Annotated in this window: 204 protein-coding genes and 2 pseudogenes (2 of these 206 only partly in view); 119 read left to right on the top strand and 87 right to left on the bottom strand. The window is 38.2% G+C overall.

Features of this window, described 5'->3' with window-relative positions; translation table 11 throughout:
- The 10 genes from BBI00_RS17720 to BBI00_RS17675 all read left to right on the top strand — a co-directional run.
- On the top strand, positions 1-1,500 hold the 3' portion of the coding sequence (locus tag BBI00_RS17720) for a T9SS type B sorting domain-containing protein (RefSeq protein ID WP_065400186.1). Its footprint begins 762 nt before the window's first position; the window shows 1,500 of its 2,262 coding nt (coding positions 763-2,262); its start codon lies beyond the left edge, outside the window; it ends in the stop codon at positions 1,498-1,500.
- A gap of 217 nt (positions 1,501-1,717) precedes the next feature.
- A complete protein-coding gene (locus BBI00_RS17715) occupies positions 1,718-3,976 on the top strand; it encodes a T9SS type B sorting domain-containing protein (protein ID WP_065400185.1) in 2,259 nt (752 codons plus the stop codon).
- A 123-nt stretch (positions 3,977-4,099) separates the two neighbouring features.
- Positions 4,100-4,726, top strand: a complete 627-nt coding sequence (locus tag BBI00_RS17710; RefSeq protein ID WP_065400184.1) for an NAD(P)H-dependent oxidoreductase — start codon at positions 4,100-4,102, stop codon at positions 4,724-4,726.
- Between the two features lie 30 nt (positions 4,727-4,756).
- On the top strand, positions 4,757-6,328 hold the full coding sequence (gene nadB / locus BBI00_RS17705) for an L-aspartate oxidase (protein WP_065400183.1): 1,572 nt from the start codon (positions 4,757-4,759) through the stop codon (positions 6,326-6,328).
- Between the two features lie 24 nt (positions 6,329-6,352).
- Positions 6,353-6,979 (top strand): hypothetical protein, encoded by a 627-nt coding sequence (locus BBI00_RS17700; protein WP_123844016.1) that lies wholly within the window; start codon positions 6,353-6,355, stop codon positions 6,977-6,979.
- A gap of 10 nt (positions 6,980-6,989) precedes the next feature.
- Complete coding sequence (gene nadC, locus BBI00_RS17695; RefSeq protein WP_065400423.1) at positions 6,990-7,850, top strand: carboxylating nicotinate-nucleotide diphosphorylase; 861 nt, start codon at positions 6,990-6,992, stop codon at positions 7,848-7,850.
- A gap of 208 nt (positions 7,851-8,058) precedes the next feature.
- On the top strand, positions 8,059-10,620 hold the full coding sequence (locus tag BBI00_RS17690) for a TonB-dependent receptor (RefSeq protein ID WP_065400181.1): 2,562 nt from the start codon (positions 8,059-8,061) through the stop codon (positions 10,618-10,620).
- A gap of 84 nt (positions 10,621-10,704) precedes the next feature.
- On the top strand, positions 10,705-11,136 hold the full coding sequence (locus BBI00_RS17685) for a hypothetical protein (RefSeq protein WP_065400180.1): 432 nt from the start codon (positions 10,705-10,707) through the stop codon (positions 11,134-11,136).
- 71 nt (positions 11,137-11,207) lie between these two features.
- Positions 11,208-12,200, top strand: a complete 993-nt coding sequence (locus BBI00_RS17680; RefSeq protein WP_065400179.1) for an aspartate-semialdehyde dehydrogenase — start codon at positions 11,208-11,210, stop codon at positions 12,198-12,200.
- A gap of 57 nt (positions 12,201-12,257) precedes the next feature.
- Positions 12,258-13,256 carry a cation diffusion facilitator family transporter gene (locus BBI00_RS17675; RefSeq protein ID WP_065400178.1) on the top strand — a complete coding sequence of 333 codons (999 nt, stop codon included), beginning with the start codon at positions 12,258-12,260 and terminating at the stop codon, positions 13,254-13,256.
- A 148-nt stretch (positions 13,257-13,404) separates the two neighbouring features.
- Here BBI00_RS17675 and BBI00_RS17670 read toward each other — a convergent pair whose 3' ends face one another.
- The 4 genes from BBI00_RS17670 to xrtF form a co-directional block, all read right to left on the bottom strand.
- The gene (locus tag BBI00_RS17670; protein ID WP_083988565.1) at positions 13,405-14,217 is read right to left on the bottom strand and encodes a GLPGLI family protein; all 813 of its coding nucleotides are present in this window, start codon (positions 14,215-14,217) and stop codon (positions 13,405-13,407) included.
- 61 nt (positions 14,218-14,278) lie between these two features.
- Positions 14,279-14,485: a bacteriocin-like protein gene (locus BBI00_RS23135; RefSeq protein ID WP_123902315.1), complete on the bottom strand. Its 207-nt coding sequence runs from the start codon at positions 14,483-14,485 to the stop codon at positions 14,279-14,281.
- 187 nt (positions 14,486-14,672) lie between these two features.
- On the bottom strand, positions 14,673-15,104 hold the full coding sequence (locus tag BBI00_RS17665; RefSeq protein WP_065400176.1) for an exosortase F system-associated membrane protein: 432 nt from the start codon (positions 15,102-15,104) through the stop codon (positions 14,673-14,675).
- A complete protein-coding gene (gene xrtF, locus BBI00_RS17660; protein ID WP_065400175.1) occupies positions 15,091-15,621 on the bottom strand; it encodes an exosortase family protein XrtF in 531 nt (176 codons plus the stop codon). Before xrtF ends, BBI00_RS17665 begins: the two co-directional genes overlap by 14 nt.
- A 209-nt stretch (positions 15,622-15,830) precedes the next feature.
- Here xrtF and BBI00_RS17655 point away from each other — a divergent pair, with 209 nt between their 5' ends.
- From BBI00_RS17655 to BBI00_RS17635, 5 genes are all read left to right on the top strand, one after another.
- Positions 15,831-16,850, top strand: a complete 1,020-nt coding sequence (locus BBI00_RS17655) for an aminoglycoside phosphotransferase family protein (RefSeq protein WP_065400174.1) — start codon at positions 15,831-15,833, stop codon at positions 16,848-16,850.
- Positions 16,851-16,941: 91 nt separating this feature from the next.
- Positions 16,942-17,358, top strand: coding sequence for a RapZ C-terminal domain-containing protein (locus BBI00_RS17650; protein ID WP_065400173.1), 417 nt, complete (start codon positions 16,942-16,944; stop codon positions 17,356-17,358).
- A gap of 61 nt (positions 17,359-17,419) precedes the next feature.
- Positions 17,420-18,133, top strand: a complete 714-nt coding sequence (locus tag BBI00_RS17645; RefSeq protein WP_065400172.1) for a nucleotidyltransferase family protein — start codon at positions 17,420-17,422, stop codon at positions 18,131-18,133.
- A gap of 7 nt (positions 18,134-18,140) precedes the next feature.
- Positions 18,141-18,893 (top strand): LOG family protein, encoded by a 753-nt coding sequence (locus BBI00_RS17640; protein ID WP_065400171.1) that lies wholly within the window; start codon positions 18,141-18,143, stop codon positions 18,891-18,893.
- Positions 18,894-18,999: 106 nt separating this feature from the next.
- Positions 19,000-19,422, top strand: a complete 423-nt coding sequence (locus tag BBI00_RS17635) for a DUF6702 family protein (protein ID WP_317040182.1) — start codon at positions 19,000-19,002, stop codon at positions 19,420-19,422.
- Positions 19,423-19,827: 405 nt separating this feature from the next.
- Here the strand turns inward: BBI00_RS17635 and BBI00_RS17630 are convergent, their stop codons facing one another.
- Positions 19,828-21,240 carry a DUF5689 domain-containing protein gene (locus BBI00_RS17630; RefSeq protein WP_065400169.1) on the bottom strand — a complete coding sequence of 471 codons (1,413 nt, stop codon included), beginning with the start codon at positions 21,238-21,240 and terminating at the stop codon, positions 19,828-19,830.
- A 25-nt stretch (positions 21,241-21,265) separates the two neighbouring features.
- Positions 21,266-24,145: a carboxypeptidase-like regulatory domain-containing protein gene (locus BBI00_RS17625; protein WP_065400168.1), complete on the bottom strand. Its 2,880-nt coding sequence runs from the start codon at positions 24,143-24,145 to the stop codon at positions 21,266-21,268.
- Between the two features lie 255 nt (positions 24,146-24,400).
- Here BBI00_RS17625 and BBI00_RS17620 point away from each other — a divergent pair, with 255 nt between their 5' ends.
- Positions 24,401-25,591, top strand: a complete 1,191-nt coding sequence (locus tag BBI00_RS17620; protein WP_065400167.1) for an endonuclease/exonuclease/phosphatase family protein — start codon at positions 24,401-24,403, stop codon at positions 25,589-25,591.
- A 52-nt stretch (positions 25,592-25,643) separates the two neighbouring features.
- The gene (locus BBI00_RS17615; RefSeq protein WP_065400166.1) at positions 25,644-26,063 is read left to right on the top strand and encodes a DUF6146 family protein; all 420 of its coding nucleotides are present in this window, start codon (positions 25,644-25,646) and stop codon (positions 26,061-26,063) included.
- Positions 26,064-26,129: 66 nt separating this feature from the next.
- Here BBI00_RS17615 and BBI00_RS17610 read toward each other — a convergent pair whose 3' ends face one another.
- A complete protein-coding gene (locus BBI00_RS17610) occupies positions 26,130-26,726 on the bottom strand; it encodes a superoxide dismutase (RefSeq protein ID WP_065400165.1) in 597 nt (198 codons plus the stop codon).
- Positions 26,727-26,943: 217 nt separating this feature from the next.
- A complete protein-coding gene (gene rho / locus BBI00_RS17605) occupies positions 26,944-28,761 on the bottom strand; it encodes a transcription termination factor Rho (protein WP_065400164.1) in 1,818 nt (605 codons plus the stop codon).
- Between the two features lie 144 nt (positions 28,762-28,905).
- On the opposite strand from rho, the gene BBI00_RS17600 reads away from it, so the two are divergent.
- The 4 genes from BBI00_RS17600 to BBI00_RS17585 all read left to right on the top strand — a co-directional run bounded on the left by BBI00_RS17600 (position 28,906) and on the right by BBI00_RS17585 (position 32,981).
- Complete coding sequence (locus tag BBI00_RS17600) at positions 28,906-29,295, top strand: DUF4293 domain-containing protein (protein WP_065400163.1); 390 nt, start codon at positions 28,906-28,908, stop codon at positions 29,293-29,295.
- Between the two features lie 202 nt (positions 29,296-29,497).
- Entirely contained in the window at positions 29,498-30,418 is a 921-nt protein-coding gene (locus tag BBI00_RS17595) for a M28 family metallopeptidase (RefSeq protein WP_065400162.1), read from the top strand.
- 357 nt (positions 30,419-30,775) lie between these two features.
- Positions 30,776-32,614: an ABC transporter ATP-binding protein gene (locus BBI00_RS17590; protein WP_065400161.1), complete on the top strand. Its 1,839-nt coding sequence runs from the start codon at positions 30,776-30,778 to the stop codon at positions 32,612-32,614.
- Between the two features lie 19 nt (positions 32,615-32,633).
- On the top strand, positions 32,634-32,981 hold the full coding sequence (locus BBI00_RS17585; protein WP_065400160.1) for a DUF1801 domain-containing protein: 348 nt from the start codon (positions 32,634-32,636) through the stop codon (positions 32,979-32,981).
- Positions 32,982-33,029: 48 nt separating this feature from the next.
- On the opposite strand, the gene BBI00_RS17580 is transcribed toward BBI00_RS17585, so the two are convergent.
- The 7 genes from BBI00_RS17580 to rsfS form a co-directional block, all read right to left on the bottom strand.
- Positions 33,030-34,832 (bottom strand): hypothetical protein, encoded by a 1,803-nt coding sequence (locus BBI00_RS17580; RefSeq protein ID WP_065400159.1) that lies wholly within the window; start codon positions 34,830-34,832, stop codon positions 33,030-33,032.
- A gap of 241 nt (positions 34,833-35,073) precedes the next feature.
- Positions 35,074-35,577 (bottom strand): helix-turn-helix transcriptional regulator, encoded by a 504-nt coding sequence (locus BBI00_RS23595; protein WP_228394792.1) that lies wholly within the window; start codon positions 35,575-35,577, stop codon positions 35,074-35,076.
- An 877-nt stretch (positions 35,578-36,454) separates the two neighbouring features.
- Positions 36,455-37,111, bottom strand: a complete 657-nt coding sequence (locus BBI00_RS17570) for a phosphatidylserine decarboxylase family protein (protein WP_065400158.1) — start codon at positions 37,109-37,111, stop codon at positions 36,455-36,457.
- 4 nt (positions 37,112-37,115) lie between these two features.
- Positions 37,116-37,988: a phosphatidate cytidylyltransferase gene (locus BBI00_RS17565; protein ID WP_065400157.1), complete on the bottom strand. Its 873-nt coding sequence runs from the start codon at positions 37,986-37,988 to the stop codon at positions 37,116-37,118.
- Between the two features lie 25 nt (positions 37,989-38,013).
- Entirely contained in the window at positions 38,014-38,595 is a 582-nt protein-coding gene (locus BBI00_RS17560) for an LUD domain-containing protein (RefSeq protein ID WP_065400156.1), read from the bottom strand.
- Between the two features lie 136 nt (positions 38,596-38,731).
- Entirely contained in the window at positions 38,732-40,753 is a 2,022-nt protein-coding gene (gene ftsH, locus BBI00_RS17555; protein WP_065400155.1) for an ATP-dependent zinc metalloprotease FtsH, read from the bottom strand.
- A gap of 21 nt (positions 40,754-40,774) precedes the next feature.
- Positions 40,775-41,140, bottom strand: a complete 366-nt coding sequence (rsfS, locus tag BBI00_RS17550; RefSeq protein WP_065400154.1) for a ribosome silencing factor — start codon at positions 41,138-41,140, stop codon at positions 40,775-40,777.
- 87 nt (positions 41,141-41,227) lie between these two features.
- On the opposite strand from rsfS, the gene BBI00_RS17545 reads away from it, so the two are divergent.
- On the top strand, positions 41,228-41,944 hold the full coding sequence (locus BBI00_RS17545; RefSeq protein WP_065400153.1) for a biotin--[acetyl-CoA-carboxylase] ligase: 717 nt from the start codon (positions 41,228-41,230) through the stop codon (positions 41,942-41,944).
- On the opposite strand, the gene BBI00_RS17540 is transcribed toward BBI00_RS17545, so the two are convergent.
- The 4 genes from BBI00_RS17540 to BBI00_RS17525 all read right to left on the bottom strand — a co-directional run bounded on the left by BBI00_RS17540 (position 41,938) and on the right by BBI00_RS17525 (position 45,340).
- The gene (locus BBI00_RS17540) at positions 41,938-43,050 is read right to left on the bottom strand and encodes an LptF/LptG family permease (protein WP_065400152.1); all 1,113 of its coding nucleotides are present in this window, start codon (positions 43,048-43,050) and stop codon (positions 41,938-41,940) included. The two genes, BBI00_RS17545 and BBI00_RS17540, sit on opposite strands and share 7 nt — an antisense overlap.
- 7 nt (positions 43,051-43,057) lie before the next feature.
- On the bottom strand, positions 43,058-44,188 hold the full coding sequence (gene tgt / locus BBI00_RS17535; protein ID WP_065400151.1) for a tRNA guanosine(34) transglycosylase Tgt: 1,131 nt from the start codon (positions 44,186-44,188) through the stop codon (positions 43,058-43,060).
- Positions 44,189-44,252: 64 nt separating this feature from the next.
- Positions 44,253-44,621: a DUF4296 domain-containing protein gene (locus tag BBI00_RS17530; protein ID WP_228394791.1), complete on the bottom strand. Its 369-nt coding sequence runs from the start codon at positions 44,619-44,621 to the stop codon at positions 44,253-44,255.
- A gap of 2 nt (positions 44,622-44,623) precedes the next feature.
- The gene (locus BBI00_RS17525; protein WP_065400149.1) at positions 44,624-45,340 is read right to left on the bottom strand and encodes a polyprenol monophosphomannose synthase; all 717 of its coding nucleotides are present in this window, start codon (positions 45,338-45,340) and stop codon (positions 44,624-44,626) included.
- 235 nt (positions 45,341-45,575) lie between these two features.
- Between BBI00_RS17525 and BBI00_RS17520 the strand changes: the two genes are divergently transcribed.
- The 9 genes from BBI00_RS17520 to BBI00_RS17480 all read left to right on the top strand — a co-directional run bounded on the left by BBI00_RS17520 (position 45,576) and on the right by BBI00_RS17480 (position 56,573).
- Positions 45,576-46,244 carry a DUF4271 domain-containing protein gene (locus BBI00_RS17520; protein ID WP_083988562.1) on the top strand — a complete coding sequence of 223 codons (669 nt, stop codon included), beginning with the start codon at positions 45,576-45,578 and terminating at the stop codon, positions 46,242-46,244.
- Positions 46,245-46,256: 12 nt separating this feature from the next.
- Entirely contained in the window at positions 46,257-46,997 is a 741-nt protein-coding gene (locus tag BBI00_RS17515) for a uroporphyrinogen-III synthase (protein ID WP_065400148.1), read from the top strand.
- A 169-nt stretch (positions 46,998-47,166) separates the two neighbouring features.
- Positions 47,167-49,104: a T9SS type A sorting domain-containing protein gene (locus BBI00_RS17510; protein ID WP_065400147.1), complete on the top strand. Its 1,938-nt coding sequence runs from the start codon at positions 47,167-47,169 to the stop codon at positions 49,102-49,104.
- A gap of 247 nt (positions 49,105-49,351) precedes the next feature.
- Complete coding sequence (locus BBI00_RS17505) at positions 49,352-50,893, top strand: T9SS type A sorting domain-containing protein (RefSeq protein WP_065400146.1); 1,542 nt, start codon at positions 49,352-49,354, stop codon at positions 50,891-50,893.
- Positions 50,894-51,020: 127 nt separating this feature from the next.
- Positions 51,021-53,063, top strand: coding sequence for a S9 family peptidase (locus BBI00_RS17500; protein WP_065400145.1), 2,043 nt, complete (start codon positions 51,021-51,023; stop codon positions 53,061-53,063).
- Between the two features lie 67 nt (positions 53,064-53,130).
- Positions 53,131-53,469 carry a hypothetical protein gene (locus BBI00_RS17495; RefSeq protein WP_065400144.1) on the top strand — a complete coding sequence of 113 codons (339 nt, stop codon included), beginning with the start codon at positions 53,131-53,133 and terminating at the stop codon, positions 53,467-53,469.
- A gap of 549 nt (positions 53,470-54,018) precedes the next feature.
- Complete coding sequence (locus BBI00_RS17490) at positions 54,019-54,903, top strand: hypothetical protein (protein ID WP_065400143.1); 885 nt, start codon at positions 54,019-54,021, stop codon at positions 54,901-54,903.
- Between the two features lies 1 nt (position 54,904).
- A complete protein-coding gene (locus tag BBI00_RS17485; protein ID WP_065400142.1) occupies positions 54,905-55,744 on the top strand; it encodes a hypothetical protein in 840 nt (279 codons plus the stop codon).
- 1 nt (position 55,745) lies between these two features.
- On the top strand, positions 55,746-56,573 hold the full coding sequence (locus BBI00_RS17480; protein WP_065400141.1) for a hypothetical protein: 828 nt from the start codon (positions 55,746-55,748) through the stop codon (positions 56,571-56,573).
- Between the two features lie 78 nt (positions 56,574-56,651).
- Here the strand turns inward: BBI00_RS17480 and BBI00_RS17475 are convergent, their stop codons facing one another.
- Positions 56,652-57,152 carry an SRPBCC family protein gene (locus BBI00_RS17475; RefSeq protein WP_065400140.1) on the bottom strand — a complete coding sequence of 167 codons (501 nt, stop codon included), beginning with the start codon at positions 57,150-57,152 and terminating at the stop codon, positions 56,652-56,654.
- A 200-nt stretch (positions 57,153-57,352) separates the two neighbouring features.
- Here BBI00_RS17475 and BBI00_RS17470 point away from each other — a divergent pair, with 200 nt between their 5' ends.
- The 5 genes from BBI00_RS17470 to BBI00_RS17450 all read left to right on the top strand — a co-directional run bounded on the left by BBI00_RS17470 (position 57,353) and on the right by BBI00_RS17450 (position 63,547).
- On the top strand, positions 57,353-58,897 hold the full coding sequence (locus BBI00_RS17470) for a sensor histidine kinase (protein WP_065400139.1): 1,545 nt from the start codon (positions 57,353-57,355) through the stop codon (positions 58,895-58,897).
- Between the two features lie 80 nt (positions 58,898-58,977).
- Positions 58,978-59,664, top strand: coding sequence for a response regulator transcription factor (locus BBI00_RS17465; protein WP_002982671.1), 687 nt, complete (start codon positions 58,978-58,980; stop codon positions 59,662-59,664).
- A gap of 78 nt (positions 59,665-59,742) precedes the next feature.
- Positions 59,743-60,390: a polyadenylate binding domain-containing protein gene (locus BBI00_RS17460; RefSeq protein ID WP_228394790.1), complete on the top strand. Its 648-nt coding sequence runs from the start codon at positions 59,743-59,745 to the stop codon at positions 60,388-60,390.
- 19 nt (positions 60,391-60,409) lie between these two features.
- Entirely contained in the window at positions 60,410-60,772 is a 363-nt protein-coding gene (locus BBI00_RS17455) for a hypothetical protein (RefSeq protein WP_065400137.1), read from the top strand.
- Between the two features lie 69 nt (positions 60,773-60,841).
- On the top strand, positions 60,842-63,547 hold the full coding sequence (locus BBI00_RS17450) for a TonB-dependent receptor domain-containing protein (protein ID WP_065400136.1): 2,706 nt from the start codon (positions 60,842-60,844) through the stop codon (positions 63,545-63,547).
- A 78-nt stretch (positions 63,548-63,625) separates the two neighbouring features.
- On the opposite strand, the gene BBI00_RS17445 is transcribed toward BBI00_RS17450, so the two are convergent.
- The 12 genes from BBI00_RS17445 to BBI00_RS17390 form a co-directional block, all read right to left on the bottom strand.
- On the bottom strand, positions 63,626-64,123 hold the full coding sequence (locus tag BBI00_RS17445) for a cupin domain-containing protein (protein ID WP_065400135.1): 498 nt from the start codon (positions 64,121-64,123) through the stop codon (positions 63,626-63,628).
- Between the two features lie 37 nt (positions 64,124-64,160).
- Positions 64,161-66,431, bottom strand: coding sequence for a GH92 family glycosyl hydrolase (locus BBI00_RS17440; protein ID WP_065400134.1), 2,271 nt, complete (start codon positions 66,429-66,431; stop codon positions 64,161-64,163).
- 20 nt (positions 66,432-66,451) lie between these two features.
- Complete coding sequence (locus tag BBI00_RS17435) at positions 66,452-67,312, bottom strand: ROK family protein (RefSeq protein WP_065400133.1); 861 nt, start codon at positions 67,310-67,312, stop codon at positions 66,452-66,454.
- A 131-nt stretch (positions 67,313-67,443) separates the two neighbouring features.
- Positions 67,444-69,849 (bottom strand): endo-beta-N-acetylglucosaminidase H, encoded by a 2,406-nt coding sequence (locus BBI00_RS17430; RefSeq protein WP_065400132.1) that lies wholly within the window; start codon positions 69,847-69,849, stop codon positions 67,444-67,446.
- 57 nt (positions 69,850-69,906) lie between these two features.
- Complete coding sequence (locus BBI00_RS17425; protein ID WP_065400131.1) at positions 69,907-72,060, bottom strand: endo-beta-N-acetylglucosaminidase H; 2,154 nt, start codon at positions 72,058-72,060, stop codon at positions 69,907-69,909.
- Positions 72,061-72,170: 110 nt separating this feature from the next.
- The gene (locus BBI00_RS17420) at positions 72,171-73,598 is read right to left on the bottom strand and encodes a glycoside hydrolase family 125 protein (RefSeq protein WP_065400130.1); all 1,428 of its coding nucleotides are present in this window, start codon (positions 73,596-73,598) and stop codon (positions 72,171-72,173) included.
- A gap of 32 nt (positions 73,599-73,630) precedes the next feature.
- On the bottom strand, positions 73,631-75,862 hold the full coding sequence (locus BBI00_RS17415) for a GH92 family glycosyl hydrolase (protein WP_065400129.1): 2,232 nt from the start codon (positions 75,860-75,862) through the stop codon (positions 73,631-73,633).
- A 123-nt stretch (positions 75,863-75,985) separates the two neighbouring features.
- On the bottom strand, positions 75,986-76,957 hold the full coding sequence (locus BBI00_RS17410) for a glycoside hydrolase family 130 protein (protein ID WP_065400128.1): 972 nt from the start codon (positions 76,955-76,957) through the stop codon (positions 75,986-75,988).
- Positions 76,958-77,032: 75 nt separating this feature from the next.
- Positions 77,033-78,328, bottom strand: coding sequence for an MFS transporter (locus tag BBI00_RS17405; RefSeq protein ID WP_065400127.1), 1,296 nt, complete (start codon positions 78,326-78,328; stop codon positions 77,033-77,035).
- Positions 78,329-78,491: 163 nt separating this feature from the next.
- Positions 78,492-80,117: a SusD/RagB family nutrient-binding outer membrane lipoprotein gene (locus BBI00_RS17400; RefSeq protein WP_065400126.1), complete on the bottom strand. Its 1,626-nt coding sequence runs from the start codon at positions 80,115-80,117 to the stop codon at positions 78,492-78,494.
- 18 nt (positions 80,118-80,135) lie between these two features.
- Positions 80,136-83,102: a SusC/RagA family TonB-linked outer membrane protein gene (locus BBI00_RS17395; RefSeq protein ID WP_083988561.1), complete on the bottom strand. Its 2,967-nt coding sequence runs from the start codon at positions 83,100-83,102 to the stop codon at positions 80,136-80,138.
- A gap of 342 nt (positions 83,103-83,444) precedes the next feature.
- Positions 83,445-84,323, bottom strand: a complete 879-nt coding sequence (locus tag BBI00_RS17390) for an AraC family transcriptional regulator (protein WP_065400125.1) — start codon at positions 84,321-84,323, stop codon at positions 83,445-83,447.
- A gap of 178 nt (positions 84,324-84,501) precedes the next feature.
- Between BBI00_RS17390 and BBI00_RS17385 the strand changes: the two genes are divergently transcribed.
- The 5 genes from BBI00_RS17385 to fabF all read left to right on the top strand — a co-directional run bounded on the left by BBI00_RS17385 (position 84,502) and on the right by fabF (position 89,322).
- Positions 84,502-85,368: a helix-turn-helix domain-containing protein gene (locus BBI00_RS17385; protein WP_065400124.1), complete on the top strand. Its 867-nt coding sequence runs from the start codon at positions 84,502-84,504 to the stop codon at positions 85,366-85,368.
- An 89-nt stretch (positions 85,369-85,457) separates the two neighbouring features.
- A complete protein-coding gene (locus tag BBI00_RS17380; protein WP_065400123.1) occupies positions 85,458-85,877 on the top strand; it encodes an OsmC family protein in 420 nt (139 codons plus the stop codon).
- A gap of 115 nt (positions 85,878-85,992) precedes the next feature.
- Positions 85,993-86,598, top strand: a complete 606-nt coding sequence (locus BBI00_RS17375; protein ID WP_065400122.1) for a TetR/AcrR family transcriptional regulator — start codon at positions 85,993-85,995, stop codon at positions 86,596-86,598.
- Positions 86,599-86,608: 10 nt separating this feature from the next.
- Positions 86,609-87,877 carry an acetyl-CoA C-acetyltransferase gene (locus BBI00_RS17370; protein WP_065400121.1) on the top strand — a complete coding sequence of 423 codons (1,269 nt, stop codon included), beginning with the start codon at positions 86,609-86,611 and terminating at the stop codon, positions 87,875-87,877.
- Positions 87,878-88,080: 203 nt separating this feature from the next.
- On the top strand, positions 88,081-89,322 hold the full coding sequence (gene fabF / locus BBI00_RS17365; protein WP_065400120.1) for a beta-ketoacyl-ACP synthase II: 1,242 nt from the start codon (positions 88,081-88,083) through the stop codon (positions 89,320-89,322).
- 312 nt (positions 89,323-89,634) lie between these two features.
- Here the strand turns inward: fabF and BBI00_RS17360 are convergent, their stop codons facing one another.
- Entirely contained in the window at positions 89,635-90,405 is a 771-nt protein-coding gene (locus BBI00_RS17360; protein WP_065400119.1) for a murein L,D-transpeptidase catalytic domain family protein, read from the bottom strand.
- Between the two features lie 179 nt (positions 90,406-90,584).
- Between BBI00_RS17360 and BBI00_RS17355 the strand changes: the two genes are divergently transcribed.
- A complete protein-coding gene (locus BBI00_RS17355) occupies positions 90,585-92,111 on the top strand; it encodes a hypothetical protein (protein ID WP_065400118.1) in 1,527 nt (508 codons plus the stop codon).
- A gap of 35 nt (positions 92,112-92,146) precedes the next feature.
- On the opposite strand, the gene msrB is transcribed toward BBI00_RS17355, so the two are convergent.
- A complete protein-coding gene (gene msrB, locus BBI00_RS17350; RefSeq protein WP_065400117.1) occupies positions 92,147-92,674 on the bottom strand; it encodes a peptide-methionine (R)-S-oxide reductase MsrB in 528 nt (175 codons plus the stop codon).
- Between the two features lie 225 nt (positions 92,675-92,899).
- On the opposite strand from msrB, the gene BBI00_RS17345 reads away from it, so the two are divergent.
- Both BBI00_RS17345 and BBI00_RS17340 read left to right on the top strand, forming a co-directional pair.
- The gene (locus BBI00_RS17345; protein WP_065400419.1) at positions 92,900-94,144 is read left to right on the top strand and encodes a DUF445 domain-containing protein; all 1,245 of its coding nucleotides are present in this window, start codon (positions 92,900-92,902) and stop codon (positions 94,142-94,144) included.
- Positions 94,145-94,171: 27 nt separating this feature from the next.
- Positions 94,172-95,065 carry a hypothetical protein gene (locus tag BBI00_RS17340; protein ID WP_065400116.1) on the top strand — a complete coding sequence of 298 codons (894 nt, stop codon included), beginning with the start codon at positions 94,172-94,174 and terminating at the stop codon, positions 95,063-95,065.
- Between the two features lie 31 nt (positions 95,066-95,096).
- Here the strand turns inward: BBI00_RS17340 and BBI00_RS17335 are convergent, their stop codons facing one another.
- The 3 genes from BBI00_RS17335 to BBI00_RS17325 form a co-directional block, all read right to left on the bottom strand.
- On the bottom strand, positions 95,097-96,134 hold the full coding sequence (locus tag BBI00_RS17335) for a quinone-dependent dihydroorotate dehydrogenase (RefSeq protein ID WP_065400115.1): 1,038 nt from the start codon (positions 96,132-96,134) through the stop codon (positions 95,097-95,099).
- A 371-nt stretch (positions 96,135-96,505) separates the two neighbouring features.
- Positions 96,506-97,201, bottom strand: coding sequence for a pseudouridine synthase (locus BBI00_RS17330; RefSeq protein WP_065400114.1), 696 nt, complete (start codon positions 97,199-97,201; stop codon positions 96,506-96,508).
- A 24-nt stretch (positions 97,202-97,225) separates the two neighbouring features.
- Complete coding sequence (locus BBI00_RS17325; protein WP_065400113.1) at positions 97,226-98,281, bottom strand: alpha/beta hydrolase; 1,056 nt, start codon at positions 98,279-98,281, stop codon at positions 97,226-97,228.
- Positions 98,282-98,566: 285 nt separating this feature from the next.
- On the opposite strand from BBI00_RS17325, the gene BBI00_RS17320 reads away from it, so the two are divergent.
- The 5 genes from BBI00_RS17320 (at position 98,567) to BBI00_RS17300 (ending at position 104,579) form a co-directional block, all read left to right on the top strand.
- Positions 98,567-100,108: a glycine--tRNA ligase gene (locus BBI00_RS17320; protein ID WP_065400112.1), complete on the top strand. Its 1,542-nt coding sequence runs from the start codon at positions 98,567-98,569 to the stop codon at positions 100,106-100,108.
- 114 nt (positions 100,109-100,222) lie between these two features.
- Positions 100,223-101,044, top strand: a complete 822-nt coding sequence (locus BBI00_RS17315; protein WP_065400111.1) for a hypothetical protein — start codon at positions 100,223-100,225, stop codon at positions 101,042-101,044.
- A gap of 211 nt (positions 101,045-101,255) precedes the next feature.
- Positions 101,256-102,389 (top strand): serine hydrolase domain-containing protein, encoded by a 1,134-nt coding sequence (locus BBI00_RS17310; protein ID WP_083988560.1) that lies wholly within the window; start codon positions 101,256-101,258, stop codon positions 102,387-102,389.
- Between the two features lie 4 nt (positions 102,390-102,393).
- Positions 102,394-103,002 carry a YdeI/OmpD-associated family protein gene (locus BBI00_RS17305; RefSeq protein ID WP_065400110.1) on the top strand — a complete coding sequence of 203 codons (609 nt, stop codon included), beginning with the start codon at positions 102,394-102,396 and terminating at the stop codon, positions 103,000-103,002.
- Between the two features lie 17 nt (positions 103,003-103,019).
- Positions 103,020-104,579 carry a tetratricopeptide repeat protein gene (locus BBI00_RS17300; RefSeq protein WP_065400109.1) on the top strand — a complete coding sequence of 520 codons (1,560 nt, stop codon included), beginning with the start codon at positions 103,020-103,022 and terminating at the stop codon, positions 104,577-104,579.
- Here BBI00_RS17300 and BBI00_RS17295 read toward each other — a convergent pair whose 3' ends face one another.
- The 4 genes from BBI00_RS17295 to BBI00_RS17280 form a co-directional block, all read right to left on the bottom strand.
- Entirely contained in the window at positions 104,580-105,494 is a 915-nt protein-coding gene (locus tag BBI00_RS17295) for a hypothetical protein (protein ID WP_065400108.1), read from the bottom strand.
- 8 nt (positions 105,495-105,502) lie between these two features.
- Complete coding sequence (locus BBI00_RS17290) at positions 105,503-106,315, bottom strand: hypothetical protein (RefSeq protein WP_065400107.1); 813 nt, start codon at positions 106,313-106,315, stop codon at positions 105,503-105,505.
- Between the two features lie 11 nt (positions 106,316-106,326).
- Entirely contained in the window at positions 106,327-107,187 is an 861-nt protein-coding gene (locus tag BBI00_RS17285; RefSeq protein WP_065400106.1) for a complement C1q domain-containing protein, read from the bottom strand.
- Positions 107,188-107,419: 232 nt separating this feature from the next.
- Complete coding sequence (locus BBI00_RS17280; protein WP_065400105.1) at positions 107,420-108,691, bottom strand: Y-family DNA polymerase; 1,272 nt, start codon at positions 108,689-108,691, stop codon at positions 107,420-107,422.
- Positions 108,692-109,043: 352 nt separating this feature from the next.
- Here BBI00_RS17280 and BBI00_RS17275 point away from each other — a divergent pair, with 352 nt between their 5' ends.
- The 9 genes from BBI00_RS17275 to BBI00_RS17235 all read left to right on the top strand — a co-directional run bounded on the left by BBI00_RS17275 (position 109,044) and on the right by BBI00_RS17235 (position 116,436).
- Complete coding sequence (locus BBI00_RS17275; RefSeq protein WP_065400104.1) at positions 109,044-109,544, top strand: M15 family metallopeptidase; 501 nt, start codon at positions 109,044-109,046, stop codon at positions 109,542-109,544.
- 268 nt (positions 109,545-109,812) lie between these two features.
- Positions 109,813-110,850 (top strand): patatin-like phospholipase family protein, encoded by a 1,038-nt coding sequence (locus BBI00_RS17270; protein WP_065400103.1) that lies wholly within the window; start codon positions 109,813-109,815, stop codon positions 110,848-110,850.
- A 157-nt stretch (positions 110,851-111,007) separates the two neighbouring features.
- Complete coding sequence (locus BBI00_RS17265) at positions 111,008-111,238, top strand: hypothetical protein (RefSeq protein ID WP_065400102.1); 231 nt, start codon at positions 111,008-111,010, stop codon at positions 111,236-111,238.
- A 254-nt stretch (positions 111,239-111,492) separates the two neighbouring features.
- The gene (locus BBI00_RS17260) at positions 111,493-112,851 is read left to right on the top strand and encodes a leucine-rich repeat domain-containing protein (protein WP_065400101.1); all 1,359 of its coding nucleotides are present in this window, start codon (positions 111,493-111,495) and stop codon (positions 112,849-112,851) included.
- A 159-nt stretch (positions 112,852-113,010) separates the two neighbouring features.
- A complete protein-coding gene (locus BBI00_RS17255) occupies positions 113,011-113,613 on the top strand; it encodes a hypothetical protein (RefSeq protein ID WP_065400100.1) in 603 nt (200 codons plus the stop codon).
- 22 nt (positions 113,614-113,635) lie between these two features.
- On the top strand, positions 113,636-114,124 hold the full coding sequence (locus tag BBI00_RS17250) for an SMI1/KNR4 family protein (protein WP_065400099.1): 489 nt from the start codon (positions 113,636-113,638) through the stop codon (positions 114,122-114,124).
- A gap of 248 nt (positions 114,125-114,372) precedes the next feature.
- On the top strand, positions 114,373-115,293 hold the full coding sequence (locus tag BBI00_RS17245) for a helix-turn-helix transcriptional regulator (RefSeq protein ID WP_065400098.1): 921 nt from the start codon (positions 114,373-114,375) through the stop codon (positions 115,291-115,293).
- A 55-nt stretch (positions 115,294-115,348) separates the two neighbouring features.
- A complete protein-coding gene (locus BBI00_RS17240) occupies positions 115,349-115,966 on the top strand; it encodes a hypothetical protein (protein ID WP_228394789.1) in 618 nt (205 codons plus the stop codon).
- Positions 115,967-116,004: 38 nt separating this feature from the next.
- Positions 116,005-116,436, top strand: a complete 432-nt coding sequence (locus BBI00_RS17235; RefSeq protein ID WP_065400097.1) for a nucleoside deaminase — start codon at positions 116,005-116,007, stop codon at positions 116,434-116,436.
- Between the two features lie 2 nt (positions 116,437-116,438).
- On the opposite strand, the gene BBI00_RS17230 is transcribed toward BBI00_RS17235, so the two are convergent.
- On the bottom strand, positions 116,439-117,587 hold the full coding sequence (locus tag BBI00_RS17230; protein WP_065400096.1) for a hypothetical protein: 1,149 nt from the start codon (positions 117,585-117,587) through the stop codon (positions 116,439-116,441).
- Complete coding sequence (locus tag BBI00_RS17225) at positions 117,577-118,152, bottom strand: LPXTG cell wall anchor domain-containing protein (RefSeq protein WP_065400095.1); 576 nt, start codon at positions 118,150-118,152, stop codon at positions 117,577-117,579. Before BBI00_RS17225 ends, BBI00_RS17230 begins: the two co-directional genes overlap by 11 nt.
- Positions 118,153-118,256: 104 nt before the next feature.
- Here BBI00_RS17225 and BBI00_RS23130 point away from each other — a divergent pair, with 104 nt between their 5' ends.
- On the top strand, positions 118,257-118,448 hold the full coding sequence (locus BBI00_RS23130) for a hypothetical protein (protein WP_123843964.1): 192 nt from the start codon (positions 118,257-118,259) through the stop codon (positions 118,446-118,448).
- A gap of 33 nt (positions 118,449-118,481) precedes the next feature.
- Here the strand turns inward: BBI00_RS23130 and BBI00_RS17220 are convergent, their stop codons facing one another.
- From BBI00_RS17220 to BBI00_RS17200, 5 genes are all read right to left on the bottom strand, one after another.
- Positions 118,482-119,015, bottom strand: a complete 534-nt coding sequence (locus BBI00_RS17220; RefSeq protein WP_065400094.1) for a GNAT family N-acetyltransferase — start codon at positions 119,013-119,015, stop codon at positions 118,482-118,484.
- A 12-nt stretch (positions 119,016-119,027) separates the two neighbouring features.
- Positions 119,028-119,786: a type III pantothenate kinase gene (locus BBI00_RS17215; protein WP_065400093.1), complete on the bottom strand. Its 759-nt coding sequence runs from the start codon at positions 119,784-119,786 to the stop codon at positions 119,028-119,030.
- A gap of 323 nt (positions 119,787-120,109) precedes the next feature.
- Positions 120,110-121,948 (bottom strand): M1 family metallopeptidase, encoded by a 1,839-nt coding sequence (locus tag BBI00_RS17210; protein WP_065400092.1) that lies wholly within the window; start codon positions 121,946-121,948, stop codon positions 120,110-120,112.
- A gap of 174 nt (positions 121,949-122,122) precedes the next feature.
- The gene (locus BBI00_RS17205; protein ID WP_065400091.1) at positions 122,123-122,593 is read right to left on the bottom strand and encodes a DinB family protein; all 471 of its coding nucleotides are present in this window, start codon (positions 122,591-122,593) and stop codon (positions 122,123-122,125) included.
- Between the two features lie 116 nt (positions 122,594-122,709).
- On the bottom strand, positions 122,710-124,401 hold the full coding sequence (locus tag BBI00_RS17200) for a DUF6909 family protein (RefSeq protein WP_065400090.1): 1,692 nt from the start codon (positions 124,399-124,401) through the stop codon (positions 122,710-122,712).
- A 226-nt stretch (positions 124,402-124,627) separates the two neighbouring features.
- Here BBI00_RS17200 and BBI00_RS17195 point away from each other — a divergent pair, with 226 nt between their 5' ends.
- The 3 genes from BBI00_RS17195 (at position 124,628) to BBI00_RS17185 (ending at position 128,660) form a co-directional block, all read left to right on the top strand.
- Positions 124,628-125,092 (top strand): hypothetical protein, encoded by a 465-nt coding sequence (locus BBI00_RS17195; RefSeq protein WP_065400089.1) that lies wholly within the window; start codon positions 124,628-124,630, stop codon positions 125,090-125,092.
- A 151-nt stretch (positions 125,093-125,243) separates the two neighbouring features.
- Entirely contained in the window at positions 125,244-127,439 is a 2,196-nt protein-coding gene (locus tag BBI00_RS17190) for a glutamine synthetase III family protein (RefSeq protein ID WP_065400088.1), read from the top strand.
- Between the two features lie 510 nt (positions 127,440-127,949).
- Positions 127,950-128,660 (top strand): C40 family peptidase, encoded by a 711-nt coding sequence (locus BBI00_RS17185; RefSeq protein WP_065400087.1) that lies wholly within the window; start codon positions 127,950-127,952, stop codon positions 128,658-128,660.
- Between the two features lie 186 nt (positions 128,661-128,846).
- Here BBI00_RS17185 and BBI00_RS17180 read toward each other — a convergent pair whose 3' ends face one another.
- The 6 genes from BBI00_RS17180 to BBI00_RS17155 form a co-directional block, all read right to left on the bottom strand.
- A complete protein-coding gene (locus BBI00_RS17180; RefSeq protein WP_065400086.1) occupies positions 128,847-129,428 on the bottom strand; it encodes a pentapeptide repeat-containing protein in 582 nt (193 codons plus the stop codon).
- Between the two features lie 93 nt (positions 129,429-129,521).
- Complete coding sequence (rodA, locus tag BBI00_RS17175) at positions 129,522-130,751, bottom strand: rod shape-determining protein RodA (RefSeq protein WP_065400085.1); 1,230 nt, start codon at positions 130,749-130,751, stop codon at positions 129,522-129,524.
- Positions 130,748-132,790 carry a peptidoglycan D,D-transpeptidase FtsI family protein gene (locus tag BBI00_RS17170; RefSeq protein WP_065400084.1) on the bottom strand — a complete coding sequence of 681 codons (2,043 nt, stop codon included), beginning with the start codon at positions 132,788-132,790 and terminating at the stop codon, positions 130,748-130,750. The genes rodA and BBI00_RS17170 overlap by 4 nt, the downstream gene beginning before the upstream one ends.
- Complete coding sequence (locus tag BBI00_RS17165) at positions 132,787-133,293, bottom strand: rod shape-determining protein MreD (RefSeq protein ID WP_065400083.1); 507 nt, start codon at positions 133,291-133,293, stop codon at positions 132,787-132,789. Before BBI00_RS17165 ends, BBI00_RS17170 begins: the two co-directional genes overlap by 4 nt.
- The gene (gene mreC, locus BBI00_RS17160; RefSeq protein WP_065400082.1) at positions 133,286-134,140 is read right to left on the bottom strand and encodes a rod shape-determining protein MreC; all 855 of its coding nucleotides are present in this window, start codon (positions 134,138-134,140) and stop codon (positions 133,286-133,288) included. The genes BBI00_RS17165 and mreC overlap by 8 nt, the downstream gene beginning before the upstream one ends.
- A gap of 28 nt (positions 134,141-134,168) precedes the next feature.
- Complete coding sequence (locus BBI00_RS17155) at positions 134,169-135,194, bottom strand: rod shape-determining protein (RefSeq protein WP_002982450.1); 1,026 nt, start codon at positions 135,192-135,194, stop codon at positions 134,169-134,171.
- Between the two features lie 409 nt (positions 135,195-135,603).
- Between BBI00_RS17155 and hemA the strand changes: the two genes are divergently transcribed.
- The 5 genes from hemA to BBI00_RS17130 all read left to right on the top strand — a co-directional run bounded on the left by hemA (position 135,604) and on the right by BBI00_RS17130 (position 139,857).
- The gene (hemA, locus tag BBI00_RS17150; RefSeq protein ID WP_065400081.1) at positions 135,604-136,878 is read left to right on the top strand and encodes a glutamyl-tRNA reductase; all 1,275 of its coding nucleotides are present in this window, start codon (positions 135,604-135,606) and stop codon (positions 136,876-136,878) included.
- A complete protein-coding gene (hemC, locus tag BBI00_RS17145; protein ID WP_065400080.1) occupies positions 136,865-137,773 on the top strand; it encodes a hydroxymethylbilane synthase in 909 nt (302 codons plus the stop codon). The genes hemA and hemC overlap by 14 nt, the downstream gene beginning before the upstream one ends.
- Before the next feature lie 67 nt (positions 137,774-137,840).
- Complete coding sequence (locus tag BBI00_RS17140) at positions 137,841-138,524, top strand: uroporphyrinogen-III synthase (RefSeq protein ID WP_065400079.1); 684 nt, start codon at positions 137,841-137,843, stop codon at positions 138,522-138,524.
- A gap of 44 nt (positions 138,525-138,568) precedes the next feature.
- Complete coding sequence (gene hemE / locus BBI00_RS17135) at positions 138,569-139,600, top strand: uroporphyrinogen decarboxylase (RefSeq protein WP_065400078.1); 1,032 nt, start codon at positions 138,569-138,571, stop codon at positions 139,598-139,600.
- Positions 139,601-139,734: 134 nt separating this feature from the next.
- A complete protein-coding gene (locus tag BBI00_RS17130) occupies positions 139,735-139,857 on the top strand; it encodes a GNAT family acetyltransferase (RefSeq protein ID WP_065400077.1) in 123 nt (40 codons plus the stop codon).
- A 57-nt stretch (positions 139,858-139,914) separates the two neighbouring features.
- Here the strand turns inward: BBI00_RS17130 and BBI00_RS17125 are convergent, their stop codons facing one another.
- The 5 genes from BBI00_RS17125 to BBI00_RS17105 form a co-directional block, all read right to left on the bottom strand.
- A complete protein-coding gene (locus BBI00_RS17125) occupies positions 139,915-141,135 on the bottom strand; it encodes an aminotransferase class V-fold PLP-dependent enzyme (protein ID WP_065400076.1) in 1,221 nt (406 codons plus the stop codon).
- Between the two features lie 216 nt (positions 141,136-141,351).
- Complete coding sequence (locus BBI00_RS17120; protein ID WP_062698284.1) at positions 141,352-142,005, bottom strand: 50S ribosomal protein L25/general stress protein Ctc; 654 nt, start codon at positions 142,003-142,005, stop codon at positions 141,352-141,354.
- Positions 142,006-142,061: 56 nt separating this feature from the next.
- Positions 142,062-143,000 carry a ribose-phosphate pyrophosphokinase gene (locus BBI00_RS17115; protein ID WP_047098691.1) on the bottom strand — a complete coding sequence of 313 codons (939 nt, stop codon included), beginning with the start codon at positions 142,998-143,000 and terminating at the stop codon, positions 142,062-142,064.
- Positions 143,001-143,085: 85 nt separating this feature from the next.
- Entirely contained in the window at positions 143,086-144,642 is a 1,557-nt protein-coding gene (locus tag BBI00_RS17110) for an SGNH/GDSL hydrolase family protein (protein WP_065400075.1), read from the bottom strand.
- A gap of 10 nt (positions 144,643-144,652) precedes the next feature.
- A complete protein-coding gene (locus BBI00_RS17105; protein WP_065400074.1) occupies positions 144,653-145,888 on the bottom strand; it encodes an OmpP1/FadL family transporter in 1,236 nt (411 codons plus the stop codon).
- A 492-nt stretch (positions 145,889-146,380) separates the two neighbouring features.
- On the opposite strand from BBI00_RS17105, the gene BBI00_RS17100 reads away from it, so the two are divergent.
- From BBI00_RS17100 to BBI00_RS17075, 6 genes are all read left to right on the top strand, one after another.
- On the top strand, positions 146,381-147,775 hold the full coding sequence (locus BBI00_RS17100; protein WP_065400073.1) for a PSP1 domain-containing protein: 1,395 nt from the start codon (positions 146,381-146,383) through the stop codon (positions 147,773-147,775).
- The gene (locus BBI00_RS17095; RefSeq protein WP_065400072.1) at positions 147,768-148,265 is read left to right on the top strand and encodes a gliding motility lipoprotein GldH; all 498 of its coding nucleotides are present in this window, start codon (positions 147,768-147,770) and stop codon (positions 148,263-148,265) included. The genes BBI00_RS17100 and BBI00_RS17095 overlap by 8 nt, the downstream gene beginning before the upstream one ends.
- Complete coding sequence (locus BBI00_RS17090; RefSeq protein WP_065400071.1) at positions 148,234-150,609, top strand: transglycosylase domain-containing protein; 2,376 nt, start codon at positions 148,234-148,236, stop codon at positions 150,607-150,609. Before BBI00_RS17095 ends, BBI00_RS17090 begins: the two co-directional genes overlap by 32 nt.
- A gap of 75 nt (positions 150,610-150,684) precedes the next feature.
- Positions 150,685-152,226: a protein adenylyltransferase SelO gene (locus BBI00_RS17085; RefSeq protein ID WP_065400070.1), complete on the top strand. Its 1,542-nt coding sequence runs from the start codon at positions 150,685-150,687 to the stop codon at positions 152,224-152,226.
- Positions 152,227-152,304: 78 nt separating this feature from the next.
- Complete coding sequence (locus BBI00_RS17080; RefSeq protein WP_065400069.1) at positions 152,305-153,261, top strand: T9SS-dependent choice-of-anchor J family protein; 957 nt, start codon at positions 152,305-152,307, stop codon at positions 153,259-153,261.
- Positions 153,262-153,336: 75 nt separating this feature from the next.
- Positions 153,337-154,614, top strand: a complete 1,278-nt coding sequence (locus tag BBI00_RS17075; RefSeq protein WP_228394788.1) for a DUF6080 domain-containing protein — start codon at positions 153,337-153,339, stop codon at positions 154,612-154,614.
- Positions 154,615-154,668: 54 nt separating this feature from the next.
- On the opposite strand, the gene BBI00_RS17070 is transcribed toward BBI00_RS17075, so the two are convergent.
- Positions 154,669-155,226: an SPOR domain-containing protein gene (locus tag BBI00_RS17070; RefSeq protein WP_065400068.1), complete on the bottom strand. Its 558-nt coding sequence runs from the start codon at positions 155,224-155,226 to the stop codon at positions 154,669-154,671.
- A 184-nt stretch (positions 155,227-155,410) separates the two neighbouring features.
- On the opposite strand from BBI00_RS17070, the gene BBI00_RS17065 reads away from it, so the two are divergent.
- From BBI00_RS17065 to ypfJ, 13 genes are all read left to right on the top strand, one after another.
- A complete protein-coding gene (locus BBI00_RS17065) occupies positions 155,411-156,769 on the top strand; it encodes a c-type cytochrome (protein ID WP_065400067.1) in 1,359 nt (452 codons plus the stop codon).
- 23 nt (positions 156,770-156,792) lie between these two features.
- Positions 156,793-159,855, top strand: a complete 3,063-nt coding sequence (locus BBI00_RS17060; RefSeq protein ID WP_065400066.1) for a TAT-variant-translocated molybdopterin oxidoreductase — start codon at positions 156,793-156,795, stop codon at positions 159,853-159,855.
- A gap of 25 nt (positions 159,856-159,880) precedes the next feature.
- Entirely contained in the window at positions 159,881-161,278 is a 1,398-nt protein-coding gene (gene nrfD / locus BBI00_RS17055) for an NrfD/PsrC family molybdoenzyme membrane anchor subunit (protein WP_050021927.1), read from the top strand.
- Positions 161,265-161,786, top strand: a complete 522-nt coding sequence (locus tag BBI00_RS17050) for a DUF3341 domain-containing protein (RefSeq protein WP_047098680.1) — start codon at positions 161,265-161,267, stop codon at positions 161,784-161,786. The genes nrfD and BBI00_RS17050 overlap by 14 nt, the downstream gene beginning before the upstream one ends.
- A gap of 1 nt (position 161,787) precedes the next feature.
- Positions 161,788-162,474 (top strand): c-type cytochrome, encoded by a 687-nt coding sequence (locus BBI00_RS17045; RefSeq protein ID WP_065400065.1) that lies wholly within the window; start codon positions 161,788-161,790, stop codon positions 162,472-162,474.
- 8 nt (positions 162,475-162,482) lie between these two features.
- Entirely contained in the window at positions 162,483-163,814 is a 1,332-nt protein-coding gene (locus BBI00_RS17040; RefSeq protein WP_065400064.1) for a quinol:cytochrome C oxidoreductase, read from the top strand.
- A gap of 346 nt (positions 163,815-164,160) precedes the next feature.
- Complete coding sequence (locus BBI00_RS17035; RefSeq protein ID WP_065400063.1) at positions 164,161-165,177, top strand: hypothetical protein; 1,017 nt, start codon at positions 164,161-164,163, stop codon at positions 165,175-165,177.
- Positions 165,178-165,227: 50 nt separating this feature from the next.
- Positions 165,228-166,433 (top strand): NTF2-like N-terminal transpeptidase, encoded by a 1,206-nt coding sequence (locus BBI00_RS17030; RefSeq protein ID WP_065400062.1) that lies wholly within the window; start codon positions 165,228-165,230, stop codon positions 166,431-166,433.
- Positions 166,434-166,970, top strand: a complete 537-nt coding sequence (locus tag BBI00_RS17025; RefSeq protein ID WP_065400061.1) for an adenine phosphoribosyltransferase — start codon at positions 166,434-166,436, stop codon at positions 166,968-166,970.
- A 158-nt stretch (positions 166,971-167,128) separates the two neighbouring features.
- A complete protein-coding gene (locus BBI00_RS17020) occupies positions 167,129-167,836 on the top strand; it encodes a YfgM family protein (RefSeq protein WP_065400060.1) in 708 nt (235 codons plus the stop codon).
- Between the two features lie 3 nt (positions 167,837-167,839).
- Positions 167,840-168,358: a 6,7-dimethyl-8-ribityllumazine synthase gene (ribH, locus tag BBI00_RS17015; protein WP_065400059.1), complete on the top strand. Its 519-nt coding sequence runs from the start codon at positions 167,840-167,842 to the stop codon at positions 168,356-168,358.
- 209 nt (positions 168,359-168,567) lie between these two features.
- Positions 168,568-170,646, top strand: a complete 2,079-nt coding sequence (locus BBI00_RS17010; protein ID WP_065400058.1) for an LTA synthase family protein — start codon at positions 168,568-168,570, stop codon at positions 170,644-170,646.
- 74 nt (positions 170,647-170,720) lie between these two features.
- The gene (ypfJ, locus tag BBI00_RS17005) at positions 170,721-171,584 is read left to right on the top strand and encodes a KPN_02809 family neutral zinc metallopeptidase (protein ID WP_065400057.1); all 864 of its coding nucleotides are present in this window, start codon (positions 170,721-170,723) and stop codon (positions 171,582-171,584) included.
- A gap of 108 nt (positions 171,585-171,692) precedes the next feature.
- On the opposite strand, the gene BBI00_RS17000 is transcribed toward ypfJ, so the two are convergent.
- Positions 171,693-172,544: a GLPGLI family protein gene (locus tag BBI00_RS17000; protein WP_065400056.1), complete on the bottom strand. Its 852-nt coding sequence runs from the start codon at positions 172,542-172,544 to the stop codon at positions 171,693-171,695.
- A 145-nt stretch (positions 172,545-172,689) separates the two neighbouring features.
- Here BBI00_RS17000 and BBI00_RS16995 point away from each other — a divergent pair, with 145 nt between their 5' ends.
- From BBI00_RS16995 to sufD, 5 genes are all read left to right on the top strand, one after another.
- On the top strand, positions 172,690-173,019 hold the full coding sequence (locus BBI00_RS16995; protein WP_065400055.1) for a HesB/IscA family protein: 330 nt from the start codon (positions 172,690-172,692) through the stop codon (positions 173,017-173,019).
- Between the two features lie 83 nt (positions 173,020-173,102).
- Positions 173,103-174,551 carry a Fe-S cluster assembly protein SufB gene (gene sufB / locus BBI00_RS16990; protein WP_065400054.1) on the top strand — a complete coding sequence of 483 codons (1,449 nt, stop codon included), beginning with the start codon at positions 173,103-173,105 and terminating at the stop codon, positions 174,549-174,551.
- A gap of 22 nt (positions 174,552-174,573) precedes the next feature.
- Positions 174,574-174,984: a hydroxyisourate hydrolase gene (gene uraH / locus BBI00_RS16985; RefSeq protein ID WP_065400415.1), complete on the top strand. Its 411-nt coding sequence runs from the start codon at positions 174,574-174,576 to the stop codon at positions 174,982-174,984.
- A gap of 30 nt (positions 174,985-175,014) precedes the next feature.
- The gene (gene sufC / locus BBI00_RS16980; RefSeq protein WP_065400053.1) at positions 175,015-175,758 is read left to right on the top strand and encodes a Fe-S cluster assembly ATPase SufC; all 744 of its coding nucleotides are present in this window, start codon (positions 175,015-175,017) and stop codon (positions 175,756-175,758) included.
- Positions 175,759-175,919: 161 nt separating this feature from the next.
- Positions 175,920-177,227, top strand: a complete 1,308-nt coding sequence (gene sufD / locus BBI00_RS16975) for a Fe-S cluster assembly protein SufD (protein WP_065400414.1) — start codon at positions 175,920-175,922, stop codon at positions 177,225-177,227.
- A 70-nt stretch (positions 177,228-177,297) separates the two neighbouring features.
- Here sufD and BBI00_RS16970 read toward each other — a convergent pair whose 3' ends face one another.
- Both BBI00_RS16970 and BBI00_RS16965 read right to left on the bottom strand, forming a co-directional pair.
- The gene (locus BBI00_RS16970) at positions 177,298-178,221 is read right to left on the bottom strand and encodes a DUF3078 domain-containing protein (protein WP_065400052.1); all 924 of its coding nucleotides are present in this window, start codon (positions 178,219-178,221) and stop codon (positions 177,298-177,300) included.
- Positions 178,222-178,449: 228 nt separating this feature from the next.
- Positions 178,450-179,376: a DUF3078 domain-containing protein gene (locus BBI00_RS16965; RefSeq protein WP_065400051.1), complete on the bottom strand. Its 927-nt coding sequence runs from the start codon at positions 179,374-179,376 to the stop codon at positions 178,450-178,452.
- 249 nt (positions 179,377-179,625) lie between these two features.
- On the opposite strand from BBI00_RS16965, the gene BBI00_RS16960 reads away from it, so the two are divergent.
- The 4 genes from BBI00_RS16960 to BBI00_RS16945 all read left to right on the top strand — a co-directional run bounded on the left by BBI00_RS16960 (position 179,626) and on the right by BBI00_RS16945 (position 183,590).
- A complete protein-coding gene (locus BBI00_RS16960) occupies positions 179,626-180,393 on the top strand; it encodes a rhomboid family intramembrane serine protease (RefSeq protein WP_065400050.1) in 768 nt (255 codons plus the stop codon).
- Positions 180,394-180,426: 33 nt separating this feature from the next.
- Positions 180,427-181,536 carry a DNA-processing protein DprA gene (dprA, locus tag BBI00_RS16955; protein ID WP_065400049.1) on the top strand — a complete coding sequence of 370 codons (1,110 nt, stop codon included), beginning with the start codon at positions 180,427-180,429 and terminating at the stop codon, positions 181,534-181,536.
- A 190-nt stretch (positions 181,537-181,726) separates the two neighbouring features.
- Positions 181,727-183,085, top strand: coding sequence for an NADP-specific glutamate dehydrogenase (gene gdhA / locus BBI00_RS16950; RefSeq protein WP_065400048.1), 1,359 nt, complete (start codon positions 181,727-181,729; stop codon positions 183,083-183,085).
- A 133-nt stretch (positions 183,086-183,218) separates the two neighbouring features.
- The gene (locus BBI00_RS16945) at positions 183,219-183,590 is read left to right on the top strand and encodes an iron chaperone (protein WP_065400047.1); all 372 of its coding nucleotides are present in this window, start codon (positions 183,219-183,221) and stop codon (positions 183,588-183,590) included.
- Positions 183,591-183,723: 133 nt separating this feature from the next.
- Here the strand turns inward: BBI00_RS16945 and BBI00_RS16940 are convergent, their stop codons facing one another.
- The 3 genes from BBI00_RS16940 to BBI00_RS16930 form a co-directional block, all read right to left on the bottom strand.
- Positions 183,724-184,023 (bottom strand): hypothetical protein, encoded by a 300-nt coding sequence (locus tag BBI00_RS16940; protein ID WP_065400046.1) that lies wholly within the window; start codon positions 184,021-184,023, stop codon positions 183,724-183,726.
- Between the two features lie 151 nt (positions 184,024-184,174).
- Positions 184,175-184,663, bottom strand: a complete 489-nt coding sequence (locus BBI00_RS16935) for a YkgJ family cysteine cluster protein (protein ID WP_065400045.1) — start codon at positions 184,661-184,663, stop codon at positions 184,175-184,177.
- Positions 184,664-185,635, bottom strand: a complete 972-nt coding sequence (locus BBI00_RS16930; protein ID WP_065400044.1) for an ion channel — start codon at positions 185,633-185,635, stop codon at positions 184,664-184,666.
- 155 nt (positions 185,636-185,790) lie between these two features.
- Between BBI00_RS16930 and BBI00_RS16925 the strand changes: the two genes are divergently transcribed.
- Complete coding sequence (locus tag BBI00_RS16925) at positions 185,791-186,171, top strand: group III truncated hemoglobin (protein ID WP_065400043.1); 381 nt, start codon at positions 185,791-185,793, stop codon at positions 186,169-186,171.
- A gap of 30 nt (positions 186,172-186,201) precedes the next feature.
- Here BBI00_RS16925 and BBI00_RS16920 read toward each other — a convergent pair whose 3' ends face one another.
- The 9 genes from BBI00_RS16920 to hflX all read right to left on the bottom strand — a co-directional run bounded on the left by BBI00_RS16920 (position 186,202) and on the right by hflX (position 195,693).
- Positions 186,202-187,272: a calcium:proton antiporter gene (locus BBI00_RS16920; RefSeq protein ID WP_065400042.1), complete on the bottom strand. Its 1,071-nt coding sequence runs from the start codon at positions 187,270-187,272 to the stop codon at positions 186,202-186,204.
- A gap of 66 nt (positions 187,273-187,338) precedes the next feature.
- Entirely contained in the window at positions 187,339-187,677 is a 339-nt protein-coding gene (locus tag BBI00_RS16915) for a DUF6122 family protein (RefSeq protein ID WP_065400041.1), read from the bottom strand.
- Between the two features lie 34 nt (positions 187,678-187,711).
- Positions 187,712-188,950 carry a hypothetical protein gene (locus BBI00_RS16910; protein WP_065400040.1) on the bottom strand — a complete coding sequence of 413 codons (1,239 nt, stop codon included), beginning with the start codon at positions 188,948-188,950 and terminating at the stop codon, positions 187,712-187,714.
- Complete coding sequence (locus tag BBI00_RS16905) at positions 188,951-190,963, bottom strand: hypothetical protein (protein ID WP_065400039.1); 2,013 nt, start codon at positions 190,961-190,963, stop codon at positions 188,951-188,953.
- A gap of 17 nt (positions 190,964-190,980) precedes the next feature.
- Positions 190,981-191,649 (bottom strand): hypothetical protein, encoded by a 669-nt coding sequence (locus BBI00_RS16900; RefSeq protein WP_065400038.1) that lies wholly within the window; start codon positions 191,647-191,649, stop codon positions 190,981-190,983.
- Positions 191,650-191,772: 123 nt separating this feature from the next.
- On the bottom strand, positions 191,773-192,492 hold the full coding sequence (locus BBI00_RS16895) for a DNA alkylation repair protein (protein ID WP_065400037.1): 720 nt from the start codon (positions 192,490-192,492) through the stop codon (positions 191,773-191,775).
- 41 nt (positions 192,493-192,533) lie between these two features.
- Positions 192,534-193,820, bottom strand: coding sequence for a cation:proton antiporter (locus BBI00_RS16890; RefSeq protein ID WP_065400036.1), 1,287 nt, complete (start codon positions 193,818-193,820; stop codon positions 192,534-192,536).
- Between the two features lie 26 nt (positions 193,821-193,846).
- Positions 193,847-194,473 (bottom strand): DUF4919 domain-containing protein, encoded by a 627-nt coding sequence (locus BBI00_RS16885; RefSeq protein WP_065400035.1) that lies wholly within the window; start codon positions 194,471-194,473, stop codon positions 193,847-193,849.
- Entirely contained in the window at positions 194,473-195,693 is a 1,221-nt protein-coding gene (hflX, locus tag BBI00_RS16880; RefSeq protein ID WP_065400034.1) for a GTPase HflX, read from the bottom strand. The genes BBI00_RS16885 and hflX overlap by 1 nt, the downstream gene beginning before the upstream one ends.
- Before the next feature lie 195 nt (positions 195,694-195,888).
- On the opposite strand from hflX, the gene BBI00_RS16875 reads away from it, so the two are divergent.
- The 4 genes from BBI00_RS16875 to BBI00_RS16860 all read left to right on the top strand — a co-directional run bounded on the left by BBI00_RS16875 (position 195,889) and on the right by BBI00_RS16860 (position 200,199).
- A complete protein-coding gene (locus tag BBI00_RS16875) occupies positions 195,889-196,596 on the top strand; it encodes a LytR/AlgR family response regulator transcription factor (RefSeq protein WP_065400033.1) in 708 nt (235 codons plus the stop codon).
- A 148-nt stretch (positions 196,597-196,744) separates the two neighbouring features.
- Positions 196,745-197,221, top strand: coding sequence for a T9SS type A sorting domain-containing protein (locus BBI00_RS16870; RefSeq protein ID WP_065400032.1), 477 nt, complete (start codon positions 196,745-196,747; stop codon positions 197,219-197,221).
- A 5-nt stretch (positions 197,222-197,226) separates the two neighbouring features.
- Complete coding sequence (locus tag BBI00_RS16865) at positions 197,227-199,776, top strand: beta strand repeat-containing protein (protein WP_065400031.1); 2,550 nt, start codon at positions 197,227-197,229, stop codon at positions 199,774-199,776.
- Between the two features lie 6 nt (positions 199,777-199,782).
- Positions 199,783-200,199, top strand: coding sequence for a hypothetical protein (locus BBI00_RS16860; RefSeq protein ID WP_065400030.1), 417 nt, complete (start codon positions 199,783-199,785; stop codon positions 200,197-200,199).
- 261 nt (positions 200,200-200,460) lie between these two features.
- Here BBI00_RS16860 and BBI00_RS16855 read toward each other — a convergent pair whose 3' ends face one another.
- The gene (locus tag BBI00_RS16855; protein WP_065400413.1) at positions 200,461-200,895 is read right to left on the bottom strand and encodes an META domain-containing protein; all 435 of its coding nucleotides are present in this window, start codon (positions 200,893-200,895) and stop codon (positions 200,461-200,463) included.
- A gap of 86 nt (positions 200,896-200,981) precedes the next feature.
- Here BBI00_RS16855 and BBI00_RS16850 point away from each other — a divergent pair, with 86 nt between their 5' ends.
- Both BBI00_RS16850 and BBI00_RS16845 read left to right on the top strand, forming a co-directional pair.
- A complete protein-coding gene (locus tag BBI00_RS16850; RefSeq protein WP_065400029.1) occupies positions 200,982-203,189 on the top strand; it encodes a S46 family peptidase in 2,208 nt (735 codons plus the stop codon).
- A 77-nt stretch (positions 203,190-203,266) separates the two neighbouring features.
- Entirely contained in the window at positions 203,267-203,743 is a 477-nt protein-coding gene (locus BBI00_RS16845) for a YdeI/OmpD-associated family protein (RefSeq protein WP_065400028.1), read from the top strand.
- Between the two features lie 60 nt (positions 203,744-203,803).
- Here BBI00_RS16845 and BBI00_RS16840 read toward each other — a convergent pair whose 3' ends face one another.
- A complete protein-coding gene (locus BBI00_RS16840; RefSeq protein ID WP_123902314.1) occupies positions 203,804-205,852 on the bottom strand; it encodes a hypothetical protein in 2,049 nt (682 codons plus the stop codon).
- A 206-nt stretch (positions 205,853-206,058) separates the two neighbouring features.
- Here BBI00_RS16840 and BBI00_RS16835 point away from each other — a divergent pair, with 206 nt between their 5' ends.
- Entirely contained in the window at positions 206,059-207,282 is a 1,224-nt protein-coding gene (locus BBI00_RS16835; RefSeq protein WP_065400026.1) for a spondin domain-containing protein, read from the top strand.
- Between the two features lie 92 nt (positions 207,283-207,374).
- Here BBI00_RS16835 and BBI00_RS16830 read toward each other — a convergent pair whose 3' ends face one another.
- Positions 207,375-210,485: a non-ribosomal peptide synthetase family protein gene (locus tag BBI00_RS16830; protein WP_228394787.1), complete on the bottom strand. Its 3,111-nt coding sequence runs from the start codon at positions 210,483-210,485 to the stop codon at positions 207,375-207,377.
- 724 nt (positions 210,486-211,209) lie between these two features.
- Here BBI00_RS16830 and BBI00_RS16820 point away from each other — a divergent pair.
- Positions 211,210-212,184 carry a hypothetical protein gene (locus BBI00_RS16820; RefSeq protein ID WP_065400024.1) on the top strand — a complete coding sequence of 325 codons (975 nt, stop codon included), beginning with the start codon at positions 211,210-211,212 and terminating at the stop codon, positions 212,182-212,184.
- A 7-nt stretch (positions 212,185-212,191) separates the two neighbouring features.
- Here the strand turns inward: BBI00_RS16820 and BBI00_RS16815 are convergent.
- A pseudogene (locus BBI00_RS16815) lies at positions 212,192-212,881 on the bottom strand (ATP-binding protein); the annotation flags it as partial.
- A 101-nt stretch (positions 212,882-212,982) separates the two neighbouring features.
- On the opposite strand from BBI00_RS16815, the gene BBI00_RS16810 reads away from it, so the two are divergent.
- The 6 genes from BBI00_RS16810 (at position 212,983) to BBI00_RS16785 (ending at position 219,979) form a co-directional block, all read left to right on the top strand.
- A complete protein-coding gene (locus tag BBI00_RS16810) occupies positions 212,983-213,687 on the top strand; it encodes a heteromeric transposase endonuclease subunit TnsA (RefSeq protein ID WP_065400023.1) in 705 nt (234 codons plus the stop codon).
- A complete protein-coding gene (locus tag BBI00_RS16805) occupies positions 213,684-215,600 on the top strand; it encodes a helix-turn-helix domain-containing protein (protein ID WP_065400022.1) in 1,917 nt (638 codons plus the stop codon). Before BBI00_RS16810 ends, BBI00_RS16805 begins: the two co-directional genes overlap by 4 nt.
- Positions 215,578-216,477, top strand: coding sequence for a TniB family NTP-binding protein (locus BBI00_RS16800; RefSeq protein ID WP_083988558.1), 900 nt, complete (start codon positions 215,578-215,580; stop codon positions 216,475-216,477). The genes BBI00_RS16805 and BBI00_RS16800 overlap by 23 nt, the downstream gene beginning before the upstream one ends.
- Positions 216,477-217,445, top strand: a complete 969-nt coding sequence (locus BBI00_RS16795; protein WP_065400021.1) for a TniQ family protein — start codon at positions 216,477-216,479, stop codon at positions 217,443-217,445. The genes BBI00_RS16800 and BBI00_RS16795 overlap by 1 nt, the downstream gene beginning before the upstream one ends.
- A 383-nt stretch (positions 217,446-217,828) precedes the next feature.
- Positions 217,829-218,308 carry a hypothetical protein gene (locus BBI00_RS16790; protein ID WP_065400020.1) on the top strand — a complete coding sequence of 160 codons (480 nt, stop codon included), beginning with the start codon at positions 217,829-217,831 and terminating at the stop codon, positions 218,306-218,308.
- Between the two features lie 24 nt (positions 218,309-218,332).
- Positions 218,333-219,979 (top strand): hypothetical protein, encoded by a 1,647-nt coding sequence (locus tag BBI00_RS16785; RefSeq protein WP_065400019.1) that lies wholly within the window; start codon positions 218,333-218,335, stop codon positions 219,977-219,979.
- Positions 219,980-220,102: 123 nt separating this feature from the next.
- On the opposite strand, the gene BBI00_RS16780 is transcribed toward BBI00_RS16785, so the two are convergent.
- On the bottom strand, positions 220,103-220,354 hold the full coding sequence (locus BBI00_RS16780) for a helix-turn-helix domain-containing protein (protein WP_065400018.1): 252 nt from the start codon (positions 220,352-220,354) through the stop codon (positions 220,103-220,105).
- 168 nt (positions 220,355-220,522) lie between these two features.
- Between BBI00_RS16780 and BBI00_RS23510 the strand changes: the two genes are divergently transcribed.
- Positions 220,523-220,882, top strand: coding sequence for a superinfection immunity protein (locus BBI00_RS23510; RefSeq protein WP_065400017.1), 360 nt, complete (start codon positions 220,523-220,525; stop codon positions 220,880-220,882).
- Between the two features lie 431 nt (positions 220,883-221,313).
- On the opposite strand, the gene BBI00_RS16770 is transcribed toward BBI00_RS23510, so the two are convergent.
- The 4 genes from BBI00_RS16770 to BBI00_RS16755 all read right to left on the bottom strand — a co-directional run bounded on the left by BBI00_RS16770 (position 221,314) and on the right by BBI00_RS16755 (position 224,007).
- Positions 221,314-222,087, bottom strand: coding sequence for a GGDEF domain-containing protein (locus tag BBI00_RS16770; RefSeq protein ID WP_065400016.1), 774 nt, complete (start codon positions 222,085-222,087; stop codon positions 221,314-221,316).
- A gap of 167 nt (positions 222,088-222,254) precedes the next feature.
- A complete protein-coding gene (locus BBI00_RS16765; RefSeq protein WP_065400015.1) occupies positions 222,255-223,019 on the bottom strand; it encodes an ImmA/IrrE family metallo-endopeptidase in 765 nt (254 codons plus the stop codon).
- Between the two features lies 1 nt (position 223,020).
- A complete protein-coding gene (locus BBI00_RS16760; RefSeq protein WP_065400014.1) occupies positions 223,021-223,413 on the bottom strand; it encodes a hypothetical protein in 393 nt (130 codons plus the stop codon).
- Between the two features lie 6 nt (positions 223,414-223,419).
- Positions 223,420-224,007 (bottom strand): hypothetical protein, encoded by a 588-nt coding sequence (locus BBI00_RS16755; RefSeq protein WP_065400013.1) that lies wholly within the window; start codon positions 224,005-224,007, stop codon positions 223,420-223,422.
- Between the two features lie 99 nt (positions 224,008-224,106).
- Between BBI00_RS16755 and BBI00_RS16750 the strand changes: the two genes are divergently transcribed.
- From BBI00_RS16750 to BBI00_RS16735, 4 genes are read left to right on the top strand one after another with little or no spacing between them, the layout of a single operon-like run.
- On the top strand, positions 224,107-224,382 hold the full coding sequence (locus BBI00_RS16750; protein ID WP_065400012.1) for a hypothetical protein: 276 nt from the start codon (positions 224,107-224,109) through the stop codon (positions 224,380-224,382).
- Positions 224,383-224,392: 10 nt separating this feature from the next.
- A complete protein-coding gene (locus BBI00_RS16745) occupies positions 224,393-225,400 on the top strand; it encodes a CBASS cGAMP-activated phospholipase (protein WP_065400011.1) in 1,008 nt (335 codons plus the stop codon).
- Positions 225,401-225,406: 6 nt separating this feature from the next.
- Complete coding sequence (locus BBI00_RS16740) at positions 225,407-226,351, top strand: cyclic GMP-AMP synthase DncV-like nucleotidyltransferase (protein ID WP_065400010.1); 945 nt, start codon at positions 225,407-225,409, stop codon at positions 226,349-226,351.
- Complete coding sequence (locus tag BBI00_RS16735) at positions 226,339-226,989, top strand: SEC-C metal-binding domain-containing protein (protein ID WP_065400009.1); 651 nt, start codon at positions 226,339-226,341, stop codon at positions 226,987-226,989. Before BBI00_RS16740 ends, BBI00_RS16735 begins: the two co-directional genes overlap by 13 nt.
- Positions 226,990-227,048: 59 nt before the next feature.
- Here the strand turns inward: BBI00_RS16735 and BBI00_RS23410 are convergent, their stop codons facing one another.
- Positions 227,049-227,225, bottom strand: a complete 177-nt coding sequence (locus BBI00_RS23410) for a hypothetical protein (protein WP_165602553.1) — start codon at positions 227,223-227,225, stop codon at positions 227,049-227,051.
- Positions 227,226-227,444: 219 nt separating this feature from the next.
- Here BBI00_RS23410 and BBI00_RS16730 point away from each other — a divergent pair, with 219 nt between their 5' ends.
- The 4 genes from BBI00_RS16730 to BBI00_RS16715 are packed head-to-tail and all read left to right on the top strand — an operon-like array spanning position 227,445 to position 229,543.
- Positions 227,445-227,672: a hypothetical protein gene (locus BBI00_RS16730; RefSeq protein WP_065400008.1), complete on the top strand. Its 228-nt coding sequence runs from the start codon at positions 227,445-227,447 to the stop codon at positions 227,670-227,672.
- Between the two features lie 11 nt (positions 227,673-227,683).
- On the top strand, positions 227,684-228,061 hold the full coding sequence (locus BBI00_RS16725; RefSeq protein ID WP_065400007.1) for a hypothetical protein: 378 nt from the start codon (positions 227,684-227,686) through the stop codon (positions 228,059-228,061).
- 11 nt (positions 228,062-228,072) lie between these two features.
- A complete protein-coding gene (locus BBI00_RS16720) occupies positions 228,073-228,438 on the top strand; it encodes a hypothetical protein (RefSeq protein ID WP_065400006.1) in 366 nt (121 codons plus the stop codon).
- Positions 228,439-228,454: 16 nt separating this feature from the next.
- Positions 228,455-229,543, top strand: a complete 1,089-nt coding sequence (locus BBI00_RS16715) for a beta family protein (RefSeq protein ID WP_065400005.1) — start codon at positions 228,455-228,457, stop codon at positions 229,541-229,543.
- 8 nt (positions 229,544-229,551) lie between these two features.
- Here BBI00_RS16715 and BBI00_RS16710 read toward each other — a convergent pair whose 3' ends face one another.
- Together BBI00_RS16710 and BBI00_RS16705 are read right to left on the bottom strand one after the other, a co-directional pair.
- The gene (locus BBI00_RS16710) at positions 229,552-230,301 is read right to left on the bottom strand and encodes a sce7726 family protein (RefSeq protein WP_065400004.1); all 750 of its coding nucleotides are present in this window, start codon (positions 230,299-230,301) and stop codon (positions 229,552-229,554) included.
- Between the two features lie 177 nt (positions 230,302-230,478).
- Positions 230,479-230,686, bottom strand: a pseudogene (locus BBI00_RS16705) (YifB family Mg chelatase-like AAA ATPase) (its annotated part continues 650 nt past the right edge of the window); the annotation flags it as partial.

Below are 230,686 nucleotides of genomic sequence, written 5' to 3'. Positions count from 1 at the left end.
ACGGATAAAGTTCCTATTTTACAGAATTCGGTGACGCAGTCTTTCTGTCCTAACCCAACAACAGGACTCGGAAGTGTGAATCTGACGACCTTCAACTCCCAGTTCGTCAGCAATCCTGCCAATTATACTTTTTCTTATATGCAGGGCGGCACTCCTATCGCCAATCCGGTAAATTTCCAGTTCAGCGCCAATACCACCGTCACAGTCATTATTAAAGATAATGCAGGAATATTATGTGATAATCCGGACGGAAAAATTCAATTGGTCCTTGCGCCTTTCAAAGCTGAAGACAAGACTATTACAATGTGTAATAACAACAAGGCAGGAACCGCTATCTTTAATCTTAACTCAGCTAATGTAACCAACGTTCAGGGAGTTACTAAAAAGTACTACAAAACACTGAGTGATCTGAATGCAGGTACCAACGAGATTATGACTCCTGATAATTATCTGTCGGCTCCGGGTGTAGTTTATGTAAAAGTGACAACTCCCCTGGGATGTACAGGTACGGCAAAAATCACCCTGGCTTTTTACCCTGACACTCCTGTCAAAGAAGCTACACTCAAGTCATGTTTCATTGAGAATAATATTTCCAGTGCTATCTTTAACCTGACAACCGCAGATGTAACTTCTTTAACCAGCGGCGTCACCAAAAAATACTATACTTCAATAGCCAATGCACTGAGCGGAACCAATGAGATCATCAACTTCCTTCAGTATATTTCTACAAGCACAGCCGTATACGCAAAAGTAACGGATGCCAACGGATGTTTTAACATTGCCAAAATCAATCTGGCCGTTCTCCCTCCAACCCCATCTGCCATTCTGAAAGACAAGACAATCTGCATTGGTGATAAAACAGACCTGGATGCAGGTCCCGGTTTCGATGGCTATGAATGGAGTACCGGCGAAACAACCTCATCCATTAAAAATATTGGAGTAGGCCTTTACTGGGTGAAACTTAAAACAGGAAACTGTATTACAACCCAGATGGTAAAAGTAAATCCGTCTCCTAATCCTGTCATCTCAAGCATTGACATTGACAACAATACCATTACCGTAAATGTTTCAGGAGGAACGCCACCTTATCAGTATTCTTTAGACGGGATAAAATGGCAGCCTTCCAATGTATTTACAGGTCTGGCAAGAGGAGAAGTAAGGGTTTTTGTAAAAGATTTCTATAACTGCCCCCCTGTTGAAGTTCAGATTACGGTTCCTAATCTGATCAATGCCATTACTCCTAATGGAGACAACATCAATGATTTTATTGATTATTCTGCACTGGCTTATAAGAAAAATCTGATATTCACAGTATATGACAGATATGGCAATAAGCTTTATGAAGCGAATAAAATGAGAAATTTCACCTGGGACGGAACAGCATCAGGTAAAAAAGTACTGACAGGCACATACTGGTACACCATCTCATGGAATGAAAACAATAAAAACAATACTGAGACCAAATACTCCGGCTGGGTATTGGTAAAAAACAGAGAATAAACACTTTACATCAAAACTACCTCTTCATACGGGGTAGTTTTGATGTTAAAATATGAAACCTTTGAGCTGAATAAAAATGAAACACTGATTTTGCTTCAGTAGCATCCAACTGTATTTTTCATCTGAAAAACAACAATATCCCCGCAATAATCAAATAGTTAAATGAAAATAAATTGAATATCAAGTAAAAATTAATTAATACCACAATCCAACCATTATGAAAAAAGATATACTTATTTTTTTACTGGCTGTTTTACTCTGCCTTCCGGGAAAACTTCTTTCCCAAACTTATCAACTTGCCGGAAATCCGGTTAATACAACAGGATGGGACCTGGTCTCCGATGCTGTAGTAAGTACAGACTTCATCAGACTAACTACCGACCAGACAAGCAGATACGGAGCTATAAAACTGGCCACCCCTATCACCCTAAGCTATTGTGACAAATGGAAAGTGGAATTCGATTTCAGAATTGACGGAAACGGAACGACACAATTCGGAAGAGGTGACGGTTTCACTTTCTGGTACCTGGCCAATCCACCCACAGGATTTGTATCCGGAGGAGGACTGGGAATTCCAGCCAATGCCTCAGGTCTTATGGTAGGTTTTGACATTTTCAACAACACTACTGAAGGGCAGATGAGCAAGGTACACATTCTGTACGGAACCAATAATACTGCCGGTAACAATATTGAATTCAACAACACACCGGGAAGTACCTTTCATTCTCCTGACCTGAATCCTACCAAACCATTTGTATCAGATATCTACCGGCATGTAGAAGTGAACGGGGAAACAGACCTTACCAATCCTTCCAACTGGATCATTAAGGTAAGAATAGACGGTATACTTATCGTTGACCAGTCTTTTGCCCCTTCAGGCGGTGCTGTAGGAATGTCACAGGGATATTTCGGTTTTTCTGCCGCAACCGGAGGCGCAAGTGCGAGACACTCTATAAAAAATGCAAAAGTATTTGTAGACAAGGTTCCGATTTTGAATGCAACCGTCACTCCGTTTGTATGTACAAATCCGGCGACAGGAAACGGCTTAGTGGATCTTACGTCTTTCAATGCTCAATTTGTCAACAATCCTGGAAATTATACTTTCACCTATTATGTATTGGGAAGCTCTACTCCTATTGCCAATCCGGCAAGTTTTCAATATTCAGGAAATACGACCATCAAAGTGGTCATCAAAGATCCTACGGCAACACTTTGTGACAATGGCGACGGAATCATACAGCTTAACCCTACTCCTTTTGCAGCCACCAACGCTACACTCACAGGATGTAACAATAACAATGCAGGGACAGCAACATTTGACCTCAACTCCGCTGCCGTCACCACACTCACAGGGGTAACGAAAGAGTTCTATCCTACCCTTTACGACCTGAATAACGGTACCAATCAGATTACCAATCCTTACGCTTATGCATCTGCAGCAGCCACCATTTACGTAAAGGTTACTACTGCCCAGGGATGCGTAAGTACTGCAAAAATTACACTGAACATTCATCCGACAGTTGCTGTAAATAATACAGAAATAAAATCCTGTTTCATCGAAACCAATCCGTCTACAGCCTCTTTTAATCTTACAGGTGCTGTAGTTTCGCAAAACGGAATGACTAAAGAATATTATCCTTCTTTAACCGATGCCATCAATGGAACCAATAAAATTGCAAATCCCGCAGCGTATATTGCACCTAACGGAGTAGCTTACGTAAAAGTCTTTAATACGAACGGATGTTACTCGGTTGCAAAAGTGACTTTAACGGTAATTGCTCCGGTGCTGTCCAGAATACTGATCGACAAAACCATCTGTATGGAAAGCAAAACCACCCTGGATGCCGGCGCTGGTTTCAAAAGCTACGAATGGAGTACGGGAGCAACGACCCAAAGCATCAAGGATGTGGGAGTAGGTACTTATTGGGTAAAACTCAAAACCGGAGAGTGTACCGCCCTGCAGACCGTAACTGTATATGCTTCTGAAAATCCGGTGATCAGCAATATTGACATCTCCGGAAGCACAGTAACAGTATATGTAAACGGCGGAACTCCTCCTTATCAATATTCACTGGATAATATCAACTGGCAGGAATCCAATGTATTCACCCATGTAGCAAGAGGGGAAGCGAAGGTCTTCGTAAAAGACAGCTACAACTGTACTCCTATCCAGGTTGATATCACTGTCCCTAACCTGATCAACGTTATTACTCCGAACGATGACGGAATCAATGATTTTGTTGATTATTCTGCCCTTGCGGGTAAACAGAACCTCGAAATCGGAATCTTTGACAGATATGGCTACAAGATATTCCAGGCGGATAAGAGCAATAGCTACAAATGGAACGGAACCACCAGTACCAGCAAAAAAGTTCCTACAGGCAACTACTGGTATTCTATTTCATGGAAAGAAAACAATAAAAACAGCACTCCGATAACATTCTCAGGCTGGATCGTTGTAAAAAACAGAGATTAATTACACATTCCATCCTCATCAAAAGAATCACTCCGCCAGCCGGGGTGATTTTTTTATATTCAGCCCTGGGAGATATTTCATTTTAAAGAGTCTTTATTCATATTCAATTCTTAAATTTGTGCTATGAATTATTTGGAAGCTTTAAGCAGAAGATATTCTGTGAAAAAATTTAATAATCAAATCATTCCTCAGGAAACTCTTCACAACATTCTTGAGTCAGGAAAACTGTCTGCCAGTTCTCTGGGACTTCAGCCCTACAAAATGATCGTTGTAGAGAGTGAGGAAATGAAGCAGAAACTGATTCCGGCTTTTTATAACCCTTCCCAGATATCTACCTGCTCCCATCTTATTGTTATCATTTCAAAAAAAAGTATTGAAGACAACTATATCCGTGGGTATTTTAATCATATTTCTGAAGTACGGGAAACTCCTATTGAAAAACTTGATCCTTTCAGAAACAGCATCAATCAGCACATTAATCAGAAAACACAGGATGAAATTTTCAACTGGGCAGAAAAACAGTCTTATATCGTATTGGCCAATCTCATGTATGCTGCTGCGATCGAAAATATAGACTCATGCCCTATGGAAGGCTTCCGGCAGGATGTAATAGAAGAAATTCTGAACATCAACCCCGATACAGAAAAAGTAACCGTTACCCTCGCTTTAGGCTACCGTTCTGAGGAAGATCCTTTCCAACACATGAAAAAAGTAAGAAAACCAAACGAAAAATTGTTTAAATTTATTTAATATTTAAACGATTGTACCTAAAGTAAGCATATGATAAAAGCGGATGTACTAGTAATCGGGTCCGGCATTTCCGGACTTTCCTACGCCATTAAAGTGTCTGAACAGCTCCCTGATGCCAAAATCATCATCGTTACAAAATCTGATGAAGACGAAAGCAATACCAAATATGCACAGGGCGGACTCGCTGTAGTCACCGACTTCCAGAACGACAATTTCGAAAAACATATTGAAGACACTATGCGTGCCGGAGATGGTGAAAACAAACGTGATGTGGTGGAAATGGTAGTGAAAGAAGCGCCTGCAAGATTTAACGAAATCGTAGAATGGGGTGCCCAGTTCGATATGAAAAACGGTAAATTCGCTTTGGGAAGAGAAGGAGGCCATACTGAAAACAGAATCGTTCATCATAAAGATATTACAGGTTTTGAAATTGAAAGAGCCTTACTGGAAACAGCCAACAGCAGCCCGAATATTGAGATCCTTGACCATCATTATGTAATTGATATCATTACCCAGCACCACGTTCCGGGTAAAGAACTCAACGAAGGCGATATCCATTGCTACGGGGCTTATATTCTGGATGAAAAATCCAGAACCATCAAAAAGATCACGTCCAAGATCACGTTGGTTGCCACAGGCGGTGCCGGACATGTTTATAAAAACACGACCAATCCTACCATTGCCACAGGAGACGGAATTGCTTTCGTGGCCCGTGCCAAAGGAAAGGTATCCAATATGCAGTACTATCAGTTCCATCCCACTGCATTATACAATAAGATTGACGGAATGCTGTTCCTGATTTCTGAGGCAGTACGGGGAGACGGTGCCAAACTGAGAACCAAAAGAGGTGAAAAATTCATGCAGAAATATGATGAGCGTGAAGAACTGGCCTCCAGAGATATTGTTGCCAGAGCGATTGACAATGAAATGAAAATCACTGGAGACGAATATGTAGGCCTGGACTGCCGTGATATGAATCAGGAAAAGTTCCTGGAACACTTTCCGAATATTTATAAAAAATGCAGAGATGAAGGAATTGATCCTTTCACTCAGTTAATTCCGGTGGTACCTGCCTGCCATTACCTGATGGGTGGTATTGAAGTGGACAGGGACGGACAGTCTTCGATCAGAAATCTTTTTGCAGTAGGGGAATGTACAAATTCCGGACTGCACGGCGCGAACAGACTGGCTTCAAATTCACTGCTGGAAGGTCTGGTTTTCGGCCACAATGCTGCCATGAAAACGGTGGAACTCCTGAATGAAAACAGCTTCAACTTTGATGATCTGAAAGCCGTTCCTGAATGGAATGAAGAAGGCATGAAAATCATGGATGAAATGGTGATCATCAGCTACCTCAGAAAACAGCTTCAGGAAATGATGAGTGATCTTGTAGGAATTGTAAGGAGCAACAGACGTCTGAATATGGCATTGCAGAAACACCAGGAAATTGCAGCTGCAGTAGATGAGATCTACCACTACTCGATTCTTTCTCCACAGCTGTCAGAATTAAGAAACCTTACGACTGTTGCCCACCTCATCATTACCCAGTCTATGGAAATGACGGAAAACAAAGGGGCATTTTATAATAAAGATTTAGCATAAAAAAGAAACTCAAAGCAGAAAGCAATGGAAATATTCGGTTTGAGAATTCTGACGATTGTGACGCTTATTCAAGGTTTACGGATATTCATGTTTTTGCTTTCAGGAGGGGTTTTTCTTTTTTCAATGTTCTCTCTTAAAGATCATTTCATCTTTTCCATAGCAGGAATGTTTTTCTTATTGATGGCAAAAGAGATATATGATTATGTAAAGAAAACAATTGTTTCGAGAGCCAAACATCCGCTGCCACTTAATTTATTATGCAATATAATTGAACTGGGAAAACCCTTTTATTTCGGAAAAGATAAATTTGATCTGGATGAAATTATTAATGACAATCAACTTCCCTTAACGCTTAATTATATTCACAATTCGCAATATCCTGTTTTACAGTTTGATAAAGATAAACTCTTCTTTCATAACCGGGAATACAACTGGAAAGATCTCAACTGGAAATATTTTATTGATGGGGTAACCGAATATGGAAGAAATCACGGAAAATACATCATAGAATTTGAAGGCACTGATCCTGATCATAACCGCATAAAGAATAAAATAGAATTCGAAAAAATAAAAGCTCAGGAAAATGAAGTAATTTTGTTATTCATCATTCATGATTTATTATTCGGAAAAAGATCATCGTACTATTATTAAAATTAAAAATATGAAAAGACCGGCTTACGTTACAGATAAAGTTCTAAAACAGTTCATCAAAAATGCTTTGGAAGAAGACATTCAGGATGGTGATCACTCTACCCTTTCCACGATTCCAGCAGACTTGCTGCAAAGCGCTAAGCTTCTGGTGAAACAGGACTGTATCCTGGCAGGTGTGGAGCTGGCTGAAATTATTTTCAAAACTTTTGACAAAGATCTTAAGGTTGAAGTTTTCATCAAAGACGGAACCCCTTGTAAAGTGGGAGATATTGCCCTTATTGTAACCGGAAGTGCCAGATCTATCCTGTCTACAGAAAGATTTGTTCTCAACTGTATGCAGAGAATGAGTGGAATTGCTACCCTTACCCATGACTGGGATTCCAGACTGGTAGGCACAAAGACCAAGCTTTTGGATACCAGAAAGACCACACCGAACTTCAGGGTTTGTGAAAAATGGGCGGTGGCCATAGGAGGCGGTACCAATCACCGATACGGCCTTTACGATATGATCATGCTGAAAGATAACCATATTGATTATAACGGAAGCATTACCAATGCTGTAAAAATGGCAAAGGACTATGTTAAAAAGACCAAGAAAAAGTTAAAAATAGAAGTTGAGACAAGAAATCTTGAGGAAGTTCAGGAAGCGATCAAAGCCAAAGTAGACAGAATCATGCTTGATAATATGGATGTAAAAACGATGAAGCAGGCTGTAGAGATGATCAACGGCTCATGTGAGTCTGAAGCTTCAGGAGGAATTACCCGTGACATGCTGAAAGAAATTGCTTCCACAGGCGTTACCTTTATCTCTGTAGGAGCCCTCACGCACTCGGCTGAGAATATTGATTTGAGTCTCAAAGCAGTGAAATAGCGTTATATTTTTAATAAAAACACCCCCACTTTGTTAAAAATTCAATAACATGACTTTTTTCATATAAAAATTCAATTTTTGCCCATTCTACTGACAATCAAAAGATTAACATTATTAAGACTGATTAAAAATTAACATTGAGTTAATAATAGTTAAAATATATTTTGCGAATTTTGCAGAAAATTAAATCTAATTATTACTAACGATTATGAAATTAATCAACAAAACGATGCTGACTGCAGTAATTACTTTATCTACAGCTAGTATCTATTATGCTCAACAAACTCAGGACACGGTTAAAACCAAGTCTAAAGACATTGAAGAGGTAATCCTAAGAGGTGTAACGGATATCGCTAAAGATAGAAAGACACCGGTAGCAGTCTCTACAATCAAAGCAGCTCAAATTCTTGAAAGACAAGGAAACCAGGAGCTTGTTGAACTATTGAACACAACTCCTTCTGTTTATGCAACAAAAGGTGGAGGTGGTTTTGGAGACTCCCAGCTTACCATGCGTGGTTTCGAATCCAGAAACATTGCAGTAATGGTAAACGGTATGCCTGTTAATGACATGGAAGGAGGTACTGTATACATGTCTAACTGGACAGGTTTATCTGATGTAACAAGTACTATGCAGGTACAAAGAGGACTTGGTTCTTCTAAGCTGGCTATTGCTTCCGTAGGAGGTACAATGAACTTCCTTACAAGAGCTGCTGATATGAAGCAAGGTGGAGCTGTGAGATTAGGTATCGGTAATAACGATTTCTTAAAAACATCTTTTGCTTACAACACCGGAAGATCTGACAACGGTTGGGCTGCATCATTCTTGATGGCAAGACAGGCAGGAGCTACTTATGTACAGAACACAGACTACGAATCATATACTTATTTCTTCGCATTAGGATATCAGCCAAGCAAGAAGCATAACTTACAGTTTATGATGACTTCTTCTCCGCAATGGCACGATCAGAGATCTTATGCTCCAACAATCGGTAACTATATCAAATACAATCCTGATCACGATGGCTCTCCGTACAGACCATACAATAGTGATTTCGGATACTATACTTCAGCAGATGGAAGAAGAACGAACATAGCTAATGCTATGAACTACTATTCCAAGCCTGTAATGATGTTGAACTGGGACTGGACAATCAGTGACAAATCTACTTTAAGTACAGTTGCCTACATGTCTAACGGACGTGGTGGTGGTGCCAGAAACCTTGGTAAAGTTAACAACAAGGGAATGGCCGACTTCTATGATGCAGAAGGACATTATAATTATAATGCAATTTTTGCAGCAAACGGTGCTGTAACTCCTACAGTAGGTATTGCAGGAAACACATTAGTACGTACTTCAAGTGTGAACTCACACAACTGGTACGGAATCTTGATGAACTTCCAGCACAAAATCAATGACAACTGGAATTTCTCCGTAGGTACTGATGACAGATACTACTATGGATACCACTATCAGGTACTTTCTGATTTATATGGAGCTTCAGGTTACACAGATGGGTCCAACAAAAACCTTCCAACAAATAATATTGTTCGTAACACTTATGATTATCAAAAGCTGAACTGGAATCCTTTCGGTGGCTCCAATGCACCAATGGAAGACAGAGTTTCATTCAGTAATGATGGTGAAGTACTTTGGTACAGTGGTTTCGGACAGGTAGAATATTCTACTGAGAAATTAACTGCGTATGTACAGGGATCCGTATCCAACCAGGCATATCAGAGAATTGATGACTTTGTAAAACCAGGATCAACTCAGCAAGGTCAGACTGTTGAAAGAAAAACAGGATTTAAAAACCTATTTGGATTCAATATTAAAGGGGGTGCTAACTATAACATCAACAATAACCATAACGTATTTGCCAATGTTGGGTACTATAGCAAGCAGCCTTTGATGAACTCCGTATATCCAAGTAACCAGCAGGTTGTAAACCCTAACTTAACCAATGAGAAAATCTTCTCTGTAGAATTAGGGTATGGATTCAAAACATCTAACTTCAACGCAAAAGTTAACTTATACAGAACTGAGTGGAAAGACAGATGGTACAGAAGAGGAAGTGTAATTTTCGATAACAACGTCAGAGGTTACTCAGAAATCAGTGGAATTACCCAACTTCACCAGGGGGTAGAAGCTGAAGCAACATACAGATTAAACAAATTCTTAGAATTACAAGGGATGTTCTCTTGGGGAGATTACCAATACAAAGGAAATGCATCAGGATCTAACTTCCAGGATGACAACACTCCAATTGCAACGAACGGATCTAATACATCAACTCTTTATTTAGATAAAGTAAAAGTAGGAGGTACCAACAACAGTATTCCGCAGATGACATCATCATTAGGATTTACAGTAACTCCTGTTACAGATTTAAGAGTGTATGGTAACTGGCAATATGTTGGAAAAATCTATTCTGCAATGAATATGACTGACTTTATGACGCCAGGTAATGAAGCTTTAAAATTACCGGATTTCAACCTGTTCAACATTGGTGCGTCTTATAAAATTAAACTTAAGAACCCAAATCAGTATTTCACACTTGGAGTTAACGTAAACAACCTGTTTGATACTACTTACATCCAGGATGGTGTAACGAACATCAAGGCAACTGATAAAATCAAAGACACTAAAGATCCGGATAACGGTAAAACTTACCTGGAAGCAGGAAGAACTTACAAAGGTATCGCTGACGGAAACAGAGTATTCTTCGGATTCGGAAGAACTTGGTCTACAACCTTATCATTCAACTTCTAATTATCACAATATTAGATTTTCTCAATATCAATCCCGGCTTTGAGCCGGGATTTTTGTTATCTTTGTGTACAAAAAAAATAGATTATGGATTTTTACAAGATTTTGCTTAATGCCCACAAAGGATTCGGGTATCTTGAACTTCTTTTGGTAGCGCTGTTTATCATTGCACTTTTAGCTACCATGTTCGGCTTCAGCGGAAAAGTGAACAAGTTTTTAAAGAAGACCACATTATTCACAATGATCTTCTTTCACGTTCAGTTTTTAATAGGAATCATCATGTTGATCACTAATTTTACCAAAGGATTAAACATGGGAGAAGTAATGAAAAATGCGGCATTGAGATTCCAATATGTTGAACATCCATTCTCTATGCTTATTGCAGCAGTACTGATGACCATTGTCAATAAAAAAGTAAAATCCAATGACACAATCTCTTTAGGGGTAGTGATCATGGGGCTGATCGCAGTAGGTTTATTTGCATTCGCATTCCCTTGGACGAGAGTCTTCGGGGCATAAAACCAGAAAGAAATTATACATTATGCGTTATAATTTATAAATAGTTTAATCTTAAAATTTTAATTTAATCAATGAAAGTAGCTGTAGTAGGTTCAACAGGAATGGTTGGACAAGTTATGCTGAAAGTTTTGGAGGAGAGAAACTTCCCTGTAACAGAATTAATTCCGGTAGCATCCGAAAAATCTGTAGGTAAGAAGGTGAAGTATAAACAGAAGGAATTTACGATTGTAAGCATGAAGGACGCTATAGCTGCCAAACCGGATATTGCTATTTTCTCTGCCGGAGGTTCTACTTCTCTTGAATTTGCCCCTTTATTTGCAGAAGCAGGAGTAACAGTGATCGATAATTCTTCTGCATGGAGAATGGATCCTGACAAAAAATTAGTAGTTCCTGAGATCAATGCCGATGTATTGACCAAAGAAGACAAGATCATCGCAAATCCGAACTGTTCTACCATTCAGTTGGTAATGGTCTTAGGGCCTTTGAACAAAAAATATGATTTAAAAAGAGTTATTGTTTCTACTTACCAGTCTGTAACAGGAACAGGTAAGGCAGCTGTAGATCAGTTGAATTCTGAGATCAGCGGCGATGATTCCACTGCAAAGGTATATCCTTATCAGATCTTCAAAAATGCATTGCCACACTGCGATGTATTTGCTGATGACGATTACACCAAAGAAGAGATCAAACTGATGAAAGAACCTAAGAAAATTTTAGGGGACGATACCTTCAATCTGACGGCAACCGCTGTAAGAGTTCCGGTACAGGGAGGTCACTCTGAAAGTGTAAACATCGAATTTGAAAATGAATTCGAACTGGATGAAGTAAGAAAAATCTTATCTGAAACTCCGGGAGTAATCGTAATGGATGATGTGAAAAACAACCACTACCCTATGCCGCTGTATTCCGAAGGAAAAGATGAAGTATTTGTAGGAAGAATCAGACGGGACCTGTCGCAGCCGAAAACGCTCAACCTCTGGATCGTAGCAGACAACCTGAGGAAAGGAGCAGCAACCAACGCTGTACAAATTGCAGAATACCTTGTAGCAAACAACTTAGTATAAACTAACAAAATAAAAAGAGTCTCAAAATTGAGATTCTTTTTTTTATCAAACTGACATATGAACACCCGGAAAAATACCCATCAAGATAAAATAGGATTTCAAAAGCTCATCGCTGCCTTTGGAGTCATTCTATTCATCGGAAAGATTATTGCCTGGAGACTCACCAATTCCGATGCTGTATTTTCTGATGCCATGGAGAGTATCGTGAATGTCATCAGTGCATTCATGGGCCTTTATTCACTTCATCTGGCAGCAAAACCAAAAGATGAAGACCATCCTTACGGCCACGGAAAAGTAGAATTCGTTACTTCGGGAATTGAAGGAGCACTTATCGCTATTGCCGGTATTATGATTATCTACGAGGGGATCCACAGCCTTATCGTTGGGAAAACCCTAAGCAAAATAGACCTGGGGATATGGATCATTACCGCTACAGCAATCATCAACTATTTATTGGGCTATATTTCCATAAAAAAAGGAGAAAAAGAAAACTCTCTGGTGCTTATTTCCTCCGGAAAACACCTACAGTCTGATACCATTACCACCCTTGGTGTGGTAGGCAGTTTAGTGGTCGTTTATTTTACTAAAATCTATTGGCTGGATTCGGTGGTTGCTCTCGTTTTCGGGCTTTATATTATTTTTGTAGGGTATAAGATCGTCCGTAAATCATTAAGCGGTATTATGGATGAGCAGGACCCGGAAATACTCAACCAGGTCATCAGAATCCTGGAAGAAAACAGACATACGGAATGGATTGATGTGCATAATATGAAGATCCAGCAGTTTGGAGCCAACCTTCATATTGATGCCCATATTACTCTTCCCTGGTATTATGATCTTCGGGATGCTCATGGTGAAATGGAAAAGGTAATCCTTCTCCTCGCCAACAACATCAAGAGAAATATCGAATTCAATTTCCATATGGACGACTGTAAACCTATCTCATGCCCGGTATGTCAGATTAAAGACTGCCCGGTCCGGGAAAAGGATTTCGTCAAGCGTGTAGAATGGACGCCGGAAAATGTGACGAGTGTGGATAAGCATACTATAGAATAGAATAAAATATTACACTGTGAAAATAACAATGGTTATTACTGATGAAAAATTCTCATTCAAAAATAAAAGAGAGTCTTATAAACGTAACAAAATAATTTCTCTATTTTTCCAACCTCAAAGTCCTGTAAATTTTGCAGGACTTTTATATTCATTTGAAATGTAAGGCCTTATTAATTTCTATAAGATTATTTCCGTTATTTCTCATATTCACCTGAAATTTTTTTAATATTGTTTTAGGGCTCAAAGTAGAAACATTTCCTTTATCATCACCCACTACATATTTAACCCCACTACTTTTCACTTCATAGAAAGGATCATCATAATAGCTTTGCATTATCTTTTGAAAGTCCGGCCAATTTATTTTTTTCCCGGACGGTGAAACAAAAAAATCATTGCCTTTTACTTGCTTTAACTGTACTAAACTGAAATCATAGTCTAAACGGGAATCAGATATTTTAACAATCAAACCAGGTAAACCATTAAAAATATAAGGTCCATCCTGAAGGTTTATGGAATCCGTAAACCAGGCTGTCCAACGTCTGCCTCCGTAATCTAGCTCAGCTTTTTGACAATACAAATCGCCAATTTTTTGCTTTTCATTTATAACTTTCCATTCTAATCTATCTTCAACAGGTATAAAAAATCTGGTTCTCATCGTCGGAGTAATAATTACTTTCTGTATTTCTTTTGTTTCCAAATCTTTTTTAGCAAATAAATCTGTGAAGAAAAGCATTCCTCTACCTAAACCTAAGCCAGTCTTTTGTACTAATGAATCGGACTTCTTTTGTAATTCTGATCTGAAAATAGATTTCTTTCCATTGATATCCAAATAAAACTGACTGGTTATCAAACTATCTTTATTTTGATTTTGTCTGAATTTTAATTCATATATACAGGTCACACTCTGACAATGCAACCCATTCATGATAAAAATAAATAAGCAGATAATATATTTTTTCATATCCAATTTCGATAGCTATTCAATTATAATATAACTAATGCAGAACTTCAGTTATATTTTGCTACAGACATTTCAGACAAGCAGAGGTAACTGTTCCATCCGCCGCTGTTGTACTCCATACTCCACAGGTAAGCCCATATTGTTCGCAAAAACCATTTCCCGGCGTACAGGCATCCGAACAACCAAACCCTCCGCCATAATTAGGGCGAAGTCTGCTCCCTATGATCCTTTTAAGATTTTTTCTGTCAAGCTTTTTTAAATTTTTCATTACTCATGATTTTATCAATTAAACATATCACGAATATATGAATTAAAATCTGAATATATTAAAAAAACATAGTTTAATCAACTGATTTTCAATAATTTAATTAAATTCAAATATATCATTAATGATTAAAGAAAATCTAATGAAAATCAATATTTAAAATCACTTTATGAATAAAGAAAATTCAGTATTATTTTTGAGATATCTGCCTTCTGTAATAAAACATAGGAACAATCAGCAGGATGATCAGAGGCTGAATTACAAATCGCCTCATATAAAAGGAAAAAAGATATCCTATGCTGAAATGATCATTTATACAGTAAAGATAGATAGGGAAAGCGATGGCAAACACAATGATCATCATGACTGCCCCCTGAATCGTCCACTCCTTACTTTTAAACAGTCCATATATAATCATGCAGGAAAACAAGAGGTTTAAAGCAAATCTGAACAGATGTCCTCCGATCAGTCTGCCCCATTCAAATGCTGGAACATCAATATTCTGATTCGCTTCATGGAAGTAATTAAGAAAAGGATCGTAAAAAAGAGTGTCTTCAAAGATCCTGACACTTACCAGACCACAGAGTCCTGCGATAACAAGAAGGATATTAAGAATTTTCATGTTTTAAAGCAAAAAATTTAATCCAGATCATCCAAAGCAGCACAACACATCCATAGATTACGGCGGGAAAAATATAATCATGGAAAGATTTACCATACTCTTTATAATCCGCCATCACAATATTGAGCCCTGCAATTCTCAGAAGGTTCATAACATACAGCAGGACCAATCCGGCCAAAACAAAAAGAAACGTTTTGCTTCCTTTATAGAACGCAAAAACAAATGAAACAAACAGGATCATCACAGAAACAGCATTACATCCTTCCACCATTCTCGTTACGTACTGTTTTTTCACATAGAACCATACCTGCCCGTTCTCTACATCATTATACAACTGTGTAGGATAGCCCATAAAATTTTGCAGATAGCTTACCTGATTTGCGATCAGGCCGGAAAAAGGATCCAGTCCGGAATCTTTTCCACTGTTCAGGTAAAACTGATACCCAAAAAGCAACACCAGGTAAATGATGATAAAACGAAGCAAAATTCCTAAAACCGGCTTAAAATCCTTAAACATATTACAAATATAAAAATTAGCCCGCAAACTCAATTGATTTTGAGCAACGAAAGCCTATATTTAAATCACAAAAAAGGGAAAGCAATGATTACGGATTCATAAACCAGCCTGTTTGGTATTTATAAAAAGTTCATTCTTTCTCACCTTTTTAAACTCTATGTACGTCCTGTTTCCAACTCATGTGAAATTAGTATATTTGTTTCCATATTATGACTTCTGAAAACGCAAAACGATTTTTCGAAAACCATTTAGGGAAGGAATCGACCGAATTCATCACACTAGCTCAAAGCGGCTCTGCGAGAGTCAATTTTCTGGCCTCTGCCGGTTCTGATAAATACATCGTCACTTATAATGAAAACATTCCGGAGAATGAAAGTTTCCTTTATTATTCCGGGGTATTTTCTGATCTTAATCTGAACACGCCCCGTATCCTGGCTGTTTCTGAAGACAGAAAGATGTATGTACAGGAATTTTTGGGAAAACATACCCTTTCCGAAGTAATTACCAGAGAAAATGTATCGGATCTTGTACGGTCTCTCGTACAGCAAACTCTGGAAAAGCTCTTCCGTCTGCAGATGGAAACCCTGGGGAAAATAGATTTTTCCAAAACATTTGAATATGAAGCTTATGATGAACTTCCTGTTATTCATGATCTTTATTATTTTAAAAACTTCATTGCAGATGTTCTGGAACTTGAATATAACAAATCTGCTCTTCTGAAAGAATTCAGACAGATTGCCAGCCTTATTGAAAGCCTGCAACCTACAGGAATTATGATCCGTGATTTTCAGGCCAGAAACATTATGGTCAACGAAAAAAATGAAGTTTCGTTTATCGATTATCAGTCCGCAATGAAAGGACCTTTGATGTATGATGTGATTTCTTTTCTTTTCCAGGCCAAAGCCAATTTCCCTGAAGATTTTAAAAACAGAATGTTGGATTTTTACATTCAATTATTTGAAAACCAGGAAACCAGAACTAAACTAAAAGAATCGGTTAAACCAATTCAGATGATGAGATTCCTGCAGGTCTTAGGTGCATACGGCTTCAGGGGACTGATCCAGAGAAAACAGCACTTCGTGGCAAGTCTTGAAAAAGGAATTCAGAATATCACAGATTTTGCAGCTTCATGGGAAGACATGAAAAATTATCCTGAACTGACCAAAGTAATCGGGCAACTGACTTCAAAGAAGACAACATTAAAAATTGAGGAAATATTAAATAATTAACTTTTGTCTCTGCTTGAACAGGCAATAATAAAATCTTAACTTACCTTAAAAACTTAAAATACCTTAATGGTTAAAAAATAAAAAAGAAGAAATGCTACACATCGACATACACAGTTTTTCGTACAAAAAAGGAGGAATACCAAAAGATCACTCAGGAAACGGAGGCGGATTCGCATTTGACTGCAGGGGAATTTTAAATCCGGGAAGAATTGAGGAATATAAAAGCCAGACCGGAAATGATATTGGTGTACAGGAATTCCTGGAAACCAAAACCGAAATGCCTAAATTCCTGGAACTGGTAAAATCTCTGATATCGATCAATATTGATGATTATTTAGCCAGAGGATTTGAAAATCTGCAGATTAATTTCGGATGTACAGGCGGGCAACACAGATCTGTATATTCTGCAATAAAAATTGCTGAATTCATCAAAGAAAAATATCCTGAAGGAACGGAAGTTACCATCCATCATGATGAACAACCACAACTGAACATCAGTAATCAGTAATGAGCAATAAGTAATTTCACACACGTATCACTCATTACCTATCACTTATTACCCATAATATATGAAGGCTCTAATTTTCGCTGCCGGAAAAGGCACCAGGCTTAAACCTTTTACAGACCATCATCCGAAAGCACTGGCAAAGGTAAATGATGTTCCTCTTCTTGAAAGAAATATTCATTATCTGAAAAGCTTCGGAATCACAGATTTTGTGATCAATATTCATCATTTTGGCAGTCAGATTGTTGATTTTCTAAATAAAAATGATAATTTCGGATGCAGGATTGAAATCTCCGATGAAACAGAAGAACTCCTGGAAACAGGCGGAGGCTTGATTTTTGCAAGAAAGTTTCTTGATCACGGTGAAGATTTCCTGATTATGAATGCTGATATTTTAACCAATATAAATATCAATGCATTAGTAGAATATCATAAAAAGATAAAAGATTTTGCTACTTTAGCAGTTTCAGACAGAGAAAGTTCAAGAAAACTCCTTTTCAATGATGATATGGTTTTGAGGGGCTGGCTGAATGTACAGACGGGAGAACAACGGCTTGCTGAGTTCAACAAAGGCTTTAAAGCTCTTGCATTCAGTGGTGTTCATTGTATCAATCCTGTGATCTTCGAAAAAATAAAACGGACAGGCAAATTTTCTATTATGGAAGAATATCTTGACCTGATGCAGACCGAGCATATCCACGGTTTTGTACATCAGGATATTCTTATAGATGTAGGGAGACCGGAATCTGTAATAGAAGCCGAAAAATATTTTAAATAATTTTGCAATGGAAATTGATGGTACCAGGGATGAAAGTTTAGTAAATCCGGAATTTGATATTAACGAAACAAAACTGCACAATAGTTTCAGACAAAAAACCTGGGACGAGACAATCACCAAAGACAGCTGGATGGTCTTCAAGATCATGGCTGAATTTGTGGATGGCTATGAAAAACTGGCTAAAATCGGACCCTGTGTTTCTATATTCGGATCAGCCCGCCTGAAGCCGGAAAACAAATATTATGAAATGGCAGTAGAAATTGCTGAAAAGATTACCAAATTAGGTTTCGGAATTATTACCGGAGGTGGTCCCGGAATTATGGAAGCCGGAAACAAAGGCGCTTTCAATGCAAAAGGTAAATCTATTGGCCTTAATATCGACCTTCCTTTTGAGCAGCATTTCAATCCTTATATCAATAAATCCTATTCCATGAATTTCGATTACTTTTTCGTGAGAAAAGTAATGTTTGTAAAATATTCCCAGGGATTCGTAGTAATGCCGGGAGGCTTTGGAACGCTGGATGAGCTTACTGAAGCGATGACGCTTATTCAGACCAATAAAATCGGTAAGTTTCCGATTGTACTGGTAGGAAGTGAATTCTGGAGCGGTTTACTGGAATGGTTCAAAGCAACCCTGCTGAAAGAAGGCATGATTGCTGAAGATGATCTTGATCTTTATCGTGTGGTAGATACTGCTGATGAGGCAGTAGCACATATTAAAGCCTTTTACGATAAGTATTCTGTGAATGTTAATTTTTAATTGGCATATTATTTGTGACTTATAACTAGCAAGTATGATTGTAAATCTATTAATTAAGATGAAAAAACTTTTATATATATCAGGAATTTTAACATTTTTTGTGTTAATGAGTTTTATGTATGTAGACTTTTTCTCTTCAATGACCAAAGTGGACTATATTGATGGAAGCAAGACATTGAAGTTTACCACAAAAATGAATACAAGCCATATCTCTGATGCCATAAAAATCAATCCGAACACAGCCGGATTTGAAGCAGAAGTGAAAAAATATGTGAACAATAATTTTGATGTATTTGTCAATGGTGCTCCCAAAACAATTACCTTCACGGGAAGTCAGGTCAGCGGAGAAACTGTATGGGTATATTTCGAGACCGGAGGGGTTTCGGATATCAATACCTTAAAGATTAAAAATACGATCCTTTTAAGCGCTTTTCCTAAGCAGATCAATCTGGTAAGCGTTGCTTACAAAGGCAGCCAGAAAATGATGAACTTCCAAAGAGGAAAAGAAGTGAACGAAGTATCTTTTTAAACAAAACAATTGAAATAATACAACCACTGCAGATGCGGTGGTTTTTGTTTTTCTAAACACTTCCAAAGCCGGAGTTCCACAAAAGAATCCAGGATGCAGCTCACTGATATCAAAATCATCCAAAAAGAGTATATCATATAGGCATGACTGACCTCAAAAACAGTATATAAGCCTAACTCTCTGATTGAAATACAGTTTTGATCACATTTCCCCAATCCCAGAAATTTTGCACCTGTATGGATTCATCCGTATAAGTAGAATGCAGGACGAAAAATATCCCATCTTAACTGCAAATTCTCTCTTAAAAACGGTTATTAAAAAATAAAATCAGGCAGCTTTTACAAGCTGCCTGATCTATATTTAAAGTATATCAGAAATACTATTTTATCTCAACTCAGATAAGAATTACTCAATTTTGATGTTATCAACCTGAATATCGTAATTTCCTCCTGTACCTGTTTTGATGGCAAACATATCTTTACCGGCGGTTACGTTAACGTCTGTAAGACCTGTAAGCGTAAGCTCAACCAGTCTCCATTGTCCGCTTGTATTGATAGATCCTGTATAGGAGTTAGCACTTTCTACACCTAAAGTAGCACCTGTAGAGAATGTACCTAAGTTAAATACATAGAAACCTCCACCTGCTTTATATACGTTGAAAGAAAGGGATTTCCCTGTTGCAGTACCTTTGATACGCATTGTGATTCTCTTCGGTGTAGCAGGAATTCCAGCAGCAGCAAGTGATGTAAATACATAATCATTACCTGCAGGGATTCCTTTAAGCTGAAGGGAATTTGAATTGTTATATCCTAAACCAATCCCTTGAGTTGCATAAGGCTTAAGTCCGAAACTGTTTACACTGGATAAAAAAGCTGCCCAATCTTCAAAATCAGATCCTGCAAACAGATTTACAGCGTTCGCAGCCGGAGCCTCAGGTTCACCTGGGTTAAATCTTGGATTAGGGAAGTTCATATCATAAAGATCTCTGATATAAGCCTGTTCTGTAAACGTTGGAGCTGTTGGGTTACTTGGGCTCGTATAACGGCTTAAAAGAAGAACGATATCACCACTGTTGGCATATTTAGGAGAGATAGGAGATTTGGCAAAAGTAGCAAAGTTACTGAAACGAAGGTCTAATCTTGCTGCTTTTTTATCTACGATATAACGGTCTCCTGTACCTGAATCATCAGCAAAGTTTTTCGTTAACTCTGGATCTTCAAACTGAACGTTTTTAATTTTTACAAGCTGGTTGATGTGAGCTCCGTTTTTAAGAGCATCAGCAATAGAGTTGAATTCAAGTGGCTTGATTGTAGCTACCACAGGTCTTTGCCCATCACAAACTCTGGCAATATAATTGGAAACTTTATTAGGATTGATTCTTCCTACAGAATAGTTCGGATCATAAGAACCTACTTTGATATTACCGTTAGAAGCCTGAACGATAAGTCCTTTCAGGTTAATTCTCACTAAAGATCCTGTTGGGAAATCAAGATACTGGTTTCCTCCGTCAATATCAATTTCAATACCTTGTGTAGGATTTTCAGGCTTATCCTGAAGGAACATCATTTTGTAAATGTTTCCGGACTCATCGCTTGAAGTAACATAAGCATCTACGATGAAATCATCTTTAATGATATCAGCCTCCGTTGGCTTAGGCTTAGCGATTGTTGCCAACTCAGATAACTGGTGATTGGAAGCTGCAAACTTGTTGGTACATTTGATCTCCGGAACGTCGTAATCATCGGTCTTTACACAAGACGAGAACGTCAGCATTGAAAGGGCACTGAATATAGCCGCTTTAAAATATATATTTTTCATTGTTGTCAATTTTTAAATTTATTTTTTAGAATCTGAACTGTAGGTTAACAAAATAAGATCTTCCCTGGTTATACCAGTATTTAGGAGCAAATACCATATTTCCGCTATCATAATCATTAGCATAGTCGGTATAGTTAACGTTTCTTGTCTGCTCGAATCCTCCTGTGATATAATTTCTGTTGTTAAGGATATTATTCACCGATGCAGATATCAATACATAATACTTACCGATCATCCATGATTTTCCGGCATTTACGTTAAAGAAGAACGCAGACGGCAATTTTGTAGGAGTAAGCACTCTTGCCAGTTCTTCCTCTGTTACATTGTCATAAGGAACTCCCGGTGTATTCGGATTTGTATAAAATCTTGCAGTTCTGGTTACCGGAGACGGATCCAGGAATGAGTGCCCGAAGTAGTTCCATGTTGCACCTAACCACCAGTATTTAGGGCTGCTGTAACGAAGACCTAAAGTATACGCCTCCTGTGGAGTTCCGCCCTGTCTGTAGTTTTTAAGGGTAGCCTCCCCCATGTTGGTATAAGATCTCGATACAATATTTCCGTTACCGTCAAGCTCTCTGAATGTTCCCACCGCATCGGAAGCAAAATAAACCGTAGGGTTATTTGTATACGTATACTGACCTACGCTTAATAATCCGCTGGCCGTCAATGTAGGTGTAATTTTCACCTGAGCACCAAGCTCAACACCCATATTTCTCTTGTTGGCACCTGCCAATACCTGGGTAATGAAAGCACCATCCTGAACAGGAGCCTGATCACCATTCTCGTTCAGAGTGGATAATTTAACGCCCTGTGCAAAATATCTTTGTACGCTTGTTTCGTTTTGAGTATTGACAAGGTATCCTGTCAGTCTCACTTTAACGATTGGAGTAGAGATTACATAGCTTAAATCATTGGCATCAATCACTACGTTTTTAATCCCAGGAGTGGTTACCCCACTTACTCTTGTGTTAAAATAAATATCATTTAAGAAAGGAGACTGTGAAAAATAAGCACCGTTATAAACAAAGAAGTTTCTACCGTTGATCTTATACGTCACCTGTCCTTTGATTCCCACATTCCAGAAGTTTTTATCTTCTCCTTTTCCGTAGGAAGAAGGATACAGGTAATGCTGGAATTTACCTTCTCTGCTGTTGTTGGTATATCCGAAGAATCCGGAAACAAAAACATCAAATTTACCGGTAGCAAATTTAAATGCCGGGTTTACTTTCACTTCCTGTCTTCTGAAAATGTAGTTGTACCCGATTCTGTCACCTTCTCTCTTGGCAACATCAGCTTTACTTTCCTGAGTGTTAAACTGTCCCCAAACGCTATCACCGGTTAAATTACTTGCAAACGGATCCATGTTCAATGCAAAATCAGCACCCAGAAGATCGTTTACTTCTCTGTATTGTTCAGATCTGTAATTTTGGTAAGATAAGTTTAAAATAAAACGGGAAGTGTCGCTGAAGTTATAGGTATAGTGTGTGGAAGCGTTCCAGATTTTGTCATCTTTTACGTCATCTACAAGATAGTAAGCCGCTCTTCTTCCTCCGAAATCCGGTCTGTAAAGATTATCACTTCTGTTGGCTCTGTAAAGATTATCCCAGTTGATCTGTGTATAGTTTTCATCATTATTGGTCCATTTGTCTCTCCAGAAACCAATATTTTCTGCCTGTGACGGAGCAGGATTATCAAAATTCAGCCAATAGCTTGGTAAATTACGATAATAGGTAGGTGATGGGTTGTTGGCTCTGTACCAATCAAGTCTTGAGCTGTATTCTTTACCGAACTGGTAAGAAACAGTAGTCCACAATTGAGCGTTTTTGTTGATTTTCCAGAAATCCTGCAACTGAATCATGGGTTGGAAACCTCTTTTCACCCTTTCATTTCTTTTTTCTCCGTTCTGCCATCCCCAATAAGAGTTATAGTGAACTCCTCTGAAATCGTATACTTCCTGAGTATTCGGGCTGGAAGAACTTCTTGCATATTTAGAACCAATGGCATTCAAAGTCATGGTATGTCTGTCGCTGAATTTCTTCTCAATTCCAAGATACCCACTGTATGCATCATATGCAGTACCGTCCTGTATTCCTTCCTGAGCCCATCTTCTGGCGATCATCCCTGTAAATGCCCATCCGTTTTTATTCATTCCGGACGAGAATCTGTAAGATAGCCTGTTGTTATAGTTTCTGTTCGTCAGAGAGTATGTCAGCTGACTTCCTTTTCTATATTCGCTGGCTTTTGTATTTTTATAAAATACTCCTGTAGCTCCCCCGAAAGCATATTCGGAAGGGGCATGATTAGCGGCAATTTCCGGATAACGGGTAATTTCGTTCAACCCTCCCCATGTGCTGAAATCTACATCTCCATTATCTGCGCCGGCCATAGAAACCCCATTGATCATATTCTCACCGGTTCTGCTGTCAATTCCTCTCGGACGGAACCAGTATGGCCCCAGATCAAAACTGGCAATTCTGTTGAAAACATCCTGTGAAGATTGAAGTAACCCTACTGTAGCGGTCTGCTGTGCACCTCCTCCATCGTTTTCTCCGGAATCTTCAATGATCGCTAAACCCTGATCTGCACCGTTCAATGCAGAATAAAGAGTAATTACTCCAAGATCTTTCTTTTTCTCATTATTCGTTACATCAAATTCTAAAATTTTAGTTTCAAAGTTTGATTTTGTAACCATAATCTGATAATGTCCCGGCATCAAATCAGCAAACTGGAAGTACCCGATTTTGTCCGCCTTTACATCATTTCCTGCTCCTTTTAAATCCACATTGGCCTGTTCTACAGGTTTTCCGTCCGCATCCTTAAGATACGCAAACACTGTAGTCTGCGCAAAGTAATAGGACGCAGGCAGCAAAGTGAATAAAGAGATTAATGATAGTTTTTTAATCATGAGTATATTATATTTTTTTAAATACTTTTCTTGTTAATTCTCAACAGTTTAAAAGTTGGGGGCACAAATTTAATCAAATTTTGCAATTCACCACTTTTTTAACATTATTTTTTCTTAACATTGCAAACTTTTAAGAATCATTATATAAAAAATGGTCAGATTACTGCATATAAATTTACAAATATTTAAAACGCAGTGAATTAAAATAAAAGTAAATTTGCAGATTAAATAATATTAATAATAACTCTAAAGAGGATGAAGAGATTTTCGAGTCTGTTTGCCATCATTATTTCGATTATGGCATTCTCACAACAACAAGGAAAACTGAGAAAAGTTGCCACCGTAGGTTTTTTGAATGTAGAAAACCTTTGGGATACTATTCGCTCAGCAGATTATATCGATGGAACCAAAGATATCAGAAATCCTGCTTTTCACAGAAGTATTCCGTTTGATTCCATCAAGTTTCTGGAGGCTGAAAAATATGACGGGCCATGGAGTGACGGTGCATTGATCGGTAAAAAGGTAGTAAGAGAACAAAGCGGTTCCGAAGAATTCACCCCGAAAAGTGCAAAAAATTACGGATCCAAGATCTATAAGGCTAAACTTGCCAATGAAGCCAAAGTAATCTCTGAGCTTGGTTCCCAGTATACCAAAACAGCTCCTGCAGTGGTAGGATTAATTGAGGTGGAAAACAGACAGGTTATTCAGGATCTTATCAATGAACCTGCGTTAAAAAAATATGATTACGGAATCATTCATTACAACTCTTATGACTACAGAGGAATTGATGTAGCGCTGATCTATCAGAAAAGAAGATTCACCCCTACCAATTCATTAAAAAAAGAACTGAAAATCTACGGTGACAACGGAAGAAGAGAATATACAAGAGATATCTTGGTGGTAACAGGATTTCTGGATAATGAGAAAGTAGCATTTTTCATGAATCACTGGCCTTCAAGAAGAGGTGGTGAGGCAGCTTCTTTACCTAAAAGAAATGCAGCTGCTGCATTATTGAAACAACAAATGGACAGTGTAAGAGCTGCCGATCCTTCAACAAAACTGTTTGCCATGGGTGACTTTAATGACGACCCTATCAGCCCAAGTTTGAAAAACCACCTGAAAGCTCAGTCTAGCCCTAAAGATTTAAGTGAAGAAACCCCTTATCTTAACCTGATGTACCCTTTATACAAAAAAGGAGTCGCTTCATTGGCTTATCAGGATGCCCCGAACTTATTTGACCAGATCATTGTTTCTAAAAATTTAGTTTCTGATCAGGTTACCAAAGAATATTCTATTTATAAAACAGAAATTTATGCTCCGGCGTATCTGGTAAATAAAGAAGGTAATTATAAAGGATATCCTTTCAGATCCTGGAACGGAGATCAGTTTACAGGCGGCTACAGTGATCACTTCCCCGCATTTGTAGTTCTCCAGAAAGAACCTTAAAACAATTCAGGCACTCATTTTGAGTGCTTTTTTTATATCAATACATGAAATCATGAAAAATTTTGTTTTAGTACTATTGCTGGTATGCATTCCTTTCAGCTGCTTTTCTCAGGATACAGCAAGGAAAGACAAAGAGAAGCAGGAAATGAAGCCTTCCAAGAATGAGGACGGAGAATGGGAGCTTACTGTGATTGACACTCAATTTGATTATTTTCTAAATGCTGTTGCCAGACCCATCAGCCAGTATTCCGAATCTTACCTGAAAACTAAAAATACATTCCTGGTCAACGAATGGAACAGCTATTACAGTTCAGGGAAATACAGGAATATTATAGAATCAGGAGTTGATTATGATCCTAAAGAAAATTACGGGATCAAGTTTGAATACAAATTGTACCAGGTTTTCGTCTATGTAAACTGGAAGTACAAATTAAGAATGGCCGGGTTATCCGGAAGTGATGCTTTACGGTAAATAATATCATAAAAAATAGACTGCCCTTTTGAGACAGTCTATTTTCATTTTTATAATAGCTGAAAATTATTTGTTGAATAATTCCTCTACTTTATCCCAGTTTACCACATCAAAGAATGCAGAAACATAGTCAGGTCTTCTGTTTTGGTAGTTTAAGTAATAAGCGTGCTCCCAAACATCCAATCCTAAAACCGGAGTTCCTTTAACGTCTGCTACAGGCATTAATGGGTTATCCTGGTTTGGAGTAGAAGAAACAGATACAGAACCGTCAGCATTTTTTACCAGCCAAGCCCATCCTGAACCGAATCTTGTTTTAGCAGCATCAGAAAAATCAGTTTTGAATTTTTCAAGACCTCCATAGTTTTCAATAGCAGCCTTTACGTTTCCTACAGGCTCTTTGCTTCCTCCAGGAGTTAAGATTTCCCAGAATAAAGAGTGGTTGAAATGTCCTCCTCCGTTATTTCTTACAGCCGGCTTATCAGTTCCTGTCTGGCAGATCTCCTCAATGGTTTTCCCTTCCAGGTCAGTTCCTTCAATAGCTTTATTTAAATTGTCAATGTATGCCTGGTGGTGCTTTGTATAATGGATTTCCATAGTTCTTGCATCGATAGTAGGCTCTAATGCATCGTATGCATATCCTAATTTTGGTAATTCAAATGACATAATCTTTATTTTTAATGTTATACTTCAAAATTAGCCAATATTTAAGGTATTATCAAAGATTGGGGATTACTTTAATAAATCTTTAACATTGACATATTGATTTAGAATGAATTAAATTTTTTAAAATATTTATTTACGTTCTTCAATCTGGTCCTTAAAAATAAAAAGCACGGATCATACTATTACGATACGTGCTTTCTATTTAACAATATTAAATTTATTTATTCATAGACATCAGGAATTCTTCGTTATTGAGAGTTCCTTTGATGTTTTTATCTACAAACTCCATCGCTTCTACAGGATTCATTTCAGAAAGATACTTTCTGAGGATCCACATTCTCTGCGAGGTCACTTCATCCAGAAGAAGGTCATCTCTACGGGTGCTTGATGATACAAGATCAATTGCAGGATAGATTCTTCTGTTGGCAATTTTTCTGTCCAGCTGAAGCTCCATGTTACCTGTACCTTTGAATTCTTCAAAGATTACTTCATCCATTTTGGAACCTGTATCGATAAGGGCTGTTGCAATGATGGTAAGAGATCCTCCTCCTTCAATTTTTCTTGCTGCCCCAAAGAATCTTTTCGGTTTGTGAAGTGCATTGGCATCTACCCCACCGGAAAGTACTTTACCGGATGCAGGCGTTACAGTATTGTATGCTCTTGCCAGCCTTGTAATAGAATCCAGTAAGATAACTACATCATGTCCGCACTCAACCATTCTCTGTGCTTTGGCAAGGACCAGATTGGCTACTTTCACATGCTTTTCAGCGGCTTCGTCAAATGTGGAGGCAATTACTTCTGCATTTACGCTTCGCTCCATATCAGTAACCTCTTCCGGACGTTCATCGATCAGAAGAACCATCATATATACTTCAGGGTGATTGGATGCGATAGAATTTGCAATGTCCTTAAGCAACATGGTCTTACCTGTTTTAGGCTGTGCTACAATCATTGCTCTCTGTCCTTTACCAATAGGTGCAAAAAGATCTACAATTCTTGTGGAAACTGTAGAACCGCTTCCTGCAAGGTTGAATTTTTCCTGCGGGAAAAGTGGTGTAAGGTACTCAAATGCAACACGGTCTTTAATAAACGCCAAGTCACGTCCGTTAACTTCCGTAGGTTTCAATAATGAGAAATATTTTTCACCTTCTTTCGGTAATCTTACAATTCCTTTAACGGTATCTCCGGTTTTCAGTCCGAAATTTCTGATCTGTGCTGTAGAAACATACACATCATCAGGAGAAGAGATATAGCTGAAATCTGAAGAACGCAGGAATCCGTAATTATCCGGTAAGATTTCCAGTACCCCTTCAATACTTACCAATCCATCGAAATTGAATTCTTTTTTATGGTCGTTCTGCTCCTCTGCCTTTTCAGAATGTCTGTTCTGATTTTGGTTTTGGTGCTGATGTTGGTTCTGGTTCTGGTTTTTATGCTGGTTTCCACTGTTCTGTGGATGGTTGTGTCCTTTTTGGGGTCTGTTAGCCTGTTGTTGAGGAGGTGTGTTAGGCTTTTCTTCTGCCTGTGCAGGCTCTTGGGATTCTGTGTTTTTTGGAGTTTCTGTTTTTTCTGTAGATACTTCTGCATTTCCTGCATTGGTAGAAACTCTTTTTCTTTTCTTTTTAGTCTGAGCTGCCTGAGCTTCTTCTGCCGGTGCAGCGGTTTCAGCTTTGGGCTCTTCAGGTTTTATTTCTTCAGAAACCGGTGTCTTCTCTTCTACTTTTTCCTCTACTTTCGGTTCTGTTGCTGTTTTAGCAGTTGTTTTTGGCTTGGCTGCCGGGGCTTTTTTCGGGGCAGCTTTTTTTGCCGGGGCTTTAGCGGGTTTTTCTGCTGGAGCCTCTTCAGTATTTACACTGGCGGTTTCTGTGGCGTTGAAATAATCTTTTGCAACTTTAGGGTTGGAAGCCTGAAAGTCAAGAATAGCAAAGATCTTGTCATTTTCATTGCTGTTTCTTGCAACTTTAACGCCTAAATCCTTTAAGATTTTAGTCAGTTCCGTTACGGATTTTGACCTTAACGTTTCTATGTTAAACATATTTAATGTAAAAATGTAATTAATTGTGAGTAAGAAAAGTAAGTCCGGTGACTTTTGTTTTCAAGTACATTGTATAATGCAAATCTACACTTATTTTTGAATTGTGCAAAATTTATATTATTTTTGCCAAGAATTTAATATTCAATGCTACAGAGAATACAAACTATATGGACATTATTGGCAGTTCTGGCTGCTGTTTTCCTATTTATAACGGGGCAGGATGTTGTCATTTCAGACAGTATTCCTGTGTTGAATATCGGCTGCATAGTGCTTGTGATAATAGGAGCATTAAGTATATTCAGTTTTAAAAACAGAAAAAGACAAATTTTGCTGAATACCATCAGCATCATTATAAACGCTTTGTTGATTGGTGTATTGGCGTACTGGTTACTAAACTTATCCGGAGGAATTCAGTTTCCTGAGAAGGGTATTGAGCCGGTTTTCCCATTGATTGCGGTGATCTGTCTGCTTATTGCAAACGTATACATCCGTAAAGATGAGAGGCTCGTAAAATCTGTAGACAGACTTCGATAGCCTTACAACGATTTTTTGAGTGAGAACAGCTTCTTTACAGGAGCTGTTTTTTATTGTTCTTATTCTTTATAGTATTATAGGCTATAATACCGAAATGCTTTCTAAAATCCTTCAGCACAGGCCCATTTAAATTAATTTATGTAACTTCCTGCAACTTTTCAGTAAAAGTAACGACAGATTCTATAACTTTTAATAAAAGACAATGAAAAAGCTAACTTATCTTACTTTATCCCTTTTCTCAATAGCTACCTTTGCACAGGAAGTTTCGAAAGAAAGAATAAAAACAGTTATTTCCACGCTGGCTTCAGATGAAATGAAAGGACGTGAAATCTGGACTCCCGAAAATGAAAATGCAGCCCATTATATTGCTAACCTTTTCAAAGAAAACAAACTTGAATACTGTACAGGAAATTCTTACCTGATCCCTTTTGAATATAAAGGCCAAAAGGCTTATAATGTATGTGGTGTAAAAAAAGGAAAAACGGATAAATACCTCGGCTTTTCCGGCCATTTCGATCATATAGGAACCAGTGACAAAACCGGTGACAATATATATAACGGAGCTGATGATGATGCCAGCGGGATTACAACGCTTGTAGGAATTGCCGATTATTTCAAAAATAAAAAACCTGAATTTTCAATGGTTTTCATGGCCTTCAACGGGGAAGAAAAGGGAATGCTGGGCTCAAGAGCCCTATCGGAAGATAAAAATCTGGATAAGATCTACAATAATATGACAGCTCTTTTCAATTTTGAAATGGTGGCTACAGAATCCCAGTGGGGTAAAAATGCATTATATATGACCGGAGACGGGTTCTCTGATCTGGATGAGCTTTTTAATCAATATGCTGTCAACGGATTAAAAATAAACCAGGATCCTTATGCAAAACAACAGCTCTTCTATCGCTCAGATAATGTAAGCTTTGTGAAAAAGAAAATCATTGCCCATTCATTTTCAACGGTTGATATGACGAAAGCCACCCATTACCATCACGAGAATGATGACATCAATGTGGTTGACTTTGACAATATGACCCAGATCATCAATAATTTCGGTAAAACGCTGGAAAAACTGAATCCTAAAAATTTTGCTCCGAAATACAATGATCAGGTAAAATTCTAAATCCTGCAGATCAAGCCTATAACAACTGAGCTATTTTAATTGTCATTAATTCACGAACATTTTTACTTGTGAATCAGTGGCTAAAAAACTATAAAAACCGTCTGAAAGGGCGGTTTTACTCTATTTTTATTTTACATTATTCATCCCCCTTTCCGCTTCTTTTTTCACAATACTGTTCGTTGGATTATCCTGTACATTTTTCAATCAAAAAATGCTTTATTTAAATAATATCAGTTTAAATGTCAGGCATTTGTAACAAATCCCCATATTTTGGAACATATCCATTAAAGTAAAAGAGGATTAAGAACGTCTTATCTTTTAATTTTACGTAATTTTGCTATCCAATTTTTTCATTGAATGAACGAGTATAAAAAAATTCTGAGGTTCGCGAGACCCCACCAAAAATATATCTACGGAAGTTTATTTTTCAACATCCTGTATTCTGTATTTCAGATTGCTTCTTTAGGAACTATCCTACCCGTTTTGGGAATGCTTTTTGGCACTATAAAATCAGAAAAACATACTGCTGCACCAGTTTATTCAGGTGATATCATAGACTTTTTTTCCTATGCGAAAGAATATTCCAATTACTATATACAATCTTTGGTCAGCGAGTACGGTTCTCTCAAGGTTCTTGCCTGGCTGTGTATCATTACAGCCTTTATGTTCCTTTTAAGAAATGTTTTCAGATATTTGGGCGCATTACTTCTGATCAATTACCGTGTAGGAGTTACCAAAGATCTGCGTGGTGCAATGTACAGAAAAATACTGTCGTTACCCGTTTCATTTTTTACCGAAAGCAGAAAGGGAGATATGATGTCCCGTATGTCTAATGACGTGGGGGAAGTGGAAGGAAATATCCTGGGAAGTTTGGTTGAATTAATCAACGCTCCTTTTATGTTGATCAGTACCCTGATCTCTTTATTTATTGTAAGCCCGGAAATGACGCTTTTCTCTTTACTGGTACTGCCTGTAATGGGAACGATGATCGCATTGATTGGAAAAAGTCTTAAAAAGGATTCTCATGAAGCACAGCATGAACTGGGAACCATCTTCTCTATCGTAGACGAAACACTGAAATCTTCAAAGGTTATCAAGATATTTAATGCTGAAAAGATTATGGACAACCGTTTTATGCAGTCTATGAACAGATGGATCTCAAGCTCGATGAGTCTGGGAAGAAAAAAAGAACTGGCATCGCCGATGAGTGAATTTCTAGGTTCTATCACCTTTCTGATCATTGCATGGTATGGTGGGAAACAGATTATTGTAGATCAAAGTTTATCGCCTGCAGGTTTCCTGGTTTTTTTAGGAATGTTCTTCCAGATCTTACCTCCTGCAAAAACTTTATCTTCATCTATTTCTAACGTACAAAAAGGGGAAGCTTCTCTGAAAAGAGTATTGGAAATTCTTGAAGCAGACGTTAAAATCGAAGAAATTGCAGAACCTGTTTCTATTTCCACTCTTCAGAATACTATTGAATTCAATAACATTGGATTCTACTATGATAAAGCCAATCTTATCCTTAAGAACTTTAATCTTACCATTCCAAAAGGAAAAACCGTTGCACTGGTAGGACAAAGCGGAAGTGGTAAAACAACTATTGCCAATCTTTTAGCGAGATTTTATGATGTTTCTGAAGGACAAATCCTGATTGACGGCACAGATATCAAACATTTAAAGCTGCAGGACTACCGCCAGCTTCTCGGAATGGTAACCCAGGAATCCGTATTGTTTAATGATTCTGTTTATAACAATATTCTGATGGGTAAACCTGATGCCACCAGAGAAGAAGTGATTGCAGCCGCTAAAATTGCCAATGCAGACACGTTCATCACCGGTCTTTCTGAAGGCTATGACACCAATATCGGAGATGACGGAAATAAACTTTCCGGAGGTCAGAAGCAAAGAGTTTCCATTGCAAGAGCTGTATTGAAAAATCCACCGATCATGATCCTTGATGAAGCGACGTCAGCATTGGATACGGAATCCGAAAGATTCGTTCAGGATGCCCTTGAAAAGATGATGGAAAACAGAACTTCCCTTGTGATTGCCCACAGGCTTTCAACCATCCAGAAGGCAGACTGGATTGTAGTAATGGAAAAAGGAACCATTGTAGAACAGGGAACCCACCATGATCTTATTGCCAGAAAAGGAATGTACAACAAGCTTGTTGAATTACAGAACTTTGACTAAAATCATTTAATTACATTCAATGAATCCTATACAAGAGTATTTCTACAGAATCGAAGAGCCTGAAAGAAGTACTCTTCTTTTTTTGCGGGAGAAAATCCTTGCTTCCGATACGGAAAACATTACAGAAACATTGAGCTTCGGGCTTCCTTTTATCAAATACAGAAAGAAAATGCTGTGCTATTTCTATTACAGCAAAAAGTATCAAAAGCATTACCTGAGCTTTTATCATGGCGATAGGCTTGACTACCCTGAGCTGATCCAGGATGGCAGAAAGAAGTTTAAAATCCTTTTAATTGATGCAGAAAGTGATTTACCTTTAGAGTTTATTCTGAACCTGCTTGAGGAGGTGAAAAAGTATATAAAATAAAAAACTCCGGTACGATACCGTACCGGAGCTGTCTTTAAAAGCTTTTCATCATTGGGTGTTTATTCCGTTGGATTCTGCCTGTTGAACTGCCCAGGCAACCATATTGGCAAACAGTATAGAGTTCTGCACCTGCATTGATCCTAAAGCATATCCGTTCCCAGCAACCCCGTAAGAAGATTTTTCAACCGGGAAATATCCTCCTGAACTTGGAGCAACAAAAGGCGTAATGGTATTACTTGTAATTTGACTTCCGTCGGCATTACTGTTACTTAAAAAACCTCCGTCACCAAACCAGACAAGATTTACATTGCTGCTTCTCAATCCTGAAACTCCGTTTCTTGAACCAGAAACGTTGATGGCCTGTGAATAACTGTAAGGAATAAAACCGCTTGTAAGCCCGGAAATATTTACAGTGACAGAAGCATCTTCGCCCCACAATTTTCCTCTCACATCTCCGAAGGGTCCGTTCAGTATAGGATCATCTGTACTGACAAGTGAATAAACAGATCCGGCACCCGATCCATGGGATGCAGAAATGGTAGGGTCAGCATATATTGCCTGGAACATTCTCTGAATACTTAAAGGCTCTTCCATAAGGGCAATTACAACTCCTTTTTTATTCAGATAAGAAGCGATATGTGACGCTGAAGCAGCATCAGGTGCATAGCTGAAGCCTATTATTACGATATCAGGTTTATTGTTAAGGGCAGCCTGAAGAGCTGATGCTGAAGGGCTATTCCCCAAGGATATATGGTTAAAGCCTTCATATTTTACAATACTCGAAGCTGTGGTTCCGAAATTTGAAGGGGAATCCATCAGTCTTCTTGAAGGCCCTGTGTAAGCACTATAGCCGTAAGCTGTCTCCGCTCCGATGTGAAGAACGGTTTTCTTAGGGATGGCAACCACAACATTCACAGAACATGTGGTAGATACACCTCCCTGGCTGTCAGAAGTAACCGTAATTGTTTTTACTGATGTAGACGATGGAGTTCCCGTTCCGTATAAAGTTACATTTTGATTTCCTGTGGAAGTAAAGGTTCCGGATCCGTTGAAAGAAATTCCGTCAACCGTATTGGTTGTAATCGTATAACTTCCCAATGCTGAAACATTTACCGGTAAAGTAATGGTATTGGAAGCCGTAAGCGGTACACCCACTTTATATACACCGTTTGCTTTTGCGCTTCCACAGCTCATTGTATAGGAACCTGCCGGGCTGAGAACAGAAATGGTAACTGGGGGTGTACATGTAACGTCTGCACCATTTATATTCATTTCTACAGTATCTGACTGGATGTTCTGTGGAATTCCCTGTCCCGGAACCTGAATGGTCTGCACTCCTGCATTGAGAAAAACTCCTGTTCCATAGAAATTGTATCCGTTGGAGGTAGTTCCGGAAATGGTATAATTTCCCGGCTTCGTTACATTAACGGAAACACTCAGATAATTGGAACTGCCAAGCTCTTTTCCTTTTACGTAGCTTCCCTGTGCTTTAGTCGCAGAACAGTCTATTGTAAAAACAGCTTTTCCCAGCTGCCCGCAGACACTTTTCCATTCATCATCTATGGCACTCCAATAATTTAAACAATTTTCCGTTGTATTATAAATGGTAAGACCGTTATCTGTTGCTTTATTAATTACTATTGCGTCCCTTTGAGCTTCAGTAAGCCTTGGAATGAGTATTCCTTTATTGTTATTTCCGGAAACAACATCTAAAACGGAATTCGGGTTTGGGGTTGTAGTATTAATTCCTACAGCGCCGTTGTTGGCTTGCGAGTAAAACACTCCAAAAGTTAATAGCAAAGCCAGTAACAAAAGCCTTATTCCGGCCGTTGATAATTTTGTTTTCATCATGTTAAATTTATTTAGTGAATTAAAAAATTTTTCGAAACAAAATTAATTTGCGTAGCCACTTAGAACAGAAAAAACCAATACGCAATACTACTCATTACGTGGTAAAACTCACATATTGCAACGTATACAGCCAAAAGTGAGCGGATTTGAATTTTCATACAGTCAGTAAGAGCAGGACTCAAAGTCTAAGGCCGTGTATCTTCCCGTTCTTTAATTTTCAGAAGGCTTTGATTATGAAACTCTAGATTTTGATAATAAAACTATTGATATTTACTTCAGAGGGTATGCTGAGTTTCTTTCTTATTCTGTACTTTTTACTTTCTACGGCACGCACACTGTTATTGGTACACTGCGCTATTTTTTTAGTATCGAAATCAAGTTTCATCAAGGCACAATAGTGCAGTTCAGAATGAATAAGCTTGGGACTGATCTCCAGAATATCCGGAAAAAAATGGGGGAAAAACATTTGAAACTTTTCAAAGAATAAAGGAGAGTTATTTTCTGCCAGCCATACAATCTCCTGAATATCATCTTCTGTAATATAATTACTGAGCATCTGATGTTTCATCAGTTCTGCATTGGTCTTCACTAAATCTCTGATTTTGGAGTCTTTTCTTTTGGTATCTACCATTAATCCTCTGATCAGCATGTCCTTTTGGGTAATAAAAATGACATCCATAAGGAAAGATGAAATGGCAAACAGGATGTTCCACAGCCTTATCGTATTAAGATCAGTTTCTTTCAAATAAGTGCTTCTGGGTAAGAAGTCAAAATCAAAATATATACAGCCGATAAAATTGATACTGATGATAAACACAATAAAAAAAATGAAAAAAGAATCTTTTTTATAATTGAAAAAAAATGGAACGGCAAACAGCAGGCAAAAATAAAAATATTCTACACCGGCATTTTTATAAGTATATGTATTAAAAAAACTAACTATAAACGTCAACAGAACAAAAATACAGGTATCGAAAGTCTTCGGTATCTTTTCCATGTGGTTTGTTTTCTTATTAACGGCAATTAAGATCAACCAGAAAAAAGTGATGATCATAAGAAATATTGAAACAAACATATCTCCGAAAAAGACGATGATGAAAACAGAATAAAATAGAAATATGAAAAATAATAATGCCAAATACCGGTTGATAAGATTGACGCCATTGCGTTCAACATCAACACTCATCCTTTCTGTTTCATTACCGGTCATGAAGTCCGTATGACTTTTAAATTTTATTAAATTTTTAATGAATTGCAACAACAAATAATATTAAAAAGGTTATTATAATTTTAACAGTTAACTAACCCTGCCTATATCATATTTTGGATATAATGTATCGGAGTATCGATGATCGCAGACAGCTCTTTTACCAGGCAGACACCTTAAAATTAAGGCATATATCAATGAAACAAAATGCCAGATATCTGTCATTTAATACGCGAAATCCTATCGGTTACCTGCAATGGAAATATCACAAGCAAAAAATTATAAGTCTGTATCAGAGTCATAGATTGACTGTCCGGACTGATCAGACCCAATGTATTCCCGGATGTTGTTTTTCATCAAATAAAAAAGAGAGCCATTCCTATGACTCTCTCTTATTTCTGTAGTAAAATAACGTTTAATTTTCTTTAAGCCTGGCGATAACATCCAGACCACCTTTGGTAATATCACCGATCTTACAGACGATTTCAGTATCCAGCGGCAGAAAAACATCCATTCTCGATCCGAATTTGATAAATCCAAACTCATGTCCGGCTTTAGCCTGATCACCTTCATTACAGTAGAAAACAATCCTTCTTGCCACATATCCTGCAATCTGTCTGAAGACAACTTTATGGTTGGTGAAAGTTTCCACCGCTACCGTTGTTCTTTCATTTTCTGTAGAGGACTTCTCATGCCACGCTACAAGGTATTTACCCGGATGGTATTTTTTATAGATCACTTTCCCTGAAACCGGATATCTGCAGATATGCACATTCAGCGGTGACATAAAGATGGAAACCTGGATCGCTTTTCCTTTCAGGAACTCTCCTTCTTCCACTTCTTTGATCATTACCACCTTTCCGTCAACCGGAGCGATCACATTTTCTTTGTGGTCAAGAATAGTACGGTCCGGCACTCTGAAGAACCAGAATATAAGACAGTAAACCACCAATAATGGTGCAATGATCACCAGTGACCATATTTTAAGGAAATAGATCGCCAAGGCTCCCAATACAATGAAAAGTATCGTAGCCAGGGTAATGGTTCCTTTTGATTCTCTATGTAATTTCATGAGACTAAATAAATTTTTCTAAAATAAAGTACAAATATACGACAGGAACACAGATAATAAAACTATCCAGCCTGTCTAAAACACCTCCGTGTCCCGGAATAATGTTTCCGCTGTCTTTCACCCCGAAATTTCTTTTCAGCTGGCTCTCTACAAGATCACCCAACGGAGCAAAAGCTGCAACAAGGAATCCTACAAACATCCAGTTCCCTCTCAACTCAGGCTGGTAATGCTCTATAAAGTAGGATAAAACCAACGTAAGAACAACTCCGCCAATATATCCCTCCCATGTTTTTTTAGGGGAAATTTTAGGAGCCATCTTATGCTTCCCAAAGAATTTACCTACCAGATAGGCAAAAGTATCACTGCTCCATATCAGGATAAACAGGAAAAGAACCTCCAGAGAGAAAGTATCGTTATAGCTTGAAAATTTAGGCAGACCTAAAGCAAAGCTGAATGGTAATGCTACATAAATAACCGTAAAGATCAGCTTTCCGCTATCAAAATACAGTTCGTTCGGATATTTGAACAAAGTCACCACGGCAATTCCGATGAGGGCCAATGCAAGAATCTCACTCAGCCTGAAATCAAAAAAGAAATCGTGATTAAAATACCTTTTGGAAAAGATATAAAATATAAAAATGACAAGCGGATAGACCACCCATTTCTCATATCCTTTTCCAAACTTCATGATCTTTACACACTCCCAGGTCCCTACAACCAGTAACAGGCTCATTAATGCATGATAAAGATACTGCTGTTTGATAAGGCCCGGTGCAATACTATTGATCAGTTGTGCGCCCAATGGCGTTGAACAAAGAATGATGATAGCCACATAAACTATCCCTGAAATGGTTCTTTGAATGAGATTTTTGTCCAAAATTTAAAATTTAGAAGTGGGTGCTTTAATCTTCAAGCAGCAATAAAAACAGTTTTGTATTGGCGTTGGAAGAACTGTCCATTTTAGACTGGCTTCCACTGATGGAAGTAAGGTTCTTGATATTTCCGTTCCTTTTTATTTTCCCCATGGCATCATTCAGGTTGTTTACAATCTGTGACACATTGGCAATGATGATAATTCGATCCGGCAGCCTTGAAGAATGATAATGGAGAATATTGTTGTGTGAAAGCATGATCCTGCCATCATAGGCAATCAGATATTCACAGGTGATGAATGCTGCATCATTAGACGGCTGCAATTCTGAGGTATAAGGGGCCTTCACAACATTTAAAAAGTTCTGAAGTTCTTTATCCCAGCAGAAAAGATTGCCGATCCCTTCTATTTTGATAATTTGATTTAAAGTTTGTAGAGCTTCCGCTTCATCTGCACAATAATTAAAAAATCCTCCTGAATGCGTAAATAATTGCGCAAACTTATAGTCAAGATCCGCATTTTTCAGCGAATCCCCAAGCTTCTCCAGGCTCTGTTTTTCCTCTTCCTCAGGCTGGTTGGTAAGTTTGCTTACAATCCTCTTGAATAAATTCAACTTAATCTATTTTTAGTCAACTTTATACAAAAATAGAAAATAAATTACAATCGTGTCTAAAATATCTCCTTAAATATGAAAAAACCTGACAGTTTTGAAGCTGTCAGGTTATATTTATTCTCTTTTCAGAAGAATTTTAAAGCTGTGTAGGGCTTTCAGGCGCCTGTATTTCGCTCTCTTCTTCTTTCTCTTTGATCTGAGGAGTTTCCAATACTTCCGGCTGATCTTTTTCAGGGATTGTATTGGTAACCGGTTTCTCTGTCAATTCAGGATCCCAGGCTCTTTTTCCGAAAATCTCTTCCAGGTCTTCGCGGAAGATCACTTCTTTTTCTAAAAGCTTACCCGCTAAAGCATCCAGTTTATCCTTATTTTCTGCAAGAATTCTTACTGCTCTTTCATACTGGTTTTCGATGATCGACTTGATCTCTGCATCAATTTTCGTAGCGGTTTCTTCAGAATAAGGTTTTCCGAAAGAATATTCAGACTGCCCTGAGCTGTCATAGTAAGAAATATTCCCGATATTCGGGCTCAATCCGTAGATCGTCACCATTGCCTGTGCTCTCTTCGTTACCGTTTCCAGGTCAGAAAGTGCTCCTGTGGAAATATTGTTGAAGATCACCTGCTCGGCAGCTCTACCTCCCAATGTGGCACACATTTCATCCAGCATCTGCTCAGTAGTTGTAAGCTGTCTTTCTTCAGGAAGATACCATGCTGCTCCCAGTGAACGTCCTCTTGGAACGATTGTTACCTTTAAAAGCGGAGAGGCATGCTCTACCAGCCAGGAGATTGTTGCGTGACCTGCTTCGTGGTAAGCCACTCTTCTTTTTTCAGAAGGTTTGATCGCTTTATTTTTCTTTTCAAGACCACCGATGATTCTGTCTACAGCATCAAGGAAATCCTGTTTGGTTACTGAAGTATGGTTATTTCTTGCTGCGATAAGTGCCGCCTCGTTACACACATTGGCAATATCAGCTCCACTGAAACCAGGGGTTTGCTTAGCAAGGAATTCTCTGTCTACATTATCATCAAGCTTGATCTTTTTCAAATGAACATCAAAGATCTGTCTTCTTTCATGAAGCTCCGGAAGGTCTACATAGATCGAGCGGTCAAAACGTCCTGCTCTCATCAGAGCTTTATCAAGGATATCTGCTCTGTTGGTTGCTGCCATTACGATAACGTTCGTATCGGTACCGAAACCATCCATTTCTGTAAGAAGCTGGTTCAATGTATTTTCTCTTTCGTCGTTTCCGCCTGAGAAATTATTTTTCCCTCTGGCACGTCCGATGGCATCAATCTCATCGATAAAGATGATCGCAGGAGATTTAGCTTTTGCCTGGGCAAAAAGGTCTCTTACTCTTGAAGCTCCTACCCCAACGAACATTTCTACGAAATCAGAACCTGAAAGTGAGAAGAAAGGTACTTTAGCTTCTCCCGCAACCGCTTTTGCCAATAAGGTTTTACCGGTTCCCGGAGGCCCTACCAATAATACTCCTTTAGGAATTTTACCTCCCAGTTTGGTATATTTTTCAGAGTTTTTAAGGAAATCAACAACTTCCTGAACTTCTTCTTTAGCCCCTTCCAATCCTGCAACATCTTTGAATGTTACCTGAATTCTTTCTTTTTCATCAAAAAGCTTGGCCTTGGATTTCCCGATAGAGAAGATCTGTCCGCCAGGACCTCCGCCTCCGCCCATCTTTCTGAAAAGAAGGAAGTAGAATAATCCTAAAATAGCAATCCAGATCAATGCAGATATCAGAATATCAGTGAAAGGGCTTTTACCCGTTCCGTAATCTTTAGCGGTTTTAATCGCCGGATTGGCAGCTTTTACCTGGTCAAATTTCTGAAGGAAGAGCTGAAGGTCTCCGTATTTAACAGTAAAGTCTGCTTTAGGGGCCATATCCAGGGCTGAAAGAGGGTTATTATCTTTTGCTGTTTTGCTCACCATTGCGGCTTTTGCTTCTTTGGTAAGGAAAACATCAGCTTTTTCTATGTCTTTGTATATAATTATATTCTGGACTTTCCCCGCCTGCATTTCTCTAAAGAAACCATCTTCATCAATAGATTTTGCAGTATCACCTCCTAAAAAATTGGAGCCAAAAAATAGCAAAAGAGCTATGATTACAATAGGAAAGAACCAGTTGAATCCTTTATTATTCATTTATACTTTTTAAAATTTTTATTATTCATTTTCAATTCTGGTAATGACTGCGTCACCCCAAAGTTCTTCTATATCGTAATACTCACGTACATCTTTCTGAAATATATGAACTACTACTGAAACATAGTCTACCAAAACCCACATTGCGTTTTCTGTTCCTTCAACGTGCCAAGGTCTGTCTTTCAGGTCATTTCTTACTTTCTTCTCTACACTTCCTGCCAATGCTGCCACCTGTGTATTTGAGTTTCCGCTACATATTACGAACGTTTCCGCTACTGAGTTTTCAATGTTTGAAAGATCGAAGATCATAATGTCTTCTCCTTTTACATCCTGAAGTGCTTCAACGATTTTATCTATTAATGCTTGTTTTTCTGCTGTTTTATTCATTAAAAAAATACTATAATCTGCAAATTTATTGTTTTTTCTTTACTTTAACCTTACTTTTACCCCCTTAATGTCTTAAAGTTTTCTTAAATGAGCCAACTCTTCTATCTAAAAGAATGTTCTTCTACTAATGACGAAATATCCAAGTTTTTACTTTACGAAAATTCAGATTTTATAGGATTGCATACTTTTAATCAAACTAAGGGCCGCGGTCAGTATGGAAATGTATGGACTCAGACTGCCGGAAAAAATCTGGCTTACACGCTGGCAGTGAACACCCACAACATCCTGTGCTCCGACTTTATATTCAATTATTATACCGCAATTCTTATAAGGGATTTCCTTGCCAATTTGGCTGATTCAGAGGTAAAGATCAAATGGCCGAATGATATTATTCTTAAAGGTAAAAAAATCGTTGGAATTTTAATAGAAAAGAAAAAAATTAATCAAAATAATTATTTCATCATCGGAGCCGGAATCAATATCCTCCAGGAAAAATTTGATGCTATAACCAATGCAGGCTCGCTTCTTACGCAGACAGGACAGCAATTTGATATTGAAGACCTTAGTTTCGCACTGCATGAATTCTTATCAGAACAACTGAAAAACATTCCTTCTGACCGGGAAATTCTGGACAGGTTCAACGAACATCTTTTCAGAAAAGATCAGATCTCAGTTTTTGAAATTGGGAAAGAGCGACAAAATGGCATCATCCGACATGCAGATCCGACAGGTGAACTGTGGATCGAACTTGAAAAGGACGGCATGCGTAATTTTTATCACAAAGAAGTAAAACTGCTTTACTGATTGGCTCTTTTGATATAAAGATAAAGGGTCAACGGCAGGAATACCAGGTTAGGCAGCCACATTGCCAGTGCAGGAGACAGACTTTTATTCTCTGACACTACTTTTAAAGCTTCAAATGAAAAGACGAAAATAAACGCCATTGAGATTCCTATCGCCAGGTTGATTCCCAAGCCTCCTCTTTTCTTCTGGGATGACAGGGAAAGCGCCAGGAAAGTAAGAATGATAATGGAAACAGGCATTGAAGTTCTCTGATGAAGTTCGTTCAGATAAGAATTCAGGTTACTGTTCCCCCTTGCTTTTTCTCTTTCTATGAATTTTAAGAGTTCCGGTGTTGTTTTATTCTGTCCTAAAAGCTCGTTAGGGAAAAGTTCTTCCGGCGAATGGCCATAGTTTTTTCTCAGTTCGATTCCGTTATTAAGCTTCTCGGAATTGTCTTTATTGATCGTTTTTTCGAAGTAATTATTTAAAACAAACTGTTTTTTTTCTTTATCCCAATATACATCACTCGCTTTCAGCTCGTAAACCATCTTACGGTCTTTATCAAACTTCTGATACACAAAGCTGGACCCTCTTTTTTCTCTTTTATTCCAGGAGTCTACGAAGATGTATTCCGTTTTGCTCAGCTGTGAAGATGCCGGAGCAGTTCCTAAGATCTTTTCTTTATTGGCAGCATTATAGGTATAAGCTTCGAGTTCATTTTTCTTGATATTGGCCCATGGAAGCACCATATGATACACCATAAGTGAGATCAGTGCGATCAGGATCGAGGTATACAGATAAGGTTTGGAAAACCTGTGAAAGCTTGCTCCACTGCTGATAATGGCTACGATTTCGGTATTGTTTGCCATACGTGATGTAAAGTAGATCACCGAAATAAACACGAGTATGGAGAGGAATGTCACAACAAGATTAATGATCCAGAAAGGATAAAAGTGAATCAGGAAGTACACCAGATCCAGCTTAGGATCAATTGCCTTTGCATTTTCTATCCTTGGAATCTTTTGCTGAACATCAATAACAAGCACCACTATAGACAAGAGTACCAGCATGAAACTGAAAGTTCCAAGGTACTTTTTAATGATATATCTGTCTACAATTTTAAGCATAATTCTTTTACAGCCTTTGTCTTAGAACCGGTACTACAGAGTTTTTCCATTCATAGAAATCACCTGCAAGGATGTGTTCCCTGGCAACTTTTACCAGATCAAGGTAGAATGCCAGATTATGAATTGAAGCAATCTGCTTTGCCAGATATTCTTTTGATACGAACAGGTGACGAAGATACGCTTTTGAATATTCACGGTCTACAAAGCTGGTTCCGAATTCATCCAAAGGCGAGAAGTCACGCTTCCATTTTTCATTTTTAAGGTTCATCACCCCCTGCCATGTGAAAAGCATTGCGTTTCTGGCATTTCTTGTTGGCATTACACAGTCCATCATATCAATTCCCAGCCCGATAGATTCAAGGATATTCCATGGGGTACCTACTCCCATCAGGTATCTTGGTTTTTCTTTCGGAAGGATATCAGTCACTTCGTCAGTGATTCTGTACATTTCTTCTTCAGGCTCTCCAACGGAAAGTCCTCCGATGGCATTTCCTTCAGCGCCTGCTTCAGAAATAACTTCAGCAGAGATTTTTCTTAAATCTGAATAGGTAGATCCCTGAACGATCGGGAAAAGCCTTTGCTTATGGCCATATAATTCAGGATTATCATTCGTCCAGTCAATACATCTTTTCAGCCAACGGTGGGTAAGCTCCATGGATGATTTAGCCTGGTTATAGTCACAAGGATAAGGTGTACATTCATCAAAAGCCATAAAGATATCAGCTCCGATCTGTCTCTGGATCTCCATTGATCTTTCCGGAGAAAACATATGGTAGCTTCCGTCAATATGGGATTTGAACCGGGCTCCTTCTTCCGTCATTTTTCTGTTGCTTGCCAGGGAAAACACCTGAAAACCTCCTGAATCGGTAAGGATAGGAAGATCCCAGTTCATGAATTTGTGTAATCCGCCTGCATCCTGCATGGTTTCCATACCCGGACGAAGGTAAAGGTGATAGGTATTGCCCAGGATAATCTGGGCTTTAATGTCTTCTTTTAATTCTCTCTGATGCACAGTTTTCACACTTGCAACAGTTCCCACAGGCATAAAAATGGGAGTCTGAATTTTCCCGTGATCTGTGGTAATTTCCCCTGCTCTTGCTTTTCCTTCAGAGGTTTTTTCTATATTAAAAAATTTCATCTGTATACTTTATTTATTCACTGTATTACCAGTGATCTATCCGGAACGGAATTCAGCCTGCCGACTATCTCACCATAGTTGGTGAAGCTCCGTTCTGCTTGATTTTATCTTTTACGTACTTATCTGCTTTGGGATCTTTTTTCAGCAATATTTCCTGTGCATCATCGGCAATCCCATCCATCTCTTCTTTGATCACATAATATTTGAAGCTTTCTGTGAAGTCTTCAGGTTTTACATTGTGAGACTTGAGAACAAATCTTGTGCCCGCTTCCAGATTTTTATCCTGATACATAAAAACAGCCTGGTCATTGATCGCAAGATCGGCAATAATCTCAGCCATCAGATCTTTAGCAACCAGGTTTTTGGGCTTATCAATATAATCGCTGCATGAAAACAGTGCCAGTACAACGAAAATGAAGATCAGTTTTTTCATAATCATAATCTGTTGATGATGGATTTCCATTTTAAATTTAAAACCCCAAACACCGCTTCATGAATAATACCTCCATTCATTTTGCTTTCCCCTAAAATCCTGTTGGTAAATATGATAGGTACTTCTACCACTCTGAAGCCTTTTTTATAAGCCCTGAATTTCATTTCTATCTGAAATCCGTAGCCTTTCAGTTTTACATTATCCAGACCGATCTCTTCCAGCACTTTCCTTGAAAAGCAGACAAATCCTGCTGTAGTATCGTGAATAGGAAGCCCCAAAACGAACCTTACGTATTTGGAAGCAAAATAAGACAGCAATACTCTACCCATCGGCCAGTTGACCACATTTACTCCTTTTGAGTACCTTGAACCGATCGCCATATCAGCATTCAGACAGGCTTCAAAAAGTTTGGGTAAATCATCCGGGTTATGGGAAAAATCGGCATCCATTTCAAAAATGTAATCGTATTTGTTTTCGATCGCCCATTTGAAACCATGAATGTAGGCTTTTCCTAAACCATCCTTGGTATGTCTTACTGACAGATGCAGATAATGCGGATATTTCTTCTGCAGTTCCTTTACAAGCCCTGCGGTACCATCCGGAGAAGAATCGTCTACTACCAGAATGTGAAAGTCATCTTCCAATGCAAAAACCGCGGAAATAATATTTTCAATATTTTCCTTTTCGTTATAAGTCGGGATGATGACGAGTTTTTTCATTTCAGTTTGCAAAGATAGTTTATTTAACCTTTTTATTTTATACAAAATAATCTATAATTTTGCAAAAATATTTTTCAGGGATTAAGTGAATGATGCAGAAACTTTTATCAAAGAATCCGAATCATCTGTAAAATCCGGAGAAAGGATATTAAACTATGTTTTCACAGGCCGTTCCATAAAAAATCTATGCCGATCTGTGGTTTTTGAAGCTAAATAAGAAATAAAAAATAAAATTTTGCCGTCATTACCAAACTACATCAATCATGTAAGAATACCTGAGAACAATGACTGGGTAATCTTTATACTCGTAGGCTGTATATTTTTATATGTTTTTATGATGAACATTATAGAAAGGGATGCCAGCCTTAAAGATTTTCTGCTTCAGAAATATTTTGATGCGAGCAATAACCTCCCGAGCTGGATCATCACTTCCTGTGTGACAACGCTTACTTTATCTGTACTGATCTCGCAATACATTCCCGTAGTTCCTAAATATATTGCCGATCTGCAGCTTTTCGGATATCAGCTGAATAAATTCGGGTATACTTTGCTGGCGGTGCTGCTTTTTTATTTAACAAGATCTACTTTAGGGTTTTTATTTTACCAAAGTATAGGGGATGGAAAAAAGTGGTCTATTTTTTATTTCACCTCCACCAAATTTTATTTTATCCTGTCTTTTTTACTGATAATTCTGTGTGTAACCCATTATTACTTCCCTATAGACAGAAATAAAATGTTTTTATATTATTTCTGCTTCTTTGCTTTTGTGTTCATTTTCAAAGTATTTTTCTATTTATTTCACAAGAACAAGATTCTTCCGGAGAAATGGTATTATAAATTTTTGTATATTTGCACCCTCCAAATCGCACCATTATTATTGCTTTGGAAGTTGTTATTTTTTTAATAAATGTCAATGATGAGAATAAAGTCTATATTGGTTTCTCAACCAGCGCCTAGTGAGTCTTCTCCATATCTGGATATAGCGAAGAAGGAAAAAATAAAGATTGATTTCCGTCCATTTATCCACGTCGAAGGGGTTGACAATAAAGAGCTCAGAACACAGAAGATAGATCTGACGCAGTATACCGGTATTATTTTTACCAGTAAGAATGCGATTGACCATTACTTCAGACTTGCAGAGGAGCTGCGTTTTTCAGTTCCGGATACCATGAGATATATCTGCCAGTCGGAAGCAATTGCCAACTACCTTCAAAAGCATATTGTTTACAGAAAAAGAAAAATCAGCTTTGGGGAGAAAAACTTCTCAGACCTGCTTCCTCTTTTCAAAAAATTCCCAACTGAAAAATATCTGCTGCCATCATCAGATGTTCTAAGCCCGGATATTGTAAAAACTTTAGATGCAGCGAATGTAGAATGGACGAGAGCAATCATGTACCGTACGGTATGCAGTGATCTTACTGATATCAATATTAAAGATTATGATATGCTGATTTTCTTCAGCCCGCAGGGAATCAAATCTCTGCAGCAGAACTTCCCGGACTTCAAGCAGGACGAAACAAAGATTGGCGTTTTCGGAAACACCACTCTGGCGGCTGCCGAAGAAGCAGGATTAAAAGTAGATTTAATGGCCCCTACGAAGGAAACTCCTTCTATGACAATGGCTCTTGAAAAATATATTAAGGCTCTGCATAAATAGCCTTTAATTTCAATATTACAATACAACCACCTTTTCAAATTGAAAAGGTGGTTTTTTATATCAGAACGGCTCAAATCATTATTTTAAAAACTAAAAACCAAACAGTTGGAAAATTATAATTTTATCCCATAGAAGAGATTTTTTATTTATATTTAAAAAATTTTTAACCATGAAAAAACTATTATCCTGTTTATTTTTTCTGACAGTCGCATTGATCTATGCACAAAATGACGACTGTTCCGGAGCCGTGTCTCTATCTGTGGGAACAGATTTTGCATCGGGAGTCATCACCGCAAACAATAACGGGGCAACTACCGGAGGCCCTACTCCTTCCTGTGACCAGAATGCTACAGACAATGTATGGTTTACGGCTGTAGTACCACAAAGCGGTAATCTTACAATCAGACTGAAAGAGGTTTCCGGATCTGCATTTGATGATCCTATCATTAGCGTATACAGCGGCACCTGTAATTCCTTAAATGAAATCAAATGTAATGATTATGGTTTTACACCAACAGTTTTGACCGGACTGACTCCGGGTGAAACACTTTACCTGAGTGTCTGGAAATATGACTCATTCACCGGTTCCGGAGAGTTTCAGATTTCAGCTTATGACCCTATTCCGCCAACCAATGATGAATGCTCAGGAGCAATTTCTTTAACGGTAGGAACTGATTTCAATTCCGGAGCTATTACCACTAATAATGACAGCGCTACAACGGGCAGCTCTACCCCTTCCTGCGATCCTGACGCTATAGATAACGTATGGTTCAAAGCAGTGATCCCGCAAAGCGGAAATTTAACCATTAAACTGAAAGAAGTTTCAGGATCTTCATTTTACAGCCCTGTGGTGAGTGTTTACAGCGGTACCTGTACTTCTTTAAATGAAATCACCTGCAATGATTACGGCTTTTCACCAACCGTGTTAACGGGTCAGACTCCTGGTGAAACCGTTTACATCAGTGTATGGAAGTATGATTCGTATGCCGATAGCGGAGAATTCCAGATTGCAGCATATGATCCTATTCCGCCGGCCCATGATGAATGTTCGGGAGCAATTGCCTTAACGGTAGGAACTGATTTTAATTCGGGAGCCATTATAACCAGCAATGATGAAGCTACCAGCGATAATTCCACCCCTTCCTGCGATCCTGATGCCATAGACAATGTATGGTTCAAAGCAGTGGTACCACAAAGCGGAAATTTAACTATTAAACTGAAAGAAGTTTCAGGATCTTTATTTTACGACGCTGCAGTTGCCGTTTACAGTGGTACCTGTGCTTCTTTAAATGAAATCATCTGCAATGATTACGGCTTTTCATCAACAGCATTAACCGGACTGACCCCAGGTGAAACGGTTTACATCAGTGTATGGAAGTATGATTCGTATGCAAATTCAGGAGATTTCCAGATTTCAGCGTATGATCCTATTCCACCAGCAAATAATGAATGTTCAGGAGCGACTCCTTTAACAGTTGGAGGAGATTTCAATTCCGGGGCCATTATATCCGGCAATGACGAAGCAACTACTGATAACTCTTCTCCTTCATGTAACTCGACTGCGATCAACAATGTATGGTTTACTGTAACAGTACCACCAAGCGGAAATCTTAAAATTGAAACCAAAAATGTTTCCGGATCAGAATTTAATGACAGCGTTATTACTGTATACAGCGGAGCATGCGGTTCATTAACTGAACTTGCGTGTGACGAAGACAGTGGCCAGGGGTATTTCTCATTACTCTCTTTAACCGGGCAGACTCCAGGTGCAACGCTTTATGTAAGTGTATGGAAGTACAGCAGCTTTACAGACAGTGGTACATTCCGCATATCAGCATATGATGAGAATTTACTTTCTACCCATGAAGTCACCGACAGTAAAAAGAAAATCATGGTATCACCAAACCCTTTCAGCGACGTACTTACTATCTCCGATATTTCTGATGTACAATCTGTTTCGGTTACTGACGCTGCCGGAAGAATGGTCAAAACGATTGAAAAACCGTCTTCTTCACTTGATTTAAGAGACTTAAAAGAAGGACTTTATTTTGTTACCTTAAAAATGAAAGACGGAAGTGTGAAAACTATTAAATCCATAAAAAAATAGTTCTGCGATCCTGCTGAATAAAAAAGGCTGCCCATGGGCAGCCTTTTTTGCATTATTTTTTAAGTAAAAGGCACTGTAAACACAACAAAAATATTTAATAATATAATCTTTTCAGCGTAATTATTATTGCAAAGCATACATTACAAAAAGGATCATTAATCACTAATAATCAATTAATTAAATTATTCCCGTTTTCTTAAACAGTATAGTTAATTCTCTATATTTAGAAGTATTAAAAAACTTTATTATGAAGAAAATATTACTTTGTTTATTTCTTTTAACAGCTGCATTAATCAACGCACAAAACGATGACTGTACGGGAGCAATCGCCCTGACCGTGGGAACTGATTTCGCTTCAGGAGCTGCCACATTTGATAATACCGGAGCCACTACTGATGGGCCTGCTCCTTCCTGCCAATCCAATACTTCAGACAATCTTTGGTTTACAGCAATAGTTCCGGCCAGTGGTAAGCTGACAATAGAAACCCGTGAGGTCTCAGGATCTTTATTTGGTGACAGTGTAGTGACTGTTTTCAGCGGTTCTTGCGGTTCTTTAGCTGAGATTGAATGTGATGATGATAATGGTAATGGTGGTTTTTCATCTATTTTTTTAACAGGTCAAACCCCTGGTGCAATATTGTACATAAGTGTTGGAAAATATTATCTATCAGACAATGGAGAATTTCAGCTTTCCGCTTATGATCCTATCCCACCAGCCCATGATGTGTGCTCAGGGGCAATTGCCTTAACGGTAGGAACTGATTTTAATTCAGGAGCCATTACCACCAATAACTACAGTGCTACAACTGACGGCTCTACACCTTCGTGCGATCCTGATGCCATAGACAATGTATGGTTCACAGCAGTGGTACCACAAAGTGGAAATTTAACCATTAAACTGAAAGAAGCTTCCGGACCTACATTTTTCGGTCGTGTAGTGAATGTTTATAGAGGTTCCTGTAATTCTTTAACTGAAATCACCTGCAATAATTTGGGTTTTCCACCAACAGTATTAACCGGACTGATTCCAGGTGAAACGGTTTACATCAGTGTATGGAAATATGATTCCTACTCCAGTTCAGGAGAATTCCAGATTGCAGCGTATGATCCTATCCTACCGGCAAATGATGAGTGCTCAGGAGCAACACCTTTAACGGTTGGAGGAGATTTCAATTCCGGAGCCATTATATCCGGTAATGACGAAGCCACTACTGATGGCTCTTCACCCTCATGTCTTTCAACAGCGATCAACAATGTATGGTTTACTGTAACAGTACCACCAAGTGGAAATCTTAAAATTGAAACCCAAAGTGATCCCGGATCTAATTTTAATTATAGTACACTCAGTGTTTATAGCGGAACCTGTGGCTCATTAACAGAAATTGCCTGTGACAATAATAGCGGACAAGGCTTTTTTTCCTTACTTTCTTTAACAGGGCAGACTCCGGGCGAAATTCTTTATGCAAGTGTCTGGCAGATCGGCAACTTTACGGACAGTGGTACATTCCAAATTTCAGCATATGATGAGAATTTACTTTCTACCCATGAAGTCACCGACAGTAAAAAGAAAATCATGGTATCACCAAACCCTTTCAGCGACGTACTTACTATCTCCGATATTTCTGATGTACAATCTGTTTCGGTTACTGACGCTGCCGGAAGAATGGTCAAAACGATTGAAAAACCCTCTTCTTCACTTGATTTAAGAGACTTAAAAGAAGGGCTTTATTTTGTTACCCTAAAAATGAAAGACGGAAGTGTGAAAACCATTAAATCCATAAAAAAATAACCCGTCATCCAATATTAGTAAAAAGGCTATCAAAAGTTTGATAGCCTTTCTTTATATTTGAACAAGAATTAACATTGAATGTAACGTCTCTGTAAAAGTACATAAGACGTAAAAAATTGAAATAGAGATGAAAGCTCCACAGGCAAAAAAAATAGAAAAAATATTAGAAACTCACGGCGACCGAAGAATTGACAATTACTTCTGGCTCAATGAAAGGGAAAATCCCGAAGTCATCCAATATCTTGAGGAAGAAAATGCTTACGAAGAATTCATCATGAAAGATACAGAAGCTCTCCAGGAAGAACTTTTTGAAGAAATGAAGGCCCGTTATAAAAAAGATGACGAATCTCTGCCTTATATTTTTAACGAATACTGGTACATCGTAAGATATGAAGAAGGAAAAGAATATCCCATCTTCTGCAGAAAGCATAAAAGTCTTGACAATCCTGAAGAGATCATTCTCGATGTAAATATTTTAGCTGAAGGGGAAAGCTTCTTTGAAGTAGGAAGTGTTGCGGTAAGTCCTAACAACGAACTTACATCTTTTTCTTCCGATAATGTAGGACGAAGAATTTACACTTTAAATTTTAAAAATCTAAAGACCGGGAAAATTCTGCCGGACACTATTCCGAATACTACAGGAAAAGCTGTTTGGGCGAACGATAACCAGCATATTTTCTACATCAGAAAAGATAAAAGCCTGCGTGCATTCCAGGTATACAGGCACCAATTAGGCACTGATTCTTCTGAGGATGTGCTGATCTTCCATGAGGAGGATGAAACTTTTGATGTCAATGTTTTTAAAACGAAATCCTTACAGTACATTTTCATTGCCAGTTCAAGCACGATTTCCGATGAGCACCGTTTTATTCCTTCTGACAATGTTTTTGCAGACTGGACAATAATACAGCCAAGAATAGATGATCTTGAATATTCTGTGGAACATTACGAAGATGAATTTTATATCATTACCAATGCTGATGATGCCATCAATTTCAAAATTGTAAAAACAAAGATTGACAACTGTGGTATGGAAAACTGGATCGACGTCATTCCTCACCGTGCAGAAGTTCTTCTGGAAGGTTTTGAGATTTTCAAAGACTATCTGGTCCTTGAAGAAAGAGAAAGAGGTTTACTTCAGATCAAAATTATTGATGAGAAAACACAGGAATCCCATTACCTGCCTTTTTCTGATCCTACCTATACCGCTTATATAGGAATCAATCTTGAATTTGACACTGAAGTTCTGCGCTACGGCTATACTTCGCTGACGCAGCCAAGTTCTACGTACGAATACAATATGAAGGAAAAAACAACAGTCCTTCTGAAGCAGCAGGAAGTTTTAGGCGGAAAGTTCTTCCCAGAAAATTATATTTCTGAAAGGGTATGGGCCGATTCCAGAGATGGAGAAACAAAGATCCCTATTTCACTGGTCTATCATAAAGATACCAAAAAGTCAGCCGATACGCCGCTGCTTCTCTATGGATATGGAAGCTACGGCCATACGGTAGATGCCAGCTTTTCGAATGTAAGGTTATCTATTCTTGACAGAGGCTTCATCTATGCCATTGCACACATCCGCGGTGGAGAGTACCTGGGAAGGGAATGGTATGAAGACGGAAAAATGCTGTTTAAGAAAAATACGTTCTTCGATTTTATCGATGCCGGGAAATATTTAATCCAGGAAAATTATACTTCATCCCAACATATGTATGCAATGGGTGGAAGCGCCGGCGGCCTTCTGGTAGGTGCTGTTGTGAACTATGAACCAAAGCTTTTCCACGGAATTGTAGCACAGGTTCCTTTCGTAGATGTAGTTACCACCATGCTTGACGACACAATTCCTTTAACGACCGGGGAATACGACGAGTGGGGAAATCCGAATGATGAAGAATATTACCATTATATGAAAGAGTATTCTCCTTATGATAATGTAGAAGCTAAAGACTATCCGCACATGCTGATCACTACAGGATTCCATGATTCCCAGGTACAGTATTGGGAGCCTGCCAAATGGACCGCAAAACTGAGAGCATTGAAAACGGATGACAATATTTTAATTTTTAAAACAGATATGAGCTCCGGACATGGAGGAGCCAGCGGAAGATTTGAATCTCTTAAAGAAGATGCACTGGAATATGCGTTTCTTTTAAAGATAGACAAGAATTGATGAAGAAATGAGGTGACGGGTTAAAAAAACGTTCACAAAATAATTATAAATATCACTTATCAACCTTATGAACGAGTCCGAATATTGGAAAAAAATAGAACAGTTCTTTGAAGACAATTTCCAGACTGAAAAGAACCCGCCTATTGAAACGCTTTTGTTTTTAATAGGATTACAGGAGCTGGGAAGCGGCCAGCAGAAATATACGAAAGATGACAAAGTGAACCTGATTCATATTGCAGTTTGCAGACTGCTGGAGCCATTTGGATATTACAAATTTACCCATTATGAAGACGGATGGCCACAGTTTGAAAAATTGGAGGAACTTCCGGAACTACGGCCTAATGAACAGACCTTGCTTATGAAAAAGGCAATTATTCAGTATTTTCAGGAAGAAGAACTGATTTAATCTTAAAAATATATCCGTTTGAAAATTTGGCAATGAAACACTTGAAAAATTATCAAAAATCAGGATAAAAAAGAACATTCCTTTGATACAACAGAGATAAGCCCATGCTTATCTCTTTTTTTTTAAACATACATCAGTTATTGATTAAAATTTTAATTTAAAAATAAAACTATAATTAAAATTTTAAACCAATTCATTCCCAAAGCATTATCAATTTATTCAATACAACGCATACAATATTTTTCATTTTGGTTGGCGGATACCACATTAGATTTGTATTTTAGTCACACACAGACCGCATTCTTTTGACCTGTTACCAAGGTCAATTTTCCCTCAGAATATTTTGGTCATTTTCTTCCGGTTTATCGGATAGCGATATACTCCGGACAAAACGACACAACAAGTGATAACCCGTTCATTAGACGAACCGGGAAGGATAAGAATTTACATAAAACGTAACACAAAAAACTAAAAACTGAAAAAACGATGTATTTCGAAAAAGAATATTCTTCTGGATCAACAGATTAAAATTTAAATAGAAATCAGACCATGAAAAAAATCAACACTTCATTGATGTTGCTCATTGTTAATTTGACTTTTTCACAAGTAGGTATTTCGAAAAACCAGACAGTCGAAATCCACAGCAAAGCCATTTTACAGATCGATGGGAAACATGAAGGAAAAAGCTACGGTATGATGCTTCCCGAAGTATCTTCACCGGAACATCTTCCATTGTACAATTCATTCTCAGACCCTGAAATGGCAGGATTGATAATGTTCGAAAAGTCACACGCCACTTTCTACTCCTATGACGGATCACAGTGGAATAATGAGCCTGCAGCAGCAGATTTTAAAATGAAACAAAGCAGGTTTTTATCTAATGCAGGTGAAGAATCAAGTGTAACCTGCGTTCTTCTTGGCTGTGGACGGCATACAGGAATTGGCTTCAGTGCACCTGTCGACGGCATACAGTCTTACAACAATCTCAATATCTCAAGACAAACAGCTGTAATTCCCGGAGGCGGTCTTTATGGAGATCAGAATTATGACAATGCCAGATTCGTGATCAATGAACCGGGTGTTTATGAGATCTACATGAACATCCCGTCAAAAACCGGCGGAGCCGTCTCACTGACCAGCGGACCGCAGTACCAGCTGAGAGCTTATCTGAAACAGGCCAACGGAAGCTACAATGAGGTAAAGCTCACCACATTCTTTCCTGATTATTATGGTATCCTGGGAATTGGCGGTGATACCAATACTGCAGCATTTACGAGCACCAGGATCCGTCTGAACCCGGGAGATTATATCGTTCCGAGAATACACTCCCCTATTGCAACAGTATCCGTAGTTGTTTCCTTAACGGCCGCTTCTGATGCCAATATTGCCCAATACTATCCAAGAGAAATTATGTTCACCAAAGTAAGTGATTAAGATGATAAAAAAAACAATCCTGCTCAGCCTTTTCATTTCAACAACAGCCGGAAGTCTGGGATATGCACAGGTAAAAATCGGCAACAACCCTGAAACAGTACATCCAAGAGCTGTTTTGCACGTAGAACACAGCACAAAGGGAATCATGCTTCCTGTAGTAGAAAATCATACAGAACTTCCCAATTACAATGCTGCTCATCCTGACCTTTACGATAACAAACCGGAGGACAACGGACTTGTTTTTTACAGCAAAGAACTGAAGGATGTTGTGAAATATGATGGTTACCGGTGGATTTCCGCTACTGAAAGGAGTATTAAGAATTATAAAAACCTGAGTATCCTGGGATCCAGCGCTGCAGACCAGTCTGTAGCCAATGTATTGGGGATTACAGGACGCCCAACCCTTTTGTTTAATATTTTAAATGATATCGACCGGAATAATGTAAATAATTTAGGCGTCACAGTGAATGCCAACGGAGAGATTACGATTCCGGCAGACGGATTCTACAGAATCAATCCCTCTGTAAAAACAAGCAGCGCAGGAGGACTTTCTGTAGGAAATGCCGCCACCATCGTCTCGCTACAGGCTCTATACGCCAATGCTGCCGGAGACGGATGGCAAAAAATCCACGAAAACAGTTTTCTATTATCCGGATTGCTTGTAACGGCCGGAAGCGCCAATTCTGTAAACAGTTTTTCTACCACCAAATACCTTCATGCGGGTGATCAGATCCGTTTACGGGGAGGAATTCAAGCCGATACCGGATTAAATGTAGGAACCGGAGTCAATTTTAAAATGAATGATAAGGATACCTTTTTATATATAGAAAAACTGAACTGACATGAGAAAGAAAACATACATTACAATGCTTTTGCTTACAGCTACAACGGCCTTCTCACAGGTTATTGTGGGAGGCAGCATCAATCCAAGCCCCAACTCTATGTTCAGCGTTGTCAACAAAGAAGATAATGCTGCCGGATCTAAAGGAATGATGATCCCAACCGTAAACAACGAGACCGAGCTCCCCCTATACAATGCATCCCACCCGGACCATTTTGAAGACGATCCCAGCATGCAGGGAATGATTTTATATAGAAAAGACATCAAGAGAGTGGTGGTTTACGACGGAGAAAAATGGAAGCCAACTTTTTATGAAAGCGGAGGAAAAACTACCCGTGTGAGCATGAATCCTTTAACTCCCGAAGCGGAATTCCCAAGTGTGACCTGCGTACTGATCGGCTGTGGAGAGAATGACGTTCCTTTCGGAGCCTATGACAGTATACAGGATGGAGACCAACTTGGCATCCTTGATCCTCAGGGAGCCGTAAATACCAATTTCAATAATTTTACTTTTAAAGAATCAGGGTTCTACAAGGTCCTGATCAGCCTGAAAGTGAAAACGTCAGGAATACACGTAAGCCCACCTACGATTTCGTTCCGGGCATTAAAAAATGGTAATGTACTGGCAAGAAATGACGTCCCTTTAAATGAAGCGATCTTAATTACGGCCGGAGCCAACCGGGTTGGCACCATGGAATTCCTTTCTATGTTTGACAAAGGAGATAAGCTAAAAATTCAGATTTCGGGAGGAGTTTCTATCCTGACCGTGGCTGATGCTTATAAGATTGTACCTACAGACGGAACTTTTATCAGTATAGAAAAGTTATAACCAACTAAAAACAGGATCTTCAGCAGAAGATCCTGTTTTCTTTATGCATCACAGACATCATCACTTTCATTTTAGTTTTTACCCTTTAAGGCCGGCCAGGATTTCCTCAAGCTGGTTCAGCCCCATAGAGAAACCTCCTTCAAATCCCATATCCATCATTTTTTTCATAACTTCCTGAGAAGGATAATGAATATTAACGGTTACTTTTGTTCCTTCTTCCACTCCGGTAAAGCCGAACAGCCAATTAGACTGTGGCGCCCCTTCATCCACATTTCCGTTTTCATCACAGAATGCACTCATCCAGTCGAAACTTCTGTGTTCAAGAATCTCGCCGTATCTGGAGCGGGAGTAACCTGCTTTTTCCCCATTAGGCCCTATCATCGTATACAGCCATATTCCGCCTTCTCTGAAGTCCTGCTTCAGGGTTTCACATCTCCAGGGTTTAGGCCCCCACCACTGGTCCAGTAATTCAGACTGGGTAAAATACTTCCATACTGTTGAAACATCAGCATCATAAATTTTCATGACGTATGCGCTGTTCGAGTCAAAATCTTTGTTGAAAATGATATTAGATTCCATAAAAAATTATTTTTAATAAAGGTAATCCTTTATTTGCTGACAGGACTTTTCATATGACAAGTAAGTGATAATTCATAAATAATTGTTAAAAAACACTCTTTTAAGAAAAAAAAAACAATTTTTTGGCTCGTTTTTTGTTGAGGTAGTCTTAAAACAATTAATTTTAACATTCATTTTTCCAAAACATATATAATTAAATAATGAATAACAAATTCATCCCAATAATTTCGGTGTTTATGACGATCTCACTGATTGTCTTTGTGACGCTCCAATTTTATTGGTTGAAAGGCTATTACGGGGTACTTGAACAGGATTTTTCCAACAAAGTTTATGCGGTTTTGGAAAGCACTTCAAAAAGTATTGAAGAAATTGAAGCTGATAAATATCTGAATCAGGATTACAAAGACTTCAGAAAAAATATTCTTGCCAACAACAAACAGCCCTCTCTGACCACCATCCAGCAGGTAGAAGATTCAGGAACCCAGAGACAGATTATTTATTCTAAAAATATTATTGAAAAAACCCAGCTCCCGATTTCTAAAAAGGGAGATTCTATAAAGCTTACCACGCTATACACCGATGAAGCAGCCTACAAGGTAAAAAGAGATACCACCAACCGTGAACTTCTTACCTCAGATATCAATCAGGATATCGAAACAGGAGATTACTCGATGAAAGAGTTTGTAAAAGTATACGGAAACAATCTTCCTATCACCAAAAGAGTAGATCCTAAAACACTGGACTCCGTTATTGCCAAAGAACTGAAAATAAGAGGAATAACCGCCAAATTCGGATATGGGGTCATTGATAAAAACAGCAAGCTTACCAGTATTGCCAATAAAGCCTACAAAGAAAAAAAAGACAGCAACACCTACAGCTACCCTCTCTTTACCGATAAAAAAAATACCCTGTACAGCCTTGCCCTGGTTTTCCCTAAGAAGGAATATTCTCTGGCAATGAACAACTGGCCGATGCTTTTAGGCACATTCCTGTCCCTACTGACTATTCTGGGGATTTACATTATTTCCATCAATTATATGATGCGACAGAAGAAGCTGGCAGAAGTGAAGACAGATTTCATCAACAACATGTCTCACGAATTCAAAACACCTCTGGCTACCATTTCAGTGGCAACGGATTCTTTAGCGAATGATAAAATTGCCACCAATCCGGATAAGGTAAAATATTATTCTGAGCTGATCAAGCAGGAAAACCTAAGAATGAAAAAACAGGTGGAAAACGTTCTTAATATGTCTAAACTTGAAAGGAATGAGGTAGAACTGTTCTTAAAAGAAACCAATGTAAGGGAGCTGATCAAAAAAACAACAGAGTCATTCAACCTGATCGTAGGACAGCGAAACGGGACGCTTACACAGAAATTCAATGCCACTCATTATAATTTTAAAATAGACGAATTCCATATCTCGAATATGCTGGTCAACTTACTGGACAATGCCAACAAATATTCTCCTGAAGCGCCGGAAATTCATGTGGAAACAAGAAATGAAGGGCACTGGTATGTGATTGAGATTTCTGATAAAGGAATGGGAATGGAAACCCAGAATAAAACCAAAATTTTCGAGAAGTTCTTCAGAGAAGAAACCGGAAATATCCACAACGTAAAAGGACAGGGATTGGGTCTTTCTTACGTAAAAAAGATTGTAGAACTGCACAAAGGACAGATTATTGTAGACTCCCATAAAGGAAAAGGAAGCACATTTACAATCAAGCTGCCGATGAGCTAAAAAAAGAGAAACCAAATAACAAATATAGAAGATAGAGTGAAGGAGTTCATTCTTAATGTTAATTATTAATTAGAAAAGTTATGAGCAACAGAATATTATTAGTAGAGGACGATCAGAGTTTCGGGGCGGTGCTTAAAGATTATTTGACGATCAATAATTTTGAAGTAACTCTAGCCACAGACGGGGAGCAGGGATTGAAAGAATTTACAGAAAATGAATTCGATATCTGCATATTTGACGTAATGATGCCGAAAAAAGACGGATTTTCATTAGCTGAAGACGTAAAGAAAATCGATAAAAATACACCGATCATTTTCCTTACGGCAAGAAACATGAGAGAAGATATTTTGAAGGGATACCAACTGGGTGCTGATGATTATATCACAAAACCTTTTGATACCGAACTTCTTTTATACAAAATCAAAGCGATTCTTCAGAGAAGTTCTACGCTGGAAAATGAGGAACAGGAACAGTTCAAGATCAGCAATATTTTCTTTGATTCTATGCTGAGACAGCTGAAAGTAGGTGACAAAGAATACAAACTGTCTCCTAAGGAAAATGAATTATTGAAGCTTCTCTGCATCCACAGAAATGATTTCATGCCGAGAGATCTTGCCTTGAGAAAAATCTGGAAAAAAGAAAATTACTTTACAGCAAGAAGTATGGACGTTTATATTGCAAAGCTTCGTAAATTGCTTAAAGATGACGAAGGATTGGAAATTATCAACGTTCACGGAGAAGGATTCAGACTTTTGGTGAAAAATTAATCCAAAAATCGAATTATAAATATAAAATTAGCAAAACAATTAAAAATGTTTTGCTAATTTTGTTTTATACCCATGAACATGAAGAACACATTTATAGGTTTAATCACCATATCCATTGTAACCCTATCCTGCAAGAAGGATGAAAAAGCCACGTATCTTAAAGAAGAAGCGGGAGCTGCACAACCTAATGTAGCTTTAACCAGTGCTACTTCCAAAACTACGCTGATGGACCAGGCAGGCATACAGTCTACTTCCAGTCCGGCTCCTATGGCCACAGCCCCAGGTATGAATCCTGCTCACGGACAGCCCGGGCACCGATGTGATATTCCGGTAGGACAGCCTTTAAACAGTCAGCCGGCTGCAGCTACTCCTGCAACGCAAACCATAAGTACGGGTACCAACAATACGATTCAAATTGACCCAAACTCCGTATCTCCGGGGAAAATCGCCATTGATAATAGTGGAAAACAGATCAAAACCGCTCCCGGAATGAACCCTCCGCACGGGCAGCCGGGACACCGTTGTGATATTCCGGTAGGACAGCCTTTAAGCAGCAAACCTGCTCCGGCACCACAACCTGTTCAGAATAGCGTACAGGCAACTCCTGTCCCTGCGCCAGCTCCTGTAACACAAAGCCTGGCTATGGGTGAAAAGCCTAAAGTAAACCCGGCACACGGAGAGCCCTGGCACAGTTGTTCAGTAAAAGTTGGTGATCCTTTGCCATAAATTTCTTATTTTTGCAGATATGAAGCTGTTTCATCTACTTGTCATCGTATTCTGTCTGGGAGTTTTTCTGATTCCCAAGGACAATTTCTATGCGCAGGGAATGCAGGAAACATGCTGTACTAAAGCAGAATCAGAGAAAAGTGACTGCTGCAAAAATCATTCTTCAAAAAAAGATGGCAAAGAGGAATCAAAATCATCCTGCAATGATGACTGCTGTTCATCATGTATTGCCTGCTACACTTTTATTGAAACCCCTTTTTCAAAAAACCTTCGTCTGGAACTTTCTTATTACAAAGCGAATAAGAATCCTCAGTTTCAATATTCAGACCCTTATCTTTCCGATCGTTTAAAAGAGATCTGGCAACCGCCTAAAATAGGTTAATTAAAACACTATGAGTTTATTACAGCACGTAATGAACCCTTTTTTATTTAATCTAAACATTTAAACGAAATGAAATTATATATTTCCAGGTTGATACTTGGTGCATTATTCTTATTTACACAATTTATAGCGGCTCAAAATCTTTCAAAAAATCAGTTCAGAGTAAAAGGGAACTGTGAAATGTGCAAAACCAGAATTGAAAGTGCTGCTAAAAAAGCAGGCGCTAAAACAGCCGTATATTCAATTGATTTACAAACATTAACTATAGAAACCGACAAAGCTTCTTCAGATGATATTCTGAAAAAAGTAGCGGAAGCAGGCCATGACAATGAGAAATTCAAGGCTCCTGACACCACCTATGAAGGACTTCCGGGATGTTGTCACTACGACAGAGACCTACAGCCTTCACAGGCAGAAACTCATCATGAGCATCATATGGAAGCCAAAGTTCTCCATAAAAAAGAAAACGAATTCTACGTAAGAGGAAACTGTGCTTCCTGTAAGGCCAGAATTGAAAAAGCAGCAAAAGATGCCGGAGCTGACACTGCAGAATGGAAGGCAGAAAAACAGACCGTTACTTTAAATTTTGATGCTTCAAAAACGTCGTCAGATCAAATTCTGAAGGCCATTGCTGATGCAGGGCATGATAACGAAAAATACAAAGCCGCTGATACAGTTTACAACAGTCTTCCGGGATGTTGCTTGTATGACAGGGATTTTACTTTCGGAGAACCTAATCCAAAGGTACATTATGAAGAAGAGACAAAGCAGGATGATCATAAAGAACATCAGAACTCCGCTTCTGATGAAGCTCACAGCAAGCATGAAAAAAACATTGAAGGCGTAGTGGTGACAGGTTCTAAGGCTGCAACAGCTTTAAGTAAAAAAGAAGCGGGACTTGTTTTTAATATTGATAAAAAAGAACTTCTGAAAGCCGCATGCTGTAACCTCTCTGAAAGCTTTGAAACCAACGCGACGGTTGACGTTTCCTTCAGCAATGCCGTGACCGGAACAAAACAACTGAAAATGCTTGGTCTGGATCAGAAATATACAAGTTTAACGAAAGAACAGCTTCCAGAAATCAGAGGGCTTGCTTCCGCATACGGATTGAATTTCATTCCCGGAAGATGGATTGAAAGCATCCAGCTGACGAAGGGAGGAAGTACAGTAACAAACGGTTATGAAAGCATTACCGGACAGATCAACACGGAGCTTCTGAAAAACGCAAAGACTCCGGAAACTTCACTGAACCTTTTCTCGGATTTCAATGGAAGGGCAGAAATCAATATTACGAATGTTTCTCCTATCAACGATAAATGGACCCAGACTTTCCTTCTGCATGGAAACGGAACGTTCGGAAATACGGATATGAATCACGATACTTTTCTTGACAGACCGAAAGGGACTCAGATCAATGCCGCCTATCTCCTTAACTATAATGATCTGGAAAAATCAGGTTTCGGATCTCACTTCGGGATTAATTTTATCCGGGATGAAAGAACGGCAGGACAGGTTGGCTTTGATAAAAAACTGGCTCAGGATGAGCAATATGACTATGGTGTAGGAATTGATATTTCAAGATTCCAGGTATGGAACAAGACAGGATATGTTTTTAAAGGAAAGCCTTATCAGAGCATTGGCTGGATGAACCAGTATGTATATCACCAGCAGGACAGCTTTTTCGGATTGAGAAATTATGCGGGACAGCAGCATACCTATTATTCCAATTTAATTTTTGAAAGCATCATCGGGAATACCAATCATAAATATAAAGCAGGAGCAAGCTTTTTATATGACGGTTACAAAGAAACATATCTGACCAATGACTTCAGAAGAAACGAAATTGTTCCCGGAATTTTTGCCGAATATACATTAACGGGCTTAAAATATACATTGGTAGCAGGTACAAGAGTGGATTTTCATAACCTGGCCGGAACTCAGTTTACCCCAAGGGTTAATTTTAAATATGATTTCACACCGCAGACGATTTTAAGACTTTCTGCCGGAAGAGGATTCAGAACCGCGAATGTATTTGCTGAAAGCCAGCAGTATTTTGCCTCAAACAGAGCGATAACGATCCTTCCCAATAACGGAAATATTTATGGATTGAAGCCTGAAATCGCATGGAATTACGGAGCCAGTTTACAGCAGGAATTCAAATTATTCGGAAGAAAATCAAGCATTATTGCCGACTTCTTCAGAACAGATTTCCAGGATCAGGTGTTGGTAGATTTAGACCGTTCTCCTCAGCAGCTGACATTCTATAACCTTGACGGAAAATCATTTGCCAACTCTTTCCAGACGCAGTGGGACTTTATGCCATTCAAAAACTTTGAAGTAAGAATGGCTTATAAATATTACGATGTACAGGCTGATTACATCGGAGGAAGAAGAGAGGTGCCTTTTATGGCTAAACACAGAGGTTTTGTGAACCTGGCCTATTCTACCAATAAGAATAATAACGGAGGATTCTGGAGCTTTGATACGACTTTAAACTGGGTAGGAAAACAGAGGCTTCCTGATACTTCAGACAATCCTGCAGAGTTTCAGTTACCGGCGTACTCCAATTCATATGCTGTATTGAATGCACAGGTTTCAAGAAACTTCAACAAAAAGATCAGGGCTTATGTAGGTGGGGAAAATCTTACTTCCTATTATCAGAAAAACGCAATCGTTGATTTCAGAAACCCTTTTGGAAATTATTTTGATGGCGGAATGGTATACGCTCCGATTATGAAAGCGAACTTCTATGTGGGACTGGATGTGACGTTTTAACAGTCAGTAATAACGAAGGAAATCAAGCTTCCTGACCGAATAAAAAAATCGGCTTCAATATTGAAGCCGATTTTTTATTTATCTTCCAAAATCATCCTGCACTCTTACAATATCATCCTCGTCTGAAGGATTGGATGCATCCGTATGCTGCCAGATTTCTGCAACGATACCCCAGCCGGTCAGACCGATTAATCTGTGTCTTTCGCCCTGCTGAAGTTTTATCTGATCTTTCGGATTGTATTCTGCCAATTCTCCTTCATCGTCCGTATTGCTTCTTTTGATTCCTACCGTTCCTTCCACTACCTGCCAGATCTCTGCCCTTCTGTGGTGATACTGCCAGCTTAGTCTTGCTTCGGGAGCAACAATAAGAATCTTAGGGCTCAGCTTTCCTCCTATTCTCAGGTTTTCCACATCAATTCCGTCAAAATACTGGTTGGCAAAATCCTGTGCCTGGGTTTCGTCAATCACAAAAAAACCTCCCCAAGGTCTTGTTTCATCTTTTGCTGCGATCGTAAACCCCTGGGTCTGCAGCATCTTCTCTACTCTATCGAATATTTCTTTTTTTTCTGTACTCATTACAGTTTATATTTCTGAATTAAAATTTATTTTCTGATTATTCTTTTGACATTGAATACGGAAAATCTTTTTCCTGTGAACCTCTTTCCTTATTCGGTCTGCTGTCCATTTTAAAATCTAAAACCGCTCCTTTCATAAGCTCCTGATGGCTCAGCCAGTTTTTGGAGTAAGGCTGCCGGTTTACATTTAACGATTTTACATACACGTTGTCTGCACTGTTTTCCGGTGCTTTTATTTCAATTTTTTTACCGTTTTCAAGATGAATGGTTGCTTCTTTAAACAAGGGTGCTCCCAAAACATACTGATCGGTTGCCGGTGTTACCGGATAAAACCCTAACGCTGAGAAAATGTACCAGGCTGAAGTCTGTCCGTTATCCTCGTCTCCGCAATAGCCATCCGGGGTTGCATGATACAGCTTATCCATGACCTGTCTTGCCCAATACTGCGTCTTATAGGGAGCTCCGGCGTAGTTATACAGGTATATCATATGCTGGATCGGCTGATTTCCGTGAGCATACTGCCCCATATTCATGATCTGCATTTCCCTGATCTCATGGATCACGCCTCCGTAATAACTGTCATCAAAAACCGGCGGAAGAGAAAATACCTCATCCAGTTTTGCTTCAAATTTCTTCTTTCCTCCCATCAGTTCTGCAAGACCGTTTATATCCTGGAAAACCGACCATGTATAATGCCAGCTGTTTCCCTCAGTAAAAGCATCTCCCCATTTGAAAGGGTTGAAAGGCTTCTGGAAATTCCCATCTTTATTTTTACCACGCATCAGACCTGTTTCTTTATCAAACAGATTTTTGTAATTATACGCTCTTTTTTTGTAAATATCAATTTCTGAAGCAGGTTTTCCCAATGCTTTCCCCAGCTGATAAATGGAAAAGTCATCATAAGCATATTCTAATGTTCTTGCCGCATTTTCATTGATTTTCACATCGTAAGGGACGTAACCTAACTTGTTGTAATATTCTACTCCTGCACGGCCTACCGCTTCAATAGGGCCTTCATTATTGGCTCCGTGCTTTACGGCCTGCCAAAGGGTTTCCACATCATATCCCCTAAGTCCTTTGATGTAAGCGTCTGCTACTACGGAGGCAGAGTTGTTTCCGATCATAATATCAGAATAGCCCGGGCTGCTCCATTCCGGTAAGAAACCACCTTCTTTGTAAGCATTGGCCAGCCCTTCCTGCATTTCAACATTGATCGACGGATAAACAAGATTCAGGAACGGGTACAATGCACGGAAAGTATCCCAGAAACCTGTCCCGGCAAACATTCTCCCTTCTTCAATTTTACCATTGTAAGGGCTCCAGTGCTTTATCTTGTTCTGAGCATCGATCTCGTATAATTTCTGCGGGAAAAATAAAGTTCTGTACAGAGAGGAATAAAAAGTCCGCATCTGCTGGTCTGTTCCTCCTTTTACTTCCAGTTTTCCCAATGTTTTGTTCCAGATATTTTTAGCCTCTGTTTTTACCTGATCAAAGTTTCTGTTTCCGATCTCTCTTTTAAGGTTCAGTTCTGCCTGTTCAAAGCTGATGAATGAAGAGGCTACTTTTGCATAAACGGCTTCTTTATTTTTAAGCTTAAAACCCACTACTGCTCCGGCATGATCGCTCGTGATTTCCAACTGGTCATTCACAAGTTTATCATCCTTCCAGGTTTTTGTGAGTTCAAAATCTTTATCAAACTGAATTACAAAATAGTTTTTAAAGTTTTCATATTTCCCGGTAGAATATCTGGTAGTGTATCCGAGGATTTTCCTTTCTTTAGGAAGAATTTTAACGTAAGACCCTTTGTTCAGGGCATCAATCACTACATAGGCGCTATCGGTCTTCGGAAAATCGAATTTAAAGAAAGAGGCTCTTTCCGTAGGAGTCAGTTCTGTGGTTACATTAATGTCTGCCAGATAAACGCTGTAGAAATAAGGGGTAGAAACCTCGGCTTTATGGCTGAACCAGCTTGCCCTGTCTTCTTCCTTAAATTTTACTTTCCCTACGCCCGGCATGATGGCAAATGCGCCGTAATCGTTCATCCAGGGAGAAGGCTGATGCGTTTGTTTGAATCCTTTTATCTTGTCTGCATCATAGGTATATGCCCATCCGTCACCCATTTTTCCCGTCTGAGGGGTCCAGATATTCATTCCCCATGGAAGCCCGACTGCCGGATAGGTATTCCCGTTTGACAGTGAAGGTTTGGACTGGGTTCCCATTAAAGGATTCACATAATCTACCGGTGACAAGCTCTGGCCAAAAGCCCAGGCCTGTACTACAAGAAAAAAAGTAGAAAATAGAGACTTCATTGTATCGTTTCGTTTATTAATTATTTAAGCTTTTTTAATGCATAGCTGGCGGCTCCCAAAATGGCGGCATCTTCAAAGATGGCAGAGATTTTAACCGGCAAGTTAATATTATTCTTTGTTAAATTCTGAATAAATCTTGCTTCAAAATGAGGATAGGCTTTCGCAATATTTCCTCCTATAACTAAAACTTCCGGTTTATAATGATCCACATATTTCACAATAAATTCAGCAAATGAATCTGCGTATTCATCAAATATCTGCGTCTGTATTTCAGCAGGTTTGTCCAACAGATCTTTGGTTCCGGAAATCTGCTCACCTGTCAGCTCCTGATAGCGATTTACAAACCAGCGTGTTGCCAGGTAGTCTTCACAAATGGAGTCTTTAAACGGGGAATCCCACAGGTCTTCATCCGTTGCCAGCTCACCGTCATAAAAAGTAGTTCCCAAACCTGTTCCCAGCGTCACCCCGAAAATCTTTTTAAAGCCCTGGACACAGCCTCCGAACACTTCTCCTTCCATAAATGCTGCAGCATCGTTTACAAAATGAATCCGGTCCGTAGAAACCGATAATCTTTTCGCCAGTTCTTCTTTGATATTTACCTGGTAGATGTCGAGAAATTTTCCGTGGAGCATCAGAGATATTCCGTTTTCGTAATCGAAAGGCCCGGGCATTGCAATTCCTATCAGAAGGTCTTCCTGAGCGAGATCGTGAGATGTTTTACTGATTGCTGAAATCCACGCCGAGAAAATCGTTTCCTTATCATCAAATGAATTGACATGTTCCCGTACATAGGTTGAAGAAATGATTTCCCGTTTTTCAGGATCTACCTGAGCCATTGTAATATGCGAACCTCCAATATCTATTCCTACTATATTTTGCATAAGTTTTTTATTTAAATTTAAATTCAAACCGTTTTATGACCGGAAAAACAGACAAACCGATGAAATCATCCGCCTGCCTGTTTTCGGTGTGAGACTTTATCTTTTCAGATTAAAATCCTGATGTTACAGATTTATTTCACAATAATTTTTCCGGATGATATGATCTTGTTACCTGCAGCAGTAATTTTGTAAAGATAAGTACCACCGGTTAAATCCTGTGTATTCACTACGTTATTATTTTTATTAATATTCTGTTTTTTGGACAATTTCCCTGAAGCATCGTACAATGAAATTTCATCTGCTGAGCGATCATCAACTCTGAAATACATGTCGTTTCCTCTCTTAACAGGATTAGGATAAACCTGATTTTCCTTTATCAGTTCCGTATCTTTTACCGATAAAGAAGCCGGACAAGGTACCTCTGTCTTCCAGTTGGTATCAGACATATTGATCAGTGTTGCAGCATGGGTATTAGGGGTAGCATCCAGGGCTCCGATACCGCTTCCTTCATCCATTTTCCAGTTAGCTTCAAGGTTAGCAGCATTAGGTGCTACATTACATTTATTATCCAGGATTTCCTGTGCGGTCAATGCTCTTTTCCATACTCTGAACTCATCCAGGGAGCCATTAAGGGTACGGGAATTATCGTAGTTTCTGGCTAAATAAAGAATTCCATTGGCTGTAAAATTTCCGGTAACCGGAGTACTGGCATCAAGGCTTCCGTTCACATAAAGCTTCATTGCAGTTCCGTCGTACGTTGCTGCTACATGATACCATGTATTCGGGTTGAATGCCGTATTGGTATTAAGCTTCACCTGGGAAGATCCGAAGCTCAGAGTAAACTGCAGTTTATTGTTCGCCAGGTTTCCATCTCCGAATCTGAGAATCGCAGAATTACTATCTCCTACTTCAATACCGATAACCGATGAAATATAAGGGAATCCTGATTTGAATGCATTCACTTTCACCCATCCTTCAAATGTAAGGGCATTTCCACTGAGGTTAAACTGTCCTGCATTCAGGTATTGTGTACTTCCGTTGAAAGACAAAGATCTTGGGCCGGGACTGGTAACAGGTGCGAAACCGCTGTTAAATGCTCCTTCTCCTGAATAGGTACTTGTGGTTCCTCCTGCACATACTGCCTGCACTTTCCATACATAGTTTGTATTAGGTGTCAGGTTTTGTAATGAATAGGAATTGGTGGTAATATTCGGAATTTCAGACCATGTTGTGGCAGTGGCTGTTTTATACTGTAATGTATATGAAGTTGCATTGCCTGCATCCCATGACAGCTGTGCTGTATTACCAAGGAAACTTCCGGAAGTCAATCCTGATGGCGTAGTGCAGCCACTTCCGGAGTTAAACCTTGGTGCAAAAATATAAGTACTTGTTAATGTCGGGGAACAGTTGGACTGTATTCTCCAGTCATAGTCTGTGTTCATGGTAAGATTATTTACCACAACATTACTTCCTGAATAATTACTTGCTACATTCGTCCAGGTCGTTGAACCGGCGGGTTTGTAATCGATATTGTAAGTCTGGGATGCGTTGGAAGCCCAGTTCAGCTTAGCAGAAGTTCCCATCACATTGGAAACTTCAAGGCCAAGCGGCGGATCACAGGTCTGCCCCTGAGACCATGAATATAACTGCCCGCTTAGAAGTGTGTTTTCGTTATAAAGAATATTCGATCCTGTGCTGAGATAATTCGCCACATTTGTTCCTCCAAGATCATACCACATGAATACGCCATATCCGTCATTTTTAGTACTTGTCGCCAGGCTTGACAGTGTAGAGGCGGAAGTTGAGCCAGAATTACTGTTCTGTATCCAGGTGGCTGCAGCAGAAAGCTTTGTTTTGGTAAGCGGCGGAACACTTGGAGCATTGTATGTTCCGTACATCGCATTCCAGCTGTAATCAATATAATTTCCGGCCTGATCTCCATTATAACTTTGTCTTGTTGTTGCCGGCCCATAATAATAGAAGGTAACCAGTTTATCAGGCATTGCCGCTTTAAGTTCCTGCAGGAGCATAACAAAAGAGCTGTTATTAGGCTGTCCGGTTCCGTTATTTCCGTAGCCTGCATACTCATCATCCAGATCCACGCCATCCAGTCCGTAAGTATAAACGGTATGGGCAACCTGTAATGCAAAATCTTTAGCCGCTTCACGATTAGGGAAATTGGAAATCCCGGCTCCCTGATGATTTCCCAATATGTCTAATAATACCTTGATCCCTTTCTGCTGCAAAGGCTTTACATAGGTATTGACATCATTAAGTACCTTGGTAACATTATTATTATTTGAAATATAAGCTCTGCTTTTGGAGACATCATAATTGATATTTGCAGCAAAGATAATTGCAACGTCAAAAAGCTGTCTGTTGGTATTCTGCAGAGTATAAGACCCTGCATTCAGCATATTGTTGTTATTTACTTCCACATAGCAGACCCCTAAAGGATTAAGCTGCTGGGCTTTGAACAAAGGGGTTCCCTGAAGCATCAGAGCGATGAAGGGAATAAAAAAGGATTTTTTTTTCATATCTATTTATTTTATCAAATGGGAAAATCACCGGGCCTGGACCCGGTGATGGATGGATTATTTTACAATTAATTTCTCTGTGTGTTTCAGGCTTCCGTCCTGAGATTCAAACTGAACGATATAGTTTCCGGATGAAAGTGCGGACAGGTTATACTGATAATTTCCGGCTTTCATGATCTGGCTGTCTACCATTCTTCCGTTAAAGTCATAAACCGTTAGTTTTCCTCTGCTGTATCCGTCCGGAACAGAAACCGTCAGTGACGAAGACTTACTGGCGGGGTTCGGGTACATTTTTATCTGATTCTTACCACTGCCTTCCGTCGGGCTGATTGCTTTCTGAGTTGTATTGTTACCTGCAAGCCTAGAAGTACCTGTTGTACATGGTACATCGGTACCCCAATTGGAAGCATCAACTCCGGTTAAAGTTAATGTCACTCCGTTCCCTGAAGTGTCCTGAACAGATGAACCGCTTCCTTCGTTAAACTTCCAGTAAGCCGCAAGCGAAGTTGCCGGAACTGATACATTACACATATTCTGGCTGATCTCTGTCTGGCTTAATGCACGTTTCCAGACTCTTACCTCATCTACTTTACCATTGAAGTTTCTGGATGTATTGTAAAGGTAGCCGACATTGAATGCTCCGTTTGAATTTACACTTCCTGTCTGTGATCTGCTGGCATCCAGCACTCCGTTGATATAAATCTTCATAGCGGCTCCGTCATAGGTTGCGGCCACATGATACCAGGTATTGGCATTCAATGCGGTAGTGGAAGTCAGTTTCTGCTGTACATTATTGATACTTAGTACAAACTGAACTTTATTGTTCGCTATATTCGCATCTCCCAATCGTAAAAATGCCGAATTGCTGTCACTTACCTCTGTTCCCATAATTGACGAAATATATGGGGAAGCCGATTTAAAAGATGAAGGTTTGATCCAGCCTTCAAAAGACAGTGCGGAGCCACCCAGATTCATATTTCCGGCTGCTCCGGATTCTGTGCTTCCATCCAGCGATAATGCAGAAGAACCTGTAGGAGCAGTTCCTGAAGCACTTGTAAATCTTGGGGCAAACATATAGGTACTTTTCACACTGCAGTTCGTTCTGATTCTCCAGTCGTAATCAGTATTGGCTGTTAATCCTGTTATGGTAACCGATGTAGCATTCAAGGCTGTTGCAGCATTGGTCCAAGTTACGGAAGAAGCCGGTTTATAATCAACATCATAGGTACTGGTTCCTACCGCTGACCAGTTCAGTTTAGCACTTGTTCCCGTAAGATTGCTGGTAAATAATCCGATAGGGGCATCACAGTTGGTTCCCTGCGTCCATGACTGTAAAGTACCGCTTAAAACGGTCGGCTCTCCGTACAACGTCTGGGTTCCTGCTGAAAGCTGTGCTGTTTCGTTGGTTCCGTGAAGATCATACCACATGAAAACTCCATATCCTCCATTTTTGGTTTGAGTGGCTAAACTTGTTGTGGTAGAATTGGATGTATTACCCATCCAGACTGCTGCGGGAGAGATCTGTGCTTTGGTAAGCGGAGGTACATTCGGAGCAGAGAAAGTTCCGTACATCGCATTCCAGCTATAGTTTACATTATCTCCAACTCTTGCCCCGTTCCAGGAAAGTCTTGAAGCAGCGGGGCCATAATAATAAAATGAAATAATCTTATTCGGCAATAATGCTCTGAGCTCCTGAACCAGCATTACAAAAGAGCTGTCATTAGGCTGGCCTGTTCCGTTATTTCCGTATTCTGAATATTCATCATCAAAATCAATTCCATCCAGACCGTAGGTATTCACCGTATTGGCAAGCTGCTGTGCAAAATCTCTTGCGGCTTCACGGGTAGGAAAATTACAGATCCCTGCTCCCTGGTGATTTCCCAGAATGGTCAACACTACTTTCATTCCCTTTTGCTGAAGGGGCTTTATGTAGGTATCGGCATTCGTAAGCACCTTGGTCACATTGTTATTAGAATACAGATAAGCCCTGCCACGGCTGGTATCATAATTGATATTCGCAGCAAAAATATTGACAACATTAAACAGGTAGCTGTTCGATGTCTGCAGTTTGTACGCTCCTGCATTCAGGAGATTGTTATTATTCACTTCCACATAGCATATTCCTGTAGGATTCAGCTGCTGTGCGTTCATCAGAGAACCTGACTGAAACATCATGGCGATCAGTGCGGTAAAGATGGATTTTTTTTTCATTGTATAATTTTTTTAAGGTGTTTTTTGGGGTTTCAATTTTATACAGCATTCCCCTGACACCTTCTTTTCGAGGAAGGAATCTCAGATAAATCACCATATAAAAGAGAGGGCTATGTCAGTAGCTCCGGGTTTTCGTTAAAGGTTTTCCATAACAATTCGCCAAACAGGGTATTGGCCCATGCAAACCATTCCCTGGTGAACTTTTTGTCGTTGTCTTTATGGAAGGACTCATGCATAAAGCCTGTCCCGCCGTGCGTTTTCTGTAAGGTATCAATACACCATCTGATCTCACTCTTATCATTTGTAGTGAGCGCTTTCATAATGATACTCATTGGCCAGATCATATCCAGCCCGATATGTGGCCCTCCTATTCCCTCTGCCAACTTACCTTTGAAAAAGAAAGGATTGTTTTCTGACCATACAAATTTTCTTGTATTCAAATAAACAGGATCATCAGCTTTTACCGCATCCAGATAAGGTAATCCCAATAAACTCGGGCAGTTTGCATCATCCATCAGGTTATAGCTTCCAAAGCCATTCACTTCAAAAGCATATATTTTCCCAAATTCAGGATGATTATAAATTCCGTATTTTTTAATGGCGGCATCCACTTCATCCGCAAGACTGGTAAGCTGTTGAGCCAGTGCTTTTTCATTTTTGATCTGGGAAACCATTTCTGCTGCCTGGCGTAAACTTACCACGGCAAACAGATTCGATGGGATCAGGAATCCATAGATGGTTGCATCATCACTCGGACGGAACATAGAGCTGATCAGTCCTACAGGCTTTGTAGGATAACCGTAGCCTCCCATAGGAACACCATCTGTAGCCCATGCTGTTGTACGCTCGAATTTGTAAGGTCCGAGGTCTTTCTTTCTCTGCTGCTCTGTGAAAGTCTGTAAGGTCAGCTTAATTCCTTTCAGCCAATTGGCATCGAAGGGCTTTGTATCTCCTGTTGTCTTCCAGAAATGATAAGCCAGACGGATAGGATAACATAAGGAATCAATTTCCCATTTTCTTTCATGGGTCCCGGGCTTCATATCGGTGTGATCATATTCTTTCCACTTGCTGATCTTCTGATCATCGTTGTAGAAAGCATTTGCATAAGGATCTTTGAGAATAAATGCTGTCTGTTTATGGATAACTCCTGAAATCAGTCTGTGGAGTTTTTCATCTTTCTTTGAGAACTGCAGATAAGGAAAAACCTGTGCAGAACTGTCACGAAGCCACATGGCATCAATATCTCCTGTAATAACATAAGTATCAGGTGTTCCGTTGGCTTCGCTATAGAAAACGGTAGTATCCAATGTATTCGGGAAGCAGTTTTCAAAAAGCCAGGACAGTTCTTTATTCTTCACTTTCTTCTTAAAAGCTGCGATGGCACTTTCCACGGATTCACTGGTAAAATGTCTTTTCTCTTTTGGAACACGGACAACAGGAAAATCCCCGCTGAACAGGTTCTTAGCAAAAACATTCTGGGTAAACAGCAGTCCGGCTCCTGCCAGTGCACTTGTTTTAATAAAATTTCTCCTTTCCATTGATACTATTGTTTCGTTTATTTTTATCAGTCTTATTTTACAGGTTTACTTCCCATTACAAATCTCAGTTCCCCACCATTCATGATGTCACTGTGGTTCAGCTCCCAGCTTTTGTACTCTTTCCCGTTCAGGAACATTTTCTGCACATAGATATTTTTATCTGAAATTTTATCGGCAATCACCGTGAAGGTCTTTCCGTTTTCCAGCTGTAAAGAAGCTTTTGGGAATTGTGGTGCTCCGATGGCATATACAGGTTTCCCCGGCGTTACCGGATAGAATCCTAATGAAGAGAAAATATACCATGCCGACATTTGCCCGCAGTCTTCATTGTTGACAATTCCGTCAGGCTTTGCAGCGTACATATTGTCTCTGATATATTTTACCATTTTCTGGGTTTTGTGAGGACTTCCCGCATAGTTGTACAGGTATGGAACGTGATGTCCCGGCTCATCTCCAAATCCCAGAGAACCGATGAATCCTGAAATATCAACATGCTGCTCTCCCTGCATATTCAATGCTTCTGAGAATGTTTTATCCAGTTTTTCTTCAAATCTTGTTTTTCCTCCGTATAGATTCATCATTTCATCAATCTGATGCGGAACAAAGAAATCATAGGCCCAGATATTTCCTGAAACCCAGTGTGGCTGAAGCTTTTTCCAGTCATTAAGAGGGAAATCTGCTAAGAATTTTCCGTCTTTCTGTCTTGGCCAGAAGTGATTATTTTCTTTGTTGAAGGTATTCAGGAAGCTCATGGATCGTTTCTTATAGACTTCCGCTTCGTCTTTCTTTCCTAATTTCTCAGCCAGCTGCTGAATGCACCAATCATCGTAGGCATATTCTAAAGTTGCAGAAACAGAAGCCCCGTTTTCTGATGGGGTATATCCTAATTTAATATAATCATTAAGACCTCCGCCTCCGTCACTGCTGCTCATTTTATCCGTCAGAGAAGCATCTTTCATGGCTGCAAAAGCTTTTTCAGGGTCAATTCCCGGAACGCCTTTGGAAATAGCATCCCAGATGACCGATGCACTGTGGTATCCCAGCATACAGAAGTTATCGTATCCGCAAAGTTCCCAGATCGGCATATGATCCTTACGGTCTGTATACCTGCTGATCAGGGAATTGGCAAATTCCTTCGTATGTTTCTGGTCCATAATAGTCAATAATGGATGTGTTGCCCTGAATCCGTCCCAGTAAGAATACGTACTGTAGTTGGTGAACCATTTGGTATTCATGTTTTCCTGAGCAGCCACATAATCTCCATTCACGTCCATGTATAAATTTGGTGCAATGAAGGTATGGTAAACTCCTGTGTAGAAAATTTTTCTCTGGCTCTCTGTACCTCCTGTCACCTGAAATCTCCCGATAAGGTCCCGCCATGTTTTTTGAGCGGTTTCCCTTGCTTTGGCAAAATCTACATTTTTAGCTTCTGTATCAAAGTTTTCCTGCGCATTTTCCGTGCTTACAGGAGATAAAGATACTTTTACCTCAACACTCTCATTAGCTTCCGTTGCAAATCTTACAAAGGCTTTTGCGTCTTTGGCCAATGCAATTTTTTCATTGTTTTTAATTTTTCCTTCGGCATACACCCCATAGGATTTAAATGGTTTGGAAAACTCCATGACGAAATAGGCAAACCGTTTTCCGCCCCAGCCGTTGCTGTAGCAGTAGCCTTTTATTTTATTGTTTCCTTCTATGCTTACCAGGGTGTGGTAGATATTTCCGAAGATCTTATTCGTAGGATCAATAATGATATTGGCTTCGTCAGTTTTCGGGAACGTATATTTATGGAAACCTACACGAGGGGAAGCGGTAAGCTCAGCCTTAACTCCATAGCTGTCAAGCATTACCGAATAATATCCCGGTGATGCCGTTTCTTTATCATGACTGAATGTTGAACGATACCCTGTTTCCGGCTTATCTTCCTGGCCAGGAACCATTTTTACCTGGCCTACCGTTGGCATTACCAGAATATCTCCAAGATCTGCCCAACCTGTTCCGCTAAGGTGATTGTGGCTGAATCCCATGATCGTCTTGCTGCTGTAATGGTAACCGGAACACCAGTCCCAGTCACCGCTTTTCGTGTTCTGATCCGGGCTTAGCTGAATCATTCCAAACGGTGTGGTGGCTCCGGGAAAGGTATGACCATGGCCACCTGTTCCTATGAAAGGATCTACCCAGGAAAGAACATCGTTCTTGTTTTGCTGGGCATTAGACAGAGAAACCAGGGTTGTAAAAAAACAGATAAGCAATTCTTTTTTCATGATAAAAGGTATCAGGATTTTTTAATTTAAAAGTTGGTTTAAAAATAGGAAAACCATTACAAAGATCCCAACAATAAAGGGAATTAGGCTGATGGTCATATTTTCAAAAAACTTTATCATTATTTAGATTGAATTTTTTTTCATAAAATCAATAATTTCTGAGATATATCCGAAAGCAATCGCCACTACAGTATCGGCAGCGCCATAGTATACGGTTACTTTATCTCCTTCCGTAAGTGCTGCACAAGGGAAAACCACATTCGGAACATCTCCTGTAAGCTCATACAACTCAGCCGGGGCCAGCAGATAAGGTTTCGTTCTGTATAATACTTTTGTAGGATCTTCAAGGTCCAGCAATGCAGCTCCCATAGAATATCTGAATCCTCTGCAGGTATTGATCACTCCGTGATAGAAAAGCAGCCATCCTTCTTCGGTTTTAATAGGAACAGGCCCGCCACCGATCTTGGTACATTGCCATGCACTGTCTTCAAAAGGGGTTACTTTCATTACGCAACGGTGCTCGCCCCAATATTTCATATCCGGACTATAGCTGATATAGATGTCACCGAAAGGCGTATGTCCGTTGTCACTCGGACGGCTCAACATGGCATATTTACCATTGATTTTTTCAGGGAAAAGAACTCCGTTTCTGTTGAAGGGAAGGAATGCATTTTCGCACTGGAAAAATTCTTTAAAGTCAAAAGTATATCCGATTCCGATGGTAGGTCCGTTATATCCGTTGCACCACGTGATCCAGTAACGGTCTTCGATGAAGGTAACGCGGGGATCGTATTTATAATCAGATTCGATCATATCGGTATTTCCTGCTTTCATTTCAATAGGATCGTGATTGATTTCCCAATTGATCCCGTCTTTGCTGAAACCGGCAAAAATATTCATCTGCACGGCTTTATTATCACAGCGGAATACTCCTGCGAACCCATCTTCAAAAGGGATTACCGCACTGTTGAATATACTGTTGGATGTAGGTATCGCATATCTGTTAATGATCGGGTTTTCGGAAAACCTCCACATAATATCATTGCAACCTTCCGGGCGATCCTGCCATGGGATCATTACTGATTGAGCTGTCATAAAGTAGTTTTTACTTTTTATTTTTATTTAATTGTTTGATTGAGTACTTAAACCTAACAGTTTTTTAAAACCTGTTTAATTATATTCTTCTTTATTTTCTGAATAAGGGAAAGGAACGAATAGGGTTACAAGGAATGCCGGAATTGTGGCAATCAATACCCAGACAAAGAATATTTTATATCCTACCCAGTCACTGATCATTCCGCTGAACATCCCGGGGATCATCACTCCGAGGTTCATAATTCCTGTCGCAAATGCATAGTGGGCTGTTTTATGTTTTCCGGGAGCAATCTGCTGCATCATATACAGCATCAATCCTACAAAACCAAATCCATATCCAAAATATTCCACTACCACAGCAATGCCTACGGGTAAAAGATCAACCGGCTGATAATGGGCCAGTAATGCATAGACCACAAAAGGAATATTGAAGGCACAACACAACCATATCAGTGATTTTTTTAACCCTCTGGCTGAGATAAAATATCCTGCCAGCACAGATCCCAGAATAAATGCTGCTGATCCGTAGGTTCCATAGATAAGCCCGATATCGGATGTTGACAAACCCAATCCTCCCGAAGTTCTTGGTGCTTTAAAAAATAATGGTGCTATTTTTATAGCAAAGCCTTCTGCAAAACGGTATAATATAATGAACAGGACTGACCAGAGAATGCTCTTTTTCGTAAAGAAAGAAGTGATAACCTCCAACAGTTCTTTACGGACGTTTCCAGCTGTTTTTTCCTGTTTCGGAACCTCATCTTTATCTTCTTTCGGAAGGATGAGATAATGATAGACTGCCAGAGCAAAAAACAATACAGCATAGATTACCATAATGATCATCCAAGCATTGGTAACTCCTTTTGTTTTTTCTAATACGCCTGCAAAATAAACCAGTGCACCGCTACTTATGATCTTCGCCAGATTGTAAAAAGCTCCCTGCCAGCCAATATATCTCGCCTGTTCTTTATTGGAAAGAAGCCCGATATACGTTCCGTCTGCCACCACATCATGGGTGGCTCCGCAAAATGCCACTACAGCAAAAAGCGCAATACTGTATTTGAAAAAGTCATGCAAAGGCAGACTTAATGCAATTAAAGCAAACAGAATCCCAATGGCAAACTGGGTAAAAACAACAAAGAACTTTTTCGTTTTATAGATCTCCAGGAAAGGGCTCCAAAGGGGCTTTAAAGTCCAGGAGAACATGATAAAGGCTGTCCAGAAAGTAATCTGCGAATCCGAAACGCCCATATCTTTATACATGATTCCGGAAACTGCATTAATGGTTACAAAGGGAACACCCATTGCAAAATATAATGTAGATATCCAAAGAATTGGCTGGATCCGACGTACTCCGGAGTTGTTGTTTCCCATATTTAAAAATAAGATTCTAAAGAAAAAGAGAACATCTCAAAATTTCATTCCGGCTAAAACGAAACTATAAATTTATAAGAGAGCCTACGTTACCCTCCTGCCTGAATGAATCAGATATAATCTGACTTTTGAGATGCCTCTGTATTGTTAAATGATTTGAGCGTTATTTTTTATCCCACCATAATCTGGTTCCTCCGGTATCAGGACCGTTAAGCGTCTGTACCGCCTGCTGGTAATTATACAAAGAGGTTTTGGTATCAATAGTAAATGGAATTCTTCTGATCATTGCTTCTGTGCTGATTGCTCCGCCACTGTCATTCTTTCTTATTTTAAACAGAACCGGATATCCTGTTCTTCTCTGTTCAGCCCAGGCTTCCGGACCATTCGGATAAAGAGAAAGCCATTTCTGAGTAATGATTCTTTCTAATTTTCTCTCATTGGTGTCGCTGTTATTCCATGCAATGGTGATGGTACTTAGCTGAGGATCTCCAAGAGGAATGTTATTTGCTGCATTTTTAGGGTCAACATAAGGTGCTTCTGTAGAAGTAGTATCAGCCAGATAAGCACCCACATTAGCACTTTTCCCCCATTCGCCGAAAGACTGCTGAACTCCGGTAGTGTAGTTGGTTTGAATGTCACCTGCTCCTGCATATCCTCTTAAGGCGGCCTCTGCTTTCAGGAACCAGGTTTCTGCAGCAGTGAACAGTTTCATTTTACCATCAGTTCCGGAGAAGTAATCACCGGTTGCTGACTTTGCCTGCGGTTGTGAAAAAGCCCCATAGGTTGATTTACCGTTTAACAGATCAATTCCCTGACGTACTCCTATATATTTTCCCTGTACGTCTGCATCATTGGCAGGAATAGCATAAGCGGGAAGTCTCGGGTCATGATATCCGTTCATATACGCCATCAAAGGAGCTCCAATCAAACAGTCACCCCATGAGTAAATGATAAAGCTCAATTCAGACTGTCCTACGCTGAGCAAGGCATTGTCTGCATTATCGGTAATCAGCCCTGCGGATGACGCTAATGCTTCTTCTGCGTATTGTTTTGATTTTGCAGGATCGGCATAACTCATTCTCATAGCCAGCCTCAGTTTCAGAGAATTGGCCAGCTTTGCCCATTGAGCCATATTTCCCCCGTATACTAAATCTGCTTTTTTCAAAGCTGTTTTATCTTCTACACTCTGTGTTGCAGAAGTAGCAACCACTTTCTGTAAGTCGGCAATAGCAGTACTAAGATCAGCGATAAAATAATTATAAGCATCCTGTTGAGAGTCAAAATCAGTAGTCCCGTTAGGATTGGGTTTTTCATATTTGCTGTAGACCACAGGTCCGTGACTGTCTGAAACTCTTGCTGCCGTAATGACTTTCAGTACCTTTTTAACAGCCAGTGTTCCTGTAAAATCTACTCCTTTATAGATATTCGCAGCGGCATTGTCAATGATGATTGAATAATTAAAAATATCCTGTTGTCTGGCAATGATTCTATTGTTCCATCCGTCCATCATAGAATAGGTAAGGTTATTTACCCCGCCGTTAAATGGTGTGGCTGTACTAAACATACCGCTGTACATATCAGCGCTAAGATTAGGATATAGCTGATAGTCTGACTGCAGTCCTCTCTGAATGGATTTCATTGGGTCAACAACGGCAATAAAATCTGCATAAAAATTTTCAGGTCCTCCCGCTTTCTGCTGATTATATTCTTCGAAGTCATTGGTACATCCTGAAGCAGAAAACAGCACTGCAACACCGAACACAAATGTTTTAATATGATTGATTTTCATTTTTAGTAATTGTAAAAGTTAGAAGTTCGCTTTTAATGATAATCCGATAGATCGGGTAACCGGAAGTCCAAATGAATCTACCCCAACTCCACCAGGTGTATTTCCTGATACCTGCTCGGGATCAAACGGTGCTTTTTTGTAGAAGAAGAATAAATTGGTTCCCACTAAACTTACCGTTGCATTCTTCATATATTTTGAATTGATATCAAATGTATATGAAATAGAAGCTTGGCGTAAACGTACTGTTGTAGCACTATACAGATAAGCTTCATCAATTCCTTTTCCGTATCCTTCTGTAGTTCCTACCGTTTTATAATAATCTTTTGCATTCGTCAGACCGGTGTAAGCCTGTCCGGCATTGGGAGTTCCCGGGGCATATACTGCGTTCGGAACAGATACTCCTCCGGCATCTCTTGCATCGGCAGTAGCCTGGCTTACCCCATACAAATCATTGGCTTTTTCTGTAAGAGAAAGAACTTTCCCTCCAAATTTACCATCAATAAGGAAAGAAATTCCCAGCTTACCAATATTAAAGGAGTTATTGAATCCCATGATAAACTTAGGGTTCGGATTTCCCAGATAAGTAGGGGTGCTTTCTGCCAATGGAACTCCTTTATCATTTACCAGAATACGTCCCTGGTCATCTCTCTTAAATTTAATTCCATAAAGATCTCCGAAAGAGCCTCCCAGCTTCAGCTTGGTATATTCTCCCCCTCCGGCCAGTGAGAAAAATGTTTCTTCCGGAACAGGCAGACTTGAAGGAAATAATTCAACAATTTTATTTTTGTTGGCTGAGGCATTCACGGTAGTGGTCCAGCCGAATTTTTCTGAATTGAAAACTTTATAAGATAATGAAGATTCAAAACCTGTATTACGGATTTTTCCTGCATTAATATAGTACCACCCCGGCTTCAATCCTCCAAAATAGGAATCTATCTTTGTCTCCAGCAACTGGTTACTTGTATTGGAATTGTAGTAAGTAATATCAAAACTTAATCTATTATCCAACATCCTCAGCTCGGTACCCGCCTCAAACGTTTTATTGAATTCAGGTTTTGGAAATAATTCTTTATACTTAGGATCTGTAATAAAAGAACTTCTTGGAAATACAAGTGTTCCTGCATCTACTCCATAGGTATATCCCTTATTGTATTCAATCATTGCATTGGAGATATTGGTAGGCAACCCCAATCCGACCGTTGCATAAGATCCTCTTACTTTCCAGAAGTTAATGACTTCCGGAAGTTTGAAGACAGAAGACAATACAGCATTAGCCCCCACAGATTCGTAATCAAATCCAGTTCTTCCGGTTAAAGCCAAACTGGAATCCCAGTCGTTTCTGAAGGTCATATCTACGTAAAACATATTTTTGTACCCTATGGAAGCACTCGCAAAAACAGACTGTACCTGTTTTTTCATGTTGGTATAGATATTATGATATCCATCCCCTGGTGCCCTTTTCAACCCCCATGTAAGGTTGTTTAAAGTGAAAAGGTTAGGGATTACCAAATAAGCATTATCTATCTGTGTTATTTTGTTTCTTGTCGTGTTAGTACTTGCCCCTACTGTAAAATCCAAGGAGATGGTCTCATTTATTTTAGGGCTACCGATAAGCAACACATCACCATAGGTAGAAGAGTTCTCATAGGTATTTTTTAGAATCCGTCCATTAATACCTTCATTCACAGCCAATAAACTCGGTGCTGAAAAAGCAGCAATATCACGCTGGCTATCTGAAATATTCCAGCTATAATTTCCTCTTACTCTTGCAGATAACCACGGATTGATCTGATAGGAAAGCGCAACGGCTCCATATGCATTTTTATTGGCTACTGTAACAGGATTTCTGTTTAGAATCCAGTAAGGGTTCTGGGTTACCGGGTTTCCTTTGAAACTTCCATCCGGGTTAACTTCCCACCAGTTTTGAGCAGGCAAAAATCTTTCTTTGTTTAAATAGGAATAATTATCAGGTCCATATTGATCAAAATCAACCCCTCTTGGCAACCAATACAAACTTGTTAAAGGAGAAAAAGAAGCTCCCGGTGTCTGTCTGTTCTTGCTTTCCTGTAATGAACCGATAAAATTGGCATCCAACGTCAGCTTATCATCCAGAAACTTACTTGAATTTCTGAAAGATATATTATACTGATCAAAATAGCTTATAGGAACCACTCCTTTATTGGTGGTATTTCCAATAGAAAAGTAATTCGTTGATCTTTCGTTTCCGGACTGGAATGAAAGGCTGTTGACCCAGGTTGTTCCTGTCTGCAGAAAATCTTTAAGATAATCCTTAGATGCTCCTTTTGCACCCCAGCTTTCCGTTGACTGGCCCGGCTGCTGGCCCGCAACAGCTGGATCATAGGACAAATAACTTTGCTGAAGCTTGGGAAGACTGTACGCTCTTTCCACTGTAAGGCTGCTGCTGTAAGTGATTGCACTTTTCCCCGCACGTCCTTTTCTCGTAGTAATCAGAATAGCACCGTTTCCTCCGGCAGATCCATACAATGCTGAAGCAGAAGCTCCTTTCAGGAAGTTGATGCTTTCAATATCATCAGGGTTGATGGAGCTCAATACATCTCCGGGATCAGGCATATTGGAATACTGCCCGATATCTGCTGATTTTCCTGTTCCATTGATAATAGGAATTCCATCAATTACATACAGCGGTTGTGTAGTGTTTACAGACTTATCTCCTCTCATAATCACCCTTACGGAGCTTCCTACCCCATTGGTTCTGTTTACCTGCACATTGGAAACTTTTCCATTGATCGAATTTAATAGATTGGGAGTTTTCACTTCTGTAAGCTCATCGCCGCCAATCTGCTGGCTGGAATACGTCAGGGAGCGTGCCTGCCTTTTGATCCCCAAAGAGGTGACTACGACCTCCTGAATGTTGGTTGTCTTCGTAGTGTCAGCCGATTTTTTTTCCTGTGCGGTGGCAGAAAGTGAAAAAACGAACAGAACGGGTATAACTGCTTTTCTCATAAGGTTTAGATTCGTTAGATTTAATTGAGAATCAATCACATTACTTCATATTTTCAATACACAGAGATTATTGTTTTTTCAGCAATATTTTGCTGTTTATGTATTAAATTATTTAAAGTTTTGTTAAGATTTAATTCACATTGACAAATCTAAATTTTGTTGCCAGTCTGATATAATACTATTTTATCATAAAACGATATTATTTTTTCAGCGGCTAAAAATAAAAGTAAATAACACACTACATATCAATAAAATACACCATCAACCCAACAATCAATAAAAGTGGATTTATTTTAGAATAATGATCAATAAAAAAGTTTGGAGAATAAATTCCGGGCTCTGTTATTCTATCTTTTTCACCCCCTTAAACTGTTCTCTGAATTCAGTAGGTGTTGTTTTTTTGATCGACTTAAAGACCTTATTAAAATTCGCAATATTGTTAAAACCTGCTTCAAAGGCAATTTCAAAAACAGTAAGATTTTTTTCCATCAGCCAGCGGGCTGCATAGCTGATCCTGATCTCATTCAGATAATTGATAAATGTTTTTCCGGTTCTTTTTTTAATAAACCGGTTGAAGGTCACATTGCTCATATTGACCAGCGAAGCCACCTTATCCAGGGTGATTTTGTTTTCAAAATTCTTATGGACAAAATCATGAATCCGTTTCATTTTATCATTATCAGCAAAGGTTTCAAGCTCTATGCTGTAGGATGACAGAAGAGTTTTGTCTTCTGCCGTGGCCAGTTCATTCAAAATCTTCATAATTTCGATAAAAGATTCAAAACTGTTCATTTTAGATAAATTGAGAAATGAATCTTTCAGTTTTTCAGCCGTTTCCGTAGAGAAAAGAATTCCCCGGATGGAATCTTTCATGAGATTATTGATGGGTTTCAGGATATTTTTTTCCATCAGAGACTGGTTAAAGAAATCCTGGTTAAACTGAACTGTAATCTCGTGGGTCTTCCTGTTTTTGCATCGGTAGTTGGCCCAGCAGTGAGGTAAGTTCGGTCCTACCAGTACCAGTTCTATATTCCCTATCTCACCGGTATGATCCCCGATCATTCTGCGGTACCCTTTGCCTTTGTAGATAAAATTTATTTCAATTTCAGGATGATAATGGTAAGGAAAGTCAAATGAGGCTTTGATTCTGTCAAATACCAGAAAACTGTCTTCAGGAGATAGTGGAGTTATTTCTCTGAGAATATTTTCTAATTCGCTCATGCAGGCAGTTTTGAAAAAAGGGTTAATAATTGAGTTGGCAGTACAAATATTTGTAAAATTGATAAAATAATATCAATGTAAAAACATATTTTAGTTTTTTTATTCTGATTTCATATGCAAACCAGAACAAATACAGATTCCTGAGGTCTTTTTTGTATCTTTAAGCTAAAGTTAAAATATGCCGCAATCCCTTATTTTTGAAGATCAGTATAAAAGACTTGGGCTGAAGTTTTTTTCAGAAGAGAATCTGGAGGATTTCAACAGCAATCAGTTTAAAACAGATATTAAAGTATTTTTTATTCCTTCAGGATATGATCTTACGGTAGATTTCAATCATTATCACGTCAAAAAACCTTCCCTGTTTTTCCTTACCGGCCAGCATCTGCATATAAAAAACGGAAAAGAAGAATCTATACTTCTTCATTATAACCGTGATTTTTACTGTATCCAGATTCATGATAAAGAGGTGGCCTGTGACGGATTACTCTTTCACAATGTATTTGAAATTCCATTTGTAGAACTTGATGATTCCGAAGTATTACTGATGAAAAACCTATTTCAGAACATTCAGGATGAGCTTGAGTGGAATGATTCTTCTGCGGAAGAAATGATCAGAACATATGTAAAGCAGATCATCATCCGGGCAACCAGAAAATGGAAAAAAGAGAACCTGGATAACGATATAATAAAAATTCCCGGCAGTGAGCTTGATATATTCAGAGATTTCAGCCGGCATCTGGAAATTCATTTCAGGGAAAAACACAATGTAGCAGATTATGCAGCCCTGCTTCATCTGGCTCCGAAAACGTTAACGCATAAATTTAAAAACCTTAATCTGGATTCCCCGAACCAATTCATCATCAACAGAATTTTACTGGAAGCCAAAAGACTGCTGTTCTACACTGATAAACCTGTAAAGGAAATTGCCTATGATCTGGGCTATGAAGATCCTGCTTATTTTAACCGGCTTTTCACAGGAAAAACCGGAAGCACTCCTGCAAACTTTAAGAAAAATTACTCGTCGGGAAAAAAGTACAATATTTAAGTCTTTTTATCTATTGAATCTGCTTCCTGACTGATCTATCTTTGTAACATCAAAATCAAACAATATTAAAAACAAAAAAAACAAACATTATGAGACGTAACGCAACAGCCGTTTGGAACGGTACCATTAAAGAAGGTAAAGGACATCTAACTACTCAGAGTACAACTTTAAACCAGACTCAATATTCTTTCAACAGCCGTTTTGCGGATGGTGTGGGAACCAATCCTGAAGAGCTGCTGGCAGCTGCACACGCAGGATGTTTCACCATGAAACTGGATGCAGAACTTTCACAGGCAGGATACAATCCCGAAGAGCTGAAAACAACTTCTGTTATCACTCTTGATCCCAACATTGGAAAAATCACGAAATCTGAACTGACCTTAACCGCTAAAGTGCCGGGAATTTCAAATGAAGAATTCCAGAAATATGCTAAAATAGCAGAGGAAGGATGCCCTGTAAGTGCTGCTTTCAACTTTGAAATCACTTTAAATGCTACTTTAGAGCAGTAGGATAAAGGTAAAAGATCATTAAATCTGAGTTTAAAATCTTACTCAGATTTAATTTTCCAATAAAATATACCGAGTGGTATATTTTTGTATATTTGCATTATTATAAACACGTTCAATGTCAAAAGCAGAAAAAACAAAACAGCACATCATTGAGAAAACAGCTACTCTATTTAATACAAAGGGGTATATTTCTACATCGCTTTCAGACATCACACAAGCAACCGGACTTACCAAAGGGAGCATTTACGGAAATTTTGAAAACAAAGATGAAGTCGCCATAGAAGTTTATAAATACAATGCAGGATTACTGAGCAAAACCCTCAGCCGTTCTTTCGGGGATGAGTTTTCCAGTTCTCCGGATAAACTTCATGCTTTTGTTGATTTTTACAGAAAAAACTGGCCGGTTGTTTTTTCAAACGGAGGCTGCCCTCTCATGAACGCAGCAACAGAAGCAGATGATTCTTTTCCTGCCCTTAAAAAACAGGTTAAAAATTCTTTTCAGCTATGGATAGACAAAGTTTCATCAGTGATCCGGCAGGGACAGAAAAATAAAGAGATCAGTGAAAAAATTGACGCCGCCCAATATGCCTCAACATTTATTATGCTGATTGAAGGCGGAATACTGCTTTCAAAAACCATGGGTGATCAAAGTTTTCTGAACCATGCTTTAGACAGGATCTCTTATATGATTGATCATGAATTAAACATCCATCCATCATAAATTACACGATATGGAAACAAAAAGAGTGGCTATTGTAGGATATAACAGAATCCCCTTTGCCAGAATGAATACTGCTTACACAGACCAGGGAAACCAGGCGCTTCTGCTGTCAGCACTCAACGGACTTATTGACCGTTACCATCTGACAGGAAAGCGGCTTGGAGAAGTTGCCGGAGGCGCAGTGATTAAACATATCTCCGAAAGCAACCTCATCAGGGAAACCGTCATGAATACTTCACTTGATCCGGCTACTCCGGCATGTGACCTGCAGCAGGCTTGTGATACAGGTATTGAAGCAGCCATTTATATCGGAAATAAGATTGCGCTTGGACAGATCGAAAGCGGTATCGCCTGCGGTGTTGAAGCGATGAGCAATATTCCTTTTGAATCTTCTCCCAGACTCAGAAAAGCCTTGTTAAAAGCCAATAAAGAAAAATCTGCTTTTGGAAAACTGAAGCAGTTATTCAGTCCGAAATTAAAAGACTGGATGCCTATCCCTTACAAAGGGCAGGAACCGAAAACAGGATTGGTAATGGGTGAACATACTGAAATCACTGCAAAATATTACAATATCCCAAGAGAAGAACAGGATGCACTGGCATTCAGGAGCCATCAGAATATGGCCAAAGCTTATGATGAAGGTTTTTTTAATGATATGATTACTCCTGCTTTCGGTCTTGATAAAGACAATAACCTGCGAAGAGATACCAGTTTAGAAAAATTATCCCAGCTGAAACCTGCTTTTGATAAGCAGAACGGAACTTTAACTGCAGGAAACTCCACTCCTTTTACCGATGGAGCTTCAGCAGTTCTGCTGGCGAGTGAAGAATGGGCAAAAGCCAATGATCTTCCTATACTGGCTTATATCACGTTTTCGGAACTGGCAGGGATAGAATATGTAGAAAACAAACAAAACTTACTTCTCGCCCCGGTTTTTGCAGCAGAAAGAATGCTGAAGAAAGCAGGGATGAATCTGGAAGATTTTGATTATTATGAAATTCATGAAGCTTTTGCAGCTCAGGTCCTGGCTACCATTAAAATCTGGGAAAATGATGATCTTGCGAAAAAATTCGGACTGGAGAAAGCATTAGGAAGTATTGACAGAGATAAGCTGAATGTGAAAGGTGGAAGTCTGGCTGCTGCCCATCCCTTTGCGGCAACCGGCGGAAGAATTATCGCGACCCTTGCAAAACTCCTGCATGAAAAAGGGCACGGAAAAGGTTTTATATCCATTTGTGCTGCCCGCGGACAAGGGATAACCATGATTTTAGAAAAGTAATATTTACCCTAAAAATGGCTTGAAAAGATAAAATCTTTTTATTATGCATTAAATAATATGCTTTATTATTCGTCTGCAGCGAAAGAAAATTGATAATATTGCAGACGAAAATTCAGATGCTTAAAGAAATGAGCAAAATGAAACATGGGTAAACCGGGTTTATCTCATGAAAGTCTAATCGATTTAAAATTAGTAACTACAATATGAAAAGAGTTGTCATTACAGGATTAGGTGCTGTGACACCTTTGGGAAATAATGTTGAAGATTTTTGGCAAAACAGCATTAAGGGCACCAGTGGTGCAGGATTAATCACCCATTTCGACACAGAAAAATTTAAGGTACACTTCGCTTGTGAGGTCAAAAATTTTGATCCCAAAGTATATCTGAATCATAATGAGATTAAAAGAAGTGATCTGTTTACACAATATGCCATGTACGCATCCGCAGAAGCGATTCAGGATTCCGGACTGGAACTGGAGAATATGGATCCGTTTGATACCGGAGTGATCTGGGGAACAGGACAAGGCGGAATGTGGACTTTTGAAAAGGAGGTGATGGATTTCGCCCAGGGTGATGGTACCCCACGTTTTAATCCGTTCTTTGTTCCCAAGTTCATCGCCAATATGGCTTCCGGAATGATTTCTATGAAATATGGGCTTCAGGGAATCAACTATACTACTGTCTCAGCCTGTGCAACCGGAAATACAGCATTGATGGATGCCTTCAACTATATCCGTCTCGGAAAGGCGAAAGTAATCATCAGTGGTGGTTCTGAAGCGGCTATCACTCCGGCTTCCATAGGAGGTTTCTCTATTATGAAGGCCATGTCTACCAGAAATGATGACTTTGCCACTGCCAGTCGTCCTTATGATGCCGAAAGAGACGGTTTTGTAATGGGTGAAGGTGCAGGGGCTTTGGTTCTTGAAGAATATGAACATGCTGTGGCAAGGGGAGCAAAAATCTATGCAGAATTAGCTGGTGCTGCCATGACTGCAGATGCTTATCACATGACCGCCCCTCATCCTGAAGGTGCAGGAGCCATCAAAGCAATGCAACTGGCAGTGAAGGAAGCGGGAGCCAATATGGAAGATATCGATTATATCAACCCGCATGCTACTTCTACTCCACTTGGAGATCTTATAGAGCTGAAAGCCATCAATAATGCATTTAAGGGAAGTAAAAATCTTGACATCAGTGCCACAAAATCTATGACCGGGCATTTATTGGGTGCAGCAGGAGCCGTTGAAGCGATCCTTTCTATCAAGGCCATTCAAAACAGCATTATTCCTCCTACGATCAACCTTCACAGTATTGATGAAAGTATTCCTAAAGATATCAATATTGTTTTCGGGGAAGCAAAAGAGAAGGAAATCAATTTTGCATTGAGTAATGCCTTTGGATTCGGAGGTCATAATGCGACTTTGGTTTTCAAGAAATTCAGATAGTTTTTCAGATTAAAATAATTGTAAATCCCTGTATGACTGCTATACAGGGATTTTTTTATTTACTCTGTGGATAAAAAATAAGTGCTGTGCAAGTCATAATTTTCTGATTCTAAAGATCTTTAAAAATTAATTATAATACGACTTGTTTTGTCGCTGTCCGTCAATACTTTTGTTTCAGTAAAATTTCCTGCAGGATTTACAAAATAATTATTTAAACAGAAAAAATGATCTATACCTTAAATTTAAAGACCACAGAATATTGTTCAGATTTAGCCATACATAAAAAAAGCAGCCAAAACTGACTGCCTTATCTTATACTTGCGCTTTCAACCACTCCGAAGAGGAAAGGTAATTCTGATCAGGATAGTAAATAAACAGCAGATTTCTTCCCTTTATGGTATTGATGATCGGCTGTGTCAGCTCTCTCGGTACTGCGGGGCATCCCCAGCTTCGTCCAATCCTTTTGTGCATAGCAGCAAATTCATCACTTACATAATTGGCTCCGTGCATTACAATCGCTCTTCTGTAAGCTGCATCATTGAATCCCTTGTCCATGCCCAACAGTTTTAAAGAATATCCGTTGTCCCCCTGATACGTTGCATCCGTGATATAAAATCCTAAGCTGCTCTGTAACGAACTTTCCCTGTTAGAAAAATTCGTTGCAAATTCTTCGCCGGTATTTTTACCATGGGCAACCAATGAGTTGAACAGGACTTTTTTGTCTTCAAGGTCAATAACCCAAAGTCTTTTGGTATTGGAAGACATAGAAAAATCGCAGATAGTCAATAAATGCGAATCCTGGGTAAGCAATCCTGCTTTCTTTAAGTTTTCGTAACCTGTCAATGCTTTTGAGAATACTTCATAGTTCAGTTCATGACCCGGGTCAAATGCAATTGATTGGTATAATGCTTCTGATGAAGAAACAGCAGTTGTATTCTTCTCAGATTTCGTGTCGTCAGCTACAGTTACTCTTTCAGTCTTTGCCGTCTTGAAATTTTCATTCTTTACCGCCACTCTTGGAGAAATGTAGAATGAGGTCGTAACCATGTAAACAAGGCCTATTACGCTATAAAATCCTTTCATTCAATAATATATAAATCCAAATTAGTGGGGCAAAATTATAAAAACATCATTACGCACCAGGTAAAAACGAAAAAAGTTTAACGCTATTTAAGAAACTTTAACTTCCTGATTCTGTGAATAATTTAATATCAATACTTAAAAAACTTCAATATTTAAGAATAACAAAAAATAAAATTAATATGTCAATACAACTTGTAAACCCCGCTACCAATGAAACGTTAAACTATTATCCAACTACTACGTTTCTTCATAATGGTTCTTCAATTCCTTCGACCATTAACACTGACGATGGAGTTATCTACCTTGAACATTCCGGAAATACCTATGTCCTTGAAGACTATATGGGAGGGCATCCTATTAATGTAAGAAGATTTGGTCTTAATAATGGTACTGATGACAGAGGCTATACTTCAGCTGCTATCATTAAGGGAATAAAGCTTGCAAAAAAATACAATTACAGGTCTCTATATATTCCCAATGGTGATTATGATATCGCCGAAACCGTTAATATAGATGTTGCTCCCAATACAACAATAAAAATTGAGGGTAACTTAAATGTAAAAGACTCCTTTACCGGAAATGCTATTGTTATAGGAACTCATGGCCCTGCTATTACTCAACCTACAAAGGATTCATTGGCAGGATTAAATATCCAGGGTCTTAATTGTTCAAAAAAAAATTATAATGACTCAGACTCAACAGGGATAGTAATTATGAATGTGATCGCTTCGACCATTGAAATTAAGAGGGTGACCGGCTTTAAAATAGGGACATTATTATATTCTGATAATGGCCGAGGTGGTGGGATTTCATATAACACCTTCTTTCTCAACTATTTTCACGACAATGAAATCAATCTGAAATTCGAGAAAAATGATGTCCAAGGCTATATCAATGAAAATACTTTCTATGGTGGAACATTCAACCATAGTACCAGTTTCCCGAAGGTTAAAACATTCCATATACTTATGGATGATAAACAAATCAATCTCCATCCTTATAATAATAACAGATTCCTTTATCCGTCTTTCGAAGACAATGATCCTGACAATGCTGTAGCAGCACAGATAACCGGAGAAAGCAATACTATTGTGGCACCACGAATGGAAAACCCAAACAACCCGCTCTACACGATCAAATTTGATGAACACTCTAAAAGATGTCAGGTCATTTCAAAAGGTTTTGGACTTTATAAAGGTTCGATAGAAGACCTTGGAGATGAAAATTCTTATGAAACGAACAGTGGAAACTTATTAACTACAAATTCCGCAAATCCTGTATTGACCTTACGAAACCAGGCCTCTTCCGCATTTACACTTTATAGTGGGCTAGATGTTTCTAATAATGAAGTATTCTTTGTAACCGGAGAAGGAAAAGGATTCTATGGCAGTTCTCTATATGCAGAAAAAGGATTCAGATGGGCAACCTCTGACGGAAGTAAAGAAGACAGAGGTCTTTTTTATGGCAATGGAAGTCCAACCGTAGCAGCTAATCCGGGAAGTATTTATATCAATAATGATGGGGGCAATAAAATGCTATGGGTGAAAACAGACAGTGGAAGCTCAGCAGGCTGGAAGTCCATAGGAACACAGGCTGATGCACTTACAGCTCCTGAACCTTCATCATCGGCAACGGCACAAGATGTATGGCTAAGATTAAAAGATCTGGAAGATAAACTTAAAGCAGCAGGATTATTATCCTCTTAAAAACTTAAAAACCACCTGTCATAGGTGGTTTTATTTTATTTCTGAGTATCTGCAACAAATTCCAGACTGATAGAATTCATACAATACCTCAGTCCTGTAGGCTTGGGACCGTCATCAAAGACATGTCCTAAATGAGAATCACATCTTTTGCAAAGTACCTCAACCCTTTCCATTCCATAAGTTGTATCTCTTTTATAATAAACACCTTCCTTATCTGCCTCAAAGAAACTCGGCCAGCCACAGCTGCTTGCAAATTTGGAAGTAGAGCGGAACAGATGATTTCCGCAAACGGCACAATAATAATCCCCTACCTCATCAAATTCATTGTATTTTCCGGTAAAAGCTCTTTCTGTTGCAGCTTCTCTGGCAATGGCGTACAGATCCGGAGCAAGGATTTTTTTCCATTCTTCATTGGAAATATTGAGTTGGGCAGTGTCTGTTCTGGAATAGTATGGATTGTTTTTTGCTTCTGTATTTTCCATAGGGGAGATTTTAATAGGTTGATATTTCTGCGTGCATGAGTGCACAAGGGTTAATATGATGACTGAAAATAAAAATTTCATCGTAAATTTTAATTATTTATTTCTTCACTACAAAAGCCTTATAAAAAACTTAAGTGTAAGAAGTAATATATTAACCATATTAAAGTCCATTTTAGTTATATGAACTTATAAAACTACATAGTGTAAACTGGCTTAAGTGGTCTGATATGTTTACAATAAAACTTTTGTGACTTTTGTGGTTTAATAGTAAATAGTTCCATGACCAAATTTAGTAAATTTGAGAATATGAATGACGAAGCAAAAAGAAAACAGCTCAGAAAATATAAAGCGTTTGCTACAGGATTATTTGTCCTGATGGCCGTTATTTTCATCGTTACGACCATTTTACAGAAATCAAACAGTTCCCATTGGATCGGCTATGTACGGGCCTTTTCTGAAGCTGCCATGGTAGGAGCTTTGGCTGACTGGTTTGCCGTAACAGCACTTTTCCGTCATCCTCTGGGGCTTCCGATTCCCCATACCAATCTGATTGAAAACAGCAAACAGAGACTGGGAGATAATCTGGGGAGCTTTGTGGTCAGCAATTTTCTTTCGCCTCAGAATATACGTCCTTATATTCAAAAGCTCAAGATTTCCAATTTCGTTGGCGAATGGCTGGTGAAAGAGAAAAGCCAGGATATCCTGATCAGAAACTTATCCGATATTGTGCTGGACATACTGAATAAGTTGGATGATTCTACCGTCAGCCGGTTTATCAGCAATAAGGTTTCCGAAATGACCGGTGATATCAAACTTAATAGGGTGGTAGGTAACGGAATCGGATATATTCTGGAAAAGAATGACCATCAAAGGATCATCACCAATCTTTCTAAGCAGATCAAAGAATATATTACCGAAAATGATGAAATGATCCAGGAGCGGGTAAAGAAAGGAAGCTATTCTTTTATTCCATCATTTGTAGATCATAAAATTGCAGATAAAATTGCAGCCGGACTTTCTGAATTCTTTAAAGAAATAGAGGAAGATCCGCAGCATGAGGTCAGAGCACTGATCACTCAGAAGATCCATGAATTCTCTATTGATCTGAAGGAAGATCCGAAATGGGATGAAGAATTTAAAACCATTAAAAACGGACTTCTGAAAAATGAAAAACTGGATGAATATTCCAATGACATCTGGATTTCTATCAAAAAGACCCTGATGAAAGAACTCCAGGAAGATCATTCTGCCCTGAAAAACTACCTTTCTAAAAACCTGAATGAATTTGCACAGAATTTAAAGACAGACGAAAATCTTCAGAATAAAATTGATCATTGGGTGCGTTTCACCGCTTATAAATACATCCTTAAAAATACCCATCAGTTTGGAAACCTCATCAGTAATACCGTCGGGAACTGGCAGGGCAAGGAACTGAGTGAAAAACTTGAGCTGGAAGTAGGAAAAGACCTTCAGTTTATCCGGGTCAACGGAACACTGGTAGGAGGACTTGTAGGACTGATCATCTACACAATAGCCCATTTTTTCATTTAAAAAACTAAAAACCACGATAACCCAACCATGAAAAAAATTTTTGCTGCATTCCTCTTCTTTTCCCTCACATTTGCCCTCTGTCAGAAAGTTGAATTAAAAACTGTAACGGATTCTTCGCAAATTTTCAAAGGAGAAATTGCAGGAGTTCCTGTTACCTTACAGCTTCACTATGATGGCATCCCGGACTGCAACTTATACCAGCATTTTGTCAACGGGTGGTATTATTACGATAAGTATCAGAAGAAAATCCCCCTGACCGGGGTTTATGATTATGGCAAACTCTCCTTATATCATTTCGGTTCCAGACACCAGCAGATTTCCAGACAGTTTAAAGAAAAGATCAATTCACCAAAGGACGTTGAAAACGTAGCAGAGATTGTCAAAAATTTAAATCCGAAAGAAACTATTTTATTCGGGCAGGATAGGGTTAAAGAAAATCCGGTTACAGGAAGTTTTTATGTTGGCAATAAAGGCAAATCCCAACCTGCCCAACTTTTTACAGGGAATGATATGATCTACCGTTACAATAATTATCTGGTTTTACCCAATAACAAAAGAATCAACACCTTTGATGTTATTAATATCTATGGTGGAAATGAGCTGATCTCTTACGTTTCCGGAGAAAAAGGCAACCGTGTTCTATTATATTTTAACCATTCTTCCAACCTTAATGCATGTGGCAGATGCGGAGCGGGTGAAGGAGAAAAAGGATACCGGGTTCTTTATTTTACCAAGGACTGGAATTATAAACGTTACGAGGAATTCCTTACCGAAAGCTGTCTGGAAGGAATATTTGAAACTCAGAAGATAAAGACTAAAGATCCGGATATCCTTCAGTTTAAAGTGCCAAAATCCTATTCTTCACCTGCTTATATTTTGACTGTAGACACAAAAAAATCTTCTGTAGTAAAATCAAAATAAAAGAGAGCCCGTACTGAACTCTCTTTTTGTTTTATCTTGGTAATCTGCCTGCTCTTTTCAGAATTTCTTTATTGATATCGTTGATGAGTTCCGGGCCTTCATAAATAAACCCTGTGTACAGCTGAATCAGGCTTGCTCCGGCATCCAGTTTTTCCATGGCATCTTTGGCCGAATGAATTCCTCCTACCCCGATGATCGGGAAAGCCCTGTTACTTTTATCAGAAAGATATTTGATCATTTTTGTACTTCTCTCACGGATAGGTTTTCCGCTCAATCCACCATTTCCGATCTGCTCTAAAGCTTCCGGAGATGTTTTCAGGCCTTCCCTGTTGACTGATGTATTGGAAACTACAATACCATCAATCTTTGTTTCTGCGATCAGCTCAATGATTTCGTCTAACTGATTGTTATTAAGATCCGGTGCGATTTTCAGGAGTATCGGTTTCCGTACAGCTTTTGACTGGTTTATCTTTTTTACTTCCGTAATCAGCTCTCTCAGATATTCCACATCTTCCAATTTGGCGTGGCTTCCTACATTCGGGCAGCTTACATTCAGTACAAAATAGTCTACATGAGGATGAAGCCCTTCAAAACAGTCCAGATAATCCTGGGTGTAGTTTTCAGGTTTTGTATCTGTATTTTTTCCGATGTTTCCACCGATGATAATTTTTCCTTTGTTGGATTTTAATTTTTCAATAGCTGCTTCAAGGCCGTCATTATTGAATCCCATTCTGTTGATGATTCCTCCGTCTTCTATAAGACGGAACAGCCTTTTCTTAGGATTTCCTGCCTGGGCTCTTGGAGTTACAGTTCCAATTTCAACGAATCCGAAACCTAAGTCTGCCAGTTCATTGAACAATACGGCATTTTTATCGAAACCGGCAGCCAGTCCCACAGGATTTTTAAATTTCAATCCGAAAACTTCTCTTTCCAGACGTTTGTCTTCAACAGGTTTCGGGAAAAATAATTTAGTGAGAAATCCAAAATTCTTAAGCATTGAAAAAGTAAAGTGATGTACTTCTTCAGGATCGAATTTAAAAAGAACCGGACGAATGAGCGATTTGTACATTGAAAAAAAGTTTTACAAAATTACTCATTTTAAAATTAATGCTCGATTGATGTATGATATTTTATCGAAATGTTTGATATATAAGATCTATAAGCCGGAAAAAATCTGTGTACGCTGCAGATGAGCAAAATATTTTAACGCTACGATCGCAAAGAAATATAACACAACCTAAAAACAATTTTGTTCGCAAGGGCGTTTCACTAAACGAAGTACACACTATCAGCCTTTGCTGAACGAAGTGCCTTTGCGATCGGAAATAAAAGTTATTGATCAGTAAACTTTGCGAGCATTGCGTTAAAATAATAGAGAAATATCTCCATTATCCGCTACATGGAATGAGATTCTTAGAAATCCCATCCTTAAGGTTCTAATTAAGAGTATGCACTCAGATCGAATTTCAGAATATCCCCTACTCTTTTGAACTCTTCATCTATAGTGGCATTTACCGTAATCCTTTCATTAGAAACAGGATGATTAAAAATCAATTGATGGGCATGGAGCGTCATTTTGTTGATGTCAAATGTCTGAAGCCACAACTTATTCTGTTTATTGCAACCGTGCTTCCTGCAGCCTAAAATAGGATGCAGAATATGTTTAAAATGTTTTCTCAACTGATGAAATCTTCCCGTTTCAGGAATGGCTTCCACCAAAGAATATCTCGAAGTCTGATGTTTTAAAAAGGGTAAATCTATTTCCGAAGTCTGCAAACGACGATAATACGTAACAGCATTTTGCTTGACTTCATTTTCATTAACCAGGTCGTAATCGATGGTTTCTTCTTCTTTAGCCCAACCACGAAGAATTGCCAGATATTTCTTCTCCACTTCACGTGATGCAAACTGCTCGCTCATGACTCTAAGAGTATCTTTATCTAAAGTAAACAGCAGGACTCCCGAAGTTTTCCTGTCTAACCGGTGTACAGGAAACACTTTCTGTCCAATCTGTTTCTTCAGCTCCTGAATAGCATAAGTATCGGCTTCTCCGGCATAAAAAGATTTATGAACCAGTAGCCCGCTGGGCTTGTTGATGGCAATAATATGCTCGTCACGATAAAGAATTTCTAACATGGGACAAAAGTAGAGGTTTTTTGATTATTCTTCAAACTTCAGATGTTCATTAAAAAACGGCAGCACCTGATTTTCAATTCTTCCGTTTTCCCTGCTGACTTCACTGCCGTGTGTGCCGATATATTCTTCTGCTTCATGTTTTATTTTCAGCATTTCAAGATTTTTACTTAGGCTCATACAACTTATGGGAAGATGTTTCAGTTCATCGTTTCTTCCCCAGTCAAATTTTATGGCCTTCAGTTTTTTGATATTTTCATAATGAGAAAAGATCAATTCAGATGTAGAGTTTTTCTTTAATTCCTGAAGAACAGAAGCATCAACTTTCAATTCATCGCCATCAAAGGAATATGGGAAATCGGCATAAAAAGGCGGCTTATTTTCATTTCCGTTATAAGCTCTTGCAATAGCAAAAATAATACTGACTCTTGCATTCTCTTTTTTTGAAAGGTCTGCAATATCTTTAATATTCCTGCTGTTTTTATACAGATCAATTTCATTGAGAGCAAAAAACCGGGCATCAGTAACTGCCGGCGAAAGTGCATAAACGGAAGAGAATATTTCAGGATGCAGAAAGGCATTCCGCAGCGCTCCGTTCCCTCCCATGGAATGTCCCGTAATTCCACGACTGTCTTTATCCGCAATGGTTCTGAAATTTTTATCAATAAAATTCACCAGCTCTGTTGAAGTAAAATCCGACCAGTTTCCCGAAGATTTTGAATTGGCATAAAAGCTTCCTTTAAAAACGGTACTTTCATCCGGCATCACCATCATCACAGGTTTTATTTTCCCGGAACTGATAGCGCGGTCAATAATATGGTTCATTTTATCCCTGCTGATCAATAAACTGTCACTCCAGAAAAAACCATGTAAAAAATAAATAACCGGATATCTTTTTGAAGATTTTTCATAACCGGGCGGAAGATATACGGTAACTCTCCGCTTAGGATTTTCACCAATTTTATTATGTAACATTTTAGCTGTAATGTAGGTGGTAACCACTTTCCCTTCAGGAATCTTTTGCCCCCATACAATCGGAGCCAGCACAACAAAAATTAAAATAAGAAAGCCTGATTTTTTCATTGCAGAGTTTTAAGTCAGTCAAATGTCGGCAAATTGCCTTACAATAAATACTATTGAAGGAATTTTTATTCCTGTTTCTATCCAGCCCTGATTGCAACGGCATCCTTTTTTGTTGCGGCTGGAGCGAAGCGGAAGCCGTAACAAAAAAGGATGCCGTTGCAATCAGGTTCCCGGCTCCCAATATTCAAAAAGTAAATATTTGTACTTTTATTTACTGCTTTTTCGGTTGAATTTCATGATTTTGGATCCAAATTGCTATTTTTGCACTTCAGACGTAAAAAAATTATGGCAAAGCAAGAAGATGTTTTCAAGAAAGTAATTTCTCACGCTAAAGAATACGGGTTTATTTTCCCTTCCAGTGAGATCTATGATGGTTTATCCGCTGTTTATGATTATGGACAGAACGGGGCCGAACTCAAAAATAATATCAAACAATACTGGTGGAAAGCGATGGTACAGCTTAACGAAAATATTGTGGGTATTGATTCGGCAATTCTGATGCACCCTACCACATGGAAGGCATCAGGCCACGTAGACGCTTTCAACGATCCGCTGATTGACAATAAAGATTCCAAAAAACGTTTCAGAGCAGATGTTTTGGTGGAAGATTACTGCGCTAAAATTGAAGATAAAGAGAAGAAAGAAATAGAAAAGGCTGCGAAGAGATTCGGAGATGCTTTCGATAAAGACCAGTTTGTGGCAACGAACCCAAAAGTTCTGGAATACAAGGCAAAAAGAGAAGCTATTCTTTCAAGGCTGGCAAAATCATTAGAAAATGAAGATCTTGCTGATGTAAAGGCTTTGATCGAGGAGCTTGAAATTGCAGATCCTGATACCGGTTCTAAAAACTGGACGGAAGTAAGACAGTTCAACCTGATGTTCGGAACCAAACTGGGAGCTTCTGCTGACAGCGCCATGGACCTTTACCTCAGACCGGAAACAGCTCAGGGGATCTTTGTCAACTACCTGAACGTACAGAAAACTTCACGTCATAAGCTTCCTTTCGGGATCGCACAGATCGGAAAGGCCTTCAGAAATGAAATTGTTGCAAGACAGTTTATCTTCAGAATGCGTGAATTCGAACAGATGGAAATGCAATTCTTTGTGGCCCCGGGAACAGAACTTGAATTCTACGAACAATGGAAACAAAAGCGTCTGAACTGGCACCTGGCCCTTGGATTAGGTGATGAAAATTACAGATTCCATGATCACGAAAAACTGGCCCATTATGCCAATGCTGCGGCTGATATCGAGTTTAATTTCCCATTCGGGTTTAAAGAACTGGAAGGGATCCACTCAAGAACAGACTTCGACCTGAAAGCTCATGAAAAGTTCTCCGGAAGAAAACTACAGTTCTTCGATCCTGAAAGAAATGAAAACTACGTTCCTTATGTAGTGGAAACTTCTGTAGGTCTTGACAGGTTATTCCTTTCTATTTTCTCACACTGCCTGAGAGATGAAGTATTGGAAGACGGTTCCGAAAGAACAGTTTTATCTTTACCTCCGGCACTGGCACCGATTAAAGCAGCTATCCTTCCACTGATGAAGAAAGATGGTCTGGCAGAATATGCAGAAACAATCTTCAACGATCTGAAATATGATTTCAACTTATTCTACGAAGAAAAAGATGCCATCGGAAAACGTTACAGAAGACAGGATGCCATTGGTACTCCATATTGTATTACAGTAGACCACGATTCATTGACGGATCACACGGTAACCATCAGAGACAGAGACACAATGCAGCAGGAAAGAGTTCCTGTTTCAGAACTGAGAAGAATCATTGATGAGAAGACCAACTTCAGAAATCTACTTTCTAAGATATAATACAAAACGCCCTGATCTTTTTCAGGGCGTTTTTATTTTTTATCGATTATAATATAAATATAGTATAGAAATTATTATTTTTAGCAAAATTTAAAAACTAAAATAATAATAACCATGAAAAAAATATTTATTGCCTCACTGGCGATGGCAACGATCGTGAGTTGTGTATCCAATGATAACCCCGCCGACCACAGAGACAATACCAAAAAAAACAACGGTTCTATCCGACTTCTCAAAAAAGCTACCCAAATTGTACAAGGCGATCCGCCGTATGTGGTGGACTTCAAATATAACGGAGACAAAATAACAGAGTCTTATAGCGCAATGGATGATAATAAAATCATTTTCACCTATAATGGAGATTATATTGCTAAAACGGAAGAATATCTGGGCGGTGTACTGATCATTACAAGAGAGTTCTCCTATTCTAATGGAAAACTTATTGCAGAAAAGGTAACCAATAAAGAGAAAGGAACCCTTGTTTATACTCAAAACTACCAGTACGTGAGTGATACTCATATTAAGTTTAATGAATATAGAGATGCAACGTATAATCAAGCAACAGGAACCTATTCCAATCTTTTATTTGCCCAAGTAGATGCTTATCTAACCAATACCGGCAATATTGCTTCAGCCAATTATACGTATGCAGGAACAACCTATAATATTACGAATTCTTATGATAATTCCAACCATCCGATGAAAGGGGCAAAAGGTTATGTACAGATCAATATGCTTAATACAAGTGATGGTCAGATCTCCTATAATAATTTATTGATCCAGACAGAAAAATATTCCGGGGCAACCAATGGAATCAATAAACTTACAGCAGTTCATACGACAGGCAGTGATAACTATCCTACCAAAACTGTTCAAACTTATGATATTTCATCTTATGGTACGAGTACCAATACAGCACTTTATGAGTATTATTAGCCATAACCCTATTTTATAAATTAAGCCTTGAATTTTGATTCAAGGCTTTTTATATTTTAATGATCTGATTGAAAAATGGGTAAAAAACCTCTGCTGAAACTGCTTTTCTGATCTATTTTTCACTAATAAATAAAAAATAGTGTATTTACTTCTTTATGTTAATTTTTATAATCAAATTATTCTAAATTTGTCAGATACCGATTCATGAACAATGAGAATACTAAAGTATATGATAGGCGGAGCTGTAGCTGGTGCGGCAGCGGCTTATTTTCTGGGATACGATTACTTATTTAGCGGGATCTCCAAAACTTACCTTAAAGGAAAGTCGAGCGCTTATATAGATGACGGATATCTTTTCCCCAGTAATCCTATAGCTACCGAAGCTCCCAGATTGTGGGAAGAAGATCCTGACTACAACAAAAAAGAGTTACCGAAACATTTAGTTGATGATATAAAACACTCCCGTACAGCAGCTCTGGTGGTGATCAGAAACGGGAAAATCCTTCATGAACAGTATTGGGACGGCTATAACCAGCTTTCTCAGACCAATTCATTTTCGATGGCAAAGGCTGTAACGGTAATGCTGTTAGGAAAAGCTTTGGAAGAAGGAATGATCTCTTCAATAGATGAAAAACTTTCAGATTTTTATGCTGAATTTAAAGAGAAGACTTTCGGAAATCATGTTACGCTTAAAAACTTAGCCCAAATGGAATCCGGACTGGATTGGGATGAAAATTATAACAATCCGTTTCTGCCCAATGCTAAAGCCTATTATGGAAAAAGTCTTGTAAAAGCTGTATTCTCAAGGAAATTTAAAGAAGAGCCGGGAACAAGATTTGAGTACCAAAGCGGCGCCACCCAGCTTCTTGGTTTCGCCATAAGAAAAGCTTTAAATCAACCTTTGGCAAGCTATTTATCAGAAAAATTCTGGGTTCCGCTCGGAATGGAGCAGAATGCCAAATGGAGTACAGATGATCATGGAATGGAAAAAACCTACTGCTGCATTCACTCCAATGCCCGGGACTTCGCCAAACTGGGACAGCTGTTTCTGGATAACGGAAAAGTTGGAGATCAGCAAATTTTAAATTCTGATTTTATTGAACAGATGAGAACGCCCACGGAAAAATCTGAGAATATTTACGGAATGGGCCTTTGGATCAACAATGACAATCCGGTCAAACATTACTATTTCTTAGGGCTGCAGGGACAATATATCATTATGGTTCCTGAATTTAATATGGTCATTGTAAAAACCGGCAGTTATTCCAATAATCCTAAAAATGACAGGGGAAGGCCGGATCAGGTACAATTCCTGGTCAATGAAATCACCCAATTATTTCAATAGAACTATGGAAAAATATAATATAAAGGTTGATGAATACATTGAGAAATCTCCGGATTTTGCAAAACCAATCCTTAACTATCTCCGGGAAACCATCCATGAGGTCTGTCCTGATGCGGAGGAAGCCATCAAATGGAAGTTTCCCACGTTCATGTATAAAGGGAAAATACTCTGCTCAATAACCTCTTTCAAACACTATTGCAGTCTTGGATTCTGGCTGCATCAGGAGATGAAAACCATAAGGGAACTCGAAACAACAGCCGAAAAGAGCTCGATGTTCAGCCTGGGAAAAATCACCGGAATGGAAGATCTTCCTTCAAAACCTCAGCTGAAAAAAGCCATTAAAGAAGCAATGGAGCTTACGGATATGGGCGTTACGAAGAAAGCTGCTCCTTCCAAAATGGAAACAGAAATTCCGGATTATTTCCAGACAGCTTTAGAGGCTAATAAAAAGGCCTTAGAAATCTTCGGAAAAGCATCGCCATCCTTCAGAAAAGAATATATCAGCTGGCTCACAGAAGCAAAAACAGAAGCCACCCGGAATAAAAGGCTGGACCAGGCGATGGAATGGATTTCGGAGGGTAAAGGCAGGAACTGGAAGTACCAAAAAAAATAAAAACACAAACAAACACAATGAAGAAAAAAATAGTCCTCTTTTTCTTCCTTATTATTTCGATTTTCGGAGTTGCTCAGACATTTGATTTTGAGGGACAGTATAAGTACGCCCGTACTCTTTCATCCAAAAATCCGGATAGTTCGGAAATTGTTCTGAATAAGATCATAGATTCAGCACAGAAAAGAAGCCGCCCGGAGTTTCTTGCCAAAGCTTATTATTTAAAATCATTCAACAGCTATCTGAGATCTGACGCTGAAAAAAGCCTTGACTTTGCAGATAAGACTCTTAAAGTATCGACCCAACACAATTACAGTATCGGAAAAGCGTTGGCATACAGAATGCAGGGAACACAATATGCAAAACTTGGGTTGCTGAAAGAATCTTCCTCAAGTCTTCTCAATGCTCTTTCTGAAGTAAAGAATAATAATACGGAGGAAGGACATGAGCTGAAAGGAATGATCTTTAACTCCTTTCTGATTCTCCTTAACAAGAATCAGTACAAAGAGAAAGAATTCTATTCCAAAAGTGCCATCCGTGAATTTCAGAGGCTTAAAAATGTAACCAGAAGAAATGAGCTGCTGATTTCTGCCTATACCAATATGGGGTATAATTTATCCGAAGTAAAAAAATTTCAGGAAGCAAAATATTACTTCACAAAAGCTCTTTCTTTAGCCGGAAAAAACAATTATTACCTGCAGGCAAGTATATTGAATGATATCGGATTTTCATTTTCAAAACAGAATAAGCCTGACAGTGCTGTTTTGTATTTCCGGAAATCGCTGGCCATTGTAGATCAATATGGCTTCAATGAAAAAAAGATTGAGGTGACCAAAAATCTTGAGGAAGCTTATGCCCAGCTGGATGATCAGCCTAATGCAGAGAAATATAAACTTGTCAATCTTCAGTTAAAAGATAGTATTGCTTATAACAAAGCAATGGCTGTGAACAAAACATTATCAAAAAAAGAAGAAAATTTTGATCAGCTGCTTACTGCAAGCCACAAAATGTCTAACTGGCTTATTACAGCCTGTCTTGTTCTGGTTTTTGTTTTAGGGATTGTTATTCTTATTGTCATCCGTCTCCGTAAAAAGCACAGAGAAGTTGTCTCCAGAATTTACAGGGAAGGGATTTCTCCCGTTATTTATGAGGAAGATCCACTGGAGGATTCTGATGATCTCCAGGTAAAAAATACCCCCACTCCGGCAGAAATAAAAATTTCGCCTGAAGTAGAGGAAAATATTCTAAACGGGTTAAAAGTATTTGAAGAAAACCTTGAGTTTAACAGCAAAAACATTTCACGTTATAATCTTGCGAACACACTGAATATCAACCCAAAGTATCTGTCAGCAGTTATTAAGAAACATCTGAAGTTTAATTTTAACCAATACATTAACCACTTAAGGATCAATTATATTGTGAATCAGCTGAAAAACGAACCGCAATACAGGAAGTATAAAATCAATCATCTTGCTGAAATTACGGGATATTCTTCCCACAGTGCTTTTTCTCTCGAGTTCAAAAAAATCACAGGGCTGCATCCATCTGCTTTCATCAAAACTCTTGATGAAATCTCCTGATTATTGTTCTGCAATCGTAAGATTATTGTAGCCTCCCGTATTATTTAATGAGAAATTGGCCAGATTTGAATTATTTAAATTGAACCATATATAAGGCATTAACCTCTGACCAGCTGTCATATAGAAGGAAGCTGTACAATTACTTCCCGCATCAATATTCCCTACACTGTTCGAGGACATTGTGTTTACACATTTTACCGTATTGACAATATTGGCAGGGACCAGGCCCGCTGTATTATCATAAAGCTGCCAGATAGCCTCTATCTGAATGGGATTTAAAGGATCAGTGGTATAATTGATTGCGAGTGGGGCCAGATCGGTAGTGAATGAAGCAACATAAATTCCGTTTCTGGGTGCTGTAAAAATTCCTGTAGCAGCATTGAAACTTGTTCCGGAATTACTTTCAAAGATTTTATTCCAGTCTACAAGATAATTACTTGCCCGGTTCTGTAAGCCTCCCGTTATGGTTGCGGTAGCAGGAGTTACCAGTTTTATATTATTATTCGTTTTGGCTGCAATAACTATTATTTTGTTATTAGCAGGTTGCGCTGTCAGTAAAGGGAGCCATTCATTTCCGTTGGAATACTCCATTCCGCTGTTATAACGTACCGCTCCCTCGTCGGCTGCAGGGGCTGTAAGGGCAGAAGTTCCAAAACCGACAGCTCCGTTTCCAGAATTCCTGGCATCCACTTTTACAGCTGGGCTCAGAGTGCCTGCTCCTATTCTTCCTGTGCTGCTTATGAGCACATCATTACTCTGCTGAGCCGGCGTAAAAGTTGATCCTGACACCGGATTATCTCTTTGGCCGTCAATGTGTAAAATACCTTGTGGGTTTTGGGTATTGATTCCAACCTGTGAAAATACACTGTGGAAACTTAAAGTCATTAAAATCAGTAAACAGTTCTTTTTCATCATCTATCTTTTTATAATCCGAAAATACTTAAAGAAGTAAGCGTAGAATCGCTGTCCAGTGTTTTAGAACTTCCCAGCTTTTGATTCAGGCTTACGGTGATATTATCTCCCTGGTTCAGGTTAAAAATCCCGGAGCAGTTTCCTGCAACACGGTTTCCAATAGTATTGGTTCCGGGATAGCTTCCTACACATTTAAAAACTTTATTCGTTGCCGAAGACGTTGAATTGGTCTGAATCAAAGTTTCATACCTTGAGTCATCAGCAATACTCCCGGAGGCCAACGAAAAGGTAAAGGAGACAATATAAACCCCGGTTTTTGAAGCAGTAAAGGTTCCTGTCCCTGCATTAAAGCTGCTATTTACATCCGTTTTTTTAGTCCAGCCGGTCATAGCAGTCTGTACCCCGTTGCTAAAACTTTGTGCGGAAGAGTTTTCTGCATCCACAAAATCATTAGGGGCTTTATGGGCCAATGTTATCCATGCCGTTCCATTAGAATAGCTCAGATCCTGAGTTCCTGAGTTATACCTCATCGCTCCAGCTTTTGCAGCAGAAGCAGCCTGTGAAGTCCCTCCGATCCCGATGGCATTTAAGCGCTCTTCTGATCTCAGGTCCAGTCTTGTTTTCGGAGATTTTGTTCCTGCTCCTACATTTCCTGCAGGGGTAATAATGACATCATCATCATAACTGGAAGATATTGAAACATTTGTGTTTTTTTGTCCGTCCACATGCACCGTTCCTTCAGGAGCTGTCATATTGATTCCTACCTGAGCTTTAATGCCTATACCGCAACAGATAATTAAAGCCAGTCTTAATTTTTTTCTCATATCAAAGTGTGTTATTGTTCCAGAATAGAAAGGTTTACAAAACCATAATCGTTGCTTGCAGAAGTTAAGTCTGTTCTCAGGCTCAGACTGCCATTGTAAACAGACTGGTAAATATAAGGCTGGAGTGTATCTCCTTTATTCAGCTGCACACCGGCTACACAGGAGCCCGCAACCTGTGCCTGTTTTGAATTGTTGGAAAAGGATTTCACACATTTTTTAACAGTATTGCTCCCATTCACAACATATTGGGCTTCTGAAAAATAGCCTGATACTATTGGAATCCGTACAAAGTCATAGGTAAAAGAAACAAGATATACTCCGGTTCTTGGAGCAGTAAAAATACCTGTTACGGGGGTAAAATTTCCCGTAGGATCCGAAATTTCCGTCCATCCGGCAATACCAGTGGAAACCTGATAGGGAACTTTAATGGCGAAGTTTGCAGCCTGAATATTGGCCACTACTACAGCTTTGGTAGGAGAAGAAATAAGATCCTGCCACACCACACCATCTGAATACTGCATTTTTCCTCCATTCAGAGGATTATATCTTACAGCACCTCCGCCGGCTGCAGAGGCAGTCTGGCTGGTTTCTCCTATTCCTATTGAGTTGTCTGTATTGGATATGGACCTGACATCAATCTTTACAGCTGGAGTTAAAGTTCCAATTCCTATATCTCCGGCAGGTGTGATGGCAACATCATTGGCAATCTGAGCCGAAGACGGTGCTCCGGATGCAGGATTATCTTTGGCTCCATCCACATGGAAAATGGTTTGAGGATTTGAAGTATTTATACCTACCTGTGCGTTTGAATAATTTATAATAAAGCACAGGAAAATCAGTATTCCCTTCATCAAAATACTTAGATTCTTCATGTAATTTGTGGTTTTTTAAATGTGTAAAATTCTTGTCCAAAGATAAGTGCAAAAGATTATCATACACAATAGCCCCACATGCCACATAACAAACAAACCTCTAATAAACAATCAGTTATACATTTGTTTTACATTATCAAAATACGGAATTTTAATACTAAAATAAAATATTCATTCTTTTTTAGCTGGGATTTTTTAAAAATGGAATTCTTTTCTGAGCATTTTATGAGTCTCAATGAAACCTGAAGTTCGCTTCCGGCAAAGTATTCTTTTTCAGGAATGCTTCATATTCCGGAGACAGCTTGGCACGGCCAAAGGTATTTTCTCCGCTCATACTTCCAAGGCGGACTTTATCTTTGCCGTATTTCCGGTTCATCGCATCCATTGCTTTCATCACAGGGAGATGCTGGTTTTGTATGTCTTCTTCGAAAAGGCTGATCTGTCTCTGATCCTCCGGAACAAAGTCATTCACCATCACTCCTGCCCTTTTATAATGAAACCCTTCCTTATAAATCGCTTCAAAAAGCTCATTCACCACTCTTCCTATTAATATGGATGAATTGGTAGGATTAGGCAGGACCTGTGTTATGGCGTTTCTGTATTCAGGAAGATCTTTTCTGAAGCGGTTGGTCTGCACAAAAACAGTGATCATTTTACAACAGGTATTTTGTTTTCGCAATCTTTCCGAACAATACATTCCGAAGGTTTCTACCCGCTCCCGGACTTCCTCTTTCTTAGTCAGCATCTGCATAAAGCTTCTGGTTACCGCAATAGATTTTTTAGGTGAAGGAGTATCCAGTTCAAGCTGACGGATTCCTTTCAGCTCGTTGATCATCCTTACTCCGTGAATGCCCATGATTTTACGTATCCACATTTCGGGTTTCTGCAGAAGATCCCAGGCTTTGTATACCCCACTGTCATGCATCTTCACAGCCAATCTTCTCCCGATTCCCCATACATCTCCTATAGGAAGCCATTTCAATGCCTTCTCAATTTTTTCAGCAGTATCCAGAATATAAACTCCATTGAATTTGTCCGGAAATTCTTTTACAATCCTGTTGGCTACCTTACATAAGGTCTTGGTGGGAGCGATGCCTATACTTACGGGAATATTTTCTTTCACCCTGATCTCTTCCTTGATTCTGACGCAATATTCATAAATATCAATATACTTAAAGCCCGTGAGATCCAGAAAAAGCTCATCAATGCTGTATACTTCATGGTCAAGAACGTAGGATCTGGCAATATTGATGACCTGCTGACTTTTATAATTATAAAGCTCAAATTTTGCAGAAAAACTTTTTACATCATGCTTTTGAAAGAGCTCTTTATATTTAAAAGCAGGAGCAGCCATAGGAATTCCCAGGTCTTTTGCTTCTTTGCTCCGGGATACAACACATCCATCGTTGTTGGAGAGCACCACAACGGGCTTGCCTTCAAGGGAAGAATCTAAAGTTCTTTCACAGGAAACAAAAAAATTATTGCAGTCTACCAGCGCATACATAGCAATTACACAATGAATATTTATACAAAATTATTGTTTTTAGAGAATAAAATAATGTTTTTGAAAAGAATTAACATCACAATTAACATATTGAAAAACAAATAACTAATTTTTTTAAACACGACACGTTTTGTCGCATTAAGGTTTTAATTTGCACTCCAAAAATCTATTTATCAAATGATCCTTAAGCACTCCTCCTGCTCCGGATTATTTCCATTTGATATTTAAATTAAAATTCAAATTTTTCATGCTTTTTTGTACAGATATTGTATAATACACTTTATAATTTAATTAAAACACGTCACGTTTCGTCGTTTTCCCGTCATACTTTTGTTTTATAACAGTTTAAATTATGGATAAAGTAACATCAGAACGAATTCAGAAACTTCACCCGCTGGTAAGGGATGAAGTGAAACAGATCATTAAAGAATGTGATAATGCACTTACCGGAAGAGCAAAGGTAAGAATCACCCAGGGGCTCAGATCTTTTGAGGAACAGGAAAAACTCTACGCTATCGGAAGGCTGACCGCCGGTAAAAAAGTGACTAATGCCAAAGCGGGGCAAAGTATTCACAATTATGGTCTTGCGGTAGATATCTGCCTGATGATCGACGGAAAAACAGCAAGCTGGGATACAGCAAAAGATTGGGACAATGACCAGGTTGCCGACTGGTATGAATGTGTAAAGATCTTCGCCAGACATGGCTGGGACTGGGGTGGAAACTGGAAAACATTCAAGGATCTTCCTCATTTTGAAAAGAAGAGCATTCCATCCCAAAAAAAACTCATTAAAACCAGTTGGAGAACACTTATAAAAATGCCGAGAGACAAGGATGGCTATGTTGTGCTGTAGCGCTAAAATCGTATTGACAGCCAAGTCATTAAACCCGCAGCAATGGTCTGAATCCTTCCCTGATTTTTTTAATTTTTTCATGAAATTTTCTTTAAAATATAAATAATACGTCAAGTTCTGTCGCTTCTCCGTCCTATCTTTGGTTTATAAGAAAAGTACCAGAACAACTATAAAAATATGCTGAAACCAATAGCCATTTCCCTGGAAATCTATTGGTTTTACTTATCTAAAGTTGTCAGGTATTCTTAAAAAAAAGTAAAAATATCACATGAAAAAAACAACCATTCTTTCTTTGGACGGGGGTGGAATAAGAGGGATTATTACCTGCATTATTCTACGCTACATAGAAGAACAGCTTCAGTATCATGACAAGCCGACTGCCAAACTCGGAGATTATTTTGATCTGGTGGCAGGCAGCAGCACAGGAGGTCTGATTGCATCTATTATTCTATGCCCTGATGAAGCCCGAAAAGCAAAGTATTCTATCCAGAAAGGGCTGGAACTCTATGCTGAAAAGGGCGGCGATATTTTCCAGGTTTCCTTCTGGGAAAAACTGGTGAATCCGTTTGGATTATTGAATGAAAGAATTTCCCAGGAGGCTCTTCGAAAAAATTTAAATGACTTTTTTGGGAATTTAGAACTAAAAGAACTGATAAAACCATGTTTAATAACCAGTTATGATATAGAAAACCGGAGAGCAAAACTTTTCAATTCCTGGGAAGCCCATCTCAGCACTGATAATTTTTATGTAAAAGACGTCTGCAGGGCAACGTCTGCGGCCCCTACCTATTTCAGCCCGGTACAGATCAAATCGATGTACGGACAGATCTTCAGCCTGATTGACGGCGGAATGTTTGCCAATAACCCAGCCCTCTGCGCTTATGCAGAAGCCCGGAAGATCCCTTTTGCAGAGGTTCTGAAAAACCATCAGAAAGCCAATCATCCCGGAGTAAATGATATGATCATTGTTTCTATAGGAACAGGTGTTGAAGCCAGACCCTATGCTTTCAGAAAACTGGAAAAAGCAGGAAAAATAGGCTGGGTAAATCCTATTATTGATATCCTGATGTCTGCCAATGCAGAAACTGTAGATTATCAGCTTTGCCAGATGTTCCAGACGCTGGGGTTAAGAAATCAGAAAAACTATTACCGCCTGAATCCATCATTGAAAAATGCATCTCCTGCAATGGATAACGTAAGACGCTCTAATATTGAAAACCTGATCCAGGCCGGGCTGAGCTATATTGATGATAACAGAGAAACATTGAACCAGATTGTTCAGAAGCTCATCAAAAACAAGATATAAGCTTTTTACCTTATAAAAGCTTTACATAAGCTTAAAAGCTTATATTGAAAAAAAAATAAAAATATTTTTTTAACACGTCAAGTTCTGTCGTTTCACGCTCCTACTTTTGGAATATCAAAAAGACACAGAATACTAATCAATAAAACTTTTAAACCTATTGAATTCAACATTCTCCTGTGCTGAACAGCCTGAAATATGTTCAAAACAGAATCAACAAAGCAGAGAACTGTCTGATCACAATACAGATACGATCTCCGGTGAAGAACTCTATACTATAGAATGGAGCGACATTGAAAATGCTGAGATGGACTATGAAAACTATCTCAATGACATTGAAAACTTCTTCAGAGAAGATTTTGAGGATGACATTCTTGAAAAAGATGTATGATAACATAAAACTATAAACACAAAAAGTTCTGATGCTGTCCAATATTACTTTTGCAACCCAATTATAATATACATACAGTAATCTCATTTAACATTTCTCAATTCCTTTGAATTCACCATTCACAAAATGTTGGACAGCCGGAACTGTGTTTAAAAAAACAAACGGGAATCACTAAAAACTAATAACCATTTTAAACCAAGAGTAAAGAAGCTGCCTTATAAAAGCTTTTTATTCATTAACCCAATTACACATTTATGAAAACAAAAGAAGAACTAAAGCTCCTTTTCGAAAGGGGAGACAAACCAAAACAGGAGGATTTCTGGGAATGGCAGGATTCATACTGGCATAAAAATGAAAAAATAGACATGGCTAAAATTGCCGGTTTGGAAAACGGGTTACCCAATCCCAATTATATTTATGCAGAAACAGATGAAGAAGGCACAGCATCCTTACAATCATACTTAAGTAAAAAGATGATTCTAAAACCGGGTACTGTAACTATTCCGGATAGCTTTGCTACGGGTATGTCTATATCAGAATTATCGATTCCTGATGGTGTCACAGACATTGGAACAGCAGCTTTTCAGAATAACTTATTAGAGTCTGTAGAGCTTCCGAACAGCATTACCAGCATCGGGCAAATTGCTTTTCTGAGTAATAAGCTGAGATCCGTAAACATCCCTGAAAAAATGACTGAGATTAAGGCATCTGTTTTTCAGAATAATCAACTGGCCTCAGTGGAGATTCCTCAGAATATTACCCGTATTGGGACGGCAGCTTTTGCATTCAATAAGCTGACTTCGGTAAAACTCCCGGAGCATATTACGGAGATTGAAAAAAGTACTTTTCAGGGGAACCTGTTAACAGACATAGATATTCCCGCCAGTGTAACCGGTATTGGAGAATACGCATTTCAAAACAATCAGTTACGATCAATCCATATTCCTGACAATGTAAAAACTATCGGAACAAGTGCATTCCAGAATAACCGGTTGGAATCTGTAAGTATTCCGGATCATGTTTCAGCTATTGAAGCATCTGTTTTTGAAAATAATCTTCTGACTTCTGTAAATATTCCTGAAAAGGTAACGAGAATCGGAGATAGTGCATTCCGGAATAATAAATTAATGTCTGTAAATATTTCCTACAGCATGACCAATATTGAACGTCTTGTTTTTGCAGACAATCAGCTGGAGTCTGTAAGCATTCCGGAAAAGGTTACCAATATTGATTATGCCGCTTTTCAGAATAACCGGTTAATATCGGTAGAACTTCCCAGGGATCTTGTCAGTATTCAGGCTTATGCATTTCAAAACAACAGATTAACATCGGTAAGCATTCCGGATTATATTACCATTATTAATGATTCTGTTTTTGCAGATAATCTCCTGACTTCTGTAGAAATTCCTAAAAAAGTAACAGCCATCAGTGATAATGCTTTCAGAAACAACCAGCTGACATCAGTAAGCATTCCTGAGAGTGTTAATTTCATCAATCAATATGCCTTTACCGGTAATCAACTCTCTACTGTCACTTTAAGTGATTCAACAGGATATATGAGTTCCTCTTTTGATTCCCATGTAGAAGTTATTGGAGGATATCTGTTAGGCTAAATAAAATAAAACAGCTCCTCATAGCCAAAGGACCTGGTGAATAGAAAAGGAAAGAATATTTTGATTAATCATCGATAAGCCACAGAAATTCTATGGCTTATATTATATTTGTTTTATATAAACGTGGCCATGACAATAGTTTTTCTAAACTCACTAAAGATGTTGATATTAAAAGAATATCCTCTTCTGAAATTGAATAATTTCCCTTTATTTATTATTATTTTCACTCTTTATTCCTGCCAGAAAGAGAACGTTACGGAAACACTTAAACCACTGACAATTAACAGGATTTTTTCAGAAGAAACCTATGATGATCATACAAAGGTATATACCAATGACAGCTTATTCTGTCTTTACCCTGATGGCCGTGATTTTAAAGTCTGGAAAAACGGTATTCTTATGAAAGATCATAAATCCATTCTTCCTTTAATCAAGGGAAATGATTCAGCGAAGATATTCAGGACTTATAAATTTCAATCCGAATTGATGAAACTGGATTTTAATAATTATTCCGATAAAACGGTTAACCGGGATACAAAAGATTATCAGATCAGAAAAAAAGGGAAAGATTATTTTTTGTACAAAAAAGGATATCGTGAACTCAGGTTACCTGTTCGTCATTTTGAATCTATGGACTGGATCACCTTCAATAGTATGGATATTAACAATGATCAGATTCCTGAACTCTTTATATTCAACGAAGCTTATAATGACCGGGAAGATCTGGAATATGGAAAAATGACCGTATACGAAATAAAATAAATAACCTGGCTTTATAGACCCTATGGATATTGTATACTTAAAAACATATGAACACTACAAAAAAGAAGGCAAAGGAAAAAGAAGATCTGCCTTTGGCCCTCCTGTCGGTCTAAGTGAAGCAGAGATCATACCACTGGAACAGGCTATGAATAATGGCATTTCATTTCCTAAGGCTTACAGAGAGTTTCTCAGTATCGGCGGTGTATTCAGTAGTATTTCACTCATTGATTCAGGAAACAATGCAGGAAAACTTGTTGTAAAATACAAACAGGCATTACAGAAGAGAAACGTGGATATTAGCAGACCAATAGCCATCATGGATACTTTTGAAGGTCAGTGCGGAACTTTCATTTATCTTGACAGCGGAGACAATCCCCAGCCCTGGCTTTTTTCTATTCATGAAGATTATGACAGTGATGCAGGGGAAGTAATATGGGCTTCACCTTTTAAAACATTACAGGATATGATTGAGCAACTTGTTTATCTCTCTGAAAACAATCTTAGCATTTAAGTATCGCTCTATAATAAATTAATGTGAATCAATTTATTTGAACGAATGTAAATAACCGGGATAAAAAAGACCGTCCTGTGCCATCCTTTTAATTTGATGTCTTCACCGAAACGTTTTATGATCACAAAAAATATAATACGACACGTTTTGTCGCATTAAGGGCATATATTTGTGTTACAAAACTTTACTATGAAAAGCAGGGGTTCAGACTATGGAACGCCGCAAATTAATAACATAAATATATTCAAATGAAGAAAGATTTTTATCTTACCCGGTATGCCTTAATCATCAAAAGATTAGAAAGTTCTCCCGCTACCTATTCTCAGCTGGAGCACTACCTTCTGAATTCTTTTGAATTCCAGGATGCGGAGATCAAAAGCTACTCTATCCGTACCCTTCAGAGGGATATCCGTGAGATTTCAGATCTTTTCAACCTTTCTATTCACAATAAGAAAAAAGGAGACAACAGGTATTATATAGACAGCCGTCCGATCATGGAAGTGGATGAATACAACCAGAAATTACTGGAATCTTTCCAGGTAAGTAACGCCCTGAATCTTCACCCTGATTTTTCGGACTTTATCTTTTTTGAGAGCAGAAAGCCAACCGGAGTAGAGCATTTTTATGATCTTTTCTTTGCCATCCGTAATAAAAGGGTCGTGACTTTCGAGCATTACAATTATAAAAACAAGCTGATGACTTCCAGAAAGGTACATCCTTTGGCACTGAAAGAATCCAAAGACCGCTGGTACCTCATCGCCATAGATACCAAAGATAAAATTTTAAAATCGTTTGGTCTTGACAGGATCAATTATCTGGACGTAGCAAAGAATCAGTTCAGGGAAAAATATAAATACAACTTCAGGGAGCATTTTAAAAATGCATTCGGAGTGATGAACCTGACCGAGCAGAAGCCGGAAAAAATTATTCTGAAATGCAGCCGCCATCAGGGAGAATACATCAGAAGTTTTCCTTTACACCAGTCACAGAAAGAGACTAAGGAAACTCCTGAGGAGATCTATTTTGAGTTCTTCCTCCACCCTACCTACGACTTTATGCAGGAAATTCTTTCGTATGGAAAGGAAGTTACCGTTCTTGAACCGAAATGCTTAGTTGATGACATCCGAAACCATCTTCAGGAATCTCTGAACCGTTATCTTGAGAGCTAAGCAATAAATACTTAATCTCATATTTTTTGGTTATATTTACATAAATATACCCTTATTGAGAACTTTATTTATTTGTCTCAGCTGTTTTATTTCCTCCTTTTTCCTGTCACAGCAGAAAGAAGAATTCAGGCTTGTGAAAAACTATTATAATCAGCACAGAAGCATGCTGAACAAGGAGTTTAAGAAAAAGTTTGATGCAGAATCCAATACCTTTAAAAAAGCTGCTATAAAAGGAGATTTTCTTTTTTTCATGAAAAAGATGGACAGTATTGAAAACACCGCACTTATTGGCGCTTTGCTGAGGGTAAGGAATCTTGAAGATCTCCAGAAAATCAAACTTGCCCAGGAACCTTTTGCTGAAAAGTCTTTCCAGGTAGAAAAGGTTGCGGATTACCCCGGCGGGCTTAATTCTTTAAGACAGGAAGTGGCTGATCTTTTATACGTAGACGGCGTGTATTCTGAAGAGAAAACAGTAAAGACAGATGTAGCCTTTATTGTGGAAAAAGACGGGAGCATCAGCAATGTTCATGCCCAGGGAGACAATTTCACCTTCAACAGGCAGGCGGAAATTGCCCTCTACTCTCTTGCTGAAAAATTTTCTCCGGCAACCTTCAAAGGTGATCCCACCATATACCGCTTTAAGCTCCCATTAACGTTAACAATGACGAAATAAAAATTTTTATTTTTTCTTCTTTTTATTAATTTCAATTCATGTTTACTGACGAATATTATATGAAAATGGCCCTGCAGGAAGCAGAAGCCGCCCTGGAAAAGGATGAGGTTCCCATCGGATGTATTGTGGTTTCCAACAATCGTATTATTGCAAGAGCGCATAACCTTACAGAAACGTTAAATGATGTGACGGCCCATGCAGAAATGCAGGCTATCACCTCTGCCGCCAACTTCCTTGGAGGTAAATACCTGAGAGACTGCACCCTGTATGTTACGATAGAACCTTGCGTCATGTGTTCCGGAGCATTGTCATGGGCTCAGATTTCAAAAGTGGTGATTGGGGCAAGAGATGAACAGAGAGGATTTATCAACAAACACCTTTCCCTGCATCCGAAAACAGAAATTGTAACCGGAATTATGGAAAATGAGTGTTCTTCTATCGTCAGGGATTTCTTTAAAAGTAAAAGATAACTTTAGTTGGCACTTTCTATATTGGCATGAAAAAGCCGTCTCAAGGCATTCATTTTTTTCCAGTTTAATGCCCTGGCCTGTATTGTATTTTCTCCAGTTTTCAGCATCAGCAGACTGTCTTTTTTAGAATAGAACACTTCAGCACTGATCTTTTCCCCGTTATAATCTTCCAGCAGTAAATGACCAGGTGAAACAGCTGTATAATGGTAGTCCCGCATCTTTTCATTCCGGTCCATAAAGATCAGATAACTCTCCCTATGAAAAAAGATATACCGTATTTCTGAATTTTCGTTTTCATTTCTGAAAGCTCCATGAAGAAAAGGCCTCGCTGTCATGTCATCATTATAATTCCCTGAACTTATATACGGAAAGGTGATCATAACCAGTGAAAGCCCCAGAAAAGCTGTTTTGAACCAGACCATAAATGGCTTATACAGGTCATCTGCCGCTATTCCTGCTCTCTGTGTCTCTTTTTTCAAAACGAAAAACCGGTACAAAGGTTTCCAGTCATCTTTTAAAGCAAAAACAGCCATGACAAGCAGTATGAGAGAAAACAGCTTCACGGAAATATCAAAACCGAGATTAATTCCCAAAATATTCAGGAAAATCCCCAGGGAAATCAAAAGCCCTAGCACCCGGGTTCTGTGAAAAAAGATCAATACAGCGGTACAAAGTTCCAGTGTTCCGGTAAAAACCGAATAAAAATGTGAGGTCCCCATCGTACTCCAAAACAGGATGTCTCTATCCAGATTTCCAAAGCGGGAATAAAGAATATTAGGTTCGGGCAGATAAAACTGAGCTTTGACTATTTTATCCAGGCCATATTTTACCAATACCACAATAAGATATAAAGAAACAGCTTCTTTGGAAAAAGAGAGAACGACCCTGTGATATTTTTTACTGATCAGAAAAGAAAAAATCAGGGAAGCTACAGCCAGCAACCCGGTTAAGATAAACATAGAAATACTGTCTGAGGAAAGGTCAATTCTTACTTTATCATTTCTTAATACAGAATCCGTAAGTATCCCTATAAAATCCTCAAACAAAAATAAGGATATGTACTTCTGAAAATCCCCCAGAAAGTCAAGCGGAAAGAACAGAATAAAAAGAAGGAAAAAGATTGCAATGCAGCACAGAATCCTATTGCCCATGGTCTTTTTTATTCTTTTTCCATGTGTAAAAGCCTGAGACTCCTGAAATCAGCAAAATGCCCAATAATAATCCACCAGGTGTTTTTTGTTTTTTCTCCTTCTCCTTTTTTTCTTTTACCGGTTTGATCTCTTTGTAGGTCTTACTTTGTTTATCATACTCAATAAACACAACACTGTCCATATCATTCACAAAATGATACTGTTTTTTCAGAACCTGCTTTACACTATCAATATTCTTTTTAGAAAAAAGGGAATGATTTCTTACGGTTTCTCTTCCGGGAACCCACTCTCTTGTGGCATTTTTAAGAATTATTTTATCCGCAGCACTCGTTACCAGAATACTTTCTTCATCATTCAGAATGATGACAGAATCCAGTTTGGCATCTTTTACAAACTTTTGAGGAATCGCTCCAAGATTCGAAAGATTTGTTGTAAAGAGATCTTCGGAAACCGCATTTGCAAAATGGGAAGAAGCACCACTGTGACTTTTAAAAGCGATTAATTTGGTCTGAGAATAAAAAGATATACTCAGAAGCAATACAAAGAGTAAACAGGTTTTTTTCATGGATCTATTTTGTTCTTTGATCTTTTAGCCTGTTAAAAGTTAAAAACATATACACAATCAATTGAATAATTAATTATATTTGATGAAACTAAAATTAAAATACCATGAGAAAATTATCAAGAAAAGAAACTGCAAAGATTAATGGAGGCTTAATGCCTGGTCAATGTTTATATACCGATCCTAATACAGGTAAAAAAGTAATAGGATGCAGATTACAGCCTGTTCCGGATTGTTGTGGAGGCTGGGTATATCCAATTCCTGGAAATGACTGTGTATCATGCAGCATTGAACCATAAAAGAAAAAACAGCCTTTTAGGCTGTTTTTTCTTTTATTCTTTATTTCTAAAAATAGAATACATGACAAGATCAAAATATTCTTCATCTTTTTTGGCATGCTGCTTCAAGACTGCCTCCCTCTCCATTCCTATTTTCTCCATGATTTTACCGGAAGCAGGATTATGAAAGAAATGAGTAGCATAAATCTTATTGAGACCTAATTCTTTAAAACCGAAATCTACAATAGCTCTCGCCGCTTCAGTAACATATCCTTTGTTCCAGTACGGAATTCCAATCCAATACCCCAGTTCTGCCTTATCATCATCCCTGTCATGAAGTCCGATAGCTCCTATCAGCTCCTCTTCCTTGTTTCGAATCCCGAATGTATAGCCACTCTTATTTTCAAAGGCTTCCTTAGACATTTTCAGCCAGAATATGGCGTCATTTTCAGTGTAAGGATAAGGAATATTAGAAGTAAGGTCAGAATAAATCCTATGCTGAAGGTACTCAGTAATGAAAGGTATATCCTTCTCTTCCAGTTGGGAAAGGATCAGTCTTTCGGTTTCTATAATCGGGAATTTTTCCATTGCGATGAAGATTTACAGGTCTTTTCCTAGAAAATAAAGTCCTTTCAGGGTATGAAGCCTGTCCATCACATGAATTTTATCTGTCAGAGGCTTGTATACATGGGAGACCCCACCGGTAGCCACTACGAAACAATCATCATTTACCTCATCATTGATGCGGTTGATAAAGCCTTCTACCATTCCTAAAAAGCCGTATACCATACCACTCTGCATACAGGTTACGGTATCAAGCCCCAAAACCGATTTTGGTCTTTTCAGTTCGATGTCAGGAAGCTGGGCGGTCTGGCTGATCAGGGAATTTAAAGAGGTAACGATCCCCGGAGCAATGATCACTCCTAATGTTTCTCCTGTTTCCGCTACACAGCTCGCTGTAAGAGCTGTTCCGAAATCAATGACGATTTTCTTTCTGTTCGGATATAAATTGTGGGCAGCAACAAGGTTGGCATAGATATCCGTTCCCATCTGCTTAGATTTTGCCTGAACTCCGGAAGGTGTAGTACGGTCAACAATCACAGGAGTAATCCCATGGATTTTTTTGATTCCGGAGCTCATCACTTTGGTAAGCTGAGGTACTACAGATCCTATAATTACTTTATCAATTTCTTTTGGCTCTATCTTATAGGTCTGATAAAGCATCAGCATCTGTACATACAGTTCATCAGCAGTTCTGTAGGGTTTTGTATTGATTACCCATGAAATATCACAGTTATCTCCATTAAAAAGACCAAATCTGATATTGCTGTTCCCTACGTTGATTACAATTGAATTCATTGACATATTTTTCAAAAGATATCCCTCATCATCCTGCAAAAGAAAGAGAAGAAATTCTATGTTAATTTTTCAGCCCTAAAATTAATCATTTTGGGAAAAACAATCCCTCATTATAGACTAAAATACGATGTCGGGTCATTTCTTTTTTCTTCATTGAACAGTTGGATATATTTAGACCATTAACTTTTGACCTTTTCTGAAAAAGCTGATTCCGGAAATCTTCTTATAAAAGAACCATTCCGGTATTGGATTGGTCAGCAGTTTGGGGTAAATAAAAATCCCACAGACTTATCTGCGGGATTATTTTATAATTGTGGTATTAATTACTTCACCTCTACAAAATTATCCTCCATATTCACATCAGCAATTCTCTGGCTGAAGTCAATACCTAGTACGGACAATTGAGATTTCGTATAAGGAACAGTAATGGTATATTCTTTCTGAGTCCATGGCCAGTAAGGCATTGTTTTAAACTCCCCATACGCATCTTTTTCTTTCCAGTGGTGGGTCATATTCAATGGAATCTGGTAGGTTACAATTTTTTTATCTGTAGTCATTACGCTGAAGTCTATTGGCATCGGAACCTGTCCGTTATTAACCAGGGTAATGGTTGTAGATTTTGCGTCATATTTTACATCCTTTATTCCGTAGTCGATTGTTTTCGTAGTATTGATCCAATAATGATGGAACCATTTCAGATCCATCCCGGAAACTTTCTGTGCAATGTGAAGGAAATCCCTGTCTGAAGGGTGCTTCATACTCCATTGGTCATAATATTGCTTCAGGGTTTCTGCCAGGTTTTGCTCTCCCATGATGTACCCCAGCTGTACAAGATACAATTCACCTTTCACATAGGTAGAATACGTATAAGAAGTTCCGTTATCATGATGATCTCCCAGCCATACTGCAGGTTCTTCAATTCCTTTTTTAACAAATTTTCTGTAGGCATCCAGTCTTTCAACAAAAGGGTTAGGCAACTGCTCCGGGAACAACTGATACATGGTGTAACCCTCTGCATAGCTTGTAAAACCTTCATCCATCCATGGCCGTACAGATTCATTGGTTGCCAGCATCTGCTGATACCATGAGTGAGATCCTTCGTGAGCCATTAAGCCCATTAAGTCTTTGATATTTTTAGCTTCTCCTAAAATCATGGTACACATACCGTATTCCATACCGCCGTCACCTCCCTGGATGAAAGCGTAAGTTGGGTAAACATATTTCCCGAAATGAGCGTTCATAATCTGGAAATACTTGGTAATATAAGGCTGTGCCTCTCCCCATACTTTAGTTTTTTCATTTTTCTGATAAACCAGATATACTTTCGGGCCTTCCGGAACATTGAAGCTTTCTACAGAATAATCCCTGTCTGCACTCCATGCAAAATCCAGAATATTTTTAGCTGTCCATTTCCAGGTCGCTTTTTTGTCTTTTTCTGTTTTGATCTTAGCTGCAGCATCATATCCTTTTACTTCTGTTGGATTTTCAAGAATACCACCTGCTCCTACTACATAATCTTTATTGATTTTAATGGTTACATCAAAATCAGAAAACGGGGCATGGAATTCTCTGCCCATATAATCAAAAGTTGCCCAGCCGTCATAGTCATACTCTGCAATTTTCGGATACCATTGCGTCATGGTCATATCTACCCCTTCCCTGTTGTTTCTTCCGCTTCTTCTGATCTGCTGAGGAATCACAGCATCCCAATCCATTGTAAAAGTTGTAGTAGAATTCGGCTTTATAGGTTCTGCCAGATACACTTTCATGATGGTTTCCTGAACTTCAAACTTCAGGTCTTTCCCATTTTGTCTGATCCAGTGAATATTCTGTGCCCCTTCCTGATCTTTAGGGATGGAGCCCAGCCTTGAGATCCCGTCTTTCTGCAACCTTGAGTCTCCGTTTTTTCCCTGCGAGGCAACTCTCTGGTCCATCATTGAATTAGGTTTGAAAGCATTCCAATACAGGTGGAAATAAACCACATTCAACTCATCCGGTGAGTTATTGGTGTATTCTAAAGTCTGTTTTCCCTGGTAGGTAAATTTTTCAGCATTGACATCGATATCCATCTTGTACTTTGCAGCCTGCTGATAATAAGCTCCTTGCTGAGCCTGAAATTGTGAAATGATAAACGCAAAAATGATTGCAGCCGATTTTCTCATTTAAAATTTTATTTTTTCTAAAGGTAGGTAATTTAAATAATAACCTCAAATAGGAGTTATTCTGAGGTTTTATTCTATCTGTTATGGTTTAGATGATTTTTAATTCGGTTTGTTAAAAGGCAGTTTTCCGATTACATATTGAGCAAATTTTCACAAATAATAACCTTTATACTTTTATCTGTTTTTTAAAAGCTTTTTGATCAAAGTAATCTGGCCCAGATGATAATAACTATGCTCAATCATTCCTTCAATATTTCTTCTGTAGGTTCCGTATTTTTCATCAACAAACACTTCATCAAGTTTAGAATCGGGCATCTGTTCCAGTAAGGATGCAAAGTTCTCAGAATCTGCCCAAAGTTTATTCAACAGACTTTCCCACTGTTCCTGAGATTTTACAGCAGGAAGATCAAAACTGAATTTATCTTTTATTTCAAGATCTCCTCCTTCAAAGACCTGTACAAGCCCTGCAATATAATAATCGATGTGAAAAGTGAGCATTGCAATCGTGTTTAAAGAATCTATCTTTATCACAGCCTGCTCCCAGCTTACATCTGAAAGCTGATCTTTAAAATTGGTATTCGCAATCCAGAGACCATCCAGCAAAACTTCTCTGAATCTTTTTGATAATTGTGATACTTCACTCATAGGTTAATATTTTTACTTTCTAAGATACACAATAATAAGCCTTTCAATTTTCTCAAACACAAAAAAGCCTCAGGTGCAAAATACACCTGAGGCAGATATTATAATATGAATTACAATTATTTTTTGGCAGAAGCTTCTTTTTTTCCGCTTCTTAAAATCTTTTCAAGGATTCTTAACGTAATCAGGTACGTTGGTTTTACTCCTGTAAGCCCTAATCCACCTGAAGATAATGTACTTCCTGTTTCCAGCGGATTATCTGATGCATAGTAAGCGTAACATACAAACAGATCCGGTGAAATATGGTGCCTGATCTTAGACGCTACCTGAATGGCTTTCTGATAATGCGCACCCTCCATTTCAAGACCGATGGCTTTCCATGAAGTATTCATGAAGTATGAAAGAATATCTTTGTTCTGAAGTGATGTTCCTAAAACGGTGATCATGGGTCCCTCAAAGGCTTTCAGTTCATCATCTTTGAAATCATCAAGTTTTAAGGCATTTTCAAAAGGATAGTTATCTGCAGTTCCTTCAAAAATATGAGAAGTAGGAATCATGATATCCCCTTTCTCTCCGGTAAGGATCCCTGCTTTCCCCATAATGGAAACAGATTTTACATGCATCATATATACTTCTCCTTTATGCTCAAAAGGTTTCAGCAATTCATCCATCACCTCAAAGGCCTGCTCTCCGAAAGCATAATCGAATACCATAACGACATCATCTCCGGAAAACTTCGCATCTGCAAACGGCGTGTTCTTCAGATCCGTTTTGCTGAGATCGATAATCTGAACATCAATATTACTTCCGCTTTTATCGGCGATGTGGATCATTCCTTCATCCAGGGCATACTTTAACACTTTATCGCGCAGCTCTTTCTTGTTGGAAATCTCTTCATACAGTGTATAGTCTACCTCATTATGCTGCTTCTTTTTAAGGGCATTATTCGCATACAGCATATTTTTCACAGAATGCATATTGGCAGAAATGATGTGCAGCGGACGCATTTGAAGATTGTTTTCAAATAAAACTTCTTTTACTTTATTCGCCCATTTCTCACCAAAATAGTGATGCCCTACTCTTTCCTTTAATATGGAACTGAAATAGATTTCTCTTTCTCTTGACCCTTTAGCGTCTTCAAGGCTTACCTTTCCTAAGTTATAGATAATTTTGAATAAACGGTCCGGATTGTTATCATCCCCGAAAGTATTATAGGCTCTCAATGTCTCATCAAATGATCTTCCTATCAGGGAAGAAAGATGAATCAACGCTACTTCTTTTTCTTTTCTGCTGAATTTCTTTTCTCCTTTCACTACTTCTTCAATAATCTTGAAGGCACGTGTAGGCTTCCAGTTTTCATCCTGGATGAATGCCAGATTACGGATTTTATCGGCTTCTATAAATAGGAATGTAAGGTGGGTAAGAATGTCATAAATTTCGGAACGGCCCAAAAGAACCTCAATATTCATCTGGTGTTCGTCTATTCTATAACAGTTTCTTCTTCTTTTCTTGGGAACAATAGGTTCGAAACTTCCTTTATCAAACCCTTCATCAGATGTAAGATGAATAAAAGCACATTCTTCGATCCCCTCCGGAAGCCTGTCTAAAACATACATCAAACCGTCCAATTCCAATTTGCTCGGAATATTCATAGTTCCGTAAATCTCCGGATTGATGGTTTTCAACAAACTTCTGATACTTTCTCCTGAAACCCCGCCCGGCTTGAAAAATCCTCTATAAAATAAGTGTCTCATAGAGATGTATAATCTTTCAATAGCCTCTGTTGTTTCTCTTGCTCTAGAATTTGTCATAAAATAAATTTCACACAAATATACAAAATCTCCGTTCAACTTATTTTAACTATCTTTTAATAAGTTGTTTAATAGCCATATATAAAGCAAACTGAACAATAAGACAGCGCATTAGTTTTTCTTCTGATTTTGAATAATAAATATTTCTTTTTTTAATCTTATATTTATACAACCGCAGCTGTAGGATTTGAGATAAAAAGGAAATTCAATCCAAAGAGCCATAGTCATGATATTATCAAGAATATTAGACCAGATAAAAGGTAGAGTAAATCAGGTTTCTCTTTTTTGGAAGGTATGGATTTGTCATATTCTCCTTTATTTCTCCGTGCTTATGCTTTTTTTAATTATAAAAGAAGGGAATCCGGACGATAATATGCTTCGTGACAATATTTTTCTGCTGCTTCTAAAAAGTGCTGTTATAGGATTGTTTGGTTTCTTGGACGGGATAGGTCCTTTAGTCTTCATTTCTGTCGCAGTTATGTATCTGCTCAATTTATATTTCCGAAAGCTCTACATAAGTTATATATTATCATTAGCTTTAACGTATCCTGTTTTCATGCTGTTTTGTAATGAAGGATACGGCTCCAATACATTTACGGTGATGAGTTTAGCCATTACAGTGATCATTAATATGATTATTTTTAGAAATAACATTCATACAAACCCGGTTCAAGAAGATGAGGAATCATAAATTCTGATTCAGCATCACTAGAGCCCCCTCTTAAAAATAAAACCATTGTTTAAATTTTAGTTAAAATTCAAATCACCCCTAAAAAAATTAGGGGTAACATATTTTCAATTCATTTTTTTTGTAAATTTGCCCTGTAAAAAATCACCCAAATATGTCAACCTTAAGATTCAAAGCATTAGAAACCCTACCATTTAAGGATTTCAGAAAAGACAACTCTGTTGAGATCCCTGCAAAATTATCTGAACTGTTCTGCAAAAATGTTTTCTCAGAAGAAACAATGAGAGAATATTTAACGAAGGAAGCATTCGGCTCTATTATGGATGCTATTAAAAAAGGAACAAAAATCCAGAGACATATCGCAGATCAGGTAGCGGTAGCAATGAAGGATTGGGCAATGAGCAAGGGAGTAACTCACTATACTCACTGGTTTCAGCCTTTGACAGGAACTACTGCAGAAAAGCACGATTCATTCTTTACCCCTATTGAAGGAGGTAGAGCGATTGAAAGATTCAGTGGAAACATGCTGATTCAGCAGGAACCGGATGCATCTTCTTTCCCGAACGGAGGAATCAGAAATACTTTTGAAGCGAGAGGATATACAGCCTGGGATCCTACTTCTCCGGCATTTATCATGGGAACTACATTGTGTATTCCGTCGATCTTCATTTCTTATACAGGGGAAACATTAGATTACAAGGCTCCTCTGTTAAGAGCACTGAACGCTGTGGATGAAGCTGCAACCAATGTAATGCAGTATTTTGATAAAAACGTAACGAAAGTAACTCCTACTCTAGGGTGGGAACAGGAATATTTCCTTGTAGATTCAGCACTATACCAATCCCGTCCGGACCTTGTACTTACAGGTAAAACCTTATTAGGACATTCTCCGGCAAAAGGGCAGCAATTGGATGACCATTATTTCGGTTCTATCCCTACAAGGGTAATGAACTTCATGAAGGAGCTGGAAATCGAATGTATGAAATTAGGTATTCCTGCAACAACAAGACATAATGAGGTTGCTCCTAATCAGTTTGAGCTTGCTCCGATGTTTGAAGAAGTAAACGTTGCCGTAGACCACAACTCTTTGTTGATGGACATCATGGCCAGAGTTGCTCACAAACACCACTTCCATATCTTATTCCACGAAAAACCATTCGCCGGTGTAAACGGAAGCGGAAAGCACAACAACTGGTCTTTAGCTACTGATACGGGCGAGAACTTATTAAGCCCGGGGAAAAACCCTAAGAAAAACTTACAGTTCTTAACATTCTTTGTTAATACAATTAAAGCGGTACATGAATATGCTGATCTTTTAAGAGCAAGCATCGCATCTGCAAGCAACGATCACAGATTGGGTGCCAATGAAGCCCCACCTGCAATTATTTCTGTGTTCATCGGAAGCCAGCTGTTCAGCGTATTGGAAGAACTTGAGAAGGTAACCAACGGAAAATTATCTCCTGAAGAAAAAACAGAACTGAAATTAAATGTTGTTGGAAAAATTCCTGAGATCTTATTAGATAATACAGACAGAAACAGAACTTCTCCATTTGCATTTACAGGAAATAAATTCGAGATCAGAGCTGTAGGATCTTCTGCCAACTGTGCAGAGTCTATGACAGTAATGAACACTATTGCAGCAAAACAGCTTAATGATTTCAAAAAAGAGGTTGACGCTTTAATTGAAACCGGTCTTAAGAAGGATGAAGCGATATTTAATGTATTGAGAGAATACATCAAACAGTGTAAAAACATCATGTTTGAAGGTGACGGATATTCTGATGACTGGGCGAAAGAAGCTAAGAAAAGAGGCCTGAATAATCTTAAAACTACTCCTGAAGCATTAAAGCAGGAAATGGATAAAAAATTCCTGGATCTGTATGAAGAGATGGGAATATTTAACCACAGGGAAGTTGAAGCCAGAAACGAAATCAAATTAGAAAAATATTCTACTGTTATTGATATTGAAGCCAGAGTTTTGAGTGATATTGCAAGAAATCACATCATCCCATCTGCCCTGAATTATCAGAACAGGCTCATTGAAAACGTTAAAGGTCTTAAAGAAATCTTTGGTGACAAGGAATTCAAATCTTTAGCAAAAGAACAAATGAGCTTAATTACGAGCATTTCAGAAAATGTTTCTAAAATCAAGCTTGGTGTTGAAGATCTTATCAAAGCCAGAGAAGCGGCAAAAAGCATAACAGACAGCCAAAAGCAGGCAGAAGCATACTGCAACAAAGTAAAACCTTTATTTGATCCTATCAGAGAAGCTTCTGATGATCTTGAAATGATGGTGGACGATGAGCTTTGGCCAATGACAAAATACAGAGAAATGTTGTTCACAAAATAACACCTGTAAAGTTCCATATTAGTTTAAATCCTTCAGTTTTTCTGAGGGATTTTTTATTATACCCTATCTCCATTATGGCAAATCCTATTTCTTAAAACCCAATATTTCCTAATCGTCTGTTTTTCCAAATCCAAATATTATACAGACCAGCAATACATAACTTAAAGCAATTAGCACAACAGTCCTGAAAGCACCATCAATTCACGGTTTTCGTAGAATTTATTTTGTTTTTTTAACACCGCTGAAAATTAAAGCTTTCCATTTCTAAACCCGATATATAGAAGAATATCGACAGCGTTTGTTAAAGAATCTTAATAAAAAAAACCGCACACTCACCAAAAATAGGGGGTTGCGGTTTATTTTTCTTTAACATATGTAAATAATATGTTAAATAGTGTTAAAATAAGATCCTGATAATTATCATAACAGGGGTCTTTTGCTCGGAATCTCTACTTTTGTAATGCTTTTGAAAATAAATATTCCATTTTTAACACGGTTAATCAAATATATATGAAGAAAAGAGTTTTGTTTTATTTAGTTGCTTTAGTCTCTACAGTTTCATTGCAATCGTGTGCTACTAATTATGTAGTTTCAAAACCAGCAACTTACACTAAAGAATACAAAACGGATGCCAAACTAGCTTCTATAGACAGCAAAAAAATGGAGCAGGATAAGCAGAAATTAATAGACTCTTTCCTTGCTGAAAAGGCGGCATCTATCGCAAATGCTAAAAAAGCAATTAAGAATTCTGAGATTGCCAAGGCAGTCAAATACAATAAAACCATTGACGGTATCCTTACTGAAGCTGAAACATACCTTGGAACTCCTTACAGATACGGAGGAACTACAAGAAGAGGTATTGATTGTTCAGCTTTTGTTCTTTCTGTATTCGGAGCAGCAGCAGGCCTTAGCTTACCAAGAGTAGCGGCTTCACAGGCTCAGGAAGGAGAAAGAGTGGAAAAAGGAGACTTACAGAAAGGAGACTTAATCTTCTTTTCTCATGGAAGAAGAATTTCTCACGTAGGTATTGTAGAAAGTGTTACTGAAGAGGGAGAGATTAAATTTATCCACGCAGCAACATCAAAAGGAGTAATGATCTCTTCACTGAACGACTCTTACTGGGGACCTAAGTTCAGATTTGCCAAAAGAGTGATCAACGAAGAAGGAGAAGCTTACAATAACTTAGCCGCTGTAACTCCAGCTACACCCGCAAATTTTTAATTTTATAAATAATTGATTTAAATAATGAAGCCATCAGAATTCTGATGGTTTTTTTATATGTGGTATTTTACGATAAATTCAGGCTGAAGCCAATGGAATATATATTTAAAGGAAAAGCGGGTTAAAACCCGCTTCTATTGATTTAATATTGATATTTTATACGCAATAACTTTGTCGTCTGAGGTATCAGCTGTTCTTATCAATTTCAATATCGAACTTATACAACAGTCCGTAGACTTCAGAAAGCGAAAATTTAGCCTTTTTAAGCCTGTTTAAAGCAGGATCTATCGAATAGTTGACGGAAGTCCTCAAATCTGCCTTTTCAAGATTAGAATGATCAAAAGTGGCTCCGGAAAGATCACAGTTACTAATCACTGCATGAGACAGGTCACATTCTGTAAAATCCACTTCAATCAGCTTGGAATTGATGAACACAGTTCTCTTTATTGAGGTTTGATAGAAAACGGAATTATGAAGGGAGCACCCATCAAATTTAAAGGACAAACCAAAACCATTACAATCATTAAACTGCAGGCCAAGCATTTTACATTCTTTGAAAAAAGCATTGCGGAAAGCCGTTGAAGCAAGTTTCGCCATGCTGAGATTGCTGCCGATAAAATCGCAGTCTGAAAAACTGATCCCTGACAGGTCTGAGTATTCAAAATTACAGTTTCTGAATGTACAGTTTTCGTATTCTCCCTTTTCTAAAACCTTTTGTGAAAAGTCTGTGTTTTCAAAATTTTCGTCTAAAATATAAATCTCCTTCATACAATATATGGATTTATCAACGCAATAATTTCTTCCGACAATTACGCAGTTTTGGGCAGGTTAATATCCTTTAGCTTTTACCAAAGAAATTGATTACACCAGACTATTCTTATCCGAATAATTAAGCTTAAAGAAAATAAAGGTCATCATAGAGAAAGCTAATAAGGAACTACCTCCGTAACTGAAATACGGCAAAGGAATCCCTACCGTAGGGAAAAGCCCCATAACCATCCCTAAATTGATCGAAAAGTGCATCAGCAGAATCGATGCAAAGCAATATCCGAATACACGGTTAAAAGTAGATTTCTGCCCCTCAGCCAGATAGTAGATTCTTCCTATATACACCATGTAACAAAGAATAAGCGCTGCACTGCCTACAAATCCCCATTCTTCACCTACTGTACAGAAAATATAATCGGTTTCCTGCTCCGGAACGAATTTCCCCTGGGTAACCGATCCTTCACGATAACCCTTACCCGTAAGACCGCCGGAACCAATCGCTGTTTTAGAATATAATAAGTTATAACCCGATGTATCCCTGAACGCTTTCTCTCCTTTGTAAAGAACCTCGATTCTTTCTCTCTGGTGCTTGGGAAGTTTTTCCAGAATGTAAGGTGAACCAAATGCCAGCCCGCACAATAAGAGAACTGATCCGGCAATTCCGGAAATGGTAATGATATCCCAGGACATTCTGTGATAATTCATAGCAATCAGAACACCGGCAATCAATAAAACCGCCACCGCAACATATACAGGTGGTATAGCCAATGCAATAAGGAAAACAGCCGCAAAAATAAATCCTATTCCAAACAGAAGGCCGCTTAAGCCTTCCCTGTACAGGGCAATAAAGAATGCAATAAATACCAGCATAGATCCTACATCCGGAATCATAAGAACAACTGCAGCCGGAATTCCGATAATAGCAAGTGCTGTAAGCAGGGATTTTCTGTTTTTAAGATTAAAATCCGGGCTTGATACATAATTTGCAAGCATCAATGCGGTTCCTATCTTGGCAAATTCAACGGGCTGCATGGTAAAGCTTCCGAACTTATACCAGTTCTTCTGACCCAGAATCTCTTTACCAAACGGAAATAGTCCTATCAGCAAAAGAACTCCGCCTATATAAATAATGCCAGCCATATTCTCAAAGAACTTACTTCTTCCAACAAATATGATCAGCCCCACAAATAGTGAAATACAAAAGAAAATCAATTGCTTTTCTCCTAATTTCTGGTCAACACTGTAAATATTTGCAATGGCAAAAATGCAAAGCAGGAAATACAGCCCAAGGCCCAATTTATCTATTCCTTCAGTCCATTTCATTCTTTTGCCGGTTTTTTAGCAGTGCTATTATTTTTTGTTTCTTCTTCTATTCTTTTTTTCAGTTTGGCCTTCTGCTGTTTTACAAACTCAAGGCTGTCCTGCATTCTTTTACGTTTAATTGAATCCATTTTAGGATCAACATAAAGACCTTTACGTTTCAGATCCGCCACCCATTGCCTTTTATACTCAGGCATAAAACTCGCTGAGGTCATTTTCTTGTAAAGATTTTCTCTCTTAAGGTCTCCGGTGATAAATTTTTCAGCAATTACCGTACATGCCGGCCCTGCCCATGTAGCACCAAATCCTGCATGTTCCATTACTGCAGCAACAACAATTTTAGGTTTGTCTGCAGGAGCGATCAATACAAAAATTGAGTTATCCTTTCCCTGTGGAACCTGCGCAGTACCTGTTTTTGCCAGCTGAGTGAAATCATTCGATTTTAAGCTTCTCGCCGTTCCTCTTAAAACCACGGCTTCCATTCCTTTCAATACCGGCTCAAAATGTTTGGCATCTACAAGGGTTTTATGTTTTACTTTAAATCTTGGGTCCGGATTGGCTTTCCCATCAATCGCCTTAACGATATGAGGTGTATAATACCAGCCTTTGTTGGCAATTGCCGCTACGAAATTGGCCATCTGTAAAGGAGTAAGCATTACATCTCCCTGCCCCATTCCGTTGAAAACAGCTCCTGTAGCCAAAGGATCCCAGTTTTTATAATCTTTTGTTGATCCGCTTGCCTTAAGAATAGATTTCATTCTTTTCTCGTAGAACTCTCCACTCGGAATTCTTCCTTTTGCTCCTGATGCCAGGTCATTATTTAAGAATTCTCCGACCCCGAAACTGTTCATGATTTTTTTCCATTCATCAACCCCTTTTGAAGGGTTACCGGGATATTTATTCATGATCGCCAGGTAAGCATGCGAAAAGTAACAGTTACTGGAAACCTGGATTGAAGGGATCAGAGGATCAGCTCCGCCATGTCCTTTAATTCTTAAACCTCTATAATAGAATCCGCCTCCACATGGGAAAATCGTTTTTTCATCCATTACTCCCATCTGCATTCCCGCAAGGGCCGTCAGCAGTTTAAATGTAGATCCTGGAGGATACGCAGCCTGAACCGACCTGTCAAACATAGGTTTGTTCTCGTAAACCGTATCTTTATTTAAAGCATAAATATTCTTGGATTTGTAAGGTCCGGTAAACAGGTTCGGATCCACATCAGGACCAGTAGCCAGTGTTAAAATCTCACCGTTATTCGGGTCGATGGCAACAATGGCACCATGCTTATTCACCAGCATCTCTTCAGCCATTCTCTGAAGATCGTAATCAATGGTAAGAGTGACATCTTTTCCGGTAATGACATCTTTGTCAAGAGTACCGTTTTTATAGGAACCAATATTACGGAGTCTGATATCTTTTTGAATATATTTCACTCCTTTTACCCCACGAAGCTCCTTCTCATAAGACTTTTCAACCCCTTTTTTCCCGATAAAGTCGCCGGGAAGGTAATAAGTAGAATCTTTTTTAATTTCAGGATCATTCACCTCACTGGTATATCCTAAGAGGTTACCGGAAGTGGACACTTCATACTGACGCTGTGGACGCTGTACAATATTAAAAGCAGGATATTTGAAAATGATTTCCTGGACCCTTGCTATATCTTCCCTGCTGAGGTCTTTCAGGAAGGTCATCGGAGTCAGCTTGGAGTAATATTTCTCTTTTTTGATAACATTGATCCTGTTGATGAAATCATTTTTAGAAATCTTCATCAGGCTGCAGAATCCAAGGGTATCAAAATCAGGTTTCATCAAAGCCTGTGTAAAAGAAACTTCATAGGCCGGCTGGTTTCCCACCATGATCTTCCCGTTCCTGTCGAAAATAACGCCACGCTGCGGGATGATATATTCGGTTTTAATGGAAGTATTCGCCGCATTCAATGCGTAACGGTCTGTAAACAATTGCAAATACGCAAGCCTCGCCACAAAAATAAGGGCGATAGCAACGAGGATGGAAAAAATTTTAAAATAACGTGTGTTCAAACTTTTTGTTTGATTTTAAATATTAATGCGTAAATAACTATAAATATAAATGAAATTACACTGGTCACCAACACATTAAATAATATTTCAAAAAATCTGCTGAGCTTAAAGAACTCAATATATTGTACCAGAAGCTGATGCAGAAAAATACTTGAAAATAAAAACAGCAAAAACTGCGCCCATTGAAGGGACTGAAATGAAAAAAAGTCTGTAGACGTATCTGTAGAAGTCCTGAAAATCAATGTTCTGAAATAAGCAATCAAAGTAGTTGCAAATGCATTGATACCCCATGAATAATGGAATCCGTCAATAGAAAGACCTATCAGGAAACTTAGGGCCAGGAATTGAAATTTATTTCTGAAAAAGGGATAGAACATGACGAATACAGGATATAATACCGGTGTATATTTCCCGAAAACAGTAATCCTGTCCAGTACAACAATTTGTAATGCGACAAGGAAGATCATAATCAATATGTCGGTAAATAAAGTCCTGCTAATCATTTTCTTTTTTTATTACAGCCTGCATAGTATCCTGAATCTTCTGCACTTCTGCCTTTTTAAGATTCTTTACTACGTATACTTTATTCAACGATCCCATTTTTTCGCTCAGCTCAACCGAGATGTCCCAGAATCCGGTTTTATTGTCTACGGAATATCCGGCAATGGTCCCGATTGTAACACCTTTCGGGAAAATAGCTGATTTTCCGTCTGTAACTACGGTATCTCCGATCTTTAATGCTACATATTTCGGGATATCTGCAAGGTGCATCACCCTGGAGTTATCTCCGTTCCATGTTAAAGTTCCAAAATATCCTGAATTTTTAAGTGCGGCATTAATTCTGATCTTGCTTACACTCAGCACCGACTGAACCAATGCATAGCTATCTGTAGAATTGATTACGATTCCTGCGATTCCTTTAGGCGCCATCACACCCATTTGAGGAAAAACCCCGTCTCTGCGGCCACGGTTGATCGTAAAATAATTATTTCTTCTGTTGATGCTGTTAAAAACAATTTCTCCGTCTACAAAAGTATAGATCTGACCGCCACCAATAGTATCATGAACTCTTTTGAACACCGGAACTTTTGCCCCGTCTTTTCCATAGAGTTCCGCCATAAGGGCTTTATTCTGCACTACAAGATCTTCATTGATCTGCTTGAGCTTCAGGTAAGAAACTCCTTCATCAATATATCCGGAAACCCAGGAATTTACGGCAGCCGTCTGGCCCGCTATCCAGGATCTCTGCATGGCATTTCTGGAGAATATGAGAACCAGAGCAACAATTTGCAGGAATATAAAGAAGACGAAAAGAGTATTCTTCGAAAATAATCTCAGCAAAAATCCCATTCAGATATATCGTCGTAAAAGGTTAAAATTATTTAATTAAGAAATTGAATTTATCCATATTCTTAAGTGCAATCCCTGTTCCGCGAACAACAGCTCTCAACGGATCTTCCGCTACAAATACAGGAAGACCTGTTTTTTTGTGGATTCTGTCTGCAAGACCTCTTAATAAAGCACCACCTCCGGCAAGATAAATACCTGTTTTGTAAATATCCGCTGCAAGTTCCGGTGGAGTAAGAGAAAGGGTTTCCATTACCGCATCTTCAATTCTGATGATTGATTTGTCCAGGGCACGGGCAATCTCTTTATATCCCACCATAATTTCTTTAGGCTTCCCAGTGATAAGATCTCTACCCTGTACCGGGATGTCTTCGATGTCTACATCAAGATCTTCAACTGCAGAACCTACTTCAATTTTGATTCTCTCAGCAGTTCTTTCTCCGATATAAAGGTTATGGTGTGTTCTTAAGTAATAAGCAATATCATTGGTAAATACGTCTCCGGCAATCTTTACAGATTTATCACATACGATACCTCCTAAGGCCACTACAGCTATTTCCGTAGTACCACCACCTATATCGATGATCATGTTCCCTTCAGGTTTTTGTACGTCGATCCCCACCCCTATAGCAGCAGCCATTGGTTCGTAGATCAATCTTACTTCTTTTGCATTGACTTTCTGAGCAGAGTCTCTTACCGCTCTTTTTTCAACTTCAGTAATACCAGAAGGAATACAGATTACGATTCGTAATGCAGGTTGTATGAATTTACCTTTAATACCAGGAATTTTCTTGATAAATTCCTTGATCATATGTTCAGAAGCGTGGAAATCAGCGATAACCCCATCTTTCAGAGGACGGATCGTTTTGATATCCTCGTGAGTTTTACCTTGCATATGCTTAGCCTGCTCACCGACAGCAATCGGTTTACCCGACGAACGTTCAATTGCAACAATTGAAGGTTGATCTATAACAATTTTATTATTATGGATGATTAGGGTATTAGCAGTTCCAAGGTCTATCGCAATTTCTTGCGTAAACATATCAAATAAACTCATATTTTTCTTCTGATTTTAAGTTTACAAAGATATAAATTTAACACTACTAAAGAAATTTCCCACCAACATTATTTGGTTAAAATTTTATTAAAATTTATAATTCTTTATTAACTTTCTGTTTAGACATTTACAGAGTTTGATTTCAACTAAAATTCATGGCGTGTTAAAATAGGGAATAAGACCTGTGGGGAGGGCACGAAAAGACAAAACAAAATACTGTCACAACCCAAATCACGAATCATTTTAACATCCGTTTTAAAAAATTTAAAAAAGAAAACAGCGGCAAACCTTTACCCACAGGACAGTTCACCTCTATACTTCCCCTATCAGGCTATAGTTTTTTACGATAATTATCATATACACTATCAGAGGGTAATTAATTAAAAAAAACGTAAATTTGCCACTGCTTATGTTACAGTATTCCAACATCCATCAAACATCCAATTTTGCCGTGCTTTCAATAAGCTACGAGAAGGCTGATGTAGAAACGAGAGGAAAATTTGCATTCTTTGATGAAAACATCAAAAACTTTGTTTCCCGGGTCCATCAGGAGGATCTTGGGGATGCATTTGTGGTCTCCACATGTAACAGGACCGAGATCTACACCACTTCACCCAATTATCTATTAGTAGCTGAAGAATACTGCAAAACCATCGGAGTCAACATTACAGATTTTCTCCAGTTTGCCAATATTCTTACCAAAGAAGAAGCATTGATCCATCTTTTCAGAGTGGCTGCCGGGCTTGAAAGTCAGATTATCGGGGATTTTGAAATCATCGGGCAGATCAAAAAAGCATACAGCCGTTTTAAAAAAGAACGACAAAACTCCAATCCTTATCTGGAAAGGGCCATCAATGCAGCCATCCAGATTTCGAAACGCATAAAAAATGAAACGGGAATTTCCAACGGAGCAGCTTCTGTTTCTTATGCAGCCGTTCATTATATCTTAAACAGCCAGAAAAAAATTACCGAAAAGAATATTCTTCTATTAGGGGTGGGTGAAATCGGGCAGAATACGGTTGAGAATCTTGTAAAGCATGTTTATCAGCCCAAAATAAAAATTGCCAACAGAACCCAGGAGAAAGCTGAAAAAATTTCCCAGAAATATAATATTCCTCACGTTGATTATTCTGATTTTGACAAGGAATTAAAAAATACAGATATTCTTATTGTAGCAACGGGAGCCAAACATCCTATCATCAATCAGTCTCATTTCCCGAACGGAAAAGAAACACTGGTGATCGATCTTTCTATTCCGCACAACGTTGAAAAGAACGTTACCGAAAATGAAAACGTAACACTGATTGACGTTGATGAGCTTTCAAAACAGATCCAGGAAACCATCCAGCAAAGGGAAAAAGAGATCCCGAAAGCTGAAAAGATCATCAAGGAACTCATGAAAGACTTTATTGAGTGGGAGAAAAAAAGAAAGCTGGCACCCAATATCCATCATTTCAAAGCGGTTTTAAAGAATATGGAACGCAACGAAATGCACAATTTTTATAAAAAGAATAAATACATAAACATCACGGATATGGAACTTTCTGATAAAATGATCCAGAAAATCACCAACCGTTTTGCAAAATATATCATCGATAATCCTTTAAAAGCCGAAGAAATTAGTAAATTAATGCACGAAATATTAGTTGAACAACCAAACAACGAATTCAATGAAAAGCATTAGAATCGGAACAAGAAATTCCGCACTTGCTCTTTGGCAGGCTAGAGAGGTTGCGAGGCACCTTCAGAACAATAATTATTTAACGGAAATTGTTCCTATCGTTTCTTCAGGCGATAAGAACCTTAATCAACCCTTATATTCCCTGGGAATCACCGGAGTCTTTACAAGAGACCTCGATATTGCCCTGCTGAATGATGAGATTGACATTGCCGTACATTCTTTAAAAGATGTGCCTACTCAATTACCTCAGAATATTGAGATGATCGCATATCTTGAAAGAGATTATCCACAGGACATCCTGATCAGAAAGGAATCTGCAAGAAATAAAGAATTCCACGAACTTAAGCTGGCGACAAGCAGCCTGAGAAGAAGAGCATTCTGGCTGAGAAATTATCCTACCACCGATTTTTCAGACATCCGTGGAAACATACAAACCAGGCTTCAGAAGCTGGAAGACGGAGATTTTGATGCCACGATCCTGTCTCTTGCAGGAATCAAAAGAATGAAAATGGAAATCGATTACGAGATGCTTCCATTGATGATTTCGGCGCCATCCCAAGGGGTTATTTCTGTGGCCGGACATACTGACAAGCCTGAGATCAACGAAATTGTAAGCAGGATCAATCACCAGCCTACCCAGATCTGCGTAGAGATCGAAAGAAACTTTTTAAGCACTTTAGAAGGAGGCTGTACTGCGCCAATTGGTGCTTTTGCAGAAATCATCGGTGATCAGATCCGCTTCAAAGCAGCCCTTTGCTCTTTAGATGGCAAAAACTGTATTGCTGTTGATGAAAACTTCGTGTATAATTCAACAGAAAATTTTGGAGAAAAGTTTGCTAAAGTTGTTCTTGAAAACGGTGGAAAAGAATTGATGGCAGAAATCAAAAGCCAGATCTAAGAGATTACCAATCAATTTCAGATCAAATTCTTTTTAACCTTCTTTTTTCATTTGCTAATCTACAGACATGAAAATCTTATTTACCAAAAATATAGACCACAATATAATATCCAAAGAATTAGGAGAGGATATTGGGGTTGACTGTATTGAGGTAATCAAGACGAAACCGATTATGATCAGTCCGTTTGAACTGAAAAATTATTCTTTGATTTTTACCAGCGTCAATGGGGTGACTTCATTTTTCAAAAACAGATTTAAGCCCAATGAAGATTTTACGGCCAAGAATTACAATAAAATTTACTGCGTTGGGGAAAAGACCAAAAGGGCACTGAGAAAACACGGTTTCGGAACTTTTAAGGTTTTAAAAAACGCTGAAACCCTTTCCAGGTTTATTATCGGGAACTGCCAGCACGAACAGTTTCTTCACTTTTGCGGAAATCTTGCAATTAATGTTCTGGATAAAGATCTCCCTTTGCAAAACATCAGCTATAAAAAAATCACAATATATAATACGGAGGAAATCAATCCATTAATTCCTGAAAAATATCATGCTGCAGTATTTTTTAGTCCGAGCGGAGTTCGTAGTTTTGCAAGGCGAAATTCCCTTAATGGTATGAAACTTTTTTCAATCGGGGAAACGACTTCAGGTGAGCTGAGAAATTATACTCAGGAAAAAATTTTCACTTCCGAAGAAAATACACTAACCTCCATCTTTGAGCTGATCAGAAAGGAGTTTGGAAATAGAATTTAGAATATTGCCGTACCTGAACGGTATTATATGAGTTTAAATAGATTATGATTAAAAACGACCTATATTTAAAAGCACTTCGCGGAGAAACCGTTGAAAGACCTCCTGTCTGGATGATGAGGCAGGCTGGAAGATATCTGCCGGAATTCATTGCCCTGAGAGACCAATATGACTTCTTTACAAGATGTCAGACTCCTGAACTGGCTGCTGAAATTACAATGCAGCCTATCCGCAGATTTCCGTTGGATGCAGCGATTCTTTTTTCGGATATCCTGGTAGTTCCGCAGGCTATGGGAATTGATTTCAAAATGAAAGAATCTGTTGGCCCGTGGTTGGATACCCCGATCAGAACAATGGAACAGGTTCAGAATATTGAAACTCCGGATGTGAATGATACTTTAGGTTATGTTTTTGATGCTATTGAGCTGACTCTTCAGAAGCTTGACAATGATATTCCGCTGATCGGTTTTGCCGGTTCTCCATGGACTATTCTTTGTTACTGTGTGGAAGGAAAAGGAAGCAAAGCATTTGATATTGCCAAGTCTTTCTGTTTCCAGCAGCCTGAGGCCGCTCATCTGTTGCTTCAGAAGATTACAGATACTACCATTGCCTATTTAAAGAGAAAGGTTGAAAAAGGAGTTTCTGCGGTACAGATCTTTGATTCGTGGGGAGGAATGCTTTCTCCTACAGATTACCAGGAGTTCTCATGGCAGTATATCAACCAGATCGTTGAAGCATTGAGCCCGCTTACCCATGTAGTGGTATTCGGAAAAGGATGCTGGTTTGCATTGGAAGATATGACCATGTCTAAAGCATCTGCTCTTGGTGTTGACTGGACGATCAAGCCGGAATTCGCAAGAACGCTGACGAACCATACCATGACCCTGCAGGGAAACTTTGATCCCGCAAGGCTTCACTCCACACCGGAGACGATTAAGAAAATGGTGAATGAAATGATCAACCGTTTCGGAAAAGACAGATATATTGCCAACCTCGGACACGGGATTCTTCCTAACGTTCCTGTAGAGAATGCTGAAGCATTCATCAGAGCAGTGGTTGACTGGAAGCCGAATCTTTAATACTCCATTAAGGTTTTACAACATACAAAGTCCTGTCATTGACTGACAGGACTTTTTCTATATCTATCTGAGAATGAATTCTTTTTCAATATTATCGTATATTTGATTTACAAACACTTTAAAACTATTTTAATATGAAAAAGATGACCAAAGACAAAATGAAAAAAATTATGGCAGGAGGAGAAATCTGCCTTGCATGTGCAGACGGATATCATCAGGTGATCAGGAACGGACGCTGTACCTGTGAACCCGATTAATAAAAAAAGCAGCCTGATAAGCTGCTTTTAATTTATATTTAAATAAATCATTCCCGATTAACCCAGCATTCTCTGTGCTTTTTTCACTCCTTCTACCAAACGGTCAATTTCTTCAAAAGTATTGTAAACAGCAAAGCTTGCCCTTACTGTACCTGCAATATTAAAGAAACTCATGATCGGCTGCGTACAGTGATGTCCTGTTCTTACAGCAATTCCCATTTTATCCAGGATCATTCCAACGTCTGAAGCAATTCCTACTCCTTCCAGGTTAAATGAAACAACTCCTGTTCTTTTTGCTTTTTCACCATATACTTTCAGACCTTCAATTTCTAAAAGCTGTCTTTGAGCGTATTCCAATAAAGCATTTTCATGGTTCTGAATATTTTCATGCCCTACCCTGTTCATAAAATCAACAGCAGCACCTAAGGCGATATTTCCTCCTACATTAGGCGTTCCCGCTTCATATTTAAACGGAAGGCCTGCATAGGTAGTCCCTTCAAAAGAACATGTAGCAATCATCTCCCCTCCTCCGTGAAACGGCGGCAAAGCTTCCAGTATTTCACATTTTCCGTATAAGATCCCCGTTCCCATCGGAGCATACATTTTATGGCCTGAGAATACAAAGAAATCGCAGTCCATTTTCTGAACATCAATATCGAAATGAGGAGCAGACTGCGCCCCGTCAATCACAATATAAGCATCAGAATTCTTTCTGGTTTTGGCAATGATTTCCTCAATAGGATTTACAATTCCCAATGCATTGGAAACCTGGTTCACAGAAACCACTTTTGTTTTTTCACTTAAATACTGATCAAGATAATCCAGCTGAAGCACCCCGTTTTCATCAATAGGGATCACACGGAGCCTGGCTCCGGTTCTTTCACACAGCATCTGCCATGGAACGATATTGGAATGGTGCTCAAGATATGAAATAATAATCTCATCATCTTTCTGCAGCTTTTGTGTTAAAATATAAGCAATAAGGTTTATCCCTTCTGTGGTTCCTTTGGTAAAAATAACTTCAAAATCGTGTTCTGCATTGATGAATTTCTGAATCTTTCTTCTCGAAAGTTCCATCTCTTCAGTGGCCAACTGGCTTAAGGTATGAATTCCTCTGTGAACATTGGCGTTAAGCTCTGTATAATATGCGTGACAGACTTCCAAAACCGAATTTGGCTTTTGCGATGTGGCGGCATTGTCCAGATAAACCAAGGGTTTACCATTCACTTCTCTGTCCAATATAGAAAACTGGCTTCTTATTTCCTGAATGTCAAACATTTATTTATTTTTTAAATTTAGATGTCCTTATTTAGAACTCTTCAAATTTACGGCTTTTTTTTCGAAAGGAAGCACCGCAGGAAGTACGGATCTATGCCAGACGATAGAAATATTCAATGACGGATGATGAAAAAGCTGATGAGAGACTGAATAAAATGCAATAAAAAAGACCCGCCAATTACTTGACAGGTCTTGTATTGTTGCAATAAGCAATTCTTATTCTGCAGATTTTTCTTCTGTTGTTGGAACATCAGGAGATTGAGTTGCAACTTCTTCTGCTTCTTCTTCATCCTCATCATCCATTGCTGCAGCACCACCTTTCATTGCATTTCTAGACATCTTAACAGCAACTACTACTGCATTGTCAGGGTGCATGAAAGAATATCCTTCTGTTTTGATTCCTCCTACATAAAGTTTGTTACCGATTCTTAATGGAGTAACATCAACAACGATCTCATCCGGTAAGTTAGCAGGAATAGCTTTTACTTTCAATTTTCTGAAAGACTGACGTAAAACACCACCAGCTACAACACCTTTTGAACGTCCTGTAATTCTTACCGGAACCTCCATGATCACTGGCTTATCGTCAGATAACTGGTAGAAGTCAACGTGAAGAATTTTGTCTGTAATTGGGTGGAACTGAATATCCTGAAGAACAGCTGGAATTGTTTTTCCGTCAACCTCAATAGATACCGTGTGTGCTTCAGGAGTGTAAACTAGTCCTTTGAAAGCTCTCTCTTCAGCAGAGAAGTTTAAAGGTGCTTCACCTCCATAAACAACACAAGGAACTAATTCAGCATCACGTAAAGCTTTTGTAGACTTTTTGCCCACGCTTTCTCTTTTTGTACCTTGAATTGTAATAGATTTCATTTTATAAAAATTTAAAAAATTGTTCTTAATTTAATTTGCAAACTATTAAAAATCAATTAAATAACAAACTTGCTACTGATTGATTTGTGCTCATGAACCATCGTCATAACGTCCGCAAATAATGGGGCGCAAGATAGCACTTTTATTTTAGATGACAAATTATTTTTAACAGGAATTGAGTCAGTTACAATAACTTCCAGAATTTTTGAATTCTCAATATTCTCGTAAGCCTTTCCTGAAAGCACTCCGTGAGTTGCCATTGCTCTTACTGTTTTTGCTCCTTTTTCGATAAGGATATCTGCCGCTTTACAAAGAGTTCCCGCAGTATCGATCATATCATCAATAAGGATTACGTTTTTACCGGTTACATCTCCGATAAGGAACATTTCTTCTACAACATTTGCCTTTTTTCTTTCCTTATAAGCAATTACTACTTCTGCACCAAGGTGACCTGCATAGTTTTTTGCTCTTTTTGCACCTCCCATATCCGGAGAAGCAATCGTAAGGTTGTCAAGATTTAAAGATTTGATATAATCAACGAAGATCGTAGAAGCATATAAATGGTCTACCGGAATTTCGAAGAACCCCTGAATCTGATCTGCGTGAAGATCCATCGTCATTACTCTTGTTGCTCCTGCTGCTGTAAGAAGGTTCGCAACTAACTTAGCACCGATCGGCGCTCTTGGTTTGTCTTTTCTGTCCTGTCTGGCAAGTCCGAAGTAAGGGATTACAACGGTAATGCTCTTTGCAGAAGCTCTTTTCGCTGCATCAATCATTAGAAGAAGTTCCAATAGATTGTCTGCAGGAGGGAACGTAGATCCGATTAGGAAAACTCTTCCTCCTCTTACGGATTCGTCCAAAACAGGCTCAAATTCCCCGTCGCTGAACTCCTGAAAGTTGATTTTTCCTAATTCTTTCCCATAACTCTGGGCAATTTTCTCTGCCAAGTCCCTGCTGGTTCTTGTACAAAATAGATAACTTAACTGATCGGCCATTTTTACTTTTTAAAAGATTTTGCAAATTTAAAAAAAAACCACAAGATTTACTCCTGTGGTTTCTAAGTTTTTATTTTATCAATTATTACGGGAATTTAACTCCTGAATATTTGTTCGGATCTACCTGCGGCAGAGACGAGTTATACCCGGCATTGATCGCCTTGATAAATTCATTGGCAATAACACCGTATCCTCTACCTGTTAAGTGAACACCATCTAAAGAGAATGCTCCTCCTGATACAAATTTAGCCGTATATTTTACTCCATCCCAAACAATTCCTGAAGTGTTGGAAAGTTCTTTTAATTTAGCATTAGCATCTACAAAAGCATAGCCTTTTGCAGTAGCTGCGGCTTTAATTGTCACGTTATAAGCATCAATTGCGGTATTGATTTCTGTAATCTCAGACGGAACCAAAACATATTTATCTGCAAACGGGTAAGCCACTCCTCTGGCTCCAAGAGATGCCGGGATACCTGGAGGAAGTGTTTCAAGGGTACCGATAGCAGCTTTTGTTGTCAAAGGAATAAGATCTCCTGCTTTGGCCTGTCTTGCCTGTCCGTAAGTAGCACCAAGGTAAACAGAAAGAGCCACTAAAGTCGGATTTCCGGAACCTGCCGCTGCCGCCGTGATTTGTGCCCCTAAATTGGTAATGCTTTCATCTTTAATCAACAATGGGTTGGCTGCAGTTTTAGAAAGCGGTTTGATTCTGTCACCAGCTCCCAGTGCTGTTAAAATCTGGCTCAAAGGCCCATATACGTTCTTATTCAGATCATCAATTGCAGCTTCACCAGCAGCAACATTTCCTTTTCCTAAAACAGCTGCTGTCAGAGGATTTGTAGGAATTGTAGTCAAAGCAGGAACAGAAGTTACACTTGGAATATTGGCGATTACTCCTTTAGCATTAGTACTTGCAATCTGATCAATCAGCATATTATAATACTGTGCAAACTGTGCCGGAGGCGTCAATGTTTCCACTGAACTGTCCGCACCGGCTAAAGCATATAATAAAGCGTCATTATTCCCGATCCATAAAGAGAAGAATGTAGGATTCTGTTTTTTAAAATCTGCAATCACAGAAGTATTGGGTTCAGATGCAAATCTTACGAAATAAGGATTCGCTGTTTTCGGAGCTACTCCCTGAACATTTCCGTAACCCGGAGCCAATAAATGAGCTACTTTAGCTCCCGGAACACCCAGATTATTAAAAGGACCGGAAAGTACAGTGTTTACAACTGTTGTTGCTACGTTACCATTGGCATTATCCAGTTCAGGACTTCCATCAACAAAGCCTTTAATATAAAGTTTTGTATTGGCAATCTGCAAAGTAGATGTTGGCGAAGTAGCCAGAATAAGTCCTCCGTTATTATCTGCCATTAAAGGCTGTTTGAATTCTCCTCCACCCACTAATTTCATCTGCTGAGCGATCATTGACGGATAAGATTCATTCTGTCCGTCAATATAAAGAGCTCCGTCTCTATATCCGGAAGTAAGGGAATTTCCCAGGGCAACATATCTTGTAAAATCGGCGCTTCCTTTTGACACCTGAATGTCTTTCACATCAGTATCAAAATCGGTTTTACAGCTGGTTACTGTAAAAAGAAGTGCAGAAACAGCAATAGTCGATATTATAATTTTTTTCATAGTCTTTCAATTAAAAAGGGTTATAAGATAAACCTAGACCAAAGTAGAATGCAGTTGCCTTCGACTGTCCGTAAAGTCCGATATTAGCATTATTTACGTCTCTTGCTTTAGGCATTGCATATCCTCCTGCCACATCAATTCCGAACTGCTTCAGCTTAAACCCAAGCCCGCCGGTAACTACAAATGTGTCATAGGATGGTGTTTCCGGAATAAAGTGGTCATCAGAATAAGGAGACTCGTCATAATAACCTCCTAAACGTCCATAGATGATATTAGAGAATGCATATTGGGTTCCCAATCTGAATGTTTTGGAGTTTCTGAAGTTTTTAGGATTCACAAGTACTGTCGGATCAGCCTGGTTCCCGATAGGAGCATTATCAAAGTCTAATGTAAGTTTGCTGTATCGCTCCCATCCGTGGTAATTAAAGTCTGCAGAAACCAACCATTTCGGAGTTATTTTATACGTTAAACCTATTGTATATTCTTCTACCAATGGCAGGGTTGCAGAGAAGCCGTCCTGTCCTGCAGCATTCAGTTTCAGCAGGGAATAAGGAGTCTGTGTAGGAAATTTGAATGTAGCTGTTCCGTTCTTAGCTTTCATATCAATCGCTGAACGGTAAGCAATACTTACATCCAATTTAGGATCAGGTCTGAAATAGAAACCAAATCCGTATCCGTGTCCGGTTGCTTTCTCATCATTGATATTTACTTGTCCGTTGAACTGCGTTACAGCTTTATCCCAGTCTACTTTTCCTCTTGCGTAGATATAGCTTGCACCGAAAGACACCCAATCCGCCAGTTTCACAGAGACCATCGGCTGGAAGTAGAAACTTTTCAGTTCCATTTTCTGTACCAGCTCTTTTCCTTCCCAGTTTTCAGGCCATTTGATTGTACTTCCGAATGGTGTAGAGAAACTGAAACCTACCGAAAGTTTTTCTATTGGTTTATAAGTAATCGCTGCATAGATCGGTGTCCCTATAGGATTATCTGTTTCTGTACTTTGTAAAGTATTCAAATTTTGAAAAGTAACTTTATTACTTGCACCAAATCCTCCTGCCACTACACTCAGTTTAGAAGGGATAAATGACATACCTGCCGGGTTGAAGAATGTCACACTCGCATCTTCGGCATGAGCACTAGTATGTGCCATCGCCAACTGTTTTACCCCCTGCAGAGAAACTCTGAAGCCTCCTGCGTAAGATAAAACGCCCGCCAATAAAGCAGTTGATACTAATATTTTTTTCATAGACTATTATTATATAATCCAAATATAAAATTATTTTGAATACGTCTGTTAATATTTCCCAATATTTTAAACAATATGCTAAAAGAAAACTATGTTTAAAATAACATTCTCAACATAACAAAGGGTAAAGCCATCATTTATAAAGCATTAAACAATATTGAAAACAGTGCGATTTAAAGTGTTTAATTTTAAACAAACGTTTAACGTTTATCCGATAAGATCTGAAAAAAGAACAGGGCAACAGGAAAACTGGAAAAATCCGTCAAAGTGTTAAAATACAGCAAATGATTTCATAAAAAACAATTAAAATCAGCAGTACCTCCAGAAGAACCGGTCTTGAAAACAGCATTACACATCATTCTTTAAGCTGCCAACCACCCTTCTGTATTAAAATATTGAAATGTTTTACTCCGAATTCAGGTTATTTAAGTATTTTAGAATTGCATAAAGATAAAAATACATAAATTTGCAAGATTATAAATAATAGAAAATATGAGTTGTGGATGTAAAACATCCGGCGATTCTGCACATTCTTGTGGTCCTAAAAAAACCGCAAATGGCTGTGAAAATGTAAATACCTGCGGGAATAGTTATAAATTAAGTGTTTTTGACTGGCTTTCTAACATCAACAATCCAGCGCCTAACAGGTGCGATTTTGTAGAAGTTAGATTTAAAAATGACAGAAAATCGTTTTATAAGAATGTAAATAATATTCCTTTACATATAGGCAGTGTAGTTACAGTAGAATCTAGTCCGGGACACGATGTAGGCGTCGTAAGCCTTACGGGAGAATTAGTAAAGATTCAGATGAAAAAGAAAAAGTTTTCTGAAGAATTGGCACTCAAAATATACAGACAGGCCAACCAAAAAGATCTAGAGGTATGGCAGGAAGTAAGAAAAAAAGAGGACAGTGTAAAGCTTGAAGCGAGAAAAATCGCCGGAAGACTGGGCCTTGAAATGAAAGTCACTGATGTAGAATATCAGGGTGATTCTTCGAAGATCACATTTTATTATACCGCTGATACCCGGGTGGATTTCAGACAGTTGATCAAAGATTACGCAGGAGCTTTCCGTACCAAAATCGATATGAAACAGATCGGTTTCAGACAGGAGGCTGCCAAAGTAGGCGGAATCGGGTCTTGCGGGCGTGAACTTTGCTGTTCCACATGGCTTACAGACTTCAGATCTGTCAATACCAATGTAGCAAGATACCAGCAACTGAGTATCAACCCTCAAAAGCTGGCAGGGCAGTGTGGTAAGCTTAAATGCTGTCTGAACTATGAGCTTGACAGCTATTTAGATGCATTAAGCAACTTCCCTTCTTCTTCAACCACTCTGGAAACAGAAAAAGGAAAAGCATTCTGTATCAAAATTGATGTTTTCAAAAAGAAAATGTGGTTTGCCTATGTGGAAAACTCCATTGCATGGTATGACTTTGATATTGACCTTGTTAAAAAACTGATTTCAAAAAACAAAAGAGGTGAAAAAACACTTCCTTTGGAAGACCTGAAACAGCCGGACGCTCCTCTTCAGAGCATTGACCTGATTCAGGAAAATAATGTAGACCGTTTCGAAAAGAAAAACAGAAACAACAGAAACAGGAACAACAACCAGAATAAAGGCAACAATAACCAGCAGGGACAAGGGCAGAAAAGGAACAGACCTGAAAAACAGGAAAGGAATGAGCGTTCTGAAAAAACAGAAAATCAGAATACCAGTTCCCATTCCGGAAATCAGCCAAGACAGCAGAAACCACAGCAGCAAAAAGCTCCGGTGGAAAAAGTAAAAGCTGAAACCCATTCTGATCCGGAACAGAAGCCACAAAACAACCCGAACAAGAAGAAGTTTAAAAAGAAATTTCCTCCCAAAAAAGATAAAAATGCGTAAAATTTTAGGATTATTTTCCCTTATCCTTTTCTTTAGCTGTAACTCTTCCTCAAACGAAGAGATCATTATGAATTCCGTTGATAACAAATGGAATAAGAAAAGTGAACAAAAATTTAATCTTGAGATTTCAGATCCGCAGAATCCTAAAAATATTATATTTGTCGTAAGAAACAACAACAATTATCCTTACAGTAATATAAGGTTTATTGTCAACTTCACCAATCTCCAGAATAAGAAAAAAGAGACCGATACGCTGAATTATATATTGGCAAAACCGAACGGAGAATGGCTTGGTACAGGTTTTGGTGACACGAAGGAAACATTGTTTCAGTATAAAGTAAATTACACATTCCCGGTAAAAGGAAAATACGAAATCGGGCTGATACAGGCCATGAGAAATGATGATCTTCCGGGAATTGAGGATGTTGGAGTAAAAATAGAAAGCGTAACCATAAATAATGGAAGAGAACAAGAAAAACACGGGAAATAAGGGGAAAACATTTCCACTGCCTCCCAAAAAGAAAAACACCTCCTGGAAAAAATGGGTTTCATTTATTTGGATCGGGCTCATTGCGGTAGTTCTGGGAATTTCAGGACTTTTCTTTTCGGTTTCTCAAGGGTTCCTTGGGGAAATGCCGGATGTAAAAGAACTTGAAAACCCGAATATCTTCGTCGCTTCTGAGATCATTTCATCAGATGGGGTTGTTTTAGGTAAGTTTGAGAAAGAAAAAACACAGCCTATTGTTTATAAGGACCTTCCTCCTTATCTTATCTATGCCCTTCAGGCTAAAGAAGATGAACGTTTTAAGGAACATTCAGGAATAGACCTGTACTCTATCGCCAGAGCTGTAGCTTATGGTGGTGGCCGTGGTGGGGGTTCTACCATTACCCAGCAGCTGGCAAAACTTCTTTTTACAGGAACAGCTTCTCAGAATAAAATTGAGAGAGCCTTCCAGAAACTGAAAGAATGGGTAGTAGCGGTAAGTCTCGAAAAAAGATACACCAAAGAAGAGATCATCACTCTTTATTTCAATAAATTCGACTTCCTTTTCAATGCCAATGGTATTGAAATGGCTTCCAGGGTTTATTTTAACAAAAAAACTTCAGAATTGACACTTCCTGAAGCAGCTACATTTGTAGCCATGCTTGAGAATCCGAGAAAAAACAACCCATACAGATATCCTGAAAAAGCCAAGGAGAGAAGAAATGTGGTACTGGATCAGATGCAGAAAACAGGATACATCAATGAGGAAACCTATCAAAAGGCGATCAACACTCCTATTGAAGTAGATTTCCACCCTATCAAAAGCATTACTGACGGATATTCGGCTTATTATAAATTCTATCTTAGAAAAGAAATTGATAAGTATCTTGAAGCCAACGAAAAAGAAACCGGCAAAAAACTTAACCTTTACAAGGACGGTTTAAAAATATATGTGACCCTTGATTCTAAAATGCAGAAGTATGCTGAAGAATCGATCAAGGAACATTTAACAGATCTTCAGAAAAGGTTTGATGCAGAACAGAGAGGAAGAAAAAACAGACCTTTCTACTATTTGAATGACAAGCAGATCAAGGACGTTATGGTTCAGGCTATGAAAAGAACCGGTCGTTATAAGCTGTTGAAAGCAGATGGAATGCCTGAAGACTCCATCATGATGGAATTCAAAAAACCGATCAAGACCTCAAGGTTTACTTGGGCTGGAGAAGAAGAGGTTGAAATGTCTCCGTGGGATTCTATCAGATACCACAAGCAAATTGCACAGGCAGGCTTGATGTCTATGGTTCCGGGAACCGGTGAAATTAAAGCCTGGGTAGGAGGTATCGACTGGCAGCACTTCCAGTATGACCACATCAAACAGGGTAAGAGACAGGTAGGATCTACCTTCAAGCCGTTCGTATATGCAACAGCCATTATGAAGCTGGGAATGACGCCTTGTTCAACAGTTTCCAACGGAACTTACGATCACAAAGGGTGGCATGTTCCGGGTAGAGGCGGAATGCTTACATTGAAAGATGCACTGGCACACTCTCAAAACCCGGTTGCCGCAAGACTTATTGAAATGACCGGAGTAGATGCGGTAATTCAGACAGCAAGAGACCTGGGGGTAACGGAAGATATCCCAAGAAACAATACCATAGCCCTGGGTTCATCAGATATTACCATTTATGAAATGCTCGGTGCTTACAGTACTTTTGCCAACTACGGAAATCACAACAAACCGGAAATGATCTGGAGAATTGAAGATGCCAATGGTAGAGTAATCAAGGAAATCAACGTAGAACCTAAAGAAGTAATGAATCCTATGTATGCCTACACCATGATCGAACTGATGAAAGGTGTTGCACAATATGGTACAGCTTCGGGAGAATTAGGAAGAAGAGGTATCTCAAAAGCTGTAGAAATTGCAGCCAAAACAGGTACTACCCAGAATAACTCAGACGGTTGGTTTATGGGAATTACTCCAAAACTGGCTACCGGAGCATGGGTTGGATGGGAAGACAGAGCAACCCACTTCTTCGGAACCGGGGAAGGTCAGGGAGCTAAAATGGCGCTGCCAATCTGGGCCATCTTCATGAAGAAAGTCTGGGCAGACAAAACTCTAGGCATTACACCTGATGACAAGTTTGTCAAGCCTTCAGACTGGAAAGACGGATGTTCAAACCTTAAAGGCCTTGGCGGAGGATACGGAGATGACGGAAGCCTTCAGACCATTGACGAGATCAAAAATCCGAGACCTGTAGACCCAACACCTAAAAAACCTACAGAAAAGAAAGAGGACAATATCAATGAAAACCTTCATTCTAACGATGAGGTAGATTTTAATAAATAAATTCTCTTTTAGAAATACACAAGACCTTTCAATAATATGGAAGGTCTTTTCTTTTTTAATTAATACCTTTGAGGTATGAATATCGAACGCATCAGACAGCCTTTTCTCAAGAAATTTCCAGGTGATTTTTCTAATAATCCCATGCAGAGAAACACACCTAAAGTTTTATTTGCCACCATTAAGCCTGCAGGCTTTGACAAACCTGAGCTCATTGCCTTCAATGCAGAACTTTCTGAAGAAATAGGCCTTGGAACATTTGAAGATAAAGACCTGGATTTTCTGGTGGGAAACCATCTTCCCGAAAATGTTCAGACCTATGCTACAGCTTATGCAGGGCATCAGTTTGGGAATTGGGCAGGGCAACTGGGAGATGGAAGAGCGATCCTGGCAGGAGAGATTGTCAATGACAATGGAAAAACAACCGAAATTCAGTGGAAAGGAGCCGGCGCTACTCCGTATTCAAGGCATGCAGATGGAAGAGCTGTATTAAGATCTTCAGTACGGGAATATATGATGAGTGAGGCAATGTTTCATTTGGGCGTTCCTACAACAAGGGCTCTCAGTTTAGCATTTACCGGGGAAGATGTGGTGCGTGATATCATGTACAACGGAAATCCTGAGCTTGAGAAAGGCGCAGTGATCATAAGAACAGCTGCCAGCTTTATCCGGTTCGGACATTTTGAACTGATGTCTGCGCAACAGGAATATAAAACCCTGCAGGACCTTACCGATTTTACCATAGCCCGTTATTTCCCGGAAATCACCTCTTCAGGACAACAGAAATACAAAGATTTTTTTGAAAACATATGCACCCGGACTGCAGACCTTATGGTAGAATGGTTCAGGGTCGGATTTGTACATGGGGTGATGAATACGGATAACATGTCTATCCTGGGACTTACCATCGATTACGGCCCCTATTCTATGATGGATGAATACGATTTGAATTTCACCCCGAATACAACAGACCTTCCCGGAAGAAGATACGCTTTTGGGAAACAGGGCCAGATCTCCCAATGGAATCTTTGGCAGCTTGCCAATGCACTCCACCCTATCATTAAAGATGAAAAATTTCTGGAAGACACATTGAACCGTTATGGCACTTATTTCTGGGAGGCCCATGATGCCATGCTGTGCAGGAAGTTTGGATTTGACGGGCTGAGAAAAGATGATGAGGAATTTTTCACCAACTGGCAGGGACTGATGCAGGAACTACAGCTTGACCACACCCTGTTTTTCAATCAGTTGGAAAAACTAAGTTCCGGTGCAGATCTGAAAGCATTATTCGGTGCCACTTCCTATACTTTATTAAATGAAGAAAAACTGAATAAACTGCAAAACTTCATCAGAACTTATGAATCCCGGATCAATTCAAATACGATTTCAAAGGAAGAGTCTTTAGCGATGATGAAAACAGCCAATCCGAAATTCATTCTCAGAAATTATTTACTTTATGAATGCATTGAAGAGATTGGCAATGGAAAAACAGAAATGCTGGATAAATTAACCCTTGCTTTGAAAAATCCTTACGAAGAAATGTTTCCGGAATTTTCTGGCAAAAGGCCTGCCGGTTATGATGACACTGCCGGATGTTCCACCCTATCCTGCAGCTCGTAAAAAAGGAAAATTCAGAGATTTTACTGATTCATTATCAACATATTAAAAATTATCCCTATATTTAGAAAAATCTTTAATATGAAAAAAATTATACTTTCCTTAAGTTTATTAATGGGAATGGCAGTGCATTCTCAAACAGTTTTGCTCGATGAGGGCTTTGAATCATACACCAATTTTGCCATCAGTAATATTGGCAGCTGGACTACACTAGACCTGGACGGCTTGAGAACATATACAGGCGGAGGCCCTGTAGTAGGTGGCACGACATCTGCAGGCTGGACAGCAAACTGGGCAAATGCCGCACAACCAATGGCATTTCAGATTTTCAATCTTTCCGCAAGCAATGCAACCAACAATGCAACATCCACTGCCGCTGATGAGGAAGTCAGAAATTTCAGCCCGCACGGAGGACAAAAATGTGCAGTTTCATGGGCCGGAGTTCCTGCCAATGGAGTGACCGCCAATAATGACTGGCTGATAACCCCTTCCTTAACTTTAGGTGCCAATTCAAACACATTAACTTTTTGGGTAAAAGCATTATCTCCTGATTTTGTTGAAAGTTACAAAGTAGGGATTTATACAGGAACCGGTACCCCAACAACAGCAGCCAGTTTTACCATTATTTCTTCACCGGCCACATCCACAGCTCCCTTCGCAGCATGGCAGCAGGTCACCATTAACCTGGATGCCTATGCAGGGCAAACTGTAAAAATAGGATTCCAGTATATGTCTGCAGATAAATATATGTTTATGCTGGATGATGTAAAAGTAACTACGGCAGGAAGCCTGGCAACTCATGAAGTTTCAAAAACGAAATCCGATATGTCTGTTTATCCTAATCCTACCAAAGGAGAAATCAATATTAAAACAGATAAAAAAATAAAAGCAACATCTATTGTCGATATGTCAGGAAAAACACTCAACAGAGCAGATTCCGGAAAGGCAGATGTTTCGTCTCTTCCGAAAGGAACTTATCTGATGAAGGTAGACTTTACCGACGGAACTACTACGACCGAAAAAATAATCAAACAGTAACACCGTTTATACAATCTTCTCAAAAACCACCTGCTTTGGTGGTTTTTTGTTTTACTTTTGCAAAAAATATGACCCGTGTCTCTTATCAAAACAAAACTCATTAATTTTTTTAAATTAGTTTTTCCTTCATCCTATACCGAGCTGGCCGTTTTTCTTTTTTTCATTACCGGCTACGGAATTCTGGGGTCTTATATCGCCTGTCATTACAGAATTATCTTCGACAGCAGAATCCCATGGGATGCTTATTTCAGTTTTGACAACAAGTCTATCATCATGAGTGGCGGCAGCTTTGAAAGACATCCTCTATCCTATTATTTTTTTAACGGCATCAGGGAATTTGCTTTATTAATTTCCGGAGGAAAAATGGATATGACATTCAGGCTTACATTAGCATGGCTGAGCAATCTTGTCATCAGCCTGAATATCCTTCAGATTTTCAAATATCTAAAAAATATCATCAGGCTGCCGATTGAATTCAGCTTTTTCATTGTGCTGTTTTTCGGTCTGTTTTCCACCAATATCATTCTGTCATTTACACCTGAAAACTTCACCTACACCTTATTTTTTCTCAGCCTGTACAATCATTATGCAGCTATCAAGCTTAGGAAAGAAGAGAAAATTCCGGCATCAGCATTAACGTTGGCAGGCATTACCATAGGCGGACTTACGATAACCAATTTCGTAAAGGTTTTCATCCCGATTCTGTTTGAAAAAAACCTTTTTAAAAACTGGAAAAAATTTGGAAATGCAGCCTTCAGAGTTACAATAGCTGTTATTTGTTATATACTCCTTTATCTGAACAGGATCGATTTCAAATACCAGACGATCTTCTCCAAAACGAACCAGCAGTATGAAAAATTCTCCAATGTAGAAACCATGCCTACATGGGATATGATCGCCTCCTTCTTTTTCGGAGGGAACATTCTTTTTCCAAGCTTTACCATTTCGGATAAGCATAATATGAAAGGTTTTCACTTTAAAGCCATTTATATGGAACTGTATTCGTCTGCATTTTCCTATATTTTTGTAGCAGTATTATTACTTCTGACAGGTTGGAGTTATTGTAAAAATTTCAGGAACAAATGGGTGCAGGTTATCATGATTTCATTTTTCGTCGATATCATTATTCATTGCATCATGAAGTTCGGGCTCCATACTTCCTATATCTATGGCGGGCATTTTGTTTTTGTTTATCCGCTGTTGATCGGATGGCTGCTGTACGCTTACAGATCATCCCCTAAAATATTATTTTTCTTAATGTTTACCGTGGGGGTATTATTCTTCTATCTTTTGTGTAATAATTTACTCAGGATGTCAGAATTCCTCTGGTTTACGGAAAGGTATTATCAATAAAAAAAGCTGAGCAGTTGCTCAGCTTTTTTGTTTTTATTTTTAAGAAAATAAGTCTTATTTGGCTTCTGCACAGAAAATTCTGTACTGCACGGCCACTGCAGACTTAAAGTATTCTCTGATCCTTGAAAGGTCTGCCGCTGCACTCTGTTTTGTGAAATAACTTCCTGCCAGAATTTTATAATTCGGTCTTAGAGAAGCGTCTGTCTCAACTTTCAGGTTAGGAAATCTTTTTCTGAAATAAGACTTTACTTCATTGGCTTCTTCGTTGCTTTTCACTGTTGTGATCTGGATTTTGTATCCTAAAATCCTTGGATTTTTCTTACAAATTTCAGCATTGGTAAGCTCTCTGCTCGGAACATAGATTTTAGGTGGTTTTGCAGATATTCCTGTAGAAATACCCCCATCGCTAATACCGGAATCTCTGGCAGGATTATTCGTGGCAACCTTAGAACATTTGCCTTCAATTCCGTCCAAAGCAGCATTAATTCTGGAATCCATCGTGATGACAAGCTCCGTTCCCGAAAGGGTATCTTTTCTAACAACCTGCTGTGCTTCAATACTATAAAAACCAAATAATGATAATATCGAAAATATTTTAATCAAATTTCTCATTTAAACTTGTTTCCGCAAATTTATACAAATTAAAAAACTATACCAAACCAGTTATTTAGAATCAATACAAATTAAACGTAAATGATATTTTCCCTTTTCGATATACCGTTAAATTCCTGTTAAAAATATTATTTTTGCGGAATTGATTGAATGTTCAATAATTTACTAACATAAGATAATTTAAATGATTAGTTGGAGAAAGCATTATAAAAAAACGTTGATCGCAATAGGCTTATTGCTATCAACCAGTGCTTCATTTTACGGGCAAGACGGCGATCCTAAAAACGGAGAGAAACTTTTCAAAGCGAATTGTACTGCATGTCACGCGCTGGACAAACAAGTTGTTGGGCCACCATTAAAGGGGGTTGTAGAACGAGTAAAGACAGAAGGTGGTGTAGACAGAGATTGGCTTCACAAGTGGATCAAAGACAACAAAGCTCTGAGAGCTTCTGGGGACAAATACGCCAATGAGATTTTTGAAAAGTACAACAAGACTGAAATGCAGGTCTTTCCTAACCTTACCGAGAAGGATATAGACGACATTTTAGCTTTCACTACTAATCCACCGGCTCCGGAAGAGAAAAAAACGGAAGCCACTCCTGCAACTGACGCAACTGCGGCAGCTCCTGCAGACAAAACTACTACAAACATTGTAATCATTTCCCTTTTAGCGATCGCAGGTCTATTGGTTTGGATCCTTGTGAAACTAAGACAATTGGTAACACTGGGTCAATCTGAAGAACTGGCAGGTCTTAACGAAACGAGAGTTCGTTCGTTCAAGGAAATGTATGAGAAGTTCCACTATGTAGGTAAAGCTTTATTGGCAATCCTTGCTATTTTAGCGGCTTACGGAGTATGGAACTGGCTAATGTGGATCGGGGTTTACAAAGGTTACAAACCGGAACAGCCTATCTACTTCTCTCACAAAATCCACGCCGGAGAACAGAAAATTGACTGTCAGTTATGTCACTCCAGTGCTAAATACGGAAAAGTATCTGAGATTCCTTCTATGAACGTTTGTATGAACTGTCACAGAACAATTTCTGAATACAACGCAGATCACTACATGGAGCCAGGAAAAGATAAGGCATTCTATGACGGAGAAATCCAGAAGATCTACGCGGCAACAGGTTGGGATCCTGCTAAACAACAGTATACAGGAAAAACACAGCCGGTTGAATGGACAAGAATCCACAACATGCCAGACTTCGTTTACTTCAACCACTCTCAGCACGTAATTGCTGGTGAACAGGCGATCATCAATTCTTTCAACAAGAAAAACCCTAACAACAAAATTGATGTTGTATGTAAAGCTTGTCACGGTAAAATTGATACAATGAATGTTGTTCAGATGGCTAACGACTTTACTATGGGATGGTGTATCGAGTGCCACAGAACTACTGAGGTTGATATGAACAACGGTTATAATAAAGAGTACTTCAAGAATCTACACGACAAGTTGAAAAAACAATATCCACAAGATGGAGGTAAAATCACTGTAGATGCAATTGGAGGTCTTGAGTGTGGTAAATGTCATTATTAATAACTAAAAAATTAGAAGTATAAATGGCTTCAAACAAAATACAATTCAGAAGTATTCATGAACTTAAAGATCCGGCTTTGAATAATAAGCTGGCTCAGAAAGAGTTTCAGGAAGAAATTCCGGTAGAAGATTTCCTTGGAGATGCTGAGAAAAACGGATCAAGTACTTCAAGAAGAGATTTCCTGAAATTACTAGGATTCTCTACAGCAGCAGTAACTTTAGCTGCCTGCGAAGCTCCGGTAATCAAAACGATTCCTTATGTGGTAAAGCCACATGATATTATTCCGGGAATCCCTAATTATTACGCTTCAACTTATTTTGACGGTTTCGACTTTGCTAGTGTTTTAGTAAAAACCAGAGAAGGTAGACCGATCAAAATTGAACCGAACCCGGCTGGTGGTGATTTAGGTAAAACTAACGCAAGAGCTCAGGCAAGTGTACTTTCTCTTTATGATAATGATAAAGTAAAACAGCCTAAACTGGACGGTAAAGATGAAACTTTCGATAAAGTAGACAGTTTCGTGATCAAAGGTTTGGAAGAAGCTAAAGCATCAGGCAAAAAGATTGTGGTTTTATCACACTCTTTTGCTTCACCAACTTTCAAAAAGTTATTTGCTGAATTCAAAGCTAAATATCCTACAGCTGAATTGGTAACTTTCGATGCCTATCCTTATTCTGCAGGACTAGATGCTGCTCAGGAGGTATTCGGACAAAGAGCATTACCTGTTTATGACCTTAACGGTTCTGAATTGGTAGTTTCTTTCCAGGCAGATTTCTTAGGAGATTATAACGCTTCAAGCTTAGAAACTTCTTATGCTGCAGCTAGAAAACCAGGTCCAAACATGTTGAGACACATCCAGGTGGAGTCTAACATGTCTTTAACCGGTGCTAATGCTGACTCAAGATACAGATTAAAGCCAAGTGCTGTAAACAAAACTTTAGTTGAAGTTTACAACGCAATCGTAGGGGGTGGTACTTCTGATAAGACTGCTACTGAAATTGCAAACGAACTGAAAGCAAAAGGAAGCAAAGCTGTTGTTTTCGCTGACGGTTCTAAAGGAGCACAGGTTTTAGCACACTTAATCAACCAAAAATTAGGATCAGTAGCTTTCACAGGTAAAGCGAACTTCCTGAAAGAATTCGACGGTGCAAGATATCAGGAATTCCTTGGATGGGTAAACGGAGGACAAGTTGGAGTATTAGTTACCAACAACGTAGATCCTATCTATGCTCACCCGAAAGGAGAAGACTTCAAAAAGTCTTTATCTAAAGTTCCTTATGTAATTGCTGTTGCTGATAAGAAAAATGAAATGTACAAAGCAGCTAAGGCTGTTATTCCAGTAGCAAACTGGTTAGAGTCTTGGGGAGATATCGAACCACAGACCGGAGTATATTCATTAATGCAGCCTACGATCCAAAAGATCTACAAATCAAGACAGATTGAAGAATCTCTGTTGGTTTGGAAGAATGGTAAGAACAATGCTGCCAATAACTACTACGATTATTTAAAGGCAAGCTCTGCTTCTCTTTTAGGTGGTACTTCTTTCAACAAAGCATTATATAACGGTATCAATGCTTCCACTAACTCAACAACATTATCTTACGCAGGTGGAAACGCTGCTCAGGCTGTTGCTGAATTAGGAAACTTCAAAGCTTCAGAATTAGAATTAGTATTATACACTAAGACTTCTATGGGAGACGGTACTCAGGCAAACAACCCTTGGTTACAAGAGTTACCTGACCCAATCACAAGAATGTCTTGGGATAATTACCTGACGATTTCTCCGAAAGATGCAGAAAAGTTTGGAATCGATAACGATCTTAACGCAAGAATGCAGTTGGATGGTTCTATCGTAAACCTTACTGTAAACGGAGTAACTATAAAAGACGTTCCTGTATTCGTACAACCAGGACAAGCAGAAGGATCAGTAGGTCTGGCGCTTGGTTACGGTAAGAAAAACTCAGGAGCAACTGCTGATACAGGAGTAAATGCTTATCCTTTATTCGATGGTTCTAACCTTGTTCTTTCCGGTGCTAAAATCGAGAAAACAGGTGAAGATCACGAATTCGCAGGGATCCAGCTTCAAAATACATTAATGGGTCGTTATGAAATCGCGAAGGAAGTTCCTTTAGCTGAATTCATCAACGTACCATTCGATGATGAGCACAAAGGATGGAACAAACCTTTGGAATACCACACCATCAGTGGAGCTCTTCCAGCAAGAAAAATTGACCTTTGGGATGCATTTGATGATACTGACGGTCCTCACTTCAACTTATCTATTGACCTGAACTCTTGTACAGGTTGTGGAGCATGTATCATTGCTTGTCAGGCTGAAAACAACGTTCCTGTAGTAGGTAAAGAAGAGGTAAGAATGTCTAGAGATATGTACTGGTTAAGAATTGACCGTTACTATTCTTCAAGACAAACTGTAGAAGTATATGAAGGATTAAAAGACGGATTGGCTGTACCAGAATTATACGGTACTGCTTTCAACAAAGAAGGAGGTGCACTGAACCACCCTGCTGATAATCCGGATGTAATCTTCCAGCCAGTAATGTGTCAGCACTGTAACCACGCTCCATGTGAAACGGTATGTCCGGTAGCGGCTACTTCACACGGTAAGCAGGGTCAAAACCATATGGCTTACAACAGATGTATCGGTACCAGATATTGTGCAAACAACTGTCCGTACAAAGTAAGACGTTTCAACTGGTTTACTTATAACCTAAACGACAAGTTCGACTTCAACATGAACAATGATTTAGGAAGAATGGTACTTAACCCGGATGTAGTTGTAAGAACTAGAGGGGTAATGGAGAAATGTTCAATGTGTATCCAAATGACTCAGAATACAATTCTTGAGGCTAAGAAAGAAGGAAGAAGAGTGAAGGATGGAGAATTCCAGACTGCTTGTTCTAAAGCTTGTTCTACTGGTGCAATGACATTTGGAGACATGAATGATAAAGATTCTTCAATTAGAAAGGTATATGCCTCTAACAGAAGATATTATTTACTAGAGGAGATCGGAACAAAACCAAACGTGTTCTATCACACTAAAGTAAGAAACAGAGTAGAAAAATAAAGTTTAAATAATAAATAGGTAAAAAATGTCAGGACATTACGAAGCTCCGATAAGGGAACCTCTAATTATTGGTCACAAAACTTATCACGATATCACAGAAGATATTGCACGACCTATCGAAGAAAGAGCAGGTAAATTATGGTGGATCTCATTATATGCTGCCTTAGTTCTATTCATCTATGGATTCGGCTGTATCGCTTATACTATCGGAACAGGTATTGGAGCATGGGGGCTTAACAGAACTATTAACTGGGGTTGGGATATTACCAACTTCGTATGGTGGGTAGGTATCGGTCACGCCGGAACCCTAATCTCAGCGGTATTATTATTATTTAGACAGAGATGGAGAATGTCTGTAAACAGATCTGCAGAGGCGATGACGATCTTTGCGGTTGTACAGGCGGCAATCTTCCCGGTAATTCACATGGGTAGAGTTTGGGTTGGATACTGGGTATTCCCTTTACCAAACCAATTCGGTTCTCTTTGGGGGAACTTCAACTCTCCTCTACTTTGGGACGTATTTGCGATCTCTACGTATTTCTCAGTATCAACTGTATTCTGGTTCATGGGACTAATCCCTGACTTTGCAATGATCAGAGATAGAGCTAAGACTCCTTGGACTAAGAAGATTTATACTTTCCTTGCATTCGGTTGGGGTGGTAAAGCAAAACACTGGCAAAGATTCGAAGAACTTTCTTTGGTTCTTGCAGGTTTGGCAACTCCACTTGTATTCTCAGTACACACTACCGTATCTTTTGACTTCGCAACTTCGGTAATTAAAGGATGGCACTCAACAATCTACCCTCCTTACTTCGTTGCCGGTGCGATCTTCTCAGGATTTGCAATGGTACAGACTCTATTGCTTGTAGCAAGAAAAGTATGTCACCTAGAAGAATATATTACCATGTATCATATCGAAATCATGAACATCGTAATCATCCTTACCGGTGGTATGGTAACTGTAGCTTATGCTACTGAGTATTTCATCGGATGGTATTCAGGTTCAAGATTTGAAGACTTTACATATCTTTCTCCAGGTGCGGCTGTAGGTCCTTACTGGTGGGCATTCTGGTCATTGATCATCTGTAACCTTGTGGTTCCTGCTTCTTTCTGGTTCAAGAGACTTAGAACGAACATTATCTGGACATTCATCGTTGCATTGATCATCAACATCGGTATGTGGTTTGAGCGTTTTGATATCATCGTTATCAACCTTTCAAGAGACTACTTACCAGGATCATGGACTATGTTTAAGCCAACGATCATTGATGTGGGTGTATATTTAGGAACAATCGGATTCTTCTCTGTATTATTCTTATTATATGCAAGAACATTCCCTGTAATTGCACAGGCTGAATTAAAATCGATTTTGAAAATCTCAGGTGAAACTTATAAAGCAAAAGAAGGAGATGAGCACCACTAAAATTGTATACGGACTTTATGCTGACGACGACGATTTGATGAACGGCGTTAAGGCATTCAACGATAAAGGAATCAAAATTAACGAGGTTTATACTCCGTTTCCGGTTCACGGGCTAGACAAAGCTTTAGGGTTAAAGAAAACCAGAATTTCTGATGCTGCTTTCATCTATGCTTGTTATGGAGTTACTATCGGTGCTACTTTGACCTGGTATGTAATGAACCACGACTGGCCTCAGAATATCGGTGGTAAACCAGCATTTGACTGGGGACACAACATGCCGGCATTCGTAGTTCCAATGTTTGAATTAATGGTATTCTGTGCTGCTCACATGATGTCTTTAACATTCTTAGTTAGAAACAAAATGTATCCGGGAGCTCCTGCCCAGAATCCTGATCCGAGAACTACTGATGATAAATTCATGATGGAATTCGTAACTGAAGATGTAGAATCTGTAAAACAGTTACTGATCGAAACTGGAGTTGAAGAAATAACTGTTAAAGACGCTTAAAATGAAAAAGAATGTATTAAAAATTACAGCAGTTTTAGGTTTAACAACAGTTTTACTTAACTCTTGCGGACCAAAGGAGAATACTCCGTTGGTATACTTCCCGGATATGTATTTTCCGGTAGCTTACGACCCATTGATGAAAGCACAGGATGCTTATTCAGATCATGAAAATGAAATCCCGGCTTTTGTTAAAAATAATGGTGCAACAGGTCTTTCTCCTGTAGAAGGATCAGTAGCTCAGAATAAAGATGGAGTTTTTGAAGAAGGCTTACTTCCTAAAAATGTTGACGAGTACAACGCAGGGTATGAAGCATCTAAAAAACTGACAGCTTCTCCTTTAAATCCGGCTAATGCAGCTAAGGATCTTGAAAGAGGAAAAGTATTGTTTGATCACACTTGTGCTGCATGCCACGGAACAGGAGGTGATGGACAAGGACCTATTGTACAAAGTGGAGCATTCTCTGGTGTGCCTAACTATGCAGACAGAGAGCTTACTGTAGGATCTGTTCATTATGTATTAACTAACGGTAGAAATGCGATGGGATCTTATGCGGGACAATTGAACGCAGGAGACAGATGGAGAGTGGCTATGTATGTGATGAGTGCTTTCAAAAAAGGAGCAGCAGCACCGGCAGCAGCTACAGCAGCGGCACCAGCAACTGAAACGACTACCGAAACTAAAAAATAAGAAAAGAAATGTATAGTTTTTCACCAAAATTAAAATCAACTTCTATAATACTTCTTGTTGTAGGTTTAGTTCTTTTCGGTATTGGTTTCTTTATGAACAAAGGAATTTCTACTGAGCAGATAGAACACATGATGGAAGCTGTTCATGCTTCTGGTCATACTGCTCCTACACACTCAAGTGAAATGGTTGGACCTCAGGATCACGCGGCTCACCTTGAGCATGCTACACTGCAGGTACACAACCAGCCTTTAGCAGCAATACATTTTGTAGCTGTATTTTTCTTTGGAGTAAGCTGCTGCGTATTATTCTTCTATTCTATTCAGCACGCTGCACACGCAGGATGGCCAATCATCATTACAAGGGTAATGGAAGCTATTGCTTCTTACATTCCTTATGGTGGGGCAATTCTTGTGATCCTTATGATCTTAAACATCACTCATAATGGTCATTTATTCCACTGGATGGACCCTGAATTGACAAACCCGGATTCTCCGCATTTTGATGTGATCTTATTCGAAAAGAAAAAATTCTTAAATATTCCTTTCTATGCCGTAAGAACTTTGATCTATGTGATCGGTGCTTCTTTCTTCGCCTGGAAATTAAAAGCTCAGTCTAAAAAAGTAGATGAAACTAAATCTAAAGTTGAGTATCAGATGCTTTACAGATGGTCAGTAGGATATATTGCATTCTTCGGATTTGCTTCTGCTGCATGGGCTTGGGACTGGTTGATGTCTATTGACCCTCACTGGTATTCTACAATGTATATCTGGTATTCAATGGTTAGCTGCCTTTCAAGTGGTATTGCTGTGATCATCTTATTAAGTGTTTATCTTAAGAAAAATGGTTTCTTACCACAGTTCAATGACAACCACTTACACGATTTAGGAGTATTCCTTTTCGCTACAAGTATGCTTTGGACGTATACATGGTTCGCTCAGTTCATGCTTTACTGGTATGCCAACGTTCCGGAAGAGGTTAACTACTTCTTCGGAAGATTCCAGCACTACTCTCCTACTTTCTTACCGATGTTGATCATCAACTTCTTATTACCACTATTGGTATTAGTAAGTAGCAGCATTAAGAGAAACTACAAAGTAGTAACAACAATGGCTGTTGTAGTGATCTTAGGACACATCCTGGATTACTTCAACATGGTAATGCCGGGAACGGTAGGACCATACTGGAACACTCCTGAAGTATTCCTGTTGATCCTGGGAGCAATCCTTTTCGTAGCTGGATTATTTATGTTTACTGTACTTTCAGCACTGTCTAAACTGAAGTTGATCCCTACAGGAAACCCATTCTTACACGAATCTGAAATTTATGAGTATCCTTTCTAAGGGCTTATAACAGAAATACACAAAAAAGACCGGTCAGTATGATCGGTCTTTTTTTTATCTATATGAAAGGTCATGAGCTGGGGTTTATCAAAATTTAGTGATTGATATCCATAACCGTTCGTAACTGAAAAGATAGGCCTTTATCTGTTTTTCTGCAGAATAAACGTTGCAGATCCTGAATTTTATCAATCCATGTAACAAAATAAAATGATAAAAGACTGATTGTTAAAGGATCAGTCTTTTTGTACAATGACAGGAGCCTACTGTTCAGGCAACTGTTTTCAGTTTTTCCCGTCTTTACAATAAAGTCTGTTTTTAATATTAACCCAAAAAACAAAATACTGCTATGAAAAGAATTTATCTGCTGTACATCGTATTCAGCCTGATCTCCGTTTTTACAAATGCACAGACCATAACTTTTGTTTCTGAGATAAACAGCAAACCGCTTTCCAAAGTCTCAGTATTCGGTAAAGACGGAAGTATACTTGCGTTTTCTGATATTGATGGGAAAATTGATAAACAGGCATTGCCCCAGTCTCAGGAAAAGTTTCAGATTGTTTATAATAATTTCCCGGTAGCCAGCCTTTCTTTTGCAGATCTGGATAAAGATGTCATCAGGATCAATGATAAATTTAAAGAAATAGAAACCGTTGTTATCAAAAATACCAAACCTGCCAAATATATTATTCTAAAGGGAAATTTTAATGCTTATGTAACCATGAACAACAGGCTGAATAGCTATACGGACGGTATCATCACCTATGTGTTTGATAATAAAACCAAAAAACTGAAAAGTACCAATATTCAGCAGTACAGAATTTTTTATCTGGCAGACGCCGAAAATCAAAAAAAGAAAGTATCCTCATGGGACACCAGCAGCTCATTGCGCTTTCCAAGTCTTAAATACGTAGGCAACCCTGAAGAATATAAAACAAAAAGAAACGTCATCAGGGAATTAAAAGGAGACCAGAAAGACCAGATTGAAGTAACAGATGCTGTTCTCCAGGAAAAGGAACTTGCGCTGTTTGGCTTCAGACTTTTCGATCTCAAATCCATTCTGAATATATCTTTCGAAAAAAATTCGGAAAAAAACTTAAAAAACTTTTTAGAATTCAACGAAGTAATGTTTGCAAAGCTTAAGCATAAAAGCGAGGCAGACTACAACCAGATTATCTCATACAATAATTTTTATCCTGCAGAACTAAGCTTCAGCGATGAAAAAGATATTGAAAAAGTAAAGTTTGACAGGGAGTACAGCAATTACCAGACCCCGTTCTGGAAGGATCCGTCGTTCCCGAATATGCAGACCATATTCAGCAGTTTTTTCAAGGATGACCTGAAGGAAAAACAAATCAAAAAATAAAATCCACTATTAATAAAGGTTTTATTAAATTTGCAACAAACCAAATAAAAATGAAAAAGTTTTCTTTTCTACTTGTTTTCAGTCTGTTGCTTTTTACGGCATGCAAGAAAGATCATGTAGATGCTACGAATACTAAAACGCTGCAGTCAAGTATCAATGATATGACTTCCAGTTTACCTACCATTAAGCAGATCAAGTTTAATGAGGCTCTTTATATCCTTAAAACATTTGGTGTGGAAGCCGATGGCGATGTGAATGAGCTAAAAGCCCTAGGAAAACTGATCAACGGGAAGAAAGTTCCTGAGATCATGACCCTGGCTGATGAAGTTGCACAGAAAAACGGGATAGAATGGGCAAGTACTGATCCTCCGTCATTAGGAGAAATGAATATTTTCGGAGATGATAAGGCAAAGGAAAGTGATCCAAACGATGTAAAAGCAGGATCATTAACTATTGTAACAACACCTACAGGTGATGATGGAACGGGAGCGCCTACTGCCATTCAGATTGTTCCAAGACTTGTAGATGCTGCAGGAAAACCGGTTTCTTTTACAGGGGCAGGTCTGGAAGCAACCTTAGAAGTGTTCAGCAACGGAGTAAGACTTTCTACGGCCAAAAACCTGATGCAGGATAATAATTTTAAAGGATTCAATTTAAAATTCTCGTCAATTCCGGCGGCAAAAGTAGTTGATAATAAAATCGATATTACAGTTTCTGTAAAAACCACCGCCAAAACCTTCAAGATGTCTAAAGTGGGGCTTGATGTCAACGCTTCAGCACTTAAAGTTCCTGCAGTACCTAAAACAGATACAACAGCGGTACCACAACAGCCAAGTGCAGTGGTAGATCCGAACAATCCGGCTGCTACGGCTCCTGCTACCTCTACTGATCCGGCAACAGCTACACCTGCTGCACCGGCCGCTCCAAAACAACCGGCAGCAGACCCTAAGAATACGGTAAGCAAGTTTTTAAACAGCGTAAGCTCTCAGAATTTAAAAGCGGCATACGAAACATCCAACAACCCAAGCTGGGGAAGCTACGAGTCTTTCTCTAATCCCAACTCAGGTTTTGGAGCAATCAAAAATGTAAGTGTGAAAAACATTACCACCAGTGCGGCTAATGCCAATGGTGCAAGTGTAAATGCAACATACGATGTGACAGATAAGAGCGGTAAAACAACTTCTCTGAAAGTAACATTCGGACTTAAAAATGTAAACGGAGACTGGAAAATTTCCAGCTATAAAATCAACCCATAAATGGCTTCAGCAGAACTGATCAAAAAACTAGAAGATACAATTGAGAACATCCCTGATTTTCCGATTCCGGGAATACAGTTCAAGGATATATCACCCATTTTTTTAGACCCTAAGCTTTACGAAGAGGTTATTGCAGACCTTGCAGCCTTCAGTAAAGGAAAAGTAGATGCAGTCTGCGGAATAGAAAGCCGTGGTTATCTGTTCGGAATCGCTATTGCCGTTGCTTTGGAAGTTCCTTTCATTCTGATCAGAAAAGCAGGAAAACTCCCTCCTCCTATCATTTCGGAAAGTTATGATCTGGAATACGGAAGCGCCATAATCGAAACCCGTGAAGGGCAAATAAAGGCCGGACAAAGAATTCTGATCCACGATGATCTGCTGGCCACCGGAGGAACTACAGAAGCTGCTGCCAAACTCGTAGAAAAACAGGGGGCAACCGTTGCCCAGTTCAGTTTCCTGATTGGTTTAAAAGGCCTGAAGGGGGACGAAAAACTGAAAAAATTCGGTGCAGAAGTCTACCATATTTTAGAATATTAACCACAACAAATAAAAAATTAATGCTTCGTGAACTATGTTTTCGGGGCATTTTTCTTAATAACAGTTGACAATTGATAACATTTACACAATAATGCTCTAAAAGTATTTTGTAAATCTCTCAGAAACAATTAAATTTGCAATTCAATTTTTAAAAACTTATGGCAAAATTGGGAAAGAGTGCTCAGAATGAGCAAGAAGGTAAAGAAACGGTTGAGTTCTTTAAAGACCTTGACAGAGAAGCTTTAAACACTGAAAGATTTGTTGAAAAATATTCAAAACCATTAGGAATTGTATTTGGAGCTTTAATTTTAGGAGTTTTAGGATTCTTTGCTTACAAGCAATTTGTAGTGGCTCCTAAGAACACTGAAGCTGTGAAAAGTTTCCTTGCTGCTCAAAAAAACCTTACAGAAGGTAAAGATAAAGATGCTTTAGGTGGAAAATCTGCAGCTAATCCAGGTTTCCTGGGAACAGCTAATGAATATTCTTCTACTGAAATCGGTAAGCTTTCTTCTTACAATGCCGGTTTATTAAAATTCAAAGAAGGAAAATTCCAGGAGGCTTATGATTTATTGGATAAATTCTCTTCCAAGAACAAAACCTTGATGGCAATGAAATTCGGAGCTATGGCAGATGCTAAATCAGGTCTTAACAAGAATGACGAAGCTTTATCTTTGCTTGATCAGGCTGCATCAGCTTCAGATGATCCTTATACAACCTACTATTTCACAAGAAAAGCAGGTATCGTAGCATTAGGATTGAAAAAAAATGCAGAAGCTAAAAAATACTTTTCTGCAATTGACGAGAAATATCAGGACTACGACAACGGAATGTCTGACTCTTATATTGAAATGACTAAATATTACTAAAAAATGGCAACAGTTAATCTTTCCGATTACAAGCCACTTCATATAACCAATGCCGAAGATTTTTCTATCGGCATTGTTTTTTCTGAGTGGAATGATTTTGTAACCTACAATCTTCGTGATGCAGCTTTGGAAATCCTTGAAAAAGAAGGGGTAAAACCTGAAAACATCAAACTTTTCCCTGTTCCCGGAGCTTTTGAATTGAGCTATGCAAGCATGCAGCTTTGCAAAGAGAGAAAATATGATGCTGTCATCTCTATCGGATGTGTAATCCGTGGCGAGACCCCACACTTTGATTACGTATGCTCAGCCGTAGCACAGGGAATCAAAGACTGCAACATCATGACAGATACCCCTACAATCTTCTGTGTATTGACAGATGATACCAAAGAACAATCTATCGCAAGAAGCGGAGGTGATCTGGGAAATAAAGGTGTGGAAGCAGCTGTTACCGCTTTAAGGATGATTGATTTCAAAAAGAAATTATCGGACAAAAAAGGAAATATCGGATTTGGTCATTCTTAATTTTGATCCATCTTAACATGATACAGGACTATTTTTTAATAGTCCTTTTTTATTGGAAAACTTTTTCAGCCCGTTACTTCGTACTTCCAATTTACTTTACTTTTTAAAAACTTATAAAATCTTATTAATAAACGGTATGTTTTGCTTTTTTTCTATTAAAATTTGTATACAAAAACTATCTTTGTGAAAACCATATAGACAGTATATACATGTTTTTAAAAAAAATAAAACCATTTCTATATTTAGGAATTTTCTACCTTGTCATTTCACTGATTATAAGGACGATATTCTTTTTCCATCCTATCACCACAGCCAGCTTTAGCTTTTTTGAAATAATAAAAGTATTGTTTGTAGGCCTTGTGAATGATATTTTTGTATTCATACTGGCCAGTGCCATTCTCGCCCTTTACTTTCTGTTTCTTTCGAATTCAAAGTACAGGAAACCTTACGGCTATATTATTTTTGGAGCATTGGTGCTGTTCTTCCTGTATATATGGCTTATACCCAATAATATTTTCAAACAGTATGGAGGATCTGTCACCGAAGTGGCCCTTGCTTTTGTAGGGATTAAGACTCTTTTCTTCGGATTAATGCTTTTTCTGCCTTCTCAGAGAATCAAAATCCGCAATACGTTATATTTCATTACTTTACTGATCTACGTGCTTGTCATTATCTTCAACGGGGTCAGTGAATACTTCTTTTACAATGAATTTGGAGTACGCTATAATTTTATTGCTGTAGATTACCTAATCTATACGAACGAAGTCATTGGGAATATCATGGAAAGCTACCCGGTTATTCCATTGTTTTCAGCGATCATGATCGTCACCCTTGCCATTACATGGTTCATTTATAAAAAGACCAAAGACGAGCTGCTTGAGCTGCCTGATTTCAAACAGAAAATGATTCTGCTGGGTTCATTTGTAATTCTTTGTACAGTCAGCATACTAGCTTTACCTTCATTAATGCAGATCAAATCAGATAATGTATTTGCTGATGAAATTGAAGCTAACGGACTTCCTAAATTCTACTGGGCCTTTACCCACAATGAGCTGGATTATTTTCAGTTCTATTCACAGCTTAACCAGCAGCAGGCCGAAAAGAATTTCTTAAGCCAGTATCCACAACATACATTATCAAGAAACATTGTTGCAGAACTGCCTGAAACAAAGAAAAACGTTGTCCTGATCTCCATTGAAAGTCTTTCTGCTGACTTCATGGAACATTATGGCAATACTCAGAAGATCACCCCTTTTCTGGACAGTTTAGCGGAAAAATCACTGATGTTCACCAATCTTTATGCTACCGGAAACAGAACGGTACGCGGACTGGAAGCTTTGACGCTTTGCATCCCCCCTACTGCCGGGGAAAGTATCATCAAAAGGGATGACAACAAAAATAAATTTACAACAGGAAATGTTTTCAAATCCAAAGGCTATGACGTAAAATTCCTGTACGGAGGATACAGCTATTTTGATAATATGCAGGATTTCTTTGGTGGGAACGGCTATGATATTGTAGACCGAAATAATTTTAAGCCGGAAGAAATCACCTTTGCCAACGTTTGGGGCGTAGCTGATGAAGATATGGCTAAAAAGGCAATTCAGGTAATGAATGCTGAAGCAAAATCTGGAAAACCTTTCTTTAACCACTGGATGACGGTCTCCAATCACAGACCTTTCACTTATCCTGATGGAAGGATTGATATCCCTGGAACAGCGAAATCCCGTGAAGGCGGTGTAAAATATACAGACTACTCCCTTAAACTGTTTTTTGAAATGGCTAAAAAACAGGATTGGTACAAAAATACGGTCTTTGTGATTATTGCAGACCACTGCGCATCAAGTGCCGGAAAAACAGAGCTTCCGATGGATAAATACAGAATTCCTGCCATGGTATTCTCAGAAGGATTTATCCAGCCTCAGAAGTTTGATGCCCTGATGTCTCAGATTGACGTAATGCCTACGGTTTTCGGATTACTCAACTTCAGCTATCAGTCTAAATTCTTAGGCCAGGATGTCTTTAAAAAGGAATTTCAGCCTAAAGCTTATATTGCCACATATCAGGATCTGGGCTTTGTAAAAGACAATCGGCTGACCATTATTTCTCCTGTAAAAAAAGTAAAACAGTACGCGCTGGAACTTGAAAAAAGTGAACTTGCTCCTGAATTTAAACTGTACTACAATGAGAAATTATTAAAAAATACAGATCAGAAACTGGTAGATGATGCTGTTTCAGCCTATCAGTCAACATCCTATTGGTTGAAAACCAAACAGCTTAACCGATAAATATCTACATTTTCAGATAAAAAATATATAGAGATATTGATTAAAATATTTAAATTCACAATAAACTTATTCTTATGAGATGGACAGACGACAGAGGCGGTAACGTTGATGATCGCCGTGGCTCCGGAGGCGGAGGTGGCGGTATGATCGTTGGCGGCGGACTCGGAACTTTAATTATAGCAGCGATTGTATTCTTCCTGGGAGGTGACCCTTCAGGAATTCTCAATTCCGGAAGCATTCAGTCTTCGGGAGACTCCGGTGAAAAACGTGAACTTACCGTTGAAGAGAAAAAAATCGGAGAAATGGTCAAAATGATGGCTGCCTGGAATACCCAGACCTGGACTCAGATCTTTCAGGAAAACGGAATGAGCTACAGCGATCCTGAAATCGTACTTTTTCAAAGCACAACAAATTCGGCCTGTGGTACAGCCCAGTCTGCCATGGGACCATTTTATTGCCCTGCCGATCAGAAAATCTATATGGATATGAGTTTCTTCAATGAACTCCAGGGAAGATTCGGGGCCAAAGTAACAGAATTTACAGTAGCCTATGTGCTTGCCCATGAAATGGGACATCATATACAAACCCTTTTGGGAACAACGCAAAAAGTAGATGCACTCCGAAGAAGTGGAAGATATTCTGAGGCAGAAATGAATAAAGTCTCTGTAGCTACAGAATTACAGGCAGATTTTTATGCAGGAGTCTGGGCTAAACGTACAGATGATACCAAACAAATTCTTGAGCCCGGAGATATTCAGGCCGCAATAGATGCCGCTCAGGCTGTGGGGGATGATAATATTCAGAGAAGATCTCAGGGATATGTAAATCAGGAAAGCTTTACCCATGGCTCATCTGCACAGCGTAAAGAATGGTTTATGAAAGGTTATAACACCGGAGATATCAGACAGGGAGATACCTTTAACCAACTTTTAAAATAACCTATAAATTTATATTATAAAAAAGCACCGATGAATAATTTCATCGGTGCTTTTTTAACCTAACAGGTTTTCAAAAACTGTTAGGTTTAGTTCAGCCAGCAAGCTGATTTATTGCAATTCAATCGGATTACTGTTCTTTTTCGCTTCCTCTTTCACCCTTTCTTCCATCCGTTTTCTCATCTCAGCAGGATCCTGATTTCCTCCTCCGGGACCTCTTCCGCCACCACCTATTCTCATTGTAGCAGCCATACCGCCTGATCCTTGAGTCATAAATGACATTGGGTCTGTTTTAAATTTTTGCTGCTGTTTTACAAAATCACTTCTTTTTACTTTTAAAGTATTTCCAAACTGATTTAAAGCTGGAAGTTCTGCGATCTTATAGTTCTTCATCAGGTCAAAAGAATAATCCCCTTTATCATCCTCCACTTTTACAATCAATCCCGGAAGCCCGCCAAACTTGTATGGGCCATCCTGATAAGGCAGATCTGTGGTAAACCAGGCTGTCCATTTTCTTCCGGCAAAATCCGTTTCGGCTTTCTGGACCTTATATTCCCCTATTTTTGTTGTTTCAGAAGAAATTTTCCAATGTAATGGTCTGTCTTCTTCATAGGAATAAATATCACGTCCTATTCTATCTTTAAAATATGTTTTCTGATTTGTTTTATCTTTTTCTACAGAATAATTGATATTGGATCTTAAACCTTCCATCTGGTCTCTGTTGATACTTCCTCTTCCACCACCTCCCTGGAAGGCTTTTTGCATGATAGAATCTCTTTTAATCCTGTTTTCAGAATAAAAAACAGATTTATCCTGGGAAATATCAAGATATGCATTTTCAGTTTTTGTATCTGCTTTATTTTCTGCATCAGGTTTCATCGTAACCTGATATACAAACCTGTTGGTTTGGCCGGAAACATGCTGTATAAAGAGAGCCAGAGCAATAATACCTATTTTTTTCATTGTGAGTCAATTTATGTTTTGGATTTCAAAAGATTACCAAGGTTAAACTCATCAATGATAAAAATCGATAAAATAAAAATGCTGATTTTTATATCCTGATTTTTGTTCGTATTTTTGCATCATTAAATCATTCTAAATAAATACAATGATAAAAGTATCAGACTATGCAAAGGAGAAAGCCATTCAGTTGATGACTGAAGATGGTTTTAACCCTGCTGAAGATTATATAAGAGTGGGAGTGAAAAGCGGCGGATGCTCTGGTTTGGAGTATGTTCTGAAGTTTGACAACCAAAAAGAAGACACAGATCAGATTTTTGAAGATAATGATATCAAGATCATCGTCGATAAAAAATCAATCCTTTATTTAGCAGGAACCACTCTTGAGTATTCAGGAGGATTGAACGGAAAAGGGTTTGTTTTCAACAACCCGAACGCATCCAGAACATGTGGGTGTGGAGAATCATTTAGTCTTTAGAAAAAAGACATAAGATACTAGATATCAGCAATCAGTAAGCATCTGAAATCTGAGGTCTACAATCTGAAATCTAAAAAATAATAATGAGTAAATACACTGAAGACGATTTAAGAGTCGATCTAGAAAATAAAAAATATGAATTCGGTTGGGAAACTAAAATCGATTACGAAGATTTCCCGACTGGTTTAAATGAGGACATCATCCGTGCCATCTCTGCTAAAAAAGAAGAGCCGGAATGGATGACCGAATGGCGTCTGGAATCTTTCAAAATCTGGCTGAAGATGGTAGAGCCTGAATGGGCGAATATCAAGTATGAAAAGCCGGATTTTCAAGCCATCCGTTACTACGCTGCTCCAAAAGTAAAGCCTGAATTGGCCAGCCTTGATGAAGTAGACCCTGAATTATTGAAGACTTTCGAAAAGTTAGGGATTAACATTGAGGAACAAAAAAGACTTTCAGGGGTTGCAGTAGACATCGTAATGGACTCAGTTTCTGTGAAAACTACTTTCCAGGATACGTTGGCAGAAAAAGGAATTATTTTCTGTTCCATCTCTGAAGCTATTAAGAACCACCCTGATTTAGTAAGAAAATACCTTGGAAAAGTAGTTCCGAGAGGTGATAATTTCTACGCAGCACTGAACTCCGCAGTATTCTCTGACGGAAGTTTCTGCTATATTCCCAAAGGCGTAAAATGCCCGATGGAACTTTCCACTTACTTCCGTATCAACCAGGCAGGAACAGGACAGTTTGAAAGAACGCTTGTGATTGCGGATGAAGGAAGCTATGTTTCTTATCTTGAAGGATGTACAGCACCGTCAAGAGACGAAAACCAGCTTCACGCTGCGGTAGTGGAACTGATTGCGATGGATGATGCGGAAATTAAATATTCAACCGTACAGAACTGGTACCCTGGTAATGAAGAAGGAAAAGGAGGTGTATTCAATTTTGTAACGAAAAGAGGGCTTTGCGAAAGAAATGCAAAAATCTCATGGACCCAGGTTGAGACAGGTTCTGCAGTAACATGGAAATACCCGTCCTGTATCCTGAAAGGGGACAACGCTATCGGGGAATTCTACTCTATCGCAGTAACCAATAACCACCAATATGCAGATACAGGAACGAAAATGATCCACATTGGTAAAAACACCAAGTCTACAATCATTTCAAAAGGTATTTCTGCAGGAAAATCTCAGAACTCATACAGAGGATTGGTAAAAGTAATGCCTTCTGCAAAAGGAGCCAGAAACTTCTCCCAATGTGATTCTTTATTGATGGGTAATGAATGTGGAGCCCACACCTTCCCTTACATTGAGATCAAAGATCCTACTGCCCAGCTGGAGCACGAGGCAACGACTTCAAAAATCGGGGAAGATCAGATTTTCTATTGTAACCAGAGAGGAATCGATACAGAAAGAGCCATTGCTCTGATCGTAAACGGATTCAGTAAAGAGGTTTTAAATAAACTTCCGATGGAATTTGCAATTGAAGCACAGAAGTTGCTTGAAATTTCATTAGAAGGATCAGTAGGATAATTCACTGAAGATGATAAGCTCTATGAAGAAGTTGTTACTGGCATTTTTTGGATTGATTTTCTTCAGTCTTTCTGCTCAGGAAAAGACAGGATTTCAGCTTTCAAGCCATATCCTGGATATTTCGGAAGGGAAACCGGCCGGAAAAGTAGAAATTGCACTGGAAAAATTTAATGAAACCACGCAACAGTGGGTTTCTGTAGGTAAAAAGCAAACTGATAATAATGGCAGGGTTTCAGATTTTTTACCTTATCAAAAAACCGGTAATCACGGAAAATACAAACTTGTATTCTTTGTAGAAGATTATTACAAATATAAAAATATAGAAAGCTTCTATCCGTCAATTGAGGTAATATTCCAGATAAAAGACAGTGAACATTATCATGTTCCGATCACGTTATCACCATTTGGATATTCCACATACAGAGGAAGCTAATACAATTATAAAAAGAAAAAGTTAGCAAGAATGTTACAAATTAAAGACCTTCACGCCAAAATTGAAGATGGCGCAGAAATATTAAAAGGGATTAATCTTGAAATAAAGCCGGGTGAAGTTCACGCTATCATGGGGCCAAACGGAGCCGGTAAATCTACCCTTTCTTCTGTAATCGCCGGAAAAGAGGATTACGAAGTAACCGGTGGAGAGATTCTTTTCGAAGGAGAAGATATCGTTGAAGATGCTCCGGAAGACAGAGCACACAAAGGGATTTTCCTTTCGTTCCAGTATCCTGTGGAAATTCCGGGAGTTTCTGTAACGAACTTTATCAAAGCTGCTTTAAACGAAACAAGAAAGGCCAATGGATTGGGAGAAATGCCGGCAAAAGAAATGCTTGCCCTGATCCGTGAGAAATCTGAAAAACTGGGAATCAAAAAAGACTTTTTATCAAGATCACTGAACGAAGGATTTTCCGGAGGTGAAAAGAAAAGAAACGAGATCTTCCAGATGATGATGCTTAATCCTAAACTGGCTATTCTTGATGAAACCGATTCAGGATTGGATATCGATGCCTTAAGAATCGTTGCAGATGGTGTAAACCACTTTAAAAATGAAGGGAATGCAGTTCTTTTGATTACGCACTATCAAAGATTGCTTAACTATATTCAACCGGATTTCGTTCACGTTCTTGCGAATGGAAAAATCATCAAAACAGGTGATAAATCTTTAGCATTGGAATTGGAAGAAAAAGGGTACGACTGGCTTCTTAATTAAGAAGAAAATCAATTATTTCAGGGATTAAAATTGTTCGCTGTCATTCTGAATGAAGCATAACAAAATCAAGAATCTTTAAAATAAGATTCCCTGTTCCCAGGAATGACAATATTTTAGTTCAAATAAAAAGAAAAATGGTGCAGACCACAGATATACCAGTAATGGCATTAAAAGAACAAATTATAGAGAACCATAATGATTTTTTGGAGGGTCTTCGTCACAGATTTCTGGATGATGACAGAAAAGCAGCTCTTCAAAGATTTGCAAATATTGGTTTTCCGACAAAAAAAGACGAAGAATATAAATATACCAATCTGAAGGAGATCACGGAAAAGAGTTACAACTTCTTCCCGAAAGAGAACCACAATATCACTAAAGAGCAGTTTGATGAATTGCACCTTGGAGAGGAAAACTTTGATTGGATCGTTTTTGTAAACGGTAAGCTTCATAAAGAGCTTTCAAAGGTGTCTATTGAAAATGTAGAATTCCTTTCGTTCAACTATGCATTGAATGATGAAAAGCACAAAGAGGTTTTTGAAAAATATTTCAACAGTATTGCTTCTAAAGAGCAGGCTTTCACCAACCTGAATCTTGCTTACTGCAAATACGGTTTCTTCCTGAAAGTTCCTAAAAACGTTGTGATTGAAAAGCCGATCCACGTTTTCTATATTTCTCAAAACCAGGAAGAAAACACGTTCTACAATACGAGAAACCTGTTGATCGTGGAAGAAGGTGCAAAAGTAGAAGTCATTGAAAGCCACCATAACTTTGACAGCACTTATGTGCTGACAAACTCTGTGACAGAGATCTTTACGTACCCGAATGCAAAAGCAGACTGGCACAAACTTCAGAATGACAACAACACATCATACCTCATTGACAATACTTTCGCAAAACAGGAGAAAGACAGTTTAACAACTGTAAATACCTTCTCTTTCGGAGGTAAGCTGGTAAGAAATAATCTTGATTTCATTCATAACGGATCGAATATCAATTCTTTCATGAACGGAATCACCATCATCGGAAAAGACCAGTTGGTAGACCACCACACAGCGGTACACCACAATTTCCCGAACTGTGAGAGCTATCAGAACTACAAAGGAATCTTCGACGGTAACGCCCACGGAGTTTTCAACGGGAAAGTTTTTGTTGACAAGATTGCTCAGAAAACCAATGCTTACCAGCAGAATAATAACGTTTTGCTAAGTGAAGGAGCAAGCATTGATACCAAGCCTCAGCTGGAGATCTTTGCAGATGATGTAAAATGTTCTCACGGGTGTACAGTAGGCCAGCTGAATGAAGATGCCCTTTTCTACCTGAGAGCAAGAGGAATCTCTAAAAAAGAAGCTCAGGCATTGCTTTTATATGCTTTTGCCAATGATGCCATGCAGAATATTGACATTGAGCCTCTGAAAGAGAAAATTTCAAAGCTGTTGGCCGAGAAATTAGAAGTAGATATAGAATTCTAATACTTATATATTTGATAATAAAAAAGCACTTCCGTTTGAGAAGTGCTTTTTATTATGCTTTCAATCCGGATTATTTTTTTAACCAGCTTTGGTTATCCTTATTATCCGAACGTTTCTTTCCATTGTCTATATTATAGGCAAAACCTACTCCCAATGTCTGCTTCAGCTGTGTTTTCCAGATCTGGTTGTGATCATACAGCAGGTCCAGGGTAATATTGGATGAAATATACTTATTGATCTTCATATTTAAAATTGCTCCATACGCAAGAACCAATCTTTCAGGATGATCCAGGTAATTTGAGAATACCGAAGCTGTATTGGTCAGGTTAATATTCTCCATGATTTTAATTTTATACATCGCTGTTCCCAGAAAACCGAACTGGAATAAAGAAGAATCTCCATCGTTCTTAAGCCCGTATGTTCCGGCCTTCTGAAGATCTTTATCCAATACAAAAGTCCATCTGGCGTTAGCTGGACGTAAAGTAACAGTCAGATTTTCATTGGGCCTGTAGGTAACCCCTGCACCAAGATTTAAGTATCCCGGAGCGAAAAAATTGGAGATTTTCTTTGCCTCAGGATTATTTCCGTCCTCATAACCCGGTGCAAACTGGGTCTGAAGGCTGGCTCCTGTTGAAAAATACCAGTTTTTAGCAAATTCTCTACCATAGTTTGTAGAAAGGTTGATGACATCCTGGGTCTTTCTTACTCCTGTTCCCTGGGTATTATTTTGGCCATACCCCAGGATGATAATATTTTCCCAGAGATCCTTGCCTTTTTCATAAGTAAGGTTATAATTGACACCGGCAAGCCATCCTACGTTGTTGGCTCCCCCTCCTACCCAGTTTGAAAAGGCAGCCTGATTAAGCATTAAGGTATTCTGTCCCTGAATAGACCAGGCTTTAACGGTATCAGCTGCTGGTGCATCAGGTTTTGTATCCTGGGCCGCGGCTAAAGCTCCGAAGGAAACGGAAGCGATCAATAAAAGTTTTTTCATAATTAACGATTTGTACAAATGTATAAATAATAATTTACGATCGTCTAAAATTCACTTTAAAATGAATTTAACACATGCAAAAAACCACCTGTAACAGACTGATAATAAATACTCAAATCACATTCATTTCTTATAGCAAACTTAAAGCAACTTAAAATTACCGTACTTTTCAGAATAAAAAAAGCACCTCAATACTGAAGTGCTGTTATTTTAAAATGGTAATCTGATTTATTTTTTAATCCACCATTGGCTGTCCTTGCGTTCTGAGCGTTTTACACCATTATCAAGCGTGTACGCAAAACCAATTCCAAGGGTTTGCTTTAGCTGTGTCTTTTCAATCTGGTTATGATCATACAGCAAATCTAAAGTGATGTTGGATGAGATGTATTTGTTGACTTTCAGATTCAGAATAGCTCCATACGCAAGAACCAGCCTGTCCGGACGGTCAAGATAATTGGAGAACACCGATGCCGTATTGGTTAAATGGATGTCTTCCATGATTTTCAGCTTATATATGGCAGTTCCCAGAAAACCGAATTGCAACAGAGAAGTGTCACCGTCATTTTTCAGACCATAGCTTCCTGCAAACTGAAGATCTTTATCCATGACGAAAGTCCATCTGGCGTTGGTAGGACGTAAGGTTACGGTAAGATCATCATTGGGCCTGTAGGTGATACCCATACCGACGTTCAGGTATCCCGGCGCCATAAAATTCGAGATCTTCTTTGCCTCAGGATTGTTCCCGTCTTCATATCCGGGAGCGAATTGTGATTGTAACCCGGCTCCTAAAGAGAAATACCAGCTTTTCAAGAACTTCCTTCCGTAGTTGGTTGAAACATTGATCATATCCTGGGTTTTTCTGATTCCCAATCCTTTGGTATCATTCTGCCCATAACCAAGAATAATGATATTCTCCCACAGGTCTTTGTCTTTTTCATAGGTAATATTATAATTCACCCCGGCAAGCCAGCCTACGTTGTTGGCTCCCCCTCCTACCCAGTTTGAAAAGGCAGCCTGATTGATCATCAAAGTGTTTTTCCCAAGCACCGACCAGTATTTTACTGTGTCTACCACTACTGAATCTTTTTTTAATTCTTCTTGTGCACTTGCATAAATCCCTACAAAAAAGGAAAGAATCAACAAAAACTTCTTCATTTCTCTAAATAATTTTCAATGCAAAAATATTAAATATAATTTTTTTAAAAGGTTATTTTACCTTTAAAGAATATATTTCATGGCTTTTAAATCCACAGGTACGAAATGTTTTCAGTAAAATCAATGCCAAAATAAGAAGTGGAAAAGTTAAAATTCATACTTTTTGTCTTAAAACCAGAACAGTAGAATAATTTCCTCGACAAATTTTCCGAAATTAATCATTGGCTTTTGATTTGACATAAAATCTTCATGTTTAAAAATGTAATTTCCAAAAGAGCGATTATATACCCTTTGCTGATGCTTTCTGCAATGTGGTTCGGGTATTTTTTACAGATGCAGGGCTTTTTTGGCAGTTGCTTCGGAGCTATTATCCCGCTTTTGCCGGAAGGCCTGCTTGGGGTGGTTACTTCTCCTCTTTTGCATGGAAACATAGATCATATCATAGGCAATTCTATTCCTATTGCTGCTCTCATGTTTCTGCTTTACCAGTTTTATCCGCTGGTGGCCAATAAGGTTTTTGTTATCGGATGGCTTGCTACAGGACTTCTGGTATGGCTTCTTCCTCCTATCGATATTTTTACCGGTGATTATATGTACACCTGTACCATCGGCGCCAGTGGCGTAGTATATGTTCTTGCTTTTTTCCTTTTCTTCAGTGGGGTATTTAAATGGAATACGAAACTTCTTACCATTTCCATGCTTGTAGTATTGTATTACGGAAGTTTAGTCTGGGGAATGCTGCCGGAAGAACTTTTTTATAACATGTCTGAGCCCAGTAAAATTTCATGGCAGGCCCATTTGTCAGGTGCTGTAGTAGGAAGTATTATTGCATTTGCTTTTAAGAACGTAGGCGAAAAAAAGAAAAAATTCATCTGGGAATTTCCTAATTATTACAGTGAAAAAGATGATAAACTCTGGCAGGAATATAAAGAAAACCATCCGGAAGACTTCATGGAGCTTCCTTATAAAAAAAGAGATGATATCTGGGATCATCTGGATGAATTGAGGAAGAGATAAAACTTAATTCACTACATTTGATAAAAAACACACATGATCTCCGAAGAATATCTTTATGCAATCGCCCTTCGTGAATGTAACCAGATAGGCGATATTAATTTTCATAAACTTGTCCGGACCTTTGGAAGTGCTCAGGAAGCATGGAAAAAGGCGAAAAAAGAATATCAAGCGCTCGAAGGGATGGGACAAAAAACTGTTTCTGACATCGGCAGACAGGATCATTTGAAATTCGCAGAAGAAGAATTGAAATTTTGTGAAAAGAATAATATCCGTATCCTGCTCAGACATCTCAATGAAATCCCTTCTCTGCTCAATGAGTGTACTGATGCTCCTGCCATACTTTATCAAAAAGGGAATTTTGACGATTCATTGCAGAAGCTGAGTATTGTAGGAACCCGCAATATGACACCTTATGGCCGCCAATTCATTGAGAACTTCTTTGAAACCACTCAATCCTATCCTTATGCATCAGTAAGCGGGCTCGCATTGGGAGCAGATAAAGAGGTTCATGAGCAGTCAATCCGCAACCGCAAACCCACAATAGCAGTTCTTGCGCACGGATTCCGGTTTTTGTATCCTTCAAAAAACAGAAAGCTTTCTGAAAAAATACTTCAGGAAGGAGGCGCATTGCTCACAGAATTCAGTTCTTCGAGAAAACCCGACCGGGAAAATTTCATTCAGAGAAACCGGATTGTAGCGGGAATTTCCCCTTCCACCATAGTGGTGGAAACCGGATTTGGGGGCGGATCTGTAAGCACAGCTGCTTTCGCCAATGATTATAACCGGGATGTATTTGCTCTTCCGGGAAAGATCACAGACCATTACAGCCAGGGCTGTAACCAGTTGATTTTCCACAATAAAGCAACAGCAATTTCAACGGTCAAAGATCTGGTCGGAATGCTTGGATTTAACGATCCAAAAGAAAAAATAGAAGAGCTGTTCCCTTACAGTGAAGAAACAACACAACTCACTGACAGTCAAAACACAATATATCAGTCTATAAAAGAAAATCCACAGATTTCTTTGGATGATCTGGCTCAGATGATTTCAATTTCATCACATAAAATTTTACCGATAATTCTGGAATTGGAACTTTTAGGGAAAGTAAAATCGTTTTCCGGGAGACAATTTATCGCAATTTAAGAATTAATGATTTCTTAATATTGCATTATTTCATACATAACATTTCATTTTTAATAAAATTTGTTTATAAATTATTAATTTAATAATATTCTCAAACATTATTATTTAATTTTTAACAATGTTAAAATATAGTGTTGTGAATCTTGAAAAAAAAATTAAATTTGTTGACAATAATATTCAACCTTAATATATGGAACAATATAATATTGACCAGAAAATCCAAGAGTTTATTGCAAAAATTGAAGCAAAAAATCCTAACGAACCGGAATTCCTACAGGCTGTAAAAGAAGTTGCCGTAACTGTAATTCCATTCATTGCTACGAAAAAAGAATATAACGGAATGAAGCTGCTTGAAAGAATGGCTGAAGCTGAAAGAATCATTATTTTCAGAGTTCCATGGGTTGATGACAAAGGAGAAATTCAGGTTAACAGAGGTTTCAGAATTCAGATGAACTCTGCTATTGGACCATACAAAGGAGGAATCCGTTTCCACCCTACTGTAAACTTATCCGTTCTTAAATTCCTTGCTTTCGAGCAGGTATTCAAAAACTCTTTGACGACTCTTCCGATGGGAGGTGGTAAAGGAGGTTCAGACTTCGATCCTCAGGGTAAATCTGATATGGAAGTTATGCGTTTCTGCCAGGCTTTCATGACGGAATTGTGTAAGCACATCGGTCCTGAAACAGATGTACCGGCAGGAGATATCGGTGTAGGAGCAAGAGAGATCGGTTATCTATTCGGACAGTATAAGAAAATCAGAAACGAGTTTACCGGAGTTCTTACAGGAAAAGGTCTTGCTTACGGAGGTTCATTGATCCGTCCTGAAGCTACAGGATACGGGGTAGTATACTTTGCTGAGCAGATGCTTAAGACGATCGGACAGGATTTCAAAGGGAAAACCGTAACGGTTTCAGGTTTCGGAAACGTAGCCTGGGGAGTTATCAAAAAAGCAACTGAACTTGGTGCTAAAGTGGTAACAATCTCTGGTCCTGACGGATATATCTATGATAAAGACGGTATCAGCGGAGAAAAGATTGACTATTTATTAGAGCTTAGATCTTCCGGAAACAACAGAGCTGAAGATTATGCTAAAAAATATCCATCTGCTGAATTCCACGCTGGAAAACGTCCTTGGGATGTGAAGTGTGATGTTGCATTCCCTTCTGCAACTCAGAACGAATTAGATTTAGATGATGCAAGAAAACTTGTTGAAAACGGATGTCTTTGTGTAACTGAAGCGGCTAATATGCCTTCTACACTAGATGCGATCAACTATTTCTTAGACAATAAAGTATTATTCTCTCCTGGTAAGGCTTCCAACGCCGGAGGTGTTGCCACTTCAGGATTAGAAATGACACAGAACTCTATCCGTCTTAACTGGACTTCCGAAGAGGTTGACGCAAGATTAAAGGAAATCATGATCGGTATCCACAAAGCCTGCAGAGACTACGGAAAAGACGAAGACGGCTATGTAAACTACGTAAAAGGGGCAAATATTGCAGGCTTCGTAAAAGTGGCAGAAGCAATGTTGGCTCAGGGAGTTGTGTAAACATAAAAAGACAAGGTTGGGAAAAACTCCCGACCTTTTTTAATATAGCCTGTTCCCGGGGAAATGGGAAAAAAGTAAAAAGTGAAAGGAGAAAGTGCTGCTATATGCAGTACTTTTTTTTATTTTTATAGGTATGGAAAATACTTTTAAAAATATTGATGAGTATATTCTTCTGTTTCCAGCAGAAACCCAGGAAAAACTGATTGAACTGAGACAATGTATTCATGCAGTGGCTCCGGGACTTGAAGAATATATCGGATATCAGATGCCGGCTTTCAGATACAAAGGAAAGCCTTTGGTTTATTTTGCAGGATATAAAAAACATATCGGCTTTTATCCCGGCGCTGAGGGTATCAGCCATTTTGAAAAAGATTTTCAGGAAAGAAATTATAAATTTTCAAAAGGAGCTGTACAGTTTCCGATGGATGCCTCTCTTCCGCTGGATCTGGTACGTAAAATTGTAAAGTTCCGTATGAAAGAGACTGATACTAAAAAAGCAAATTAGACATTAACTTTTATAGCTTTGAACAATCACAATAAACAGTACCTATATAGTTATTTTACGCAAAAAACACCAAAAAAATCCTGAAATACGAGATTTCAGGATTCCGACTAGTGTTTGCTAAAATGAATTTCTACTACTTTTTCTTCTTCTTATCTTTTTTTTCTTCTTTCGTTGCATCTGTAGGCTTAGTAGACTCCATGGTTGTTACTTTACTTGTTTCAGTAGCGGGAGTTGTTTCTACAGTAGTTGTGGTGTTCTGCTGTGTGGTACCGGTATCTGGTGTAGTGGTGTTGGTCTTTGAATCCGGTTGTTGTGTTTGTGTAGTCGATGGGCTCTTGGCAGGGGTCTCTGCAGGTTTGTTCTGTTCTGTTTGTGCCGACACTGCGATCATACCGGCCAATGTGAATGCGGCCGTTAAAAATAACTTTTTCATAATGTAATACTTTAAATGATTGTTTAACTTAAACGAGGCATCATTTATAAAATTATGCGTAACTGGTTTATTTAACGGACTTTATAATTATTTAAGAAGAATTTGCAAAAAAATAATCCGGCTGAATTTGGCCGGAAATCTTGAAGAGACACTACTTTGCTACGTTCTTCATCATCTTTTCTACGAACTCAAAAGCTGCAGGGCAGATTACTGTATTTTTCAGCATCAGGTTATTGATCTGGTAAATCTTTTTACGATCGGTGTGAGGATATTCACGACACGCCTTCGGTCTTACTTCATAGATGGAGCAGGTATTATCCCCGTTCAGGAAAAAGCAGGGCAGATTCTGTAATACTTTATCATTATCTTCATCTACCCGTAAGAATTTTGCTTCAAAATCAGCCTGCTTCATACGCAGATGTTTAGAAATACGTTCAATATCTTTTTCGGTATAGAGAGGACCTGTTGTTTTACAGCAATTGGCACATTGCAGGCAGTCTATTTCTTCAAATACTTCATCATGGGTTTCCTGAACAATATAATCAAGTTTTTTGGGCGGTTTCTTTTTCAGTCCGTCCAGGAATTTTTTGTGGTCTTTCTGCTTTTGTAAAGCCTGTTTTTTATAAAAATCTAAATTCATTTATTCTTTATTTCTCAGCGATGCCGGAAGTTCTTCCCTTCTATATTCATTGATCCTGTCCAGATCCAGCACTGTGCTCAGGTTTTCTTTATCCGGATAATACATAGGAACGAATTTCGCTCCGTAAACAATTTCACCCGTAGTATAAGAAGATCTCTGAACCACGGTATTCGAAAAGACTTCATCAAAAGCCCGTACCTGAACGATAATCTCGATATCCGTATTTTTAAAATCATCCTCAGAGAATCCGAAAAACGGGGAATTTTCATTGATAGGATGAACAACCGTCCAGTTCAGGGCCAGAGTATTGATTTTACTCAATTGGGTATCTAACCTGTAAAAATTGCTTTTGGCAGTTCCGTTTTCTATGACCTCAATGGCTGCAGAAACAATAACATCAGCATCCGTCAGCGCATTATTTTTAAAAGGAGCCAGCCTGAACATCAATGCAGAGGATTCCTGGAAAGGTGCAATAACTGCAATATCCGAAAATCTCAGGTAAGCCCGTGGCCTTGAAAACCGCCCATAAAAAAGACCGGTTGCGATGGCAAAGGTAAGCAATCCCAGAAAAGCTTCAAAAGTCGCCACAAGACTGGCCATAAAGCCTACAGGGGCGATCCTTCCGTAACCTACTGTAGTGAAAGTCTGCGAGCTGAAGAAAAAAACATCAATAAACTCGTTGAGCGGATCACTTTTGTCTATCCCGGTCAGATGTTCCACCCCGATCAGATAATAGATCATGGCAAAGAGAAGATTGACGAGCACATAAGCAATCACCAGGTAAGCTATAAACCGGAAAGAAGACAGGTTCAGCATGGTATGATACCAGCTCAGCCTGTTGAAGACATTTACGCCTCTTCTCTGCACATTCGGGAGGCCGTCCTTATTGATAAATCTTCCGGATGCATTGCTTCCGAAACCACTGTTTTCAGCATTTTTCTGCCGGATCTTTTTTCTGAATCCTCCTGTCATTTGTAGGTCATTTATTTTTACACCTGAAGCAAATCTTACTATTTATTTTATTTGCTCGTTTTCAGTTTTCATTAGACAAAGATAAAATATTGTTTTCATGAATTTTATCAATTGAATCATTGGATTCTCATTTGATTTTGCAGTACATTTGAAGTATGAAAAAACTGGAGTCAAGAGAAGATATTGAACACCTTGTCAATTCATTTTATGCCAGGGTTGTAAAGGATGAGACCATCGGATTCTTCTTTAATGATATTGCGAAAGTAGATTGGGATAAGCACCTTCCGAAAATGTATTCCTTCTGGGAGTCTATTCTTTTCGGGCAAATGACCTATAAGGGAAATCCTATGGGTGTACATTTCCCTATCAATGAAATACAGGCTATGGAACAGAAACACTTCGACAGATGGCTTGAGCTGTGGCGCACGACAATTGAAGAGAATTTTGCAGGAGAAAATGCCGATATGGCCATTTATAAGTCTGAAAACATTGCCAAGCTTATGGCTTTCAAAATGGAACTGGCCAGAAGGCTTTAGCAGGGTTCGGAATTACGTTTTAGTATCTGTTTAAGGAACAATTACCGTAAAGATATAAGCCGCCAGATTCACCAGAAGAACAGTCCCGTATAGGATATTTGTTTTTCCGCGGCTCAGGGAAAGCATTACAATAAATACGGATAAAGAAAGCAGGATAATATCTTTTTTGTCTAATCCCAGCACCAGTGGAATATCGTACAGAATACACACCGTAGATACGGCAGGTATCGTAAGCCCGATACTGGCAAGGGCAGAACCCAGGGCAAGGTTTAAGCTGGACTGGATCTGATTGGATCTTGCCGCCCGTATAGCAGCAACCCCTTCAGGAAGAAGAACCACTGCTGCAATGATTACCCCAACCAAAGATTTAGGAGCTCCTACACTCTGTACCATCCCTTCAATAGTATCGGAAAGACCTTTTGCCATTAAAACGACAATCACCAGACAAACCACAAGGAATACGAAACTTATCATTGTTTTCGTTAACGAAGGAATATAATGCTCTTCAGGATGCTCATCAGGGACAATAAAGTAACTTCTGTGACGAACGGTCTGCACCATCAGGAATACACCATAGATCACAAGACAGGCAATAGACACAAAAATAAGCTGGGCTTCGTTATAAAAAGGCCCGTTGACACTTGAAGTAAAATTAGGAAGTACAAGGGTAAGAATAAGAATAGAAACAATACTTACGAGATAAGTAGTAGCAGATGTTCTGGCAAAAAACTGCTCATGATATTTAACGCCACCTACCAGAATACAGATTCCAAGGATTCCATTGAGGATCAGCATTACGGCAGCAAAAACGGTATCTCTGGCCAGTGTGATCGCCTGATCTCCACCGGCTACCATCAGTGAGATGATCAATGCCACTTCAATGATGGTGATACAGAGCGCCAGGATAATGGTTCCGAAAGGCTCCCCTACTTTATGAGCTACCATCTCGGCGTGATGCACTGCGGATAAAACACTCCCGATAAGCAGAACCCCGGCAATAATATCATAAATAACCCCGGTTCCCATCAATCCGGAAAAGTAGTACCCTACCGTAAGGAGAGGAAGAATGTATGTGTAATGTAAAAATTCTTTAGGCTTCATAAAGTGACTACAAAGTACAAAAAATCTACAGAATTTGAAATATTAAAAGAAAATATTAATGATATTTTAATGATTCCACCAGGTAAAATCCTGAAAATCCGTGAACATATGAAACAGCAACCCAATGGCTATAATCCTGATATTTCCTTTGAAGAAAAGCATCAGAATATAGACTGCAATGGCATAATAAGAATGGAGGAAATGAAATCCTATACTGTTTCTTGAAGGATCAAAAATGGGATTGGCAAAAAGGTGGTCCAGATCTACAAGCATTGTTGCCAGTAAGATCAGATATACTTTCTTCCAGTTTTTGCGATAAAAGATCAATGCGATAAACACCGGAAAAACCAGATGTAAAAAATAATGCGTAAACGTTTTGAGCAACATAACTTCTGACTGGGCCATTACTACTTATTCATTTTTAGGAGTTGCTGATGTTTTACCATCTTAAAATTAAAGGCAGTTCACCTTTCTTTGCTTTCACTGTGATCCGGTAATCCTTGGCTTTATTCACATACAGGATATAGTCAATGCCGGAAATGATCTTTTTTTCTGTTTCGCTTAATGTTTTCAGGGAAGAAAATAACAGGGGATTGTTCCGGATCAGAATATAATTTTCTTTTACTCCCGGTGAAAGTGAAACTGGTTTCCTTGTAGATTGTATGATCACTCCACTGCTGGTCTTACTGATCGTATTGGGCTGAAAAGGAATCGCTGTGAATTGATCCTGGGCATTAATCCATTTTTTAGCCTGAAAATATTCCCATGTTTTTCCGGGTATGCGGCTTTGAAGATCTACAATATAATCAGGTTGCGTAATTTTCTGAACTGTCTTTTTTTCGATTTCATTAAAATCATCATCATATTCATAACTGATGATGGTATCATTTACCTGCTCAAGATCAGCAGCGGCTCTGAGATAAGTGATATCTGATGAATCAGCCAGGCTTTTATTGAAAAAGCGGGCATAGTTTTTTACATTCTCCGCATCCAGTTCCATTTCCAGAAAGTGATTTCCCTTCTGCAGCCTGGAAGCAATGGAATTGAATATCTTCGTATCCGGACTGTTTCTGATCTCAATTTCATCATCTTTCACTTCAACGGAGAAATTCTGAATCTTTTGTCCTGAAATAAATGAGATACTTGCTGCTGTATTGTGAATCAACTGGCCGGCATTCCATTTACTGTTGCCAGGCGTCTGGAGAAGCTGCTTTTTAATCGATTCAAAAGCCTGGTCAGAAGTTCCCGCAATGCAATATTCTTTTTCGATTGCAATAAAAATCTGATCTTTCTGAAAGTTCCCGTTTCCTTTATCAATAAACTGACGTGACTTCAGGAAGGCTATGAATTTCCGGGAGTCTTTAAGCTCCAGAACACTATACCATTCGGAAAATTTCGAATCTCTGACATGAAAGATCTGAAAAAAATCCGGAACCCTGATTCCTGAATTTTTAAATGATACCGAACGGTTATCTTTTGTTGGGCTTCCGGACCATTTTGAAGGATGAGTAACCAAGCTGAAGAGGTATTGCCCTGTTAATTTTTTAACATCGATTACAACTACGGCATCTGTATTTTCAGGAATAAACTTCAGGGTTTTATCCTTGTGGAAAAATATCCAATATACTGCCGCGGCAAGGATGAGAATTAACGGAACAATAATCTTCTTTTTGCTCATCTATAATATTTGTGGTTTCTTTTCTTCCTTGGTTTTAAAAATCTGGTCAAACAGATCAAAGAAATACATCAGGCTGTTTTCTGAGGAATCTTTGATGATATAATTCATTTCAGTCTGGATACTTTCTCCTTTTGCCTCTGTTTTATAATACAGTTCGCCTACATTTTTTCTGATCGCATCCAGCGTTCTTCTTTCTTTAGGGCTTTTGAATTCTTTGTCCAGACCTGTCAGAAGCTTCTGAATATCCAACCTTCCGGATAACGGATATTTAGCAGAGTCTTTCGCCCATTTTCTGGAAACGTCGGTCTGGTTCGTAGGAAGAATATTTTCGGTAGAACTCATCAGATAAACAACACCGTTTTTTACAGTAAAGAACAACTGATCGATATATCCGCCGTTTTTCTCGTCTTTGAAGATGTAGAAATCACCTTTTTTAGAGAATTTCTTAGACAGTTTTTTATTAGTAGCCAAAAGGTTAAAGATACGGTTCCAGTACCCTTCATTCTCGGTTGCAAAAGCGAAAGTGAAGTTTGGCACCGCTATTTCCTTGGTTTTCTTTACTTCTTTTTCGTTGAAATCTGCATCATATTCATAATCTGTGTAGTCTACTTTTTTCGTTTTCAGTTCATTGAGAACAAAAATTCCGTTTCCGGGTGCTATTTTGGCAATGGCTTCTTCATCCAGAATAATTTTCATGGTTTCCATGACCAGCTCCATTTCCTTCTTGTATTCACCTACTCCCGAGTTCTGAAGAAGGCTGTACATCACATCAAAACATTTGGCCCCGTCTACGTTCATTGCATAATAACCAACACTTTTCTCATTGATCAGTTCCAGCAGTTTTCTGTTTTTCTTGCCTTTGTAAACAGATGAGATACTCTTCTGGATCTCAGCGTCTTTATGCTGGTAATTATTCACCAGTCTTACTTTATCTTTATCAAAATACAGATTGTACGAGTAATTGGAATTGTACATATTTTTGAACATCTGTCCGTAAGTATAGTACTTGGTCATTTTACCGTAAATACCTTCATTAACGATTCTTCCGTAATCTGTATACACAAAAACATCAGAACCGGCATCTCTGAAAGCCAGCATTTCTTTAGGAGCTTCTACTTCAAGGTTGGAGCTGAAATACCGGTCAAAATGATCTTCAGCATGTTTTTTTACGATTTTGAAATTTTCTTTACGGATAGAATCCTGCTCTTTCTGATAAGCCTTGTCCGCTTCTGAATCTTCATATTCCGCAGCCTCACCCGGGTAATCTTCCGGTTCCGGAGTTGCAGTATTTTCCTTTTCCTTCGGATATTTGTGATGTTTCTGAAGATATTTGATATCCTTTTGAATTCTTGCTATTTCAAGGTTATTTTCCTTAATATTTTCTTTCAGGTATTTGATATCATCCTTCAGATTTCTGATTTCTTCTTTATAATCAAATGGTTTTACTTCCTCTTCAATATAAGCACTGTCTGCAGCAACTGCCACAGCGCTGTCAGTAACAGCTTCAACACTCTCGGCCTCTGTTTTCCAGAGATCTTTATAAGGCTTCGTGTAGCTCACCATGCTTAGGACTGCGCGGCTTCCGTTCCATGCCACAAAAATATCATCATCCATATCTACGTACGAATAATTGCTTTTCTTAGATACCTCCAGCCCTTTTTTCTTTACAGAATTCACGAATTCCTGGAACTTTTCCTTATTATCGATGATAAAATGGGTGTTGTATGTTTTGATGGAATCATTAAAGCTTGCATAATGATACTGCACAGCGTCGTATTTAATTCCTGTTTTGGAATAATCTGTCCACGAAGGTTTTTCCTTACTTTTCTTGCTTAATTCATGGAGCAAGGGGTTAAGTTTATTCCAGTTGATTTTGTTATTAAGCTGCTTTCCGTTGACTTCCATATAAAATACGGCATCACTCGGAACTTTCATACTATTCTGGGCAAAGGCAATGGTAAAACCGAAGACTAAGAAAATAATTTTTTGTGTTTTTAATAAGATAGATTTCATGTCTATAGTTTAGAAATTTATTGAAAAAGGATGGTGTTTTGTATCTGTTTTTTCTGCAGGATGAGGTCCAGAACATCCGCTTCAAGCTTAAGCGCCTTTTTATTCGGGGAAAGCAGGTAGGCATTATTTGTCTGTGATTTTACCGCATTTTCAAACTGCATGATTGAAGTATACTTCGCATCGTTAAAGACTTCTTTATCTGCCTTACTCATCTTGTCATAATCTGCCTTGAAGGTGTTGACCTTATTTCTCGTCAGCGTCTTTTTTTCAACACTTTGGCTGTAGATTTGTGTCGGAACCATCTTTCCCAGTATATTCTGAGATTTAAGTTTTTCCAGTCCGGCATTAATATTTTCAATTTTTTTGAAATTGCAGCTCAGCCTGACAATGTAGTTGTCAAAATCCATGGATGTTTTCACATTGCTGATCCCAGGAGTTCCTTTGAAAATTCTGGCAGCTTCGTTGATTTTATTTTCAATTTCAGCCTTTTTCGGAACCTTTTTCCCGTTAATGGTTTCCATTTTAGAAATGGAAGCCAGCCTTGTTTTGCTTTTACTGGCATTGAGAATAATCGTGTACTCTCCTGTTCCGTCTGCTTTCAGATTCACCTTATCCAGAATATCAAAACAACTTGTCAGGATGGATAAAGGAAGAAAAAGAATAAATAATCTCAGAATTTTTCTCATGATTGGGCTTAAAACCACAAAATTACTCAATTCCGGCCTTACATCCTTACAATCTTTGATTTTTTGAAGATAAATAGCTGTTTTCCGGTACTTTTTCAGAACAGGAAATTACTGCTTTATTTTTTAAACCCTGCCTTTCAGATAATCCTGGCGCAGGTCCTCATCGAGTTTTTCGATGGAATAGCGTAAGCAGGTTCTCGGCATTTCTTTATAATACTGTTTCAGATAACTGATCAGCTCCGCTTCATTTTTCTGTCCCATTTCCCTCAACAGCCAGCCGTTTGCCTTATGCATCAGATCATGCGGGTGCTTCAGATTCCTGGTCACGAATTCTTTGGTAAGGTCAAATGACCCTTTTTTCACATAATGCATCGTTCCCACCACAGCAATTCTCTTATGCCACATTTCTTCAGATTTTGAAAGGTCTCTCAGAAGGCTTTCTTTCTGATTTTCAAAAGCGTATCTGCCCAGAATTTTGTAACAGCTTGAATCTACAATATCCCAATTATTGACATAAGGAAGATGGTCCAGATAAAACTTCACGGCTTCATCTTTTAAAGCTTTATCTTTTGTTTTCTCAAATTTTAAGACCAGCATAAAGATCGCTGTAAGCCTGTGCTCATGGTATTGTGAAGAGAGCAGTACACTTAATTCTTCCCAGCTTATTTTCGGATAATACTCTTTGGCAACAGATCTCTGATCCGGAACTTTTACTCCCAGAAATAAATCTCCTTCCCCATATTCTCCTTTTCCTGTCTTGAAAAACCTGGGAAAGAACTCTGCTTTTTCGGGGATGGACAAGACCGCTAGTGCCTCCTGTATTTCTTTGATAAGACGACTCATAATACCTGCTTACCGCTGTATGTATATACTTAAAATAATCATTAAGACTTTTCCTCCATTGCAATCCCCTCCTGCTCCTTCTCTTCTCTGGCAATCTGCTTAGGATTGGCTACTTTAGCAATCGTAAGCCCCTGAACGATGATAGAGAATACCACCACACAGTAGGTAATGCTTAGAATAATTTCACTGTATTCGCTTTTAGGAATAGACATTGCCAAAGCTATGGAAACTCCACCGCGGATTCCTCCCCAAACCAATACTTTTACCGTTTGCGGACTAAATCTTGTTCTGAGTGAAGTGAATTTCGTAGGACCCCAGATCGAAATAAATCTTGCCAGTAAAACCACAATAATTGCCAGCAGACCAGGAATCATAAAATGCTTAAGGTCTTTGATCATCAATAGTTCAAATCCTATGAACAGGAATAGTACGGCATTGAGGATTTCGTCAATTAGTTCCCAGAATTTGATCAGATAATCCTGGGTAACAGATTTCATTTTGAAATTCCTGTTAAAATTCCCCATGAATAAACCTGCCGCCACCATTGTCAATGGTCCTGAAATATGCATTTGCCTTGCAATAAGGTAACCCCCCATTACTACAGAGAGCGTTACCAGTACGGAAATAATATAATCATCCACTTCACGCATCAGCCTTGAAGTTACCCAACCGAGTAAAACACCCAGTAGAAGACCGCCGCCAGCTTCATGCAGTAAAAGCAATCCGATGCTTTCAACCCCCAGGTCCACTTCTTTTCCAACGGCAAGCTGCAGGACTACTGTGAAAACCACAACCGCCATCCCATCATTGAAAAGAGATTCTCCGGCTACTTTTGTCTCCAATGATTTGGACACATTCGCCTGCTTCAGGACACTCAGAACCGCAACCGGATCAGTAGGTGAAATTAATGCTCCAAAAACAAGGCAGTAGATAAAGGGAAGATTAATGCCAACGTAAGGCAGCAAATAAAACATTCCGAAACCTACCACAAAAGTGGAAATGACGACACCCACCGTAGAAAATATCACTACAGGCCTGAACTGTTCTTTCAGATCATTGATGTTAATATGGATTCCTCCCGCAAAAAGAAGAAAATTAAGCATAGCCCCCATCAGTACTTCTGTAAAATCGATGCTGTTCATCAGGTTATGAAGATGCCCGAAAGTTCTCGGAAGCACCGTTTCACCAAACATGACAAGGAAAATGGAAACCACAATGGCAATGACCATGATCCCGATGGTACTCGGAAGTTTTAAGAATCTGTAGTTAAGATAGGCAAATATGGATGCTAATACGATTAATGCTGAAAATGAATAATATAATTCCACTAAGTGTTTTTTATAAGATTAATTGGTTAGTCTAAATAAAGTATTTTGATATAAATCCTGCGGCTGTCTTTCTCCCATATATCTATCATGCCGTCTTTTACAGCTTTTGAATTTCTTGTATAATCCTGTCCTATATTCAGAATATTCAGCAGAATGTATTCGTCGCCCACAGAATTGACGACATAAGCTGTTTTTTCAGACATCCCGTCTCCAGAGCTCTTGATTCCGTCCGTAAGTGACCGGAACTGATTGAGGTGATGCATAAAATTGCTGCCGTCTTTCATAGAGTCATAAGCTCTCAGAAGAATCAGCAGGATATCCAGATTGGTAGGGTCTTTGTCATACAATGCCTTTCCCTGTTTTACACAGTCTGAAAAATTACCTTGTTTAAAGGCTTCTGCCAGATTTTTGAAACCTTCATCTGAAGTCTGTACCCTGTCATTTCTGAAATTCCTCCCGTAGTAGAGGTATTGTGACTCTATACTGTCCAAAGACTTCGGGTATCCCTTATATTTAAAAATGAGCTTATCATAATTGTAAGGTGAATCAGGATTTTTCAGACTTTTCTCAATAGCTTTTAAATCCACTTTTGATTTCTGGCTGAACCCAAAAACCGAAAGCATCATGAATAAGAGAAAAAAGGGATATTTCATTAATTGTTATCTTCTTCTTCGTTATCAAAATATTCGAAAAGGAAATCGTTGTAGGGGAATCTTGAAATATGGATCTTCATCACCTCGTCATAAATCATTTTCTTCATTTCCGGGAAATTCTCCTTCGTCAGCGCAGAAATGAAAACCGTTGGATACTTGGATTTTGCCATCCATGTTTTTTTCCATTCTTCCAGAGAAATGTTTTTACGGGTAGAAGGGGTAAGGTCGTCTTCGTCCTTTTTCACATAGCTGAAATCATCTATTTTATTGAAAACCATGATCATCGGCTTCTGATGGGCATCAATTTCCATCAGGATATGATTTACAGATTCAATATGGTCTTCAAAACTTTCGTGAGAAATATCTACCACGTGAATCAACAAGTCTGCCTCACGCACCTCATCCAAGGTAGATTTAAAGGATTCCACCAGCTGTGTAGGTAGTTTTCTGATAAATCCAACCGTGTCGGTAAGCAGGAACGGCAGATTCCCGATCACAACTTTTCTTACGGTAGTGTCCAGGGTGGCAAACAGTTTATTTTCTGCAAAAACTTCAGATTTTGAAAGCGAATTCATCAGGGTAGATTTTCCAACGTTGGTATATCCTACCAAAGCGGCACGTACCACTTTCCCACGGTTGTTACGCTGGGTAGCCATCTGCTTATCGATCGTCTTCAGTTTGTCCTTCAGCAAAGTAATCCTGTCACGGATGATACGACGGTCGGTTTCAATTTCCGTTTCCCCGGGACCTCTCATCCCGATTCCCCCTTTCTGGCGCTCAAGGTGGGTCCACATTCTTGTCAGCCTTGGCAAAAGATACTGGTATTGTGCCAGCTCTACCTGGGTTCTCGCATAAGAAGTCTGGGCTCTCTGGGCAAAAATATCAAGAATAAGGTTGGTACGGTCCAGGATTTTTACCTCCATTTCTCTTTCCAGGTTTTTAAGCTGCGAAGGAGAGAGCTCATCGTCAAAAATGACGGTTCCAATCTCATTTTCTTTTACGTATTCTTTTATCTCAAGTGCTTTTCCGCTACCGATGAAGGTTTTGGAATCAGGCTGGGTCAGTTTTTGAGTGAAGCGTTTTTGTACGGTTGCTCCTGCTGTGAAAGCTAAAAACTCAAGCTCATCTAAATACTCCGTTAGTTTTTCTTCATCCTGATGCTGTGTGATAATACCTACCAGGACTGCTTTCTCATAATTATGTTCTTTCTTTTCTAGCATTAAGTTCTATCTATGTTTATGATTTTTACAAGATAATATTTTTCAGAAAAAAAACAAAATCAAATTTTATTTAATAACACATTTTAATATAAATTTAAGTTCAGCCTTGGTATGTTTTGTAAAAAATCAATAACTTTATGTAATAATTTTCTATTTTTCAAGCAGTTAAATTGAAAATTTAATTTCCAGAAAATCATGATTTCACATATTAGATGTATGATTATTGATGATGATGAACTGGACAGGCTGGTTCTTCAGCATTATATTAAACAATATGACAACATAGAGATTGCCGGATCTTTTGATACGGCAGAAAAAGCAGTTCCGTACCTTGATCTTCCCATTGATCTTCTCCTCACCGAAACCAATTTAAAGGGAATGAGCGGACTTGAATTCCGAAAACTCGCCCACAGGATTCCTGCCTGTATCTTTGTCAGTTCACATCCGGAATTAGCGGCCGGAGTATTTGAAATCAACGCCTTAGACTTTATAACGAAACCATTAACCTCGGAGCGTTTTCATTATTCTATGCAAAAGCTCTTCAATTTTTTTGAAGTAAAAGAAAAATGCGAATGCTACGATACCCTGATAGGAGACCATTGCATTACCATAAAAGAGGGCGGGCATATTTCCCAGATCAAAATGAAAGACATCCTGTATCTGGAAGCTTTAAAGGACTACACCCGGATCATCACCCTTGAAAAAAATCACTGTATTCTCAATTCACTGGGCAGTCTCCTGCAAAAGAACTTTTTTGAGTCTTTTATCAGAATACACAGAAGCTATGCTGTTCCCCGCCACCTCATCCGTGGTAAAAGCTGCCATGAAATAGAGCTGACCCATCATATCAAACTTCCTATTGGCCGGACGTACAAGAATAATCTGGCATTCTTCGAGCCTTAAAAAGGCAAAAAACCTTCACAATAATTCACAAAATGCCATTGGTCGATTATTTCTGCCGTTGGTCTATTTTCCTGTTATCTGATCCGGATAGATGGTAATTTAGTGTTCCCAAATTTCCCCTTATTTATTAACCACAAAACTGTTATTCATGAAAAAAAAATTTATTTACTGTCTTCCCTTGTTCCTGTTTCCTGTCGCCATCTTTCATGCCCAATCTGCCATTCTGGCAACCGGGACGGATGCATCGGCAGGCAATGGTTCGGTCTCTTACAGCATCGGCCAGACCGCTTACCTTAACAAAGGAACCCCCGTTCAGGTCATGGAAGGGGTACAACAGGGCTATGAGATTACTACACTTGCAACCCAGGAAACTTTATCCGAACAGAAGGATATCCTGCTTTACCCCAACCCTTTCAAAGATTTTCTGTATATCGATTTTACCACCTATAATTACAAGGGTTCGGAGTACCAGCTTTTCGATGCCCAGGGTAAACTGATCAGAAAAGATATCATCAGGGAATCAAAATCCGAGCTTAATTTTTCAGCTCTGCCTTCTACGATGTACATCATCAGGATTAATCAGAATGGTGAAAACATCAAAACTTTTAAAATCATAAAAAAATAAATGCCATGAAAAAAATATTATTCTTGTTTGGGATACTGTCCGGTCTCTTCATGGGGCTTTCACAGGCGCCTGAAAAAATGAGCTATCAGGCTGTCATCAGAAACGGTTCGGGACAATTATTGGGCAATCAAAGTATTGCCGTACGGGTAAGCATCCTCCAGGGATCTCCTGCCGGTGCCGAAATCTATGCCGAAAGACTTACGGGAAATACCAACGCAAACGGACTTGTCAGCCTGGAAATAGGAACAGGTACCGTTATTACCGGAACATTTGCTTCGATCAACTGGCCTGCAGGCAGTTATTATTTAAAAACAGAAACAGACCCTGCAGGAGGAACCAATTATACGATAACAGGAACCAGCCAGCTGCTGAGTGTTCCTTATGCCATGTATGCCAAATCTGCTGGAAACAGCGGGGGTACTTTCACCATTCCCTACATCAACACTGTAAATAATGCCTCTACTTTATTTTCCTTGACCAATGACGGCGACGGGACTTCTTTAGAAGGAAACAATACCACTACCACATCCAATATTGCTGCGGTAAGAGGGGTTGTTACCAGTGCTTCTCCGGGAGGATTTTCTTCAGCAGTCCGGGGGATCAACAATGGAACGGGCGGCCTTGGTGTAGGAGTTTATGGAAGCCAGGCAGGAAGCGGCTGGGGAGTATACGGAACCACCCCTAATGGCCTTGGGGTATATGGAAACGCTACGGCCAACGGAATCGGGGTTTATGCCAACAGCAACACCGGGACCGGCCTCACAGCAACCAGCAACAATGGAATTCCTGTAAGTGTTTCCATTTTCAATAATGCGAATAACAATACGGTGCTTAATGCCTCCAGTGTAGGAAACGGCACTGTTATAAACGTTACCACTTCGGGGAACGGAGCCGGGGTGAGAAGTTCTACAGGAAGCGGATTCGGAGTTCACGGGATTACCACTGCCCAGACTTCTGCCGGCGTTGTAGGTGATAATAATGGCGGAGGTGAGGCGATAGTAGGAAGAACGACCAGTGATATTGCAGGAGCAGTTGTAGGACGTAATGATGGTGGTGGATATGGAGTGAGAGGTTTTGTAGCCACCAATACTTCCGGAACCGGTATAGGTGTCTATGGCCAGGTGGGTATAAATAATAGTACGGGACGTGCCGGAAGGTTTGAAAATTTTAATCAGACCAATACTACAGGAAATACCTTTGAGGTACAAACCAATGGTAACGGAAATATTCCCGATAATACCCAAGGGAATGCCGGATCCTTTCTTGTGAACAATACCAATAGTGTTGCAGCAGCAGTAAGGGGTGAGGTCAAAACGATATTTGGAAACTTCGGAGCGGCCGCTATTTTCGGAGTATCTTCAGGTACAGGAGGTTTTGCCGGATTATTCCACGCTTCCAATCCTTCCGGAAACGGTGCTTCTCTGGTATCCATCAATGACGGAAACGGAAATGCCATTACAGCCAATGCCAGTAAAGACGGAAATGGTGTGGAAACCAATATTGACGGTGCAGGAAATGCTCTTTATGCATGGGTACCTTCCTTTGCAACAGGACGTGCCGGCAGATTTGAAATTTTCAATGATGCTAATACCAGTGATGTTATCACAGTAAAAACGATCGGAAATGGTATTGCAGGAAATTTTAAAGTTGACCGGGTAACCGGAACCTCTCCGGCAGTAAAAGCAGAAGTCAATTCTCAATTTGCCAATTTTGGAACAGCTGCAATTTATGGTCTTTCTTCAGGTACAGGAGGGTATGCCGGACTGTTTTATGCCAGTAATCCTGCCGGAAACGGACCTTCATTGATATCCCTATCCGAAGGAAATGGAAATGCAATTACTGCCAATGCAGGCGGAAGTGGCGATGGTATTGAAGCCTCGTGTGATGGAGCCGGAAATGCTATTTCCGGTTTTATTCCCAACTTTGGTACCGGTAAGGCCGGTAGATTCGCCAATTTCAACAATGCCAATAGCCAGCCGGTAGTACATGTAACCACAACGGGTACAGGTTCTACTCTACTTGTGAATCATCAGGGCCCCTCCGGAAATATTGCGATCTATCAAAGTGCATCAGTAAATGTGGCGAGGATCAATAAAGCCGGAACGGGATTTTTCAATGGTGGTACCCAAAACAGCGGAGCAGACGTTGCTGAAGCATTTGATGTGGAAGGAAGTGTTTCAGAATACGAAGCAGGCGACATATTGGTAATATCAACAAATTCAGACAGAATGGTAGAAAAATCCTCTACACCTTATTCTACCCTTGTTGCAGGCGTATATGCTACTAAACCTGGAGTACTTCTTACCGAAGAACATATTGACACTGATCTTTCAGGTAAAGTTCCAATGGGTGTCATTGGAGTGATCCCTACCAAAGTATGTCTTGAAAACGGCAAAATAAAAAGAGGAGATCTTCTGGTAACCTCATCCCAGGCAGGGATTGCCATGAAAGCCAACCCTAAAAAGGTAAAAATAGGTCAGGTCATCGGAAAAGCTCTTCAGGACTATGATCAAAAAGGCACCGGAAAAATTCAGGTATTAGTTAATATAAAATAAAACGTCATGAAAACAGCATATATTATTCCGCTATTATTTTTAAGTATTGTGATCTATGGTCAGGAAACTAAGCAGGCAGTTCCTGTGGAAGATCAGACACAGGCATTAAAGCAGATAAAAGAACATGAAGCAAAACTGATACAGGAAGCTAAGGAGAATGCAGAAAAGAAAACGGAGCCAACCGGACTTCCCTCCGACAAAGGACCGGAAGTAAAAAAGCAGGAGCAAAAATCTAAAGCGGCTAATGAAAATTCCGGAAAACTACTTCCCAATACAGCAACACTTGAAGAGATCAAAAGAACGATTCCCAACAGACAGGTATCCCGAAGCACAGTCAATTCTAAGAACACAAATACCCACGTTACAGGGTTGCCCAATACAGCAACGCTGGAAGAAATAAAAAAAACGATTCCTAAAAACTGATACCCTTCAAAAGCTAATAACCAAACTAGATTTTTCAAACAAAAGAAGTCCGCTACACAGCGGACTTTTGTTATTATAATTTGAACCCTATAATAATCAGTTGATTGTCACTAATTTAACATCCTGTTTTTTAGGAAGACTTGAAGCTGGGAGCAGGAAGCTATGAAACCCATAAAGAATAATCATCCGATGGATCTGATGATTTGTTTTACAGTGATCATAACACTAAAAATTCATCTTATTATAAAGTAGCTTTTCAAATTAATCCCAATCTGCAGCCACAAACTTCATTTGATTTCCATTTTCATCAGATAGTGTAAGAAAATGGCCTTCTACAGAATATTTTGTCATCGTTTCGAATTTTTTCTGAAAAGCGGTTTCCAAATTCATATCCTGGCAGGCTTTCGCTGTACTTACTCCTTTTGAAATCTTCACTTTTCCTCCTTTCTGAAATTCGGAAGAAAAAGACATTTGATTACAGCCCAGGTATGCACTTCCCTGAATTTTACCCTTTTCCATTTTTGATGTCAGATTAATTTCTGCTTTATTGGCAATCAGCTGTTCTTTGGTAAAGCCTTCAAAAGAGACCAGCATCCATTGCCTTTGCAGATAAGGATTCTGAGCCGGCATTGAGGAACAATTCAAAACAAGACCCAGAAATAAAACCGCAAAAAGGGATAATAGTATTTTTTTCATGCGGATTATCATCCCATTTTCATACCAATCCGGGACAGAATCTCGTAAAAATTAGTAAATTAGCGACACAAAAATTATTTTATAAAATGAAAAGACTATTTCTACTATTCACTTTCTTGTTGGGCTTTGCCCAGATGAGGGCGGATGAGGGGATGTGGCTGCTTATGCTCATCAAACGACTTAACGGTGTTGATATGCAAAAAGAGGGTCTTCATCTGACGCCTGAAGAAATTTATTCAGTGAACAATTCGAGTATGAAAGATGCTATCGTAAGTTTCGGTGGTTTCTGTACCGGGGAGATTGTTTCTGATAAAGGACTTTTATTCACGAACCACCACTGTGGTTATGGAGCTGTAGCGGCTGCTTCTACTCCTGAAAAAGATTATCTGAAGAACGGCTTCTGGGCAATGAAACAGAAAGACGAGTTCAATGCAAAAGATCTTTATGTAAGATTTTTAGTGAGAATGGATGATGCTACCCAGAGAATCACCTCCAAACTTAATAACAATATGACCGGAGCAGAGAGAAAAGCTGTTATTGATGCTGAAACAAAAGCAATCCAGACAGAAAACTCTGAAAACGGGAAATATACTGTAGTGGTAAAAGATTTCTTCAACGGAAACGAATTCTACTATTTCGTATACCAGGATTATAAAGATGTTAGATTGGTAGGAGCCCCACCTTCTTCATTAGGAAAATTCGGTGGTGATACAGATAACTGGGAGTGGCCAAGACACACTGCAGACTTCACGGTTTTCAGGGTATATGCTGATGCTGCAGGTAACCCTGCGGAATATTCTCCAAGCAATGTTCCTATGAAACCTAAGCACTTCCTTCCGGTTTCTCTTAAAGGAATTAAGCCTGGTGATTTCTCAATGATCTTAGGATATCCTGGAAGAACAAACCGTTATCTTACTTCTTACGGAATTGAGCAGATGGTAGGTAAAGATTATCCGGCATGGGTTGAAGCTTCCAAAACGGCAATGGATGTGATGAAGAAGTATATGGATAAGGATAAAGCGACCCAGCTTAACTATGCATCTCAATATGCATCTGTAGCCAACTACTGGAAAAACAGACAGGGAACAATAGATGCTGTAGTGAAAAACGGAACAATTACTGATAAGAAAGCAATTGAGGACAAATTCAAAGCCTGGGCTGTAATGCCGGGAAATACTGAATATGATGGTGTATTAGAGGATATCAGCATTTATTACAAACAAACTTCTGACAGAAATGTTGAAAGAAACTATGCTACTCAATTCTCAAGAAACGCAAAATATATTTCTCTTGCTCTAAAAGTAGGTTCTGTTCTTAAGGCTTATGCAGCTCAGGACATGCAGGGAAGATTGGCTATGAAAGCTAAGACTGAAGCAGCAATTAAAGAAGCTTATGAAAACTTCAGCCCGGCTTTGGAAGGAGAAATGCTTGCAGCAATGACAAGTCTTTACCAGGCCAGAGTTAAAAATCAGGAGGTTGCTTCTGCTACCATCTTAGGTTTAGATGCTAAAACAGTTTCCAACCTTGCCTATTCTTCTATTTTTGCCAACAAAACTTCTGCAACGAACTTCTTATTGAATCCGGATGCATTGAAGCTTGATGCTGATCCACTTTGGAAAGCTGCTAACGGAATTGTTGCTGACCAGAAAATGAGCACTGAGAGATATGTGAAAATAGACGATAATTTTGCAAAAAACAGCCGTTTATTCTTAGCCGGACTTATGAAGGCTATGCCTGAGAAGAAGTTCTACCCGGATGCGAACTCTACCATGAGATTAACTTACGGTACTGTAGATAAACTTCCTATCAGAAGTGACAGAAACTACTTCGGTGTTACAGATAACTATTATACTGACATGACAGGTCTTGTTGGAAAATACAAGAAAGGGGATGAAGAATTTGACCTTCCACAAAGAGTGATCGATCTTTACAACCTTAAGGATTTCGGACAATATGCTGATGCTAAAGGATACATGCCTGTAAACTTCCTTTCAAACAACGATATTACAGGAGGTAACTCCGGTTCTCCGGTAATTGACGGTGACGGAAACCTTATCGGTATTGCTTTTGACGGAAACAGCGAAGCATTAAGCGGCGATATCGTGTTCGAACCTGAATGGCAGAAGACAATTAACGTAGACGTTCGTTTCGTTCTTTGGACCATCGATAAATATGCGGGTGCAAGAAGATTAATAGATGAATTGAAGCTTGTAAGAGATGAAAATACTCCGGCTGATACAAAAACTAAAAACTCAGGTACCACAACAACACCTAAGAAAACAAAGAAAAAATAATCTTATCTGATATATTTTTGAAAACCGTGAATTTACTTTCACGGTTTTTTTATTTTTGAAATATTAAATTTTTTATAATGAACGCTCAACCCATAGAATTCAAAGCCGTCATTAAGCAAAACGGAACTATGAATGCTGCATTTGTAGAATTTCCTTTTTCAACGGAAGAGCTATTCAACAAAAAAGGACAGGTGAAAATCAAAGCCATATTTGACGGTACAATTGAATACCGTGGAAGTCTGGCCAAAATGAAATCTGCCTGCCATATATTGGGATTAACCCAGGAGATCAGAAAGCAGCTTGATAAAACCTTTGGTGATGAGGTTTCCGTTTCTCTTGTGGAAGATCAAGAAGAGAGAGTGGTTGACATTGCAGATGATATTGCTGCTGTTTTTGATGAAAACCCTGAAGCCAGGATAATGTTCGACAAAATGAGCTATACACACAAAAAAGAGTATATCCGCTGGATTGAAGAAGCTAAAAAGCCCGAAACAAGAGAAAACAGAAAGATCAAAATGATTCAGATGATTCTGGATGGGAAGAAAGGGGTATAAAAAACCTGCCCGGAAAATTCCGGGCAGTTCTTATATTATTTGAATTGCTGTTCAATCTATTTATGCAAAAGGAGATTTTAAATTGCTTATAATATTTGCTGGCAACCCTGAAACATTGGCATATTTTATATTATTGACGAAAGAAATATTGTCTGCGGAAGCAAATACATAATCTCCCGTAAAAACACAGTTCTGAAATAGTGCGTGGGTAAGATGGTCAATGGTTCCTCCCTTCCACTCAACATTTTTAAACTGAATATTACTTGTAGAAAATGAAGCTTCTGCATTGTCGGTATTAAAATGATTGATATCTCCTCCATTCATAACAAGTGTTCCCAGATTTGCCCCACTAAACACAACTCTACCATATCCAAAACAATCTGTTAAATATATATTAGCCCGGCGGCTATCAACAGTATGGTCTATAGAGTTTAAATACACACTTGTGCTCTGAAGCGCATTTGTGGTCAGCCTACCTGTGATTTCTATATTCGTATCATATTTCAGTTGCTTAATATCATCTTTTATAATCAATACTGCAGTATAATCAGTTGTAGATTTTGCATTTATAATAGTGTCTGTAATTTTCAAATGCTTCAGGTTAATATACTCCCTGTTTAAAACTCCTAAAAAAAAGCCATAAACAACATCTGCATCAGTATTAATAATTGGATTGATAATATTGAGACTTTCCGGTAAAGTTGGTGTAACAAAATATTGAGACAACATTGGATCTCCAACATTTCCTCCCGGACTGGTATACGAGAACATATAAATATCTCTTTTATCAGATCCGGCACCAAAAGATTGACTATTAAAAACAGGGTTATTTATATTGACAATTCCCCCTAAACTAGGAGTATCCAATCTTATTCCCATAAAAATAGCGGCACTTCCATTTACCACCGGAGAGTTTAAAGTAATATCATTTCCCGCAAACTGAAATGCCGCAAGCCCTTTATCTGTTTTTACAATAGTATTATTAGCTGTAAATCTGTCTGTCCAGTGATCATCTATTCCTTCTTCCCAAACGCCTCGGTTGATGGTAACATCCACACTGTTTCTTCCTGTATACCCATGTCTGCATTGCGTTACATTTCCGTCATTAATAACAAGGCCTATCGAATAATAGTTGGCAATACCATAACCTACGCCATCTTTTTTAAACCCTTGAATAAAAGGATTATTGATGATAACATCAGCACAGGTATTTACTTCCAGCGCTACAGCCCCTGCGTTATAATTATTAGTTTTATTGAGAATTCGTGGATTATTAAGGGTAACATTATCTCGGCTTATGAGTAAATATGCATCTGTATTTAAATTCTCCGCTACTTCAATATGTAGATGATCTATAGAAATATGCTCTTCAAGGGTGAATTTCTTAACATTTAATACTGCTGGATTATCAGGGTCCTGATTGTAAGAGCAGACTAAAGGAGTACTCAATTTACCGTCAATACTTCGAATAAACTCTCTCTTTTTATAATTACTTTCGGAAGAAGTACCATCACGGTCAATTAAAATCTCAGAAGAATCAAAATACAGATTGGCAACTCCCTCATTGGTAAAACCAACATCCAGACTACCCCGTATCATTTTATCCGTATCCCAAGTACTTATATCCACCAATTCCCCTGTATGGCTTCGAGCAATCGTAATAGATACATCACTATTCTCATTTGTCAGAATAAATTTCCCTTCACATCTCCCACTGGTTGTAATTTTAAAAGGTTTTTTTACAACAACTTTACACTTTCCGGGAATGGTCCAAAATAGATTATTGACATTAACATAATTAAAATAAGACGAAATAAATTGGGTATCATCATACGCCCCATCCCCTTTTACCCCAAAGTATCTGACATCCAGATCATGGGCAAAATTATGTTCCAGCTTAATGCCTCCGGTTTCAATAATACTTCCGCCATCATCTGTTCCCAATGCAGTAGACAAATTATAAATAATAGGATTAGGGGTATCCCTTCCACTGTAATATCCTAAAAGGTAAACTCCTTTATAAACACCGTTTTGAAGGTCTGTTACTTCTGAAGCCGACAGATTTTTCATTTCGGCCATCGTATTCTTTACAATACATGGAAAACTCATAAAAATATTTTTTTGGTTAATTTGAGAACAAAGATGTTATAAACGCTATCAATCTTTTGTCCCGAGGCAAATTTCACTCTAACCGACGCCAAAACTTGACGTGTTATTTACCCGGATGTAAAAAAACAAATCTTTTTTCGTCAGGATTTCAGGAAGTCTTCGACTATAGTTTTAATTACAAGTTATAACTATAAAAAATTAACTTTATGAAAAAGACTTTTTTTAAAACCACAGTATTTGCAGCAGCGATTACAACTGCATTAACACTTTTTTCATGCAGCGATTCACACGACAACATGATGGATAATTCTTATGAGAGGACGATTACCTTTGAAAATGTTGTCACCCCTAAAGATTTTGTACAAAGCGGAAGCTTCCAGGGAGTGGGAAATCCTCCGGTAATAATGCCCGGACAGGCTGTATCCATAAAATTCAGTGCGGGAAAAACACAGGCCCTGATGTTTGCCACCATGTACGGACTTTCTAAAGACTGGTTCTTTGCGTCCCAGCAGCCAGGCATCAGACTGTTTGACTCCAACGGAAATGCTATCACAGGGGATGTATCTTCAGGGGTATTATTATGGGATAACGGGACCAAAGATAATATGACAGGACAGGCTGAAAGCAAGCCCATCGTGCAGGTTCCGAATGTAAATGCCTCCCAGCTGATGAAGCTCAATCTGGCTTATAATGACGTAACTTCGGAATTTACCTTAACCATCACCAATACATCCGGCGGAACAGCCAATGAAACCCCGTTCTCTCCCGGAGTATGGGCGGTTTCCAACTACAATGGGTCCCAACTGCTGAACAGTTCTCCATTCTTCACACCTAATACCCTATCCAATCCTGAGATTACAGATATTGCACAAGGAGGAGATATTACGAAAATGAAAACGAAACTTATGGCCAATACCGGAATTATGACAGGACTTTCTCCTGCATTAGTGGTTGTTTACCGTGGAGATAAAAATCCGATCTACGAACTTGGAAAAGCAGATACAGGAATTGGGTTAAAAGAAATTGCCCAGTCTGGAAATGTGGCTAAACTTCAGAACAGCCTGAAATCTTTACCAAACGTAAAAGGCGTATATGTGGCGGGCAGTGCACCGGTGCCACCGGGAAATAAAATTATGACCGGTTTTAAAGCTGATCCGGGAGATAAAATTGCCTATGCAACGATGTTCGGTTTTTCGAATGACTGGTTTTATGCCAATGATCAAAATATTGATGCCAATGTCAAAGGAGATCTTACCTCAAAAACGTCTTTGTTTGATTCCGGTACGGGAGTAGATCAATACCCGGGTGCAGGAAACCACCAGGCTTTATTTGGAGGAACTCCACAAAGTGAAAACATCCCTATATCGAAAGTAGGAAACCAATATCCTGTTCCGGCTGTACAGAATGTGATAAAAGTAACGGTAAATTAAGCTGACCAAGCTCAGTATAAGTCCTGTTTTTCTGGCGGGCTGATGTTATCAAAAACCCGGGCAGCAAAGCTGCCCGGGTTTTTTTAAAATGATTATGAAACCGGGATACCGAGGTAATTCAGATATGAATCCATTATTTTTTTATCAAATACCGGCTCCTTGATCCCCGAGCCTTCCAGAAACCGGATGACATTGGAACAGTCCCAGATATAGGTATTCTGATAAAGCTCTACCGTAGATAAGCCTTCATGCATATTATCTTTAAAAAGACTTGTAAGCGGATACAGGCGGTTTTTACTATCATCCTCCCACTGTTTTCTCCATTCTTTATACGGAAGTCCTTCCAGGGTAAATGGATAATATTTTTTCATAAGACCAAAAAAGTCTTCCAGGGTAAGATTGGTTTCCGGACTGGCAATCAGATTGAATTTCTTCCCTAATGCTTCTTTATTTTTGGTGATATATGCCATGGCTTTAGTCATATAATCTACCGTGATAAGACCTTCCCGAAGCTCTGTCAGTGCCGGATATGACTTAAATTCCACACAATTTTTTACTAATCCGGACCACCATTGGTATGGAGCACTGGCTCCTGTTTCACTGTGACACATAGCATACCCAAGGCGATAGGTGATCAAAGGCAGCCCTTCTTTTGCTGCAAGGTCGGCAACAGCTTCCATTACCCATTTACTTCTTACATAGCCTATATCTTTACTTACTGACATCAGGTTCTGTTCTATATCATCAGATTCCATCATCACAGTCTTGCCTGTAAAAATATGTCCCCAGCTGTATACCGATATTGTTGAAAGCAACGCCAGACATTTGGTTCTTTCTGCCCCAGCCAGCTTTATAATCTCTCTCAATCCTTCTACATTGGGTGCTTTCATATAGGAATAAGGCTCAATAAAATTAACGGAGCTTCCGGAATGGTAGATCAGATCAACCTTCACTGCCAGCATTCTGAATGTATCTTCTGACAGTCCCAATGATGGCAATGCCAGATCACCGATTACAGGAATAATTCTTATTTTCTGCTCTTCTTTCCGAACGATATGATATTGCTTATAGCAGCGGTCAATTTTTTCCATGGCCTGAAATTCATCCTGGGCCCTTACCAGACAATAAATATCAGCACTAGTAGTATCCAGAAGTTCCTGAAGAAGATGAATGCCTACAAATCCGGTAACCCCGGTAAGGAAGATAACAGACGGATTTTCAAGCTGTACAGGATCAAAACCTCCGGCAAATACGGTTCCCGGTGCAAGATAAACGTCTTTCTGTAGCTCCACATAAGGTTCTACATCTTCTGTAGGAGCCGCTTCCCGCTCTTCTTTAGATCTGCGGATCAAAACTTCTGAAAGTTGCTGCAATACCGGGTATTGATAAATATCCCTTAAGTAGACTTTGATGTCCAGCCTTCTCTGTAAGGCTACAGCTACAACAGCTACCAGCAGGGAATTGCCTCCAATATCAAAGAAATTATCCGTCATATTGATTACAGGCCGCTCCAGTTCCGATGACCAGATATCTGCAATGATCCTCTCAGTTTCATTGGTTGGCGGCTCGAAGGAAATCAATTCTTTAGCCTCTTTATCTGCCAGCTCTTTTAATGCATTGACGTCAGTTTTTCCATTGGCAGTAAGGGGTATTTTATCTATAAAAATAATCTGTGCCGGGATCATATAGCCCGGCAGCTCTTCTTTCAACAGGTTTCTTACTGATGTTATATCTTTTTCAGCATTGGATTCCGGTACGATAAAGGCCACAAGATATTTATTGTTTGTCAGGGTATCTTTCGTGATCACGGTTGCTTCCTGTATATTTTCCTGCCGGCTTAGGGTACGTTCCACCTCTCCCAGCTCCACTCTGAACCCTCTGATCTTCACCTGATTATCTATCCTTCCTAAAAATTCAATATCCCCGTCCGGAAGCCATTTGGCGAGATCGCCGGTGCGGTATATTATTTCATTTTCCCTGAAAGGACTGGTTATAAATTTTGCAGCTGTAAGTTCTTCGTTGTTAAGATATCCCTGAGCCAGAAGATCTCCTCCGATAAACAGTTCCCCCACCGCACCTACCGGAAGCAGCTCCATATTTTCGCCAAGGATATATGCTTTTGCATTGGCGATCGGTTTTCCTATTGAAGAAACATATTTTCCATTGATATCTTTTACTTTTCTGAATGTGGCATATACTGTACATTCTGTAGGACCGTAATAATCGATAAGCTCGTAACTCAGCTCTGTGGTGAGCACAGGCTTCAGCTTTTCTCCGGCGGTGAAAAGATATTTCAGTGCCAGATCACTGTAACTTTTAGTCTTTTCTATAAAAGCAGGGACAAGAACTGTTGGCACAAAGCCATGAGTAATACGGTTCTTACTGAAATACCCTACCAACGCAGAAACGTCTGTTCTTTCTTCGTCTTCTGCAATAAAAAGTGTGGCTCCGGAAATAAGTGCGGACCAGGTTTCCCATACGGAAATGTCAAAAGCAAGCCCTGCTACAAGGCTTAGTTTCGAGGTGTGATCTACATGAAAATAATGATTATGCCATGTAACCAGATGCTGAATAGCACGATGGGTAACCATCACTCCTTTCGGTTTTCCTGTAGATCCGGATGTATAAATGGTATAAGCTAAAGCATCCTGATGAATTTTGATATCCAGTGGCTGGGAAGAGAAATGATCCGGATTTCCCAGATGACTTGGATCTATTACTTTTATGTTTTCTTTCTCTGAAAAAGAAGTCTCCAAAGTATTATTGGTAATGATTACTTTGGCAGAGGTATCTGAAAGAATATATTCTACCCGTTTTGAAGGGTAAGCAGGATCTACAGGAACATATGCGGCTCCGGTTTTGACAATGCCAAGTACAGCAACTACCCACTCCAGTGAGCGGTTCAGCCATACAGGAACATACATTCCCTCCGTGACACCTTCTTCTGCCAGTGCATTGGCGATCTGATTGCTCCTTTGATCCAGTTCACGGTAAGTCATCTTCTGATCCTGATATACAATCGCAATATGATCAGGATGAAGGTCCATCTGCTTCCGGAAGAGACTTGCAAGAGTTTCTTCTTGCCGATAATCCCAGCCGGTTTTATTAAAATCATGTAATAGCTTCTCTCTGTCTTCCGGAGACAATAATACTGCCTGTCCCATTGACTGCGCCTCTGATGTTGAAATTTTGCCTGTTATCATAATAAAGTAATTTGGTTAAAAGTTTATGGTACTCAATGCTTTCCTTACTTACTGAAACCGCTCTCAGTCTTTTTCTGTAATACAATTTTACTCCTGTCCGTCTTCAAAAAAGAAAACAGATATGGTTATAGAAGTCTGCACAGATTATGAAATAAATGTGCGCTCACGATCGTTGAAACGGTATGGAATAATGAAAGCCGAAATGATCTGCCTAAGGGCAGAACTGTAAACAAAGTAGGAACTTCATTTATCACGTCCGGTAATATAAAGCATGTATATATCTTTATATTTTTCAGTTTTTACTTCTCTGGAGTTAAGAAGTGTTCAATAGTTTACTTTTCATTAGGTAATATTTTTAATAATTTGGTTTTTAAACTTAACATAATATTATGAAGTAAGTGTTACATAATTACTACTTCATCCCACACGGCACTCATTAATATTTTAAAAACACACTGATAAAGAGAAACATACATTTATAATATATGTTATTATCCTTTCTACTACTGCTTTATCTGGAAATATGAATTAACCGTGAAACAAGGTTTTCAGCTGATAATTCCTTTCAGAAAAAGTTGCCTGTTTATCCTATATTTACAGTCTGGAAAAAGAAACTATAATATCATCTTAACGATTATTCGGCATATCATGGATAATCAGATAGTATGGCAGTTCAATTGTCTGAATAACAGCAACCTGCAGATTAACAGGATAAAAAAATAAAATGAGTGATTTTAATTTCAGCCATCTTTCAGATACCGATCTGGTAGATATCATTATTGTAGAGCATTACCGAAATGAGGAAGATTATCAGCAGGCTCTTCTGAATGAGCTGAAGAACCGCAATATTGACATTAACCGGTTTAATGATGATAACAGCTATATTCAATCTTTTATCAATGGTTTTCCTGGTGGCTGGAACATTGAAATCAAAAGTATGTTTGACGCACTTCAGGCAACAGACTGGAACAAATCGATGTACATCCAAGCTAAAGAAAAATATGGTGAATTTCATTTTTCCGGGGGAAATTTATCTGATGAACACATTAAAATAATTAAAGCGCATGAGGAAATAATTAACGCAACCTGCTCAAGATGTGGAGGTAAAGAATATGTAAGTTCCAACAATGGACACTGGATTGAAATCTTGTGCAGAAAATGTGCTCAAAGCGATCTGGTATCGGAAGGAATTTATAATATTTCGGAACAAGGATTTACCTATCCCGGAATTGATGGTCCGGATAAGGATCTGCTTTGGAAGGATATTTCCAATGTGCAGTTTGATTTTTCGGAAGAGCAGCAGTCTGTCACTTTTGATACCGATAGGGTTGTCAAAAGATATTATGGTATAGAAGAGTCTTTCTTAAGTTTTTATTTATTTCAAAATCTTAATTTCATAAAATTTCTGATCACGATTCCTGATCATCTGCTGTCTTCCTCTGAGATAGAGAAAAGAGCCCGTTTTACAGGAGCGCTCAAAAAGTGTCATTTCTGTGGCAAAAAAGCAGTGTATTCGGGCACCTGCAGACTTTGCAGTGAAAGCCTTGATGATCTGCTGTCCAACTACAGAAATAATTATATGAGGTATTACAACAATATTGAAAATATTATTGCTGATGGAAGGCAATCTGTTCAGTTTTATATTGAGCATAATAATGAACTGAATTTCTTTTACAACAATGATTATTTCCCAGAATAAACTTTGCTCAGGCATTCCAGAATTCACGGTCTAAACTTCTGTACTGTATGGCTTCGGAAATATGATGGGAAAGTATTTTTGCTGATCCTTCGAGGTCTGCAATCGTCCGGGCCACTTTCAGAATTCTGTCATAAGCTCTTGCCGAAAGGTTGAGTTTTTCCATCGCCATTTTGATAAGGTTGAAGGATGTTTCATCCAGATCACAGTAGGCTTCGATCTCTTTCGGGCCCATCTGGGCATTGCAGCTGATCGTAAGATCTTTATACCGTTCATTCTGAATATCTCTTGCTTTTAATACTCGTTCTCTGATCTCTTTGCTTTTTTCTCCTTTCCTTTTTTCAGAAAGCTTCTCAAATTCTACTTTCTGTACCTCGATATGAATGTATATCCGGTCCAGAAGCGGTCCGGAAAGCTTATTCATATACCTCTGCATTTCATACACGGAAGAAGTATTGTTGGGGTCATCAGGAAAAAAACCGCTTGGGCTGGGGTTCATTGAAGCAACCAGCATAAAGCTTGCAGGATAATTGACGGTGAATCTTGCTCTTGAAATAGTTACTTCACGGTCTTCCAGAGGCTGTCTCATCACTTCCAGCACCGTCCGTTTAAATTCCGGCATTTCATCCAGAAATAATACACCGTTATGAGCCAGAGAAATTTCTCCGGGTTGGGGATAACTTCCTCCCTGTATATTTGCAAAGTAAATGATAATACTCATGGAAAAAACGGCAATATTATCGTCTACTTTGCATAAAAAGTTGCAAAGTAGACGCAAACAAATTTAAATTCTTATCTTACATGGTACAAATCATACAAAATAAGGTGAGAAAAATTGGCTTAAAACACAGCTCACTTTCAGGAAGCTTTTTCAGTGCTAAAACCAATAAAGAAGTTCAGTTTGAATCTTCTTTGGAAAGAGATTTTATATTTCTATTAGAAATGGATTGGGTTATCGAATCTTATCACGAGCAGCCAGTTACTATTTATTACTCAGATTCTGAGGGAAAACAACGTTCTTACACTCCTGATTTTTTATTTTACTGGCATTATCGGTTTGCGTCAAAGGGAGCAAAGCCACTACTTATCGAAATAAAATACAAAGAAGACCTGGAAAAGAACTCAGCGATTTACCAACCCAAATTTAAAGCAGCTGAGGAATTTTGTGAAAAGAATGGATATGAATTCAAAGTACTCACTGAGTATGATATCAGAACTGAGTATCTTGAAAACTGTAAGTTTTTATATCGATATAAGAAAAACAAATTTGATCATAGTCATCCGGACATACAGCTCATTTTAAAAAACATGTGCGATTTGCAATGTACAACACCAAGAGAACTCATCCAAGTGTGTGCGAGAGACAAATATAAACAGATGGAACTTATATATTATATGTGGTATATGGTTTCAGTAAATATTATACGGTGTATTTGGGAGCATCCTCTAACGATGGATTCTGCAATATGGCTTGATGAAGTTTATGAAAATTCTTATACAAAATGAAACAGGAAATTTTTTATCTGAATGTAGGTCAGCAAGTAGTTTATAATGATATTCCATGTACTATTATAAGGAATATCGATATTAAGCGTATAAGTATTGAAGAAGTAGAAAGCGGAATAATACATACGGTTAATATTGGTGACGTCTACCCTGCTGATTCAAAACAGGAATCCAACAATAGAGACTTACTGGATTTCACTGATAAAGAGTGGGAAAAGGCACAGGAAAGATTTCAGATTATCCGTCCGGTTCTTGAAAACCGAGGAGATCAGTATATTGTTAAGCAAGCTGCTGATTTGGCAAAGGTTACTAGCAATACAATATACAGATGGATACGTTGGTATGATAAGACAGGGAGCATAGGATCCTTACTTGGAGAAAAAAAGAATGGTGGCCGGGGAAAATCAAGACTATCTCCAGAGCAAGAAGAAATAATACAGAAATGTATCGATGAAATATACTTGACATCCTTTAGAAAATCTATTAATTATCTTATTAGAGCAATTGCATTTGAATGTAATAAACTGGACATACAAATGCCACACTCAACAACAATACGAAGACGTATAAACGAGATTTCTGAAGAGGAAAAGGTCAAACAACGTTATGGTAAAAAAATTTCTGATAATAAATTTAGGCCAATAAGAGGAAATTTCCCACATGCTCATTATCCTCTATCAGTCGTACAGATTGACCATACCCCGGTAGATATAATACTTGTTGATGAAGTATTTCGTCAGCCTTTTAATAGGCCATATTTGACTGTTGCCATTGATGTGTACAGTCGGATGATTTTAGGAATCAACATTTCATTTGATCCACCCGGAGCTATGGGGACAGGTCTTTGTATCTCAAATGCAATACTTCCAAAAGAAACATATCTTCAAAAATTAGGAGTTGATGGATCGTGGGGATGTTGGGGCGTAATGGAAACTATTCATGTTGATAATGCAAAAGAATTTAGAGGAATTATGTTAAAAAAAGCATGTGAAAATTATGGTATTAATCTTGAGTTCCGCCCTGTAGCTACTCCACACTATGGAGGACATATTGAAAGATTTCTTGGTTCATTTTCAAAAGCAGTCCATGATCTCCCAGGCACAACATTTTCAAACACGAAGGAACGCTCAACTTATAAATCTGAAAAACACGCTTCATTCACGCTGGCAGAGTTTGAGAAATGGATAGTTACTTATATAGTCAATGTATATCATAAAACTATACATTCTGGTATTGGAATGACTCCTGAAGAAAAATATATTGAAGGAATATTTGGTAATAATGAAACTAAAGGTATGGGACTTCCCCCACGTTTCCATGATGAAAGAAAGATAAGACTTGACTTTATGCCTTATTTAGAAAGAACAATACAGGCAACAGGAGTTGTGATCGATCATATTCATTATTATGATGAAGTATTAAGAAAATACATTGCTACCCCTAATAGCAATAAGAATTTAAAGAAGTATTCATTTAGAAGAAATCCTAAAGACATAAGCGTAATCTATTTTTTTGATCCGGACCTAAATGAATATTTTGAAATACCTTACAGAGATACTCGCTATCCTCCTATGTCAGTGTGGGAGTATAGAGCTGCAGTAAAAAAATGGAAAGAAGATAATACCGGGGCTATTAATGAGGCACATATATTTGAAAGCTATAAAAAGCTGGAAGAAATTGAATTAAAAGCAATTAAAGCAACTAAAAGACTTTCCAAGAATTCCAGAAGGATGATAACAAAAGAATTCAATGGCAAAGAAAATTTCCTGGAAAATATTACAAAAGTCAATAATGACCTAGAATTATCCGAGGTTAACAAAACTCAAACTTCGGATACTAGAGAGATTAACTTTGAAAACGAATTCACACTAAAACCATTTGAAAACTTAGATGATGAAGCATTTGACAACTAAAACCAAGGAGCTTGTTTTAAGTGGAAGCTTAGAAGAAAAAATCTTTCATTTAAGAAAACAAAAATGGATTCCTTATCCTAATGCTGATAAAATACTAGCAAAATTGGACGACCTTAAAAACTACCCAACGGTAGATCGAATGCCTAATTTATTGATTGTTGGAGAAACAAACAATGGAAAAACAGCATTGATTAATAGGTTTTATAAGAAAAACAATCCATATATCCGGGAAGGAGAATATGATGTTGTTATCGCTCCAGTGCTTGTTGTACAGGCACCGGCGGAACCCGATGAGAAGAGCTTTTATAATAAGATTCTACAAATTCTCAATGCACCAATAATAAAAAGTGAAAGTCCAGATATAAAACAAAGAAGGATTATTTCCTTGTTTAAGAAACTAGAAGTAAAACTTATTATCGTTGATGAAATACATCATGTTCTTGCAGGAAGTCCTCTTAAACAACGAATATTTTTGAATGTTCTAAAGTATTTAAGCAATGAACTAAAAATTCCAATTATCTGTGTAGGTATTCGCGATGCATTCAATGTCATTCAGTCTGATTCCCAACTCTCGAATAGGTTTGAAACAGTTATACTGGAAAGATGGAAAATGAATGAAGTATACTTACAGTTTCTCGTAAATTATGAGGCGCTTCTCCCTCTTGAAAACCCGTCATATCTTGCTGAGAACTCAATGGCATCAAGAATTTTAGCAATGTCAGATGGTCTGATCGGAGAAATAAATACCATCTTAGTAAAAGCAGCCGAGCTTGCTCTTAATAGTGGGCTCAATAAAATTGATCACAAAATTTTGGATAATATTGAATACGTTTCTCCAGAGGATAGAAAGAAAATTTTGCGAAGAGCTAATTTATAATGCCACACATTCAAATATTAGATAAAAATATATGGGCACATTATACCCCACCATATCAGGATGAACTTTTTACAAGTTGGTTTTTTAGACTATCACAAGCCCATGGAGTAAAAAGTCATTCCTTCGCAAAGTATTATTTTGGCAAAGAACAGCTCTGGAATAGAGATATTGACAATAGCGCCAGTGATTACTTAAAAAAAGTTATAGTTGAAAATAGTCCACTTTTAGATCAGGATGTTGAAAATTTATTTCTGACTTCCTACGAAACAATACTATTTGAACAGAGAAACTTGAATGGGAATACTCAGGGAATTCTTCCTTTTGGAATTTACCACAGGAAAAGAAAAAATAAAAGCCTTTTGTATTGTCCTAGTTGTATTGGAAAAAAACCTTATTACAAAAAGGCCTGGAGACTTTCAATTTCCTACTTTTGTACTGACTGCAAAATTTTACTAAAAGATTGTTGTGAATCTTGTGGTAATGGAATATCATTTCATAGATTGGAACAAGGAAATAAACATAAAATCCAAGCTCACCCACTCGATACCTGTTATTTTTGTACAGCTTCACTTTCCTCAAACTGGGAAGATGCCAATAATTCCCAAATCTTACTTCAGACAAAAATTAATTCTATAGTGAAAGATGGATACTCTAAAGAATTCCAGTACAGCTTCAGCTATTTCAAAGTACTACATATTATACTTTTGCTCATAAGTCGCAAACATAATACTTGGGGAAGACTTAGAAATGCTTGTGAATTTGAATTTGGCCCACTACCTATCGAAGACGGAAGTTGGTACTTCTGGTCAATTACCAATAGAAGAATTATTTTTGAAACGGCATTTAGGATTATTGAAGACTTCCCTTTTTTCCAGTTTCTAATACAGAAGCACAATCTACGATTAAGTGAATTTAAAAAGGATCATATACTTCCATATTCATTTGAAAATATATTTAAAAATATTTAGATCAAATCACTGAATAATTTCTAAAAATTATAATCTCAAGCATAGCAAGCAATTCAAAAAAATCTCACCCACAAATACACACCAATAGATAATTCATAAACAATACAAACAATACAAACAATATAAACAATATATAGTCTAATTTGACTATATATTCATACGGTACGTGCGTTTAAATTGAAAAGTTTGCAATTTAAATGAAATTAATTATATTTGCGAAATACGAAAAAGTAAATGAAATAGTATAGAAATAAAAAAATCCGTTAATCGTAGCTCGAATTACTTTAACGGACTTATAAGTTACATAAATAATGGTAAAGGAAAAATTCTTTTATCCGATCCCCTTATTTCTTGTAGCAAATATAAAAATTTATTAATTAATAATGAAATATATTATGCTAAAATTGAGTGAAAAATTGAAAAAAAATTTCGGCCTGTTTAATATGAAAAATCTCTTTGGATTAAGTTTTACAAATCGAAAAGACGAAAACAGCTTACAAACTCATAATCAAAATACTACAAACTTCAATTATAAGTTAGACACTACCCTAATTTCAACAGAAAAAAGGATACTTAATTTACTCAAATTTAAAAATAAATTCCTCTCTGAAAATGAGATATTCCATTGTCTTTCCAACACAATAAAAGAAGAAAATTTTTGTCAAACAAATATAAATTCCTGCTTGGAAAAACTTGAAAAAGAAAAAAGAATTTATGAATATCGAATCCCGAAAACGCATAAATCAATTTGGGGTCAGGCATATTGGCTGGATCATAATATGATTCCTAAAAAAGCATATATTAATAATCCAAAATACAGAGATGCTATAAAGGAATACAAACGTCAATGTAATTTAACCTAATCACACAAAATAATATAAAAAAATATGGATTTTCAATTTAAACTTCCACATATTAACAAAGGATATTACAAAATAACAAACTTCCCTAATGGACTACAAAGCTCTGACTTAGAAACCAATACAAAAATAGAATTTGCACATATTATTCCAGAGTATGTAGATGGATTTAAAGTTGAGAAGATACAATCTCATATTTATCGGAACCATAATATTGAAAGCTTGATATTCCTTAAAATAGGAGATAATTTTGATAGTGATTCAAAAAAATTAAATAATAAAGTTTACAAACGTTCATTTTGGTTAGAAAATTATGATGAAATTGAATTTCAAACATACAATCCAAGCTCTAATTTAGAGTTTGGTAAAGAATCTGAAGGTTGCCAATACTATGAATTTGAGCGCAGCTATGAATCAGGTCCAGTAACGTATATTGTTCCATCAATTATTATAGGACAAGCCTTCTATTTAATTAATTCACTACTAATCAAGAATCTATTCTGTAATGATTTTGGGGACTTAAAAGATCTCATAAAATGGCGTATTATACAACAAGAAGATCTTCAGGTTGGCGAAATATCTGTACGAAAAAGGGGTGATCAACTTACAAAAGCACTAGCTAAGTCATTAGCTTTTTTTCTATTCTCAAAAGATGATTACTTGTGGTACAATCTAATTAACACACAAGCTAATCTATATAAACAAATTTTAAACAATCCCAATAGTATTTCATATAGTTTTAAAGTCCCAATAAAAGAAAAGCTTTATTTGGAGACCAAAGGTTACTACATAAATAGGGATGGCAAAAAATACTTTATTGTTACTGAGATAATTGACATTACTTCTTCTCACAATTTTAGCAATTTATACACTGTAGATACTGTTAAGTTTATTGATTATTCTTCCGGTGAGAAAAATGATAATGGTAATAACGATAATACGGGTAAGGGTAAAAGATTCAAACCAGGGAATAAAAATAAAAACACCACTGTAACTAATGATGATAAAAATCCTAATCTTTCTAAAAACTTTATAGAGTCTGGGCTTAATCTTTTAAATAAGATTGTACAAATATCTATAGAGTATAAATTAAGTGAAAAAGCGAGCTCAGGTACTCCAATTATTAAACCCTTATCAGATTTTGGAACTTTCAAGACAAAAAACCCCAATCCTGATTCTCCTGGAGCAGAAACATCAGGTAGTAAAGAAGATAAAACGAACAATAAAATTGATAAGGACAAAATATTCTTTATGTTACATTCTGTTGTTGAAAAGCTTAGGGCAACATACTCTTGTGAAGAATTTATGAATGAAAATAACGATTTAATAATCTTTACTATTACTGACTTATCCAAGCGTTCACTGTTACTGATTGACGATGCATTCCATGAAAGGATTCAATTGGTTCACAAATCTACTTTGGATAACTTTACGCATGATGAAATTAATAATTTCATTATTATAATAGCAAATAATAATTACAATTGGAAGAAAATAAGAAAGTTAGAAAAAAAATCAGATGGACTTTTATTTAGCAGCTCCACGAACTATAACAATGGAGGGACCCGTCTTGAAAAGAAAACAAAAAGAGAGGATGGAACTGTAGAAGAAAAAAGAGTTTCAGATTTATGCTACCATAATATTTTAGATAAAATAACGAAATTATTCGTTTAATCCTAGTGCTTAAAGCAAATATTTGAACTTTTTAAAGTTAGATAATCACTGTAAAATACTTCTTGATTAAATCCAAAATTTCATGTTAATTATACAATGATTATTAAAGATCGTGTTTATATATTAACACTCATTGTCTTCGAACCCTTCAGCAAAAAATTCATTCATAGTCATCCCAAAGGCATTTATAACCTTTGCTAAGGTACTAAATCTCAAGTCCTCACCTTTCTCATATCGTCCATACTGAGCTCTGGATATGTTATGCTCATATGCAAAATATTCGTAACTTGAATAACCCTTAGCTATCCTAATCTCTTTTATCCTCTTGCCAAGTTTCTTTAAGACTTCTTCTTTTAAAAATTCTTTTTCCTCCATGTAATCTCAATTAGAGAATACAAAGCTTGGAAATAAGCTCCGTTTATGTTACCACTAAAAAGATGTATCTAATTAGTAGCTTTTTTATTTAAATGTTTTATATTTGAACCCATTCTCTTAACAAGAGAACCTAAATAATAGCCTAAAATTATAATATCGATAACAAATATGTTAGCAATACTAACTTCCACGAGTCAAAATACTGGAGAGTTTCCATTTGTCAAAATAATTCTCTTTATCTATTTTATTCCAACTATAATTGCTTTATTTAGAGTCTATATATTAAGATTCAAATTTTTCAGTGTTTTACTAATTAATTTATTTTTTGGTTGGACGGTATATGGTTGGTGGTTGGCATTTGCAAAAGCCTTTTCAAGTAAAAATGTTATTCATATAAAGAATAAACCTAAAAATACGGTAGTTTTAGACAAATATGATCAACTCAATAAATTAAATAAACTACGCACTTCAGGAATTATCAATGATGAAGAGTTTGAAGTTGAAAAACAAAAAATATTAAACCATTAACACAATTATTTTAATCAGAAAATAATGATGAAGGTTATTCTAAAAGTTAAAGAGGAGGATTTAGATTATATTTTAAAACAATTTCTTGTACTTAATATAAAAGCAATAAAAGTTAAAAGAAAAACAAAGCAAAGAGTTAATAAATCATTATCACTTCCTAGTACTTACAATGAGCCTGATCAATAAACTCAATAAATATTTCCGGACTTTCTACAATATATTTTAATAGCTTTCTCATTGTATCAATACATTGCTTTTCATAATTCAATTCAATAGAATATAATTACCCGAAAGATAAAAACCCATAGGACTTTTGGATCATTTTCTTCCATTCACATCGTTTGTGAGACTCTATAAATCTCTTGAATTATAAAAATGACAACTCCACCAAACTTGTAAATTATATAGGGATCTACTTATTTGCTTCTATTTTACACTAAAGACTCTGTTGAGTTTTTGTTAACTTTTCCTTTAGCAATTTTCATTGCTTCGAATGCTCTATCAATTATCATTTTCTCATCATCTATTTTGGGGTTAAATTCCGCAACCCCACAACAAACAGTTAAATTAAACAAACCTAATTCAGGAATTTGTATACCAGTATTAGCAATATTTTCTCTTTTTCTATTTGCAGCTTTTACAGCATTTTCTAAAATTGTATCCTTAGTAATAATGACAAATTCGTCACCTTTAATGTGTTGTCGATAAACTTTATCTGTAATCCTATTGTCGGCAGCTAAGAGAGTTCCAAATTTAACTAACACTTTATCGGCTGTACTCTGAGTATATTTTGTATTAAAATCTTTGAAATCATCTATATCCATTAAAATAATTGAAAATGGTTTCATTTCGGATTTCGCCCACGAGATTACATTTGGTAAATCCTCACTTAATGCTCTATTATTTGGTAGACCAGTTAGTTCGTCTGTTTGTAAATCGAGTTTAATTAGCTTGAACCTTCTCTTGTTCAAAAGAAAATATACAATTATTGTAAGAAAAACTACGACCAATAGTATTAGGATAAATTCCAGTATGCTGAAATTGATTTTCTTCGCAAGAAACTCTCCAAATGTTGTATTCTCGGGAATAAATTTTAAAATGCTGTAAGTTACAATTGCACCAATAAGGTATTTTGCAGCATCATAAATTATTTTTGCTAGTGCATCACTTTTAAACTTTTGAATTGAATTTTCTAAATATTTCATTAATGTATTCATTTTTGGTAGTTATTAGTAATACATAGCCATTTTATCCAGTTTCCACATAGATGACCATACTTTATTTGTTATTTTTTTTGATTTGATAAGCGATTCTGTAACTATAAGCATAAAGGAATAGTATAAGTAATTCTTGAGTTAAACCTTCTAAACTTTTATTCTGTCCATATGCAAGAAATTAGTCCTTTTGAAGAAACTTTGTAACACTGCTCCCATAAAATAAGATTTTTGTTATATTTTATATTAAAATCATTGGCAAACCATTCGATAGCTTCTATCTTTTCAGGTTTCTCTTCTCTATTTCCACGAGTAAAATAATCTCCAGCAACAGTATATTCAGGAACTTGTGAACCAATGTTCAGGAAAGTAAGAGGAAAGTCATGTGAATGCTTTTTCCAAATAATCTTATTATTTTCCATATAGACAACCATTGCTGGAAAGTCACCTATATCGACATATCGGAGAAACGTTGCAAGAATAGAAGTATTAAAGTATTCTGAAGCTTTTTCTATTAAATTAAGAGAAAGTTTTTTTTTATTGATGAAGCTTTTAAATGCAACAAAAGGCATTAATAATTCTGTTGCAAAAGAATTAGCTTCATTTTCATGAGGCCCTTTAGTATGCCAGTCAGAAAGAGTCTTTTCTGTGTCCGAAAAAATAGAAATTAAGCTTTTATGCATTAAAAAATGTCCAATCTCATGTGCTATAACAAAATTCTTTTTTCCCTCATGAGTTAGGCCAGAATCGATAGTAATAATTGCTGAATTGCCATTAATTAGAATTCTACCTTGTGAACCCGATATAGGTACTTCTTTAATATTTATATTAAGGTAATTTGCAATTTCAAGTAAAGTAAAATCCGAAGGAGACTCCCAACCTATTTCTGAAAGTAAATTCTGTGCATGCTGAATTGAATTCATATTATTCTTCTTTGTCTTGCAAATATTCCATGAGTTTTAAAAAATCTTGATCTTCAACAATATCACGATAATCAGATTCTGATAATTCCTGATATTTACTAAATAACGGAGCAAACTCTATTTGCTCATTTGCAGGTATTATTTTTCGTAACTCCTCCAATCCCTTTTGTCTTATTTCGATCAGTTTCTCATTAACGTAGTCAAAAAACAACTTATTTTTTAATGCTTTCAGTCTTACTTGCTTTTTTTTAATTTGGCTCAGAAAATCTTCTATTTGACTATCTGGTTGCTCTTCTAATTGAGAAAGTACATCTTCATCGCTTCGGTGAAAATTAGATTCCATGAAAAAGCCATAAAGATTACTTAAATTTTCTCTCTGCTTATGATTCTTCATTCTATATTACTTTTCTAATTTTTTTATTTGCTTTACTTTAAATGCTAACTTCTCTCGAAGTTTATCAACTCTTCTACTATCTACTTCAAGTAACTCTGCAATTTCTACCCGTTTTTTCCCCTCTTTTATCGCCTCCCACAATATTTCTAATTCAAGATCTCCTTTCACTGCCTTATCTATAATAGCTAAACGGGAACTATATTCATTTTCTTGTATATCATCCGATTCTTCGTAAGGAGTTTGATAAAACTCATCTTCAATATCAACATATTTTATTGACTCGTCCTTATTCGTACTATATTTATCAACCTCTTTACTTATATAACTGTTTATTATTCTAATTAGTTGCTCAGCTAAGTCAAATTTATCCTGCCATTCCCAATCTCCAAATAATATTTTATCACAAGCAATATCCATATAGTATTGAAATGGATCCTTGCCAAGATTTGATGAAGTATGTGCTCCATACAATGTTTTTTGGAACAACCTGTATCGTATATGTTCCTTACATTTTTTCAATGCAATTCTCCAATCATTATCATTTAATTTAGATATTTTTCTTTGATTGGATTTAAAATACTGTCCTATTTCCATATTAACCGAAAAAATAAATTTTACACTTGCGGGGGGATTTTAAATTTTAGGGTTAATATACTATAAAGGATCGAATCCGAAATATAAATTTAAAAAAATATGGAAATAATAATTACTTACGACATTTCAGGAAAACATACTGAATTTAAAAATGAAATGAAATTATTAGGGTATCAAGATAAGGTACGTGGTGTAAAAAACTGTGAATGGATTTATTTACCTAATACGACCTTATACCATCCTAACAAAACTGCGCATGACGCTAATGGTGATGCCAATAAAATCTGTAGAAAACTAAATACCAAATTGGAAAGGTGTTTTTCTACCACTTGGGATAGAAATAATTGGTGGGCTATATGTGGAGATTCATTTTAAAATTATATATATGGAAGAAATTAAACAAATTAAAATACTTTCTATAGATGGAGGTGGTATCAGAGGAATAATTCCCGCCAAGGTTCTTGCAGAATTGGAAGAGAAGTTAAAAGAAGAACATCCAGAAAAAAAGCTATACGAACATTTTGATCTAATCTGCGGAACATCAACCGGAGCAATTCTAGCAATAGGAATTGCTTTGGGAATTCCTGCATCGAAGTTATTAGAGTTTTATAAAGACAATGCTAAAATTATTTTCCCAAAATGGTTTTTAAAAATATTACCCAGCAAAGTTAGAATATTAGCAGGTTCAATGTACAGTAATAAATTTCTTAGAAAGAAACTTAAGGATGTTTATACTGAAGCAAATAGCGGTGTTGAACCGCTAATGAATGATTTGAAAACAAATGTTTGCATCCCTACTTTTAATGGAGGAATGGGAGAGATAAATGTGTTAAAAACCAAACATAACCCCGAGTTTGTAAGAGATTACAAATTACCTGCACACGAGGTTGCTCTTTCGAGCGCTTCTGCGCCGGTATATTTCCCTCCCCACACATTTTCCTATAAGAATAAATTTGGAAAAGGTCACAATATCAATATGATAGATGGCGGAGTATTCGCAAATAACCCCTCATTGATAGGAGTTTTAGAGGCAACTGATAAAATGGGCTACGAATTTTCGCAAATTAAATTATTGTCACTTGGAACAGGAAAAGGAAGACACATTATTAAATCAAATTGGAAACCCAAAGATCTTTGGTATTGGCTAATACCAAAGCCCAGACTTTTAGATATTATTTTGGATAGTCAGGCTCAGATCACAGAACAATATATCGACTTTTTTCAAAGAACACTAAAAGATAAAGGATTTAAATATCTGAGAGTTCAGTATGATATGGGTAGTGATACCATTGATTTGAATGAATCCTCAAAAAAACAACTGATGAATTTAGAATCAATCGGTGATGAACTTTCAAAGAAAAATTTACCTAAAATAATAAACTTTTTAAAATAAACCGTGATGGCTAACTGTAACAACTTATTTAAGCAATTTAATGGATCTATTTCCATTGATTCTCACAAAAACAGCAAAATGACGAGTTCCAAAACAAAACTAAGAGATAGAATCAGAAAATGGTTCAAAGATAATCATCCAGATTATGAGCCTAAATTCTATATTCAAGGTTCATACAAAATGAAGACAGGTATCAGAACAAAAGACGACATCTGTGATTTAGATGACGGAGTTTACTTTTTCAGACAACCGGATGTTTCTGCAACAACTTTACAAAAATGGGTACATCAAGCTGTGAACGGATATACGGCTACACCCAGCGAACATAGGAAGAAATGCATCAGAACAATATTTACTTCAGATTACGAAATAGATCATCCTGTGTATTATAAAGTAGATGGAGAAGATTATCAGATAGCTGTAAAAGATAACGGTTTCGAAGGAAGTGATCCAAAAGCTGTTATAGATTGGTTCAACTCAAATAAAGATAAAGAAGGTATTCTGATTTCAACAGTTAAATATCTAAAGGCTTGGTGTGATAATCTTAGAAATAAAATGCCAAGCGGTTTAGCGATGACCATTTTAGCAGTTAATGCTAAGAATAAAATTGTCCTGAACCAAAGAGACGACATAACTCTTAAAGATATTTTAAAAGAAATTAGGAATGCTTTAAATATTAAATTCGAGTGCATGGTTCCGGCTGTGCCGTATGATAATTTGTTTAAGAGTTATGATGAAAATAGAAAAAATAATTTTTTGAAAGCTCTTAACGATTTCATTGATGATGCTGAAAAAGCATTAAGAGAAGAAAATGAATTAAAAGCGAGCAAACTTTGGAGAAAGCATTTGGGAGAGAGATTTCCTGAAGGTAAAGATGAAAGTCAAAGTTCATCTTCTAGAGCTGCTGCTGCTGCAATTGGTGCATCAACATCTTTTCCATGGGCAAAATGAATTCAAGACAATTATTTATAGAAGAAGCCAAACGGCTTGAACTCAATTTTTTTAACTTTTCCTTAGTAGAAGATGAAGCCTGCAATCCTTATATTGAGGGCAGACTTCATCTTCCAGACGAGGAAGGAAAGTTTATCGATTCTTATAATATTAAAATTGAGGTAAAGGATGGCTATCCTAATAACTTGCCATTAGTTTATGAAACAGCTCAACGCATTCCGATTAATATAGATTGGCATATATTCCCTGATGGACATTGTTGTATAGTTACGCCACCTGAAGAAACATTAATCTGCAAAAAAGGTATTAGTTTACATAAGTTTATTACTAAATATGTTCTACCATATTTTCACAATCAACTATTTAGAGAATTGAACGGTTATTTTTTGCATGAAAGATCCCATGGAAACGAAGGAATTAAAGAGTTTTTCTATAGTAAATTTGAAACTTTAGATTCTGAAAAGATTTCAACCTTCCTTCTTTTTATTGCAAAAAAAAAGGAACCAAAGAGAACATCTTCATGTTTCTGTGGTAGTGGAAAAAAATATCGAAAATGTCACCGTACTTTGTTTAAGGAATTCAGCATATTAACACCCAAGCAACTGTTACTATATTCAGCAATAATGTATACTTCTTAAATTCTTTAATCTTAATTTTTATTGTAAAAATATTATAGATATAAACAAAATATAACCTCTTAGCTCAGGATTTGTACTACTTCTTCGATTTTATTACCTATAAAACTAGAGATCTGATCTAATTTCTTCCGATTCACTCTTTCGTCAAACTCTTTTCTTGTATCTTTTCCTTTATAAGCGACTACTCCTCTTTTCCCGGAGTTCCAGATTATTTGCTTTAATTCTTTTGCTATCATGTAATCTTAATTTGTTTTCAAATATACAAAACGTCCTTTTATAATTTTATTTTCTAAGTATGTGCCAAAATTTCATTAAAAATTACGGATTCCCGTAATTAAATCCCGAATTAAAGACTTATTTTGTCTTGTATTTTTATCTATATCAAACATTTATGACATATTGTCTCTAAAAAAATTTAGGATACAATTTTGATATTATAACTTAAAATAATTAAAATGAAATTTAAAATTGGACAAAAAGTTAGAGAAATCGCCTCTGGATATGAGTGTATCATTGTAGCAACAAAAGAAGAACCACAAAAAAAAACATTAGACCCATATAATAGGTCAGAGGTTTACCCTGAAAGCGGTAAGGATTATCTCGTTCTTAAAAAGGTTGCTGAAAATGATTATCTGGGAGAAATGCATGTTTACGAAACTCAACTAGAAGAAATAAAAAATTAAAAAGATTATATATGTCATTAGAAATTACATTAATAGAAAACGGATCAACACCTAATACAGAGAAAATTTGGTTACAAGCAACAAGTAACATAAACACTAAGGGATATGCAATTGTTGATCGCACATTCGATGCAGATGGTAATATTTCAAACGAATTCAGGCATATTTATATATTACCAAGTATAGATCTGAAAAAAGATGAAAATTTGATAATCTACATTGGATCAGGTAAAAATGAAAAAAGAAAGTTTAGTGATACTAAAAAGGATTACTATGCATGCTATTGGGGCTCTGAGCATTGTATCCTAAATGATAAAGGAGGAGACACCATAACATTAATCCAATATGATGTCATTACTTCCAAAAAAGCACTAGCCATTAAGAAATAATATATACAAAAATGAAAATAGGAATAAAAGAAATTATTGATCATGGAACCCATGAAAGCGAAAGAATCTTACTTTCTGTAAAGGAAAATTGTAATCTGGTAAGATATATAATTGCTGATAACACATACTTAAACAAATATGCCGTTTCTAATAAAGTAAGACATACCTACTGGTTTACATCACAAAAAGTCATAGCTGGTGATGAGATTCTCGTATATACTGGAAAGGGTAAAAACTCACAAGAGAGTATAAAAAATTCTCAAAACACAAGATATATTTTTTTCTGGGGGCTGGATATTAATGTATGGAACAATAACCTCGACTCTGCAATATTAATAGAAGTGAATGATACAGATACTAAAGTTGTCAAAGTCTAATTTATAATAATAACACATGGATAAAGAATTAATTTACATGCCTACATTTAGATATAGGCAGCAAGAAGGGCTTCTGCTTTCTTCATTTGATTTTGGTGAAAATATATATCCAATGATCGAAATTGTTAAAGAGCATGACAGGAAAAATAACAAAAAATCATTTCAGGAGATTCATACATCATTTATTGACAGTATAAAAGCTAAATATGTTTTTGTAGACCTACCAAACTATATTAATCCTACAGGTGCTGTGAAAAGGGAGGTCGTGGAATTTGTGTTTAAAGTAATCAATAAACTTGAGACTAAATGTGAATATATCAACTTATTATCAACCAGAAATCATAAAATAATACCAGTCATTTCCTCATATTTAGCCAAAACCGGTGAAAATGATACCATAGTAAGACAGGAAGAGCTTCTAAGACCTAATTATAAAAAAATTGCCTTTAGAATTAATATAAATTCCTTTCACGAAGATTATCCACAGGTAGTAAAAATAATACAGCCGCAGGATTACCTTATTATTGATCTCGACAAACAAAGTGCTTTCAAAACACCCCCGCTTAAGCCAATTGTTGAAGAAATTAAAAAGTTCAATATCTGTACTAAAATTTTACTCAGAAGTGCTATCAATGATATTGAAAACGTAAAATTAGATCATGGTCAGCCGATTTTGGAAGCTGACAATAGCCAGATAGATACTGATATCATGAAAACATTTGGTGTTAATGCTACTGGAGATTACGCAGGCATTAAAAAAGACAACATGACTTCAGGCGGGTCAATTAGTCCAGGCTTTGTTTATTTTGATGCTACAGAAAACCAATTCTACGGATATAAAGCTTCCATAAAAAAATCTCTCAGCGAATTTGAAAATACTATTGTTCCACATGTTTTAGCTTCAGGAGCAACCGGCAGGATGTTGGCTGCAAATCCATCTTTTTTGACTGAGGAAAATTGGGGCTATAAAACCTTACTTAGGATTAATTCTGAACAGGAGAGCGGAAAGAGCCAAGCCAAATTCAAAAGAATTTCAATGGAGCATTATTTATTTTGTGTAAAAACACTAATTGAAAATCATGAAATCTTTCAGACAAATATATAAACAAAATATTAACTATAGATAATTTCAGGCTTTACGTTGGTATTAAAAAAGAATTGAAGATCTATTGGTAAAATGGCATCCCAGTTTTCTGTAACAAATGTCCATCTCTCCTGATACCTTTCCTTTAAGTTATTCTTCAAAGCACTATTAATAGATACCGAATCAAAATTTGAAAGGATTTCATCCCTACAAGAACTTCTAAAAGCTTTAGTAAGTTCTTTTTTTGTAAATAACCCCAACTGTTCACCGGAATTTAGGTTGGGGCTATATTCAGCATTCCTGAAGATAATCTTTTTATGACCCTCATAATACCAAACACCATAATAATCAGGGATCATTTCCAACACCTTTCTTAAGTGAATCTTATCAATAACAACTGTATTAAATTCGAATACATCGCCATAGTCACAAACTTGCTTATTAAGCCTGCTTAGGGTATCTATTTTAGACTTTACCTCAAAAGATTTAAGATCACCATTGATAACCAGAAAATCAGTACGACTAGATTTAGCCTTTACTTCAAAAGCTGCAATATAATTTTTTCTTCTAAACTCTTTTGCAAGCTTATATTTTAAGATTGACTCACCCTCATAATGTTTGAAAACGGCATCGTTGATCGTTTTAGCAAGTTCAAATTTATTAAGATCATTGTACTTTTCAGTCTTGAAAAAGGCCGAAACCAAATCTCTAAGCTGATTTCTATAGCTTAGAGTATTATATGAACGGGCAAGAACAGAATAGTCTTTTTTTCTTATCATAGCGGTGGCAAATTTACAAATAAAACCAAAAAAAGTTATTTCCTAAGTCTATATTAATCCCATTTTTCAGAATATTATACACTAGAATTTACAAAATATTTTCCAAACTCAATATCGCCTACTTTGTAAATATTATCGTTTACTTTGCGAATTATCATTTACTTTGCAAATATACACTCCCCCAACTAAAGCAACGTCTGAAATAGTGTGGTGCGGTGAACGGAAAGGACGTACTGTCATTAATGAAGCTTCTGTTCCTATCCTCCCTGCTACAGAATGAATTTTTGTGGTTTCCAGGGCTTCTTTTAACGTAAGCGGAGGCAAAATACCCGGTACCCGTTTAGCCAGCATGGTCTTTCCACTTCCGGGAGGGCCGATCAGAATG

The sequence above is a fragment of the Chryseobacterium arthrosphaerae genome, from assembly GCF_001684965.1.
GTDB classification, from domain to species: Bacteria; Bacteroidota; Bacteroidia; order Flavobacteriales; family Weeksellaceae; genus Chryseobacterium; species Chryseobacterium arthrosphaerae.
This window is presented reverse-complemented; position numbering and strand designations above follow the sequence as displayed.

Bases quoted from the DNA above. Each gene is read 5' to 3' on its own strand.
- BBI00_RS17715 (WP_065400185.1), top strand. From the start codon at position 1,718: ATGAAAAAAGATATACTTATTTTTTTACTGGCTGTTTTACTCTGCCTT.
- BBI00_RS17710 (WP_065400184.1), top strand. From the start codon at position 4,100: ATGAATTATTTGGAAGCTTTAAGCAGAAGATATTCTGTGAAAAAATTT.
- nadB (WP_065400183.1), top strand. From the start codon at position 4,757: ATGATAAAAGCGGATGTACTAGTAATCGGGTCCGGCATTTCCGGACTT.
- BBI00_RS17700 (WP_123844016.1), top strand. From the start codon at position 6,353: ATGGAAATATTCGGTTTGAGAATTCTGACGATTGTGACGCTTATTCAA.
- nadC (WP_065400423.1), top strand. From the start codon at position 6,990: ATGAAAAGACCGGCTTACGTTACAGATAAAGTTCTAAAACAGTTCATC.
- BBI00_RS17690 (WP_065400181.1), top strand. From the start codon at position 8,059: ATGAAATTAATCAACAAAACGATGCTGACTGCAGTAATTACTTTATCT.
- BBI00_RS17685 (WP_065400180.1), top strand. From the start codon at position 10,705: ATGGATTTTTACAAGATTTTGCTTAATGCCCACAAAGGATTCGGGTAT.
- BBI00_RS17680 (WP_065400179.1), top strand. From the start codon at position 11,208: ATGAAAGTAGCTGTAGTAGGTTCAACAGGAATGGTTGGACAAGTTATG.
- BBI00_RS17675 (WP_065400178.1), top strand. From the start codon at position 12,258: ATGAACACCCGGAAAAATACCCATCAAGATAAAATAGGATTTCAAAAG.
- BBI00_RS17670 (WP_083988565.1), bottom strand. From the start codon at position 14,217: ATGAAAAAATATATTATCTGCTTATTTATTTTTATCATGAATGGGTTG.
- BBI00_RS23135 (WP_123902315.1), bottom strand. From the start codon at position 14,485: ATGAAAAATTTAAAAAAGCTTGACAGAAAAAATCTTAAAAGGATCATA.
- BBI00_RS17665 (WP_065400176.1), bottom strand. From the start codon at position 15,104: ATGAAAATTCTTAATATCCTTCTTGTTATCGCAGGACTCTGTGGTCTG.
- xrtF (WP_065400175.1), bottom strand. From the start codon at position 15,621: ATGTTTAAGGATTTTAAGCCGGTTTTAGGAATTTTGCTTCGTTTTATC.
- BBI00_RS17655 (WP_065400174.1), top strand. From the start codon at position 15,831: ATGACTTCTGAAAACGCAAAACGATTTTTCGAAAACCATTTAGGGAAG.
- BBI00_RS17650 (WP_065400173.1), top strand. From the start codon at position 16,942: ATGCTACACATCGACATACACAGTTTTTCGTACAAAAAAGGAGGAATA.
- BBI00_RS17645 (WP_065400172.1), top strand. From the start codon at position 17,420: ATGAAGGCTCTAATTTTCGCTGCCGGAAAAGGCACCAGGCTTAAACCT.
- BBI00_RS17640 (WP_065400171.1), top strand. From the start codon at position 18,141: ATGGAAATTGATGGTACCAGGGATGAAAGTTTAGTAAATCCGGAATTT.
- BBI00_RS17635 (WP_317040182.1), top strand. From the start codon at position 19,000: ATGAGTTTTATGTATGTAGACTTTTTCTCTTCAATGACCAAAGTGGAC.
- BBI00_RS17630 (WP_065400169.1), bottom strand. From the start codon at position 21,240: ATGAAAAATATATATTTTAAAGCGGCTATATTCAGTGCCCTTTCAATG.
- BBI00_RS17625 (WP_065400168.1), bottom strand. From the start codon at position 24,145: ATGATTAAAAAACTATCATTAATCTCTTTATTCACTTTGCTGCCTGCG.
- BBI00_RS17620 (WP_065400167.1), top strand. From the start codon at position 24,401: ATGAAGAGATTTTCGAGTCTGTTTGCCATCATTATTTCGATTATGGCA.
- BBI00_RS17615 (WP_065400166.1), top strand. From the start codon at position 25,644: ATGAAAAATTTTGTTTTAGTACTATTGCTGGTATGCATTCCTTTCAGC.
- BBI00_RS17610 (WP_065400165.1), bottom strand. From the start codon at position 26,726: ATGTCATTTGAATTACCAAAATTAGGATATGCATACGATGCATTAGAG.
- rho (WP_065400164.1), bottom strand. From the start codon at position 28,761: ATGTTTAACATAGAAACGTTAAGGTCAAAATCCGTAACGGAACTGACT.
- BBI00_RS17600 (WP_065400163.1), top strand. From the start codon at position 28,906: ATGCTACAGAGAATACAAACTATATGGACATTATTGGCAGTTCTGGCT.
- BBI00_RS17595 (WP_065400162.1), top strand. From the start codon at position 29,498: ATGAAAAAGCTAACTTATCTTACTTTATCCCTTTTCTCAATAGCTACC.
- BBI00_RS17590 (WP_065400161.1), top strand. From the start codon at position 30,776: ATGAACGAGTATAAAAAAATTCTGAGGTTCGCGAGACCCCACCAAAAA.
- BBI00_RS17585 (WP_065400160.1), top strand. From the start codon at position 32,634: ATGAATCCTATACAAGAGTATTTCTACAGAATCGAAGAGCCTGAAAGA.
- BBI00_RS17580 (WP_065400159.1), bottom strand. From the start codon at position 34,832: ATGATGAAAACAAAATTATCAACGGCCGGAATAAGGCTTTTGTTACTG.
- BBI00_RS17570 (WP_065400158.1), bottom strand. From the start codon at position 37,111: ATGAAATTACATAGAGAATCAAAAGGAACCATTACCCTGGCTACGATA.
- ftsH (WP_065400155.1), bottom strand. From the start codon at position 40,753: ATGAATAATAAAGGATTCAACTGGTTCTTTCCTATTGTAATCATAGCT.
- rsfS (WP_065400154.1), bottom strand. From the start codon at position 41,140: ATGAATAAAACAGCAGAAAAACAAGCATTAATAGATAAAATCGTTGAA.
- BBI00_RS17545 (WP_065400153.1), top strand. From the start codon at position 41,228: ATGAGCCAACTCTTCTATCTAAAAGAATGTTCTTCTACTAATGACGAA.
- BBI00_RS17540 (WP_065400152.1), bottom strand. From the start codon at position 43,050: ATGCTTAAAATTGTAGACAGATATATCATTAAAAAGTACCTTGGAACT.
- tgt (WP_065400151.1), bottom strand. From the start codon at position 44,188: ATGAAATTTTTTAATATAGAAAAAACCTCTGAAGGAAAAGCAAGAGCA.
- BBI00_RS17530 (WP_228394791.1), bottom strand. From the start codon at position 44,621: ATGAAAAAACTGATCTTCATTTTCGTTGTACTGGCACTGTTTTCATGC.
- BBI00_RS17525 (WP_065400149.1), bottom strand. From the start codon at position 45,340: ATGAAAAAACTCGTCATCATCCCGACTTATAACGAAAAGGAAAATATT.
- BBI00_RS17515 (WP_065400148.1), top strand. From the start codon at position 46,257: ATGAGAATAAAGTCTATATTGGTTTCTCAACCAGCGCCTAGTGAGTCT.
- BBI00_RS17510 (WP_065400147.1), top strand. From the start codon at position 47,167: ATGAAAAAACTATTATCCTGTTTATTTTTTCTGACAGTCGCATTGATC.
- BBI00_RS17505 (WP_065400146.1), top strand. From the start codon at position 49,352: ATGAAGAAAATATTACTTTGTTTATTTCTTTTAACAGCTGCATTAATC.
- BBI00_RS17500 (WP_065400145.1), top strand. From the start codon at position 51,021: ATGAAAGCTCCACAGGCAAAAAAAATAGAAAAAATATTAGAAACTCAC.
- BBI00_RS17495 (WP_065400144.1), top strand. From the start codon at position 53,131: ATGAACGAGTCCGAATATTGGAAAAAAATAGAACAGTTCTTTGAAGAC.
- BBI00_RS17490 (WP_065400143.1), top strand. From the start codon at position 54,019: ATGAAAAAAATCAACACTTCATTGATGTTGCTCATTGTTAATTTGACT.
- BBI00_RS17485 (WP_065400142.1), top strand. From the start codon at position 54,905: ATGATAAAAAAAACAATCCTGCTCAGCCTTTTCATTTCAACAACAGCC.
- BBI00_RS17480 (WP_065400141.1), top strand. From the start codon at position 55,746: ATGAGAAAGAAAACATACATTACAATGCTTTTGCTTACAGCTACAACG.
- BBI00_RS17475 (WP_065400140.1), bottom strand. From the start codon at position 57,152: ATGGAATCTAATATCATTTTCAACAAAGATTTTGACTCGAACAGCGCA.
- BBI00_RS17470 (WP_065400139.1), top strand. From the start codon at position 57,353: ATGAATAACAAATTCATCCCAATAATTTCGGTGTTTATGACGATCTCA.
- BBI00_RS17465 (WP_002982671.1), top strand. From the start codon at position 58,978: ATGAGCAACAGAATATTATTAGTAGAGGACGATCAGAGTTTCGGGGCG.
- BBI00_RS17460 (WP_228394790.1), top strand. From the start codon at position 59,743: ATGAAGAACACATTTATAGGTTTAATCACCATATCCATTGTAACCCTA.
- BBI00_RS17455 (WP_065400137.1), top strand. From the start codon at position 60,410: ATGAAGCTGTTTCATCTACTTGTCATCGTATTCTGTCTGGGAGTTTTT.
- BBI00_RS17450 (WP_065400136.1), top strand. From the start codon at position 60,842: ATGAAATTATATATTTCCAGGTTGATACTTGGTGCATTATTCTTATTT.
- BBI00_RS17445 (WP_065400135.1), bottom strand. From the start codon at position 64,123: ATGAGTACAGAAAAAAAAGAAATATTCGATAGAGTAGAGAAGATGCTG.
- BBI00_RS17440 (WP_065400134.1), bottom strand. From the start codon at position 66,431: ATGAAGTCTCTATTTTCTACTTTTTTTCTTGTAGTACAGGCCTGGGCT.
- BBI00_RS17435 (WP_065400133.1), bottom strand. From the start codon at position 67,312: ATGCAAAATATAGTAGGAATAGATATTGGAGGTTCGCATATTACAATG.
- BBI00_RS17430 (WP_065400132.1), bottom strand. From the start codon at position 69,849: ATGAAAAAAAAATCCTTTTTTATTCCCTTCATCGCTCTGATGCTTCAG.
- BBI00_RS17425 (WP_065400131.1), bottom strand. From the start codon at position 72,060: ATGAAAAAAAAATCCATCTTTACCGCACTGATCGCCATGATGTTTCAG.
- BBI00_RS17420 (WP_065400130.1), bottom strand. From the start codon at position 73,598: ATGGAAAGGAGAAATTTTATTAAAACAAGTGCACTGGCAGGAGCCGGA.
- BBI00_RS17415 (WP_065400129.1), bottom strand. From the start codon at position 75,862: ATGAAAAAAGAATTGCTTATCTGTTTTTTTACAACCCTGGTTTCTCTG.
- BBI00_RS17410 (WP_065400128.1), bottom strand. From the start codon at position 76,957: ATGACAGCTCAATCAGTAATGATCCCATGGCAGGATCGCCCGGAAGGT.
- BBI00_RS17405 (WP_065400127.1), bottom strand. From the start codon at position 78,328: ATGGGAAACAACAACTCCGGAGTACGTCGGATCCAGCCAATTCTTTGG.
- BBI00_RS17400 (WP_065400126.1), bottom strand. From the start codon at position 80,117: ATGAAAATCAATCATATTAAAACATTTGTGTTCGGTGTTGCAGTGCTG.
- BBI00_RS17395 (WP_083988561.1), bottom strand. From the start codon at position 83,102: ATGAGAAAAGCAGTTATACCCGTTCTGTTCGTTTTTTCACTTTCTGCC.
- BBI00_RS17390 (WP_065400125.1), bottom strand. From the start codon at position 84,323: ATGAGCGAATTAGAAAATATTCTCAGAGAAATAACTCCACTATCTCCT.
- BBI00_RS17385 (WP_065400124.1), top strand. From the start codon at position 84,502: ATGCCGCAATCCCTTATTTTTGAAGATCAGTATAAAAGACTTGGGCTG.
- BBI00_RS17380 (WP_065400123.1), top strand. From the start codon at position 85,458: ATGAGACGTAACGCAACAGCCGTTTGGAACGGTACCATTAAAGAAGGT.
- BBI00_RS17375 (WP_065400122.1), top strand. From the start codon at position 85,993: ATGTCAAAAGCAGAAAAAACAAAACAGCACATCATTGAGAAAACAGCT.
- BBI00_RS17370 (WP_065400121.1), top strand. From the start codon at position 86,609: ATGGAAACAAAAAGAGTGGCTATTGTAGGATATAACAGAATCCCCTTT.
- fabF (WP_065400120.1), top strand. From the start codon at position 88,081: ATGAAAAGAGTTGTCATTACAGGATTAGGTGCTGTGACACCTTTGGGA.
- BBI00_RS17360 (WP_065400119.1), bottom strand. From the start codon at position 90,405: ATGAAAGGATTTTATAGCGTAATAGGCCTTGTTTACATGGTTACGACC.
- BBI00_RS17355 (WP_065400118.1), top strand. From the start codon at position 90,585: ATGTCAATACAACTTGTAAACCCCGCTACCAATGAAACGTTAAACTAT.
- msrB (WP_065400117.1), bottom strand. From the start codon at position 92,674: ATGAAATTTTTATTTTCAGTCATCATATTAACCCTTGTGCACTCATGC.
- BBI00_RS17345 (WP_065400419.1), top strand. From the start codon at position 92,900: ATGAATGACGAAGCAAAAAGAAAACAGCTCAGAAAATATAAAGCGTTT.
- BBI00_RS17340 (WP_065400116.1), top strand. From the start codon at position 94,172: ATGAAAAAAATTTTTGCTGCATTCCTCTTCTTTTCCCTCACATTTGCC.
- BBI00_RS17335 (WP_065400115.1), bottom strand. From the start codon at position 96,134: ATGTACAAATCGCTCATTCGTCCGGTTCTTTTTAAATTCGATCCTGAA.
- BBI00_RS17330 (WP_065400114.1), bottom strand. From the start codon at position 97,201: ATGTTAGAAATTCTTTATCGTGACGAGCATATTATTGCCATCAACAAG.
- BBI00_RS17325 (WP_065400113.1), bottom strand. From the start codon at position 98,281: ATGAAAAAATCAGGCTTTCTTATTTTAATTTTTGTTGTGCTGGCTCCG.
- BBI00_RS17320 (WP_065400112.1), top strand. From the start codon at position 98,567: ATGGCAAAGCAAGAAGATGTTTTCAAGAAAGTAATTTCTCACGCTAAA.
- BBI00_RS17315 (WP_065400111.1), top strand. From the start codon at position 100,223: ATGAAAAAAATATTTATTGCCTCACTGGCGATGGCAACGATCGTGAGT.
- BBI00_RS17310 (WP_083988560.1), top strand. From the start codon at position 101,256: ATGAGAATACTAAAGTATATGATAGGCGGAGCTGTAGCTGGTGCGGCA.
- BBI00_RS17305 (WP_065400110.1), top strand. From the start codon at position 102,394: ATGGAAAAATATAATATAAAGGTTGATGAATACATTGAGAAATCTCCG.
- BBI00_RS17300 (WP_065400109.1), top strand. From the start codon at position 103,020: ATGAAGAAAAAAATAGTCCTCTTTTTCTTCCTTATTATTTCGATTTTC.
- BBI00_RS17295 (WP_065400108.1), bottom strand. From the start codon at position 105,494: ATGATGAAAAAGAACTGTTTACTGATTTTAATGACTTTAAGTTTCCAC.
- BBI00_RS17290 (WP_065400107.1), bottom strand. From the start codon at position 106,315: ATGAGAAAAAAATTAAGACTGGCTTTAATTATCTGTTGCGGTATAGGC.
- BBI00_RS17285 (WP_065400106.1), bottom strand. From the start codon at position 107,187: ATGAAGAATCTAAGTATTTTGATGAAGGGAATACTGATTTTCCTGTGC.
- BBI00_RS17280 (WP_065400105.1), bottom strand. From the start codon at position 108,691: ATGTATGCGCTGGTAGACTGCAATAATTTTTTTGTTTCCTGTGAAAGA.
- BBI00_RS17275 (WP_065400104.1), top strand. From the start codon at position 109,044: ATGGATAAAGTAACATCAGAACGAATTCAGAAACTTCACCCGCTGGTA.
- BBI00_RS17270 (WP_065400103.1), top strand. From the start codon at position 109,813: ATGAAAAAAACAACCATTCTTTCTTTGGACGGGGGTGGAATAAGAGGG.
- BBI00_RS17260 (WP_065400101.1), top strand. From the start codon at position 111,493: ATGAAAACAAAAGAAGAACTAAAGCTCCTTTTCGAAAGGGGAGACAAA.
- BBI00_RS17255 (WP_065400100.1), top strand. From the start codon at position 113,011: ATGTTGATATTAAAAGAATATCCTCTTCTGAAATTGAATAATTTCCCT.
- BBI00_RS17250 (WP_065400099.1), top strand. From the start codon at position 113,636: ATGGATATTGTATACTTAAAAACATATGAACACTACAAAAAAGAAGGC.
- BBI00_RS17245 (WP_065400098.1), top strand. From the start codon at position 114,373: ATGAAGAAAGATTTTTATCTTACCCGGTATGCCTTAATCATCAAAAGA.
- BBI00_RS17235 (WP_065400097.1), top strand. From the start codon at position 116,005: ATGTTTACTGACGAATATTATATGAAAATGGCCCTGCAGGAAGCAGAA.
- BBI00_RS17230 (WP_065400096.1), bottom strand. From the start codon at position 117,587: ATGGGCAATAGGATTCTGTGCTGCATTGCAATCTTTTTCCTTCTTTTT.
- BBI00_RS17225 (WP_065400095.1), bottom strand. From the start codon at position 118,152: ATGAAAAAAACCTGTTTACTCTTTGTATTGCTTCTGAGTATATCTTTT.
- BBI00_RS23130 (WP_123843964.1), top strand. From the start codon at position 118,257: ATGAGAAAATTATCAAGAAAAGAAACTGCAAAGATTAATGGAGGCTTA.
- BBI00_RS17220 (WP_065400094.1), bottom strand. From the start codon at position 119,015: ATGGAAAAATTCCCGATTATAGAAACCGAAAGACTGATCCTTTCCCAA.
- BBI00_RS17215 (WP_065400093.1), bottom strand. From the start codon at position 119,786: ATGAATTCAATTGTAATCAACGTAGGGAACAGCAATATCAGATTTGGT.
- BBI00_RS17210 (WP_065400092.1), bottom strand. From the start codon at position 121,948: ATGAGAAAATCGGCTGCAATCATTTTTGCGTTTATCATTTCACAATTT.
- BBI00_RS17205 (WP_065400091.1), bottom strand. From the start codon at position 122,593: ATGAGTGAAGTATCACAATTATCAAAAAGATTCAGAGAAGTTTTGCTG.
- BBI00_RS17200 (WP_065400090.1), bottom strand. From the start codon at position 124,401: ATGACAAATTCTAGAGCAAGAGAAACAACAGAGGCTATTGAAAGATTA.
- BBI00_RS17195 (WP_065400089.1), top strand. From the start codon at position 124,628: ATGATATTATCAAGAATATTAGACCAGATAAAAGGTAGAGTAAATCAG.
- BBI00_RS17190 (WP_065400088.1), top strand. From the start codon at position 125,244: ATGTCAACCTTAAGATTCAAAGCATTAGAAACCCTACCATTTAAGGAT.
- BBI00_RS17185 (WP_065400087.1), top strand. From the start codon at position 127,950: ATGAAGAAAAGAGTTTTGTTTTATTTAGTTGCTTTAGTCTCTACAGTT.
- BBI00_RS17180 (WP_065400086.1), bottom strand. From the start codon at position 129,428: ATGAAGGAGATTTATATTTTAGACGAAAATTTTGAAAACACAGACTTT.
- rodA (WP_065400085.1), bottom strand. From the start codon at position 130,751: ATGAAATGGACTGAAGGAATAGATAAATTGGGCCTTGGGCTGTATTTC.
- BBI00_RS17165 (WP_065400083.1), bottom strand. From the start codon at position 133,293: ATGATTAGCAGGACTTTATTTACCGACATATTGATTATGATCTTCCTT.
- mreC (WP_065400082.1), bottom strand. From the start codon at position 134,140: ATGGGATTTTTGCTGAGATTATTTTCGAAGAATACTCTTTTCGTCTTC.
- BBI00_RS17155 (WP_002982450.1), bottom strand. From the start codon at position 135,194: ATGAGTTTATTTGATATGTTTACGCAAGAAATTGCGATAGACCTTGGA.
- hemA (WP_065400081.1), top strand. From the start codon at position 135,604: ATGTTACAGTATTCCAACATCCATCAAACATCCAATTTTGCCGTGCTT.
- hemC (WP_065400080.1), top strand. From the start codon at position 136,865: ATGAAAAGCATTAGAATCGGAACAAGAAATTCCGCACTTGCTCTTTGG.
- BBI00_RS17140 (WP_065400079.1), top strand. From the start codon at position 137,841: ATGAAAATCTTATTTACCAAAAATATAGACCACAATATAATATCCAAA.
- hemE (WP_065400078.1), top strand. From the start codon at position 138,569: ATGATTAAAAACGACCTATATTTAAAAGCACTTCGCGGAGAAACCGTT.
- BBI00_RS17130 (WP_065400077.1), top strand. From the start codon at position 139,735: ATGAAAAAGATGACCAAAGACAAAATGAAAAAAATTATGGCAGGAGGA.
- BBI00_RS17125 (WP_065400076.1), bottom strand. From the start codon at position 141,135: ATGTTTGACATTCAGGAAATAAGAAGCCAGTTTTCTATATTGGACAGA.
- BBI00_RS17120 (WP_062698284.1), bottom strand. From the start codon at position 142,005: ATGAAATCTATTACAATTCAAGGTACAAAAAGAGAAAGCGTGGGCAAA.
- BBI00_RS17115 (WP_047098691.1), bottom strand. From the start codon at position 143,000: ATGGCCGATCAGTTAAGTTATCTATTTTGTACAAGAACCAGCAGGGAC.
- BBI00_RS17110 (WP_065400075.1), bottom strand. From the start codon at position 144,642: ATGAAAAAAATTATAATATCGACTATTGCTGTTTCTGCACTTCTTTTT.
- BBI00_RS17105 (WP_065400074.1), bottom strand. From the start codon at position 145,888: ATGAAAAAAATATTAGTATCAACTGCTTTATTGGCGGGCGTTTTATCT.
- BBI00_RS17100 (WP_065400073.1), top strand. From the start codon at position 146,381: ATGAGTTGTGGATGTAAAACATCCGGCGATTCTGCACATTCTTGTGGT.
- BBI00_RS17095 (WP_065400072.1), top strand. From the start codon at position 147,768: ATGCGTAAAATTTTAGGATTATTTTCCCTTATCCTTTTCTTTAGCTGT.
- BBI00_RS17090 (WP_065400071.1), top strand. From the start codon at position 148,234: ATGGAAGAGAACAAGAAAAACACGGGAAATAAGGGGAAAACATTTCCA.
- BBI00_RS17085 (WP_065400070.1), top strand. From the start codon at position 150,685: ATGAATATCGAACGCATCAGACAGCCTTTTCTCAAGAAATTTCCAGGT.
- BBI00_RS17080 (WP_065400069.1), top strand. From the start codon at position 152,305: ATGAAAAAAATTATACTTTCCTTAAGTTTATTAATGGGAATGGCAGTG.
- BBI00_RS17070 (WP_065400068.1), bottom strand. From the start codon at position 155,226: ATGAGAAATTTGATTAAAATATTTTCGATATTATCATTATTTGGTTTT.
- BBI00_RS17065 (WP_065400067.1), top strand. From the start codon at position 155,411: ATGATTAGTTGGAGAAAGCATTATAAAAAAACGTTGATCGCAATAGGC.
- BBI00_RS17060 (WP_065400066.1), top strand. From the start codon at position 156,793: ATGGCTTCAAACAAAATACAATTCAGAAGTATTCATGAACTTAAAGAT.
- nrfD (WP_050021927.1), top strand. From the start codon at position 159,881: ATGTCAGGACATTACGAAGCTCCGATAAGGGAACCTCTAATTATTGGT.
- BBI00_RS17050 (WP_047098680.1), top strand. From the start codon at position 161,265: ATGAGCACCACTAAAATTGTATACGGACTTTATGCTGACGACGACGAT.
- BBI00_RS17045 (WP_065400065.1), top strand. From the start codon at position 161,788: ATGAAAAAGAATGTATTAAAAATTACAGCAGTTTTAGGTTTAACAACA.
- BBI00_RS17040 (WP_065400064.1), top strand. From the start codon at position 162,483: ATGTATAGTTTTTCACCAAAATTAAAATCAACTTCTATAATACTTCTT.
- BBI00_RS17035 (WP_065400063.1), top strand. From the start codon at position 164,161: ATGAAAAGAATTTATCTGCTGTACATCGTATTCAGCCTGATCTCCGTT.
- BBI00_RS17030 (WP_065400062.1), top strand. From the start codon at position 165,228: ATGAAAAAGTTTTCTTTTCTACTTGTTTTCAGTCTGTTGCTTTTTACG.
- BBI00_RS17025 (WP_065400061.1), top strand. From the start codon at position 166,434: ATGGCTTCAGCAGAACTGATCAAAAAACTAGAAGATACAATTGAGAAC.
- BBI00_RS17020 (WP_065400060.1), top strand. From the start codon at position 167,129: ATGGCAAAATTGGGAAAGAGTGCTCAGAATGAGCAAGAAGGTAAAGAA.
- ribH (WP_065400059.1), top strand. From the start codon at position 167,840: ATGGCAACAGTTAATCTTTCCGATTACAAGCCACTTCATATAACCAAT.
- BBI00_RS17010 (WP_065400058.1), top strand. From the start codon at position 168,568: ATGTTTTTAAAAAAAATAAAACCATTTCTATATTTAGGAATTTTCTAC.
- ypfJ (WP_065400057.1), top strand. From the start codon at position 170,721: ATGAGATGGACAGACGACAGAGGCGGTAACGTTGATGATCGCCGTGGC.
- BBI00_RS17000 (WP_065400056.1), bottom strand. From the start codon at position 172,544: ATGAAAAAAATAGGTATTATTGCTCTGGCTCTCTTTATACAGCATGTT.
- BBI00_RS16995 (WP_065400055.1), top strand. From the start codon at position 172,690: ATGATAAAAGTATCAGACTATGCAAAGGAGAAAGCCATTCAGTTGATG.
- sufB (WP_065400054.1), top strand. From the start codon at position 173,103: ATGAGTAAATACACTGAAGACGATTTAAGAGTCGATCTAGAAAATAAA.
- uraH (WP_065400415.1), top strand. From the start codon at position 174,574: ATGAAGAAGTTGTTACTGGCATTTTTTGGATTGATTTTCTTCAGTCTT.
- sufC (WP_065400053.1), top strand. From the start codon at position 175,015: ATGTTACAAATTAAAGACCTTCACGCCAAAATTGAAGATGGCGCAGAA.
- sufD (WP_065400414.1), top strand. From the start codon at position 175,920: ATGGCATTAAAAGAACAAATTATAGAGAACCATAATGATTTTTTGGAG.
- BBI00_RS16970 (WP_065400052.1), bottom strand. From the start codon at position 178,221: ATGAAAAAACTTTTATTGATCGCTTCCGTTTCCTTCGGAGCTTTAGCC.
- BBI00_RS16965 (WP_065400051.1), bottom strand. From the start codon at position 179,376: ATGAAGAAGTTTTTGTTGATTCTTTCCTTTTTTGTAGGGATTTATGCA.
- BBI00_RS16960 (WP_065400050.1), top strand. From the start codon at position 179,626: ATGTTTAAAAATGTAATTTCCAAAAGAGCGATTATATACCCTTTGCTG.
- dprA (WP_065400049.1), top strand. From the start codon at position 180,427: ATGATCTCCGAAGAATATCTTTATGCAATCGCCCTTCGTGAATGTAAC.
- gdhA (WP_065400048.1), top strand. From the start codon at position 181,727: ATGGAACAATATAATATTGACCAGAAAATCCAAGAGTTTATTGCAAAA.
- BBI00_RS16945 (WP_065400047.1), top strand. From the start codon at position 183,219: ATGGAAAATACTTTTAAAAATATTGATGAGTATATTCTTCTGTTTCCA.
- BBI00_RS16940 (WP_065400046.1), bottom strand. From the start codon at position 184,023: ATGAAAAAGTTATTTTTAACGGCCGCATTCACATTGGCCGGTATGATC.
- BBI00_RS16935 (WP_065400045.1), bottom strand. From the start codon at position 184,663: ATGAATTTAGATTTTTATAAAAAACAGGCTTTACAAAAGCAGAAAGAC.
- BBI00_RS16930 (WP_065400044.1), bottom strand. From the start codon at position 185,635: ATGACAGGAGGATTCAGAAAAAAGATCCGGCAGAAAAATGCTGAAAAC.
- BBI00_RS16925 (WP_065400043.1), top strand. From the start codon at position 185,791: ATGAAAAAACTGGAGTCAAGAGAAGATATTGAACACCTTGTCAATTCA.
- BBI00_RS16920 (WP_065400042.1), bottom strand. From the start codon at position 187,272: ATGAAGCCTAAAGAATTTTTACATTACACATACATTCTTCCTCTCCTT.
- BBI00_RS16915 (WP_065400041.1), bottom strand. From the start codon at position 187,677: ATGGCCCAGTCAGAAGTTATGTTGCTCAAAACGTTTACGCATTATTTT.
- BBI00_RS16910 (WP_065400040.1), bottom strand. From the start codon at position 188,950: ATGAGCAAAAAGAAGATTATTGTTCCGTTAATTCTCATCCTTGCCGCG.
- BBI00_RS16905 (WP_065400039.1), bottom strand. From the start codon at position 190,963: ATGAAATCTATCTTATTAAAAACACAAAAAATTATTTTCTTAGTCTTC.
- BBI00_RS16900 (WP_065400038.1), bottom strand. From the start codon at position 191,649: ATGAGAAAAATTCTGAGATTATTTATTCTTTTTCTTCCTTTATCCATC.
- BBI00_RS16895 (WP_065400037.1), bottom strand. From the start codon at position 192,492: ATGAGTCGTCTTATCAAAGAAATACAGGAGGCACTAGCGGTCTTGTCC.
- BBI00_RS16885 (WP_065400035.1), bottom strand. From the start codon at position 194,473: ATGAAATATCCCTTTTTTCTCTTATTCATGATGCTTTCGGTTTTTGGG.
- hflX (WP_065400034.1), bottom strand. From the start codon at position 195,693: ATGCTAGAAAAGAAAGAACATAATTATGAGAAAGCAGTCCTGGTAGGT.
- BBI00_RS16875 (WP_065400033.1), top strand. From the start codon at position 195,889: ATGATTTCACATATTAGATGTATGATTATTGATGATGATGAACTGGAC.
- BBI00_RS16870 (WP_065400032.1), top strand. From the start codon at position 196,745: ATGAAAAAAAAATTTATTTACTGTCTTCCCTTGTTCCTGTTTCCTGTC.
- BBI00_RS16865 (WP_065400031.1), top strand. From the start codon at position 197,227: ATGAAAAAAATATTATTCTTGTTTGGGATACTGTCCGGTCTCTTCATG.
- BBI00_RS16860 (WP_065400030.1), top strand. From the start codon at position 199,783: ATGAAAACAGCATATATTATTCCGCTATTATTTTTAAGTATTGTGATC.
- BBI00_RS16855 (WP_065400413.1), bottom strand. From the start codon at position 200,895: ATGAAAAAAATACTATTATCCCTTTTTGCGGTTTTATTTCTGGGTCTT.
- BBI00_RS16850 (WP_065400029.1), top strand. From the start codon at position 200,982: ATGAAAAGACTATTTCTACTATTCACTTTCTTGTTGGGCTTTGCCCAG.
- BBI00_RS16845 (WP_065400028.1), top strand. From the start codon at position 203,267: ATGAACGCTCAACCCATAGAATTCAAAGCCGTCATTAAGCAAAACGGA.
- BBI00_RS16840 (WP_123902314.1), bottom strand. From the start codon at position 205,852: ATGAGTTTTCCATGTATTGTAAAGAATACGATGGCCGAAATGAAAAAT.
- BBI00_RS16835 (WP_065400026.1), top strand. From the start codon at position 206,059: ATGAAAAAGACTTTTTTTAAAACCACAGTATTTGCAGCAGCGATTACA.
- BBI00_RS16830 (WP_228394787.1), bottom strand. From the start codon at position 210,485: ATGATAACAGGCAAAATTTCAACATCAGAGGCGCAGTCAATGGGACAG.
- BBI00_RS16820 (WP_065400024.1), top strand. From the start codon at position 211,210: ATGAGTGATTTTAATTTCAGCCATCTTTCAGATACCGATCTGGTAGAT.
- BBI00_RS16810 (WP_065400023.1), top strand. From the start codon at position 212,983: ATGGTACAAATCATACAAAATAAGGTGAGAAAAATTGGCTTAAAACAC.
- BBI00_RS16805 (WP_065400022.1), top strand. From the start codon at position 213,684: ATGAAACAGGAAATTTTTTATCTGAATGTAGGTCAGCAAGTAGTTTAT.
- BBI00_RS16800 (WP_083988558.1), top strand. From the start codon at position 215,578: ATGATGAAGCATTTGACAACTAAAACCAAGGAGCTTGTTTTAAGTGGA.
- BBI00_RS16795 (WP_065400021.1), top strand. From the start codon at position 216,477: ATGCCACACATTCAAATATTAGATAAAAATATATGGGCACATTATACC.
- BBI00_RS16790 (WP_065400020.1), top strand. From the start codon at position 217,829: ATGAAATATATTATGCTAAAATTGAGTGAAAAATTGAAAAAAAATTTC.
- BBI00_RS16785 (WP_065400019.1), top strand. From the start codon at position 218,333: ATGGATTTTCAATTTAAACTTCCACATATTAACAAAGGATATTACAAA.
- BBI00_RS16780 (WP_065400018.1), bottom strand. From the start codon at position 220,354: ATGGAGGAAAAAGAATTTTTAAAAGAAGAAGTCTTAAAGAAACTTGGC.
- BBI00_RS23510 (WP_065400017.1), top strand. From the start codon at position 220,523: ATGTTAGCAATACTAACTTCCACGAGTCAAAATACTGGAGAGTTTCCA.
- BBI00_RS16770 (WP_065400016.1), bottom strand. From the start codon at position 222,087: ATGAAATATTTAGAAAATTCAATTCAAAAGTTTAAAAGTGATGCACTA.
- BBI00_RS16765 (WP_065400015.1), bottom strand. From the start codon at position 223,019: ATGAATTCAATTCAGCATGCACAGAATTTACTTTCAGAAATAGGTTGG.
- BBI00_RS16760 (WP_065400014.1), bottom strand. From the start codon at position 223,413: ATGAAGAATCATAAGCAGAGAGAAAATTTAAGTAATCTTTATGGCTTT.
- BBI00_RS16755 (WP_065400013.1), bottom strand. From the start codon at position 224,007: ATGGAAATAGGACAGTATTTTAAATCCAATCAAAGAAAAATATCTAAA.
- BBI00_RS16750 (WP_065400012.1), top strand. From the start codon at position 224,107: ATGGAAATAATAATTACTTACGACATTTCAGGAAAACATACTGAATTT.
- BBI00_RS16745 (WP_065400011.1), top strand. From the start codon at position 224,393: ATGGAAGAAATTAAACAAATTAAAATACTTTCTATAGATGGAGGTGGT.
- BBI00_RS16740 (WP_065400010.1), top strand. From the start codon at position 225,407: ATGGCTAACTGTAACAACTTATTTAAGCAATTTAATGGATCTATTTCC.
- BBI00_RS16735 (WP_065400009.1), top strand. From the start codon at position 226,339: ATGGGCAAAATGAATTCAAGACAATTATTTATAGAAGAAGCCAAACGG.
- BBI00_RS23410 (WP_165602553.1), bottom strand. From the start codon at position 227,225: ATGATAGCAAAAGAATTAAAGCAAATAATCTGGAACTCCGGGAAAAGA.
- BBI00_RS16730 (WP_065400008.1), top strand. From the start codon at position 227,445: ATGAAATTTAAAATTGGACAAAAAGTTAGAGAAATCGCCTCTGGATAT.
- BBI00_RS16725 (WP_065400007.1), top strand. From the start codon at position 227,684: ATGTCATTAGAAATTACATTAATAGAAAACGGATCAACACCTAATACA.
- BBI00_RS16720 (WP_065400006.1), top strand. From the start codon at position 228,073: ATGAAAATAGGAATAAAAGAAATTATTGATCATGGAACCCATGAAAGC.
- BBI00_RS16715 (WP_065400005.1), top strand. From the start codon at position 228,455: ATGGATAAAGAATTAATTTACATGCCTACATTTAGATATAGGCAGCAA.
- BBI00_RS16710 (WP_065400004.1), bottom strand. From the start codon at position 230,301: ATGATAAGAAAAAAAGACTATTCTGTTCTTGCCCGTTCATATAATACT.